Raw genomic sequence first — 213,665 nt, 5'->3', positions numbered from 1 at the left:
CCGTTGCTTGCTCCTTCGTCGCCTACGCAACGGCGCCTGACCGGCGGGACGGCCGCGACGGCCGACTTCGTCGGCCTGCCCTCCCTAGGGGTCGGGCGTGCGGGGCGGTCAGGCGGTGCGCTCGGCCAAGCCTGGATAGTCGAAGATCAAGCCCGACTCGTCGTAGGCCAGGGTGGCGCGGAAGCCGACGGCCGGGGCGCTGTAGTCGTAGCGCTGACCAGCCTCGTCGGTGATCCGGCGATAGTGCTGTGGCAGCCGGGTCACCGCGAGGTCGGCGGCGCGCACGTACACGGCCGGAGCGTCCGCCGCGTCGCCGACCGCCAGGTGCAGCCGGTGCACCGGCAGCGCGTTGGTGAACGCCGACGCCTCCAGGTCGACATCGAGACATCCGTCGAGTTCGGGGGAATGCACCCCGTCGACCTGCCAGCGCCCGAGCCCGTCGGACTGCAGCGTGAGCGAACGCCGGGCGTCGGGATAGCGGCCGGTGATCCGCGCCGACCGCGTATGCCAGCTGCCGTCGACCCGGAGCCGATAGTCGATCGCCCAGGGGAGGCCGTCCTCGACCGCGGTCGCGCACCCTTCGACGAAAACCCCGCGATCATCGTCGCGGAAATAGGTCACTTCGAATCCGATGCGCGCCTCGCGATGGAGCCAGGCGGCCGAGGATGGCAGCGGAGTGAACACGAGAAAACGTTAACCGGCCCGCTGATCGAGCACCATCAATTTCGCTTCGACAAGGGTTTGCCGAGCCCGCCGCCGCACCCGGCACAGATCGACGCTGCATTCGAGATGAATCTGCATGGCCCGGTGCGCTTGATCGGGTGTCAGGTTTCCCGGATCGGCCTGGCAGTCCGCAATCGCCGAAATTATTGACGTGACAAACATTTTCGCTCTCCCGCCGCGCTCAGTGATTTAGAGGTAGGGAGGAAATTACGCCCGGAATGTCGAATTGCCGAGGGGGTTGACTGGCAGTTCACACAAGCTTCCCCGGTCGGCCACGACCGCTCAACTTAGGCTAACCTACCCTTGGCACATTTGCCGTGGACAGGTCGAGAGGGCGAGAAGTTATGACGGTGCAGGTAGCGCCGCCGCCGGGGGCGGAGTCGGGGAACCGGCCACCCAAGGCGGTCGCGAAAGCGCAGAAACAACAGGAAGCGCAGGCGCGCAAGGAGATTCTGGCACCGGTGTCGGGGATGCTGACGTTGGCGAGCCTGCTCGTCGCCGTCGCCTCGGTCTGCACCGTCGTGCCGTTCCTGCTGATCGTGGCCGCCTGCCGGGAACTGCTGGAAACCCCGGTAGACACCGATCGCGTGTGGTGGCTGTTCGGCGCGGCCGTTGTGGTGCTGATCGTGCGCGCGCTGCTGCAGGCGGTGGCGCTGACCTGGTCGCACGCCGTCGACGCCGGCTACCAGCTGACCCTGCGCAGGCTGCTCGCGGACAAATTGACCCGGGTGCCGCTCGGCTGGTTCGGTGAACGCAGCTCCGGCGAGGTCAAGACGTATCTGCGCGACGACGTGGAGGCACTGCACTACCTCGTCGCCCATGCCCGGCTCGAGTTCGTCGGCGCGCTGGTGGTCCCGCTGGTCACCCTCGGCTACCTGTTCACCGTCGACTGGCGGCTCACCCTGGTGCTGCTGATCCCGCTGATCGCCTACTTCGTCCTGTTCGGCAAGATCATGGACCGCGACGGCCGCGACCGGCTCGCCGTCTACACCCGCTGGGAACGGCGCACCTCCGAGGCCACCATCGAATTCGTCGACGGCATCCAGGTCGTCCGGGCGTTCGGTCAGGCGGGCAAGGCGCACACCGAGTTCCAGAGCGCGGTCGACGGTCAGGTGCAGGCGGCGCAGCGGATGAAGATGCCGATCATCCGCGTGCAGTCGGCCTCCGACATCGTCGTCATGCCGGTCTTCGTCATGCTGATCATGGTCGTCGGTGGGCTGGCTTTCGTCGGCCTCGACTGGCTCAACCCGCTGGACCTGCTGCCGTTCCTGCTGGTCGGCCTCGGTATCGGTAGCTCGCTGCTCGGCCTCGGCTACGGTTCGCAGGCGCTGCGGGCCGGTGGCGCCGCGGCGCTGCGGCTGCACGAACTGCAGCAGACCCCGGAGCTGGATACCGCGCCGACGACGAGCACCGGCCCGGCAAGCCAAGCCGGTGTCGTCCGCTTCGACGGCGTCGAATTCGCCTACCGCACCGGCCATGACGTGCTGCGCGGAGTCGATCTCGAACTGCACCCCGGCACCATCACCGCGCTGGTCGGCCCGAGCGGCTCCGGCAAGTCGACCCTGGCCAAACTGCTGCCCCGCTTCTACGACGTCGGCGCGGGCCGGATCACCATCGACGGCCGCGATATTCGCGAGTTCACCAGCGAAGATCTCTACCGCACCGTCGGCTTCGTGTTCCAGGATGTGCGCCTGATCCGCGGCTCGATCCGGGAGAACCTGCTGCTCGCGCGCCCGGATGCCGACGACGCCGCCATCGAACGGGCGAGCAGGGCCGCCCAGATCCACGACCGGATCATGGCGCTGCCGCGCGGCTACGACTCCGAGATCGGTGTCGACGCGTCGCTGTCCGGGGGTGAGGCGCAGCGGTTGTCGATCGCTCGCGCGCTGCTGGCCGACACCCCGGTGCTCGTCCTCGACGAGGCCACCGCCTTCGCCGACCCCGAATCCGAGGCCGCGGTCCAGGACGCGCTGGCCGCGCTCGTCGCGGGCCGCACCGTGCTGGTGATCGCGCACCGGCTGCACACCATCACCGGCGTCGACCGAATCCTGGTGCTGGAGAACGGAACGCTCGTCGAGCAGGGCACGCACGCCGAGTTGCGCGCCGCCGGTGGGCTGTATCAGCGGCTGTGGGAGATCAACGAGGCCGCGCTCGGCACGCTCGCCCTGGTGGAGGAAACACGATGATTCGCAAGGTTTTCCGCCTCGTCCCCGCGGAGTTCGCTCCGCTGATCCCGCGCTTGCTCGCCGCCATCGTGGTGCAGGCGCTGTGCCAGGCCATCGCGTATCTGCTGCTGGTTCCGGTGCTGGAAGCGCTGTTCGGTGACGACCTGAGCGGCGCCTGGCTGTGGGCGCTCGGCATGGCCGTGGCCGTGGCCGGTGTGGTCGTCTTCGGTTACCAGCAGGCCGTGATCGGCCTGCGGATCGGTCTCGGCATGCAGCGTGGTCTGCAGACCCGGCTCGGCGATCAGCTGAACGCGTTGCCGCTGGGCTGGTTCGAGGACCGCGACGCGGGCCCGCTCTCGCGGGTCATGGTCGAGCAGGTCCGCGAGATGCAGGGCCTGATCGCCTACCTGCTCACCAAGGTGCTCACCGGCATCATCGTGCCGCTGGTCGTCGCGCTCGGGATGCTGTTCATCGACTGGCGGATCGGGCTGGCCATGCTGCTCGCCGCGCCGGTGCTCTACCTGGTCAACAATCTCGCGAACCGCGCCTACACCGGCGCCGACGCGCGCCTGCACACCGCGGCGGCCGAAGCCGATTCCCGGGTGGTGGAATTCGCGCAGGCCCAGCCGGTGCTGCGCGCGTTCGGCGCGGTCGGCGCCGGTAACAAGGCGCTCGACGCCGCGCTGGTCGGTCAGCGTTCGGCGGTGCGGAAGATGATGGTCGCGACCGTGCCCGGTCTGATCGTCTTCGCGCTGTTCGTGCAGGCGGTGTTCCTGGTGCTGGCCTACATCGCGGTGGTCCAGGTGACCGACGGCTCGATCTCCGCCGCCGCGGCGATCGCGCTGATCGCGGTGAGCTCGCGCTTCATCGAGCCGGTGAACCAGGCCGCTCAGCTCGGCGCCGCCCTGCGTTCGGCCGCCGCGGCCGCCGACCGGATCACCGATCTGCTGGCTGAAAAACCGCTGCCCACGCCCACCGAACCGGTGACGCCCGGCGCGGCCGCCGTGGTCTTCGACGAGGTCAGCTTCGGCTACCGCCCCGGCGAACCCGTGCTGTCGGACCTGACCTTCACCGTCCCGGCGGGCACCACCACCGCCATCGTCGGGCCGAGCGGTGCGGGCAAGACCACCCTGCTGCGACTGGCCGCCCGTTTCTACGACGTGGACTCCGGCGCGGTCTCGGTCGGCGAACACGATGTGCGCGAACAGCCTTCGGACACCCTGCTCGACCAGCTCTCGCTGGTCTTCCAGAACGTCTACCTGTTCAACCGCTCGGTCGCCGACAACATCCGCATCGGCAAGCCCGACGCCACCGACGCCGAACTCGAGCGCGCTGCCGTCGCCGCCAGGGTCGACGAGATCGTCGACCGGCTGCCCGACGGTTTCGGCACCGCGGTGGGTGAGGGCGGCGCGTCGCTGTCCGGCGGTGAACGCCAGCGCGTGTCGATCGCCCGTGCCCTGCTCAAGGACGCCCCGATCGTCCTGCTCGACGAGGCGACCAGCGCGCTGGACCCGCACAGCGAGGCCGTCGTCGTGCGTGGCATCCACGAACTGACCAAGGACAAGACGGTTCTGGTCGTGGCGCACCGGCTCTCGACCATCGCCCACGCCGATCAGATCCTGTTCCTTGACCAGGGCCGCATCGCCGAACGCGGCACCCATCAGGAGCTGCTTGATCTCGGCGGCCGCTACGCCGCGTTCTGGAACGAACGCGAGCGCGCGACCGGCTGGCGGCTCGAGCCCGTCTCCGCCTGACCCGCGACGAAAAGGGCCGCCCCGCCAGCACGGCGAGACGGCCCTTTTCGTGTATTCAGAAGCCGCGAAGGCGATCCGGAGTGATGTGGATCGGGATCGAGTAGGTCTTGTAGAAGTCGGCCTCCGACATCTTGATCTCGGCGAAGCCCTGGGTGTACTTGCGCGAATAGCCGGCACGCACGGCCTCGCTCACCGCCTCGCCGATCCGGGCGGTTCCGGTGAATACGGCGATCTCGCCACCGGCGGCGGAGCTGTTGAAATTCAAGGCGACCCGCGGGTTGCGTGCCAGATGCCGCAGTCGCTTCGCCGTCGGCTCGGTGTAGATGAGGAAGGTGCCGTCCTCCCACAGGAACCACACGGGGTTCGGCTGCGGTGTATCGCCCGCGCCGATCGTGGTCAGCCAGATGAGGTGCTCGTCGGCCAGCCGCTTGGCGACAGTGGCACCGAAGGGTGTGCTTTCATCGAGAACGGACACGGGCGTACTCCTCGCGAGTGGTGGTTTCCGTACTGCGTTCCGCCGTCCACCTTGACCGAAATCGCCCCCGTGCGCCACCCGCCTCGCTAGCGGCGCACCGGGCCGCCCGTGACCCCGGCATGGCTGGTCGCGGCGTGGTCGACCTCGCAGTGTCTACCCAGCAGGAACGGCGTCAGGATGTCGTTGGTGGCGCGTTGGGTGTTCGCCGCGCCCCTTGACCCGCCGGTCAGCTCGGTCACCACGAAACGCACGGGGGCGGCGAGGAATTGGGGGACATCGGTGAAGCTGTAGTGGTCCGCCTCGCTGAACTCGTAGCGGAAACCGGGCGCCTGCAACCGTTCCAGCAGACTCCGATTCCCGTCGAGGTAGCGCTGAGAGTGGCCGGTCTCGGCATGATCGCTCTCCAGCAACAGGACCGGCCGGTTCAGCGCGCGCTCGGGGAGGTCGCCGTAGAGAGTGCCGTCGAGATTGGCTGCGGCGGTGAATCGTTGGTCGGCCGACAGTGCCGCCAGTGCGGCGGCGCCGCCGAGGGAATGTCCGATCACAGTGAGATGCGCGGGATCGAGCCTGTTCTCTAGCGGGCCGAGGATTTCCGGGCGGGCCAGCTGATCGAGGACGAATCGCAGGTCGGCAGTGCGGGTTTCGACCCGTTCGGTCATGAATCGGATCGCGTCGGGGTCGTCGGCGGCGATGTTCTCGACGGTCGTGGCGATGGTGCCGTCGGCGAGCTCGGTCACGGCCGATTCATAGGGATGGTCGACGGCGAGGACGATGAAACCGCGGCTGGCCAGGTCGGCGATGAGCCCGGAGTAGAAGGCGCGCGGCGCGCCGTAGCCGGGGGAGAACAGAACCACCGGCCAGCGGTCCCTGGCCGGTGACACCGGGACATCGGCCGTCGCGTTGGTGTCGATGCTGAGGTCCGACAGCAAGAAGCCCGGAATCCCGGACACTCGCGACGGTAGCTGGTCTCGCCCGTCGAGATACACCCACTGCCGACCGGACTCGATCTCGGTCGGATACCACGCCTGGACAACGACATTGCGCCGATCATCGGCCGTGGTCGCCGGCTCGGGCCGCTGCTCGTCGACCCACCGGAAGATCTCCGACCCGACCGCGTAGGGCCCGGTGGGTTCAGGCAGTTCCGGGGAGGGCGGAACCGCCCACGGCAGGATCGACACCACGGCGAGCACGCCGATCCCGGCGCGGAACCACACCCGGCGGCGAGCCCCGGCGGCATCGGTCACCACGAACGCGAACATCAGCGCGATCAGCAGATACAGCGGCCACCAGTGCCAATAGCCTTCGAGGACCCAGAGCAGAAGGCTGCCGATGATGAGCACCGGCAGGGCGAACGGTGCCACCCGCCTGCCGATCCGCGGCGCCGCGACCAGCGCGGTCGCGAGCGCCACGGTGGAAACCAGCAATACGGCATGAATGACAGACACGGGCGCTCGATTCGACCTGATCGGCTCGGGAGTTCCCGACTTGCCCGATCAGCTTGCCGCAGTATCGACTACGCCCGCATCAGCCGTGAGGACCGATCGCCGTCAGCCTGGGGGATGACGCCCGGCCTCACTTCCAGTAGGCCTGCGACTTGACCGCGGTCTTGGGCAGCGCGTGCTGGCCCTTGAGAGCCTTTACGATCGAGCGGGTGGTGTGGCCGTCGCAGGCGACCCACGCGAACGCGTCGGCGGGGCAGGTCATCTCCTGCGCGGCCTCGCGCATCAGGCGGCCGTCGTCGATGCGCTGCAGCCAGGTGAGCTGGTGGTGCGGCTTGTTGCGCACCGGGATGGTCTGGTCGGACTCGTACTGCCATTCCAGCCAGACTCGCGCCGGGGTGTCGCCGATGGCGTCGAGCAGCGAATTGATGGCGGGCAGCGAGGCGGTGTCGCCGAAGACGACGTACTCGCTGGGAGTCTGTTCCGGCAGCTGGAAGTCCGAGCCGAGCACGGTGACGTCGAGGATGTCGCCCGGCTTGGCGCGGAGCGCCCAGTCGGCGGCCGGGCCGTTGTGCAGCGCGAAGTCGATGCTGGCGGTGTCGGCCTCCGGGTTCGGGTCGACGAGGGTGTAGCCGCGGTGGTGCAGCTTGTCGCTCTCGGCGTCCGGAATCCACAGGCGGACCCACTGGGTGGGGTGCACCGGGTGGTCGGCGAGCAGTCCGCCCATGGTGAAGCCGATCCGCACGAACTTGTCGGTGATCTGCTCGTTGGATGTCACCGTCAGCTTGTAGTCGGCGCCGCCCCAGGCCTTGGTAATCAGGCCATTCAATCCCTTACCCATGCCGTTAGGTTAGCCTAAGGTCACTTGTTTGTCTGCATAGGCGTTCGCGGGCGCGTTTGGTCAGATAAGGTAAGCCTATGCAAATATGGGAGCCGTGTCCGGGCAATCGCCCTGTGGACGATCCCGGCGCGATATGCGTGAGAGAGTGGAGAACAAACCGGTGGAAACCCTCCTGGTAGTCGGCGCGGGGCCGAAAGCCCTTGCGGTGGCAGCGAAATCGCATGTCCTGCGCACCCTCGGCCTGCCCGCCCCACGCGTTGTCGTCGTCGAGTCGCACGCGGTCGGCGGCAACTGGCTACCCAGCGGCGGCTGGACCGATGGTCAGCACCGGCTCGGCACCAGCCCGGAAAAGGACATCGGCTTCCCCTACCACTCCACCTGGGCGCGCGGGCACAACCGCGACATCGACCAGGCGATGTCGGCGTTCAGCTGGACCTCGTTCCTGATCGAGCACGGCACCTTCGCCGAGTGGATCGACCGCGGCAGGCCGAGCCCGCAGCATCACGTGTGGGCCAAGTACCTGCAGTGGGTCGCCAAGTCCATCGACCTCGAGCTCGTGCTCGGCCGGGTCGAGCAGATCCGCCACGGTGGCAACGCCGTCGGTGACCAGTGGCAGGTCGGCGTCGTCGACGCCGACGGCAACCGCACCGAGCTCACCGCCGACGGTCTGATGATCACCGGCCCCGGCCGCAGCAGCCGCGCGCTCGCCGAACACCCGCGCGTGCTCAGCATCGCGAAGTTCTGGGACCTCGCGGGCAAGCGCAGCCTCCCGGCCGCCTCCCGCGCCGCGGTGATCGGCGGCGGCGAGACCGCGGGCTCGGCCCTGGACGAGCTCGTCCGCCACGAGATGCTCACCATCTCGGTGATCTCGCCGATGGCGACGCTCTACACCCGCGGCGAGAGCTTCTTCGAGAACTCGCTGTTCAGCGACCCGGTGAAGTGGAACGCGCTGAGCATCCAGGAACGCCGCGACGTCATCCGGCGCACCGACCGCGGCGTGTTCTCGGTGCGCGTGCAGGAAAGCCTGCTCGGCGACAACCGGGTGCACCACCTGCAGGGCCGGGTCACCAAGATCGCGCCGCAGGGCGAGTCGCTGTCGCTGACCCTGACCAACGAGCTGCGCGCCGACCAGGTGCACAACTTCGACCTGGTCGTCGACGCCACCGGCGGTCAGCCGCTGTGGTTCCTCGACATGTTCGACCAGCAGACCGCCGACCTGCTCGAGCTCGCGGTGGGCGGCCCGCTGACCCAGCAGCGCATCGAGTCCTCGATCGGCTACGACCTGGCCGTCACCGGACTGGCCGGCAAGCTGTACCTGCCGAACATGGCCGCGATGGCCCAGGGCCCCGGCTTCCCCAATCTCAGCTGCCTCGGCGAACTCTCGGACCGGGTGCTGCGCACCGAGCGGGTTCGGGCGCGGGCGGGGGAGCGGGCCGCCGCCGCACGCTGAGCGGCCGGAAGACTGGCGTAATCGTGCAATCGGCGCCGCGGCAGTCAGAAAACTGACTGAGTGAAGGCGGATTGCACGATTACGCCGGTGATCAGGGACGGGCGACCGGCATGTCATCGGGGGTGCGCGGCGCCGCGTAGAGCGCGATACGGCGGTCGGGACGCACGTCGAATTCGTCGACCAGGTGGAAGCCCGCCTTGGACAGGCTGCGGCAGATGGCTTGGTTGCGGTGGTCGGGATCGCCCATGACGCGGCGGCAGTCGGGGTTCGCGGCGAAGACCGCGGTGACCATCGTGGCGATCCAGCCGGTCATGATGCCTTTGCCGATCACGGCCGGATCGGCGGTGGCGATGTGGAAGCCGATGTCGCCGGGAGCCGAGTCGTAGAGGCGGCCGATCTCGTCCTTGGCGGCGCGGTAGAACTCGACGTAGGCGATGTCGCGGGTGCCGAGTTCCGGCTGACCGAGCACCGCGAAATCGAGGCTGAGAACGCACGGGCGCGAATAGGTTCCGGCCAGCTGCACCTGGAAATCGGTGCGGCGGCGATCGGCGTCCCAGTCCTGTTCCCACGACTCGAGCAGGTGCGGGCGGGCCATCCACTCGGCGAGCAGTTCGGGATCGGTGCCGTCCGGGTCGGCCATACGCAGGGCGAAGGGCGCCGCGAAGATCGGCAGCGCCGGCGCCGGTGCGGCGGCCACCTCGGCGGGCAGATCAGACTGCTCGCGGGGTAGCGCGTAGAGGGTCCCGGCGGGATTCATTTACTCCGTACTCCATTTCAATCGTAATCTTCGTCACGTCGATTGGTAAGGCTAGCCTATACTAATGCCTTGGTGTTACTGTTGCCCGACCGATCGCCCGGTGGTTGCCAGCCATGGCGGAACCGGGTCGGTCTCGGGTGCAACAGGATTCGCCCCGGTCCCGGACGACTGTGTCGGGCCGGTCCGTGCCTCGGCACGGAGTTGGACAGTGTGAAACGGCGGCGCGACCCTGCGCGGCCGGTGAGGGAGAGCGACATGGCAAGAGAACTCGGCTGGATCAGGCAATTCCAGGCCCCCCGGACCGACTCCCTACCGCCGCTGATCGTCTTCCCGCACGCGGGCTCCGGCGCATCGGCCTATCGGGTATTCGCCAAGCGTATGGGTCAGGATTTCGACACCGTCATCATGCAGTACCCCGGCCGTCAGGACCGGGCGCGTGAGGCCGCGGCCGAGACCCTGCCCGAGCTGGCCGCAGGCGCCTTCGAAGCCTTCCGTGACTCTGCCCACAACACCGGCGCCCCGCTGACCATCTTCGGCCACAGCATGGGTTCCATCGCCGCGTTCGAGTTCGTCCGGCTGGCCGAGGCTGCCGGGTTGTCGGTGCGTTTGCTGGTGGTCTCCGCGGCGGCCGCGCCGCACCGGATCGCCGAGCTCCCTGGACATCCCACCGAGGACGAGGAATTGCTCGACCACATGGCGGCCCTCAACGGCACCGGTGCCGACGTGATGGCCAGCCGCGAGGTCATGCGGATGGCCCTGCCGGTCCTCAAGGCCGACTACCGCGCCTTCGACGCCTACTCCTGCGGCACCGACGTCCAGGTCGCCGCGCCCCTGCTGGTCCTCGGCGGCGACGACGATCCGTTCGTCGGCCCGCGTGACCTCTACGCCTGGGAGGCCAGCACCAGCGCCGAGATCGAGGTGAACCTGTTCGCGGGTGGCCACTTCTACATCGACGAGAACATCGACGGCATCGCCGAGGTACTCGCCGGTCAGGCGCTGGCCCGATGAGCACCGTGATCGATCCCATCGTCATCGTCGGCATGGGCATCGAGGCGCCCGGCGGCATCGACACCCTGCCCGGGTTCTGGTCGGCGCTGGCCACCGGCCGCGAGCTGATCGGCCCGTTCCCGCGCGATCGCGAATGGCCGCTCGACGAGCTCTTCGCCCTCGGCAGGCTCGACGGCTGGGCCCCCGTGCGCGACGCGGGCGGCTTCCTCGACGGCGCCACCGAGTTCGACGCCCAGTTCTTCGGCATCACCCCGCGCGAAGCGGTCGCCATGGATCCGCAGCAGCGGGTGGCCATGCGGGTGGCGTGGCGCGCGCTCGAGCACGCCGGCATCAATCCCGGTGCGCTCGACGGTGATTCGGCCGGTGTGTGGATGGGCGTCTCGACGGTCGAGTACGGGCCCCGCGTCGGGGAGGTCAACGAGTACAGCGGCTACCGGGCCACCGGCACCGCGCTCGGCGCGGTCGCAGGACGCATCTCGCACGGGCTCGGCCTGGTCGGCCCGTCGATCAGCGTCGACACCGCGTGCGCCTCGTCGCTGACCGCCGTGCACCAGGCCGCCTCGGCGATCCGGGCCGGCGAATGCGAGTGGGCATTGGCCGGCGGTGTGTGCGTGATGGGCTCGCCCGGCGCGTTCTACGAGTTCTCCAAGAACAACGCACTGGCCACCGACGGCCACTGCCGTTCCTACGCCGCCGACCCCACCGGAACCCTGTGGGGTGAAGGCGCGGGTGTCATCGTGCTGGAACGGGAATCGCGCGCGAAGGCGCTCGGGCACCGGATCTACGGGCAGCTGCTCGGTTCGCGGGTCAACCACAACGGCGCCGGTGCGCCGATCGCGGTCCCCAGCGCGACGGCACAGCAGCGGCTCATCGAGGACACCGTCGCCGCGGCCGGGATCAGCGCGAACGACATCGGCCTGATCGAAGGTCACGGCACCGGCACCGCCGTCGGTGATCCGCTCGAATTGACCGCGCTCGCGGCCACTTACGGCGCTCCGGAGCGCGGCGACGACGGCCCGCTGCTCGGCTCGGTGAAGTCCAACGCGGGCCACGCCCAGGCCGCCTCGGGCATGCTCGGGCTGATCAAGGTGCTGCTGTGCGGCGCCAACGGCGTGATCGCGCCGAGCCTGTGGGCCGACGCCCCGACCACCGATATCGACTGGGACGCGACCAGTCTGCGGCTCGCCGCCGAACTCACCGACTGGGCGCCGCGCGCGGACGGCCTGCGCTATGCGGCGGTGTCCTCGTTCGGTGTCGCGGGAACCAATGCGCACGCCATCGTCGGCCTGCCGGTGCTGGAGGAGACCAACCATGGCTGAGTACCGTCTGCCCGACGGCTCCGTTCCCGTCCTGCTGTCCTCCGACAGCGTCGACGGGTTGCGGGCCGAAGCCGCTGCCCTGCGCGGCTACCTGGAAGCGCACCCCGAGGTCACCGCGGAACGCTTGGCGGACATGCTGTTCCGTACCCGCGTACCTCGCCGCCGTCGCGCGCTGATCCTGGCCGCTCCGACGACCGGAACAGCGCAGGCGAGCGACCTGCTGTCCGCTCTCGACGCCATCGCGACCGGCGCCGCTCACGACCTGGTCGTGCAGGCCGACACCGCGGCGAGCGCCCGCAAGATCGGCTTCGTCTTCCCCGGTCAGGGCAGCCAGCGCCCGGGTATGGGCGCGCTGTTCTACGAGCAGTCGCAGGCTTACCGGGCAGTGGTCGACGAATGCGCCGCCCTCCACGAGGAGCGCTTCGGCCACTCCCAGCCGCTGCACTACCTGCTCGGCAACGAGGGCCAGTTCGAGGATACGGTCTGGGAAGTCCAGCCCGCCTTGATGTTCCACATGACCGGCCTTGCCGCCCTGTGGCGCGCGGCAGGCGTCGACCCGCACGCGACCATCGGCCACAGCCAGGGCGAGCTCGCCGCCGGTGCGGTCTCGGGCGTGATGACCCTGCGCGACGCGGTGCTCGCGGTGACCCACCGCGCCCGCCTGGTCGAGCGGCTGTCGCCGCGCGGCTATTCCATGGCCGTGTTCGGTATGGACCGCGAGGGTGTGGAAGCGCTGATGGCCCGGCATTCGGGCTGGGCCGAACTCGCGGTGGTCAACTCGCCGCACATCCTGGCGATCTCGGGCGACCGCGACACTGTCGTAGACCTGGTGGCCGCGGCCACCGCACGCGGCCAGTTCGCCAGGGAGATCCGGGTCGCCTACCCGGCGCACACCTCGATCGTCGCCGAGGTGCGGTCCGATTTCGAAGGCTTCCTCGGCGACGAGATGAGCGGCACCCACTTCACCGAATCCGAGATCGCCTGCTATGGCGCAACTCTCGGTGAGGCGATCACGCCGGACCTCACCCATGAGGAGTACTGGTTCTGGAACCTGCGCAACCGCGTCCGGTTCGACCGCGCCGTGGTCAGCGCCGGTAGTGACGGCGTCGACCTGCTGATCGAGGTCGCCGAGCATCCGGTGCTGCAACTGGCACTGCAGGAGAACCTCGGCCTGGTCCCGAACCGCCCGGGCCTGCCCCCGTGCGACTTCCGCGTCCTCGGCACCTCGCTGCGCACCGCGGAGGGATTGTCCGAGTTCACCCGCAACCTGGCTCAGGTCGCCGTCCTCGACGCCGACTATCGCTGGGGCGCACTGCGTGCCGACGACTCCGTCACCCTCCCGCTGCGCGATTTCCCGCACACCATCACCGCACCCAAGCGCCTCTGGGCGCCTCTCGGCGCACACGAGACACCGGCCGAACTCGTGGTCACCACGCCGAAACCGCAACGGCTGGTGGAACAGTGGACCCCGCTGCGGCGCCGCTCGCTGACCGCACCGCGCAGTCTGCTTCTCGTCGACCCGACGGGCGACTGCGCCGAGCTGGCCGCCGCACTGGTCACCGCTGCCGACCGCCACGGCGCCGACGCGCGCGTGCTCGCCGGCGCCGCCCGCGCAGACCGGCAGGACGCTGCCGCGGCCGTGCCGGGTGCGAACGGCCGGGCAGAGCTCGACGGTGCCCTCGGTGGCCAGCCGGCCAACGGCGACACGCCCGCTGCTGACTCCGTGATCATCCTGCTCCCGCCGAGCGCCACCGACGACAGCGCCGGTGCGGTAGACGCGCTCACCGCGTTCTTCGCCGAACGTGCCTGGGCCCCCGCGCTATCCGCGTTGCGCCCCGGCGGCGAGTGCTGGCTGCTGACCGTCGGCGGTGAGACCGTGCACGACGGCGATCCGATCCCCGCACTGTTCCAGTCGGGCGTCACCGCCGGATTCCGCAGCGTCGGAATCGAACACCCCGGCATCCTGTTCCGGCATCTCGATCTCGCCGTGGACGAACCCGCGTCCGCGCAGGCAGCCAAGATCGTCGGCGCCGTGCACTCCACCGGTGAGGCCGAGCTGGCGCTGCGGTCGGGCAAGGTGTTCGTGAAGCGCCTGGTTCCCGATACCGTCGTCGAAACGGGTTCGCTTGGAACCGATCTCGATCATGTGGTGATCGTCGGCGGCACCGGTCAGCTGGGTCTGCGCTTCACCGACCACCTGGCGCGCACCGGCGCCGGTCGCGTCACCCTGCTCAGCCGCAGCGGCGAAACCGAGGCGCTGACAGGCGAACTGACTCGCTTGCGTGGTCTCGGTGACACCGAGATCGTGGTGCGAGCGTGCGACGTCAGCGATGCCGATGCGGCGGCCGCCTTCGGCGCCGAGATCGCCGATCGCCCGGTCGACCTGGTGATCCACGCCGCCGTCAACTACGTCGACGCCGAACTCGACCAGATCACCGCCGCCGACGTCAACACCGCAGCCAGCGCCAAACTGCGTGGCCTGGACAACCTCGTCGACGCCGCACCGCTGGCAGGCAACGCGCGCGTCCTGCTGTGCTCGTCCATGGCGGCGACCCTGGGTGGCCGCGGCCAGATCCTGTACGCGGTGACCAACCGCATGCTCGACGTCGCCGCCCGCAGGCTGCGCGCACGTGGCATCGCCGCGGCCAGCCTGCAATGGGGCCTGTGGAGCGTGGCCGGTCCGCTCGACGACGCCGGTTTCGCCCGCGTGGAAGAGGCAGGCGTGTACCCGATGGTGCCCGCCGACGCGATCGAAGCCGGGCTCGCCGAGCCCGTCCGCGACGGCATGATCATCGCCGCCGACTGGGACTTCCTGCGCGAGGTGCTCGGCGCCTTCGGCCAGGACAGCGTGATCACCGGTCTGGAATCCAGTGCGCTTGTGCGGCAGGCGGGTTCGGCCGAGGCCTCCGGTGCCGTGAGCCCGCAGCCCACTGCCGACGCCGCGCCCACCGTGCGCGTGGCACCGGCGAGCGCACCGGCCGACAGCACCCCGCTCGACCTGCGCATGCGCACCGAACTGCTCAAGGTGATCGGCGGCGACAGCGCCGAATCCATCGACGCCACCATGCCGTTGGTCGCCCTCGGCCTCGACTCGTTGCAGGCCTTGGACTTCCGCAAGCGGGTCAAGGCGGAACTTGATCGCGATCTGCCGGTCGCGGCGATTCTCGGCGGCGCGTCGCTCGACGACGTCGTGCTGCTGATGGCACAGAACACCAACCAGGGCTGAGGGGCCGAAGAACATGTCAGACACCGAAGCCACCCTGTCCGTCGCGGAACGCCGCAAGCTGCTGCTGCAGCAGAAACTGCGTGCGAGCGGCATGGCCGCCGCCACCACCGAACCCGTCGCCGTGCCGCGGATCGTGGCGGGGGAGCGGCGTCCGCTCACGCCCGGCCAGCGCCGCATGTGGTTCCTGCAGACCCGCGACGCCGACGACACCGCCCTCACCATCTGCGTCGCCTACCGGCTCACCGGCCCACTCGACGCCGACCGGCTGCGCGCCGCCTTCGACACGGTGGTGGCCCGCCACGACATCCTGCGCAGCACCTACGGCGCCGATGCCGACGGCGAGCCGTTCCAGGTGTTCACCGACGACGCGCGCGCCGAGTGGCAGACCCACGACCTGACCGACCTGGCCGAATCCGGTCGTGACCTGCGGGTGGAGGTGCTGGCCCGGCGCGAGTTCGGCCGCCCCTTCGCCCTCGGCACCGAACTGCCGCTGCGCGCCACCCTGATCCGCACCGGCGCCGACGAGCATGTGGTGCTGTTCGCCATCCACCACATCTGCTGGGACGACGACTCCTGGGCCGTGTTCTTCGCCGAGCTGAACGCCGCCTATCGCGGTGCGGGTGCCGTGCGGGCAGGCGGCGACACCGTCCAGTTCGCCGCGATCGCGCCCACCGCCGAACCCGCCGAGGCCGACGTCGCCTACTGGCGCGATGCCCTGCGCCCGCTGCCCGAACCACTCGAGCTGCCGGGCTCCGCCGCCGCCAACCCCGGCCGCAACGCCCAGCGCCGCACCCACCGCCTCCCCGCCGATCTCGTCAGCCGCACCGAACAATTCGCGCGCGAACAGGCCGCGACCCCGTTCATGGTGCTGCTGGCCGGCTTCGACGCCCTCGTGCACCGCTACACCGCCGCCGAGGACTTCCTCGTCTCCATCCCGGTCACCGACCGTCCCGCCGGCACCGAACAGCTCATCGGCTACTTCGGCAACACCCTGCTGCTGCGCGCCACCCTCGGCGCGCGCGACGACTTCGCCCACCTCGTCGCCGCTGTGCGCGACACCTGCGCGGGCGCCTTCGCGCGACGCGGCGTCGGCATCGATCGTGTTGTGCGCGAGGCCAACCCGGACCGCGTCGCCGGTCGCGACGGCATGGACCAGCTGGTCCGGCTCGGCTTCAGCGTGCGCAAGAGCGCCGACGGCTTCGCCATCGACGGCGTCACCTCCGCCCAGCTCGACCTCGGCGCCGCGAGCGCGCAGGTGCCGCTGGCCCTTGCCGTCGTCCTCGAGGACGACGGCACCGCGGTGGTGGAAGCCGAATACCAGACCGACGTGCTCACCGAAGCCATCGTCGACCAGCTGCTCGCGCACTTCGGCCAGCTCCTCGACGCCGCGCTGCGCGACCCGCGGCGCAGGCTCGGCGACCTCGACATGCTCGGTGCCGCCGACCGCGCCGCGCTGCTGGAGCGCTCGCACGGCGTGCTCGTCGACCAGCCGGCGACCACCCTCGTCGCGCTGCTCGAGGCCGCCGCTGCCGCCGCCCCCGACGCGAGCGCGCTGGCCTCCGACGACATCGAGCTCAGCTACGGCGCGCTGCACGCGCGCGCGAACCGGTTGGGGCACTGGCTGATCGGGCAGGGCATCGGCACCGAGGACATCGTCGGCCTTCGCCTCGGTACCTCGGTGGAGTTCATCGTCGCCGTGCTCGCGGTGCTGAAGGCGGGCGGCGCGTACCTGCCGATCGACCCGGCCTACCCGGAGGACCGGATCGAGTACCTGGTCGAGGACGCGAACCCCCGATTGCTGCTCGGCACAGTCGAATTGGCGGCCGCGGAGTCGATGGCGGCCGAGCTGCCCGAGACCGCGCCGACCGACGCGGACCGGCTGCGCCCGCTGCTGCCCGCGAACCTCGCCTACGTCATCTACACCTCCGGCTCCACCGGCAAGCCCAAGGGTGTTCCGGTGCCGCACTTGGCGATCGCCGAACACATCGTCTGCTTCACCGCCGACTGGAGCATGACCGCCGAGGACCGGCTGATGCAGTCCTCGTCGGTGAGTTTCGACGCCTCGCTGGTCGACATCGCCATCACCCTCACCGTCGGTGCGCAGCTGATCGTGCCCAAGCCCAACGCTTTCCGCGATATCCGCTACGTCGCCGACCTCATCACGCGTCGCCAGGTGACCGTGCTGCACATGGTGCCGTCGATGCTCAGCACCTTCCTGCTGCTGCCCGAGGTGAGCGAATGGCGTTCGCTGCGCCAGGTTCCCGTCGGTGGCGAGGCGCTGCCCGGCGAGGTCGCCGACCGGTTCGCCAACACGCTCGAGGCCGAACTGCGTAACCACTACGGCCCGACCGAGGCCGTGGTCTGCTCGACGCACATGCCGGTCGAGGGTCCGCAGGGCACCGGTGTGGTGCCGATCGGCATCCCCAACCGCAACGTCTACACCTACGTTCTGGACGAGGCGCTGCAACTGGTGCCCGACGGTGTCGTCGGCGAGCTGTACCTGGGTGGTGACCAGCTGGCCCGCGGCTACCTGGACCGCCCCGCACTGAGTGCGCAGCGTTTCGTCGCCGACCCGTTCACCCCGGGCGCCCGCCTGTACCGCTCCGGTGACCTGGTGCGCCGCAACAGCTTCGGTGAGCTCGACTTCGTCGGCCGCGCCGACGAGCAGGTCAAGGTGCGCGGTTTCCGCATCGAACTCGGCGAGGTCGAGGCCGCGATCGCCGCGCATCCCTCCGTCGCGCACTGCGTCGTCGTGGTGACCGAGGACCCCGCCATCGGCGCCATGCTGGCCGCCTACGTGGTGCCCGCCGAGAGCACCGTCGACCTGGAACAGGTGCAGGCCTTCGCCTCCGGCGCATTGCCGGAGTTCATGGTGCCCAGCGCGTTCGCGGTGATCCCCGAGATCCCGCTGACCGTCAACGGCAAGCTCGACAAGCGCGCGCTGCCCGCGGCGACCCCCGCGGTCGTGCGCACCCACCGTGCCCCGGCCACGGCCACCGAGCGCAAGGTGTGTGCCCTGTTCGGCGCGCTGTTCAACCTCGACGAGGTCGGCGCGGAGGACTCGTTCTTCGAACTCGGCGGACACTCGCTGCTCGCCGCGCGTCTGGTCGCCCAGGTGCGCGCGGAATTCGGCGTCGAGCTGGACGTTCGCGTCGTCTTCGACAGCCCGACCCCCGCCGCTCTGGCCGCCAACCTGGTCGCCCGCTTCCTTGCCGAATTCGACATCGACCTCGATGCTGTCGACTCCGATTTCGACGACGACGCTGACCCGAGCGCCGGCTCCGGTTCCGACGGCCCGACGGGCGTTGACGGCGAGTCCGCTCCGGCCGTCTCCGCACCGTCGAGCCGCCCGGTGATCGGCGGACGCGCGCGCGGCGAGCGGATTCCGCTGTCGTACTCGCAGCTGGCCATGTGGTTCCAGTACCGCATGGAAGGCGCCGGTTCGGTCGGCAATCTGCCGCTGACCATGCGTTTCGACGGTGCGCTCGACATCGCCGCACTGCGTTCGGCACTCGATGATGTCGTCGCCAGGCACGAGTCCCTGCGCACCACCTTCCCCGAACACGACGGCGTCCCGTACCAGGTCGTGCACCCCGCCACCGCGGTGCCGCTGCCCATCAGGGAGATCGCTCCCGGCGAGCTCACCGCGGAACTGGCGGCCATCGCCGACTACGCCTTCACCCTCGACGGCGAGCCGCTGATCCGCGCCGAACTGCTGGTGCTCGACGCGGACACCCATGTGCTGTCGCTGCTGGTGCACCACATCGTCGCCGACCACGCCTCCTTCGGCGTGCTGCTCGACGACCTCACCGTCGCCTACCGGGCGCGCAGCGAACAGGGCGACGCGCCGGGCTGGAGCCCGCTGCCGATCCAGTTCGCCGATTACGCCCTGTGGCAGCGTGAGCTGTTCGACCAGGCCGAGCCGAGCGAGTTCGCGCAGACCCAGATCGAGTTCTGGCGAACCCAGCTGGCCGGTGTGCCCGAGGAGATCGCGGTCGCCCACGATCGTCCGCGTCCGCCGGTGCTCGGCAAGCGCGGCGAGGTGGTCACCTTCGCGCTGCCCGCCACCGTGCGGTCCGGTCTCGAAGCGCTCGCGATGCGCAGCGGCGCCACCGAATTCATGGTCTGCCAGGCCGCGGTCGCCACGCTGCTGCACACCCTCGGTGGCGGCACCGACATCACCCTCGGCACCCCGGTGGCGGCTCGCACCGATCCGGCGACCACGAACCTGATCGGCCTGTTCGCCAACATGGTGGTCCTGCGCAACGACCTGTCGGGCGCACCGACCCTGCGCGACACCGTGCTCGGTGCCCGCAACGTCGTGCTCGACGCCAACGCGCACCAGGAACTGCCGGTCGAACGTCTCGTCGAGGCGCTCAACCCGCGCCGCTCCCGCTCACGGAACCCCCTGTTCCAGAGCATGATCCACTTCCGCGGCGCCGACTGGGCACCCACCACACTGCCGTTCGCGACCTCGGGCGCGTCGACGGTCACGGTGCTGCCCGCCGACTTCGACATCTCGTTCCTCGACCTGAACCTGAGCCTGAACGTGACCGCCGACGGCGGCATGGACGTCCGCGTCGTCGTCAACGCCGATCTCTACGATCCGGCCACCGCGGCACTCATCGCCGACGCGCTGGCCGCCACCCTGCGCGCCTTCGCCGAGACCCCGGACCTGCCGGTCGCCGACCTGCGGGTACTGCCTGCGGCGGACCTCGAGCGCCTCCTCGCCGCCCCGGCGCCGGTCACCACGACCGGCGTCGCCACCGGCGCGGTGGCAGGCTCGGACACCGAGCGCACCCTGATCACGCTGATCGAGGAGTTGCTCGAAATCGACGACGTCACCGGTGAGGACAACTTCTTCGGTCTCGGCGGCGACAGCGTCATCTCCATCCAGTGGTCGGCCCGCGCCGTGGAACTCGGCCTGCCGCTGACCCCGCAGCTGGTGTTCGAGTGCGCCACGATCACCGAACTCGCCGCCGCGGTGGACGCCGCCGGAGCCTCGGAGCAGACGCAAGCCGAAAAGCCCGAACAGGTCTCGCACGCGCCGATGAGCGCCTCGGGTCTGGAAGCCGACGCTTTGTCCGCGTTGACGGCCGCCTGGTCCGCCCAGGGATGAGCAGGGACAGCAAGACCACGCAGCTAGGAGAGGACGCAGCATGAGTGCGCCGCAGATCGAAGACGTACTCGCGCTGAGCCCGCTGCAGGAGGGGCTGTTCTCCCTGTCGCGGATAGCGGGCACCGAGATCGACCTGTACACGATGCAATTCGTGGTCGACATCGACGGCCCGCTCGACACCGATCTGCTGCGCCGCAGCGCCCAGGCGATGCTCGACCGGCATCCGAACCTGCGCGCCGCGTTCTGGGACACCGATGTGCCCAAGCCGGTGCAGATCATCCCGTCCCGCGCGGAACTGCCCTGGACCGAGCGTGACGCCCGGACAACGGAATTCGACTCGATCGCCGAATCCGAGCGCCGGGTGCCGTTCGTGCTCAGCCGCGGTCCCGCGCTGCGGGTGCTGCTGCTCGACGTCACCGACGCGCCCGCACCGCGCAAGCGGATGATCCTCACCGCCCACCACATCCTGATGGACGGCTGGGCGGTCGCGGTGTTCTTCACCGAACTCCTCGCCGTCTATCGCGCGGCCGGCAGCCTCGACGGCCTGCCTGCCCCGCGCCCCTACCGCGACTACATCGGCTGGCTCGGCGCCCAGGACCACGACGCCGCCGCCCGCCGCTGGGCCGACTACCTCCAGCAGGTCAGCGCCCCGCTCGTGCTCGCCGACGGCACCGGCGATCGCGGTTCCGCGGTGCCACAGACCACGCGACTTCGCCTGTCCGCCACCGAGACCGAGCAGCTACAGCAGTGGGCGCGCGCCAACGGCATGACGCTCAATACCGCCGTCCAGTTCGCCTGGACGCTGCTGCTCGGCCGGATCACCGACCGGCGCGACGTCGTCTACGGCACCACCATCTCCGGCCGCCCCGAGAAGCTCGCCGGCGTGGAGGGCATGGTCGGCCTGTTCATCAACACCGTGCCGGTCGTGCACCGGCTCGACCCCGCCGAACCGGTCGTCGCGCAATGCGCGCGCCTGCAGCGTGATTCGTCCGCGATGCGCGACATCGGCTACCTCAGCCTGTCCACCCTGCAGCGCGCGGCCGGGCACGGCGCCCTGTTCGACACCCTGTTCGTCTTCGAGAACGCCCCCATCGACGACGCCATCCAGACGGTCACCGCCCCCGACGGCGCGCAGTTCCGGCCGATCGAGATGGAAAGCCTCGCCCACTACCCGCTCACCGTGGTCTCGCACCTGAGCGAGGGCGACCTACTCGTCCTCGTCGAGGCGATCCCGGCCCTGCTCGGCCACCTCGACCCCGCCGATCTCGGCGCCCGCCTGGTCACCGTGCTGCGCACCTTGCCGCAGCTCGACGCCGAGGCCACCCTCGACGCGATCGACCTGCTCACCGCCGACGAACACGCCGAACTGCGCTCGGCGGCAACCGATATCGCGCCCGCGCCGACCGCGACTCCCTGGGAGCTGTTCGAGCAGCAGGCCACCGCGACACCGGACGCGGTCGCGCTCACCACCACCGCGGGCGAGGTGTTCAGCTACCGCGAGCTGCACGACCAGGCCTGCCGGATGGCGGGGGAGTTCGCCGCCCACGGTGTCGGCCCGGAAACCGTCGTCGCCCTGATGCTCCCGCGTGGCACCGCGTCGATCGTCGCCATCCTGGCGACCTTCGCCGCGGGCGCGGCCTATGTGCCGGTCGATATCTCGCTCCCGGCTGGCCGCATCGAATCGATTCTGCGCCAGTCGAACCCGGTTCTCACCGTCCTCCTCACGAAGGATCGAGCCCTGCTGGACGGCCCCGCTGACCAGCAGGTACTGGTGATCGATGACCCCGCTGCCGTCGATCGAATGGGCGCCCGGGCCGCGCAGGCCCCCACGGTCCGCCGCGAACTCGAGCACAGCGCCTACATCATCTTCACCTCCGGCTCGACCGGCGAGCCCAAGGGCGTCGTCGGCACCAACGCCGCACTGGCCGGATACTTCGCCGACCACCTCGAGCGTTTCTACCGCCCCGCGATGGCCAAACTCGGCCGCCCACTACGGGTCGCGCACGCCTGGTCGCTCGGGTTCGACGCGTCCTGGCAGCCGATGGTCGGCTTCCTCGCAGGCCAGGCCCTGCACCTGTTCGACGCCGAGGAGATGCGCGACGCGCACCGAATCGTCTCCGGCATGGCCGAATTCGGCATCGACATGATCGACACCACCCCGTCGATGCTGGCGCAGCTGGCGGCGGCAGGCCTGCTCGACCGTGAGTTGCCGGTGCTCGCCCTCGGCGGTGAGGCCATCGACACCGCACTGTGGGCACGACTGCGCGCCCTGCCCGGTACCGCGGTCTACAACTGCTACGGCCCCACCGAGACCACGGTCGAAGCCGTGGTCGCGCCAGTCGCCACGTCGGAGATCCCGACCATCGGCACCGCCAACGGCGGCATGGCCGGCTACGTCCTCGACTCGCGCCTGCGCCCGGTGCCGCCCGGCATCGTCGGCGAGCTCTACCTGTCCGGCGTGCAGCTGGCCCGCGGCTACCTCGGCAAGCCCGCCATCACCGCCGACCGTTTCTGCGCCGACCCGCACCGTCCCGGCCAGCGCATGTACCGCACCGGCGACCTCGTCCGCAGACTGCCCGGCGGCCGCTTCGGCTACCTGGGCCGCGCCGACGCGCAGGTCAAGGTGCGCGGCTACCGCATCGAGGTCGGCGAGATCGAGACCGCGCTGCGCCGCTCCGCCGATATCGACACCGCCGCGGTCACCGTGGTGCGCCGCGCCGGTGGTGCGTCGCTGGTCGGCTTCGTCGTCGGCAAGGCGGGCCGCGCGGTGGTCGTCGGCCGGGTGCGCGCCGATCTGGCGCAGCGCCTGCCCGCGTACATGATTCCCGCCCGGATCGTGGTTCTCGACCAGCTCCCCGTGAACGTCAACGGCAAGCTCGACGGCCACGCCCTGCACGAGCTCGCCACGGAAACCCTCTCGGCCGCCGACGGCAACGCCGCCGCCGAGACCCCCACCGAGATCGCGCTGAGCGAGGTCTTCGCCGAGCTGTTCGACGGCCGCGCCCCCGGCGTCGACGCCGACTTCTACGAACTCGGCGTCGACAGCATCGTCGCGATCTCCCTGGTCAACAAGGCCCGCCGCCGCGGCATCGCACTCAACCCGCGAATGGTGCTGGCCTGCCCCACCATTCGCGAACTCGCCGCCGCGGTCGACGAATCGCCGGTCACCGCCGCGAAATCCGACGACGACTACGGCGTGGTGCCGCCGCTGCCGGTGGTCTCCTGGATGTACGAGTACGGCAACTACCGCCGCTTCACCCAGAGCGCCCTGCTGCGCCTGCCCGCCGGAATCGACCGTGCCGGACTGGAATCCACGCTCCAGGCGTTGCTCGACGCCCACGACACCTTGCGCGCCGTCCTTACCGACACTCCCGATGGGCCGCGTATGGTCACGCGTGCGCCCGGTGCGGTGCGGGCCACCGATGTCGTGATCGAGGCGCCGCGTGGACTCACCGGCGCGGAACTCGACTCGGCTATCACCCGATTCGCGCGGATCGCCAATGACGACATCGACCCGCGGACCGGGGCCATGGTCCGCGCGGTGTGGTTTGGCGGTGCCGGTGCGGCTGGTTCGCCTGCCGTTGATGTGAGCACCGATGCGGCACTCGAGACCGGCGGGGGCGTCGGCCCGGACTCGGCGGTCGGCGCAGGACCAGGCTCGGACAACGCGGCCGATGGTGATGTCCTGCTGCTGGCGATCCACCACCTCGCCGTCGACGTGGTTTCCTGGCACATCATGATCGACGGTCTGGCCGCCGCCTGGCAGCAGGTCCAGGCCGGCGTCGCCCCGAAGATGCTGCCCGAGTTCACCTCCTACCGGCAGTGGTCGGAAGCCATGTGGCAGCGTGCCAGTGACCCGGAAGTGCTTGCCCAGCGCGAGTATTGGGCCGCCCAGGTCAGCGCCCCCGATGCCGCACTCGGCGCCCGGGTGCCCGCCCCGGCCACCGACACCTGGTCCACCCTGCGCGTCAGCTCGGTCGCCACCCCGGTCGCCGTGACCGAACGTCTCCTCAACCGCGTCGGCAAGGACGAGGGCGTCCGCGAATTCCTGCTCACCGCCCTCACCATGACCATGGCCTCGATCCACGCCGGCAACGGAAACGATCCCGCCGCAGGCGCATTGATCGCGCTAGAGGGCCATGGCCGCGCCGACGCCGAACTCGGCACCGACACCGCCAACACCCTCGGCTGGTTCACCAGCGTGTTCCCCGTCCGCCTCGGCGTCGGCGAGCATGCGGTGGATGTCGCTCGCGCCCAAGCGGATCCGACCGCGGCCCGCTCGTTGCTCGCCAGCGTCTCGACCCACCTGCGCGAGATCCCCAACCAGGGCCTCGACTACGGCCTCCTCCGCTACGTCGACCGCGTCCCCGAACTCCGCACCGCCGCCGAACCCCAGGTCGAGTTCAACTACCTGGGCCGCATCGACCTCGCAGGCACCGCAGGTGACCCCTGGTCCCTCCTGGTCGGCGCCCACGACGAAGCCCTCCCACTCGACCCCGAACCCGACCTCCCCCTCCGCTACGCGATAGACGTCATCGCGGGCATCGGCACCACCCCCGCCGGCCCCGCCCTGACCACCAACTTCCGCTGGAGCACCGCCCTGTTCACCGAAAGCCGAGCAGCACGCTTCGCCGAACTCTGGTCCGAGGCCATCGACACCCTCGCCGACGACCTCGACAACTGAACGAACCCCCGACGACCGCAGGTGGCTCAGGCTGCCTGCGTTCGTCGTTCCCGATGGCTACCCTGGTTTCCGGAACATCAACGATCTCCGCCCGACGCAGTCCCGCTGTCTTTCGGAAGGAACCCCAGATGAGTCCCACCATCGGCGCCGTCGTCATCCCGGTCTCCGACCTGGAATCCGCCAAGAAGATCTACACCGCCCTCTACGGCGAACCCCACACCGACCAGCCCTACTACGTCGGTTTCAACGTCAACGGCTTCGAGATCAGCCTCAACCCCCAGGGCGAAGGCGGCCCGGTCGCGATGACCGACGTAGACGACCTCGATGCCACCCGCGCCGCCCTCCTCGCAGCCGGCGCCACCGAACAATCGGCCCCCCGCACCGTGGCCCCCGACCTCCGCATCTGCGTCCTCACCGACTCCGACGGCAACCCTTTCGGCTTACGCGGGAAGTAGCGCCGGCCTGGCAGGCCTGTCAATGTAATAGTCCGTGTCGTACAATCGTGAGTATGGCACTCGCTCGCTCCGGCGCGACCACCAATGTCTCCGTTTCCCTGCCATCGGACCTGCTGTCCGCGGTCCGTGACCGGGCGGGCAAGCGTGGGCTGTCTGCCTATGTCGCCGAAGCGGTGCGGCATCAGCTCGAGATGGACGGGCTCGCGGAAATCGTCGCCGATTTCGAGTCCAGCCACGAGCCGCTCACGGACGCGGAGGTCGAGGCCGCCGCTGAAGAGATGTTCGGGCACGGCGCCTCGCGCGGCGCGCAGGGCGCTGCGTGACGCAGCCGGGTGGGCGCTCGGTAGTTCTGGATTCCGAGGCGCTCTCGCTGCTGCTGCGCCACGACAGAGCACTCACCGCCCGAATAGACGCTTCCCGACGTCACGGTGTGCCCGTCCGGGTGTCGGCGCTGACGATCGTCGAGGCGGTCAGCGGCAAAACGGATATCAACAGGCTGAACTGGGTGCTGTCGCGACTGCGAGTCGAGGAAGTGACCCAGGCCGATTCGCTCGACGCGGTCCGGCTCCTGCGAGATGCGGGCGGATTGCACGGACACAAATACGCGATCGATTCTCTGGTCGCGGCGATGGCGCTCCGCAGTCCCGGCCGGGCCGTGGTGCTCACGTCCGATCGTGACGACTGGGAGCGACTCTGCGGCGATCACGTGACGATCATCGACGTATAGGCGTACAGGCCAACCGGCCACGCAGCGCCGTCTCCGGCGGGAAACCCGTCGACCGAATTGGCCTGTAGCAGTACGCGTTTGGCCTCGACGGTGCTACGACTGCTGCGAACCGAACCGGATCCATGCCCCGGAGGTCCGGTGGGCATGGATCGCCTTTCCGGCGACCCGCATGGCGAACCCGCCCACCGCGCCGTCCGGCACGCTGACCGCGTAATCAGCGGTCCTGATCATGACCACCTGGTCGAACTGATGATCCACGCCGGCGTACTCGTAGACGGCTTCGTCCTCGGTCTCCGAACGCAGCCGGAAGACCAGGTAGATGGCCATCAAGTCGTCCGGGACAGTCGGTCGGTGAACATCGCGATGTGCTTGGCGAGCCGATGCGTCAGTTCGGCGAGTGGGCCAGGGATGACGGTGAAGTTGTCGGCGTCGTGGTGCTGGATCAGATAGCGGCCGTCGTCCGGGTAGTCCAGCCAGAGGAATGCTTTGCCGTCGGAGGTCGGCCGCGAATCCACCTGGTAGCCGGGGTAGACGGTGATCTCGCCGGTGCTGATGCGGGGACGGCGGAAGAAGCGCTGCGTCTGTTCGACCGGGGACAGCCGGGTGGGATGTCTGGCGTAGGTGGCGGCGTCGAGATCGCTGCGGCGTCCCTGGAAGCGCGGCGTTGTTCCGCCTTGGGCGTGGGGGAGTTTCGCGACGATCTCGGCGGCGAGGTCGGCCAGCGGCACGATGCTCAAGGTGAGGTCGCCGCCTTGTTCACGGGTGGGGCCAGGAGCCTGGACCGCCAATGCCGCATGGTCCTCGATGATCCCGGCGAACACGCGCACGACCTCGATCTGACCGGGGCCGTGCAAGCCCTCGATCTCGACGCGCACCTGAGGTTCGAGCAGCGCACCGAACACCTTGTGCAGACCCTCGTCGTAGACCTGCTGCAACCTGCGTCCGGCGGCCTGGCGCCGCTCGTTGTGGATCTCGATGGTTTCCGCGAACTCGGGCTGGAACGTCAGTGGGTAGGGCAGCCGGTCCCGGCCATGGGCTTCGAGTCCGATGGCGAACGCGTGCGGGTCGAGCACCCAGCGGCCGACAGGCACCTGCCTGGGCTGCATCGTTTCGCCGTCCGATAGTGCTTGGTTCCAGTTCACGCGCCGATCACCCCGCCCGGCGGAAGTGTCGGCGGCAGCTGCCCGATGAGCTCGCTCTCCCGGTCCTGGATGAGGTAATCGGGAGTGGTGTGCTCGTTCTCGTCGTCTTTGCCGTTGCCGCCACGCCCGCCGCCCATCATGCCGGGCATCCCGCTCATGCCACGCGCACCCGCGGCCCCGCCCGCCGCGGCGCGGGCACCAGACCCGGCCGGGTTCGCGCCGACCGGTGAACCCGCCACGCTGCGGCCCGCGCCGGGCGCGGTCGGACCCCCGGCGATCCCGCCGCCGGGCGAGCCGGAACCAGGGGAGCCACCACCGGTTCCGGCGGGCTTGTCACCCGTCGGCTGGCCGGTCCCGGTGGGCGTTGTGGCGGCCGGGTTGGTCGCCGTCGGGTCGGTGCTGCTGGGTTCGGTCGAGTCGTCTTCGGAGCTGTCGTCCTGATCGTCGCCGGAGTCGGTGGTCTGCGGCGTTGTGGTGGTTGGATCCTCTTGGGTGGCAGCAGGATTCGTTGCGGGAGAACCGCCGCCGTTGTTGTTGCCGTTGTTGTCGGCGCCCCCGCCGTTGCTGCCCCCGTTGCCGCCGTTGCCGGGCACGCCGCCGGGATCGGTGGCATCGTTCTTCGGCACCGGAAGCACCGGCGTCTGATTATCGACGGTGGTCGAACCCGGTTGATACGTGCCGATCATGAAGAGCCGGGCGTCTTCTTCAGCCTCGGTGGCGCGATGCTTCGCGGCCTTGACCACGCCGTTGCCGGGAATGTGGCTGATGAACTCGTCGAAATCAGACACGTTCTCCGGTTTCGGGATCGCGATCTTCGCTTGTCCGAGAAGGCCTTCCATATGATCGATACCGTTGGCGACCATCTGAAACGCCGTGGGTAGCTTCGTCGCATCGGCGGTGTAGCTCTTCACCGCGTCGATCGCCGCGGTACCCGATTCCCCCGACCACTTCTCGGACAGCACCCGCTCGAAGCTGGTCCGGTAGTTGTTGACCGCGGTCTCGGTCCCCGTCGTGAGCTGGCGCCAGCCATCCGCACCGGCATTCACGTCCCTAGCGTTCACCCCGGACAGACCGTCCGGTCCGTTGAGCGCTTGCCAGATTTGCTTGTGCGTCCAAGTGCTGAACGGCTCCGGGCTGGTCACCGCCGCTTTGTCCATCGTCAGACCGGAATTGGCGCTCAACCGCGACCACTCATCACTGATGATGGTCCGGTCGCCCTCCCACTTCTCCCTGCCGTCCTGATCGAGCCGGCTGAATTCATCGGCTCGGTCATAGTTGTCCATGACCTTGAAAATGCCGAGAGTGCCCACGTGACCCGCGAACTCACCGAAGGTGCCGACGCCATCCCAGAACCCCATCAGATACCTGCCCCTGTCGCGCCGAGGTCGCCCGCGGTCTGCTGGTCGACGGCTTGCAGTTTGCCGATGGCGGCGAGGAAGGTGTCGCGTTGGTCGCGGGCGATGGCGATGTGCGCTTCAAGTCGCTTGACCGCTGACTCGTCGGCGGTGGCTTTGCCTTCGATTTTCTGTTGGATGGCGATGGCTGATGGCAACTCACCCCATCCGTTCAGGCGGGCAAGACCGCTCGCATTGCTCTTCTGGACTTCCAGCGCTTCGATGTACTGGGTGACGACATCGGCGATTGCTTGCCCGAGGTCATCCTCGATCTTGAACTCGCCGTTTATCGCCTGCGTCTTCATGTTCCGCCAGTAACTGGCGTGGTCCTGAGTCATTTTCGTTCCCCCAAGGTCACTTCGGCAGATGCGGTTCGAGCGCCGCGCCGTACTTCTCCGACATCTCGCATGCGTCGCCGATGCGCGGCCCTTCTGTACTAAGCCATGACGTGCGGATCTCGAACATGCCCTGCTTGGCCTCGAACGACACGTAGCAAGAATCCGGATCGCTGTTTTCCTGCGAAACCAGGCCGGGGCGGCCGTTGACGGCCGTCTCGCGAAGCACGGTCGCGCCTGCTTTCTTGCGCGCGTCGCTCAGGGTGTGGTCGGTCGAGAACACGCCTACCATCCGACGACCGGAACCGTATCGGTTGTCGAGCGGTTTCCAGCTGCATACCCGCCAGGAGGACTCGCCGGAAGGGGGGTCGGTGAGGATACTTTTCGTCGCCGGATCGAGCCCCGCACTCCGCAACGCCTCATCCGACAACGCCCCCCGACACGGATTGAAGATGTCATCGGCAGCCTTGGACGCCGTAGGACTCCCCACCCCCTCGGTCGACCCCCCACACCCGGCCAGTGCCGCCACAGAAACCACCCCGCAGGCCACAGCCCGCATCACCACAACGCTTCGCACAGCACTCCTACCTGGTCGACACGGCAGCCACCCGCCACTACCAAACTTAGACGCACCCAACCCCCGATCGGTTCCCTGTCCGCCAGCAGCGGCTCCCTCACTACGCCGATACTGGTCAGAGCTCGAACGTCGACGATGTCAGCCAGGGCTCGCCCCGGTAGTGAGGGTGCGTGATCCGGCCCACCGCATCGAGCAGCACCCGGGGGAACGGGCCGCTACCGTAGTCGACCTTCTTGGTGACCCTGTTGATGGTGACCTGATAGTCGAGTGGCTGTTGGGGCGGGTCTGTCCTGGAGACGCACTGGATTCGATACGCCAGGCTCGCGCCGATCTCCGCGACCAGATCGATCCGGACATGCCACGGCTTCGGATGGATCTGCCCGGTACCGAAGTAGGTCTTATCCCACTTCGCCCGGTCGAGGAGAAGCGCTGGGTGATCCGGCGGATTCTGGCCCAGATCGAACACATGCGAATTCTTCTTATCGATCCCGTACACGGCGTAGCCACCGCCAGGATCGGGAAGAATGCCCCGGGCAGCCTTCTCAGCTATCTCCTGCTCTCTCCGCAGCTGTTCTGGATGCGGTCGCACCTGGCAGACCCATGTCGTCGGAGTCTCCCGAATGTCGAACTCCGCGGGAGTGTTCAGCACCTCCCGCAGGTAGGCGGTGACCTGTTTCTCGGTGTTCGGGGGCTTGTGTGTCGCGCAGCGCGGCGGGGGTCGACGTTCAGTGAGCTCAAGGTCTCGTCGATATCCGCGTGGTCGAACGTCGATGTAACTAGCCTCGATACGAACAGGCGGGACGGAAGATGGGAATTGGATTATGTCGCCGGTGCCGCGCTCCACGACCAGACTTGCCGCGCCTCGATTCTGTACAATAGGTACAATCCGCCAACCTGCATCGAATTCACTAAGGCTGAAATCATCGGAGCCCAATAGCTTGCGGGCGAGATCTCTGGCTTCGGATTCTTCAATCATGGGAGCTCGCTTGCTCTCGAGTGGCTACCGGACGCGAGAAGCTCACGTCACTCGTCTTCATTCGGCATAGTGGTACTCGACCTGATTGTCGCCGATGCTTATTCCTTGCCGTCGGAGGCTGTCCACCACTTGGTGTGTATATCTTCGCGCCGGCTGGTAGTGGCTACTTTGATCGCTGACGAGGAGAACTTGTCCGGCCGCCGCCTGAATTTCCCCGGCCCCCGCGACCGGTGCTCCTGCCGACAGGCTTGAATGATGAAACTCGCCCAGCACATGGAACGGTGCGGAGTAGAAATTCCCATCGTGATCCATGATGAAAATTGCTCGCCCGCCCTGCGGAGTCCAGAGCGTCTGTGCGGTCGTAGTGTCGAACAACTCGCCCTTGTGGTCGTGCAGAAGGCCGTCGTAGCTGTGCAGGCGGAAATCTTGCCGCGCTGTATCGTTCAGATATTGGACCTGTTTCCCATCGCATACAGAGTTCTCGGGAAGGTGTTCTCCTTGAAATGCGGGAAGTATTGGCGTGGTCTCATAACGGGTTGCGCTCGGCTGAATTCCTGGTTCGTCGAGCTGGAAAATCCGCCCCGGTTCCAATCTTCCGGTGTCGGTCAATTCTCGGATAACTTCGCCCGGGTCATGAGCTGGGTCGGCGGCATAGACGATGACGTCATCGCTTCCGTTCCAATATGGCGAGAAGAATCCGACGATCGTTCCGGAACTCATTCTCAGCAGCAGGAATGGTCCGTCCTCGCTCTCGCGATTGAATCCGCGAGCAAGGCGTCCCTCCACCTGGTTGACCGTGAGCGCGAGTCTGGCTATCGGTCGGGCGTTCCCGAATTCGTTCAGGTAGTCGGCGGGCAAGGGGATGTAGGGAATTGTCGGCCATGGACGCATCGAATCCATGTTCTCGACGACTTGCGCCAGGAAGTGTCGTAGCTCGTCCTCCGGCTGGCGCATCTGAACGGGGGCCGGCAACGGTGCCCGGCGACGCACACCGTCGGCGAGCGATCGATATTCGTCTTCCGCTGTCAGATACTCGATCGGTTCGACCAACAGCGCGGTAGCGATCCGCGCCGCCAGCTTCGAGCTCAACTCTGGTTCGAACTGGATGCGGTAGAAGATCCGTTGTACGATCCCGGCCCAGTAATCCATCCCGTAATCCTTCCTCATCGCGGCGCTTCGAACTCGACCTGGGCCGCGCTGAGCGGGATCCCAAGCCTCCGTAGATGTTCGACTGCCTGCATAGTGTGGCCTCGTTCAGGCCGGTAATGGCCACTGGAGTCGGTGAGCAGCTGCAGCACTCCGGCGGTGACGACAAGCTCTCCGGCGGCGGAGACTGGAGCTCCAGCGAGGAAGCTCGAATGGTGGAAACGGCCGGCTGAATGTTCGAGCGAGGCGTAGAGGTTTCCGTGCTGGTCCATTACGAAGATTGCTTGCCCACCGCCGCTCCACACCGTCTGGCCTGCGCTTGTGTCGAACAGTTCCCCGTTTGCCGTGTACAGGAGACCATTTCGGATTTCGAGGCGCAGCGCTCGCCGCCCGTTCTCATCGAGGTATGCGACGTGAGAAGGCGGCGTCAGCCAGACCTGATTGCCGGGGATGTGTTCGCCATCATACTGATGACTCATGCTCTGCGTTTGGAACGGAGGCCCTGGGCGATAGGCCCTGGCATCGAATTCGTTGTCCACCTGCGGGGCAGCGGGGGGCGCAATCGGTGGCCGAAACTCGGCAGCGTGGTGTGTTGTGGGTGGCGGCGGGGTGCTCGGTGTCGGCGGCGGGGCCGGGGGGTTCGCCACAGGTTCGCGCGGGGGGAGACCGAGGATTCTTCGCCACAGCGGTCGTCGGCCACCGGTGCGCGATGGGTGGTTGGGATTCGGGGCACCCCACCCATGAGGGTCGTGCGGTGTTTGCGTAGCCGAATGGGGTGCGGTGCTGTCAACCGGTCCCGGGGCCTGACTCATCGGCGTCGATGTCGGGATTGTGTGCCGCGGGGGCGGGTTCGATTCGGGGGCACGGAAGTCTGGGCGTGGCGGAGGCGGGAGCCGTCGACCGTTATCGGGTACTGCGTGACCAGTGTCGTGTCGAGTGTTCGGCAACGAAGCCGGGGCGGTGGGCCGAGACGGCACGGGCTCTGTGGTGCCAGGAGCCGGATTGCTGAGCCAAGGTGGCGGCGGCGGGGTGAAGGTGGCGCGATCTACAGCAGCGCTGAGCTGCTGGAGATCAGCGGGGGACACATGATCGCTGGTCGGGTCTATACCGAGCTGGTCGCGTAGCTGGGCGGTCAATGCGGACAGGTCGACGTCCGGATGCGTTGTGCCGGGCAATCCCGAGCTGTCGACCTGCATGCGCATGTCCGCGTCGGCCGGGTTGGTCACCGGGACGAGATCGACCATCATCCAATCGCCGTTGGCGAGTTGGAGACCGCCGTTGAAATGCAGGTCGACGGCGAACTGGGCGCGTTGCAGCAAGGCGGCTACAGCGGCGGGGTCGAGGTTCGCCGCGCCGGTGAGGTGGATCCCGATCCGCATGACGGAGACGGGTGCGCCGAGTGCGGTGGTGTACCGGCCCCAGGTGAAACGTCGGCGACCGCTGGGGTCGGTGACTGGCTGCACGCCTCCGTCTGGCCGGCGGGTGCGGAGGTTGTCGCGGGCGCTACGCGATCGGTTCGCGTTCTGTACCTGCTGGGGTGTCGGTGCGACGGATGCGGGCGGGGGTGGGGTAGCGCTGCTATCAGGCGAGTTCGGCGTGGCTCCGGGGGTATTCGGCAACCCGGTGGTCGGTACGGGTTGGGGCGCTGCCGCCGGTGAGTTTGTGGGAGTTGTTGTGGTGCTTGGAATTTCGTCCGACAGGGCGGCTACTGCTCGAAGCTGCCCTCCGTCGGCCAGGTTCCCGTCGCTCGGAAGCGGGCCTCCGCCCACGACGCTGCCGATGCCGCCAGACTGTCGGTCGGGTGAAAGCTGTACGGGTTCTTGATGATTGACAACTGCTGGGTGGTGGTTGGGTTCTCCGTTTGTTCGAGCGCCGTCACCTGCATCTCGTACTGGACCGTGTTCGGGTCCTCTGAGATCTGCAGGAGGCTGATCCGGTGAAGCGGGGGATACACCTGGCCGCCCGGTATCGGGCGTCCCGTCTCGATCGCTTGGTCGAACTCCTCGCCGATCATCTTCGGTGGCAGGCTGCGGTGCGCCGTGATCACTCCGGTCTGCTTGTTCAGAACGTAGTTCCCCAGGCCCAGCCCCAACCCCTGCTCGAGTTCCCGGTCCGTCAGTATCGCTCGACCGACCCAGCCATGTCTGGTCTCCATCATCATGAACTCCCGGTCCGGGCCGAACCATCGCGCCAGCGACTGTCTGGCCTGATCCTCCGTGAGAATTGGTTCCGCCATGCGGGTTTCCTCCGTTGGGATTGATGGGTGTGAAGTCGAGAGTCACCGATGCATCGACCATCCAGGACGGGGGAACGTCGGAGGTCATGCCCGATTGCGGATCCCACCACACGGGGCCGGTGGCACCCGGTGGGTAGACGATCACTGTCGCATGGGACCCGTCGATTACTGGGGATCCGTCGGCGTTGTAGACGAAGTTGCCGTACTTGTCTTGCGCGTGCCAGCTGTTGACAACCAGCGCGGATGAACCGGGACCGAGTGCCGCGATGTGATCGTGCACCGCCTGGTACTGCTCTGCGATTGATATTCCGCCGAAGTGGAGCAGCCCTGCGCCGAGCCATTGCGCAGCCCTTCCGAGCCCTGAGGCTTCACCGCTTTCGGTGTCAGGGGTCCCATCCGGCTTCTTGTCGTTGTGGCGAGGGGCGGCTACCTGCGGTCGGCCGTAGAACGACGACAGCGCAGACAGCGAACAGTCCAAGCAGTTGTTGCGGCGTCCTCGAACCGTCGGGCCACCGTCATTGATGGACCCACCGTAGGAATTGGTGCGTGGATCAGCGCCGATCGTGAATTCGTTGCCGTTTCGAAGATGGTCTTCGACGTCGGTTTGGAATTGTGCTTGCTCAACCGGCGCCAGGTGGTGCGGCCCGAATGCGCGGAGGTCGGAGGGGTTGGTGAAACGGGCCGGTGTGTTGGCTCGGGCGATGTCGTTGCTGATGGCTCGGAGGTCGTTTTCGCTCAGCGGCTGGTCTGGCTTGCCGGGCGGCAGACCCATGTGATCGCGCAGGTCGTTGGCGAGGTCGAATCGGTGCTGTTGGGTGTTCAGGCGTAGGTCGGCGGGGTTCGTTGTGAACTCGATGTCGACGAGGAGCCGGTCGCCGCCGGGGAGTTCCTGATTGTGGTTGAAGGTGGCGTCGATCGCGGCTTGCGCGTATTCGATCTCCTGGTGCAGCTCGGCCGGGGTCATGAGGTGCGCGTTGGGGATGTAGGCGCGGATGGTGGCGACCGAGACCCATTGGCCGCCAACTTGGAAGCGGCGGATGCGGTAGGCAGGCGGGCGTGACTGGGGCGGGTTCCTGTTGGTGTCGACGGTGGTGGTCCGGCCGTCCTGCGAAGGCAGGTTGCGGAGTGAGTCGCGGAGTGGGCGTGCGTTGGGGCTGTGGCCCGGGTCCGGGTTCTGATCCGTTGTGGGAGTGGGTACCGGAGTTGGCGTGGTCGCTTGCGTTGGGGTTGTAGCAGGGGTGGTCGGCTGCTCTGTCGGAGTTGTTTTCGGCGTCGTGGAGTTGGGTGTTGTTGTGGCGGGTCCGGCCGCTGGTGGGGTGGGGTTCGAGGATTGCGGTGGTGTGGGGCTGGTGTCGAGATCCTGCTGGTTGGTCGGTGTGCCGGGCGGGTTCGGTGTGGTTGCGGGGGTGTTCGGCTGGGAAGCGGGCGTCGTCGGGGTGGACTGGGGAGATGTCGGGGTGCTGGAGGTCGACCTGGGTGACGACGGTGCGGAGGTGGCGGTCGGGCTCTGGGGGATCGGTGGTTTCGGTGTGGAGGTCGGCGTGGTGGGTGGCGGCGTCGTTGGAGTGGTTGCGGGCGTGGGAGTTCCGGTTTGCGATACCGGCGTTGCGGTGGTGGCAGCGGCGGTCGACGTGTCGGGGGAAGTCGGCCGGGTGGTGTCTGCGGGCGCGGTTTGGGCGGTCGCGGGGTTCGACGGAGTTGTGGTGGGGCTGATGCCGGGGGTGGTCGCGGCGGGGTTTGATGTGGCCGGTTGGGTGTCCGGTGTCGTGGTGACGGGTGGCGTGGCCGGTGTCGTGGGAGTGACGGGCGGTGTCGCCGGGGTCGTCGTGGGGGCCGACTCTGGCTGGGTGACGCCGTTCGGTGTGGTCGAGGTCGGATCCTGTTGCGCGGGAGGGGTATTCGCCGGATCAGGGTCGGTCACCGGGCTCTGTGCGGGCAGGTCCAGTGGGGTGTTGGTGGGTGACGGCGTGCTGTCGCCTGGGGTAGGCGTATCGGGTGTCGCGCCGTTCGTCGGGTTGGACGGCGGTGCGTTGTCGCCAGCGGAGGGAGTGGCGTTCGTCGGAGTGGTGTCGCCGGTTGGGGGAGTGGCGTTTGTGGGAGTGGTGTCGCCGGTGGGAGGAATGCCGTTGGTCGGCGCGGCGTCAGCAGGCGGCGCTGTGGCGGGAGTGATCGGGGCTGCCGAGGGGGTATCTGCGGGCGCCGGGGTTTGGGTCGGCCCGCTGTTTTCCGGGCTGGATGGTGTGGCGTCGCCTGTGCTCGGGGTAGCCGGTGACCCGGCGTTGTCCGGGTTCGGCGTCGGTGAGGCGTTCCCGGTATCCGGGGCGCCGTTGCTGTTCGGGCTGGCAGGCGAAGAGTCGGCGGGTGAGGGAGTTCCGTTCGCGCCGTTGTCATTCGGGCTCGCGGTGGCGGGATCGCCGGTCGCGGTGTTCTGGGGAGAGGTTGCTCCGTCGGTGGGCGAACTCGGGTCGCCCGTTGAGGCGGGGGTGGTCGGTTCGCTGTTGCTCGGGGCGGCGGGAGTGTCGGGGGTGCCGTTGTCGGTTCCGGTCGGGGGCTGGTCGCTGGAAGGTGCGTCGGTCGAGGCGGGGGTGGTCGCGCCGGGGGCTTCTGTACCCAACTCGGGAACTGTTGGAGCCGTGGCATTTCCACCGTTGGCACCGGATTCGAGAGTGCTCTGGATGCCGCCCGCGCCCGCGCTGGTGAAGGTGTCCAGGCCGATGTCGAGGTTGAATTCCTGGCCGAGGAAGGCCGCGCCGACGCCTGCTGCCGCGACTTGGGCCGACAGGTCGGCGCCGAGTTCGGTGACCGTGCCGCCGACCACTTTGCCCGCGAGTTTGCCTGTGGTGGAGGACGCGAGGTCGCCCAGCGCACCGGTGCCGCCGCCGAGGACGCCGCCGACCGCGCCACCGACGGCTCCGCCGAAGGTGGCCAGGCCCAGGTCGGTCAGGCCGAACTTCTGCCATGAGCGGTCGCCGTTGTAGACCTGGATGAGGCGGGCGGACAGGTCGGTGCCGCCCTCTTCGAGTGCTTCGAACACGGCGCCGCGCAGGGCCAATCGGGCGGCCGCCTTCGCCGCGCCACGGGTCAGCATGCGGGCGATCAGCTGTCTGATCGCGACCCGCACCGCCACCTGTGCGGCAACCCGGGCGGCGACACCGGCGACGGCGCCGATGCCGGTCCACGCGGTCAAACCCGCGGCGAGAAGTTCCACCGCCGTGACGATCATCGTCCCGATGATCACGAGCTTGGTGTGCTCGATGTCGTTGGCGCCGTCGTTGAGGAGCTCTGCCTGTTTCTCGCACCATGTGCGGACGGCGGTGAGTGTCGCCTCGTCGCCGACCAGCATTTTGTCGCGGAAAGCCGCGATGGCGGTGTGGGTTTCGCCTTCCGACAACGCGGTGAGTGCGGCGTTCAGCGCGACCGCGGCGTTGTCGTCGACGGTGTTCAGGGTTTGCGCCATCGTGGTCCACGCGTCGGCGACCCGGCGCATCGCCGTCTCGTCGCCCTCTGGCCAATCACCGGCGCCGAGAATGTATTTCGCGACCCACTGCAGCTCGTCGGGGATCTCGATGCCCATTTACTGTGCGCTCGCCGCCGCGTTGATGTCCCCGGCGCCGGCGGTGTCCTGGGTCTGTAGCGCGTCGGCGATGGTGACCATGTTCTCGCCGGTCTGGGTCATGACCGTGGCCAAGCCGGTGACGGCCTTCTGGCCCGGTTCAACGCCGGGCGTGTAGTTCTTGGCGAAGGCCTCGCCGATCTCGTCATTGCCCCAGCACTCGCCCTCTGCCGCGATCACTGCGGCCAGCGCCTGGGCACCGGTGGTGATCGTTGCCGCGACGGAGTCGAACGACGGCTTCGTCCCGCGCAGCGCCTCGGGGTCGATGTTCAGTGAGCTCATCGCAGGTAGCCGCGGCTGCGGAAGTAGTCGCCTTCTTCGTCATCGGTGTCCTCGACGAGGCGGCGCGGTTCGGCGACCGGTTCCGGCTCAGGAGGCGGGGGCGGGGTGAGCTGGGCGATCAGATCTTTCATGCTGGGAGCGCCCGGAATCAGGTCGGGCAGGTCGGGCATACCAGAGGTCAGTGGTGCCAGTGCCTGTTCCTGCACGCGCGCGGCCTCGGCAGTCATACTCGCGATGGCCTCGGTGACCGATCGGCCGAGCGATTCCGGTGTGGCGCGTTTGAATGCCTCCGGCGCGATGTGGACCTCCGAGACCCCGGTGACCGTGCCGGAAACACGCACCAGATTGTCCGCCGACCACACGCTTACGGGCTCGGTGGCCCGCGACTGCGCGTCGAGTAGTGCCGACTTCTCGGCCGTGAACGAGTCGAGCATCGAATCGATCTGCGCGCGCAATGCGTCGTTGGCAGCCCGCGTCGGCGCCGACCAGTCGTTCATGAACCCTCGATCCGATAGGAAGCACGTCAGGTTATTGGACGCGCCGACCCCGTCGCAGGTTGCACGGTGTGATGCAGATCATCGCCACCTCGAAACCTCCCATGCTGAAACGGCTCCGGCCACAGCGACCGTCCGGCAACTCCTCCGCAGGGTGGGCGTATCTTGCTCGCCATGGCGGATGGCACCCCGAATACCCCGCACGACAAATACTTTCGTGAGGTCATGTCGGACCGCGCGAATGCTGTCAGCGAGCTGCGCACTGTCGTGCCCGCAGCGCTGGTCGACGAACTCGACTGGGGCACCCTGCGAGCCCAATCGGGCAGTCTGGTCTCGGCGGAGCTGCAGTCCCGCTTCACCGACATCCTGTACCGGGTCGACCTGGCCGGTAGTCCCGCCTACGTGTTCGTGTTGATCGAGCACCAGAGCCGCAGCGATCCGCTGATGGCGTTCCGCCTGCTGGAGTATGTGGTGCTGATCTGGGGACGCCACCTCAAAGACAACCCGAAGCACACGCGGTTGCCCGCGGTGATCCCGTTGGTCGTGCACGCCGGGACCAATCATCGTCGGTGGAGTGCCCCACTGGACCTGGCCGACCTGATCGATGTCGATACCTCCACCCGCGGTCACCTCGGTGCGCTGCTGCCGCGGTTCCGGTATCTGCTCGACGATCTGCATGCGGTCGATGTGGAGGCATTGTTGGCGCGTCCGCTGGTGCCGGAGGTGATGATCATGTTGGTGTTGTTGAAAGCGGCACCGACCCATAAGAAGCTCGACACGGTCATGTCGCAGCTGGAACCTCAGTTGAAAGCGGTGGCGGATCAGCCGGGCGGTGCGGGGGTGTTGTACCTGGTCATGGCGTATGCGTTGGCCGCGGGGGATACTTGCGTTGCGGATCTGCAACCATTGGCTGACCGTTTGGGGCCGCGAGGGAAGGAGGCTTTGATGACTGGTGCTGATCGACTCCGCGCCGAAGGGCGCGTCGAAGGGCGCGCCGAGGGTGAGGTGCGTGGGCAGGCGAAGGTGTTGATTCGTCAGCTCACCAGGAAGTTCGGCATTCCTTCCGCGGAGGTGGCCGATACTGTCCGGTCGGCGAGTATTGCGCAGCTGGAGTTGTGGACCGATCGGATTTTGACAGCCACGACCCTCGACGAGGTTTTCGCGCCCTAACGTTCGGGGTCAGTGGGCGGGGGAGCCCACGATGATGCTGCCGACGTTGCATTCCTCGAGTTCGTCGATGCCGGTGGCGGTGGCGAAGGCGGTGGTGTCGCTGAAGCCCTGGGCGACGACGCCGAGGCGCATGGCGGTGGCGGTCAGGTAGACGGTCTGCATGAAGACGCCGACGTGCTTGAGGATGTTGGCGTAGGCGACCTGTTCGTAGCTCCACATGACGCGGCCCGCGCGGGCCGAGACCAGCAGCAGGACTTGGGGTTCCGCGCCGCCGGCCAGGGTGGCCGAGGTGGATTTCAGCAGCTTCTGGACGGCGGGGGTGTCGGCCGCGGCGACCAGGCGCAGGGCGTGGTCGGTGGAGTCGTAGTGGTACATGCCGTTGTCGAGACCCGCGACATTGCGGATGACCGGGTAGACCTCGAGTTCGTAGGCGCCGCCGCCGGAGGGGTAGGGGCGGGAGCCGTCCTCGCGGGTGCGGGCGCTGCGGAACAGCAGCTCGCCCAGCTGGGCGGCGGTGATCGGTGCCGCGTCGTCGAACGCGCGGGTCGAGACGCGGTCCTCGAGTGCGGCGGTGAGGGTGGGGTCGGCGTCGCGCAGACCGGCGAGGTCGGGGCGGGCCAGGGCGATCGGGGCTGCCGCGAACGGCGTACGGCGGGCGGGCAATTCGGGGAATCGGCCGTCGGCCCAGCGGGTCGGGCCGAAGTCGTCCCAGGTCACCGTGCGGGCGCCGAGGGTGCTGCGGCGGTGGAACCACAGGTCGGGGGCGTTCCAGGAACGGGTGGCGAACTCGTGCTCCTCCTCGTCACCGTCGACGAGGAACCCGCACCACTGCAGATCGGCCATGAACTGCGACTTCACCGCGGCGGGCACCGGCGAATCGGCGGCCATCGGGCCGTCGAGCAGAGCGAGCAGCCGCGGGTCGTGGATGCGCAGATCGCACCACGCCCGCGGATGCTCGAGCACGAAACCCTGGGCATCGCGGTGCAGTACGGCGAATTTCGACAGCGTCGCCGCCCAGGTCGGCAGAGCGACCTCCGGACGCGGCGCGGGCTCGGCGAAGGGGCGAATGCTGTAGAGATCGCGGCCGCCATCGCGCACCGTCACCGCCAGCCAGCCGCCGTCGGTGAGCTTGCGCATCAGCCCGGTGATGTCGTCACCGGCGGCGGCGGTCGACATCTCGGCCGCCGTCGCCGGGCCCTGGTTGAGCGTCTTGAGCGCCTGCAGCGCACCGGCGCCGAGACCCGTCAGCTTCACATTGCGCGGCGGGTTCAGCAGCACCGCTCCCGCGGGGGTGGTGAGGCAGGTGACGCCGGCGCGCAGGGCGAATCGGGTCTGGGCGGGGTACGTGGAGGCGAGCACAGCGAGTTCCTTGCCGGGGTCGAACGTCGGTGAGGTGGGGGCTATTTCGCCGCTGCGGCGAAGGCGGGCCCCAGCTTGTCCAGGATGTAGGGCACCGACAGCGCGGAGGGCTGGTTGATGGCGCTGATCTCCTGGGTGGTCAGGAACACGACCGAACCCTTGCGCACCGACGGCAGCTCGCTGTAGCCGGGCAGCTGGCGGTACTTCTCGTCCAGGCCAGGGGAGTAGCCGGCCAGCAGCAGGTCGGCGGTCAGCTCGTCGACACGCTCCGGCGAGAGCGCGAGGCGGCCCTGGGTGGCCGGCTGCGCGGTGAGGTTGGCCGGAATGCCCATGCCGAGCTGGGTGAAGACCTTGGCCGAACCGTCGTTGGGGTCGGTCAGCACCATCAGCTGCGCCGGGCTGGCCAGCCAGGTGCTGGCGAAGGTCTTGCCCTCGAGGCCCGGGTTGGCGGCGAGGATCGCCGCGAGCTTGTCGTCGACCTTCTTGATCACCGCGGTCGCGTCGGATTCCTTGTGCAGCACCTTGCCCAGCGCGGTGACCTGGTCCTGCCAGGGGGCGACGGCGTCCTTGGTCAGCGCGGGCAGTGTCGGCGCGATCTTGGACAGCTCGTCGTAGGTCTTCTGGTCGCCGATGAACGGGTCGGCCAGGATCAGGTCCGGTTCCAGCGCGGCGACCTGCTCGGCGATATTGCCGGTGGTGTTGAGCGCCTTGCCCGACTGCAGGCTCTCGGGCTGCCACGGCGGGGTGCTCTTGGACACCGCGGACACGTTGTCGATGTAGCCGACGGGGACCACGCCCAGCGCCAGCGAGGTGTCGAGCCACTGGTTACCCAGGGTGACGATCTTCTTCGGCGTGCCGGTCACGGTGGTCTCGCCGCGCGCGTGGGTGATGGTCACCGGCTCGCCCGAGCCCGCGGCATCGTCGGTGGAACCGCAGGCGGCGACGCCGAAGGCGAGCGCGCCGGCGAGCGCGGCCACCGCCACGCGCCGCCAACCGCGCGAAGTCCGAACAGACGTCATCGTTGCATCCTCCTGCACCAGTTCAGCGTAAGTCAGCCTAGGCTAACCTACATCGGTTTCGGAGGGGGAATCATCCCTAAAGAGTGACCCGCTGATCCTGCGGCATGAACAGTTTGTCGGTGTCCTTCACGTCGAAGGTCGAGTAGAACTCGGCGATATTGCGGACGACCTGATTGCAGCGGAACTCGTTGGGGGAGTGCGTGTCCTGCAAACCCTGCAGGGTCGCCTCCTCGGTCTGCTTGTCGCGCCACTGTCGCGCCCAGGAGAAGAACATGCTCCGGAAATCGGGCTGCTCGCCGGAGCGCTGCGCGACCTTCAGATACGCCGCCAGCGCGATCTGCAGGCCGCGCAGGTCGGCCAGGTTCTCGCCGACGGTGAGCGCGCCGTTCACATGCTGACCCTCGGGTGCGCCCTCGGGGACCAGCACGTCGTACTGGTCGATGATCTGCTGGGTCTTGGCGTCGAAGGCGGCGCGGTCCTCGGGGGTCCACCAGTCGCGGCGGTTGCCGTCACCGTCGTACTTGGAGCCCTGGTCGTCGAAGCCGTGCCCGATCTCGTGGCCGATGGTCGAACCGACCGCGCCGTAGTTGACCGCGTCCTGGGCGTCCTTGTCGAAGAACGGCGGCTGCAGGTAGGCGGCGGGGAAGACGATCTGGTTGGCGGTCGCGCTGTAGTAGGCGTTCACCGTTTGCGGCGACATGCCCCACTCCGACTTGTCCACCTCGGTGCCAAGACGGGCGAACGCGCGCTTGGACTCGAAGGTGTTGATGGCCAGCAGGGATTCGATCAACTTGCCGCGGGTGATCTGCACCGAGGAATAGTCGACCCACTTGTCGGGGTAGCCGATCTGGGTGACGATCTTGTCGAGCTTGGCGATCGAGGCCTCGCGGGTCGGCTGCGACATCCAGGTCGAGTTGGTGAAGTTGTCGCGGTAGGCGGCGAACAGGTCGTCGACCATCACGAGCGCGCGTTCCTTGGCCGCGGGCGGGAAGTGCTTGTCCACGTACAGCTTTCCCAGCGGTTCGCCGAGATTGTCGTCGACCACGCCCACCGCGGAGCGCCACATCTCCGGCTTCTCCTCCAGCCCGGCCATCAACTTGCCGAAGAAATCGAAGCGGGCATCGGCGATGGCCTTGGGCAGGAAGCGCGCGTAGGCGTTGGCCACGTGCAGCTTGAGGTAGTCGCGCCACTGGGCGATGTCGACCTCGCTCCACAGTTGCGCGGCCGCGGTGATGAACGACGGCTGACCCACCACCATCTTGTCGAACAGCGACTTGGGCCGGTCGGTCATGCCCGCCAGCCACGGATCCCAGTCGAACTGCGGGCCGAGCGCGGTCAGTTCCTGCCAGCTCATCAGATTGTAGGTGGCGTCGGTGTTGCGCAGGCGCACGCTGTCCCAGTGCGCGGCGGCGATCCGCTTCTCCAGGTCGAGCATCCGCTGCGCAGCCCCGGCGGGGTCGGGCAGGCCGATTCCCTTGGACAGTTGCTCGAGGTAGATCTGGTAGCCGGCGAGCTGCGCCGCGAACTCGGGCTTGCGGTAGTACTGCTCGCCCAGGGTGAGCCCGGCCTGGCTGACGCTGGGGATATAGGCCTTGGAGTTCTTGCGGTCGATGCTGATGCCCATGCCGATCAGCCCGGCGATGGGCGCCTCGGCCATGATCTTCGCCAGTTCCGGCTTGCCCGCGGCCTGGTCGATCGCGGTGAACAGGCCGGTCAGCGGGGTGATGCCGAGGCGTTCGAGCTCGTCGAGGTCCAGCCTGGCGTCGTAGAGATCCTTGATCTGCTGGGCCTCTGACCCCTGCTCCGGGGCCTTGATGCCCTCGATGATCGCGCGCAGCTGCTCGAGCGTGCGGTCGTTGGCGTCGGTGATCGCGCCGACCGAGGCCTTGTCCGGCGGCAGCTGGTAGTCGCGCAGCCAGGCGCCGTTGACGTGGCGGTACAGGTCGTCCTGCGGCCGGATCGCCGGGTCGCCGCCGCCCAGGTCCACGCCGGTGAGCTGCACTTCGGGGATGTCGGACGTGCACGAGGCCAACGCGGCCGCCACGGGCACCAGGCCCATGGCGATCAGGAATGCGCGGCGATCCACGACCGACGGACGACGACCGGACGATGTCACTAGGTTCCTTCCCCGATGCGGCAGCCGCACCCCTGCTCGTTGCGATCCAGCCCGCCCAGGCTACCGGCGGGTGGACGGATCGGTGGGGGTAGCGGTGAGCCCGGCCCGTTTTCCGGGCCGGGTCGAGCGTCGGGTCAGTCCGAGGAGATGCCAGCGCTGCCGTGCGGGACGGCGAGGGTGACCCCTGATTTGGGTCGACCTGGGGATTCACCTACACTAGACCGGTTGCCTGCGGGAGCTCTGCGTCCGCAATCCGGCAGTGAACCCCCAGTGGTAGGTATTTCCGCTGGCAGGCGCGCGTCCGGTGGGTGACTGACCATGTGCGTCGGGTCGGCAATCCGGCGTACGTATACATCCAGGTCCAGGAGGTGCTGAAGTGATTCAGCAGGAGTCGCGACTGCGCGTCGCCGACAACACCGGGGCGAAGGAAATCCTTTGCATCCGCGTGCTCGGTGGCTCGTCGCGTCGCTATGCCGGTATCGGTGACATCATCGTCGCCACCGTGAAGGACGCCATCCCCGGCGCGAACGTCAAGAAGGGCGACGTCGTCAAGGCTGTCGTCGTGCGCACCGTCAAGGAGCGCCGCCGTCCGGACGGTTCCTACATCAAGTTCGACGAGAACGCTGCCGTGCTGATCAAGCCGGACAACGATCCTCGCGGCACCCGCATCTTCGGCCCGGTCGGCCGTGAGCTGCGCGACAAGCGCTTCATGAAGATCGTTTCGCTGGCCCCGGAGGTGCTCTGACCATGAAGGTGCACAAGGGTGACACCGTCCTCGTCATCTCGGGCAAGGACAAGGGCGCCAAGGGCAAGGTCATCCAGGCCTACCCGGCGACCGGCAAGGTTCTCGTCGAAGGCGTGAACCGCATCAAGAAGCACGTCGCGGATTCCGCGAACCAGCGTGGCGCCTCCTCGGGTGGCATCGTGACCCAGGAAGCCCCCATCCAGGTTTCCAACGTGATGGTCGTCGACTCCGACGGTAACCCGACTCGCGTCGGCTACCGCACCGACGAAGAGACCGGCAAGCGGGTTCGGATCTCCCGTAAGAACGGGAAGGACATCTGACATGACCACCTCTGAGCAGACTCAGCCCCGGCTGAAGGCGCGCTACCGCGCCGAGATCAAGGACGCGCTGAACAGCGAGTTCGAGTACGCCAACGTGATGCAGATCCCGGGCGTCGTCAAGGTCGTCGTCAACATGGGTGTCGGTGACGCCGCCCGCGACGCGAAGCTGATCAACGGTGCCATCAAGGACCTCGAGCTGATCACCGGCCAGAAGCCGGAGGTCCGCAAGGCCACCAAGTCGATCGCGCAGTTCAAGCTCCGTGAGGGCATGCCGATCGGCGCGAAGGTCACCCTCCGTGGCGACCGCATGTGGGAGTTCCTGGACCGTCTGGTCTCCATCGCGCTGCCGCGTATCCGCGACTTCCGCGGTCTGTCGCCGAAGCAGTTCGACGGCAACGGCAACTACACGTTCGGCCTGAGCGAGCAGTCGATGTTCCACGAGATCGACGTGGATTCCATCGACCGCCCGCGCGGTATGGACATCACCGTGGTGACCACGGCGACCAACAACGAAGAAGGCCGCGCGCTGCTGAAGCACCTCGGCTTCCCGTTCAAGGAGAACTGAGCATGGCTAAGAAAGCACTGCGCATCAAGGCCGAGGCCAAGCCGAAGTTCGCGGTCCGCGCCTACACCCGCTGCCAGCGTTGCGGCCGCCCCCACGCGGTGTACCGCAAGTTCGGCCTGTGCCGCGTGTGCCTGCGCGAGATGGCCCACCGTGGCGAGCTCCCTGGCGTGCACAAGAGCTCCTGGTGAGCCCGCGCTCCTCGTGAGCGCAGCCGCCTAGGCGAATAACGAACGAAGGCACGGACTTCCGCGAGGGAGTCCGTGCCTTCGCGCGTTTCGGGAAGATGGGTGAAATATTTGGATTTCACTCTTGTCGATGGCGTCTGTCGTGTTCTCTTGGCGCATGAAGAAGATCGCTACTGTCGCCGTTCTGTCGTGTGCGCTGCTGTCGGCGCCCGCCGTCGCCTCCGCCGCTCCTGTCGCGCCCGCACCGGTCGCCGAATCCGGGTCCTCGCAAGGCGGCACCGGTTCGTCGAAGGGTGGGTCGGGGTCGTCGGAGACGGCGTTGATCTGTTCGCCGGTGGCGCAGTTGTTGTTCGCCACGGGCAGTGTCGAGAAGCCGCCGCTGTATGACCTGCTCTGCCTGCTGAGCTGAGCATGAGGGTTGGTGCCACAGCAACTGGGGGCGTGCTCGGCGCGCAGGTGGTCGGGCACAGTGGAGCGATGAAGAAGCTCGCTGTGTCCTCTGCCCTCGCTCTGTTCCTCCTCGCCCCCGCCGTCAGCGCGACCACCGCGCAGGCCAACGAGCCGGTCGCGGGCAGTGGGTCGTCGAGCCTGGACGTTCTGTGCAGCCCGGTCGGTGGCCTGCTCGTCGCCGCGGGCAGTGCCGAGAATCCCTACGGCCCGCTGCTCACCGGGGTGTGCGTCAGCCGCTGACGGTCAGGGGAACGGGGATCGGTCGATGCCACAGCGCAGGTCCTGCGGTGGCAGTTGGCCGGTGAACAGGTAGTCACGCTTGGTGTGCTCGGCACAGGTGCTGGGCACATACATGCTGCTGTGGCCCGCGCCCTCTACGACGACCACCCGCGCGCGTGCCAGCTGAGCGGCGCCCGCGTAGGCGCCGCGCAAGGGTGTCGCCGGGTCGTATCTGCTGTTCAGGACGAGGATCGGGGCGGCCGTCTCGCGATTCCACGGGCCGGTGTAGCGGTCGGCGTCCTGGACGGGCCAGAAGGCGCACGGGGTGGCGTTGAAGACGGCGGTGCGGCCGAAATAGGGGACGCGCAGGTCTTCGACAGCGCCGGCCCGGCTGTAGACGGCGGGGTCGGTCGGGACGGCGCTGTCGGTGCACTGGATCGAATAGAACGCCTCGATCCGGTTGCCTGGGTGTTCTTTCGCGAAGACCGCGTCGTGTGTCACGGCCGGGAGCAGCGAGGTGCCGGCGTCGAAGAGTTGCTGGAGCAGCAGCGCCAGGTCGGCGTAGGTATCCGGGCGCGCGAGGCTGCCCGCGGCGGCCACGATCTGCCCGTAGGTCCACGGGGTGCCGTCGACCACGATGGGGGCGAGCCGCGCGCGTTCGGCGAGCGCGATCCACTTGAGTTTCGGGTCTCCCGCCGAGAACGCGCAGTCCGGACCAGCGGCCGAACAGTCGCCCAGGAAGGCATCGAAGGTCTCGGCGATGGCATCGGCCACGCCCTGCCTGGTATCGAGCGGCAGGTCGGCGCCGTGCCCCTCCACATTGCCCTGGAAGTCCAGTGACCCGTCCAGCGTCATCGCCCGCACCCGGCTGGGGAACATGTTGGCGTAGACCGCGCCGACCTGGGTGCCGTAGGAGATGCCGTGATAGGTCAGCGCCGCATCGCCCACCGCGCGTCGCAGCAAGTCCAGGTCACGGGCGGTATTCGCGGTCGAGGCGTGTGCCAGGATAGGGCCCGCGGACGCGCCGCAGCGCGCGGCGATATCGGCCGAGCGGGCGAAGAACTCCGGTTCGTCGCCGGGACCCGCCGGGGTGCCCGGGAAGGTCGCGAAGTAGGCCTCTTGCTCGTCGGCCGAGGGGAAACAGCTGGTCGGAGCGCTGCGCGAGACCGAACGCGGATCCCACGACACCAGGTCGAACCGGGCCCGCAGTTCCTCGGAGAACAACCACGGCCACCGCGCCCGCTCGCGCAGCCGGTCGACGCCCGACGGTCCGGGCCCGCCGAAGTTCACGAACAGGGTGCCGATCCGGCGACCGGGATCGGTCGCGGGCAGCTTGATCACCGCCAGCTCGATCTGTTCGCCCTGCGGGCTGTGATAGTCCAGCGGTACCCGCGCCCACGTGCAGGAGAAGCCGTCTTCGCAGTCCGACCACTGCAACGTCGGCGTGCTCGCGGCTTCGGCGAGCTGATCGACATACGGATCGGCCGCGCCGGCGGGGGAGGGGACGGTGAGAGCGCCGATGCCGAGCAGAACAGCGAGAACGCGGGTCCAGCCGCGGCGAGTTCCACGGCGCCGAGCGGGCGAATACAACTGCCGAGCCTCCTGCGCAGATCGGGCGAACCTCGCGAAGCTATCACATGCTTAATCTGGGAAACTAGTTGGTGCCGAACGGAATTCGCCCTGTCAGCCCAGTTCGCCCGCCGCCGTGACCCTGTTCCGTGCCATCCGTTCCTGAATTTATTTCGAATTGTTCGGTTAACGCGGAGTTAAGTATTGCGGCGAACTCTGTGTTTCTCCCGATAATTTCCGCGCCGAGGTGGCCGGTACGCCACTCCGTCGCTACTGTCGGGCTTGTTGCGCGGAAATGTGGCGCAACCGGGTGTCGACGATGATCCCTAATTCCAGGACAACGGAGGAAGTGGGATTGTGACGATAACCACAGAGAAAACCGCGCGTGACCTGGCCCACCGTCCCGCCTACCGGGGGATGCCGACCGGCGCCATGCCGATGGTCGCCTTTCTTTCGGTATTGGCCGGATTTATCGGTGCTGCCGCCTACACGCATTCCGCCGGATATTTCGTGACATTCATGACCGGAAATACCGAGCGTGCCGTCCTCGGCTGGTTCGACAATGACGTGGTCCTGGCGACCGGCGCCATCACACTGCTCTTCTCGTTCGGTCTCGGCGTGTTCGTCGCCTCGCTGCTGCGCAGGCGCGTGTGGCGCGACAGCCGCTACGGCGCGGCCGTGGTGACCACCGCCGCCCTGGCCGTCGCCGCCGTCGTCGACTGGATCCTCGACCGCACGGGCGGACAGGAGGTGGGGTTCATTCCCATCGCCTTCGTCGCGTTCGCGGTCGGCGCGCTCAACACCGCCTTCGTCAAGAACGGCGAGACCAGCGTTCCGCTGAGCTACGCCACCGGGACGGTGGTGAAGCTGAGTCAGGGCATCGAAAGCCATGTCAGCGGCGGCAGTGCCCGTGATTGGCTCGGCTACGGGCTGCAGTACGGATCCTTCGCCGTCGGCGCGTTCCTCGGCGGCGTGCTGAGCATGCTGGTCGGCGGCGAGATGATGCTGATCGTGGCCACCGTCGTCTCGGCCGTGGCGATCCTGCTCACAGCCAAGGCCGCGCCCGAGCCCCAGATTTTGTCCTGACCACGGCATTGCCTACACTAGAGCGGTTGCCTGGGCACCACTGTGTCCGCTGGCGCCACGCGTAGGCGGACGGTCCAGGCACCGAGAGCTCGTAACGAGAACTCATCCGGTCGGTAAGTGCCGTCCGGACCAGCCGAATTGTTGTAGGCCCACGGTCACCTCGTGAAAGCGGGGAGATGCTGCATGGGAACCGCAGCGAGAAAGGTGTCGAGGTCTAACCATGACCATGACTGATCCGATCGCAGACTTCTTGACACGTCTGCGCAACGCCAACTCGGCGTACCACGATCAGGTGAAGGCGCCCCACTCCAAGCTCAAGGCGAACATCGCCGAGATCTTGAAGCGTGAGGGCTACATCGCCGATTACCGCACCGAGGACGCGACCGTGGGCAAGTCCCTCGTCGTCGATCTGAAGTACGGCCCCAGCCGTGAGCGCAGCCTGCAGGGCCTGCGTCGCGTCTCGAAGCCGGGTCTGCGTGTGTACGCGAAGTCCACCAACCTGCCCAAGGTCCTCGGCGGCCTCGGCGTGGCGATCATTTCCACGTCGACCGGTCTGCTCACCGACCGTCAGGCGGCCAAGCAGGGCGTGGGCGGCGAAGTCCTCGCCTACGTCTGGTAAGGGAGGTCAGGACTAATGTCGCGTATTGGTAAGAAGCCCATCGAGATTCCGGCCGGCGTCGACGTCACCATCGACGGCCAGGTCGTCACGGTGAAGGGGCCCAAGGGCACCCTGTCGCACACCGTGGCCGAGCCGATCACCGTCACCAAGGGTGAAGGTAACGAGCTCGAGGTCGCCCGTCCCAACGACGAGCGCGCCAACCGCTCGCTGCACGGCCTTTCCCGCACCCTGATCGCCAACATGATCGAGGGTGTCACCAAGGGCTACGAGAAGAAGATGGAAATCTTCGGCGTCGGTTACCGTGTGGCCGCCAAGGGTTCGAACCTCGAGTTCGCCCTGGGTTACAGCCACCCGGTGCCGATCGAGGCCCCGGAAGGCATCACCTTCGCGGTGGAATCGCCCACCAAGTTCTCTGTGTCCGGCATCGACAAGCAGAAGGTCGGCCAGATCTCCGCTGTCATCCACGGACTGCGTAAGCCCGACCCGTACAAGGGCAAGGGCATCCGCTACGCCGGCGAGGTCGTTCGCCGCAAGGTCGGAAAGACGGGTAAGTGATCATGGCGCAAACTGCTAACCAGAAGGCCAAGCGGATTCCGCTGGGCAAGGACGTTTCCACGAAGCGTCGTCTGTCGAAGACCCGCCGTCACTTCCGTCTGCGCAAGAAGGTCGTCGGCACCACCGAGCGTCCGCGCCTGGTGGTCAACCGCTCCTCGCGGCACCTGCACGCCCAGCTCGTCGACGATTCGGTCGGCAAGACCATCGCCGCCGCGTCCTCGATCGAGGCCGATGTGCGTGCGCTGGAGGGCGACAAGTCCGCCAAGGGCGCCAAGGTCGGTCAGCTGATCGCCGAGCGTGCCAAGGCTGCCGGTATCGAGGCGGTCGTGTTCGACCGTGGTGGTCACGACTACCACGGCCGTATCGCGGCGCTGGCCGATGCCGCTCGTGAAGGCGGGTTGAAGTTCTGATGACTGTTATTTCGAACGGAAGGAACGTCTGATGCCGGGACGTCAGCGGCGTGACGGCGGCAGCGGACCCGCCGGACAGAACACCAATGCCCCCGAGGGCGGCCGTGGCGATCGCCGCGGTGGCGGCGACCGTCGCGGCGGTGACCGTCGGGACCAGGCCGCCGAGAAGAACCAGCTCGAGCGCGTAGTCGCGATCAACCGCGTCTCCAAGGTCGTGAAGGGTGGTCGTCGCTTCAGCTTCACCGCCCTCGTGATCGTCGGTGACGGCAACGGTCTGGTCGGCGTCGGCTACGGCAAGGCCAAGGAAGTTCCCGCGGCCATCCAGAAGGGTGTCGAGGAGGCTCGCAAGGGCTTCTTCCGCGTCCCGATGATCGGCTCGACCATCACCCACCCGGTTCAGGGTGAGGCGGCGGCCGGTGTCGTCATGCTGCGTCCGGCTTCGCCCGGTACCGGTGTGATCGCCGGTGGCGCGGCGCGTGCCGTGCTCGAATGCGCTGGCATTCACGACATTCTGGCCAAGTCGCTCGGTAGCGACAATGCGATCAACGTCGTTCACGCGACGGTTGCCGCGCTCAAGATGCTCCAGCGTCCCGAAGAGGTTGCCGCGCGTCGCGGTCTGCCGATCGAGGATGTCGCTCCGGCGGGCATGCTGCGTGCGCGTGCAGGACAGGGAGCCTGACATGGCTGATCTCAAGGTGACCCAGATCAAGAGCACCATCGGCGCCAAGGCGAATCAGAAGGACTCCCTGCGTACGCTGGGCCTTCGTAAGATCCGTCAGAGTGTTGTCCGTGAGGACAACGCTCAGAACCGCGGTCTGATCAACGTCGTGCGCCACCTCGTAACAGTTGAGGAGGTCTGACAATGACCATCAAGTTGCACCACCTGCGTCCTGCGCCGGGTTCCAAGACCGAGAAGACCCGTGTGGGTCGCGGTGAGGGTTCCAAGGGTAAGACCGCCGGTCGTGGTACCAAGGGCACCAAGGCCCGCAAGAACGTCTCTCCGGCGTTCGAGGGTGGCCAGATGCCGCTGCACATGCGCCTGCCGAAGCTCAAGGGCTTCACCAACCGCTTCCGCGTGGAGTACCAGGTTGTGAACGTGGGTCGCATCGCGGAGCTGTTCCCCGAGGGCGGCACGGTCGGTAAGGCCGAGCTCGTCGCGGCCGGCGCCGTTCGCAAGAACGAGCTGGTCAAGGTCCTCGGCGATGGTGAAATCGGTGTGGCGGTCCAGGTGACCGCCGACAAGGTGACCGGCTCCGCCAAGGAGAAGATCGCCGCCGCCGGTGGCACCGTCACCGAACTGGCCTGACGGTACTGTAGTTAGCAGTGGACACCGGACGAGTCGAGAGCTCGTCCGGTGTCACTGTTAGAGTTCAAGTGTTGTCTGCCAAGCTCGTCATCGGCTGACGTATCCACACGATGCGGTGTTGGTTCAGTCGCATGGCATGACCATGTCGTTCGCCAGGAGGATCTGTGCTTTCCGCCTTCGTATCGGCCTTCCGGACTCCGGACTTACGGCGGAAGATTCTCTTCACGCTGGGGTTGATCGCGCTGTACCGGTTGGGTGCCGCGCTGCCGTCCCCCGGCGTCGACTACCAAAACGTGCAGGAGTGCGTGAAGCTGGTCTCCGGTGGTGAATCCGCCGGTATCTACCAGCTCATCAATCTCTTCTCCGGTGGTGCGCTGCTGCAGCTTTCGGTGTTCGCGATCGGCATCATGCCGTACATCACCGCGAGCATCATCATTCAGCTGCTGACCGTCGTCATCCCGCGCTTCGAGGAGCTGCGCAAGGAAGGCCAAGCAGGCCAGACCAAGATGACGCAGTACACCCGGTATCTGTCGATCGCCCTGGCGATCCTGCAGGCAACGGGTCTCGTCGCGCTGGCCGCGCGCGGTCAGCTGCTGCAGGGCTGCAACGAGCCGATCCTCGCCGACACCAGCATCTTCGGCATGATCATCATCGTCCTGGTGATGACCGCCGGTGCGGCGCTGGTCATGTGGTTCGGTGAGCAGATCACCGAGCGCGGTGTCGGTAACGGCATGTCGCTGCTCATCTTCGCCGGTATCGCCGCGCGCATCCCGATCGACGGCAAGAACGTCCTCGACACCCGAGGTGGCCTCGTCTTCGGTCTCGTCTGTGCCGCCGTCCTGGCGATCATCGTGGCCGTGATCTTCGTCGAGCAGGGCCAGCGCCGGATTCCGGTGCAGTACGCCAAGCGCGTCGTCGGCCGCAAGATGTACGGCGGTTCGTCGACCTACCTGCCGTTGAAGGTCAACCAGGCCGGTGTCATCCCGGTGATCTTCGCGTCCTCACTGCTGTACCTGCCCAACCTGGTCGCGCAGCTGACCGGGTCGAGCACGGCGACGGAGCCGAGCTGGTGGCAGGAGATCATCCAGAAGTATCTGGTCGACCCGACCAACCCGGTCTACATCGCCATCTACTTCGGTCTGATCGTGTTCTTCACCTACTTCTACGTCGCGATCACCTTCAACCCGGAGGAACGCGCCGACGAGATGAAGAAGTTCGGTGGCTTCATTCCGGGCTATCGCCCGGGTAAGCCGACTGCCGACTACCTGAATTATGTTCTGAGCCGCATCACCCTGCCTGGCTCGATCTACCTCGGCGCGGTCACCGTCCTCCCCAGCTTGTTCCTCGGCGCGGGCAGCACGGGCCAGTCGGCGAACATGGCCTTCGGCGGTGCCGCGGTGCTCATCATGGTCAGTGTTGGTCTCGACACGGTCAAGCAGATCGAGAGCCAGCTGATGAATCGAAATTACGAAGGGTTCCTCAAGTGAGAGTTGTTCTGCTCGGTCCGCCGGGTGCCGGCAAAGGTACTCAGGCCGTCCTGCTGTCGGAGAAGCTGGGCGTTCCGCACATCTCCACCGGAGACCTCTTCCGCGCGAACATCAGCCAGCAGACCGCCCTCGGTCGCGAAGCGCAGAAGTACATGGACGCGGGCGACCTCGTCCCCAGCGACGTCACGAACCGCATGGTCGAGGCCCGCGTCGCCGAGCCGGACGCCGCGAACGGCTTCGTGCTCGACGGCTACCCGCGCACGGTCGATCAGGGCGACGCGCTGAAGAAGATCCTCGAGAACCACGGCACCGAACTCGACGCCGTGCTGTGCTTCGTGGTGCCCGAGTCGCTGCTCAAGGAGCGGATGCTCGCCCGCGGTCGCGCCGACGACACCGAAGAGGTGATCGACAACCGCCTGCGCGTCTACCGCGAGGAGACCGAGCCGCTGCTCGAGTACTACGACGGTCTGGTCGTGACGGTCGAAGGCGTCGGCGAGGTCGACGACGTCAACGCGCGGGCACTGCGGGCGCTCGGACGCTGATGGTCTTCAGCCGTAAGAAGAAGGTCGTGCCGTTCCGTTCGGCGGGCGAGCTGGATGCCATGGCGGCAGCCGGCGCGATCGTCGGACGGACGCTCGTCGCCGTTCGTGCCGCGGCCAAGCCCGGCGTGTCGACGCTGGAACTGGACGAGGTCGCCGAGCAGACGATCCGCGACGCGGGCGCCGTCCCGTCGTTCAAGGGTTATCACGGCTTCCCCGGCTCGATCTGTTCTTCGGTCAACGACCGTGTGGTCCACGGCATCCCCTCGGCGACGGAAATCCTCGCCGAGGGTGATCTCGTGTCCATCGACTGCGGCGCCATCCTCGACGGCTGGCACGGCGACTCGGCCTGGACCTTCGGCATCGGCACCATCATCGAGGCCGACCGGCTGCTGAGCGAGGCGACCAGGTTGTCGATGGAAATGGGCATCGCCGCGATGCTGCCCGACAACCGCCTCACCGACGTCTCGCACGCCATCGAGCTCGGCACCCGCGCCGCTGAGCGCGAGCACGGCCGCGCCTACGGCATCGTCGACGGTTACGGTGGCCACGCCATCGGCCGTGAGATGCACATGGACCCGTTCCTGCCGAACGAAGGCGCCCCCGGCAAGGGCCCGCGCCTGGTCGTCGGCTCGGTGCTGGCGATCGAGCCGATGCTCACCCTCGGCACCACCGAGACCAAGACGCTGGACGACGACTGGACGGTCGTCACCACCGACGGCTCCCGCGCCGCGCATTGGGAGCACAGCGTCGCCGTCACCGAAGACGGGCCGCGCATCCTCACGCTGCGTCCGGAGTAGTTCCGGGTCAAGAAGCCGTCAAGATCGCCGTTCCGGCGTAAAAGTCCGTTGTTCGCCCCTGGTTCACCCGCGCGTCCCTGGCATCGTTCCAATTCTGGTTCGGTGAAAGGGATTTCGGTTGGCGGGCAAGGTTCAGGTCACCCCGGGGCACCTGCGGGCTGCGGCCGATCTGATGGCTGATCTGCGCGATGATGTGCGTGGCGTCCTGACGCGACTGAAGGCGGCGTCGAGCGCCCACGGTGCGCCGTGGGGCGAAGACGGGTTCTGTATGGATCGGCAGTCGGCCGACTTGTCGATCGTCTGCGCACGGATAGCTGTGTGGTACGCGTCTCTGCCGGTGGCTGAACTCAGCCTTCGAGGAGGACGGTGACAGGGCCGTCGTTGGTCAATTGGACTTCCATGTGGGCACCGAAGTGGCCGGTGGCGACGGTGGCTCCGAGGGTGCGGAGGGTGTCGGCGAAGGTGTCGACGAGGGGTTCGGCGATCGGGCCGGGGGCCGCGGCGTTCCAGGAGGGGCGGCGGCCCTTGGCGGTGTTGGCGTAGAGGGTGAACTGGCTGACGACGAGGACGGGCGCGTTCAGGTCCGCGGCGGAACGTTCGCCGTCGAGGATGCGCAGCCGCCAAGCCTTGTCGGCGAGGGCCCGCGCGGTCGCTTCGGTGTCGGAGTGAGTGGCGCCGACCAGGGCGAGCAGACCGTGCGGAACTCCGGCGCCGACCGGGTCGATCCGGCCGACGACCGCACCGTCGACACTCACCTGGGCACTGGTCACCCGCTGCAGCAGTACTCGCACAGTCATCGATCATGCCGGGTGACTCGAATTGATGGAAATCGGGGCGCAATGAACTGTTGTGAACAATTCGGGAATTGCGTAAAGGACTGTGCGGCTGCGATTTACATTTCGCGCAGACAGCCGATAGTTTTACCGATATGACGGAAGAACAAGTGCAGCAACGTAAGAATCTATTCATGGGGGGGATTGCAGCACTGGCGGGCGTCGGCCTGTTCATTCTGATGTTCTCGGTGTTCGGGGTGGAGCCGAGCGGCTTCACCGGCGCGATCACCACCGGCCTGCTGGTGACGGCGGCAGGCTGCTTCGGCAGCGCGGCCCGGATCAAGCGAGACGCCCGCCGCAATTCCTGAGCACGCGAGAGCCGCTGCCCCGGTCTGGCGGGCAGCGGCTTTCGCGTGTCAGTCCTTACCGAAGAACAGGATGTCGGGTCCGTATTCGGTGAGCGGCCGGCTCTCGGCAGCCTGGCGGATACCGCTGCCGGGCAGTTCGGTGACCTTGGCGAACATCTCCGCATTGCCGAAGGCCGCGCGGACCTGCGTCTCGGAGGCGTAGTCGGCGCCGTAGTCGGCCAGCGTCGCGAAATCCAGTGGGGCCAGCGGTGCGTCGAGTGGCGCCTGACCGCTCGGCCTGCCCAGTGCGGCGTACTGGGTGGCGACGCCGTTGTCGTAGAGGCACAGTTCGTAGGAGATGTTCTCGATGGTGGCGACGGTGAGCACCGGCCATTTCTCCGAGAGACGGACGGCGAGTGGGTGGGTGCCGAGGCCGCCGATCTCCCAGTTCAGGCTTTTCACCGAAATCCAGCTGCCGGAGACTTTTTCAACCAGTACGACGTCGGCGGCGAGTTCGGTCGCGGTGTTGGTGACGGGTTCCTTCACGCCCCAGTGCTTTTCGTGTACGCCGGCGAACCTGCCCGCGTCCACCGTTTCGGCGCCGTCGCGTGCGTAGGCCGCCACGATCGCCGCCCGCACCTGGTCGAGTGCGTCCGGCGCCGAACAGCGCACCGCGAGCGCGCCGTAGGTCGCCGAGATCTCCACCGGCCGCGACGGCGGCTCCGGCATCGCGCCCGCGGCAAGGGGCTTGAGCCCGACGAGTGCCAGCCGCCAGTTGATCTCGTCGATCGTGGCCAGGTCGCCACCCGACTGGTACAGGATCTGCTGCTGGGTGAGCCTGCCCGCGCGCTCCAGTGTCTGCGCGCCCAGCTTCACCAGGGCCTGCGTGGTCTTGACGGTGAGATCGAGCTCCTCGACCCGGGTCTCCCGCAAGCGCGCGGCACTCGCGGCCGAGGTCACCTCCGAATACAGCGCGCGATAGCTGGCGATGGCCTGCTTGCGTGAGCGGCCGACCATCATGGTGCGCAGCAAGGTGCTCAGGCTCGCCAGGTACTTACCTGGCTGCTCGGGATCGCGCGCATACCTGGCCGCCCTGATCCGCACCGCGTCCTCGGTCGCCGCCACCGCCGCGTCGTGATCGAGCCGCATCAGCCAGACGCCGCACTTGGACAGCCCGTCGGCACACATCGGCGACACGTCGGGATAGTCCCGCGCGACCTGCCGGTACGCCTGACACGCACTGCGAATGGTGTTGGTGGCCAGCTGACGATGCCCGACCAGCCGGGTCGCCTGCTCGAACAGGCGCAGCGAATCCTGCAGCGCACCGGCGTACTCGTAGCTGACATAGCCGCCGACCAGCCAGTGCAGCCGGATCGCCACCGCTTCCTGCGCCGGCTCCAGCGCCTCGGCGGTGCGGTCGCGACCCGACGGGTCGTCGCGGGTGGCGAGCAGGCCCTGGGCGAGCTCGGTGAGCGAGCCTGCCAGTCGCAGGTAGTCCTCTGGGTGCTGGTTCCTGGTAGCAGTGCGGTCGGCAGCGACGCGCCGTTCGAGGCCGCTCAGATCGGTCATGAGCAGTTCCATCGCGACGTCAATTCTGCCCCATCAATCGTTGGTACCTGGCCGTCGAGCGGCCGTTGCTGCTTCGGTCGAGTTTGTCACAGATCGGCGACGGCTGCCGGATCGTCGTCGGATTGCCGGGTTCAGTCCGGTGCACGAGATGTTTGCCCGGCCGTGATCTCTTGGGGCTGGGCATCTTTCGCTAAGGTCATTAAGCTGCGACCGGATCGAGCCGATCGGCGAGAGCCGTCGGATGGTGTGCATCGAGGAGCGGGTGGCGTGGGAAACGAGACTCCCTGGTCAGGGCTTGCGGGCCGGGCCAAGGTCCGGGTCGAGACGGGAGCCGCGCTCGAAGCGGCGAGGGCGTGCAGCGATGCGATCGCGGTGTTCGAAGGTTGTCTGAAGCTGATCGACAGCACCACGCTGAATCAGTTCGACGAAGGACGATTGGGCGGCGCGGAAATCATCGCCCCGCCGAAGCTGCGGGCACGGTTCAGCGAGGAGGCGGCACAGGCGAAGGACACCATCGGCAAACATATCGACTCGTTGCGCGATCTTGTCGAGCTGTTCAAAGCCGCTGGTAACACCTACACCGGCGCCGACAACCTGTCGGCGGATGACCTTGCCGCTCTCAAAGGCAAGAAGTCCGAGCTGGACAAGGTGAAGCCGAAGCCGGATGCGCGCGACCTGGGCAAGGCGCGAGATGCCGCCGCGGAGTACAAGCCGCGCAACCATTCCTCCTCGCGCGTTCGCGACTCCGATATCGACGTGCCGAAGGTCTCCGACTCGACGAAGAATCTGGGGGTCGACCGGGAGAGCCCCGGCGCGGTGCCGATCCCGGTGCGCGGGCACGAAACCATGCAGTGGTCGGACCTGTACTGGCTCGGCCTGCGGCTTGGCTGGGAAGAAGTCGCCGACGACGCGCGGACCTGGGAGGCGTTGGCGATCCAGGTGCACACCGCCGCCTACGAGCTCGAACAGAAGCTGCAGAAGATCACGAGCACGAACTGGGAGAGCCAGGGTGGTGAGGCCGCGCTGGCGGCGATCGGGACCTACGCGGCATCGGTGTACAAGCTGCACAACGCGTTCAGGTTGCATGAGGCGAACCTCGAATACACCGCCGACTGGCTCTATTCGACCAAGCGAGCGATGCCGACCCACCGGACCGAAGGATGCGGTGACGATCTCGGTGAAGCCCAGCGGTTGTACCGCGATCACTACATCAATGGGGTGCACACCACCGCCGGTCTGTTCCCCGTGATGACCCTGCCCAAGGCGCCGGACGCACCGGGATCGGTGCCGCAGGATCCGGGCAAGCGGCCGACTGTCGAGGAAGAACAGCAGGGTCGACGGCAGCCGACGACCGGCGATCAGGGCGGGGCGGGTCAGCAAGGCGGGGGCTCCGGCCAGCAAGGTGGTGGCTCCGGCCAGCAAGGTGGTGGCTCGGGCCAGCAAGGCGGAGGATCCGGCCAGCAAGGCGGGGGTGCCGGGCAGGGTGGTGGCGCGGGTCAGCAGCAGGCCGCGGCGCAGGTCCCGAGCGAAGTGCTCGCCGCGCAGAAGGCGGCCAACGCGCAGATCCCGACCGCGACCGGTGGTCCCGGTTCTGGTTCCGGTTCGACCGGTACCCGTACCGCCTCCGGGGCCGGTGTCCCCGGAGCGACGATATCCAGCGCGGGCACACCCACCGGCACAACCGCGACGGGTACGGGGTCGAGTCAGGGATCGGGTTCCGGCTCGGACATGCTGTCGACCTTGATGTCGGCGGTCTCGACCGCGACCTCGACACTCTCGCAGGCAATTCCGACGATCGCGACAGCCCTGCAGCAGCTCTCTGCGAGTCTCACCGCCACGCCCGATCTCACCGAACTCGGCACCCTGTTCGGCCAGTATCCCGATCTGGCGCAGGCACTCGCGCAGTCACCCGAGATCAGCGCCCTCATCGCAGGCAACAGCGAGCTGCAGCCGCTGGCAGCGGCGCTGGGTATCGAACCATCGACGGCTCATGAGGTTGTGGTCACCGAGCCCGAGCCGGCACAAGCCGCTGCCTTCCCCCGTGCCGCACTGCCGGACTTCTTCGCCCTGCCCGGGCTGGAGTCGATCGCCACACCGCTCACCGGCTTGGTCGCCGCCACGCAACAGGAAGTGGTGGCCCCGGCACACATCGACGAGCAAGTCGACGGCCATGTCGCGACCACCGTGCCCGCCGAACGGTATGTCGAGGCATGAGCAGGACGTGGGAATTCGGCGATGTCGAGTTCAGGGTGCTGTGGGAGCGCTATATCGGCGGTAGCCTGCCGCGCCCGCTCAGCTTCCTGGCGCGCACACCGTTGTACGACGACTTCGAGCAGGAGAAGTACGACACCTGGCAGCGGCTGCAGCACACCGTCGACCCCGCGGTTCGGGGCATCTTCGAGGTGCTCAAGCGGCCCGAAGTGTATGTGCGGCTGCGTGGTTGGTACGACCAGGATCAGGAGGATCCACAGCGCTGGATCAAGGCCAGGGCCGCGCGTTCCGGTGCGCAGGGCTACCTCCTCCGGCAGCTGCCGGGCGAAACGCCCACGCACAGTGGTGGTTACACGATCACCGAATGTGGTCCGCACGGACTGGGGGAGGCGATCGTCGGGTTGATGCCCACCGTCCCCGCGGGCCGCGGCGGCATCATCCCACTGGTCACCGATCAGGCGAGGACGGCCGACGACCACCGTCCGCGCGGCTCGATGGTGCTGGAGGAGGCCGACACCTCGGTGGCGCGGCGCAGCACGGAATTCTTCGAGACGCCAGCCGACCGGACCGGCACGATCAATATCCTGCAGAACCTGTCGCGGTTCGGCCCGCGTGGCATGCGCCGCGACATCCTGGTGTGGCGTGATCTGCCCGACGACGGCCGGTATGTGATCGCATTGCCTTCGGCGGAACCCGATGCCACACCGATGTCCGAACCGGTGCTGATCGATGCGATCAACGCCTCCATCGAGCGCATGATGGCGCGGGTGGATTCTCACTGGGAGGCGAGTGCTTGACCCCGAACGAGGAATCGATTCCGGACCGGCCGTTCGCTCTTGGCGCGCAGGTGGCCGAAACCACCGCGGCGGCTGACCCCGCGGATGCGATTACCGAACTGGCGTACCGGATCGCCAGGGAGACAGCGGCACTCGGCCCGGCGGGCTGGCGGAACCTGACCGCGGTGTTCGCGCTGACCGTCGAGGCCGAGGTAGCCCATCTGTTGTTCGAGGACACGCACGGTGCGACGGTGCGGGCGCTGCCGAACGCCGACATCGTCGACGCGGTGCGCGAGCACCGGAAGCTGTCGGCGGGCTACGGCGACGGACCGTGGTGGCGGCTCGTGGTGACGATGAGCAGCACCGGCGAACTCGACGTCGACCACGACTACGGCGACGAGCCGTTCCCGGATGATCAGCTCTTCGAGCCACGGGCATACCTGGCCGACCTCGCGGTCTATCCGCGACGTCGGCTGCCGGTGTGGCTGGCGGCCTATCTGCACCACGGCGGCAGGCAGCTGCGTCCGCCCGGCGTTGCGGCGCGGCGGGCGCGCATCGATGTCGCGGAGGGCGTGCGAGCCACGCTGTCGGAGTACGACTTTCCGGCGTACCCGCTCATGCGTGCGCGCTGGGCGGTGATCGCGGCCGCGTTCGTTGCCGCCGGTTCGTCGCGGGGACCGCGGATGCTACCCGCGCTCGGTTGGTTCGAGGGTGGTTCGCACAGTGGCTCGACGCTGTACGAGGTGCCGGGTGGACGCGCGGTGCTCTCCGGTGGCGTGTGGAATGCGATGGGGCTCGATGCCGCCTACAACGAGGACGCCGAACTGCCCGCGCTGTACGCGGGTGCGCCCGAGTGGGTGGCGGATCCGGTGGTCAACACCAGGGCGGGGCACGGTCTGCTGTCGTTCTGCTACTGGTGGGAAGACGGCGCGTGGTATCGCGGGGAGTCTCCTGCCGCCGATCATCTCGCCGAAGCCGTGCCGGGAATCTGGACGGCCGACACCGCGGCGCGGGTGGTCGCAGGCCTGCTCGGTGACGAGGCGACGGACAGCCGGCGGGCCGCCGCCCGCGCGCTGGTCGACGACGCGGAGCGCGGCATCGCGACCCGCGCGGCGATCGTCGAGATCTTCGGTGACGACGGCACGTTCGATGTCGACGCCGCGATGTATCAGCTGACCCTGGCCGGCGTCACCGAGGCCGGGGCGCGGCGATCAGCCCTCTGAGCGCCGGGTCGAACACGATGACCATCCGATGGTCCGGCCGCGGCGCGGAGAAGCCCTCCATCTTGTCCTTGTTCAGGACATTGCTGGCGCCGGCATCGATGGTGTAGTCGTAATCGTTGTTGCCGGCGCCGGGGAACTCCGTGTACTCCTCGATGCGGAACGGCGGCCGGTTCTCGTAGTGATCGAGCAGGGCGGTCCACAGCTGATCGCCGTCGATGTGGCCACGGTCGCCGGGGGTGCCCTTGCTCGGATCGGCGGCCTCGGACTTCATGTCCCACTGCAATTCGATCCGGCCGCCGGGGGCGAGGGTGTTCTCCAGATTCGCCGCGATGGACAGGTAGGCCTCGGGCGGAAGCTTGGCGCTGACGTTGTTGACGAAGATCCGGCCGACCCCTCCGGTGGCGCCGTCACCCAGAACGTGTCCACCACCGAGCATGTCGCCGAAGACCAGCACGGTCCCGGCTTCGGTCAGCGGGCCGGGGTCGAGAATCCCGAGACTGCGCCTGCGCTGGCTCGGAATCGCGAAGGACTCGGCCAGTTCGGTTTTCACGACCAGCCCACCACCGGCGCGGTCGGCGGGCGGGGTCATCTCGACACCGAACGCGCTGCGCCCGACACCCACGTCGACGGTGTGCCCGTTCGGCACCCCGGTCGGAGGACGATGGACGAGCGACACGCTCTCGTTGTTCGTGCCGAAGACGTTCTGCTCCAAAGGAAGCCGATGCAGCGGCCGCGGCCGGGGGATGATCTCCACGGCCGAGACGCCGCCCACCGGGTCGTGGATCATCACGGTGTACTCGATATTGATCCCGTTCTCGGCGGCGGTGCGGTTCGCCCGGTCGACGCTGTGCAGGAGCTCGCTCATCGAGCCCGCGCCGCCGTCGACCTCGAGGCGGCCGGTGCCGTGCTCGAGGACGGCCGCGAACCGGTTCGGCGAGGTGGCCAGTGTTTCCGCCGCGTCGTACATGCGCTGGAACGCGTCGGGCCCCATGGCGGCACGGAACGGTTCCGGCATCGCTGTATGGAACCGGTCGATGGCCTCGTGCAGATCGCGCACGCGCTGTGCCGCAGTCGGATTCGGATCGTTGATGGCGACATTGAGCGGATCCATGGCCGCCATCAGATGTTTGGTCGGCACGTGCTGACGGGCTTCGCGGAAGTTCGGATTCTCGAAGATCGGGTCGAAGATGCGCCGGACCAGCTCTTCTCGCATCCGCGCGTCGAGTCCACGACGTTCGTTGGCGACCAGGTCGCGCACGTGTTCGCCCGCAGCCAGCTCGCTCAGCGTCGCCAGGTGAGCGGCGCTGCCACGATCGTATTCGGCCGCGGTGAGCGATTCGCCGAAGATCGGGCGCTGCTCGGTCAGGCCCGCTCGTTCGAGCGAATAGCGATGTGCGAGTACCGGATCGTGGGTGCCGAGCAGGTGTTCGGCGGTACTGCCAGGGCGCAGGTCGATGCGTCCGGCGAGATCGGCGAGATCGCGGCGCAGCCCGGGGAGTTGTTCTGCTCGTGCGGGATCGATGGTGGCGGCGTCGATCTTGTTGAGCAGCACGCGAACTTCGGCGAAGCGGCCGCCGAGGTGATCCGTCAGCCGATCGGGGCGTTCCCGCACGGGATCGATCACGATCTCGGGCTCCTGCGCGAGCCGGATCTCGGCGATCTCGTGCGCGATGCCACGCACGACATCCTGGTCCCGTGCGCGCGGGGAGACATGCACGTCGTAGCCCGTCCCGTCGGGGCGGCTGCGGAATTCGGCGACGGCGCCGCCGGTCGTCGGTTCGACCTCGATGCGGATGGTGCGGCCGTCGGGTAGGAGCAGGCGCTTGGTGTCGCGATTCCAGGCCACGTCCTCCGGCGTGACGAGCGCGAGGTTGTCCTCCACCACATGGACGACTTCGCGGGTGGTCAGATTCGCCTGGTTCGGTGGGCGCGCATCGCCGTGGAACTCCCCGACGCTCGCTGCGGCGCCGCGGTGCGGATCCAGCGTGGTGCCGGGTCGCGTTCCCGGCTCGACGACCGGCAGGGCGGGCCGGGTATCGAAGAGGCCGTCGCGCACCAGGATCGAGATCGATTCGATGTTCTGACCCGGGTAGTGCTCCTGCACTGACTTGCTGACCGACTTCAACGGCATGCTGATGTCGGACTTGGAACTGATGATGCCGTTGAGGGTGGCGTTGGCGAAGGTCTTCGCCTCGCTGTTGTACAGGGGGCGGTTCGCCATGATGTGCTCGGCGAGTTCGACCAGTTGCGGATGGGACAGCTCGCGCAACGGCACCAGGACGCGCGGCGTTTCACCGACCGGCTTGAGCGCGACCTTGCCGTCGAACCGGTCGACCAGCAGCCGGTCGAAGGTGCCCTGGTCGGTGAAGACAGCCAGGTCGACATCGTTGGCGCGCGGCGTGCGCAGTGACGACCCCTGGACCACCACGTCACCGACCGGAAGGCCGGCCTCCCTGAGGCCGCCGACCAGGTCACTGCTGAACTTCCGGAACTCCGCGGCGTCGGTGAACTTGTACGGGTAGCCGCGTTCGGAGACCACCTCGACCCAGTTGTGCATCTGCTGGGCGAGTTCGGGCGCGGTGATCGGCTTGGCGGTCCGGGAGCCGACCTGCACCATGTCCTGGATGGTCCGCTGGTCGAGCCCGAGTTTGCGTCCCTCGCCGATGATCGTGGCCAGCTCCGCCTCGGAGTAGGTGAGCTCGAATTTGCCGGGGCGTTCGGCGATCCAGGCGCGCACGTTCGCGGCGATGGGGTCGGCCGGAACGGGTTCGCCGCGACCCTGCTCGGGGACGGCGAGCTCGGCCCGGGACGGCTCGCTGGTTGTCGGCTCGGCACGGGATGGCTCGCCGGTTGTGGGCTCGGCGCGCGACGGTTCTCTGGTTGTCGGCTCGGCGCGGGACGGTTCGGCGGTCGTCGGCTCGCTGCGGCCGGGTTCGGGCTCCCCGGTCCGCGTTCGTTCCGATACCGCCGGTTCCTTCGGCGTCCCGTGCTCACCCGTGCTCGGCGCCTCGGCGGTGGCACGGACCTGTTCGGCACCGGACTCGGCCCGGCGCTGCTCGCCTGCGACCTCGGCGGCGCGGTCCTTCGACGTTGCCGTGAGGTTCGATTTGGCGCCGCTCTGTTCGGCGAGCCCGGCCCTGGTGTTGCTCTTCGCGTCGCCCTGTCCCGCACCGTCCTTGGTGGCTGGACGTTCACCGGCACGCGATTCCGGCGCCGCGGTACCCGGGCGTTCGGCCGGAGCGGGCCGGGCACCCGAATCGGTTGTCCGCACACCGGTTTCGGCAGGCCGCGCGGTGGAACCCTCGGCCCTGGCACCGGAGTCGGTGCGGCCTTGGGCTTCGGCCCGCATCGCCGCTTCGGACGGTCGCACCGCGGTGCCGTCCCTTGGCGTGACACCGGAGTTGTTCCACTCCGTCCGCAACTGCTCGAGCCGCGCGACGTGCTGGTCGCTGTATTCGCCCTTCGAATCGATCTTGACGTCGTTCGCGCGCTGGAAGACATCGCGGGCCCGGTTCTGCTCGGGCCCGGCCTCGAAACGGTCGGGGTGAGTCTGTTTGGCCAGATCGTGGTAGAGCGACTTACCTTCGCGCACAGAGGCTTCGGTGACGATCGGCGCCTTCGCGGCGGACGCTCCGGCCGGTGACATCCTGGGCGAATCCATGGTCGGCGCGTGCCCGAGGCCGGCGCCGTGCCGCACACCGTGCGCACCGCCGAGTGCCGCACCGACGATGACCAGCTTCGGGTCGAAGGTGGTGTCGATCTTGTCGGCGTCGAAGTAGCCGTGGGCCAGCTGGTCACCGACCTGCCAGGCGAGACCGCCGCCGTACATGCCGAGTCCGCCCGCGGCGCCGCCGGTCACGCCGCTGATCAGCCCACGCATGGCCGGGCTCATGGCTGTCCGGCCGAGCAGCTTGTGCATGCCCATACCGACGGGCGCACCGAGCAAGCCGCCCGCGCCCCATTCGAATCCGGTGCGCAGGTTCTGGCCGATATCGAACGAATCGCGGTGACCCATGCCGAGCTGATAGGCCTGGATTCCGCCGTCGAGGCCCAAACCCATGCCGCCCGCCTTCAGGCCCGCGATCGCGATCTGCTTCAGATAGGGCTTGAGCAGATTGCGCAGGCCGACCCGTCCCGCCTCCAGCGCCAGCTGCTGGAGGCCGCGATTGGCGGCCGTCCCGATGGCGGTTCGGCCCGCGGCCAACGCCAGCGGCACCCCCGCCGAACCCCACGGCCATGCGGCGAACAACGCGTAGATCGCATAGGCGGTGATGAGAGCGAAGCTGCCCTCCATGATCTTGGTGTACTCGAGCTGGGTGCCGCCGTTGCGGGTGTAGGCGCCCAGTTCCTCGAGCGCCTTGGCCAGCTCGTCGACGGAATTCGGCCCGGAGAACAGCTTGTCGAACTCCTGCTTGACCGCGACCGCGCCCTCGCCGCTGTAGAACTTCGCCGTGGCGTCGGTGACCGCGCGCAGGTCCGGCTCGAGCAGGCGCAGTTCCTCCGCGGCCTGCTTCCACGCGTCCCCGAGGGCGAACAGGTCGTCCTCGTCGCCCTTCGGATACGCCGTACCGAAATTGAGCGCTTGCAGGATCCAGCCGGGGACGAGATCGAAAACCGAGGCTAGACCCGACACGGGTCACCTCCGCTGATGGCGATCACCAGGCGGACTCGGCCGTCTCCGACAGCGCGGTGAATCGCACGGTGCCGTCGGAAGGCTCGTCGTTGCGTTTGCGTGCGCTCGGTGGGGTGACCGGGGCTCGCGGCGGCTCGGGAATCATGTCCTGGACGTCGGGCATCCCGGGCAGGTATTCCGAGAGACGGGGGATGCGTGCGGTGTCGGCGCGCAGTGTGTCGAGCAGTTCTTTGGTCTTGCGATGCATGGCGGCCGCGGCGTCCTGGGAGGCCGTGGTGACGGCGCGGGCGATCTCCGGGAAGCTCAGATCATCGATATTGTCCGAGAAGCGAACCTGGATAACGACATTCTCCGCATTGACCACCACGCTGACGCGGCCCGCCGCGGCGGTCGCGGTCGCGGTCAGCTGCGACTGCTCCTGCTGGGTTCGGGCGATGGCGGCCATTCCCGCGCGCACGGTGTCGGCCAGATCTTCCAGCTGGCTGTGTGCCACTTCGTTCGCCATCGGTTCCTCCTACCTACCCCGTCCGCTGTCGTGCCGTGTTCGGTGGCGGTAGGTCAGCTGAGTCCGTCCTCGTTGGCGCGTTCGGCGGTCTGGAATCGGTCGGCGGCGTCGACAAGAGCGCCCGAATAGGACTGCAGCAGTGCGACTTTCGACGACACGACCGCCTGGAGGTTCGTATCCGATGCGCTGTATCCCTGCTCGCCCTCGGCGAAGTTCTTGCCGAACTCGTCGGCTCCCCAGCGCCCCCAGTGCGCCTGCGAGGCCGCGGTCACCCGGGTGAGGATCTGGTCGATCCTGGTCGCGAGGCCATCGAGATCGCCACCCGTGCCGCGCAGATTGCTGATGTAGACCTCGACCGGATCAGTCATGCCGCACCTCTGCTCTTCTGGGGTGTATCGCACTCGATCATTACATGAATTCTCAACCATGCCAACGCTAACGGGATCTTAACGACAGGCGGCTACCGGGCCGCTGCGACGGAGTGCGCGGGCATGGCATGCTCGGTGCATGGCCCGCACAACCTTCCACGGCGACATCGAGACGGCCAGTCACGAGGTGATGATCGCGCTCGTGCGTGACTGGCTCGCCCAACCACAGCTGTCGATGACCGTGCGGCGGACCGGCTACGAGACGAGCTACCGCGACGACACCATCGAGGTGTATTGCCACGAGGCGACCGTCCCCGGCACCGGTGACTCCTTCTATCTGCTCGAGGGCGTCGTCGAGGCGGAGCCGACCAGGGCGGCGCAGCGGCTCGCCGTGCTGGCGGACGCCTGCCGCGCCGCCGGACTCGACTGCTCCATCGACTACGCCGAGGCCGACGCCGAAGGCTCCGCGATCGGCGCGGAGTCGACCATCGAGTGAGGTGGGGACCGCTGTCTGCGGTGCTAGGGTGCGTGGTCGGAGGATGAATGGCTGAGGTTCCCGGAGCCGAACAGGAGCTGCGTCGGCTCGGTCGGTACCTGCTCGAGCAGGTGCGGGTCATTGCCGCGCGCGTCACGCCGGATGTGGTGATTCCGGACTCCGCGCTGCCCGATATCCCCGAGGTCGCCGAATGGACCGAGCCGCTGCGCTATCGGTACAGCCTGCGCGTCCAAACCCTGGCTGCCGGTGAATCCGCGGCGGATGCTGTTCGCCGAAGTTCCGAGGCTTTCGCGGCCGGTGGTTTCGACGTGGTCGAGGATCGGCGCGCGGGCACCGTCGCGTCGCGCATCGTCGTGACCGGAAGCCGGGACGGGTTCCGGATCGAGGTGCGGGTGTGGCCGGAGACCGGTGACGTCGTCTATGCCGGTGTCACCCCGATGCTCGCGCTGCGGACACCGCGCGCGCCAGAGCTGCCCGATCCGGTCCACACCACCGACACCGTCGAGCCGGGTCACGTGCTCTGTTACGAGTGCGACGGACTCGGCTGGTGCCCGGCGTGTGGTGGCAACGGCTGGGTGCTCGATGACGCGGGACTGCGGCAACTGTGCCCGGAATGCCACGAGCAGCGGGTCTGCCCGATCTGCCGCGGCGCGGGACAGCTGCAGGTAGCGCGGTTGCGCCCGGCCGAACGGGCCATGTACCCACAGCTCGTCGACGGATCAGCGGGAGAGGACCAATCATGACGACGGCGTTGCCGCTGGCACGAACCAATGCCGAGGCACGCCTGTTCCTCCGGCTGCGTCCGTGCGAAGCGTGCGGTGCGCGGCGATGCGAGTTCCGGAGCTCGGTCATCTCCGCCGACGGGCCGGCCAGTAGGTATGTGGGGCAGTGCGAGTCGTGCGGCGCGCAGCGAGAATACGTGTTCCGGCTGCCCGAGCAGATCCTGCCGCCGCCGGCGGGCCGGGTGCGATTCGGCGGTGCGGACGCCTCGCAGCTGCTCGATCCCGGTGAGTGGCTGCACTATTCGCGCATCTGCGCCGACCAGGCCGGTCCTGGCGACAGCGCGCGATCCGGCACGGCGCGGCACGCCATCGCGACGGGGCTGGCGGCCGTCGAGGAAGTGCTGAAGTTCATCCCGGGCTCCGCGTCGGCGGTGCCCGCGTCGGCCTTCTTCGCTGCCGCTGGACAGGCGATGTTCGGTGCCGAACCAGGCAGTTTCGACCGTGACCGGCTCGAAGCGGTGCGCGCGTACTACGCCGAGCAGCTCGGGCCTTCGTGAGACGGTGTCGCGACGGCGCCGTTGAATACTCACCATTCATGTTGTCGTAACGAGCGATTCGCCCACCACTGCCATTCTGTTGCACAGGCAAACGAGTTGTGTGGTGGTCGATGCACCGACCCTGGAGGAATGGAGAACGCGATGGCGGAGAAGTTCCAGTACGAGCCACTGCTGTTCCGCAGGGCGGCCGCCAAGACCGGTGCCGTCCGCGACCAGATCAACGGGGTGCTCAACCGGCTCGAATCCGCGGCGAACGCGCGGGGTACCTGCTGGGGCAACGACACTTTCGGCAACAACTTCTACAACGGTGACGCCGACAACGGTTACAAGACCTCCAAGTCGAACACCACAGCCAGCGCCCGCGCGATGGCGGACAATATGAACTCGTTCTCCACCGGGCAGATCGAGAGCGCCCAGCTCCTGGAGAAAATGGAAAAGGGCAACTATGACGGCATGCACTGATCAGGAGCCCGCTCTAGCATGACGAACGAACACGCCAAGGCACAGCTGGCCGACATCCTCGATGGTGTGCAGGAGCAGATGCGTGCCATCGCGCAGGTGCAGCAGGAACGCGCGAAAATCGTTGCCACCGCGACGGTTCGCAAGCGCGTCACCGTGTCGGTGAACGCGGACTACAAGGTCATCGAGACCAAGTTCAGCACCGACATCGACGACCTCACCTATCCCGAGATCGCCAGGGCGGTGACCGAAGCCGCGCAGCAGGCCTGCGCGGAGGTCGCGCGGCAGACCGCGGCGATGATGTCGCCGATCCAGCAGAACCACGCCCGGCTCCCCAAGCTCGACGATCTGGTCGGTGACATGCCCGACCTGCGGATTCCGGAAGCGGTCGAGGCCTCGCTGGCTGCACCGAACGCGCCGGAGCGGCTGGAAGAATCGGCAGCCGAACCGCAGTACCAGCATCGACCGGGTACGGCGACCGACTCGAGCTGGTGACTCGAGTAATCACGCATGGCAGAACTTCCCGCAGAGCTCGCCTGGCTGAAATACCCCGCGGGCATGGAGTGGCCCGCGGGTGAAGAAGACCAGCTCTGGGGGCTGGCCGGCGACTGGAAGCAGGCGGCCGCCGAGCTGCGCGAGATCCTCGACGACATCGATGCGGCCAAAGCCGCATCGCTGACCGCGTATCCGGTCGGCAAGGGCGTCGAGGAGATGATCAAGGGCTTCGACTCGATGCGCAGCGGCGACGGGTCGGAGAAGGATCAGTCGCTGGAGAAGCTGGCCGAATACTTCGAGGCGGTCGGCAAGTCGGCCTACGACGCAGGCACCGAGATCGAGTACACGAAGATCATGTTCGTCTCGTCGCTGGCGCTGCTGGCGGCCGAGATCGCGCTGTGCTGGATACCGCCGACGCCCGCGTCACCGGGGTTGCAGGCCGCCGCGATCGTGCTGACCCGCATCGCGGTCCGGCTCATCGGGCAGGCGGCGACGCGGGCCCTCGTGCGTATCGCCCGGCAGGCGGTCATCAAGACGATCCTGAAGTTCCTGGCCAGGCACGTGGCCATCGACCTCACCCTCGGTACCTTGCAGGAACTCGGAACGCAGGCCTGGCAGGTCGGTCAGGGCCACCGCGACGAGATCAATCACCGGCAGCTGCTGGTCACCATGGTCAGTTCGGCCGCCGGTGGCGCGGCGGCGGGGCCGTTCGCCGGCTGGTTGGGCGACAAGGTCATCAAGGATCAGATGAACCGGTGGCTCAAGGCCGCGATCACCGGGCCCGCCGCCGGTTTGCTGGGCGCCGAGGTGGGCAACCTGGCCGCGATCGGCACGCAGTTCGGAATCGACTGGCACGACAAGGGTCTCGACAAAGCGTGGGACAACGCGACGAACAGCCTCATGAATCACGACCCGCTGATGTTCACCGCGGGCGCGTCCAACGGCCTGCTGTCCAGCTTGAGCGGCACCGGCGCGCACGCGTTCAAGAACCGGGGGATCACCACGCCGGGCGTCGACACGATGAGCGCGCCGAGTCTGGGCGAGCAGATCGACGCCATCGTCGGCATCAACCGGCCCGACGGCGGTGAGGGTGGAGGCGACGGCGCCGGGGAGGGCGAGGGTACCCGGACCGACGATGGCGCCGGGGAGGGCCGTGGCACCCGGACCGACGACGGCGCGGGGGAAGGCACCGGGGATGGCGGGGCGACTCGCACCGACGATGGTGCGGGGGAAGGCCGGGGCACCCGTTCCGACGACGAGACGGGGCAGGGCGAGAGCACCCGCGCCGGTGACGGGACGCGGGGTGGCGAGAGCGGTTCCACCGACTCCCGCAACGAGGGGTCGACGCGAGCCAGTGGCGCTGGGCTCGGTTCCGGCGGTAACGACGGGTCGACGATGCGGCCCGCCGCCGCCAGTGGGGCGGGCGGTGATTCCGGCGCCGGAGCACGCGGCGAGGCCGGTGACGGCGGGAACAAGCAGGCCACTGCCGAGGGTGACGACGCGGCCGCTGGCGGGCGGGCTGACGATGCCGCGGGCGCCCAGCGCACCGGCGAGGATTCGCGCGCCGACGATTCGCGCGCCGACGGGGTGCAGGCGGATAACGGCGGCCGATCCGCGGAGGAACCGGCGGCAGCGAATCGCGTTGATGGAGAGTCGGAGTCAGCGTCGGCGCGGGGCACCGAGGCGAATGGCGGCCAGCGGGCGGGGATTCCGCTCGGTGCCGATGGGCTGCAGGGCGCCGACCTCGGTATCCGGGGGAGCGCGGAAACCGGCGCTTCGGTGTCGGCCGTCGCGGACAGCGACGCGAGCAACGCGGCGGTCGCCGGTGCGGCGCCGGTTGTCGCGCACGCGGCTCCGGCGGCCGCCAATCCCGCGCCCGCGACGAACGCCCCGGTCGGTGGCGAAACACGCGGCACCCCAGCGTCTTCCGGCCCCACTCGCGGCGTCACTCCTGACTTGCGACAGGCGGGGGCGGACACATCCTCGGCGCTGCGGTCCGGCGACGGTGTCACCGACTCTGCCGCCGATTCGACGGCGCACTCGGCGCGGGATTCGACCGCGGACTCGGCGCGGGACTCGACATCCGATGCCCCCGATGAGTCTTCGGCCGAATCGTCACGTGCTGGTACGGCCGACAATGCCGCCGCCGCTCCGGCTGGTGGCAGCCGAGCGGGTCTGGCGGATGCGGGCAGGGCCGGTGCGGACAGTCAGCCGACGGTGCGCGCCGAGCACGCCGACAGCGAGGCGGCGAGCGCTCGCGACGTCGCCCAGGCCGGGGAATCTCGTGGCGCCGAGCCGGCCGCGGGCAATCTCGACGATGCTGTGGCGCCGGTTCTTCCGGTCGCCACGGGTGAGGGCGCGCCGCCGCACCGGCCGCGGCGGCGGGCGGGTATCCCGCTCAACGATCCGGGCCCGGTCGGCACCGTCGACACCGGACGCGCTGATCAGAGTTCTGACTCCGATGCCGGAACAGACCGTAGTACACCGGATTACCGCTACTTCCTGCCGAACGGCCAGGGCGTCGTCTACACGCCGACCGCCACGTCCATCGGTAACGACACCAGTACCCACAATGTCCGCAACAACCTTCGCAACGAGGGCGCTCACGACGTCATCGTGCACGGCAGCAGGTCGGGACATCCGATCCCTGGCCGCAGCGACCGCGTCGATCCGGCGGTGATCGTCCAGGCGATCCGGGATAATCCCGACTACGTGCCCGGTACCCCCATCCGGCTGATCTCCTGCCACGCCGGTGCCGACGGCAGCTGGGCAAAGCAACTGTCCGATCTGCTCGGCGCGCCGGTGCAGGCACCGACCCTGGAAGTCGGCACGACGAACCTCCCCGACCAGCCCGCGCAACTGGTCGGCGGTAAATGGGAGACGTTCGGACTGGTCGAGGGCGCCGCCGGGATCGCCGCAAGTGACGGTGTGCCGAATTCGGCTGATTCCGCCCGGCCGCCGAGAGATTTCGGCGATCTCGTCGACAACGACCAGATGGGTGAGCAGGGCAGGTCACGAGCCGAGCTGGAGGCAGCACTCGGTGGCCCGCTGCACGACTTCCCCGATCCCGGCGGCGGCCTGCCCCGGCACCAGGGGATCGTCGACGAGCTGATGCACATGGCCAGGGACGCGGACCCACGCGACATCGCCCGTGGTGCGGGCCCGCGCGCCTTCGTCGTCGACCAGTTCGTGAGCCCCGGCCAGGGACTCGTCGTCGGCGGCAAGCCCTACGCCATGGTTGTCGGTCTCGATCCCGCGACCGGGCAGCATCGCGTCGAGATCCTCGACCCGAACACCGGTACGCGTCATCCGTATCCGATGCCGACACCGCGTGATCTGCATACCGTCTCGGCGGTTCTGATGGATTCCCAGGGCAATGCGGTGCCACCGCGTGCCGCGGACCCGCGACAGTCGTGGGGTGACCGTGATTCGGCGCCGCAGGCCCCGGTCACGCCAGACCAGCCGGCTACGCCCAGCGACCCGCGGACCCCGGCCGCCGACCCGCGATTGCTGCTTGCCGCGGATCGTCACAGTCCGATATCGGCCGCCGACCAGGCGAATAGGGCGGGCGACGTCGTCGACCATATCCGCCGGACGCTGGCCGAGCCGGGCGCGATCGATCCGAGCGGTGACCTGACGAGCCTGCGTAACCAGGTGGACGGGCTTATCTCCCGGCTCGACGGCGAACTCGGTGACCGGCTCGCCCCGGCCGACGCCGCGACCCGGCGGGCGATCATCGCCGACGCGGTCGACCAGCTCATCGCGAGAACCTCGCCGGACGCCGTGCGTGACGCGATCCAGGGCGCCGTGCGTGACCACAGCGCATGGGAACCGCTGGCGCGCGACGACTCCACGGATATCGCGGAGCCGCCGCTGCGGTTCTACGATCCAGATCAGGCGTACGAGGCAGGCCGCAATCCCGACCTGGAGCGGGACGCGCCGTTCGGGCCCGCGGCCGACGAGAACGGGCCGCTTCCTGAGCAAGACGGTGCGGGCCCGCCGCGCACACTCGCGGAATTGCGGCGCGAGCGGCCGGGGATGTCGTTCGACGATCTGCTCGCGCTGCGGGACGCGTCGTATCGGGAGGCGGGGATCGAGCCGCCGCCGCTGTCGCGGGAGAGCCTCGACAATCTCCTGCGCGACGTCTGGGCCAACCGCGACTCGGTGCGCGACCCCATGGATGTCTACGACCTCTACTCGGGGGCAGCGGAACCCAATGTCGCGAGCGATCCAGACGGGTACATTCGCGCGGTCGGCGACATCGTGGACACGCCGTCGCAGGCCCGCAAGGCGATGCTGCAGGGTGGCAGCAACCTCCCGATGGAGCCTGGCCAAAGCGATGCGCTCGGGATGATTCCGTGGCACTTCGTGCACTTCCAGCGCACGGGCGACCCGGGCAGCATCGAGGTCGGGTACCGGGTGTACGTGAACCCCAGGATCGATGCCGCGCCCGCGTTGATGCGCGATCTGGTGCACGAGATCATCGACCGCCCCGATGCCTTCCCCGGTGTTCGCACGGCGAAGATCACGTCGCCGACGGCGGAACGGTCCGACGCGATCGTGGTCTACGTGCGCGATCTCGACGACGTGCAGCAAGTGACCCGATGGCTCAGCGACTACCGCGATCGGGCCGGTGACGTCTTCCTCTTCGACGCGCCGCCGATGACGCAGCAGGTGATGGAGGGCGTCGGCGTCGGCGCCCACCACAAGGGCAAGAGCTTCGGCTACGTGCGGGCGACCGCGATCCAGCTGGCGCTGGACGCGGTACAAGCCAACGGCGGGAACTACGCGGACTTCCTGGCCGAAGTGCAGCGTCAACTGCCTGCCGCGGGCGTCGACCCGGACACCCCGCATCTGCGCGCCACGGAACCCCCGCGACAGGCATGGCCGGATCGACGCGATGGTTTCGATCGGATGGGCGAGGACGAACCCGTCGGACCGGACGCCGACGATGACGGCGACTCGGGCCGCACACCGCCCGAGGACCGCACCGGCCGCGACGACGACAAGACCCCCGCCCAGCGAGCCGCCCGGATCCGCGCCGAACTGGCCGACCTGCGCGCCGACATCGAAGCGAACCGGGCCGAATTCCTGCACGGACTAGCCGATTCGATAGCCCAGTCCGACCCGACCGCCCACGAAGGCGAGTCGGCCGACTCCGCACGCGGCCGCGCCTGGCAGGCCGACTGGAACACCCGCCAGCACAGAGCCGACGCCGACCTGCTGTGGACCTCCGCCGGCGGACGCCCGGAAGCCCCGGTGCCGACACCGGACCCACCTGTCGGTCCGGCGACCGAAGGACCCACCGTCACGCCGGATCCGTCGACGCCGGATCCACGGGTCGGGTGGATGACCGATGGCCCGACTGCCGCGCCGGAGCCTTCTGGCCCCGATCCGCGTGTGGGTTGGATGATGGATCCGCCTGTCTCGCAGCCTGACCCGGCGACGCCGGACCCTCGGGTCGGGTGGATGACCGATGGCCCGACTGCCGCGCCGGAGCCTTCTGGCCCCGATCCGCGTGTGGGTTGGATGATGGATCCGCCTGCCTCGCAGCCCGATCCGGCGAACCCGGACCCGCGCGTCGGCTGGATGATGGATCCGGATGGCGATGCCGGGCAACCGGATCCGGATGCACAGGGTCCGCGGCCCGATCTCGCGGCCGCCGACGACTGGGCCAAGGCCGAGTACGACCGGATGATGGAAGAGCGCAACCGGTTGGCGCGGGAGATGGAGTTCTGGCGCGCCAAGCGTGACGACCGGATCAACCGGTTGATGGGGATCGTCGACGCGGAAGCGGCGCTCGGTACTCGCGCGGACCTCGCGAATACGATGCGGCGCTTGGCTTCCGAGGAAGCCTCGCAGCCGACCAGTGTCGCGCCGATCGGCGAGGAGGCCGGCGGGCAGGTCAACCAGCGGCGGTCGCAGGCCGACGCGGCACACCGGCGGGAAATCGCGGCCAAGCTGGAAGAGGCCGCGCGCCGTGTCATCGATATGCGCGACGACCTCGCTGCTCTCGATCGGCAGATCGCGGAACTGGAGGTCAGCGGCGCTCTCGACGGCAGGCCGCCCAGCGCCGACGCCGCCGCCGAATTGGACAGGCTGGCGCGTCAGCGGGCCAACGAGCTGTTGCGGATCAAGCCGCGCCGTGGCATGCGTGACGATCTGGCCGAGCGTTTCGGGCTCATCGACGAGGACGGCGTGATCGACGAGGCCGCGCTCGCACCGGAGAACCTCGCCGCGACGATCGATCGACTGCGCACCGACCATCCCGGCGGCCGCACCGCCGAGATCGACGCCATCGCCCTCGCGGCCCGGGATGTGAACGAGGCGCACAACCGGATCGGCCGCCTCCAGGACGAAATGGCCAGGGCGGCAGGCGCCGCCAGGACCGATGTCGAAGCAGGCGGCGGCCGGATGGAGACCAGGCACGTCGGCATCATCGACGGGCAGCCGCCGCGGATCGTCGTCTACGGTCCGCGCGATCAGCCCGGCTACATCCCGCGTGAGGAGGGGCTCTCCGATCACGAGCACGCCCTGCGGCACGCGCTGAGCACCAACGATGCCGTGGTCAGGGCATTCACCCGGGACCACGCGACGGTGGAGTTCCGCCGGATCACCGCCGACCGCGAAGGCAACTCCCAGGTCGACCCGGTGCCGGACAACGGACTGCAATTCCAGCGCAGGACAGTCGATTACACGATCTCCGACAACTTCGGCGGTGACGTGCGCCTCGACATCGCGCGCTGGCGTTCCGGCGACGGGACGTGGCACGACGTCAATCCGGATCGCACGCAGTGGGAGAACCATCGTGGCTCCGACCGCACCCCCAAGCATTTCGAAGGCAGGCCACTGCCGGAGGGCGTGAGCAGTGTCGGTGTCTCACCGACGCAGGCGGCCGTCGTCGACGCGATCAGCGGTTCGTCCGGGCAGCCGGGCATCAACGAGGCGTTCCTGCCGAAACTCCCCGGCGGTCTTTCGCCGTTGAATCCCGGCATGGACAGTCACGCCGACCCGGTTCCCGAGGCCGCGTCGATGCTGCTGCGGATCACGCTGGAAGTGCTGAAGTTCTCCGGCTGGTCGTTGTTCCAGGACCCGAACAATCCCGAACGGGTCAAGCCGGGATTCAAACCGAAGCGACTCATCCACCGGTTCACCGCCGAACAGCAGCCGTTCGTCAACCCGCCCGCCGCCGATGACATCGTCGGCCGCGATCCTGCCGATGCCGTGCGGACATGGAGCGCGCAGGCCGAGCGCCGTGCCGAGTGGGAGCGGGTACAGCGCTGGGCCGACGAACAGTACGAGACGTTCCTGCGCGACGACAGCGACGTCGCGGCGATCGCCGACACCCTGCGTCAGCAGCGCGCCGACGACCAGCGCACCCGGGCGCGGGAGATGGTCGACGCGGTCAAGCGCGCACTGGACGAGGCCGCCGCGCAACTGCCCGGCGACGGCGATGCCGCCACCCGAAGGCAAGGACTGATCGACCAGGTCAAGGCGCTCACCGCCGACCCCGACGTCCGTTTCAGCCGCGACGACACGGAGGGCGATGCCCGCCGCGAGCGCGTGCGGCAGGTGTTCGACTGGCTGGACTCGGGTGTCCACCCGCACATCATCGCCGATTCGATCGCCGACCAGATGCCCTCGCGGCTGCCCGAGCTCACACCCGAGAACGTCCAGCAGATCAAGCGGCTGCTCATGCAGGACTCGTTGCTGATGACCGACCCGGACTCCGGTCAGCACCGCTGGCGTCCCCTGGATCGGCTCGCGCACGTCGCCGAGGCCTGGGACCGATTGATCCGCGGCGAGCCGAAGCCCGGCGACCTGTTGCTGATCAGCGATGCCTGGGAGTGGTCGCAGCGGCTGCGCGCCGGCTACGAGGCCAACGACTTCACCCGCACCTGGGACGAATTCCAGGATTTGGTCGCACGCTCGCCGGGCGACGATGTCACTGCCAACCAGCGGCGGTTCGACATCCTCACCTGGGAGGAGATCCAGAACCAGGTGTCGCGGCTGCCGGGCGACCACTGGGACGGCAACCGGGAGCCGCTCACCGAATGGCGCGCGGACATCCGGTACGAACCGCCGCAGCACCACAACCGCCAGGAGAACGGACCGGAGGAAGACGGACCGGAAGCCACCGGCGGTGTGCCCGCAGAGACTCCGCCGTCGCGTCCACCGGCCGCGCCAGGCCAGGCATTGCGGGAGCCTGCTCCCACACCGTCGTTCGATCGGATGGGCGACGACGATTCGACGGATACGGGCGCCGACCCGACCCCGCCCCGCGTCACGAACCAGGATCCGGTGCCCGCCGGAATGTTCCGCGGGCAGGACGGTCTGCTGCATCGTCCCGGCGATCAACCGGACAGCTACCGTGACCCCGACGGCACCTGGCATCACGTCGACGACGCCCCGAACACATACCGCGACAAGAGCTTCGGCTACCACGACGCCGACACCCACTGGTTCCTGCGCGATCATCTCAGTGCCTCGGAGTACGAGTTCCACGTGCAGAAGGGTGACTCGGCCGAGTACACGGTCATCGATCCCGACCTCGCGCGGCAACTGCGCGACGCCTCCACCCTCCGGCTGGCGCTGCAAGCCGAACGGGATCCGATCGGTGACACTGTCAAACGCCTCATGGGCGATTTCGATATCGAGCGCATCGCCGATCTGGCGGCCGAGCGCCTCGGTCCCGAGATCCAGCGGCAGCAGGCCAGGGTCGAAGCCGATCCCACGCTCAGCGAGGCGGACCTGGTCGACAAGCTCATCAAGCTCGCCGACCTCGAGGCGGCGGCGACCAAGTACAACGACCTCGGTCCGAAGCTGGTCGAGGCGTCCAAACAACTCGGCGAGCTGGCGGGCCGGGCGTTCGCGCTCGATCCGCAGCTCCGGCCGAGTGCCGTCCTGCTGTCACCGTATGTCGGCGCGTTCGACGGTGCCGGGACGGTCGACATCGCCTCGATGGTGCGCGCTGTCGACGGTCAGCCGCCGACGCTGGTCGTCGTCGAGGCCAAGGGTGTCGGGTCGACGCTGGGTGGATCGAAGAAGGCGCGGGCGGAACAGGGTTCGCCGGAGTACCTGCGGCGCACCCTGGCGATGGACCGCAATCTGCGGGTGATCCTCAACGAGACGCCCGCCGAGATGGCGGCGCGGGGTCTTGACCCGGACAGCGAGGCGGGCCGGGCACTGATCGAGGCGGTGCGCGAGCTGCGCGAGGCGCAGCGCGACGGCACGTTGAAGGTCGAGTACCATCTGGTGCACGCGTCTGCGCGCGGCGAGGTCACGGTGACCGAGTTGCTGCTCGAGCGTGACGGCGTCAACCTGCTCGCCGATGTCCCGCTGCCCATCGCCGGATTCGACACGATGGGCGGGGACGACGATCTCATCCATCTCGGGGATCGGAGCGACGAGGTTCCGTTGCCGCGTGACGGGCAGCCCTACGGCTGGCTGCTCACGCCGATCGACCCGGCGACGGCGGAGGTGCGAGATCTGCTCTCGCGCACCGAGGTCGGCGGCGAATCGCTGGCTGTCCTGGATTCCGTCGACGCGGGTCTGCGTTTCGACGACACCGGGCCCACCTCGTTCGACGGGCGCACGATGGAGGTGTTCGTCGGCGCCGACGGCCACGACCGCGTCGCCCAGGCCGACGCTGTCGTGCGCGCCGCCGCACTCGCCGACGCGGTGCGCGGCGGCCGGGTCGAGACGATGCCGTCGCAGATCCGGGCGCTGGACCGCGACGATCACATCGCCGCCCGGGTGCGCGCCGAGGCCGAAGCGCTCGGCAGGCAGGCCGAATTCCACCGTGAGGTCGGCGCGGCCGGTTACGATCCGCTCAGCGGCACCCGTGATCCGGTGGACACCGCGGTGCGCAGGACCCTGGACGCGGCCTACCTCGCGGCCTACGACGCCGCCGTCGGCCAGGACCCGACGCGCAGCCCGGAGCAGTCGCGTGACATCGGCAGGGCAGCAGGCGTCGCCCGGCTGCTCGAGCACGAATTGTTCGACACCCCTGATGGTTTCAGCCGTCGCGACGAGGCCGCCGCCGAATGGGACGCGGCCAGGAACCCCGTACCGCGCGACGGCCTCGACGAATACGTACCGTCCGACCGCGACACGGCCCGCGAACTGGACCGGCTGATCCGTGATCAGGCCGCCGTGTCGCGCACCCTGATGCGGGTCGAAGCCGAGTGGGATCGGGTCCGCGATCGCCTGGTTCGCGCCTTCAACCTGCCCGCCGACGAGTTGCCGGCCACCCGTCGCGAGATCAGCGACACCCTGCTGCGCCGCGCGATGGACATCGACATCTGGCACGGCATGGACAACGCGCTCCTGCTCAACGACCTCACCGCGCAGCACACCAGGGCGACGGTGGATCGGGCCCGCGTCGTCGACGAGATCACCGACACCGTCCGGCGTGACCTCGCACAGCACGACGACGTGCAGGCCGATATCCGTGTGCACGGCGACGAATCCGGTGTGCTGCACGTGTTCCGGGCTACCGGTGAGCTCCATGACGCTCGCACCGACGTCGTGCCGGCGGCATGGTCGGCCGATCCGGTGCTCACCAGGGAGGCGCTGGCCAGAGCCGGCGTCGATCACGCGGCGCTGGTCGACCACGTGAACCGGCTCTACGTGGAACCGGTCAAGCTGCTCGACGGCTGGCGGCGCGGGACACCGCTGGACCGCATGGGCCGGTGGACGGTCGAGCAACTCGCCGGGCGTGGCGTGTCGGTCCGCTTGACCGTCGAGCCCGAATTCCGGTGGATACCCGCGACTTCCGACGACCCGGGGACGGCTCCGAGCTATGACCCGGTCACCAACACCGTGGTACTCCATCGCGACGCGCCGCGGCGGCGGCAGGCCGAAGACCTGGTGTTCGCCGCGCGGATGGCCGACCTCATGGCCGACGTCGACGGGTTGCCCGAGCGATTCACCCTCAGCCGGGACGAATACGCCGACCGGATGGCCGATCGTGTGGCCGACGCGTTCGCGCTGTCGTTCCGCTACGACGCCGAGCGCAGCGAGATCATCGGCGTCGGTGACCGAACACCGCTGCGGCGCGCCTATGACGAGGCGTACGACAGCGCGTTGGCGACGGCGAAGAAGGCCTACGAGAAGCTCGGCACCGTCACCTCCGACGAACTGTTCCAGGCGGCCGCGCACCGGGCGGGCGTTCGTGCGGTGCGCGCCGCCCTCAGCGATATCGGACCGCGTGTGGACGGGCGCGGCTATCGCGATCACTTCGGCGCCGACTGGGATCGTGCCCGCGGTATTACGCCACCGGTCGCCGGATCCGATCGTGCGCCGCAGGCGACCGGCCGCAAGGACGCGCGCGCACCGTATCTCGCACTCGAGATCGAGACCCTGCGCGCGATGCGGGACATGGGCGACTACGTACCGGTCAGCCCGGCCGAACGCGCGTACGCCGACGCCTACGACAAGGCCGACACCAAAGCCGAACGCGCCCGGCAGCGCAACGCCGACGCGCCGCCGCCCGAGCGGGTCGCGGCCGAGGCGGGTCGAGACGCGGTGCGGCGCTACCTGAATCGCGTCGGGCCCGAGCACGCCGAGATCGTCCTCGATGTGGCACGGGCAGGCGGGGACAGCGCGACCGCGTACTGGGGCAGGCCCGAGGTCGCGGATCGGGTGGAGGTGCCGGTCGCCCCCGACGAGAGGATCACCAGAGACTTCGCCGATCGGGCGCTGACCAGGGACATGGAACTGGATCCCGACGGTGTCCGGCTCACCCCCACTATCGCCGAATTCCGGCAGCAAGGCTTGTTCAGCTGGCGCAGCCTGCACGTCGTCGCCGAGCCAGGGGGACATCTCGACGCACTGCACGAGCTGGCGGCGACGCGGCCCGAGTACTCGACCGCGGTGTGGAACATCCTCGAACACAGCGTGCAGTTCGCGGTTCCGGAGCCGGGACCCGGTGGGGATCCGGTGCTGCGCTACATCAGCGAAGCCGATGCCCTCGGCGCACTCCGTCGTCCCGAGGGCGACGAAGGTCTCGCCCAGATGCTCGACCACTACCTGCGCTACCGCCAGGAAGGTTCGACGAACCTGGGCTTCGGCGACTGGCTCGAGCAACTGGGACCGCACTACATCGACAGCCCCGAGCAGACCGAGCGCAGGCGGCGGTCGGAGCTGCCGGAGAATCGCGACGCGGTCGTGCGCTTCCGTGGCGACCTGTACTACCCCGGCCTTCGTGCCGCGGCCTCGCCCGACGGCCCGCTGCCCGCGGCGCCGCACCCGGCGGAAGTCGCGCATCGCCTTGCCACCCGCCGGATTCCGCTGCTGCCCGCGGCGGGGGAGTACCCGCCGCACTTCCGGCGGCAATCGTTCACGCTCGGCCCGATCCGGGTCGACGCCTACCTCGAGCCCGACGGTCACGGCCGGTGGCGAGTACCCGCGCCGCGCGGCGACGCCTCGCTCTCCGACGTCCTGGCGACCCGGTTCCAGGGGCTCACCGACGGTGATCCGGTGCAGCTGGTCAACCGGATCACGCGGATGCTCGAGAACCCGGCGGCGGACCTGAACGACCGGAGTCAGCCGCGTGGACGCTTCGGGCGGTTCATCGATCGGCTGCCGTTCGGCTCGTCTCCGGACCCCGCCGGACCCGTCGTCGACCGGATGGCGTCGAGCGAAACGGAGCCGGGTTTCGACCGGATGGGCGACGGATTCCAGCTGCGGCCGCCGGACGAGATCGACAGCCTCGACGCGCAGGAGGCGCGGCTGCTCGGCGTACCCGGTGACGACGAATGGTCGGGGCTGAGCCCGGACCAGGTCGGCGCCCGCTTGCGCGACGAACTCGCCCGGATCCTCGACTACCCCGACATGGAGATGCTCGGGTTCGACCTGCCCGGCCTCAATTGGGTGGTCGTGCAGGAATTCGCCAGGGGCCTGGTGGATATGGCCACCCTGCACCCCGATGTCGACCTGCGCACGGTCTCGATCAAGTCGCTGCCGTGGACCGTGCTCGGACGCACCGAGAGCCGCCCGCTCGACACCGGCGGCTGGCGCAGCGAAGTCACCCTCAACTACGACCACGCGACCAGTGCCGACGCGTTGCGCGGGCACATTCGGGATGCGGCCGACGGCGGACACTTCTATCCGGTCGCGCTGACGCGGCCGGTGTACTACGTCGCGGTGCACGAATTCGGTCATGTGCTCGACGCCACCGGCAAGTTCAAAGCCCGCGTGGTCGCCGAGGCGCAGTTGCTCAGGGCCAGCAGGCTCGATCCCGACCGGAGTTACGGCGACTGGCTGGATCAGCTCAGCGAGTACAGCCTCGACGAGGGCATGCTCGATCCCGGCGAAGCACTGGCGGAGGCGTTCGCCCAGACGGTCATGCTGGGCACCGACGGTGTGAGCACACCCGTGCGCACCCTGCACGACCTGCTGATGAAGTACCGCGAGAATCCGGAACTCGACACGGCCGCCGATCTCGGGCCGACGACGTCCGACGCCGACCGGAACCGCGACGGCAACTTCGACGATCGCCGGGATGCCCCCGATGCGCGCCGCGATCTCGCCGAAGCGTCGTTCGACCGGCTCGGTGGCGAGTCCGACCCGGAGGACGGTGCGAAGAAGCCCGCGCGGTCGCCGGACGAGACCGACCCGGACGCCCCGATCGAGCCGACCGCCGTCGGTCACCCACCGCGGGTGACCATCGATGTCGACGGCGAACAGGTGCCGTTGAACGTGCGCCCGGACGGCGAGGACCGCTGGGAAGTCGTCGGCGAGAACGCGTCGCTGACCGACGCCGCGCCGACCTCACGGCTGCGCCGGGAATGGCAGTTCGTCCGCGAGTCGTGGCCCCAGCACGTGGAGCAGATCAAGTACCCGTCCGGCTCGCCCGTCGGTGACAGCAAGGGCCAGGCCGCGATCGCCGACGGCATCAGTGGCATCGCCGATCTCGTCGCGTCGTCCGGCGTTCCGCCCGCCGCTCCGGTCAACCCAACGCCGCCGTCATCGCCGGATACGCCGGTCATCCAGGCTCCGCCGGAAGCGGGCGGGCCGGATCCCACGTTCCTGCGGATCGCCCAGCAGCTGCCGATCTGGATCGCCAACCGCGAGAAGATCCCGATCCTGGGCAGGCTCTCCGCCCGGATGCGCGACTCGGCGGGCGAACACCTGCCGATGCGTCTGCCGGACGGCGCGGAGTATCAGCCCTGGTACTCCGATGTGAACGCCGACGATGTCCGGACCCAGGTCACCGGAGATCTCGAGGTCGCCCGCACCACACCCGGCGAGGCACGCGAGGCACTGTTGCTCGCCTTCGTCAATGCCGATGGCGGACAGCGGGACCGGATCATCGACGCGCTGCTCGAGCACGACCTGATCTCGCGCGACGACGCGGATCGGCTCGCCGACGAACCGCCTGCCACGGCACAGCTGCCCGAACCCGCCGGGCCGCGGCCCGAAGGGGAGACGCTCACCGAAGCCGCTCGACGGCTGCTCGGCATCGAGCTCCCGGACGAGTCGCTCACGACCGTGCAGCGGGTCATCGACGAACAGCAGTACCGTGCGATGCGGATGGTCGGCTCGATCGAGGGCCTGGCCGCCGCGGTCCAGCGGTTCATCGACGAGCAGACGATGCCGTACAGCCGGACCGATCTGCCCGGGGCACACCCGGATTCGGCCGGACTGCCGGGGCGGGCGGAGCCGGCGGCGATCGACGAGCCGGGCGGTCGTCGTGACGACGAGTTCGAGGACTTCGAGGACTTCGAGGGAACCAGGGAACGGCGGCCGGGCAGGTACGACGATCCCGATCCGACCGGCCGCCCGGTGCCGATCGGCGGCTCGGTCAGCTTCAACGACCAGAACCCGCTCGGCCGGCTCCGTGACGAGTTCCTGCGAGCCTTCGGCCACGATCCGGGGCTGCTCAACACCGTCCCGATCGGCAACGGCGCCGAGCCGCTGCCGGAGTGGGGCGACGCGGACGAGCTGGGCCGCGACGACGGCCTGCGCAAGTTCTTCGAGCACGCGTTGCGGCGTGATCAGCTTCGCGACGAGCTGGCGACGTGGGCGGCCAGCCGCGATGTCGGCATCGACGAGGTGGCCACCAGGGCCGCCGCCGACGCGCTGCTGGAGCGGCTGCGCGCCGAGAGCATCGCCCGCACGGCGCGGGTCGCCGAATTCGCCGCGGCGGCCGAGCGGTTGTTCTTCCCGGACAGCGACGAGAGTGCGCCGGTGGGTGCCCGGCTCGGTGATCAGGCGGTGCGGGTGCCGTTCGCGAACGGGCCGGAGCGGTTGATCATCGTCGACGGGTTGTCCTCCCGCGATCACGTGCTCGCGGGTCTGCTCGCGTCCGACCCTGACCTGGCCGGGCAGCTGGCCCGGGGCGAGCTGGTCGTCAACTATGGTGTGGCACAGACGGATTGGTCGGGTCAGGTGCGGGTCGAACCGGTCGAGACACCCGAGGTGCGGTACCGGCGCGAGGTGGTGGACGGCCGCGAACTGGCCGTCACATTGTTGCGCGACGGCGACGGTCCGTGGCGCGCGGTGCTCAACGCCGACGAGGTCGCTCCCACCCCGCCTGTCGATTCCGGCACCCCACCGCGCTCGCCGGCCGCCGTGCTGACCGATCTGGTGCGGACCGTGCGCGACCTCGGCCTGAACCCGCCTGCCCTGAACCCGTCTCAGCTCGCCGAGCTGATCCCGGATCTGCGCCTCGACAACGCGGTGCGCGCCACCCAGATCGAGGCACTGAGTGATTTCACCCGCTCCGCCAACGACATCCAGTCCTTCCACGACATCGGTGACGCGCGCAGTCACCTCGCCACCCGGCTCGGCCTCGGCCAGGCCGAGCTCACCCCGGACACGCTGGCCGCCGCCCTCTCCGACACATCGACGGCGCGGGCGCTGCGCACGCAGCAGATCGCCGACCTCGTCGCCTACGCCAAGCAGTTGCGTGAGATCGACCCCGCCGCGGTCGACGCCGCCCGCGACCAGCTGGCCATGCGGCTGGTCTCCGAGGACACCGCGCGCAGGCTGGTGCCGAAACGGTTCGTCGCCCGCGTGAACCTGGATCCACGGATCATGGCGCTGCTGCCACCTGGTTATGTCGACGCGCCCGACGGCAAGCGCGTCTACGCGGTGAGCAAGAGCGGGCTCTCGGCCAAGAAGCTGCGCAAGCTGTTCCGGATGCTGGAGCGCGACGGGCAGCACGCGCTGCTGCGCGAGGCCCTCACCGAGTACGCGACCGCGCTGCACCGGGTCGACGTGTATTCGGAGACCCCGCGCGGCGACGAATCCGCCGACCCCCGCGTCGTCGACGGCAGGCTGCCCATGCACGACCCCGAAGCGGTCTACAGCCTGCGTGACGTGGTCGCCGCCGCCATGCGCGGCCGGGACGACACCGATTTCGCCCGGGTGGTGGCCGAGGCCGCGGCCCGGCCTGACAGCGGCCCACTGCCGAGCGATCCGTCGCACCGCCCGACCGCGAGCCGGGACTGGGCCAGAATCGTCGGCGTCGACATCACCGACGCCGACGACGCCACCTTCCGCAAGGTCTACGAGGCCTACCGCGACGGCCGGATCGAACGACACGAGGGTCTGACCCCCGAGCAGCTGGTCGCCGAACTCGCCGCCCTGCGCGGCGAGATCCGCCTGCGCGCCGACCAGATCGACACCCTCGAACGCCTCCTCGCCGAACTCGACTCCGCCATGCGCGCCGAACCGGTGCCCACGGCCGGCCCCGGCCGGCTGCCGGGCGCTCCCGACCCGACTCCGCGAGATCCTGATTCGGGTCCCGACGGTGATCCCAACGGCTCGACCGGCCCGTCTGCCACCGGTGGAAACCAGCGTCCTCCCGGCGAGGTGCCCGACGAAACGCAGCCGAGCCGCAAGCCGGACAACCAGGTGCCGGATCCGCTGGCCCAGATCGACGCCGCGCTGGACCGCGAGTCGGCGGCGCTCGACAAGGCGTTCACCGACGCCGAGGAGAAGTCTGCGGCCGAGCACGATCGGATTGCCGATGATCTGGACCAGATCGATGGGGATATCGAGGCGCACGCCGAATACGTGGCGGCGGTGCGGAACCTCGAGCAGGCCCGGGAGGAAGCGCTCGCAGCTTTCGACGACGGCACCGCTGTCCCACCGCGCTCCGCAACCTCTACCCCTGAAGGCCCGGAATCAGCTGCCCCGTCGACCGGTGACGGCGCGACTGTCCCGCGGACCGCCGCAACTTCCGACCCCGACGATTCGGAACTTCCTGACCCGTCCGGCGACGACGGCACGTCCGTGCCACCGACGACCTCCGACCCCGACGAACCGGAATCTCCTGCGCCGTCCGCTGACAACGGCAACCCGGCTCCGCCGCACTCCGCGACCCCCGACGAAGACAACGCCACCCCGCGTCCCTCGACCCCCACCTTCCGCTCACACATCCCGCACCCCCCAAGGGAATTCGACCCCGAATTCCCAGACCTGTTCCACTACAAGCCAACCCCCTGGCCGAACTTGGACCTGAACCCCGTCGACCCGCAACCTCCCGTCCAGCCGCAACCCCCGGTCCCGCCGCAGCCCCCGACCCCACCCACACCACCAAAACCGCCGACTCCAACTCCGCCGGTGCCACCTACACCCACACCGGTGCCACCTACACCCACGCCTCCCGTGCCGCCGACTCCGACTCCGACGCCGCCGGTGCCGCCTACCCCGACGCCGCCGGTGCCGCCGACTCCGACTCCGCCGGTGCCGCCTACCCCGACGCCGCCGGTGCCGCCTACCCCGACGCCGCCGGTGCCGCCGACTCCGACTCCGACTCCGCCGGTGCCGCCTACCCCGACGCTGCCGGTGCCGACGCTGCCGGTGCCGACGCTGCCGATACCGACGCCGCCGATACCGACGCCTCCGGTGCCACCGACTCCTCCACAGCCGTGGCCGGTGCCGACACCGCCGTGGCCTACGCCTGGTCCCACGGACCCGTCGCCGATTCCTCCTGGCCCGTCGAAGCCGACGCCGCCGAACCCCACGGATCCGCCGACTCCAACTCCGCCGTGGCCGTGGCCGGTGCCCACACCACCGTGGCCTACGCCTGGTCCGACAGATCCGTCGCAGACACCTCCTACTCCGCCGTGGCCGTTGCCGGAATCGGAGAATCCGCGAACGCCGCAGTGGCCTACGCCCGGTCCGGCGGATCCGTCGACACCCACTCCGCCGTCGGCGTCGCCGGAACCTGGGAATCCGCCGACACCGTCGTGGCCTACGCCCGTGCCCACGGACCCGACGCCCTCGGTTCCTGCGCCGATGCCTAGCGACCCGGCATCGCCGGTGCCCAACCCGCCGTGGGCTACACCGTCGCAGTCAGGGCAGTGGCCGGTTCCTGTCGAGCCGATGCCGGAGCCTTGGCGAACACCGAATCCAGCGGAGCCGTCGCGGCCGTGGCCGTCGGAGCATGGGGCGACGCCTCATGGCCCTGCGTCGCCGGTGGCCACTCCACCGTGGCAGGCGTCGGCGTCACCGGAATCCAGGGTGACGCTGCCCGCCGAGTCGTCGTCTGCCGGTTCGGCGCCGAATGCTGCCGACACTTCGCCGTGGTCGACGCCTTCGCCGTCCTCGCCCGCGCAGAATCCGGCGGAGCAGTCGCCGGGTCCTCGGTGGTCGTCGCCTACGCCGCCGACCTCGACCTGGCCGGTGCCATCGGAGCAACCGCGTACCCCCGCTGCGGCGGGGCCTGGGGAATGGGCGTCGGCATCTCCGGGTTCGCCGGCGGAACCGTCGGAACCAACCACGCTCGCGCCGCGCCCACTGCCTACGCCACCGGTAGCGATTCCGGATGCGCCGACGCCGCCGACAGGTGTGCCTGTTTCGGTGAACGGGTTGGGTTCCGGTGCGCCGGATTCCGGTGCGGCGATGCCGTACGCGCCGATGGCACCGATGGCGCCGCCGGGGGCCGGTGGGCAGGAAGCCCGGCGTTCGGGGTGGGGTGATCGTGCCACGGGGAACGGGTATTCCTCGGCGGCGCAATCGGGGCAGAACGGGGCTATCTCCGTGCGGCCGTTCGTCGGTTACGGTGTGCGCGCCGAATTCGACCCGGTGACCGGAGCGCTGCGGGCTGCCGCACCGGGTGCCGATGGGCTGGGTGGTGTCTACGGTGATGTCGGCGGTGTTCCGGTGGTCTTCTACCGGGAACGCGCGGGGCTCGCGCTGCGGGTCGGCGATCGTATGATCGACCTCGATGGTCCGGTCGATATCGAGCACGGGCCGGTCGATCCGCGGCACACGCGGTTCGCGGTGACTGTCGGCGGTGGCCTGGTCTGCGAGCTGTTCTATCGATCGCTACCGCGGGAGATGGATCTCGGCGCACATGTCAAGCAGGTGCTGGCCGATCCGGCTGAGCGCGCCGGGATCTTTGCCCGATAACCACGCCCGAGACGACAACGAGGAGGCAGCATGCGCACGGACCATCCGGCCGAGGACGAGATTCGCGCCAATTTCGAGGAGATGGTCGCCTCCGTGTGCGGGGGCGGCGGGCTTCGCACCGACACCGGTCTGGACAACGAGACCGAGCTGGCCCTGTGGGCGATCGCGCGTGCCTACCCCGAGGTGCCCGCGGAACTGGTGACCGCGGCGCGCGCCGAATTCGCCGCCCAACTCGATGGTTCGCACAGGCGGGCGCGCAGGGAAGCGCTGGCCCGCCTGAGCGAAGAGCTCGACCGGAAGGCGAAGCAGTGACCGAATGGCGCATACCGTCGGCCACCGAGCTGACAGACCTGGCGACCGGGCTGCGCGACCTCGACTGGTCGTGGAATCTGGCCGATGCCGCCGAGCTCGCGGCGCGGTTCGGGTGGCGTGTGGTGGTGAGCAGACCGAACTGGGTCATGCTCGACACCGGCCTCGGCGTCGGCAGCGGCAAGGTGCACGGTGAGGACGGCAAGGCCGTGCGCGTCGAGACGCGGCTGACCGATTTCGTCGAGGAGAACACGGCGGGCACGGAGCGAATTCGCACGGCGTTCGCCGAGCTGGCCGGGGTACTGACCGACGTGCTCGGCGCACCGACCGCGCGAATCCCCGGCGAGTGGCCGCAGATTCGCTGGGCAGGCCCGGCGGCTACCGTGGTCCTCGCGCAGTCGCCGGTCTCGGTGGTGCTCTACCTGGTGACCAATGCCCGGCTGGCCATGGACGACCGCAGTATCGAGGTCGAGAAGCAGGCACAGCAGTGACCGGGTGGTCGGCCTTCACCGATGGTCTGGCCGGGCAACTCGCGGTGCTGAGCGCGGGTTCGGTCGTCATCGTCCACGAAACCCGCACGCGGTCCCCGCGATACGCGCAGTTCCGGCAGCTCGACGATCTCTTGCACGCGGAACTGGTGTGTGAAGCGGCGCTCGACGAGCCGTCGCGCGCCGGTGCCGCGGGTATCCAGGCGATCACCGAGGCGGGCTGGTCACCGCCCGCGGACGGTGCGGTCGGCAACTGGTGGATCGATACCCCGTGGCCGGCCACTCCCGCGCAGTACCGGAGTGTGGCCGAGATGGTCGTCGAGGGGTTGCGTACCGGCTTCGGCATCGCCGAGCCCGCGGCGTTGTCCTATGACGCGTGGGACGAGTCGTCCGGCAATCGCCCGTTGGATCTGCCCCTGCTCGGCCTACCGCGAGACTGAATACTCGCCAGGAGATTGCGCGAAGTGACCAGCCCCACCGACGAGACCGACCAGCCGCCCACCGTCGATACGCCTGCCGACCAGCCCACCTCGGACGCGCCGAGGGTCGGACAGCCGGGTGAGACCGACGACGCGGCAGACCCGGTACCGCCGTCCGAATCCCCAGAGGACGAGGTAGACGTCAGCTTCAGCCTGACCCCCGAACCGCCAGTCCGGGACATCGCCGAGGAAACCCGAGACCTGCTGCACCGCGCCGCCCGCGCCCTGGCGAGCCAGGGACCCGCGGGCTGGCACAGACTGGACGCGGTCTTCACCATGACGGTCGCCGCCGAGATCGTCCTCGCGGTGTACTCCGACGAAGCGCAGCGGGTGACGCGACTGCGCCCGTCCGCCGAGGTACTCGAGTTGGTCCGCGCCCACCGGCTGCTCTCGGCTGAACTCGGCGACGGACCATGGTGGCGGCTGCTGCTCGGCCTGACACCGGAGGGCCGCATCCAGGTCGACTACGACTACGGCGACGAGCCCTTCCCCGCCGATCACCTGTTCCCGCCGATGGCCTACCAGGCTGACCTCGACGCGTTCCCCCGCGCCGACCTGCCCTTCTGGCTGGCGGCCTACCTCAACCACGCCGACCGTCAACTGCGCGATCCGGCGACGGCAGCCACCGCCGCCCGCGCCGATCGCGCGGCGGGCCCGCCCTCGATCCCGGTAACCGGACTCCCACCGTTGCCACTGCTCGTGGCGAGATGGGCCGTGCTTGCCGCCACCGCCGTAGCGGTCGAATCGGACTGGGGCCCACGATTTCTCCCCTCGATCGCCCGCTTCGACACCGGCGAGCGACACGGCAGCTCCCTCGCACTGCTCGCCGGCGATCGAGCGGTCCTGTCCGGCGGCGTCTGGAACGCGCTCCCGCTCACCGCGGCCTACCACGGAAAAGCCCCACTGCCAGGGCTGTACACGGGCGCCCCTGCCTGGGTGGCCACACCGACACTCGATCGTCGTGCGGCGGGTGGCCTGCTGTCCTTCTGCTACTGGTGGATCGACGGCACCTGGTACCAGGGTGAGTCGCCGACGCCGGACGCGATCACCCCCGCACTGCCGGAGATCTGGTCCGCGCAAGCCACCGCCGACGCGGTCGCCCAGCTCATCGATGACGAGCCGGACGAACTGCTGCGCACGACAGCCGCGACCCTCGTCGACTCGGCCGAAGCCGGTGTCGCCACCCGCGGCACGCTGGTCGAGCTCTTCGGCGACGAAGGCTTTTTCGACATCGATGGCGCCCTGTTCCAGCTCTTCGTCGCCGGTGTGGCGACATCCGAATCGTCGGCGCCGATCCCGCGCCGGGAAGCCATCGCCAGGGTCCGCAAGCACCTGACCGACGCGGCCGTCGACCCGGCCACCTACCCGGTCGCGCGGCTGCACGCCGACCGGTTGCCGGTGGGCTGGATGGTCTACGTTCCGGTCGAACCGGGGGAGATCGCGATCGGCAGGGCGATCTACTACGTTGCCGATGACGGTGTGCTGGAACGGTCCTCGTCAGCGGTGGCGCCATCGATATTCATCGACGACTTCGAGCGTCGGTTCCGGGAGAGGCATGGCTGAGAACACGGACGTCGATCCGGACGTCGGATTCGCACTCGATCCGGCCGAGGACGTGGCGGCGCGGATGTCGGCGCTGAGCTACCGGATCGGCCTGGAACTGGTCGAACTCGGCCCGCCCGGCTGGTGGCGGCTGACGGCGTCCTTCGCGATGACGGTCACCGCCGAGTCGGCGGTGGTGGTCTTCGCCGACGAGCAGGGCCGCACCCTGCGGGTCTTCCCGGCCGAGGCCGTACTCGCGCTGATCCGGGATCATCGCAGCCTGTCGGCGCGCCGCGACGGCGAGCCGTGGTGGCGATACCTGCTCGAGCTCACCGATGACGGCCAGATGGAGGTCGACTACGACTACGGCGCCGACCCGTTCCCCGAAGGCCAGCTCTTCGCGCCCGCGGCCTACCGCAGCGACCTGGAGATCTACCCGCGAGCGTCGCTGCCGGTCTGGCTGGCCGCCTACATCGGGCACGGCGACCGCCAGGTACGCACGCCCCGGCAGGCCGCCGAACAGGACCTGCGTGACCGCATTCTCGGCCGGGACCCGGTCCGCTCCGAGCCGGGTCAGGATTTTCCCGCCTTCCCGCTGATCGCCCGCCGCTGGGCGGTGCTCGCGGCGGCGTTCGTCGCGGTGGGCTCGCCGATGGGCCCGCGAATCGCGCCGGGGGTCTGCCTGTTCGAGGGCGCACAGCATAGCGGCGCGAGCTTGTTCCTGTTGCCAGGCGGGCGCGCGGTGCTCTCGGGCGGTGTCTGGAACGCGCAACGATTGCGCGAGTCCTACCAGGACGGCGCCCCGATGCCCGACCTCTACGCGGGCGCGCCCGTCTGGGTCGCCGACCCGGTGCTCAACGGTCGTGCGGCCGACGGGTTGCTGTCGTTCTGCTACTGGTGGGACGACGGCGCGTGGCATCGCGGCGACTCACCCGCCTCGGACGAGCTGGCCCCGGCCGTACCCGGCATCTGGACCACGGCGACGGTGACCGAGGTGGTCGCCGACGTGATCGGCGCGACCGATGACCGGCTCGCCGCCGTGACCGCGCTGGTGGCGGCGGCCGAGGCGGGCGAGGTCACCCGCGCCACGCTGACCGAAGTGTTCGGTGACGACGGGCGTTTCGACATCGACGGCGCCTTCTTCGAGCTCACCATGGCAGGCGCGACCGGAAAGGACACCGACGCATGACCGAGAACCCGGCGATCGACATCGACGATCCGGAGTTCGAACTGAGCGCCGGCGAAGGCCTCACCCGCTACCGCGGCGTCCCGTACACCGGCCGAGCGGTCGAGACCCATCCCAACGGCACGATCGTCGGCAGCTGGGCATTCGTCGACGGCTATGACGACGGCCCGAGCCAGGCCTGGTACGACAACGGAGCGCAGGCCTCGGACGGCATCATGCAGCGTGGGCTCGCCGTCGGCGAGTGGCGGGAGTGGCGCCGCGACGGCACCCTGGCCACCCTCGACGTGTATGCCCGCCCCGGTTATCTGCGCGTGCGCAAGCGCTGGGACGACAACGGCGTGCTGATCGAACATCGGCTGGTGGCAGGTGCTCCCGGCGACGTCTTCGACCTGAAACCACTCGGCATGTACCGCGAGATGTACGGCGGCGAACGCGAGGACCTACCGTCCATCCACGACGCGCTGCTGCCTGCACCGCCCGCCGATCACGAACGGGTGCTCGCCTACCTGCGTGCCGCGCCCGGCGTGTTCGATGTGATGTCGGCCGTACCCGACCTCTTCGCCGACGACGCCTGGATCCCCGGCGGCGCCTCCCTGCATTCGGACGGCGAGTGGCTCTGGCGCACCGACTTCATCGAGTACTACGCCGCGCAAGCGCTGGCCCTACCAGCGGATTTCCTCGACCATATACGCGAGAACGGTTACCGTTCACCGCGTTTCGACATGGGTGACCACAACTTCCAGACGGCGATCGATCGCCTCCGCTGACCGCGTGGCAACCGATTGTCGATGCGCGGCCACCAGCGAGATCCGCTCTGTACATGCGGGATTCATTACTGCGACATTAGAATCGTTGCTACGACGAAAGAATCGATCGCGCAGGCAGGGTCTCTCGTCGCAGGGGCGCCCGTGTGGTGATGAGGAGGACGGTCGCGTATGGGTGAGACACCCAATCCGTGGAGTGGGCTGCGAAGCGAGTCGCTCAGCGGTGCACTGGAACTGCAGCCAGGTGTCATCGAGGGCCTGGTCAACGCGGCGATCGACGTCCGGGTCAGGGTGAACGCGGTGCAGAAGGAGCTGGGCAAGGTCGACCAGCTCAAGCCGTTCGCCGCCGTGCTGCCCTCCGCCGAGGCGCTGGCGAACCGGTTCTCCGCGAAGGGCCAGGATCTCAAGAACATCCTCGGTGACCACCTGAAGATCCTCGACGACATGAACGACACGTTCCTCGCCTCCGGCAAGGCATACAAGGACACCGACACCGGTGGCAAGGCCGATTTCGCGAAGCTGCGGGAGAAGTACGACTTCCACAAGAAGCTGTTCGACGATCTCGGCAAGCGTCCCGATCCGGCCGGTCTCAGCGTCAACAACGACCGCTTCAATCCCCAGGACAAGCGACAGGCGTCGCCGGACTGGAAGGAAGTCGGCACGCTGAAGGAGTCGAACTGGGGTCTGCCCCAGAGCCTGGCCAGCCCGCAGGGTCTGAAGTTCGACCCGATGAAGGCGAAGCCCGAAAACCCGGACGCCTACAGCTACGAGGAATATCAGCAGATCATCGAGTCACTCAAGTCGGGTATGCCGATCACCGTGGCGCAGGCCGCCGCCGACTGGCATTGGCTGGCGGGCAGACTGAAAGAGCCGTTCGACGCCCTGTCGAACAAGATGATCGCGAGCGAGAACGGCTGGCGCAGCCCGGGCAAGGGTGGCGGCGCCGATCGGGCTCGGGCGGCGATCGCCGCCTACGGGTCCGGCAACGACAACCTCGTCGCCAGCATGAAGGCTGTGGGTGACGGCCTCGAATACGTCTCGGAATGGCTCTATACGACCTCGGTCGAGTTGCAGAACGACAGCCTGGTCGAAATCAAGCGGATGGAAAATGAACCCGACGCCGCCTACAAGGCGCGGGCGAAGGAGAGCTACCGCAAGGCCTATGTCGCCGACATGGAGCGGATCTATGTTCCCGGCATCGAACACACCGCGGGCGTGGTCGCCCTGCTGCCCGACCCGATCCCGCCGACCACGGGCACTCAGCCCACCGGGCCGGGGACAACCGGAACCGGCTCGGGCGCAGGCTCGGGCTCTGGTTCGGGTTCCGGCGCGCAGGGACTCTCCTCGGCGTTCCAGAGCGGAATGTCCGCGCTGACCTCCGCAGCCCAGACCGCATCCCAGCTCGCGGCGAGCGATGCGGCGAAGGCCGCGGCGAAGACCGCGGCGCAACAGGCCGCCGCGGCTGCCGAGCAGGCTAGTTCGGCGGCGTCGTCCGGCCTCGAGCAGGCGGCGTCGGCGCTGACTTCCGGTCTGGAGCAGGCGAGTTCGGCCGCGCAGTCGGCCTTGGATCAGGCGAGTTCGGCGGCCGAGCAGAGCGCGCTGTCGTCCGTCCCCGGTTTGGCCGGTCTCAGCTCCGCCCTGGAGGACCAGGCGAAGAAGATGACCTCGGCCGCCAAGAGCGGCGGCGGCTCCGGTGGTGGCGCTGGTGGTGGCGCGGGCGCGGGCCTGCCGGGTTCGAACCTGCAGAACGCGTCGAGCCTGTTCCCCCGTGCCGCCGTCACCGCGACCGGTATGGAAGCGATGGCGAGCCGAGCGGGCATCGCCGGCGCCGGTTCGCCGATGGGCGGCATGCCGATGGCACCGATGGGCGGCGCGGGCGCCGGCGCGGGCGGACAGCAGAAAGAGCACAAGCGCGCCGACTTCCTCGACTCGGTCGAGCACCTGGAAGAGGCGATCGGTGCCGCGCCGATCGTGGCGAGACCGGTCATCGAACAGTGACAGCCGTGCTGGAGTTCACGCCCGTCGAGTTCGCCGCGATGTGGAGCGAGCTGAAGGAGGCGGGCCTGCCCGACCCGCTCACCTATCGTGGCGTCGTGCAGGACTATGACGAGAGCCTGCGCATCAAACGTGAGGCGTGGCAGGAGCTGCGGCGCCGCAGCGGCACCGAACTCGACCTGCTCATCGAAGCCTTGACCAAGCCCGATATCCGCCTGATCGCGCGGGGGATCGATGGTCGCGACCCCGCGAATCCGAAGCGATCCCTGCGGGTGCTCGCCGTCCGCAAGGGTGAGGACGCCTTCGTCGTGGTGCAGCGGCCCGGCGAAACCATGAGCGACTCGGCGGGCTTCACCGTGACCCGGCACGAGGCGCTGTCGCTGGGCGATGCGGTGGCTACGGTGTTTCCCACCGCGGAAGCGGGCCGACGGCGTGACTTCGAGCTGATCGACGCGGCGGACGCCGACATCGACTTCTCCTACGGCCGCTCGCTCGTCCATGAGGACAGCGACGATTCGGCCACGCGGGGTGCGGATTTCCTGCGGGAACCCGATGATCTGGCCGGCACCATCGAGATCGAACAGGGATGGTCGAGATTCGGCCCCCGTGGCGTTCTGCGCCTGTATCTAGTGTGGCGTGATGTGGTCGACGACGGCCGGTACGTGATCGTTCCCGGTTCGCCCGCCCGGGCCGTTCCCGCCGATCGCAGGCGCCTGGTGTCGCTGATCAATTCCCAGATCGCCGAAGTTGTCAGAGCCATCAAGGATGATCGGGCGTAGGGAGGGCAGATGGACGAGTTTCCTACCGAGTTCACCGCCTCGTCGCTGACGGGCGGGATCGAGGTGCGCACCACCGAACAGGGGCTGCCGGTTGGCATCACCATCGATGCCGATCAGTTGCGTGGTGATCCGGGCGCGCTGGCGGCCGAGGTCCTGCGGCTGTGCCAGAAGTCGGCGAAGCGGGCGGGATTGGCGCGGCGAAACCAGTTGGCCGAGGCCGGGTTCGATTCGGGTCTGCTCGCGGCGACCGGCTTGCCGACCGAGGCCGAGGTCGCGGCGGCGGAGATCGTCGAGGAGCAGGAATACGACACCGAGCCGGAGAGCTGGCTGCGTTCGGTATGAATCGCAGCCGATCTCGTAGGTAACCCGCAAAGATTGTCGACCAGGAGGAGGTCAGCTGAGATGGTCGAGACGATGGACGAACTCATCGCGCGCGTGCAGGGGCAGCTGTACCGGCTGCAGGATCTGAGCGAGGCGACCAACGGCATCCGCGCGCAGGAGACCTCGCCCGACGGCGCGGTGACAGTGACGGTCGACGGCAACGGTGCGCTGGTCGGGCTGGAGTTCTCGGGGGCGATCAGCAAGCTGACCCCCGCGAGTTTCGAGCGGGTACTGGTCGATACCGCGCGCGCGGCCGTCTACCGAGCCTATGCCGACCGGGCGGGCCTGATCACGGCGTTCAACGAAGCGGGCACGTGAGATTCAGCTGAGCTTCACCGGCACGATGCGTAGCGCCGGCCTGGAACGGGTAGATAAAGTAACGAAACACCATGGGCTGTTTCGAGATTGGACGATGGTCATGAATCACGTTGCGGTAGTTCCCGATGCAGTTCGTGCCTACGCGGGTGCTTCGGCCACGATGGCCGCCGGTGTCGCGCAGGCCGGTGCCGTCGATCAGGCGGCGACCGTCGCCGCGGTCGTGCCGGTATTCGGCCTGATCGGCCAGGAATTCCTGCTGTCGTTCGCCTACGCGCAGGCCAACCACCTCACCTCGGTGGCGGAGCTGGCGGCCGTGCACGCGGGCACCGCGCTGACCGCGGCCCAGGCGGCGTCGACTTATGAGGGCGCCGACGCGGCGGGCAAGCTCGGCATCGCCGCGGTGAAAAGGTAGTCATGACGTTTCCCGGGGGAGTTCCATCGAACGGCGCATCGCTGGATCCGACGGTGCTGGAGCTGATGCGCGGTAGCTCGCTGGCTCCGCTGCTGGATCAGCCGGTCGGTCAGGCGCTGACGTCGATGGGCTTGCCGCAACTTCCGCAGCTACCGCAGGTCGTACAGCTGCCGGAGATGCCGCCGCTGCCGACGATCGATCTGACCGCGCTGATGCAGCCGCTCACCCAGCTCGCGTCCGCGTTCGGCACCGGTCAGCTCGGCAGCACCAGTTCCGGCACCGACACCTCGGTCGATCCGACCGAAGTGCTGTCGAACGTCAATTCGGTGCTGAGCACGGTGATGTCGCTCGGCTCGACGGCGCTGCAGACGGTGATGTCGCTGTGGCAGAGCGCCGCGGCGTCGGAGGCGACGACGAAAGCGACAGCAGCGCAGACCGACGGCGCGAAGCTGGCCACCCAGAGCACCCAGGAGAAGGCCGTGCTCACCGGCGCGGCGGGCAGTGTGGCGACCGGCGCGGCGAAGCTGGGTGTGGTGATCGCGCGCTATTCGGCCACGGTGGCGCTGGCACCCCTCTACGCGCTGACCCCGGTCGGGCAGGGCGTGCTGGTCGCGGCGACGGTCGAGGCGATGACCGAGGCGCTGGCGATCACCGCCCAGACCAAGGGCGAACTGATCGGGCACAGTGCGCAGATGACGCAGGCGGGCGAAAAGGTCGAGGTCACCAACGCCCCGACCGGTGTCGACTCCTCGGAGTCGCTGTCGCAGCTGATGAGCATGATCACGCCGCTGATCAGCACCGCGAGCACGGCTGTCTCCTCGTTCGGTTCGCTGGCCGAACAGGTCAGCTCGCTGTCGACGACAACCAACAGCGACTCCACCACCGACACCACCGCCACGGGCGACCCGATCTCCGCCGACGACGCCACGGCCGCCGAGGGCATGGTGGGCTCGGGCGGTGGCGGCGGCATGGGTGCCATCGGCGGTATCGGTGGCGCTGCCGCCGCCGCGGCGACACCGTTGAGCCCGTGGCAGGGCGGTCGCGGCAGCGGCATGTCCACCGTCGGACTCAGCGGCGCAGCGGCCACCGGATCCGCCGGGACCTCGGGCGGCGCGACGACCACGGCCACCTCGTCCGCTCCCGGCTATATGCCGATGGGCGCGGGCGCCGCGGGCGGGCCGATGGCACGAGCGGTCGACGGTGGCGGCAACGAGGCCGTGCACACGCAGATGGTCACCGGCCATCACGGCGACGAGGTCGTCGGCCAGATCGCCGGGGTGTCGATGCCGGTGGTCGGCGCCGCCGAGCCGGCAACCACCGAAGCACCGCCGGACAAAGAACTCACACTGTGACGCGGGTACGACCACGACAGGAGTGGCAATGAGCAACACCTTCGAATTCGATTCGGCCGCAGCGGCCAAGGCCGCCTCGGCACTGGACGCCATCGTCGATCGGCTCTCCACCGAGCTGACCGCCGTCGCGCCCGCACTGCACGTCGCGCCCGCCGGCGTCGACGAGGTCTCCGCGCGAGCGGCGACCACGTCCAACGGCGTCGCCGACGACTATCTGACCAACGCCGAATCGGGTGCGCGCGAGATGAGCAAGCTCGCCGCCACCCTGCGGGCGCAGGTCGCCGAGTTCGATCAGATGGAGACCGGCAACACGAGCGGCTTCACTGCCTGATGATCGAACCACCGCAGCCCGGTTTCACCGGTGTGGTGTGGGAGGCGCGCGAGCCGCAACGGCTGGCCACCGAGCTCACCACCGGTCCCGGACCGATGCCGATGGCCGACGCGGCCGCCGCCTGGACGCGCCTCGCCGCGGCGTTCGGCGCGGCCGTGCTCGACTACGAGCAGGTGCTGCACACGCTGCGCGGATCCTGGCAGTCCGGGCGCAGTGACGAAGTGTGGGAACGGGTTTCCACCTTGCGCGACTGGCTGCTGGAGACGGCGGCCGCCGCGACGGCCAACGCGGCAAGGATGCAGGCGCAAGTCCTCGCCTACGAGGTGGCCGCCCGCGCCATGCCCAACTCGGGCGATATCGCCGCGATCGCCGCCATGCAGAAGGCGGTGGAACAGATCGGCACCGCGCTCGGCGCCCCGATCAAGGCCATCGCGGCCCAGACCGACGCCGACGCCGATGTCGCCAAAGCTGTTGCCTCGCGGGTGATGCGCAGCTACGAGGCCGCCACCGAGCCGCTGGCGAGCCCGTGGTTGCACGTGCCGCCACCGCCGATCGTGCCCGAGGCGGCGCTGATCGCCGAGCAGGGCGGCGCACCGGGCACCACGGCCGCTATTCCGCCGGCGATGCCTGGCATCGGCATGATGGGTGGGCTCGGCGGAATCCCGGTCATGCCCGCACCCGTGCAGACCGCGTATCGCGCCCCGGTTTTCGTGCAGTCCGGTACGGCCGCCGTCGCTCCGGCCGCGCAGCCGACACCGGTCGCCGCCGCGACCGGGCACGCTGCGCCCGTCGTGCCCGGCGCGATGGCGCCTGTCTCGGCAGCCCAGGACGCGGCCCGTTTCCCGCGCGCCGGTCTGGCTTACGAGGAATCCGATCAGCTGGTGGCCGAAGGCGAAATCCAGGCCGCACCAGCGGTCCTCGGTGTCGTCGAGCGTGCCGCACCGCAGGCCGGGACCGCGCGATCGGGTGGTGCGGAATGACCACCTTGACCAACGACTCGCTGCTCGCGGTCGCCGAACGCCTCGGCGTGCAGACCTTGCCGCTCGTCCTGGCCGTCGGACCGCAGCAGGACACGTTCGAGGCGTGGCAGACCGCCCGCGACGGCGCGGTCGCCGAACTCACGGCCAGGGGCGTGTTCGACGGGTACGGCGACGTCGATCCCGGACTGGCCGACGCCTTGTTCACCCTCGCCCAACCCGAGGCCGAACTGGCCGCGCGCAGCTACCGCGACGACGGCAGGCACCGGATCTGCCTGGCGCGCCGCGGTTCCCGGCATGCCGTCGCGACCAGGACCGGATCCTTGTTCGAGATCTCCGCGCCGGGCATCGACGGGTCCGACCGCGAACTCACCCGGCTGCTGCTCACCGCGCTGACCGCCTGCCCGCAGGCCGAGATCAGCACGGTCAGCGTCGCGGCCGACGACCTCGCGCGGCGCCTAGACGCCGCCACCACGACTTCCGACTACGTGGACGCGATGTACGCGCTCGGTATCGACGCGCACGAAGCGACAGTGCTCGGTGCGGCCTTCGGCTCCTGCCACGGCTACACCGAGATCACTGCCTCCGTCCACCACGACGGGCTGACCACCCGAGCCCCCGGCGCGGTCGCGGTGTACGACACCGCGCGCGGCCGGATCGTCGTCGCGCCGATGACGGCGCCCGACGGGCAAGTGTGGTCGACCATCACGCCGGGCACCGACCACCGCCTCAGCCAGGCGGTCGGTGCGCTCCTCGAGGGGCTTCCCGGTGGGGGGTGGCAGCCCGTATAGCCATCTCCCGTGTCATCCATCAAGAAGGAAAGGTTCGACAATGCCCCCTCAGGGATCAGTTGGTGTAGAAGCCGGTGGCGTAAACAATGTCGTCACCGCGCTGGAAGAGACGATCAACAACCTTCGTCGCTCGGTGAACGAGATCGACGACGCCGCCCAGGCCGTCGTTCGCGGCTGGAAGGGTGACGCGCACGACAAGTTCGTCGAGGTCGCCAACCTGTGGCACGACGAGGCCAACGCGCTGAACCAGAAGTTCGACCGGTTCAACGAAGCCATCAATACGGGCAAGACCACCATCGTGAACATGGACCAGGCCGGTCTCGGCGGTGGCGGCGGCTCCACCGGTGCGGCCCCGACGACCAACCTCGGCGTCTGATCGTTCGCCTCGACCACAACCGGTTTCGATACGACAAGGAACTAGAGCATGACCATTCTTTACGACCCCAAGGCGATGAACGAGCTGTTCAGCGACCTGCAGACCTACGGAAGCAAGATGCAGGGCGAGATCTCCGAGCTGGAGACCGCGGCCACCAACTTCAAGGCCGCCCTGCAGGGTGACAACGCGCACACCAACTTCGATATCGCGCACACGGCCGTCACCGGCGAGCTCAAGGACACCCTCAAGCAGCTCGACGACCTGGCAGCCCAGGTCGAGCTGGCGCTCAATCGCGCCCTCGAGGCCGACGGCAAGGTCGGCGACGGTTTCGCGGATTTCTGAAATCCCGAATTCGACGAAGGCCGACCGGAATTCGCGTTCCGGCCGGCCTTCGCCGTCTCACTCAGCGTGCGGCGAGTGATTCACCGATGTAATGCATTTCGTCCGGCGTGGTCACCATTGTGACGGTCGCGCTGCCGGTGCTGGTGCGCACGGTGATCCGGTTGGGCGCGAAGGGATCCTGCACCAGGGTGACATCCGGTTCGACGGCATCGGGTTCGCGTTCGCTGGTGCGCACCTCGACGATCGTGGCGCCACCGAGATGCGCGGTCGGCGCGATGCCGTCGTAGACCAGCACGGTGGTGGTCGGATACGGCGCCGCGGGCACCGGCGGCGGGCCCGGCTGCGGCTGTGGCGTCGCACCCGCGGCCCGCGGAGCGATCGAGAGCAGCTGCGGTGTAGCCAGATTCGCCACCATCGACTGCCATGCCTGCGGGCGCGTGGTGTGCACGACCGCGTGCGCGCCGAGGGCGGTTGCCCGCAGCACCACCTGCTGGGCGAGGTCGAGATTGCCGATCACGTCGACGTGGCGGGTGCCCTCGCCGATCAGCGGGACCGCGATGCCCTGGCCCTGTTCGTCGGCGCCGATGAGCTGGCCGCAGCCGGTGGTCGGGACGGCGATGTCGGTGAGCGCGGCGAGGGTGCCGCGATAACCGTCGCGGCCGCCGAGGTCGTCGGCGGCGCCGATCGGCAAGGTGTCGAGCAGGATTCGGCGCTGGCTGCCAGGCAGTTCACGCAGGCCGGGCAGCGGCCGCTCGTCGAGCGGCACCGGGGTGTCGAAGCGGACAACGGCGTTGAGCACGACGGTGCCCGCCTTGTCGTCGCGGCGGCCGGTGCGCCGTGAGCCGGGGTGCAGGCGCAGCGTCACCGTCGTCGACAGGCTCGGTGTCGCCCAGATCTCGGCCAGGCCGTTGGTGCCGATCATCGGCGCCGTCAGCTGATAGTGCGTGAGATGCCGGTGCTCGCCTGCCAGTCCGTAGGCGGACTCGGTGAGCTGCGCCGGGTCGAAACCGTGGGTGAGCTGGCGCACCGCGCTGTTCATCTCGGTGGCGGTGAGCACGGCGGCGTCGATGCCGTGGGTGGCGAGCCGATTGGCGACCCGGCGGGTGGCGATGATCATGGTGCGCAGCGCGCCCTCGGCGCCGCCGCCGCGCTTGTCGACCGCGGAGGCGTTGGCGACCGGGTCGAGGCGCAGCACCAGCCAGCAGGTGCGATGCGCGATGGCGGGCAGCGGCCCGAGGATGCGGTCGTAGAGGTGCGCCGCCGCGCCGGTGCCCGCGGTGCGCGCGCCGGTGGCGATCACGTCGATGCCGACGAGCTGTACGTCGAATTGATCGAGGCAGCGGGCGATCTCGGTGAGCGGAAGCAGCTGATCCGCGCTGAGCGTCCCGCGGCGCAGCAGGGTCAGGGTGTCCGGCGGCGGGTCGATGCGCAACATGGTCAGCAGCAGATCGCCGTCCCAGCGCACGCCACAGCCACCGCCCTCGGCCAGCGGCACGTCGAAGGCGGGCGCACGGTCGAGGGTGTCGGTGTGGCCGCGCAGCCTGCGGCCGAGCCAGCCGCCGAGCCGGACAGCGGCCGTACGGCGCCGGATCGGGACCAGCCCGATCAGCAGCACCGCCACCGCGGCGCCGATGGCGCCCGGAATCGACTGCGTGGTGGCGAGCACCACCCAGGCCACGACGGCCGCGAGTACCGCGACGGGCACGCAGGCCCACAGCGGAAAGAGGCGAAACAGCCAGAATTCCGGATCACGCAAGGTGTCGTAAACGTTGTCGCTACCGGTTTCCCGGCTGTTCATCCCATTGTTCAAAATCGTTGTCCCTGGCTGGCATACGTCGAATCATGGTCAAGGGCAATTCCGGAATTACGGTACCGTGTCGAGCGAGAACGTGATCATCGCAGCAATGGAGAGCGTGTGCCGGCACAGCTGACAACCAAGGCCCAGGTCAACGGTTATCGGTTTCTTCTGCGCAGGCTCGACCATGCGCTGATCCGACGTGATGTGCGGATGCTGCACGATCCGATGCGTTCACAGAGCCGGTCGCTGATGGTGGGCGCGGTGCTGGGCCTGATCGTCGTCGCCGGTGCCGCCATCCTGGGATTCCTGAAGCCGCAGGGCTCGATCGGCGACTCGCTGATCGTCACCGGCAAGCAGAGCGGCGCCATGTATGTCGTCGTGGAGACCAAGGACGGCGCGAAAACGCTGCACCCGGTGCTGAATCTGGCCTCGGCCCGGTTGATCGCGGGTGCGGCGGAGACCCCGAACGCCGTCAAGGACGACAAGCTTGGCGCACTGCCGCGCGGTCCGCTGCTCGGCATCCCGGGAGCGCCCGCCGCCCTGCCCGGCTCCAAACAGGGCGACAGCTCGGACTGGACCCTGTGCGAGACCACCCAGCTCTCGGCGACCGGCAGCGCCGCGGGCGCGACGGGCGGCCTCACCACCGCCATCGTCGGCAAGCCCGCGCTGGGCGACCGGATCGGGGCCGCGGGCCCCGACGACGCGCTGCTGGTGCGCCGCGGCGACAAGACCTACCTGGTGCACCAGGGCACCCGCGCCGAGATCAACCCCGCCGATTCGGTGATCGCCCGCACGCTCGGGCTGGCCGGGCAGAAGCCGCGCCCGATCGGCACCGGCTTCCTCGGCGCCACCACCGAGGGCCCGCCGCTCGCGGTGCCGACCATCCCGCAGGCGGGGCAGCCGGGACCGGGCAAACTGGCGAATGTGCCGGTGGGCGGCATCATCTCGGTGCCAGGTCTCGACCGCGACGGCCGCGAGACGCTGTATGTGGTGCTGGCCGACGGTGTCCAGCCGGTCTCGGAGTTCACCGCGCAGCTGCTGCGCAATGCCGACTCGCACGGCATGCGCGAGATCGCCGTCGTCGCACCGGACGCGCTCGACCGCACGCCCATCGTGCACACGCTGCCGACCGACGACTTCCCGGAGCGCGCACCGCGGGTCCTGGCCGCGGAGGACGCGCCGGTGACCTGCATCAGCTGGTCGAAGAACCCGGGAGCCGCTGCCGCACCGGGCAAGTCGGTGGACGGACCGGGGGAGCGGGCCGTCGTCACCCTGCTGACGGGCACCAAGCTGCCACTGGCCGACGCGGCGAAGCCGGTCGCGCTGTCGAGCGCCGACAGCACCGGCGACCGCATGGACGCGGTATACCTGACGCCGAGTTCCGGGGAGTACGTGCAGGTCACCGGCACCGAGCCGGGCAGCCCGCGCCGCGAATCGCTGTTCTATGTCGCCGACAACGGGGTGCGCTACGGCATCCCGGACGCCGCGACCGGTGTCATCCTCGGCCTCGGCGACAAGCCGCGGCTGGCGCCGTGGTCGATCATCGGCCAGCTCGTGCCGGGCCCGACGCTGTCCGCGAAGGACGCGCTCACCAGCTTCGACTCGCTGCCCCCCACGAAATAGCCGCTGCGCGGGTCAGTTCGACCGGCCCACGTTCAGCGTGGCGATGATGCTGTCCAGCGCGGTGCGCATATCGGATTCCTCGATGCGCATCAGCACGTCGTCGTCGACCTCCGACAGGTCGACGTCGACATCGTTGGCCAGCCGGAACTCACGTTCCTCCTCGGCCGCCTCGATGACATTGCGGATGAACCGGCCGTTGCCCGCCAGGTCGACGCCGCGACGTGGCTGCCCGCTCTGGTCGGTGCTCTCCAATTCGTAGAGGAACGTGCAGGATTCGACCAGGGCCGCCAGCGCGGCCTCCGAGAGCTGCGAATCCCGGCTGCCCGCGATGATCTCGCCGATCCGGCCGAGCTCCTCGGGCGTGTAGGACGGGAACTGCAGGCGCTTGGAGAAGCGGGACGCCAGACCGTCGTTGGCGGTCAGCAGCCGATCGATCTCGCCGTCGTAACCGGCGATGATGACGACGAGACGGTCGCGGTCGTTCTCCATCCTGGCCAGCAGGGTGTCGACCGCTTCGCGACCGAACGCGTCACCACCGGACAGGCCGGTCTGGATCAGCGTGTAGGCCTCGTCGATGAACAGCACACCGTCCATGGCGCTGTCGATCAGCTTCTCGGTCTTGATCGCGGTGCCACCGAGGTTCTGGCTGACGAAGTCGACACGCTTGGCCTCGACCACCTTGTCGGTCTTCAACAGGCCGACACCGCAATAGATCTTGGCGACCACCCGCGCGATGGTGGTCTTGCCGGTTCCGGGCGGACCGGTGAAAGCCAGGTGCTGGCCACGGGATTGGCTCGACAGGCCCTTCTCCGCGCGGATCTTGGCCAGCTGCGCCGAGGACTGCAACTTGGCCACCTGGGTCTTCACCGAGGCAAGGCCGACCTGCTTGTCGAGTTCGGCGCGAGCCGCGGCGAGCACGGTCTTGGCGCGGTCCTCGGCGTCGGCCTGGTCCATCTGCGCCAGCGTCGGCGCCGATGCCGGATCCCACTTGTTCGTTCTGGCGTCGATGGATTCGCGGCTGGTGACCACGATCCGGAAGGTGCGGTCGCGCATGGCGGTCGTATTGGCGGCGAAGTCGGGCAGCTGCGAATAGACCTGCTCGAACAGCGCCTGGGCCTCGGACTCGTTGCCAGCCTCGCGCAGGCACAGCCCGCGGTTGTACATGGCGGTGAACCGCGCGGACGGGATCGGGCCCGCCTCGGCGGCTTCCATCCGGCGGATCGCCTCGCCGAACAGGCCGAGCTGGGCGCAGGCGGTGCCGACCATCACGTGCGCGCCGGTCGCCAGATAGGGGTCTTTCCAGTCCGCGGATCCGGCGAGCACGGTCATCACGTCCGACCAGCGTTGCGTGTTGTAGTGCAGGACACCGCGAATGTAGGTGGAGATCCGGTCGTCGATCTGCTTGTCCGGGTCGTCGGCGCGGCCGCGGCGCAGTGCGGCCAGCTCGTCGAGGACCTTCTCGGCCTGGTCGTAGTCCTGATCGGTGATCAGCTGGGCGGCCCAGGCCAGCCAGATCTCGGTGAGCCCGGCCAGCGGGTAGTCGATGTAGAGGCCGGGCAGGAACCGGCCTGCCATCGCGCGCGGGGCGAGCCCGAGCCTGCGCTGTTCGCGGCCGAGCGAGTCGAGGCTGGTGCGGTGCAGGTTGAACAGCACCTCCTTGGTTACCTCGCCGGCGGCGGCCAGGCCGAGCCACGCGTCGCACATCGACGGATCCCACTCGGTGGCACGCTGGAAGGCCAGTTTGGCGTATTCGTTGTCGCGCGCGGACTCCTGACCATCGATGGACAGGCCGAGCGACAGAACGCCTGCGTCGAAGGCACGCTGGGCTTGGCGAATGTCTGGCATGTGGTGTCGGACCCCGAAATCTTCGTCTGGTGTATGCATTACGTTCAACCCGGCCACCGAAGCTGCGATCGCGCCGGCTTGCCCTGTCCGTTAGATTAGGTAACGCTGCCGGGTGGTCGCAACGGAAGTAGTCAGCTACGACTGAGAGTTCATCACTGGTGTCGACGTTGTTAGGCAATGAGCCCGAACTATGCCGGGTTTCGGTGATCGGGGGTGACACGCAGCTCGACATCGGACTGCCGGCCACGGTGCCGATCGCGGGATTCATCGGCGATCTGGTGGCGTTGATCCGTTCGCGTGATCCCCGCCTGCCGGAGGGCGACGAGGACACGGCGCCGGTCCGCGCCCAGCACTGGACCCTCGCCCGGCTCGGGCAGGACCCGCTGGCGCCCAGCCGCACCCTCACCGAGGCCGAGGTCTACGACGGTGAGCTGCTGGTCCTGAGCCCCGTGACGCGCAAGGAATCGCCCGCGCTGTTCGACGATGTGATCGATGCCGTATCCCGGCTCACCGCAGGCGAATTCCGCAGCTGGTCGGGGTCCGCGGCGCGCTGGACGGGCTTGGTGCTCGCCACCGTCGCGATCCTCGCCGCACTCGCCCTGCTCGTCGACTCGCGCGCCGACGGCGATCCGCTCGCGCCCGCGTTCGCGTTGCTCGGTACCGGGATCGTGGCTTCGGCGGCGGCCGGTATCGCGGCACGTAAATACCGCGATCCGGTGACCGGGAACTGGTTGTCGCTCGACGCACTGCTGTTGCTGCTCGGCGGCGGTGCGCTGCTGGTGCCCGGCCAGCTCGGCGCCGCACATGTGCTGCTCGGCAGTGTCGTGGTGCTGGTCGCCGCGGTCGCCGGATACCGGGTGACCGGCACCGGGGCAGGCCTGTTCGCGGCGGCGGTCACGATGAGCGTGTTCGGAGCTGTCTCGGCGACGGTGTCGCTGATCTGGGAACCAGGACAGCCGAAGCTGTTCGCCGGCGTGCTGATCGGCGCGATCGTGCTGCTGTCCTCGGTGCCGCGGCTGGCCGCGGTGACCGCCCGGCTGCCCATACCGCCGGTGCCGACCGCGGGTGGCGCGATCGACCCCGCCGATCATGAGCAGCGCCCGACCATCGAGGGGATCGGCGCGATCGGCGCGATCGCGCTGCCCTCGGCCGCCGGCCTCGGCGAGCGGGCGCGGGTGGCCAATCAGATCCAGACCGGTTTGGTCGCCGCCTGCGCTGCCGCCGCCGGTCTCGGTGCCTTCGGTGCGGCCGATCCGTTCGGGCCGTTCCATTCGGGGGGCGTCGCGCTGGCCGTGATCACCGGGATCATCCTGTGCCTGCGCGGCCGCTCCTACGCCGATCTCGCGCAGGCTGCGACGCTGATCGCCGCCGGCGCGCTGATCATGCTGGCCGTGGTGACCGGTCTCGGCCTCGGGCACGATTCGCTCGAATTCGTCGCGGTGGCACTGCTTTTGGTCACGGCGCTCGGTGTGGTCGGCTTCGGCGTGATCGGGCCGCACATCGAGGTGACGCCGGTGACGAGGCGGATGATCGAGATCTTCGAATACCTGCTCATCATCGCGCTGATCCCGCTGGCGCTGTGGGTCATGGACGTGTACTCGACCGCTCGCAACATATGACCCGCTTCCGTGTCCTGGTCCGGCTGAGCTGTGCCGCGGCGATCCTGTCGGCCGCGGCGGGCGTGCCCGCACCCGCGGTCGCGATCGCCCCGCCAACGGTCGATCCCGGCGCGCTCGAGGCCGCGGTGATCCTCAGCGGCAGGCCGGCCCCGCTGGAACCGACCGAACAGCGCGAACTGTGCGCCGAGCCGGTGCTGCGCGGGAACGCGCCGACCGAGCCGCCGATCGCGCAGCAGGTCCTCGATCTGCCCGCCGCCTGGCAGTTCAGCCGGGGCGCCGGACAGAAAGTCGCCGTCATCGACACCGGGGTCAACCGGCATCCGCGATTGGCCGCGCTGCAGGCCGGGGGCGACTACGTCAGCGATACCGACGGCACGGTCGACTGCGACGGCCACGGCACCCTGGTCGCCGGCATCATCGCCGCGCAGCCATCGCCCGACGACGCCTTCACCGGTGTCGCGCCGGACGCCGAGATCCTCTCGATCCGCCAGCTCAGCCTCGCCTACGAACCGAAGGACCGGAAAGGCGCGGCCAAGCCGCCCGGTGAGCTGCGCAGCGACGGGTACGGCAGCGTGCTCACCCTCGCCGCGGCGGTGGTCCGCGCGGTCGACATGGGCGCCACTGTCATCAACATCTCCGAAGTCGCTTGCACCTCAGCCGGTTCCGACACCGCCGACAGCTCGCTCGGCGCCGCGGTGAAATACGCCTACGACCGCAATGTCGTCGTGGTCGCCGCGGCGGGCAATGTGGAAACCGGCGGCGCGTGCCAGACCCAGAACGAGGGTTCCGGCTGGAGCTCGGTCTCGACCATCCCGACCCCAGCGTGGTTCACGCCGTACGTGCTGTCGGTGGCCTCGGTGGACGCCAACGGCGCGCCCTCGGCGCTGTCGCTGCGCGGGCCGTGGGTCGGGGCCGCCGCGATCGGGCGCAATATCGTCTCCCTCGACAGCAAGCCGGGTGGCACCGGCCTGGTCGACGGTGTGCAGACCGCCCAGGGCGTGCAACCGGTCGACGGAACCAGTTTCGCCGCACCGTATGTCGCCGGCCTGGCCGCGCTCGTGCGGGCCAAGTTTCCCGAACTCGGCGCCCAGCAGGTGATCGACCGGATCACTCGCACCGCGCACGCACCGGGACGCGGCCGCGACGACTCGATCGGGGCCGGACTGATCGATCCGCTGGCCGCGCTCACCGCGCCGCTGCCCGCCGAGCCGGTGAGCGCGGGCGCCGACCGCGGCCACGCGATCGCGGCGCCCGTGCCGCCCGCCGAGCCGGACCCGCGTCCGCGCCAGGTGGCGATCATCGGCTCCCTGACCCTGCTCACGGTTCTCGGAGTCGGTGCCGCACTCGGCTTTCCGTTCCGCAAGCGGCGGGCCGATCTGAATTCGGAATTCGAGTAGAGGCAACGATGGCTACCGAAGGTTTTGTCCGACGCCCCCGGATCGCGCCACCGCGCGCCCCCGGTGGTGAAGTCGCGCTCACCCCGCCGCCGGAGATTCAGCGCGCGATCCCGTCGCCGCTGATGATGAAGCTGATGCCCGTCATCATGGTCGTCGCCGTCATCGGCATGATCGCCATGATGGCGACGATGGGCCGCAGCCTGCTGTCGAACCCCATGTCGATGATGTTCCCGATGATGATGCTGATGTCGATGGTCGGCATGATGGCCGGCATGCGCGGCGGCGGCCCCAAACGTGCCGTCGAGCTCAACGAGGAACGCAAGGACTACTTCCGCTACCTGGACCAGGTACGAAAAGATGTGCGCAACACCGGAACCAAGCAGCTCGAGACCCTCGGCTGGAGCCATCCGGAACCGGCCGACCTCGCCTCGCTGATCGGCAGCAGGCGGATGTGGGAGCGCCGTCCCAACGATCCCGACTTCGGGCACGTGCGCGTCGGCGTCGGCAGTCACCGGCTCGCCACCAAGCTGGCCAGGCCGGAAACCGGTCCGCTCGAAGACCTCGAGCCGGTGTCGACCGTCGCGCTGCGCCGCTTCGTGCGCACCCACTCCGTCGTGCACGACCTGCCGACCGCGGTGTCGTTGCGTGCGTTCCCGGCGATCAACATCGGCGGAGACGACGACGAGGCCCGCGAACTCGTCCGTGCCATGCTGATGGAACTGACCACCTTCCACGGCCCCGATCACCTCGCGATCGCGATCGTCTGCGCCGACCCCGACACCAACTGGGCGTGGGCGAAATGGCTGCCGCACGTGCAGCATCCGAGCCAGCGCGACGGACTCGGCTCGTCGCGGATGATGTACACCTCGCTCGGCGAGCTCGAATCGGCATTGCAGTCCGAACTGCTCGAACGCGGCCGTTTCATGCGCAACCCGCAGCCGACCCAGGGCCGCCTGCACCTGGTCGTCGTGATCGACGACGGCTACATCAGCGGCAACGAACGCATCATCAGCGAATCGGGCCTCGACTCGGTGACCGTGCTCGACCTCACCGCACCGGAGAACGGCCTTGCCGCCCGGCGCGGCCTGCAGCTGGTCGTCGGCGACGGCGCGGTGTCGGCGCGCAGCGCGGCAGGGGTGGAGAAGTTCGCCACCGCGGACGAGGTCAGCGTGGCCGAAGCCGAATCCTTCGCCCGCAACCTGGCCCGGTACCGGCTCGCCACGGCCGCGCAGATCGTCAGCCTGGGGGAGGGTACGACCAGTGACCCCGGCCTGATGGCACTGCTGCGCATTCCCGATGCGGCCCAGATCGATCCGGCGCGCGTATGGCGGCCGCGGACCGCGCGCGAACGGTTGCGGGTGCCGATCGGCATCACCCCCGACGGCACGCCCGTCGAGATCGACATCAAGGAGTCCGCCGAGAACGGCATGGGCCCGCACGGCCTGTGCATCGGCGCCACCGGTTCCGGCAAGTCGGAATTCCTGCGCACACTGGTGCTGTCGATGGTCACCACGCATTCACCCGACGCGCTGAACCTGGTGCTCGTCGACTTCAAGGGTGGCGCGACCTTCCTCGGCCTCGACTCGCTGCCGCACGTCGCGGCCGTGATCACCAACCTGGAGGAGGAGCTCTCCCTCGTCGACCGCATGAAGGACGCGCTCGCCGGTGAGATGAACCGCCGCCAGGAACTGCTGCGCTCGGCGGGCAACTACGCCAACGTCACCGACTACGAGAAGGCAAGGGCCGCGGGCGTTCCGCTGGACCCGCTGCCCGCGCTGTTCGTCGTCGTCGACGAGTTCTCCGAACTGCTCTCGCAGAAGCCGGACTTCGCCGAACTGTTCGTGATGATCGGCCGCCTCGGCCGCTCGCTACACGTGCACCTGCTGCTCGCCTCGCAGCGCCTCGAAGAGAACAAGCTGCGCGGACTCGAGTCGCACCTGTCCTACCGGATCGGTCTGCGTACCTTCTCCGCCAACGAGTCACGGGCGGTGCTCGGCATCACCGACGCCTATCACCTGCCCAGCGTTCCCGGTGCCGGCTACCTGAAAAGCGATGCGTCCGAACCGCTCCGGTTCAACGCCAGCTACGTGTCCGGGCCGTACGTGGCGCCGGCGGGCACCGTCACCGGTGACGACGGCGCACCCGTCGCTGGACAGCGGCCCGTCGTGTTCACCGCCGCCCCGGTCGAGATCACCGAACCCGAGACCGTCGAGGCCGAGGACAGCCCGCTGCGCGGCAGGCCCGAACTGCCACCGCCGCCGCCCACCGGACCCGTTGCCGAGGAAGGCATTCCGGACTCGCTGCTGGATGTCGTTGTCAAACGGCTCAACGGCCACGGCAGGCCGGCGCACGAAGTGTGGCTGCCGCCGCTGGAGGAATCGCCGACCGCCGACATGCTGCTGCCCGACCCGGACTGGCGTTCGCCGGTCAACCGGCACGGCCAGCTGTGGATGCCGATCGGTGTCATCGACAAGCCCTACGAGCAGCGTCGCGACGTGCTCACCATCAATCTCGCCGGCGCCCAGGGCAATGTCGCGGTCGTCGGTGGCCCGCAGTCGGGCAAGTCGACGACGCTGCGCACCATCATCATGGCCGCCGCGGCCACCCACACCCCGGAGCAGGTGCAGTTCTACTGCCTGGACTTCGGTGGCGGCAGCATGGCCGGCCTGGTCGGCATCCCGCACGTCGGTTCGGTCGCCGGCAGGCTCGACGGTGACCGGGTGCGGCGCACCATCGCCGAGCTGACCACCCTGATGCGCCAGCGCGAGGAACGCTTCGCCGAACTCGGCATCGAATCGATGACCGAGTTCCGTCGGCGCAAGTTCTCCGCGCTGGAGGCGCGCCAGATCAACGGCACCACCGCCGCGCCCGGCGATCCGCTGGCCGCCGACCTGTTCGGTGACGTCTTCCTGGTCATCGACGGCTGGGCCGCCATCCGCGAGGAATTCGACCTGCTCGGCGACCAGATCAACGCTATTGCCGCGCAGGGTCTTTCCTTCGGCATCCACCTGATGATCGGCGCGGCACGCTGGGCCGAGATCAGGCCGGTGGTCAAGGACCAGATCGGGACCAGGATCGAACTGCGGCTCGGTGATCCCAGCGACTCCGAGATGGGCCGCCGGGTCGCGCACCAGGTTCCGGTCGGCAGGCCAGGTCGCGGTCTGACCGCCGAGCATCTGCACATGCTGATCGCCCTGCCGCGCCTGGATTCCGACTCCAACCCCACCACCGTCGCCGACGGAGTCTCGATGGCCCGCGAGGAGCTCACCGCGCTCTACCCCGGCCGCCGCGCGCCGGAAGTGCGCATGCTGCCGCTGAGCTTCCCGCGCGAGCAGGTGATGGCCACCGCGCGCGAACAGGGCATCGAGCTCAACCGCACCCGCGTCGTCGTCGGGCTCGGCGAGTCCGAATTGCAGCCGCTGGTGCTGGATTTCGGGGTCGAGCCGCACTTCATGGCCTTCGCCGATGTGGAATGCGGCAAGACGACCCTGCTGCGCAATATCGTGATGGGCATCGCCGAGCAGTCCAACGCCGACGAAGCGCGGGTGATCCTCATCGACTACCGGCGCACCATGCTCGGCGTCCTCGAGGGTGACCAGCTGGCAGGCTACTCCACGTCGTCGCAGACCTGCGGGACGATGATCGGGGAGGTCGCCACCTACCTGTCCAAGCGGATCCCCGGCGCCGACATCACCCAGCAGCAGCTGCGCGAACGCAGCTGGTGGTCGGGGCCCGAGATCTACGTCGTCGTCGACGATTACGACATGGTCGTCACCGGTGCCATCAACCCGTTCGCGCCGCTGCTGGAATACCTGCCCCAGGCCCGCGACATCGGCCTGCACCTGATCTGCGTCCGCCGCATCGGTGGCGCCTCGCGCGCCCTCTACGACCCGATCCTCGGCGCGATGAAGAACCTCTCGGTGCAGACGCTGATCATGAGCGGCTCGCGCGATGAGGGCAAGCTCATCGGCGAGGTCCGCCCGAGCAAGATGCCACCCGGCCGCGGCACCCTGGTGTCCCGTAGCCAGGGCATCGAGATGGTCCACATCGCCGATCTGCCGCAGTTGTGAGCGTCAATCCAGCATCGAGGCCGCCGAGAACGGGCGCGCGACGCTGGTGATCCGGCTCGGGTGCGGTGGGCACGGGCTCGAGCGGCGCTCGAACAGCGCGCGGGAAGGGCCGGTGGCAGCAGGGCCCGCGATGCGGGTCATGGTGAAACCGGCCCTGCGGTAGTAGTCGTGCAGCTCGGTGTTGGTGGTCCAGGCGTCCAGACGGACCCAGGAACGCTGCTGGTGCAGAGCCAGTTCGGTGGCGTGGGCGAGCATGTGGTGGCCGACCTGCCTGCCCGCGAAACACAGGTCGACGATCATGAAGTGCACGACGACGGCCTCGGCCAGCTCCCACGGCGACCACAGGCCCGGATCGGCACGGTGGTTGACGGTGATCGTGCCCGCCGGTTCACCGTCGACCTCGGCGATCCAGGTCTCGCCCGCGTCAAGGGCCCTGCCGACCGCGCCGGCGAAGATCTCGATGGGACGGCCGCGCCCCGCCACGGTCCACTGGTCGGAGCCGCGCGCGGTCAGCCAGGCGGTGCGTTGCACACGCAGGCGGCAGATCAGCGGTAGGTCGCCCAGGGCGGCTCGGCGCATCCGCACGGTCATGGCAATGCGACGGCAGGTTCGGATGTGATGCCGAGAGTGCGGGCGATGACGGCGGTGCCCGCCGCGTCGCCGAGTTGGTAGGCGAGGCGGTTTCGGCCTGCCAGACAACGATGCCGGGTCGCCCGGGTGACCCGTTCATGGTTGGCGCCGATGCGCAGGTGATCGAGCAGGACGGTGCCGGTGGCGACGCCGAGCACGGCCGCCTCCTCGGCGCTGGCCGGTCGTGCTGTCAAGGTGTCTCGATGGGCGGTCTCGCCGTAGCCGCTGTCGGCCAGGCGGCGGGTCGTGCCTTCGGGAATGTCGTGGGGTGAGTCGATACTCGCCGCTTCGGCGAGATCGCGTGGGTAGAAACTCACCTCCCACGACCACGGTTCGTTGTCCAGGTGCTGCACCACGGTGCGGGCCAGCACCCAGGAGTCGACGGGCACACCGAGCCAGTGCGCGACCTGACCGTCGGCGGGCTCCATCCTGGTGCTGAACTCCTTGGCCGGTTCGCGATTGGCCGCGCGCGCGATCTCCTCGAAGATGTCGTGCGCCGACCGCGGGCGATCAGGGCGAATATGGTCGGTGACCACGGATTCCAGCACTTCCTGGTTTCGCACGATGGTGCCGCGGGAAGTAGCTGTGTAGACGAGGTTTTCGGCGACGAGCACCTGGATCGCGTTGCGCGAGGTGGTGATCGAGACCTGCATCTGCTCGGCCAGTTCGGAATGGCTGGGCAGCCGGTCGCCCGGTTTCCACGTGCCCGCGCGGATCTCCTCACGGAGGAGGTCTGCGATCCGGAGGTAGGTCGGACCGTCCGCCATCATGCTCCTCGGTAGGTCGTGCAGGTAACGAAGTGTACTCGTCAGGGTTACCTACGGCCGAGTAATGCTTGACAGGAAGCTTGCGAGGTTTATTGTAATGAACGTCCTGATCCGGTGCTGTGCGGCGACGACGGCGAGGCAACGTGGCTGGTGCGGAGAGTTCTACGGTTGTAATGGCTTTCCCCGACACATTGCGGTGTGTCGATACCGCCGGGCCGCCGGCGACTACCGGTCTGCTGCCCTTCTCCGACATTCTCGTCCGGGCGTGTCGCGGACATCGGGTGGTGGGGGGACCGCTGCTGTGGTTCGCGCGCGATCTCGCGGTGCTGCACGAGAAGCGGATCGTCGGGCGCGGCGGATTCGTCGACACCGATCCGGTGGTGATGCGTGAGATCGATTGCCGCCGAGCCGAACTGGTGCTCGCCATCGACGACTGGGTGCACCGCGGTGTCCCGCAGCACCGCCTCGGCGCCACCCTGCACACCGAGACGATCGGCGCGGTCATCGACCGGCTGGCCGAGTCCTCGGTGCGCGCACACCACGCCCTGATGACCATGCCGGCCAACGACGAGATGCTGCACTGCGCATGGCACCACCTCGCCGAACTGGCCGACGCCTACGACGACCTGGTCCGCGATGTGATCGCAGGTCGCCGCAGGCTGCCGGAGTGGTGACCGGCGGTGTAGCTCAGCCGAAGCGGTGGTGATCGACGCCGAACTCGTCGGCCACCGTCGCCGCCAGCTCCACATACGCCCGCTTGGTCGTCTTGTGCAGGCGGTGCAGGTCGATCTCGGCGCCCTCGGACAGGTGCTCGTCGAACGGGATGATGTGTACCGCGCGGCAGCGGGACAGGAAGTACTCACGCAGTTGCTGCACACCGACATTCGGGGAACCCTCACGGGGCAGGTTGATCACCACGACCGCATTGCGGACCAGGTGGTCGTGCCCGTGCAGGGAGAGCCAGTCCAGCGTCGCCGCCGCGCTGCGCGCGCCGTCGATCGCGGCCGAGGAGATCAGCACCAGTGAGTGCGCCAGGTCGAGCACGCCGCTCATCGCCGAGTGCATCAGGCCGGTGCCGCAGTCGGTGAGGATGATGTTGTAGAACCGCTGCAGGATCCGGGCCACCGCCCGGTACTCCTCGTCGTTGAACGACTCCGAGGCGGCCGGATCACGTTCGCTGGCAAGCACTTCCAGCCTGCTCGAACTCTGCGAGGTGTGCCTGCGGACATCGGAGTAGCGCTCGATCGACGGGTCGAGCAGCAGGTCGCGCACGGTCGAACGGGTCTGCAGCGCCACCCGCTGCGACAGGGTGCCGAAGTCGGGGTTGGCGTCGACCGCGATCACCCGGTCGCCGCGGATCGAGGCGAAGATCGACCCGAGGCCGGTGGTGGTCGTCGTCTTGCCGACACCGCCCTTGAGCGAGAGCACCGCGATCCGGTAGTCGCCGCGCACCGGCTGGCGGATACGCGCCACCAGCTCTTGCAGCCGCCGCTCCTCGGCGGACATGCCCGGGTTGATCGCACCACCCGAAACATGGTGCACCGCTTTACGCCAGCCACTGCCCGGGGCCTTCTTGACGCGCTTGACTGGCACGTTGTCGAGGGAAGGCGGCTGGTAGCCCTGCTGCGGGTTGGCGCCCCAGCCTGGCTGCTGGTACTGGCCGGGCTGCTGGTACTGGCCCGGGGCTTGCTGCTGGTACGGCTGCGCGGCGGGCCCGCCCTGGAACTGCTGGGGCGCAACGTCACCCGGTTGCTGGTACGGCTGGGCACCGTCGCGCTGGTAGTGCGGCGCCGGTGTGCCGTCAGGCAGGAACTGCGGCGCGGGGTGCGGCGCAGGGGAGCCGTCCGGCTGGTGTTGCGGGGAACCGCCGGACTGGAACTGTTGCGGTGCAGCGCCGTCCGGTCGCTGGTGCGACTGAGCGGGGGCGGCGTCGGTCTGCTGGTAGTGCCGCGTGGCCGAGCTGTCGGGGCTCTGGTGCGTCGGCGCAGGCGAGCCGTCGGGCTGCGAATAGTGCTGCGGGGGTGTGCCGTCCGGACGGGGGTGCCCTGCCTGCTGGTTCGGCGGCGGCGTCGAGCCGTCCGGCTGCTGGAGGAACTGCTGCGCGGGGTCGCCCGGCTGGAACTGCGTAGTTGCCTGCTGGTATGGCGGAACCGGAGTGCCCGGCTGTGCGAATTCGCCCGAGCGATAGCCGGATTGCTGCTGGTACGGCTGCTGATCGGGTGTGCTCTGCCAGGTCGGCTGCGCGGAATCGCCACCGGGGGCCTGGTTCCGGGCGGCCTGTACGCGCGGGTCGTCCGGCCGGAACATCTCGGTCTGCGCGTCCGGGGCGAACTGGGGGCCGGGGGAGAGATCGCCGGGGACCGAGTTGTATTGCGCCGCATCGTAGGTCGGTGTCTGCGGGACGTACGGAGAGTGGTCGGGACCCGGTGCGTGCTGCGGAGGTACGACCGGCTCACCGGGCCGGTAGGGCGAGCCCCCGCCGGTGGATCCCCCTGCGGTGTAAGCGGGTCCGGAATCGGTGGCCGGCTGCGAAGAAGCGTCGGACGTGTTCGCAGTGTCCGGAAGGGTCCCGGCAGTGAGATCCGTCGGCAGGGCCATGCGGGTGGTCGCGTCGGCCGGGGCCTGGGCGGTAGGCACCGCATCGCTGGCTGACGGGTCGTAGGCGCTCGTGGGGGCGGAGCCGTCAGGTGACGGAGCGCCGGTGGACGGTCCACTCGTGGGCACGCCGCTGTCGGCAGGCGGCGGGAGGTGCGTCGCCGTGCTAGGCGGGGCCGAGGTACCGGAGGTGGACGGGTTGCTCAGGCGCGCAGGCGGTTCCGGCAGACGCGGGGGAGTCTGTGTGGCGTCCGGTGTGGCCGGGCGTGGATCCGGGTCGCCGATGGTCGCGGGGCCGGTCGGCGCCGGTGCTGCGGATTCGGGCTGATCGAGGCTGCGGCGGCCGCCGGCGCCCGCTTGTGCCTCGGTAGCCGGTGCGGCGGTGTCGGCCGGGTCCGGCAACCGCCGGGTGGCGCGGCCTTCGGACGGGCGAGCTTCGGCGTCGGGCTGGATCGCCGATGGTGCGTCGGTGGCGGGAGAGCGCAGCTCGGCGGCTGCCTCGTCCGGCATCGACCACGCATCGACCGACGAGCCGGCGCCGGTCGCCGGGGCATTCGCGCCGGTCGGCAGATCCGCGCCCGCGGAAGCGGGACCGACGGTCGGCGGCGTGAGCGGCTCGACAGGAGAGGCCGGTAGCGGACCGAAGAGCGGGTCCGGGGCGCCGATCGGCGAACTCGCGCCGATCGACGGTGCGGGCGAGTCGATGGCCGCGGTCGGGCCGAGGAGTGGGTCCGCGGAGCCGACCGGCGGCTCGGCCGGTGCCGTCAGGCGCGGCGGAGCTTCGGTCGGGCGGGTCCGGGTGGGCGGATCCGGCAGCGGTGGGGGAGGCGGGAGGTCGGGGAGCTGGCGCTGGCCGGGGCCGAGCGGGGTGAACCCGGTCGACGGTGGCGCGGGCGTGCGGGTCGGCAGGGCCGGGCCAGAGCGGTCGCCGCCCTGGGCTTCGGTCGGGTCGGCGTAGGCGGCGGGGCCTTCGGCCGAGCCGGCCGGACCGAGGTGCGGCGAAGTGGTCGGGACGCCGTGTGGTGCAGGTGCGTTGCTCGGACCGCCGTGCGAAGACGGAATAGCGGTCGGGTCGGCGTAGGCGCCTTCGGGCGAGCCGGTGTGGCCGATGTGCGGCGACGCGCTGCTCGGGCCGCCGTGCTGAGGTGGCGCGGTGTGCGGGAAAGGAGCGCCGGTCGGGCCCGCGTGGGTCGGCGGTCCGGGAACGGGTGGCTGCGGGACCGCCGGACCGCCCTCGCTGTACGGCGGCCGCTGCTCCTGTGGCCAGGGCGGTGGCATGCCGGGGCCGGCGGACGGTGCGTCGGGAGCCACCGTGTTCGGGCCACCCTGCCACCCGGTGTTCGGCTGCTCGCGGGGGTTCAGCGGATCGGCGCCCCAGCCGGACTGCTGCTGCTCGGCGGGTGGGCGTTGGTTCGCGCGCTCGGCGGCGGGTTCGGGCTGCCGCTGCGGCGCGGGCTGCTCGGGCTGCTGGTCATCGCCCCTGCGGCGGCGCCCGCGCTTGTCCTTCTTGGCGTCGTCGTTGCCGCCGCGGCTCATGAAGCGGCGGCGTTTGGGCGCCTCGTCGATCAGATCGTCCTGGGGCAGGTTCTCGACAGGTGCCTCGTACCCGGCCTGTGTGACGTCGCTCTCCGACAGCCACGGCGGCAACATGGGGAGACTGTCGTTGTTGCGGCTCACCGGCGCGCCTCGCTCACCAGGGTCCCCCGATCTGCTCGACCCACATCTGGACGCCGGTGAGTTTACGCGACAACCCGGGAGTCATGGCGGGCGGTCTGGGCGGGCGGTACGACGGTTGGCGGGTGTACGGTTCGGGGCATTTTTGCCTCTGGACACCCGGCCCGGTAAGCTTGAGCGGCGGTGCACCTATGCGCCGACTGTTCGCATGCCAGCGAGCAGCTACGAGGCAATCCAACTCAGGTTAGAAGCATAACCGGGATCGCGGAGGATATGGCGAAGAAAGACGGGGCCATCGAGGTCGAGGGTCGAGTTGTCGAGCCGCTGCCCAATGCGATGTTCCGGATCGAGCTCGAGAACGGTCACAAGGTTCTCGCGCACATCAGCGGAAAGATGCGGCAGCACTACATTCGCATCCTTCCGGAGGACCGCGTGGTCGTCGAGCTGTCGCCGTACGACCTCTCACGTGGCCGGATTGTCTACCGCTACAAGTGATGCCTGCCTGACGCCGCGAGCCTGACGGCACGCGGCGTCGCATGGTGTTCCGGCCGAGGCCGGAGCGCGCTACAAGACTTCCCCAGTCGTCGGCTGGGGAAAAACTGTGTTCACAGACCCTTGTGAGCCAAGGAAAGATTGGACGGACGTGAAGGTTCAGCCGAGCGTCAAGAAGATCTGCGAGAAGTGCAAGGTGATCCGCCGTCACGGCCGGGTCATGGTGATCTGCGACAACCTGCGCCACAAGCAGCGCCAGGGCTGATCCAGCAGCACCGCCGGGCACCGATCGTCTGATCGGACTGACCGAAAAGAAGAACTCCCAGCTCCAGCACGCACGCACGTGTGCGCGCCAACCACCGGTACGGAGGCCGGTGCCCCCACTGCGAAGACGGGGGGACGGACAGGGAGCAGACCTCCGCAACCATTAAGGAACCTGCCACATGGCACGTCTGATGGGCGTTGATCTCCCGCGCGAAAAGCGCATGGAGATCGCGCTGACCTACATTTTCGGAATCGGGCGCACCCGCGCCACCGAGATCCTGGCTCAGACCGGCGTCAGCCCGGACCTGCGCTCGAAGGATCTCAGCGACGACGACCTGACCAAGCTCCGCGACTACATCGAAGCCTCGGAGTTCAAGGTCGAAGGTGACCTGCGCCGCGAGGTTCAGGCCGATATTCGCCGCAAGATCGAGATCGGCTGCTACCAGGGCATCCGCCACCGTCGTGGCCTGCCCGTTCGTGGTCAGCGCACCAAGACCAACGCGCGTACGCGCAAGGGTCCGAAGAAGACCGTCGCCGGCAAGAAGAAGTAGGGATAGCGTATGCCTCCGAAGAGCCGGGCCGCTGGCCCGAAGAAGACTCAGAAGTCGCGTCGCCGGGATAAGAAGAACATCCCGCACGGCCACGCGCACATCAAGAGCACGTTCAACAACACGATCGTCTCGATCACCGACCCCGAGGGCAATGTCATCTCGTGGGCGTCGTCGGGCCACGTCGGCTTCAAGGGTTCGCGTAAGAGCACCCCGTTCGCCGCGCAGCTCGCCGCCGAGAACGCTGCCCGCAAGGCGCAGGAGAACGGCGTCAAGAAGGTCGACGTGTTCGTGAAGGGCCCGGGTTCGGGCCGCGAGACCGCGATCCGTTCGCTTCAGGCCGCTGGCCTCGAGGTCGGCTCGATCTCCGATGTCACCCCTCAGCCGCACAACGGCTGCCGGCCGCCCAAGCGCCGTCGCGTCTAGCGGGAAAGGAAACAGCTAAAAAATGGCTCGTTATACAGGCCCCATCACCCGCAAGTCGCGTCGTCTGCGCGTCGACCTCGTCGGAGGCGACCAGGCGTTCGAGCGTCGTCCTTACCCGCCCGGCCAGCACGGCCGCGCGCGGATCAAGGAATCCGAGTACCTGATGCAGCTGCAGGAGAAGCAGAAGGCTCGCTTCTCCTACGGCGTCATGGAGAAGCAGTTCCGTCGCTACTACGAAGAGGCCAACCGCCTCAAGGGTAAGACCGGCGACAACCTGCTCCGTCTGCTCGAGTCGCGTCTGGACAACGTCGTGTACCGCGCCGGTCTGGCGCGTACCCGTCGCCAGGCTCGCCAGCTGGTCAGCCACGGTCACTTCACCGTCAACGGTGTCAAGGTGAACGTGCCCAGCTACCAGGTCTCCCAGTACGACATCATCGATGTCAAGGAGAAGTCGCTGCCGACCCTGCCGTTCCAGGTGGCGCGTGAGACCGTCGGCGACCGTCCGGTCCCGGGTTGGCTGCAGGTCGTCCCCGGCCGTCTGCGCATCCTGGTGCACCAGCTGCCCGAGCGCGCGCAGATCGATGTGCCGCTGCAGGAACAGCTCATCGTCGAGTACTACTCGAAGTAAGCGCTTTAGGTGGGTGGCCGCAACAAGCGGCCACCCGCAATCACTGATTAGGCGTCAAATAGCGGACGCCCTGAACAGGAAGTAGATCCTCATGCTGATTTCCCAGCGTCCGACACTGACCGAAGAGGTTGTGGCGGAGAACCGCTCGAAGTTCACCATCGAACCCCTCGAGCCGGGCTTCGGTTACACCCTCGGCAACTCGCTGCGTCGTACCCTGCTGTCCTCCATCCCGGGGGCCGCGGTCACGAGCATCCGCATCGACGGTGTCCTGCACGAGTTCACCACCGTTCCCGGCGTGAAGGAAGATGTCACCGACATCATCCTGAACCTCAAGGGTCTGGTCGTGTCCTCCGAAGAGGACGAGCCGGTCACCATGTACGTGCGTAAGCAGGGCCCCGGCACCGTCACCGCTGGTGACATCGTGCCGCCCGCCGGCGTCGTCGTGCACAACCCGGACATGCACATCGCCACCCTGAACGACAAGGGCAAGCTCGAGATCGAGCTCGTCGTCGAGCGGGGCCGCGGTTACGTGCCCGCCGTGCAGAACAAGGCGACCGGCGCGGAAATCGGCCGGATCCCGGTGGATTCGATCTACTCCCCGGTGCTCAAGGTGACCTACAAGGTCGAGGCCACCCGTGTCGAGCAGCGCACCGACTTCGACCGTCTCATCCTCGACGTGGAGACCAAGAACTCCATCACGGCCCGGGACGCGCTCGCTTCGGCGGGTAAGACCCTGGTCGAGCTCTTCGGCCTGGCCCGTGAGCTCAACGTCGAAGCCGAGGGCATCGAGATCGGCCCCAGCCCGGCCGAGGCGGATCACATCGCCTCCTTCGGTCTGCCGATCGAGGACCTGGACCTCACCGTCCGGTCCTACAACTGCCTCAAGCGCGAGGGTGTGCACACGGTGGGCGAGCTTGTCGCCCGTACCGAGTCGGATCTGCTCGACATCCGCAACTTCGGCCAGAAGTCCATCGACGAGGTCAAGGTCAAGCTGCACGCGCTCGGCCTCTCGCTGAAGGACTCGCCCGCTTCGTTCGACCCGTCCTCCGTGGTGGGTTACGACGCGAGCACCGGCACCTGGAGCGATTCCGGCACCTTCAGTGACACCGACGGCGGCGAGCAGGACTACGCCGAGACCGAACAGCTCTAGATCTTCGGGGGGCACCCCGGACGATCTTTCCCAAGGAGAATCCAATGCCTAAGCCCAAGAAGGGTGCCCGCTTCGGCGGGTCGGCGTCGCACCAGAAGGCGATCTTCGCCAACCTGGCCACGGCGCTTTTCGAGCACGGTCGTATCACGACCACCGAGTCGAAGGCCAAGGCGGTTCGCCCCTACGCCGAGAAGCTCATCACCAAGGCGAAGGGCGGCACGCTGGCCGACCGTCGCGAGGTCATGAAGGTCATCCGCAACAAGGACATCGTGCACGCGCTGTTCGCGGAGATCGGCCCCTCGTTCGAGGGTCGCGAGGGTGGCTACACCCGCATCACCAAGGCGCTGCCGCGCAAGGGTGACAACGCGCCGATGGCCGTCATCGAGCTGGTCCGCGAGAAGACCGTGACCAACGAGGCCGATCGGGCCCGTCGCGTCGCCGCTTCGCAGAAGGCCGAGGCGCCCGCCGCCGAGGAGACCACCGAAGAGGTTGTCGCCGAGGCTCCGGCCGCCGACGAGGCCGCCGAGGACAAGAAGGACGCCTGATTCTTCAGGAGTCCGGCCGAGCCCGTCACCCTTCGTGGGTGACGGGCTCGTTCTTTTGCCAGTGACATCAGGTGCGGAGGAAGCGATGGACGACACCGAGCGGGAATCGATCCGGGTGCGGCTCGGGATCAGCTACGACGGCACCGATTTCACCGGCTGGGCGCGTCAGCCCGGCTTGCGCACGGTGCAGGGCACGCTGGAGGAGTCGCTGTCGAAGGTGTTCCGTGAGCCGATCCAGCTCACCGTCGCCGGGCGCACCGATGCCGGGGTGCACGCCGAAGGGCAGGTCGCGCACTTCGACACCACCGGCGAACTCGACGCCGACAAGCTGCTGTACCGGATGGCGCGTTTCCTGCCCAAGGACGTGCGCATCACCGAGGTCGCCCCCGCGCCCGCGGATTTCGATGCCCGCTTCTCCGCGATCCGCCGCCACTACGTCTACCGGCTGACCACCGCGCGCTACGGCGCCGAGCCGCTGCATGCCCGCAGCGTGGTCGCCGCCAAGCCGGGGCTCGATCTCGACGCGATGCGGGCCGCCTCGGCGACACTGCTCGGCCTGCACGATTTCGCCGCCTTCTGCCGTCGCCGCGAAGGCGCGACGACAGTGCGTGAGCTGCAACGATTCGACTGGGAACGCGACGGCGAGTTGCTCGACGCCTATGTCAGCGCCGATGCCTTCTGCTGGTCGATGGTGCGCAGTCTGGTCGGTGCGATTCTCGCTGTCGGTGAGGGCCGCCGGACACCCGAGTGGGTCGCGAGCCTGCTGACCGAGTCCGAGCGTTCGAGCTCGGTGACGGTCGCGCCCGCCCACGGTCTGAGCCTGATCGCCGTCGACTACCCGGCCGACGCCGACCTCGCCGCGCGCAATGCCCAGACCAGGGAGACCAGGACCCTGCCCGCCGCGGGAGGCTGCTGCGGCGATTAGTCGCTGCGTGGTTGCGGCTGTCGCCGCCTTGGCGGGGATACGATGGCCCGACTCGACGTCAGCGAGAAAGCCGGGCAGATGACAGGTGATTCTGGTGGCCGGGTTAGTCTTGTCCGGCGGATAGCCGTTGCCTTGCTGGTGGTTGCCACGGGGCTGTTCACCCTGACCGCCGTCGTCGCCGGTTATCTGCGCGCCGAAGTCCTCGACACCGATCACTATGTCGAGACGATGGCGCCGCTGGCCGACGATCCGGTGATCCAGAATGCCGTCGCTGACGCGTTGACCAGGACCGTCATGGCCCGGATCGACGTCGAGAGCGCGGCGTCCGGCCTGCTCGAGTCGATCGGTGATCCTGAGAGCCGCGGCCCGCTCGTCGCGGCACTGGTGCGTAGCCTGCCCTCGATGGTGGCTGCCCGATCCGAGGAGCTGGTCAGGGACGCGGCGACCGCCCTCGTGCGCAGCGACGCCTTTCCGCGGCTGTGGAACGCGGCGAACCGGCAGGCGCATCGGGCGCTGGTCGCGGTGCTGACCGGAGTGGATTCCGGTCTCGTTCAAGTGGATACCGGCGGCGTCGTGACGATCTCGCTGGATCAGATGCTGGACGAGGTCGGCGACGAGCTGGACAGTCGCGGATTCGCCCTGGCGGACCGGGTCGTCGACCTGCGGTCCGAATTCGTGATCTTCGAATCCGACGAGCTGGCCAAGGCCCAGCGTGCCGTGCGCCTGCTCGACCGACTGGCGATCGCGCTCGAGATCGCCGCGCTCGCCTGCGCGATCGGTGCGGTCCTGGTGGCCGGCAAGGGTTTTCGGCGGCGCGCGATCCTTGCCGTCGCCGCGAGCGTGCTGGTGGCCATGGTCGTGCTCGCGGTGGCGCTGATGATCGCGCGCGGTGTGTATCTGGATCATGTTTCGGCGCGGGACCTCTCGGAGGACGTCGCGCGCACCGTCTTCGACACGCTGTTGCTGCCGTTGCGGGTGAGCATGCGGGTGCTCGCGGTGCTCGGCGCTCTCGTCGCACTCGGCGCCTTCCTGGCCGGTCCGTCGGCATCTGCCAGCTGGGTGCGCACGTCCGCCGACCGGGTGCTGGATCGGCTCCGCCGGGGCGAACGCGGGCCGGTGGCGGGCTTCGTCGCGGCGAATATCGGCTGGTTGCGGTCCGCGGTGCTGATCGTCGCCGCGACGGTGCTGGTGTTCTGGGACTACCCGACCGCGCGGGTGGCGGTGCTGATCGCGGTGGTCGCGGGAGTGGCATTGGTGGCGCTGGAGATCATCGCCGGGCCACGGCGGATACCGTCCCCGCAGCGCTGACAAGTCGACACGAGGCCGGGCCTGCTGCGACGATCGGGCGATGACGGCGTTCGAGGGCTTCCCCGAGGTCTGCTCGACGGAGCAGACCTCGTCGCCGGAAGCGTTCGAATACTGGGAGGAACTGGTCGGCGGGGCGATCACGGAGGTATCGATCGCGCCGACGGTCGACGGCCCGTTCCAGGGGCAGATCAGGTCGGCCGACTTCGGTGAGGTCGCCGTCGGCACCGTGCGGGTGCAGGGGCATGAACTGCGCCGCACCCGGCGCCACATCGCCAGGGCCGACGAACTGCACGTCCTCGGCAGCGTCGTGCTCGGTGGCGGCGCCGAGGTGGAACACGCGGGCAACCGGGTCGTCCTGACGCCAGGATCGATGATCTTCTACGACACCGCCCGCCCGATTCTGTGGCGGTCGGACGTCATGATCGAGGACCTGACGATCCGGGTGCCGCGTCAGCGTGTGGTCGACTACCTCGGCATTCGCGCCGACGCGCTGCCCGCGGGGATGGTTGTCGGCGAGGTCGGCGTCGGATTCACCCTGGCCAGGTTCTTCCAGCGGGTCGCCGAATTGCGCCGCACCGATCCGCAGGCGGCCGCCGTGCTCGCGGGCAGTGGTATCGATCTGGTCGGCGCCGCCGCCGTGATCGCCGCCGGTGCGCGGCCGGGGGAGTCGCAGGCGCTCGCGCTGAGTGGCCAGCAGGTCCTGGACTATCTGCGCGCCAACTTCACCGACCCCGGGCTCACCGTCGACCGGATCGCGCAGGCCTGCCGGGTGTCGCGCCGCACGCTGTATCGGCTCGTCGAGGAGTTCGACGGCGGACTCGGGGCGATGCTGCGCGGGCTGCGGGTGGAGCGGGCGCGAAAGTTGCTGGAGTCCGCCGATATCGGCTCGATCGCGATGGTCGCCACCGCGTCCGGATTCGCGTCCGAACGTCAGTTCTATCGCGTGTTCCGGGCCGCGACCGGCATGACGCCGGGGGAATACCGGATGGTTGCCCGGCGGCAGCCCGTCGCCCGCTGAGCGCGACACGACGCGTATCGGGGATGCGTGATAAGCATCACAAACCGGCCGTACACGACTGAATGGTCCGGCCCGTATCTCCTGCAAAGGTCGGGGTCGGTTGAATATTTGATGAACGGCGAATATTCCATTCTGAATCGTACGGTGGCGACACATCCCCGAATCTGGCAGGCTCTGACATCAGGCGACGGGTGATTCATTGTGACGCCCGCGGTTTGCTGGTCGGTGGGCGAGAGAGCGGGGGTGGGTGGCGTGGAGTCGTCGGAGCCTCTTGTCGAGCTGCGGCTGAACGACGGTCCGGAATTGCGGGCGGGCGAGGCCTTCGCGCGGTGGGAGGCATCGCTGTCGGAAAGCTATGTGCCACTGGCGGTCGAACCCGAACGCGATCAGGCATTCCACGGGTGGATCGTGCGCGGCAGTATGCCCGGCTTCGAATTGTCCACGGTCGGTGCCAGTGGCCAGCGCATCCGGCGCACCAAGAGCGGCATCGCCAACACCGAGGGCGAGTTCCTGTTCGTCAGCATTCTCACCGCGGGTTTCGGCAGGATGCACCAGGACGGGCGCATCGCGGTGGTGCGACCGGGGGACATGGTCTTCTACGACACCACCCGGCCCTACCACTGGGACCTGGACGGCTCGTGGGCGCAGGTCGTGGCCAGGGTTCCGTTGGCTTTGCTCGGCGAACACGTCCCCACCGATCGCAGCGCGCTGCCCACCGCCGTGACCGTGCAGGCCGACAGTCCCGCCGGTGTCGTGGCCGGTTTCTTCCGCGATCTGGCCCGGATCCAGCAGAGCGCACCCGAGCAGGCCGCGGTGCTGGCCGCGAACGGGGTGAAGCTGCTGGCTTCGGCGATCACGCTCGCCGGTGGCTCGGTCCCGTCCGGGGTGTCGGCGCAGGCGCTGTCGCGGGAGCAGGTGCTGTCGTTCATGCGCGCGCGGTGTACCGACGCCGGCCTGACCGTCGACGAGATCGCCCGCGCGTGCCTGGTGTCGCGGCGCAGCCTGTACCGGCTGTTCGACGAGACCGGCGACGGGTTGAGCACGGTGCTGCGACGCATGCGCGTCGAGTACGCGCAGGTCCTGCTGATCCGCGACACCAGCCGGTCGACGGCGTCGATCGCGCAGGCCTCCGGCTTCGCCTCCGAACGCCATTTCTTCCGCGCTTTCCGGGTGGAGACCGGGATGACTCCCGGCGAGTACCGGCTGGTCACGGCACCCGTTTCCGGCCGCGGCGAAGACGGCCGCCACACCGCGTGAGCCGTTTCCGCATGGGCGATATGTCCGAATTCGCGTGGCATACTGTGCGCACGCGGACTGGCTGGCGATCGAGGGAGGGCGCGGGGTGGTGCTAAATCGACGGACGACGGTCAGTATTCGGACCGGACCCGATCAGCCTGCCCACCGCGTGGTCGAGCGCTGGGAATCGCTGATGAGCGAGACCTACATCCCGCTCGCGGTGACGCCTCACGCCACCGAGCGCTTCGGCGGCCGGATCGCCGCGACGGAGTTCGACGGGCTGCTGGTCACCTCGGTCCAGGCAGGCGCGCAGACCGTCCTGCGGACGCCTCGGCTGATCGGCGCGGCCGAGGATCGCTACATCCTGGCCAGCATCTACCTGGGCGGACGCGGTGTCATGCGGCAGGACGGCAGGACCGCGCACGTCGAGCCGGGCGGCATGGTGTTCTACGACAGCGCCCGGCCCTACCGCTGGGAGATCGACGAGGAGTTCGACAAGGTCGTCGTGCAGGTGCCGGTCTCCGCGCTCGACACCGTCGGCGCCCCGCTCGGCGCGGTGCCCTCGGCGATCGCGCTCGGTCCCGACCATCCGGCATCGGCGGTCGGCGCGTATTTGCGCGGCCTGGCGCGGGTGCAGCACAACGACCCCGAGGTGGCCGTCGAATTGGCCAGGCACGGCGTCGCGATGATGGCGTCGGCGCTGGCTCTCGCCGCCGGTTCGATCCCGCGCGGGCCGTCGGCCGCCGAGCTCACCCGGGCCAGGGTCATCGCGTTCATGCGGCGCCGCTTCGCCGATGCCGATCTCACCGTCGACGCGGTCGCGCTTCGTTTCGCCATTTCCCGCCGCACCCTCTACCGCCTGTTCGAAGGCGAGGACGGTCCGGCCCGCCGCTTGCTGCGGATGCGGCTCGACCATGCCTGCGAACTGCTGCGCGACGGGCGGATGCGCTCGATCGAGGAGATCGCCGCGGCCGCTGGATTCGCCGCGGAACGGCACTTCTACCGCGTATTCCAAGCGGAATTCGGCATGGCTCCCGGTGAATACCGCGCCGGATACCGGCTTTGTTCCAGCCTGTGAGCGGCTAATCGAAGATATCCCTTTTCAGACCGGTGATAGCGGTTCGCAGTTCTGCGTGCGTGTGGAATGCTTAGTACGGGACACGAGGTTTCCGGGGAAAATCGGTTGTACCCAGCCTTTGGGCGCCGGACTTTCGGGGAAATTCGCCGGTTTGGCACGGACGGTCAGTCGAGTGGCACGCTATGACAGTTTATGTCGCGGCCATCTGCGGGAGAGTGAATCGAACACCTTTCACGGAGTGAGCGACAAGGGGTCACGATGTTTGGTCGGGTACGCGTGGCTGCGGTGCAAGCCGAGCCGAAGTGGTTGAACTTGTCCGCCGGAGTCGAACAGGCCATCGAGCTGATCGACGAGGCCGCCGATGGTGGTGCGCAGCTGGTCGCGTTCCCCGAGACATTCCTGCCCGGGTTCCCCTGGTGGATGTGGCTCAATTCGGTCGACTGGGGCGAAGAATTCATCGCGCGCTACCTGGCCAACGCACTGACCGCCGAAGGGCCGGAGCTGCGGGCGATCGCCTACGCCGCGCGGCGCAAGGGCATTCACGTCTCGATCGGTTTCGCCGAGCGCGCCGGCCGCGAGGTATTCATGTCCCAGGCGCTCATCGACGTGAAAGGCGAGATCGCGATCGCCCGCAAGGCGGAGCCGACCGGGCTGGAGCGCACCGTCTTCAGCGCCGCCGACAGCGAGCTGCTTGTCCGCGACACCGAACTCGGCCGGATCGGTGTCCTCGGCGGGGCCGACCACATGCGTCCCGCGGTGCGCTCCCGGATGCACGACGAGCGCGAGCAGATCCACATCGCCGCGTGGTCGGGCTTCACCGTGTACTACGGCGAGGGCAAGGAGTGGGGTCCGGAACTCAACACCGCGGCCAGCGTGCGCTACGCGATGGACGGCTCGGCCTATGTGCTCGCGCCCGTCGCCGTGGTTCCGGTCGCGGGCTGGGAAGTCGTCGACGCGCGCCTGCCGGGTCGCCGGCTGTTGCGTGGCGGCGGTGGTGTCTCCCGGATCTTCGGTCCCGGCGGCCTCGAGCTGGCCCCGCCGTTGCTCGAGGGGGAGGAAGGCCTGCTGTTCGCCGATCTGGACATCACCCGTGCGGTGCGGTCGGTCGCGCACAGTGAGTGCACCGAGAACTTCCGGGTGCCGAGCGGCCGGGTCGCGCGGCGGGAGCCCGTGCGGGCCGAACTCGCGGGGGCCTGAGGATCGGGCCGACAGGTCAGGAGCGGACCAGCCGCGCGATCGCGTCGGTCGCCTCTTTGATCTTGGCTTCGGCCTCGGGCCCACCGGCCACCGCCGCGTCGACGACGCAGTGCGAGATGTGGTCCTCGAGCAGGCCCATCGCGACCGCCTGGAGTGCCTTGGTCATCGCGGATACCTGCGTCAGGATGTCGATGCAGTACTTCTCCTCCTCGACCATCCGCTGCAGGCCGCGGGCCTGGCCCTCGATGCGGCGCAGGCGCTTGAGGTAGTCGTCCTTGGCGGTGATGTAGCCGTGGCCGTGGCCCGCGTGCTCGCCGCCGGTAGCGGTGTCGGGGGTGGGTGCAGTCACCGAAGGTCTCCTCGCCGGCCGGGATGCTCGCCTGTGCGAGCTAATACCCCCCTAGGGTACAGTTTCCGGCCGGAATTGTCAGATAGGACCGTCCGCGCGATCCCGGTGATGCGCGCGACCTGCCCGGACGGGAGAATCACCGGTATGAGTTCGCTTCCCCGGCCCGCCCTCGCCGTTATCGGCGGCAGCGGTTTCTATGACTTCTTCGACAACGACGCCACCCACGTCGAGGTCGACACACCGTACGGCGCGCCGAGCGCGCCCGTCGCGGTCGGCGAGGTCGACGGTCGTGCCGTCGCGTTCCTGCCGCGCCACGGCAAGCAGCACGAGTTCGCGCCGCACACCCTGCCGTACCAGGCCAACATGTGGGCGCTGCGCTCGCTCGGCGTGCGCCGGATCTTCGCGCCGTGTGCCGTCGGCAGCCTGCGCGCCGACTGGGGTCCTGGCACCGTGGCCGTGCCCGACCAGCTCGTCGACCGGACCTCGGGCCGCCCGCAGACCTACTTCGACGGCGGCGGCGTCCACGTCTCCTTCGCCGACCCCTACTGCGACGAACTGCGCACGGCCGCGGTGAAGTCCGCCGGTCACGACCTGCGGATGGAGGACTCCGGCACCATGGTCGTCGTGCAGGGTCCGCGCTTCTCCACCAGGGCCGAGAGCCGCTGGTTCGCCGGGCAGGGCTGGGACCTGGTCAACATGACCGGCCACCCCGAAGCGGTGCTCGCCCGCGAACTCGAGATGTGCTACGCCGCGGTCGCTCTCGTCACCGACCTGGACGCGGGTCTCGAGGAGGGCGACGGCGTGCACGCGGTGAACGTGTTCGCCGAGTTCAAGAAGAACCTCGGCCCGTTCAAGGAGCTCATGCGCCGCGCGGTCGCCGCGGTCGACGGCGAGGACACCTGCGAGCGCTGCCGCGTGCACGCCGGGGTATCGCTGCCCTTCGAACTGCCCTGATCACGCGGGCGGCGCGGTGACCTGCAGCTGAGCGAGCACGAAGACAGGCCCCGCGCCGTCGCCCGCGGGCAACGGCGAGACCTGGATATCCGCGACGAGCCACCCACCCGGCTCGGCGGCCAGCCGCACCGCGGTCAGCGCGGCGCTGGCGGCACCGGCCAGGATCTGCGCGCGAGCGGCGGCGATCCTGACCCGGTCCTCGGGATGCGGGATCAGCCGTTCGTCGATCCCGCGCCAGCGCAGCCCTGGCACCGGTTCGGTGACCCACCGAACCTGGCGGACCTGCGCGGTATCGAGAATGCACAGGTACAGGCCGGGCTGGGTGTTCCTGAGCAACTCGAGGGTCGCCGCCTCGAACGACTTGTGTTGCGGGGCAATGCTGTCGGTGACGTCCACCGAGAGGCCACGCCAGGAGAACCGCTGCCCCTGCGCTCCGTTGCGCGCGGCCACCAGCAGCGACCGCGGACCCGCCGCCGAGTGCACGGTCGCCACCTCGGACCACCGGCTGCCCGGCTCGGAGCGCGTCAGGGCGGCGACGATATCGAGTGCGCGATCGAAGCGCTCGATCCGCTGGAACGGCTCCGCGCCGCGGTATTCGACCGGCGCGGAACCGAAATGCGGGCCGAGACCGGCGGGACGGGACCACACGATCCTGGCTCGCGCGTCGATCTGGAACGGCGCAACCCGAAGCTCCCCGGCGGGCGCCTGGTCACCCACCCACACCTTCACCGCGTGCGCGCGCGACCCCGGCCACACCACGGGCTCGGCCCGCAATCGCATCTCCGACCACGGATTCCGGGATTTCGGCAGCACCCGCTCGACCGGTGCGCCGGAGTCGTGGGCGGCGACGACCAGCGGCTGCAGCGCGGCCGGAATCGCCCGCTGATACGACGCCCAGTCCCGCGGGGTTGTGCCCGCGGTCAACATCGACCACGTGTCCGGCGCGCCGAGCGTCTCCACCAGCTGCCACCGCCCGATGATCACGTCCTGCCCCCTTCCGTGCGACTGTGCCATCGTGCCCGATCCGCAATGCGCCGCTGGTAGGGGGTCTGGTCGGCATCGATAAGCTCGGGGGATGGACACACCGCTGCGGTTGGAGGTCGTCGTCGCCAGTACCCGCCCCGAGCGGTTCGCGCCGGTGGTGGCCGACTGGTTCCTCGGGATGGTCGCCGGGCGACCGGAATTCGAGGTCGGCGTGCTCGACCTGCGCGACATCGCGTTGCCCGTCGACCTCACCGAAACACCCGAGGTCGACACGTTCCGGGCCAGGCTGGCCGCCGCCGACGCGTTCGCGGTCGTCACCTCCGAGTACAACCACGGCTACCCGGCGTCCCTGAAAACGGCACTCGACAGCGCCAAACGCGAATGGCGGGCCAAGCCGATCGGTTTCGTCTCCTACGGCGGGCTCTCGGGCGGCTTGCGCGCGGTCGAGCAGTTGCGGCAGGTGGTCGCCGAACTGCACATGGTCTCGGTGCGCGAGTCGGTGAGCTTCGCCCAGGCCAAACGACGATTCGACGCACAGGGTGCGACCGACGACCATGCCGCCATCGACGCGAGTGCCAGGATGCTCGGCCAATTGGCTTGGTGGGGGCGGACTCTGCGCGCCGCCAGAGCCGTGGACCCTTATCCCGGCTGAGCGCTCAGCTGTCTGCCAGGGCGGCACGGCATCTTCGTGCAATCCGGCCGCCGACGGTCAGGCGTTGGCCATCGAGCGTTGACCGCGCGGCTGGCCGATGTAGGTCGCCTCACGCGGGATCGACACCAGGGTGAGGTTGACCCTGGTCGTTCCGGTGCGCAGCACCACCCGGTTACCGATCGCGCCCGGCTGGTAGATCTCCAGATCGGGGCGGGAAGCGGGCCAGCCGTTGGGATCGCCGGTCAGATAGATCGTGGTGACACCGGCGTGCGGAGCGGGCGCCAGCACACCGTCGACGACGGTCGCGGTGAAACCCGCGTCGGACTGGTGTGTTTCGACCGCGATGGTCAGCCGCTCCGGGTTGCCGACGGTGCTCACCAGCTGCTCCCAGGCCTGCGCCCGGTCGGTCCGCACGAGCACCCGCTCGCCGACCGCGAGCGCGCGGAACACCAGCTGCTGGGCCAGATACAGCTCGCCCGCCACATAGACCGAGGAGATACCGGCACCGATGATCCTGGCGGCGACGCCGTTGCCCTCGTCGTCGGAACCGAGCAGCTGACCGCAGCCGGCCGACGGCAGGTGCAGCGCCCCGATGACATCGATCGGATACTCGGTGGTCGGCACGGTGTCGTCCACGCCGGGCACCGCGATCGGCAGATGCGCGAGCAGCGCGTCCCGGTGCCTGCCGTTCATCGACACCATGCCCTTGGTCGTCGACTTCTCCGGCAGCTCGCGGGCGGTCAATCGCCAAGCGGCGCCGACACTCACCGATTCGGCGTCGCTACCCGGACGCAGCCGCACGGCGACCGTGGTGCCGCGCGAGGGCGCGACCCACAGCTGCGCGAGCAGATCCGAACCGAGCTGCTTGGGATCGACCGCGCTGCCGATATTGACCGTGTTGCCGATCTCGGCGTACTTCCACCGCTGGGTGAGCGTGCGCGGGTCGAGGCCGGCGGTGATCTGCTGCACGGCCTTACGGATCTCGGGCGCGGTGAGAATGCGGGCGCTGCAGTCGGCGTCCTCGAGCGTGCGCATGATCCGCTGGGTCGCGATGGTGACCGCGCGCGAAGCGCCGTCGGTGCCGCCGCCGCGCCGGGCCGTCGCGTCGGGGCAGGCGACCGAGTCGTAGCTGATCGCGAGCCAGACCGTGCGATGCGCGGTGGCGGGCAGCGGGCCGAGCAGCGATTCGTAGATCGCGCCCGCGGGCGTGCCGGAGCGGCTGCGGTGGCCGTGGCTGATGATGTCGATGCCGCTGAGCAGGATGTCGTGCTGGTTGAGGCAGGCGGCGAGCTCGGGCAGGGGGAGCAGGTGCGAGGCGTGCACGGCGTTGCGGGCGATCCTGGTCAGCCCGCCCTTGGGCGGCAGCACCTCGACGACGGTGACCACGCGGCTGCCGTCCCAGTACAGGCCGAGTGAACGGCCGTCTGTGTCACGGAAGTCGACGGTATCGCCGAGGGTGTAGTCGCGCTTGCCCGTGTAGCTGCGGATGGTGCTCAGCCAGTCGAGGATGGTCCGCTTGCCGATCGGGATCAGCGGCACCAGCGCGACGACGACGGCGATGCCGAGCGCGGGGAAGGGACCGAGGCCGCACACCAAGGTGACGAGTCCCGCGGTCAAGCCGAGCACCTGAGCGATGAGCAGGTGCGGCAACGTGATGCGACCGAACAGCGGACGCGGACCCGCACCAGTGAACTCGGCCATTGGTTCCTCCCCCGAATGTGAACAAGTGCTGCCGGGAACTGTACTGTGTTGCCCGGACGAGAGCACTGTTCGGGGGAGGAACCATGCCTTCAAAACCCACTACACGCTGGCAGGTCAGCGGTTACCGCTTCCTGGTGCGGCGGATGGAGCACGCCCTGGTGCGCCGGGACGTGCGCATGCTGCACGATCCGATGCGCGCCCAGACCCGTGCGTACGCGGTCGGTTTGGTGCTCGGCCTGGTCGTTCTGGCCGGTTGCGGCATCCTCGCGCTGCTGCGTCCGCAGGACAAGATCGGCGACAACAAGATCCTGATCGGCAAGGAATCCGGCGGCGTCTATGTCGTCATCGAGAATGTCGTGCACCCCGCGCTCAACCTGGCCTCGGCCCGGCTGGCCGCCGGTGAGGCGTCGAAAGCGGTGATCGTCAAGGAATCCGAGCTCGGCAAGAAGCCGCGCGGTCAGCTGATCGGTATTCCGGGTGCGCCGTCGTCGATCATGTACGACAAGGACGGCAAGGGCAGGCAGTGGTCGGTGTGCGACCAGCTCAAGGCCGACGGCAGTTCGGAGCTCACCACCTCGGTGCTGGCCGGTTCCCCCGATCTCGGCTCCAAGGCGTCGAAGATGGCCGAGGACAAGGCCTTGCTGGTACAGGGTAAGGACTCCGCATACCTCGTCTACGGCGACAAGCGCGCCAGGGTCAACATGAACGAGCGCGCCGTCACCGACGCCCTTGCCATCACCGGCGCCACGCCGCGACCGGTCGGTGAGGGTCTGCTCAACGCGATCCCCGAGGTTCTGCCGATCATCGCGCCCGTCATCGACAACCCCGGCGGTACACCGTCCTACAGTGTGAGCGGCCACCGCATCGGTGACGTCGTGCAGGTCTTCAACGAGCCCAACCAGAACTACGTGGTGCTCTACGACGGACTGCAGCCGGTCTCGGCGCTGACCGCCCATATCGTCCGTAACTCCAACAACACCCAGATGGCGGGCACCACGATCCAGGCCACCGAGCGCACCAACGCGCCGGTCTCCAAGGCTCTGAAGGTCCAGAACTACCCGAGCATGAAGCCCACGCTGGTCACTGCCAAGGACCAGCCCGTCAGCTGCCTGACCTGGAAGCCGATCGCCGGCGCCACCGACAATGCCGACGGCACCGCTCGCGCCGAGCTCTCGGTGCTCACCGGTATCGCGCTGCCCATCCCGGACAAGGCCAAGCTGGTCAGCCTGGCCCAGGCCGACGGCTCCAAGGCCAACGCCGACTCCGTCTACATCCCGCCCGCCACCGGCGCCTATGTCCAGACCACCGGCATCGAACCCGACAGCCGTCGCAAGGACAGCTTGTTCTACATCGCCGATACCGGAGTCCGCTTCGGTATCAAGAACTCCGACGCGGTCAAGGCCCTCGGCCTGGAGAACGTGAAGGCCGAACCCGCGCCGTGGCCGATTGTCGGTCTGCTCGCCGGTGGACCGAGCCTCGGCCGCGAGGACGCGATGGTCGCCCACGACGGTGTCGCACCTGACCCGTCACCGGCCAAGCAGCCGGTCGCCACGGTGAATCCCGCAGCCAACTAACCCGGCGGAGCCTGCGACCGCTCGCGGAGTTCGGCCACCTCGGTGCGCAGCGAGCGGACCTCGTCGACCAGTTCGGCGAGGGTCCGCTCGGCGCGGTCGGCCGCGTCGTCGACCGTCTTGAGCTGCTCGACGACCCAGCTGGTCATGGTGCCGATGGCGAACGAGATCAGGCCGATGCCAAGGGTCATCAGCACCAGCGACACCAGCCTGCCCTCGGTGGTCACCGGGTAGACGTCGCCGTAGCCGACAGTCGTCACCGAGACCGCCGACCACCACAGGGCATCACCGAAGGTCTTGATCTTGCTCTCGGGTGCGCCGTACTCGGCGTCGAAGAAGGCCAGGCTCGACAGCAGCAGGATCAGCAGCGAACTGGTGGCGACGAAAGTGACCAGCCGCGTACGTGGTTTCGTCGCCCGGTTGAGTGTGTCGAGCAGCAGCAGCGCGGCGCGCACCAGGCGCAGCGGACGAAACGGCGGCACCAGCACGACGAGCAGGTCCAGCGGATGCCTGCGGACGAACCGCACGCGATCCGTGGACAAGCGCAGCCGGACCGCGAAGTCGGCCGCGAAGACCGCCCAGATGCCGATATCGGCCCACAGCAGACCGGAATCCAGCGTCGGCGAGGCATCGGTGTCGAGCACCCGCCAGGCGTACAGCAGCAGGAACAGCACGGCCAGCACCATCAGCGGCAGGTTGGTCGCGCGTTCCCACCGCTGCCTGCGGGTCGGCGGGCGGTCAGTGGTCAACGGATCCATGCGGCTACCTGGTTCGACGGGTCGGTACGCGAGGACGGTACCGCCCCGCGAACTCAGGTGTCTTCGCGTACTCCGAACCGGCGACGGATCGGGTACGAGGCGAGCATGCCCAGCACGAACAGCAAACCGACGGTGCCCGCGCCGATCAACCCCACATTCCGGGCCGTGTTGTCCGGAACCGGCGCAGGCGCGGGCACCGCTAGCTGCACCTGCTTGGCCGGTGACGGCCGTTTGGGCGGCAGCGAGCCGGTGACCTCGGCGGTGAGCGCGGCGATCGGATCGACGCTGCCGTAGCCGATGTACTGATTCCAGCCCTCGGCAGGCGCGTGCGCTGTCGCCTGGACCCGCTTCATCACCTCTTTGGCGCTGAGTTCGGGGAACCGCGCACGGACCAGCGCGACCACCCCGGACACCAGCGGCGTCGCGAAACTGGTTCCGCTGATCGGTGCGGTCGCGCCCTGCTGATTGACCGTCCCGGTCGCGGTCCCGGCGCCACGCGGGCTCAGCGAGGTCATGTTCTCGCCCGGCGCCGCGACACTGAGCCACGGTCCGGCGACCGTGAACTTCGACGGTGCGCCGTTCCCGTCGATGGAGCCGACGGCGAGCACATAGTCGTCCCAGCGGGCCGGGCTGACCATCATCGCGGTCTTGGTCCACGGGTCGGCGTTCGGCTCGAGCGGGTCGATCACGGTGTTCGCGGTCTTGCAGGTATCCGAATTACCCGCGGCGACAACGGGAACCGCGTTCTTCACCTCGACCGCGTACTGCAATGCCGCACCGACGGCACTGTCATTGACGCCCTTGTTGGTGCCGCACCACACCTCGGAGACATTGATCACGCTCGCGCCCATATCGGCGGCGCGCCGGATGGCCGAAGCCATGGTGTTCAGGTTGCCGTAGCCGTCGGGCATCTCCTCGGGGGCCTTGTTCCGGTTGGCCCCCTCCTTCTGATACATCTTGCTGGTCTGCCGGATGGTGAGGATGCGTGCCTCGGGCGCGACCCCGGCGAAACCCTGTCCGGGGATCTGCGTCGCCGCGATCAACCCGGCCACAAAGGTGCCGTGCGCATCGCAATCCTCGGCGCCGTCACCGGAATTGGCGACGTAGTCACCGCCGGCGATCATGTCGGGCAGCCGGTCGTGTCTGCTCACCCCGGTGTCGATCACCGCGATCAATTGGCCTGCGCCGCGGGAGAACTCCCAGGCACGGGTCAGATCGAGCGAGCGTTGCGCATCCGGCACTGCGGCGCCGTCGCCACCGGTCGCCACGGTGGTGCACACCGCGTTCGACCCGACTTCGGTCTTCTCGGGCGGCGCGGCCGGATCACCCGCGGGCAGGTTCGCCGGATCGGCCGCGGGCGGACGTTCGGCCGAAGCCGGTGCGGCCCCGAGCCCGAACGACGCGCCGACACCGAGCGCCACGGCCGCCGCCGCGACGCGCAGGCTCGCGTTCACAGCCCGCGGACGAGGGAGTAGAGCTCGGCGACCCAGAACACCAGCGGCAGCACCGCGGCGACGAACGCGTACTCGAGCAGTTCGACAGCCCGGCGCATCGGCGGCGTCGCCGACTGGTTCGGCACGATCAGGCCGATCACCAGCGCGGCGATCAGAATCGCCAGCGCGGCACCGAAAACCACCAGCGGCTGGCGCATTTCGAGCGAGACACCGATCAGCATGATCAGCACGATCGCCGCACCGCCCGCGATGAGCACAATGGCCTGCTCCGCGCCCGCGTAGGTGCGGCTGCGGAACATCAGCACGACAGCGCAGACCAGCGCGAGCGCGATACCGGGCCAGTAGGCATCGTCGGCGCCCGCGTCGACCGCGAGCAGCGCGCCGACGACGGTGACCAGCGTGGTCGCGGTGACCAGGCCGGCGAGGTACATGCGGGCACGCTCCGACCTGGCACGCAGCGCGTCGAGGGTCGGCAGGGCGCGGTGGTCGTCCGGGTCGTCCTCGGTCGGGTCGATCGGGGTTCCGGGGGACGGCACCGGCGGCAGCGGCAGTTTCGCCAGCAGCATGGACACGCGCGGCGACAGCGACAGCCCGGCCAGCGCGACCGCGGCGACGACCGCGCCGATGGCCTTGATCGACTGATCGGTGAGCAACCCGACGATCGCCGCGGGAATGACGAACACCGATACCGTTGCGGCGCCGATGAACAGGGCGAGACCGACACCGGTGACGCGCCAGGCCAGCACCGCTGTCGCGCCGAACAGCGTCGAACCGAGCAGCAGATGCGCCCAGCCGTAATGGTCGGGGACGAGCAGCATGCCGCCGGTGAACGCGGTCGGCAGCGCGCAGCCGCCGAGGACCAACGCGGCGGAGGTGTCGCCGTACATGCGGCTGAGCACCGTGCCCGCGACGACGCACAGGATGGCGACGAACAGCGCGAGCGAACCGGTCACCCAGAACGGCAACGCGTCCGGCGCGGCGAGCAGGCCGAAGCAGCCGACCAGCATGGTGAGCGCGGCGAGCACCGAACCGGTGATCCGCGCCGTCTTCGGCGTCCAGCTCCGGTAGTGCTCGGCGTCGGCGATCGCGACGTTGTACATGATGTCGTCGAACAGCGGCGTCGGCGCGGTGTGCGAGGCGCTCTCCAGCATGAGGAGTTCGCCGTCACGGACGCCGTGCTCACCGAGGCTGAGGGAGTTCGAGAACGGGGGATGACCGATCCGGGCGAGCACCCATTCGGCGGGCTCGTAGCGCTCGCCGTCGTTGTCGAAATCATTGGACCGGCTGTGCTGAGCGACCATGTCGACCACGCTCGGAATGACGAGCGCGACCGGCACATCGACCGGAATCGCCATGTCGACCTGCGTGTGCTTGGCCAAGATCGTCACCCTGGCCAGGTCCGGTGCGCGAACGATGCCGCGCGCGGAATCCTCTTCAAGATGATCGAGTCGCGCGTGCGTCAAAACTCCCCCAACTCCGTCTCTACCTCGTGTTTCCGCTCGACCGCTCAGACGATCGACAGTTTGCGGAACTCACCGTTCGGACAGCAGAATGCCTGACGAACCATACGACATGTCGGCCGCGACCTCTACACTGAGCCCGTCGCGAGGACAGGCAGCGAGTAGTCAAGCAGGGGGAGTCTTCGACCATGAGCACCGTCAGGTTCCAGCGCCGTGCCCGGCGCGAGATGCCGCGCACGCCAGGCGGCGAGGTCACGCTGCAGCCGCCGCCCGAGATCCCCCGGATCACCCCGGGCAACCTGCTGATGAAGCTGATGCCCGTCGTCATGGTGGTCGGCATGGTCGGCATGATGGCGCTGATGTTCACCCAGGGCAGCGGCATGCTGTCCAACCCGATGTCGATGATGTTCCCGCTGATGATGATCATGTCGATGGTCACCATGTTCGGCCAGGGAAGTGGCAAGGGCGCCAAGGCCGCCGAGGCCAACGAGGACCGCAAGGACTACCTGCGCTACCTCGACCAGGTCCGCAAAGACGTCGACGAAACCGCCAAGCAGCAACGCGCCGCCGTCGAGTGGAGTCACCCCGAGCCCGGCCTGATCTGGATGCTCGCCGGCACCAGCCGCATGTGGGAGCGCCGCTCCGGCGACAAGGACTTCTGCCACGCCCGCATCGGCCTCGGCGGTCAGCGCCTGGCCACCCGCCTTGTCGCCCCCGAGACCGGCCCGGTCGAGGAACTGGAACCGATCGCCGCCGTCTCGCTGCGCCGCTTCGTCCGCGCGCATTCGACGGTCCCCGACCTGCCCACCGCCATCGCGGTCAAGGGTTTCGGCACCATCGCCCTCGACGGCGACCGCGCCCAGGCACGCGACATGACCCGCGCGATGCTGTTGCAGCTGTGCATGTTCCAGGCGCCCGACCAGGTGCTCGTCGCCGTGGTCTGCGGCCCCGACACCGCGCGCGAGTGGGAGTGGACCAAGTGGCTCCCGCACACCCAGCACCCCGATGTCTCCGACGGCATCGGCACCCAGCGCATGTTCTACGGCTCCATCCGCGAAGCGCTGAGCAGCCTGCACCCGCTGCTCGGCAACCGCGTGCGCTACTCGCGTAATCAGCCGAACAACCCGAACCTGGTGCACGTGGTGATCGTCGTCGACGGCGGCCTGCTCGAAGCCGAGGACGACCAGCTGCGCGAGTCCGGCTTCGAGGGCGTCACCATCATCGACCTGTGCAATTACGCACCCCGCCTTGCTGTTTCGCGCGGCATCAAGATGGTCGTCGAGGACGGCGAATGCCTCGGCCGCGGCGCCACCGGCAACCAGGAACGCTTCGCCACCATCGACCGCGTCAGCGCCGAGCAGGCCCAGCAGGCCGCCCGCCGCCTCGCCCCCTACCGCGCCGCCACCCAGCGCAGCAGCGACGTCGAGACCGACGACAACGAGACCATCTCCACCTGGTCGCAGCTGATGAGCCTCGGCGACATCGGCAACTTCAACCCCGCCAGCGCCTGGCGCCCGCGCTACGGCCGCGAACGGCTGCGCGTCGCGTTCGGTGTCGGCGCCGACGGCAACCCGGTCGAACTCGACATCAAGGAAGCCGCCGAGAACGGTATGGGCCCGCACGGCCTGTGCATCGGCGCAACCGGTTCCGGTAAGTCCGAGTTCCTGCGCACCCTCGTGCTCAGCCTGCTCGCCACCCACTCGCCCGACCAGCTCAACCTGGTCCTGGTCGACTTCAAGGGTGGCGCGACCTTCCTCGGCCTCGATGGTGTCCCGCACGTCGCGGCGGTCATCACCAACCTCGAAGACGAGGCCGACCTCGTCGACCGTATGAAAGACGCGCTGGCAGGCGAGATGAACCGCCGCCAGGAGGTCCTGCGCCAGGCGGGCAACTTCGCCAACGTCTCCGAATACGAGAAGGCCCGCGCCGCCGGCGCCGACCTCGACCCGCTTCCCGCGCTGTTCGTCGTGCTCGACGAGTTCTCCGAACTCCTCACCCAGCACCCCGATTTCGCCGAGCTGTTCGTCATGATCGGCCGCCTCGGCCGCTCGCTGCACGTCCACCTCCTGCTCGCCTCGCAGCGCCTGGAAGAGGGCAAGCTCAAGGGCCTGGAATCCCACCTGTCCTACCGCATCGGCCTGAAGACCTTCTCCGCCAACGAGTCCCGCCAGGTCCTCGGCGTCCCCGACGCCTACAACCTCCCGAACTCCCCCGGCGGCGGATACCTCAAGGCCGACTCCGGCGAGATCCAGCGCTTCCAGGCCTCCTACGTCTCCGGCGCCTACGTCGGCGGCGGCCCGCAGCGCGAGGTCACCAGCGCAGGCATCGTCGGCGGTGAAATCGACGTCAACGCCCGCCCGTTCAGCGCCAACCACGTCGGCTTCCGCACCTCCGACCGAGTCCCGGTCCCGGTCGAATCGACCTACGAGCCCGAGTCCCCCAGCGACGACGGCGAACAGATGTCCAACCTGAACATGCTGGTCTCCCGCATCACCGGCCACGGCCGCCCGGCCCACGAGATCTGGCTGCCGCCGCTCGATGACGCCCCGACCCTGGACCAGCTGATCCCGCGCTCGATCATCACCGGCGAGTACTCCGCCGCCGCCACCCTGCGTGCCCCGATCGGCATCGTCGACCGGCCGTACGACCAGCGCCGCGACCCGATGATGCTGGACCTCTCGGGTTCGCGCGGCCACGTGGCGATCGTCGGTGGCCCGCAGTCGGGCAAGTCGACGGCACTGCGTTCACTGGTCATGGCCATGTCGATGACCCACACCGCCGAGCAGGTGCAGTTCTATTGCCTCGACTTCGGTGGCGGCACCCTGTCCAGCCTGGAAGGGCTGCCGCACGTCGGCTCGGTCGCCAACCGATTGGACCCGGACAAGGTCCGCCGCACGGTCGCCGAGATGAGCACCCTGGTCCGGCAGCGCGAACAGCGCTTCCACCAGCTGGGCATCGAGTCCATGGTCGAATACCGCCGCCTGCGCGCGATGGACCCCAACAGCAGCCCCGCCGCGGCCGGCGCCCACGCCGACCCGTACGGCGACGCCTTCCTGGTCATCGACGGCTTCGGCACGATCCGCCAGGACTACGAGGCGCTCGAGCAGCAGATCACCAACCTTGCCCTGCAAGGACTTTCCTATGGCGTCCACGTCGTCATCGCACTGTCCCGCTGGATGGAAGCGCGCCCGGCCCTGAAGGACCAGATCGCCACCCGCATCGAACTCCGGCTCGGTGATCCCATGGACTCCGACATCGGCCGCAAGTTCGCCTCGCTTGTGCCACAGGGCCGTCCGGGTCGCGGCATCACGCCCGACGCGCTGCACATGCTGATGGCACTGCCCCGTGTCGACGGCAGCTCCGATCCGCTCGACCTGAGTGTCGGTGTCGCCAACGCGGTCGAACTGATCGCGCAGCGCACCCCGGGCCGCCCCGCCCCCGGCACCCGCACCCTGCCGGACCTGCTGGACCGTGCAGATCTGCTGCGCGCGATGCGCAACTGGCCTGCCGAGGTGGACCAGTCGCGGCCGAACATGCAGCTGCCGATCGGCGTCAACGAGTCGGAGCTGGCACCCGTCATGCTCAACCTGGCCGATACACCGCACTTCTTGGTCTTCGGCGACAGCGAGTGCGGCAAGACCGCGCTGCTCAGGGGTATCGCGCAGGGCATCGTCGAGTCGAATACCCCGGCGCAGGCCAAGGTGATCCTCGGCGACTACCGGCGAACTCTGCTGGGCGCCATCGAAACCAATCACCTCGCCGGCTACGCGCCCTCGTCGGAGGTGCTCACACCGTTCGTCCAGCAGGTCGTCGGGATCCTGAAGTCCCGGATGCCAGGTGCCAACATCACCCAGCAGGAGCTGCGTGCTCGTTCCTGGTGGACGGGCCCGGAGCTGTATCTGATCATCGACGACTACGACTTGGTGGTCACCACGTCGGGCAACCCGCTCTCGCCGCTGGTCGAGTTCATCCCGCACGCCAAGGACATCGGATTCCATCTGATCATCGCCCGCCGATCCGGTGGCGCGTCGCGGGCGCTGTACGAGCCCGTGGTGTCCCGCATGCGCGACGTCGGCTGCATCGGCCTGGTCATGAGCGGTAGCCGAGACGAGGGTCAGCTCTTCGGCACCGTGCGCGCCAGCGCGATGCCGCCGGGGCGCGGAACCCTGGTCACCAGGAACGCGATCGATCTGGTGCAGTTGGCATGGTCGCCGGCTTTGTGACCGACATCGACGTCGTGGTCAGCGATGCGCGCATCTTGGCGCGCACCGCTGCCCGGCACGTGGATGTCGTTCCCACAGTGATGCCCGTTCCGGACGGGATCGTGGTCGGCGCGCCAGTCGGACCGACGCAGCCGTCGGTATCCGCACTGGCGCTGGCCGACTCGGCCTGGATCGGGTTCGAACCGAATCCGATGCCGACAGCCGCGGCCATGAACGCAGTAGTTGACGAAGTGATCGCTGGCTTGGCTCCGTCCGCACCGGGCGCGACAATCGGTGTCGCACACCCCAGTTCGTGGTCGACAGCGCGAAGGTCGGCCCTCGGGCATTCCTTCGGCAGATACTCCGGTTCGGTTCTGCTCGAGTCGATCGCCGTCCGCGTCGCCAGACTGCGGCAGTCCCTCGCGACCTCGGAACTCGTGGTGGTCGTGGAGATCGAGCCATTGGATGTCACCGTCAGTGCGGTCGATCGATCCCGAGACCAGATCGTGGTCGCGGCCTGCGAGCACGAACCGACCCTGGGCGCAGGCGAATGGAACGACGCCGCCGTCGAACGCCTGACCGAGATGATCGAACAGGTTGTCGACGGCTCACGGCCGACATCGGTGCTCATCGTCGGACCACACGACGAGCCATTGCTGGAGCGCCTGCGTGACTTCGCCGCACAGACGTGGACCACACAGCCCACGCCGCTGGTCGACCCGCTGGCACTGACGGCACTGCTGCTGCCGCAATCCAGTCTCACCGACCAGCGGACGCGCCCGATCCCGTCCGAGAACGCCGAGTGGGTCGGCACCCTGCGCGAGCGCGCCGCCGCCACAGCACCGTCACCCCGCGTCGCAACAGCCAAAATCGTTGCGGCAGTGGCCGTAGCGCTCACGTTGATCACGGCCGGAGTTGTCGCAGTGGCGACCACGAGGAGCAACGGCGCAGACGCGGCCACAGCGGCAGGTTCCACCGCGCCCGCAGACCCGAGCGCACCCGCGACCTGGACGCCCGCGGCATCGACTCCGGCGCAACCATCGACAACTCAGCCCGCCGATCCGCCACGCCGCCACACAATGGGCCGCGTCGCTTTCGACATTCCGGCGGGCTGGCTGCCCACCGCCGGAGAGAACCCGGAGCGAGCCGCCCTCGTTCCGCAGACAGCCACCCCCGGCCGAATTACTGTGACATACAACACTGTTGCAGAACAGGCCGGATATGATGAAGTGCTAAGGGACATCACAGCGCGGATCGCTCGCGCCGAGCCAGGACGGTTCGGTACACCCGAACGCGACGTGGTGTTCGCTGGGCGCCGGGGGATCGGCTACCAAGAGCTTCCTGGCGACGGTTCCGTCGTCAGGTGGTACGTCCTACTCGACCATGGCGTCCAGACCAACGTCGGCTGCCAGCACGGCTCGGGAGGATGGGGGACTGTCAGTACTGCGTGCGAGGAAGTGATGCGATCAGTGTCGATCTCGCAGTAGGTTTCGGAATTTTCTCCGAGATTGATGGAACCGAACGCACCGATGGTGCGTCCAACCAAGATGAAGGGCTCAGATCGCCAGCAGGGGGGTCTGGTCCACCGTTGACCACGAAGGAGCCAGAAGATGGGATTTTCCGCTTCGCCCGCCGAGATCCAGGCGTTCTCGACGCGCATGAAGGACAAGCATGACGCGATCGACGGCATGATCCGCAATTCGGAGAGCCGTGCGAACGACGTCAACAACCCGTCCTTCCAGGGCGCGGCTGGCAAGGCTTTCCAGACCTCGATGACTGAATACCTCATCGCGGCCCGGGCGCTGAACGAAGCCTTGTACACCGCATCGGACAACGTCGCGTCTGTCGCCAGCTCGATCTCGGATTCCGAGATCGACAACGCTCAGCAGTTCATGGCCACTGATCCCGCGGCCGATATTCCGACCCCCCAGCTCAACATGGGCACGAACTAAATCGAACAAATTCACAACGGAAGGGAACTAGGGTATGGACATCGGGGCGATTCGGTACGATTTTGGCGCCATTAATGATGCCGGTTCAGGTATTCAGGCGGAAGCTCAGAACATTACGACTGCGCTGCAGGACTATGAGAATGAGTTTCAGCGCTTCATCGAGGAGCACTGGTCTGACGGTGAAGGCTCTGCCGCGTTCGTTGCGTTGCAGCTCAAGTGGCAGAACCAGTCCACGGAGCTCAACACTAAACTGCAAAAGATCGGTGCAACCACGCTGTCTGGTGCAGATAACATGAGGGCCACCGACGTCGCAATGGCGAATCGGCTCCTCGGCTGAGAGGCCGATTGACGAGAAAGGCGGGCCTGGTGAGCACCAGGCCCGCTTTCGTGTTCCGGGCTGAGTGAACCGTCGACTCATCTGTATGCAGCGGTTCGCATCCGGGGTCAGCTGCCTCGTAACGTGCCGTAGGAGACCGGGCGGGCTGACTCGTGAACCGTCCCTCGCGGTTGACTTGCCCGTGATGTGTCTACCCGACCGGTCTCCGTTCACGGTCTGACTCGACAGAGGTGTGACGACAAGCTGCTGTGAGAGGTTCCTGAAGTCGACATGTCGGCCGTGGATTCCCCATCCGACGAAGACGAGGAACCGAATCTGATGATGCTGATCGGCATCGATCCACACAAGTCCACCCACACCGCGACCGCTGTCGATCCAGCAACGAATTCCGATCTCGGTTCAGTCCGGATCGAGGCGAGTTTCGTCGGCTATCGACAATTGCTCGCGTGGTCGCGGCAGTGGAGCGAACGCCGGTGGGCCGTGGAGAACGCGGAGGGACTCGGTCATCACCTGGCGCTATGGCTGGTCGCTATGGGCGAGAGCGTGGTTGACGTGGCGCCGGCCGCAACGGCACGAGTCCGACAGCTCTCCCGTGGCGGACGCCGCAAGAACGACCGAATCGACGCCGCCGCGGCGGCGAGTGGCGCGGCGCTGCACGGAGATACCCGCGCCGTGCGTGCCGAAACGCACGCTGATTCTCTTGCGCTACTCGATGAACGCCGCAAGAACCTGTCCGGCAATAGAACTCGATCGGTCAACCAGCTGCATGCACTACTGAGGGAGTTGCTACCCGGTGGCGCGCCCACCGACTTGACCGCCCCGAAGGCCGCGACGGTCCTGCGTGGTCTGCGCCCGGTCACGGCCACTGATCAGTTCCGCAAATCCCTTGCGAAGGACCTGGTCTCAGATATCAAACGGTATGACGCCCAACTCGCCGAGAACGCCTCAGCGATGGATGAACTGCTGAACCTACAGGGAACCGCCACGCGCCAGATCCCCGGGATCGGACCTGTGATGGCTGCCCGCATCATCGGTCGAACCGGCCACGCACACCGATTTCCGACGGCGGCTGCCTACGCAAATTACACCGGCACGGCGCCAGTCGAAATCGCCAGCGCGGACTCGACTCGACATCGGCTGTCTCGCCACGGCGATCGAGAACTGAACTCCGCCTTACACACCATCGCGATGATTCAGATACGCATGCGTAGAAGCGCCGGACGCAGCTACTACGACAAGAAGATCGCCCAGGGCAAGTCATCGAGAGAAGCAAAGCGTTGCCTCAAACGACGACTCGCCGATCTGGTCTGGCGGACCATGATCCGCGACGAACGCCGCACTACCCCAGCAGGATTCACCGAGTCATCCGGAGCGGCTTGACAAATACAGAGGTATCACGGATTTGGGACCGATTCCGTTTTTGAGGAAGATGGTTCCCATCATGTCGAAGCGTTAGAGCCCCTATCGGGTCCGATTGCTGAGTCGTCGCCAACAGATCAGCTGCACTGAGATTCAGGAACCGCAATGGATGTCGATGCGGCGTTCCCACCGGACGGCCAGGCGTCGGTACTGGTGGAGCAGGGCGAAGGTGTGCTCCACGATCCAGCGGCCGGCAGTGACCTTGTCCCGGGTTCCGCGGCGTGGATGTAGCCGGTGATCCCGCGTTGCCGCAGTTCGGCGTACACGCTGGGGTAGTCGTAGCCTTGTCGCCGATGAGGGTCTTGATCCGACATCGCGGTGGCCGGCTTCGCGCAAGGGACGAACCCGATCGAGCACGGGCGCGAGCAGCAGGTGGTCGTTGACGTTGGCCGCGGAGAGTTCGACGACGAGCGAGAACCCGTTGCCGCAGTTCGGTAGGTGGTGTATGGAGCCGTCTTTGCTCGGTCTACCGGGTGTTCGGCGCGGTCGCGACGGGCCAGTTCGCGTGACGGGAGCGCCCGTTAAATCCGGAACATCTGGCCAAGCACGGGCATTGGAAGTGGCTCCACTGACGGTGTTGAATCGACTTGAAGCAGCCTGACCTGCACAAAAACCGGATCTTCCGATCCAGGAAGGAGCAATTTGCCAGGCCAGTGGACCCGGCCGCGCCGACGGACGGTCGGCGCGGCGCGACGTCCGCACACGAAATTGACGATAGCCGCGCCGGCTACGCCGACACGGCAGCGTCAAGAAAGATCGAGGCTAGCCTGTCGTCGCGAGTAGCTTGTACTGTGCAGCAGCCCGTTGACGCACTTCTTGTAGATTTGTCCCCGCAACTGAAATGACGTATCGGCCGACTGGCGCAATGCATCGGGGGTTGTTGACTCCAGTCATGGTGAGGTTTGGGTCGAGGTCATAGCAATGCGCCACCGGGAGGTGCGCTGGTGCTTCGGCGTCAACTAGCCCAACTGAGTCGAATGCACCGTTCCTCAGCGCTGCTACAAGGCGTGTCGCGGCTGCGTCATCGCGAGCGCGATAGACGGTTGCCCCGTTTATCGCGACGTAGTCGACGCCTGTATCGGCGAATGCGGACGACAATGCGGCAGGCCGCTCTGTGAGTGCTAGCGCTACGTGCGCCGGGTAAACAGCGGCTCCAGAGTGTGGCTTGTCTCTGGGGAGAGTTTTGCTGAGCAATCCTTCGGTGTCGAGTGGGAGCTTATCCAGGTCCGCGATCGGTGTTGCCGTATATTGCTTTAGTAGGGCTATTTGTTGGTCGAGGTATTTCCTTACAATGTTCGTGTTGTCGACCTGGTCGAACGGTCGGCTGACTGGGTCATATATTTGAATTGAGATCAGCATCTCGCCCACCGCATGGTAGGCGCGAAGCGTAGTTACGCCCAGTGAATCAGTCTGCGTGATTTTTGATTGCACACCCGGATGGTCGGCGAATCCATCGTAGGATTCGCCTTCGCTGCGTTCCATTAGAATGTCTGCAGCGTTGCGTGCGTGGCTCGAATCTTTGAATCGAAGGGTAAACGTCTCGATCGACCGGCCTTTGCCGAGTTCGTCACGCCGGTTTGCCGACATGCGCCAACCTGCGATCAAGCCCGGTACTTCGGTCGCGAACTGTTTGCTCTCAATTCTAGTGCCATTAAAATATGGCGGTTCTTCAGATGTTACCCGGTTGCTGCGAGCAGGATGAGAAGGCGCAAAACCGAAGCGCTCATCGTATTCCATAGCTAGCGGAGTTGCAGTACCGATCCTAATTGCTTCACGAACGATGCCAGATAGCGGAGTCCTTAAGGATTCGACGTCGAGCGGACTCGTTGCGAAATTTCCGGTATCGAGTTTGTCGATCTCTATCGTAGGTTGCGAATCCTGGGCAGTGCATGCGCTGGCCAGGATCATACATATTGCAAGGGTCGGTGTGAGCCCTGTCTTCCGCATTACTTATCGCACTTCTTCAGGATGGCGAATTGCGCAGCTGCCCGCTCCATTAGCCCACTCTCAACCTCGCCGCCGCTTATTGCTTTCGCGGTAACTACGGCGACGTATCTATCGTATACAACTGCGCACAAGGCGTCGTACTCCCGACTTTGGTCTGCGGTGTCAAGCTTTATGCATTGCGAGTCCGCCAAGCCTGGCGGTGATTTCAGAATGAAGTCATTCTTGCCTGGGGTTGCAAGGAATGTCTGCAGTCGGAAGGCGGAGGCTAGGTCACGAGTTCTGTAGACTGTGCTTGCTCGGCGGCCAATCAGATCGACACCCGTCTCTTCAAATGTTTTGCGAGCTTGTTCTGGATGTCGCTCAAAGTGAAGAATACCCGAGGGCTGGAATGGCCCAAAGTCCTCTTCGTAGTTGCTGATTCCTATGCTATCGCGATCAGATCGTACTGCTGCTCGGCGCATGATATTCTCCGGGTCGAGCGGAGTGTCAAGGACATCGTCTAGCGGAGTTGGCTTGAAGCGATCGAGCGATATTATCTGCATCTCGACTGTTTTCTTTGCTGTCGCAATTGCCGTAGCGAGATCCGGATTCGGAAGTTTGACTCTCGTCCAAATCACGTATTTGCCGCGAGGCTCCCAAGAATCCAAGATTTTTTCAGACTCGGCCGACGCCCGGGCGTTCGGGCGACCGGATACCTCAACGGTCTGACGGGAGCTTGAGTCGAGAGTAATTCGATGGAACTCGTCGGCAATCCTGATTGCTTCGGCATCTGTTGCAAATTGCAGGACCGCGATTGTCAGATCCTTGGGTGTGCGAACGCTTCCATTGGATTGGGATGTCGATACCCCGCCGATGAATTTGACGTTGAGTCGGATCGGGTCCAAGTATGCTTCACTAAGCCCATTCCTTGATGTCATGGCATCGGTATCGGCGAAGATTCGTGTGCCACCTGGGTTGTGGAGATCTGGGTCGACGTCATAAGGATGCACCAAATAATTGAGCATCCTGCGAGATTCTATGAGTCGAATTTTCTTTGGCATTTCCATGCCCCACTCAATTCCGAACGGCGTTGGTTCGTTCTTGAATGGCCCCGGGCGCAGATAGTCGAGGTCGACAGGTGTTGCTCCGGGCAGCGGGGACCCTGAGATGGTCGCACCGCAGCCAGGCACGAGCGCTATGGCCGCAAGTAGGGCCGCGGTCCGAAGCTTGCGAGTAATTGATGTCACTGCACGGCCTTTGCGATTTGCGGCAGCATCTTGTCGATGAGGATCTGTTGCGATTGATCGCTCCAGACCTGGAACGCCTGGACGGTCGATGGATCGTCGATGACGACGACCTTGCCTTTTCCGCTTGTCAATGCGTACGGCAGCCCGCGGAACCCGCCGTTGCCCGCCTGGCTGTCTGTGCGGAGAACGATGACGATGTCGGTGTTGTTCTTGATGCTGTAGTCGCCGACAGACAATGCGCGAGGCGACTTCTCGTCGCCCACGGCCTTGAATTCGGAGTTGTAGTCGAAGTCCAAGTCGCGCAGGAACTTCCACTGGTCACTGGGATTGAGAACCACGGAGAGTGTTGAATTGCCGAAGTTGTATGCGGTGATTGACTTTCCGCTGAATTCGGGATGCTGGGAACGGGCCTGTGCCATTAGGTCACCACCACCGGTCGATCCTCCGTCGGGCCTTGTCAAGACGAAGACACCGGTTCCGACCAAGGCCGCCACAACGAGGGCGATCATGCTTGCAAGCAGAACTTTTCGGCCGCGCTTGGGTCGGTAGGGCTTGGGGTTGCGGGCGGTGAGGATGTCCTGCTCGGAAACCCCGCCGCTGTGCGGTGGGTAGCCGACTACGGCGCGGCTGGGGTCGGTTCCCCATTGGGGGGAGACGACATCCGTGGCCGCGGTGATCGGGCTTGCGATCGGGGTACTGGGGGAGGTGTGGAACCCCTGTGCTGCCGGTGCTTGCATCGGTGCGCCGAGCAGGGCGTTGTGGGCGTCCTGGATGAACTCGCGGCAGGTGTTGTAGCGGTGGCTCGGGTCCTTGGCCATCACCTTGGCGATCACGTGATCGATCGCCGGCGGGAGGTCGGGACGCACCGCGGTGACCCGGGGTGGGGGTTCGTGGAGGTGGCCCATCATGACCATCGCCGGCACCGTGGCGGGGTAGGGGTTCTGGCCCGTGAGCAGCTTGTACAGGGAGCAGCCGAGGCTGTAGATGTCGGCGCGGTGATCGAGCTTGCTGCCCATCAGCTGCTCGGGCGGAGCGTAGGCGACGGTGGCCATGAAATTGCCGGTGGCGGTGAGGTCTTGGCCGTCGTCGGCGGACTTGGCGACACCGAAGTCGGTCAGCAGGACGCGTTCCTCGTCGCCGTCTTCGGCCGCGGCGATCATGAAGTTGGCCGGCTTGATGTCGCGGTGGAGGAGTCCGCGGCGGTGCGCGTAGTCGAGACCCTTGCCGACCTCACCGATGATGCGCAGGGCTCGCTGCGGCGGCATGGCCGCCGGGCCCTTGGCCACCTCGGCTGAGGCGTCCGTGCCGTCGACGTACTGCATCGCGATCCACAGTTGACCGTCCTCGTCGCCGCGGTTGTACACCGCGACGATATTGGGATGGTCCAGGCCGGCGGCGAGATTGGCTTCGCGTTCGAACCGCCCGCGGAACTCGGGATCGGTGGACAAGTCGCCGCTGAGCACCTTGAGTGCGTCCCGGCGTGGCAGGCTGGGGTTCTGTGCGAGGTAGACGGTGCCCATACCACCGGCGCCGAGAACCTTGATCACTCGGTAGCCACCAACAATTGCGCCGGGCCGCAAGGCCATTCGCGTCTCCTCATCCTTCGCGCGCCCCGCAGTGCACGTCCCAACAGGGCAATCTAGCAGGTGCTGTCGCACCCCACAGTGCTCGCGATCGTCAGTTGAACCCGACGAGCAGCTTGTACTGTGCGGCCGCTCGTTGGTACACGTCCTGCAAGTTCGTGCCGGACACGCCGAACACAAATCGACCGATCACGCCGTGACACGTGGGTGGCGCGTCAGAGGCGTATTTCACTTCGGGTTTCGCATTGAAGCAGTAAACGACCGGCAGGTTCGGCGGGCCGTCGACCTTCATGTAGTCCACGTCGTCGAGCGTTTCGTTGTCGAGCGCTGCGCGGAACCTGGTGGCGGCCGCCTCGTCGCGGGTGCGATACACCGATCCGCTGTCGAACGACACAAAGTCGATCCCGGCATCGGCGTAGGCGGCATTGATCACTGCGGGAAACTCTTCGAGATGCAGGACAGCCTGGGCCGGGTAGACCGCGGAGCTGCTGGTGCCCTTGCTCGGGCGCTTCGACGCCTCGGTCGGCAGTGTGCGGCTCAGCAAATTCTCGGTGTCGAGCGGCAGTTTCTCGATATCGCGCAGGGGCGTCGGCGTATACGACCGGAGCATCTCGATCTGCTTGTCGAAGAAGTGTTGTGCGACAACCGCGTCGGCGGTGGGATCGTAGGGCAGGCCGATCCAGTCGGCGACCTGGACGAACAGCAACATGTCTCCGCGGACCAACCAGGCCCGCAGGTTCTGGACCGGCAGCGGTTCCTTCTTGGCTTCCAGTTTCACCAGCGCATCGGAATAGCCGGGAATCTGGTTGGCCGTTCCGGGGGTTCGGTTCGAGAGTTCGGTGGCAGCGAACTTCGCCTGGTCGGCGGATTCGAACCGGAGCGTGATGGTCGAGACGTCCCGCCCCGCGTTGAGTTCCTGTCGGCGCTGCGCCGAGCTGTCCCATCCCGCGACGACGCCCGGAATCGTGCCATTGAAGTCTTTGGTTTCGATGCCCGCGCCGCCGAAGTACGGTGAATCGGCTTGGGTGATGTGCCGGCCGCCGGAGTATCCGTTCGCGAAGACGAATCGCGAATCGACCTGGAAGGCAACCGGAGTCGCTGCGCCGATGCGGATCGCCTCGCGCAAGGCGCCCGAGGTCGGCACTCGCGAGGACGTCAGATCGACCGGTGTTGTCGGGTAGTTGCCGGAGTCCAGCTTCGCGACATCGACAGCCGGTGCGGGCGCCGCGGCCTCGGAACCGCCACCGCAGGCGCTCAAAGCGATTCCCAGCGTTACCACTGCGCTGCTGACGCGGAGTTTTCGCATGATCGTTTACTCGCTCTTCTTCAGGATCGCGTACTGCGCGGCGGTTCGTTCCTGCAATGTCGGGTCGACCTGCAGCGACGCACGCGACACGGTTGCCAGCGACATGACGACGGCAACGTAGCGGTCGTACACGAGGACACAGATCCCGTTGTAGCCACGGTTCGGGTCCGATTCCTCCAGCCGCAGGCATTGGGCGTCCGCGATACCAGGCGGCGGGGCGAGCTCGGAGTCGCTCTTGCCGCGCTTGGCGAGGACGTTCTGCAGCTTGAACGCGGACTCGACATCGCGAGTCCGGTACACCGTGCTGAAGCGCCGGCCGATCAGGTCGACACCGGCCTCCTCGAAGGCTGTGCGGGCTTCGGCGGGATTTCGTTCGAAGTGCAGGATTCCCGACGGCTCGAAGGTGCCGAAATCTTCTTCGTGGTAGCTCATGCCGTACGGGTCGCCCGCCGGGGACTTGCCCGTCGCTCGGCGCATGATCCCGTCGGGGTCGAGCGGCAGATCGAGCAGATCGTCGGGGGCGATGATCCGGTACTTGTCGAGCGGTGGAATCTGCAGATCGAGCGTCTTCCTGATCTTGGTGGCCAAGCCGGCGGAGTCGGGTGTCTCCTGCGACATGCTGACCGCGATCACAAAGGGGCCGTGCGCCTGGAAGGCGCTGACCGAAGCGCCATCCTTGCTCGACCCGTTGGCCTCGGAGTATCCCGGAATTGTCACCGGCTGCCGGGGGTGTTCGCCTGTTGTGCCCACCTGATACATCGCGGCGGCCGCGTTCTTGCTGTCCTGCGCGGTCGCGAAGTGCAGCACGCTCAGGTGCAGGCCCTTGGTGTCTCGCACGCTGCCGTTCGTCCGCGATGCGGTGACACCGGCGATGAAGTTGTTGTCGGTCACCGCGGCCTTGAAAATGTCAGGGAGGCCGTCGTCTTTCGACATGTCCGTACCGTCGGCGAACACCCTGGTGGTGACCCGCATCGTCAGTTCGGGGTCGACGTCGATCGACGGGATGAGGACATTGAGCAGGCGGCGCCCCTCGATCAATCTGACCGTTTTCGCCGTGTCGGAGTACTTCAACTCGAACGTGGTCGGCTCGGTGACGGTCGCGCCGGTATTGAGCGCCGCCAGGTCGACCGGCGTCATCCCGGGCTTCGCCTCGCCGGAAATGGGTGCAGCACAACCGGACCCGACGATCAGGATCGTGAGCAGCCCAGCCAGCCGCAGGGTGTTCTTCATGTCGGGCATCCTCATCGGCGGGTGAGCAGAACGTATTGCGCGGCGACCTGCTGGTGGAGATCCTGCAAGTTCTTGTCGCGAATCTGCACGGCGTACCGGTCGACCTGCAGGTAGCAGATGTAATCGGCGGTCTTCACCTCGCCCTGTGACTCGTAGGTGTTGGCTCGGCAGGCGACCGCATCGCCCAGCTCCTCGGGAGCGGGCGCCTCGATGGCGTCTTCGTCCGGCGCTTTCCACTCGGTGAACAGGTTCTTCGCACCCGCCGCGGTGGTGGACCGGAAGACGACCGTGTCGCCGAAAGAGATCAAGTCGATGCCGTGCTTGGTGAAGGTACTCAGCAACTCGGCATCGGGATCGAGGAACAAGCTCAGCGCGCCGCGCCCGGTGAAGTATCCGTCGGGCTGGGCCCGGGATGGTGCCGACGCATCCGACGGCAGAGTCCGGCCGAGCAGCCCGGTCGGGTCGAGGGGTACTCGTTCGAGCTGGTCCGACGGGGTCGGCACGAATTTGTCCAGCAGCGGAATCTGCACCTCGAGTGCTCGCTCGACCTGTGCCTGCAGCGAGGGCAGGTCCGGTGCGCGGGTCTCGTCGTCGAGCTTCATGAAGATCACGTAGCGGTCGTGAACCGTCCAGGAACCGATGGAGGAGATCGACGGCCGCCAATGCGCGTAGGTCTTCGGGTATTTGGTGATCGACACCTTTTGGTTGTCGGTGTTGTAGGTGAAGTCGTCGTGTTCGAGGATCGGAGCGACCGTCTCGGCGGTCTTGGCATCGGGGAAGATCAGGACCGAGAGGTTGAGGCTGCGCCGGGGGTTGCCCCCGGTCGGCTCGGTCGCCCAGGAGTTCAGCCAGCCGGCGACCAGATCCTCGGCGACCTCGTCGAAGGTGTCGTTGATGATGAGCTTGCCCAGACCCTTGCGATTCAGCACGATCTGAGTGGGGTGGACCAGCGTTTCCTTGCGATTGTCGTAGACGTAGGCAGGGTCGATCTCGAACGGCATGGCCACATAGTCCGCGAGACGCTGGGCCTCCCAGGCCCGCCCCTGGTTCAGGCTCTTGGCGTTGCCGACCGTGCGCGGCTGGGTCTGGTAGTTGCCGAAATCGAGACCCGCAGTGTCGGGTTCGCTGCGAGAGGCACTGCCCGAGACCTGCGATCCACACCCTGCGACGAATACGGCGACTGCCGTCATAACCGCTAAGCGCGCGATCGATGCATGACGGTTGAGCAGCACGCTCTCCCCCTCCAACTGACTAGCTGATCCGATCGTGGGGCGACTTGACCTACAGTCGCAGCCCACCCCGTCCCCGGTGATCTGGTTCGCGGGCATCGTAGCGCACCCTTCGGCAGCGCAACCATGTCAGACGACCGGGGGAATCCCACCCGTGTGCCGCGGCACACGCACCGATTCCTACTTGATCCGGCTCTGAAGGACCGGGACCAGCCTGGACAGCAGTGTTTGTTCGGAGCTCGATGTCCAGTTCCGGATGGCGGAGACGGTGATCGGGTCGTCGACGGGGATCACGGTCGCGCGGGATCCGGTGATCTGGAAGGGGAGGCCGAGAAGGCCGCCGCCGCCGGCTTTCGCGTCGCTGCGAACGGCGAGGATGTAGCTGTCTTCGGCGGTGTTGAAGCGGTCGGAGGAGTTGGCGACCGGGCGTGGGGATGGTTCTTCGCCGGTCTTGGTGTAGTTGAAGTTGTAGATGAGACCGAGGTCTTCGAGGAACTTGGTGGGGAGCGTGCCGCCGAGGTAGGTCGCGATCTTGTTTTCGGCGTCGACATCGACCATCAAGACGGTCTTGCCTGCGAAGGTGGGGTTGGCCGCTCGGGCCTGCTCGATCGGGCTGCCGGTCGCTTGGGCGGCCGTGGTCGGGGCCGGAGCCGAGGTGGGAGAGCCGCCGCTGGATGCCCAGATTCCGATCCCGGCGGCGACGGCGACGACGGCGGCCGGCGCGCCGAGCGATAGCGCGAGCTTGCGCTTCGAACTCTTCGGCGCGCCAATGGGGTTCGCCGGGCCATGGGCCGTGAACGCTTCTGTGCGGGCCGAACTCGACCACTGCGTCGGTGTCTGGACCGGATAGGTCGGTGACGTGTGGTTGCCGGTGGGATTGGATCCGGGGACGAGCGCGGCGGCGACGGCGTCGGTGAATTCCCGGCAGGTGGCGAAACGCTCGTTCGGATTCTTCGCCATCGCGCGGGCGATGACGTAGTCGATGGCGGGCGGCAACCCGGGACGCACGCTGGTCGGGCGCGGTGGCGGCTCGTGCAGGTGACCCATCATCACCATGGCCGGTTGTGTTGCGGGGTAGGGGTTCTGGTTGGTCAGGAGCTTGTAGAACGCGCAAGCCAGGCTGTAGATGTCGGCGCGGTGATCGAGGTGGCCGCCGGAGAGCTGCTCCGGGGGCGCGTAGGCGATGGTCGCGAGGAAGCTGCCGGTCTGGGTGAGCTCGGAGGCGTCGTCGGTCGACTTCGCGACGCCGAAATCCGTGAGCAGCACGCGCTCGTCGTCGCCGTAGGTTTCCGACAGCAGGAAGTTCGCCGGTTTGACGTCGCGGTGCAGCAGGCCGCGGTGATGGGCGAAGTCGAGGCCCTTGCCGACCTCGGTGGTGATGCGCAGCGCGCGCAGCGGGGTCATGGCGTGCGGGTCGCGCGCGAGTTCGGCCGCGGCGTCGGTGCCTTCGACGAACTGCATCGCGATCCAGAGCTGGCCGTGCTCTTCGCCGCGGTTGTAGACCGAGACGATATTCGGATGGTCGAGTCCGGCCGCGAGATTGGCTTCGCGCTCGAACCTGGCACGGAACTCGGGGTCACGACTGAGCTCGGCGCTGAGGATCTTGAGCGCGTCGGTGCGCGGCAGGCTCGGGTGATCGGCCAGATAGACCGAGCCCATGCCGCCTGCGCCGATCTTGCGGACGATTCGGTAGCCACCGACGATGGTGCCCGGGCTCATCGTCATCTCTCACAATCTCCTGATTCGTTGCTGCGCGTCACGTCAACGGCTGTTGGCGAAGACGGCATACTGTGCCGCGGCCTGTTGCTGGGCGTCGAGAAGCTGTCCACTGGTGACTATTCCGACGTACTGGTGGTAGGCGACTATGCAGCTGAAGCGCTTTTTCGCGCTGAGCGGCTTGTTCTCCACGCAGGCGGAATCGGGAAGGTTGGGTGGGGGTGCGACGTCGGCGATGGTCGGCCAAGGGAAGAGCTTCTCGGTGACCGCTCGGCGCGCCGACTCGGCGTCGCCGGTGCGGATGCCGATCGCGCTCCAGGACAGCGCCACCTGCTGGGCGTTCATCTTCGTGAGCTGCTGATCGAGGTACTGGCGGTCGTCGGGCAGTGGGCCGCCGGAAGAGTGCAGAGCCCCCTGCTTGCCGGTCAGCTGAAAGGTGTCGGCCTCGGGGCGTGTGGTCTGGTCCGGGTTGAGGGTGCGCATCAGGATGTGCTCAGGGTCCCAGGGCAGCTTCATGATCTGTTCGTCGGTCAGCGGCATGGTCTTGGCCAGCGCCTCGATCTGCTTGGTATGGGCGGTCTCGGCGAGAGTGGTGAGTGCGGGCAGATCGGGGGTCGCCACCGAGAGCAGAAAGGCGATCACATAGGGCCCGTGCGGGAGCAGGGTGCGCAGGAAAGGTGAATCCGGGCGCCAATGTGACAGGGCCGCAGGATATTTCGACAGCGTCACCGGCTGGTTGCGACCCTCCTGGGCGGCCATGTCGGCGTCGTAGAACTCCTTGGCCGCCGCGGTCGCCCGATCGGCATCGGGGAACTGGAAGATCATCGTGGTGGCGGTGAGCGGGTTGCTGTCGTTCTTGGTCGGCCAGCCGAGGCTGGCGGTGACAGTGGTGTCCTTCATCGCTCCGCTCGACTGGAAGCCGTAGAGGAGGTTGTGCTGCTTCGCGATGGCCGACGTCGCGAGGGAGTCGCCGAGTTCATCGGGCATCAAACCGGGTTTGTGGAAGCCGGCCCGGTTGCCGTAGATCATCCGCGGGTCGATGTCGTTGGCGGTGATCGTGTAGTCGGCGATCCGCATCGCCGCGATCTTGTACATGTAGTAGAAGGCGGGCACGGGATCGTCGTCGTGGGCATTGGGCGGTTCGGTGGGATACGAGCCGACATCGAGAGTGCGGACGTCGATCTCTCCGGGTACTCCGGTGCCGGGCACGGTGGAGCCGCAGGCCGTCACGACGGTTGTCAGCAGGCCGGCGAACAGGATGGTCGCGATGCGCTTGGTCATGCGGCGTTCACCAGCAATGCGTACTGGGCGGCGATGCGCTGCTGGACGTCGAGGAGCTGGTGGGACCAGACATAGGCCGCGTAGCGGTCGTAGGAGACCGCGCAGTAGAAGCGGATCGCCAATCTTTCCCTGCCGATGTACTCCTTGCAGCGGGCGCTCGGCAGGTTCTTCGGCGATTCGACGGTGGTGAACTTGCGGGTCAGGCCGCCGATCGTGTCGCGGACCGCCTGGGCAGCCGCGATGTCGCGGGCGCGGTACACGTCGGCGCCATCGTTGGTGTACAGGTCGACGCCGTTGGCCTCGATCATCGCCTTCCGTTCCACCGGTCCCGAGGAGAAGTGGACGGAGGTCTGGCCCGCGTACACACCAGGCGGTTCGATCCACGAATCCTCGCGTGGGCGAGACGCCGTGCGGCCGAGCATTCCCTCGCGGTCGCGCTGCAGTGTCATCAGCTGGCCGGTGGGGGTCGGGGTGAACTTCGCGACCGAGGGCACGATGGTGTCGAGGCTCTTGCGGACCAGGTCGAGCAGCGCCTGTTTGTCGACCTTGTTCAGCCAGATCTTCAGGTAGTCGAAGAACCAGGTGTAGATGACGAGATGGCCGGTGGCATACCAGGAACCGATGGACTGCTGGTCGGGCTGCCAGTGTGCTTTCGCCGCGGGGTAACCGGGGATCTCGATCGGCTGATTGTTCGGCGCGTAACCGAAGTCGAGCTGTTCCAGCGCGGTCGCGGCGGCGGTGGCCTGCTGGGCGTTGGGGAAGATCATGATGGCATTGACCATGTCCATGCCCATGTTGTCGGGTTCTGTCTGCGCGGAGCTCACGAATCCACCGATGAAGTCGGGTGCGATCTCGGCGAACCGGTCGACCGCCATGATCTTGCCCAGTGACGCCTCGGGATCGATGAACACCGAGGCCATGAACGGGCTGGGATTGACGAAGCGCGAATCGATGTCGAAGGGGGCAGGGATGAAATCGCCGAGCCGCTGGGCTTCGACGAACCGCGCCTGATCCATGTTCGCGACCACCCCGACCTCGCGCGGTTGGGTCGCGTAGCCGCCGACGTCCAGGGTCGCGAGGTCGACCGGAGGGTCGGTAGCCGTCGGGTTTTCACTGCCTGTTCCGCAGGCTGCGACGACAGTCGTCAGCAGCGCGGCCGCCAATGCGGCACAGACTCCTCTGGTGGCTCGCAACGCGATCATCCCTCCCCGGAAACGACATTCGGCGCGATACTACGTCACCGAATCAGTTCCGGGGCGGGCGAGTAGGGTCACAAACTGTTCGCGAGCAGGGCGTATTGGGCGGAGATCTTCTGGCGGACATCGGGTTCCTGGTCGGAGCTCACGATGCCCAGATAGCGCTTATACGGCACATAGCAGCGGTATTTGTATTCCTCTTCGGCGTCGCCTTGATTGTTGAGTTGCAGGCATTTGGCGCCGGGGATATCGGCGGGGGCGGGGAGGGTGTCGTAGTGGCCCGCGGTGTCGATGAGGCCGTTCATCAGGGCCTGGGCGGCGGCGAAGTCGCGGACGCGGGTGACGGAGCCGCCGTCGACGAGGGCGATGTTCTCGGCGCCGGTGGAGTCGACGAGGCGCTGGCGTGCGGCCTGGTCGTCGGCGTTGTTCACCAGGTGGGCCGGGCTGTAGACGGCGAACGAATGCTGGTCGGGATCAAGGCCGGCGCGGTCCTTGACGACGGCTCTGGCGAGCAGGCGCTCCTGGTCGATCGGGAGATCGCCGAGTTTGCCGAAGGGGGTGGGGGTGAACGTGCCGAGCTGGGTCAGCGCGGCGGCGAGGGTCTTGTCGACCCAGGCGGTGAGGTCGGCGGAGTCGGCGCGTGGTCGCTGGATGAACAGCGAGATCACGAAGTCCTTGTGCGCAAGGAACGCGCCGATCGTCGGGACGTTCGGACGCCAATGCACGTAGGCCTCCGGGTATTTGGTGGAGGCGAGCTTGCGGTTGTCGGGGGAGACGGCCAGGTCGACGTCCTCGAGTTCCCTGGCGGCGAGCGTGGCCGAGGCGGCGTCGGGGAACCGGAAGACCGCGGTGGTGACGGCGGTCGCGTCGGACGCGGGACGCTTCTGGCCGTCCGGATCGGGTTTGTCGGAGCCGAGCGCGGCATAGCCGGTGACGAATTTGCGGTTCTCCAGAACGGGTTTGGAGACGTTGGCGACGAAGTCGAGCGCCCGCTCCACATCGGGGACGACCGTGCCGCCGCGGCCGTACGACAGCGACGAGTCGATCCGCACGGCGGGAACCACCGCCGCCGACATCCGGGTTCCCTCGACGAGCGCGCCCTCGCTGCCCGCGGTGTCGTCGTAGCTGTGCCGGTCGATGGCGTAGGTGCCCGTTTCCAGGCCGCGCACATCGGGTTCGGCGGCGACCGGTGTGCCGCTGACCGCACAACCGGTGAGCGCGGCGGCCATCGTGGCGCAACAGAGTGCGGACGCGATCCGGATCTTGGTCGAATAGATCATCACAGGCCCTCGAGTTCCTCCCCGCTGTTCCATTGAATTTACCGGACAAACGATGGCCAGGGGGTTCTGAACTGTCCGACATCTTCCGTGACCAGGTGTGATCGGACGTGTGCAAGCCTGGCGCGGATGGTCTCGATTGCTGGCGCGGACCGAAACATGTCCTACCTGTCTGGCATGGTGATCGGTGTTGGTGACCGGCAACGAAACCCGGGGAAGGTGATCACTGGTGGCCCGGTTCGACCTCCCCGACGGATCGACCGTGCAGGCCTACCGCTTCGCGCTCGACCCGACCCCACAACAACTCCGAATGATCCGATCACAGTGCGGTGCATCCCGATTCGCGTTCAACCACATGCTCGCCCTGGTCAAAGCTGTGGTGGATCAACGAGCCGCCGAACGCACCTACGGCATCGCTGACGCCGATCTGACTCCGTCGATCGGCTGGTCGCTACCGAAACTTCGGAAGATCTGGAACCAGCGGAAGCATCAGCACGCGCCGTGGTGGGCCGAGAATTCAAAAGAGGCTTACAACACCGGACTCGACGCCCTCGCGAGGCCTGGACAGCTGGGCCAGCTCCCGCACCGGCCATCGGGCAGGTAAGCCGGTCGGGTTCCCGAGGTTCAAATCCGTCCGGACCCGGCGGTCGGTTCGGTTCACCACCGGAGCGATCCGGGTCGAACCCGACCGTCACCACGTCGTTCTGCCACGGATCGGACGGCTCAAAACCCACGAATCCACCCGCAAACTCGCCCGCCGAGTCGAGGCGGGAACCGTACGCATCCTGTCAGCGACTCTGGCGCAGGATTCACGTCACCGCTGGTATGTGTCGTTCCAGACGCTTGTCGCTGCCAAGTCCCGCCCCGAGCATGCACACAGGTCACCGCACCCGGTGGTCGGGGTGGACGTCGGCGTCACCGCTGATGCTCTGCTGGTGATCGCTACCTCTGACGGCAGGGAGGTGGGACGGGTTCCGGCGCCGAAACCACTGACTGCTGCGCGTGTCCGGTTGCGGGGGTTGCAACGCCGGGCGGCTCGTCAGCACGGTCCGTATGACCCGGTGACGAAAACCCGGCGGCAACCGTCGAAACGATGGCAGGCCACCACAGGACGGATCGCCCGAACACACGGGCGGGCCGCGGCGATCCGTCGGGATGCTTTGCATAAGGCCACCACCGTGCTGGCGCAGCAGCATCGGGTGATCACGGTGGAAACGTTGAACGCGGCCGGGATGCGGTCGGCCGGTGGTGCCCGGAAGAAGGGGTTGAACCGCGCGCTCGCTGACGCGGCCCTGGCCCAGGTCCGTCAGCTGTTGGCGGACAAGACCCGCTGGTATGGGTCGGTTCTGGTAGAAGCCGATCGGTGGTTTCCGAGTTCGAAGACGTGTTCGGGGTGCGGTGGGCGAAAGCCAAACCTGACCCTCGCCGACCGCGTCTACGAATGTGAATCTTGTGGTTTGTCGATTGATCGTGATCGTAATGCCGCGATCAACCTCGCCCGACTCGGCGACACCCAGGCCGACCGCCTGGGTGCACAGGGTCCCGCCGGCAGTGGGTCGGTGGCTGGACGTGGAGCCATCCAGGAGACCGAGCTCGCGCGAGCGGGCAACGCAGGAGGCTGTGAAACGTCAACCCGGCACAACACCATTCGTGGTGTTGGTGAGGCCGGGACCGTCGTCTCGGAAGGGACGGCTGCCTGATGGTGTGTGGATTCACGTCCGCTCACCCAAGGCAACAGACCTAAGTGGGCGGGTTTGCCATAGTCTGGAGTACATGGCGACGACCCTGCTGCGCGGTTCCGGTGGAGGCCGATACCTGTGAGGGATCGGCAGGTCGAAGTTGTGCTCGGAAGTCATGCGGTCGCGCGCGTCGCGGGCGCGGTGATCGTGGTCGCCCATCGCGGGCACGGCAGGCTCACCCCCGATGACACCGCGGCGGTCGCGCTGGAATCGCTGGCCGAGCTGGTGCGCGCCGCCGCCGAGGACGAACCGGCCGGTCCCGGTGCGGTGGTCGCGCGGGAGGCGACCCGCTGGCTCATGAAGTACGCCGAACAGATCTCGCCGGGCACGCCTATCGATTTCGGGGTGCTCTCGGCCGCGGCCAACGGCGGGGTGGCGATCTTCCTGCACGGCGCGGTCACCGCGGTGCTCGCCGGCGACGGCACCACCGAGTACTACCGGGGCAGCGACGCCGCGTTCACCGTCGACCGGGTGGCGTCCGAGCCGGCCAAGGCGGTCGCGCTGTTCGTCGACGACGCCAAGGGCCGCATCCCCGACCTGCCGCCGGAACGCGGCGTGGGGTGGCTGGTCGAAGGGATCGCGCAGGCCGGTGGCGCGGTCGTGTGGTCCAACGGAGTGCGGTCGCGGGTCCGCACGGCCGAGCCAGCGGGCGAGACGCGCAGGCCGCCGCCACCGACCGCCCGGATCGATCGGGAACCGCGTCCCACGCAGGCGGATTCGCGTCCGGCCGAACCGCCCGCTACCGGCATGCAGCCCGCGACGTCGATGATGGACGCGGCGACCAGCGCGACCGGCCCGGCACATTCGGCGGTCGGCCCGTATTCGGTTGCGCCACCCGCCGATCCGCACAATGCCGAGACCCGGCTCGCGGGCACCAACCCAGCGCCCGAACCCGACCCGGACCTGCAGCGACGCCTGGAGGCGACCGCGCGGTCGACGGTGCTCACGGTCAAGGTGATGGGATTCAAGTGCGCGCGTGCGCATCCCAGCGATCCGCGCTCGGCGTTCTGCACCGTGTGCGGCATGCCGGTCGACCAGACCCAGGCGCTCGCCGAAGTGGTACGCCCGCCGCTGGGCATGCTCGTCCTCGACGACGGCATGACCTACCTGCTGGCCGCCGACGCGGTGATCGGCCGCGACCCGGAGAACTCCGAGGCGGCCCAGCGCGGCCTCATCCCGCTGCGTGTGGACGACACCTCCGGCGGTATGTCGCGGGCGCATGCCGAAGTGCACCTGGTGAATTGGGACGTCCAGCTCATCGACCGCGGGTCGACCAACGGCACCCGCTCCCGCCTGCCCGGCTACCGCGACTGGGTCCGGCTCACGCCCAACCAGCCGATGGTGCTGATCCCGGGCACCGAGGTGATGATCGGCAACCGGGTGCTGCGGTATGAGCCCGCCGCGCCGCCGCCGTTCGGTTGATCGGCAGGACTGGCGTATTCGTGCAATCCGCCGTGTGCCGGTCAGATATCTGACTGGACGACGTCGAATTGCACGATTTCGCCGGGACTAGCTATACCGCGACAAACACGTCGTCTCACCGTTGAGAACCCCCGCCCGGAACGCGTCCACACGCGAGAACCCGCTCGGAACGGTATTCCCCTCGGCATCGCTGGCAGCCAGACCATCCGTGAGCAGCCCGGACACCGCTTCGTCGAGGTCGCCCGCGGAGAGCTGGATGTCGCCCTGGGCGGCCGGACGGCCGGGCTGGGCGAGCTTGCCGGTGACCACGCCGGACAGGCAGGCCGCCCGCAGGCCGGTCTTCGCGCCGGTCAGCTGCTGACCTTGGCTGCGCTGGACGGCGAGGGTGTAGCGCGAGATGAACACGATATAGCCGTTGTAGTCGCCGCTGACCTTCACCGGGAGCGGGCCGTCGTCCTCGGTGTCGACCGAGCCGCGTTCGGCGAGGCCGGGCACATCGGTGGCGATGACGTTCTTGGCGGGGCAGTAGGTGACCGGTTCGGTGACCGCGCCGTCCTTGCAGTCGATCCGGGCGCCGGAGTAGTCGTAGGACGGAGCGTCGCGGACCGGCAGGATGGCTTGCAGCGCCTTGCTCAGTTCGACCAGGTTGGCCTGGGAGACCGGGAACTCGCCGCGGCCCTGATCGCCGGAGAAGCTCTGCGGCAGATTGCCCCGGCGCTGGTCGATCTCCTCGTCGTCGATGCCCTTGCAGCCGCGCGGGCCGTCGGTGAAGCCGATCTGCACGGCGGTGACCCGCTCGAACGCCGAACCGTGCACGCTCTCGGGATCGTCGGGGTCGGAGTCGCGGATCGAAACGGTCGCGGCCAGAACGGAATTCAGGCCGTCGGAGGTGTTGATGGTGAAGTGCTTCGATTTGCCCTCGGCGACGTGCCGCATGAACGCGCCGGCGAAGCAGTCGGCCTGCTGTTCCTTGACCAGCACCGGCGTCTTCTTGGTGACGAGCTTGGCCATGGTCTGGATGGCGTGCCCGTACTCGTGGGCAAGCACCATGACCACCGACATCTTCCCGAAGGTCTCGGTCATGGTCGGCAGCAGCATCGCGCGGTCCCAGCCGATGGAGTTGTCGCTGCGGCAGTAGGCGGCGTTGACCAGGTGGTAGGTGGTTTCCTTGCAGAACTCGATCGCCTGGTTGCGGGAGGCGCGGGCGTTCCAGGAGATCAGTTTCTCCACCGGCTCGAAGGTCTCGCCGCGAAACTCGGCGCCGAACACGGACTGCCAGTAGGCCTGGATGTCGTCGATCGCGTTGAGCGCCAGCGCGTCGACCTCACCGCCGTCGCCATTGGACGCGGTCAGCGTCGAATCGGGGACTCCCGGTCGCGGCCCGTTCGGCCCGCCGGTCGTCGGCAACCCCGCCACCTGGAACGGGTCGTCGTAGATCGAGACACCGTGGCCATCGATCGCTCGCGTGCAACCCGCGCTCAGCAGTGCGCATAGCACGGCAGTGATCGCAACGAGCACTTGGCCTTTCATCTATTCCCCCTGGTCGGCCGGATACGGGTCGCCGGATCGGGACAGCAAGCCGTCTCGGGGGCACCGCCGATGTCCGGGCGATGGCATAGTATCCGCTCCATGTCTTCACCGGGGGCGCAGACCATCACCGTGCGCCATGATGGAACCGAACGAGTCTTCGAAGCGAGCCAGCAGATCACCATGGGCCGTGCGCCCGAGGTCACTCTGTTCGTGGACAGTCCGCTGGTATCGCGCGTGCACGCCACTCTGCGCTTTCAGAACGGAGCCTGGGTACTCGCCGACAACGGCAGTACCAACGGCGTTTTCGTCGACGCGCGCAAGCTGAGCCAGCCCGTGTCGATCGACCGGCCCACACAGGTGCGTCTGGGGGACGCAATCAGTGGACCGCTGCTGCATCTGGTGCCTGCCGCGCCCGCCTCGCGCCACGCCGCCACCATGGTGGCGGCGCCGTCGCAGCCGCAGCAGCATCGCCCGCCGCAGCGTCCGCAGCAGCCCTTCCCGCCGCAGTCCAGACCGACCCCGCACCAGCAGCCGCAGTTCACGCCCACCTCGCAGTTGCCGTCGCAGCCGATGGCGCCGCAGGACAACATCAACATGACCCGCCGTGCCGACTCGTCGATGCTGCCGCCGGTGCGCAAGGCGGCCTCGACCGAGCCGGTCGCGCGCGGTGACCGCATCCCGCCCGGCGGCCTGAGCATCGGCCGTACCTCCGACAACCAGATCGTGGTGAACGATCCGCTGGCCTCGCGCCAGCACGCGCGCCTGGTGTCCTCGGCCGAGGGGCTGGTCATCGAGGACCTCGGGTCGGCCAACGGCACGTTCGTCAACGGTCATCGTCAGCAGCGCACCGTGCTGCGCGAGCGCGACATCGTCACGATCGGCAATATCGACTTCGTCGTCACCCAGGGGGCGCTGGCGCATCGGCAGAAGCCGGTCGCGGAGCTCGGCCTGACGGTGCACGGGGTCGGCTTCACGGTCGAGGGCAACAAGCAGCTGCTCGTCGATGTCAACATGCAGGCCGGGCGTGGCACGCTCACCGCGCTGATCGGCCCGTCGGGTGCGGGCAAGTCGACGCTGTCGAAGCTGATCGCGGGCAGCACCCAGCCCTCCGGCGGTGTGGTCACCTTCGAGGGCCGCAACCTGCACGCCGAGTACGAGGCGCTGCGCTCCCGCATCGGCATGGTCCCGCAGGACGACGTGCTGCACCGCCAGCTCACCGTCCGCCAGGCGCTCGGCTTCGCCGCCGAACTGCGGCTGCCGCCCGACACCACCAAGGCCGACCGGCAGCAGGTGATCGACGGTGTGCTGAAGGAGCTTTCGCTCACCCAGCACGCCGACACCCGCGTCGACCGGCTCTCCGGTGGTCAGCGCAAGCGCGCGTCGGTGGCGATGGAGCTGCTCACCGGCCCGTCGCTGCTGATCCTGGACGAGCCGACCTCGGGTCTCGACCCTGCGCTGGACCGGCAGGTCATGCAGATGCTGCGCGAACTGGCCGACGCCGGTCGCGTGGTCATCGTGGTGACCCACTCGGTGGCCTGCCTGGACATGTGCGACCAGGTGGTGCTGCTCGCGCCGGGTGGCAAGACCGCCTTCGCCGGTCATCCCGGCGGCGTCGGCGCCGCGCTCGGCACGTCGGACTGGGCGGAGATCTTCGCCAAGGTCGCGGCCAACCCGGACCAGGCCTTCGCGGCCTACCGGTCCAGGCAGGCGTACGTGCCGCCACCGCCGCCACCCCAGCCGTTGCAGCGGGGCAACGCGGGCGCGCCGCCGCAATCGAGCGGGATGCGCCAGTTCAGCACCCTCGCGCGCAGGCAGTTGCGGCTGATCTTCGCCGACCGCGGTTACCTGGCGTTCCTCGTGGTGCTGCCGTTCATCCTCGGCGCGTTGTCGCTGGTGGTGCCGGGTACTGACGGTTTCACCGAGGGCCCGCTGATCGCCCAGCCGGACGGTTCGTTCGCGCGGTCCAGCGGTGGTGAGGCACAGCAGCTGCTCGTGGTGCTCATCCTCGGCGCGTGCTTCATGGGCGCCACGCTCACCGTGCGTGACCTGGTCGGTGAGCGGTCGATCTTCCACCGGGAGCGCGCGGTCGGCCTGCTGCCCTCGGCGTATCTGATGGCCAAGATCGTGGTGTTCAGCGTGACCGCGTTCCTGCAGTCGGCGGTGCTGGTCGGCATCACGCTGATCGGCAAGAAGGCGCCGCCGGAGGGCGCGCTGATCCCGAACGGCAGCGTCGAGCTGTACCTGGTCATCGCGATGACCGCGGTCTGCTGTGTGGTGTTCGGTCTGCTGATGTCGAGCCTGGCCAAGTCCAACGAGCAGGTCATGCCGATGCTCGTGGTGATGATCATGGTGCAGCTGGTGATGGCGGGCGGTCTGATCCCGGTGACCGACCGGGCGGGCCTCGAGCAGGTGTCGTATCTGTTCCCGTCGCGCTGGGGTTATGCCGCCGGCGCGTCGACGGTGGATCTGCGCGAGCTGGTCATCGGTGCACAGGAGGACGCGCTGTGGGAACACAAGCCGGGCATCTGGATTCTCGACATCGTGCTGCTCATCGTGATCACCTCGATCCTGGCGGCCATCACCTGGAGCCGCCTGCGCCTGAAGAAGTCACAGGCATGAGGGATCGCAAGGTCAGGGCCATATCGGCGGGCATGATGCGCGTGTCGCTCGCCGACCGGGCACACTTGAGCCTGTGACCGTTCGAGTTGGGGCCCTGCATCTGGGGTGGGATGTGGTGTCCGTTGCCGCGGGCGGCGGTGAGACTCCGATCCGCCCGGTTCAGGTGGAGGGCACCTACACCCCACCCGCCTACCTCCTCGCCGACGCGGCGGGCAGGCTGCACACCGCAGGCGTCGACCGGCAGCGGCCGGACCTCGGCATGGCCATCGCCGACGTGCGCGACATCCTCGGGCACCCGCAGATCGTGATCGCCGGCGCAACCTGGCCCGCGGAGCTGGTGTTCCGGGCCAGGCTGTACAACCCGCTCGCCGCGGTCGGCAAGTACCTGCGCGGCAAGCCGCAGCTGGTCGCGCTGCCGTACCCGGACACCTGGCCGGAGGAGAAGGTCGAGACCTACGCCGCGCTCGTCGAGCAGCTCGACGTGGTCGTGGAGCCGCTGCCGGAGAGCGTCGCGCTGTCGGGTTATGTGCGCGCGCTCGGCCTGGTCTCGCCGCCGAGCGAGCGGCACCGCAACGGCATCGGCGCCACCGGCGTGTACTCCGACGGGCGCACCCTGCTGGTCGTCGCGGTGCACGGCGACGACGAACAGCCCACCGAATCGGTGGAGGTCGCCGTCGGCGCCGAGGCGCTGCGTGACGCCCGCTCGGCCGACAACGTGGTGATCGAGGCGATGGCCGCGGCCCGCTCGATCGGCGCCGACACCTCGACGGTGCTGCTGGCGGGCAATGTCTGCTTCAACGACGCCCTGCGGCTGGCCTTCCAGAACCATCTCGGTCAGCGCCTGCACGTGGCCGATCATCCGATGCACGCGCTGGTGCTCGGCGCGGCGCACCTGCTGGTCACCGAGCCGGAACTCGACGAGGACGACTACCCCGAGTCCCAGCACCCTGGCCAGGGCTATGCCGCGCAGGTCGGCTGGGGTGCCCCGCCCGCGGCGCCGACCACCGGTCAGCCGCCGAGTCCGGCCGGTTTCGTCGCCGGTCCGCCCGCGCAGTCCGGCGGGCGGCACGCGCTCGACGAACCCGACGACGACGAGCGCAGGGGCAAGCTGCTCGGCAAGATGAAGAAGGGCTTCTTCGGCGCACCGGCCGTTGTCGGCGCGGTCGCGCTCGCCGCGACGGCCTGGCACGCGGGCGCCACCGCTCCCGCGGCCGCGGCCGACGGTGAGTTCGTGAGCTGCGCGTTCACCCCGTACGCGAACACGGTCCCGCCCGAGGGCATCGCGAGCGCGCGCGGTGGCGGCCTGATCGAGGACCAAGCCTGCGTCACCCCCGGCATCGACACACTGCGCTACCTCATCCCTGGTCCCGCAGGCGCGACCGATCCAGGCCCACCGGTGGTGATCTAGCTCAGCGCCCGATTGTGGTGGCGTCATGCGTAGCTGGTATCGTTGCTCGCTGGCGTGTGGAACGTCGAACCGTTCGCGGATCGGCGTCTCCTCGATGTCCCGGGTCTCCACCGGCCGCCGGGACGCTCTCGACCACACCCGTGGCCGGCAACACCGACGACAGACAGGGAACGACTGTGCCTACGTACAGCCCCAAGGCAGGTGACGTCACCCGCAAGTGGTACGTCATCGATGCCACTGACGTAGTCCTCGGCCGTCTCGCCGTGCAGGCCGCTGGCCTGCTGCGCGGCAAGGGCAAGCCGACCTACGCACCGCACGTCGATGGTGGCGACTTCGTCATCATCATCAACGCGGACAAGGTTGCCATCTCCGGCAACAAGAAGCAGGACAAGCTGATCCACCACCACAGCGGACACCCGGGCGGCCTCAAGTCGCGCACTGTCGGCGAGGTGTTGGCGACCCGTCCCGATCGTCTCGTGGAGAAGGCCGTCAAGGGCATGATCCCGAAGAACAAGCTGGGTAACGCGATCGCGGGCAAGCTGAAGGTCTACGCAGGCCCGAACCACCCCCACGCCGCGCAGCAGCCGGTTCCGTTCGAGATCAAGCAGGTGGCCCAGTGACCGCTCCTGAAGAGTTCAACGAAGAGTTCGACGCGGTCGACGAGACCGTGGTCGAGGTTGTCGAAGACGGCGAAGGCTACGAAGCCGAGTACGTCGAAGAAGCCACCTACGCCCCGATCGTGATCGATCGCCCGGTGCAGACCGTCGGCCGCCGTAAGGAAGCCGTCGTTCGCGTGCGCCTGGTTCCCGGCTCGGGCAACTTCGAGCTCAACGGCCGCACCATCGAGGATTACTTCCCGAACAAGGTGCACCAGCAGCTCGTGAAGTCCCCGCTGGTCACCGTCGAGCGTGTCGAGAGCTTCGACATCTACGCTCGCCTGGTCGGTGGCGGCCCCTCGGGTCAGGCAGGCGCCCTGCGTCTGGCCATCGCCCGTGCGCTGATCGAGGTCACCCCGGAGGATCGTCCCGCGCTCAAGCGTGCCGGCTTCCTGACCCGTGACCCGCGTGCCACCGAGCGTAAGAAGTACGGTCTGAAGAAGGCCCGTAAGGCGCCTCAGTACTCGAAGCGCTGATTTACGCACTGTCGACCGCCGTCTTTCGCATCCGCTAGGTATGCTCCCCGCGAGAGCGGGGATGGGCCCGGTCGGCGGAGCACGTGTGCGAGAGCAGGCTTCCAGCACGGCTGGTCGCCTGCTCTCGTGCTGTATTCGGGGACCTACTACAAGTAGAGGGTTTTATGGGACGGCTGTTCGGCACCGACGGTGTTCGAGGACTCGCCAACGACTCGCTGAGTCCGGAACTGGCGATGCGCGTCGCCGGCGCGGCGGCGCAGGTGCTCTCGCGCGGCAAGAAGCGCGCGGTCGCGGTCCTCGGCCGTGATCCGCGGGCCAGCGGCGAGATGCTCGAGGCCGCGGTGACCGCGGGCCTGACTTCGGCGGGTGTCGACGTCCTCTCGGTGGGCGTGCTGCCGACCCCGGCCGTGGCGTACCTGACCGGCCTCTACGACGCGTGCTTCGGCGTGATGATCTCCGCCTCGCACAATCCCATGCCCGACAACGGGATCAAGATCTTCGCGGCGGGCGGGCACAAGCTCGACGACGCCGTGGAACAGCGGATCGAAGCCCTGATCGCCGAAGGCGTCACCGTGCGCCCGACCGGCGCCGGCATCGGCCGCGTGCGCGGCGACTACACCGTCGAGGGCACCCACGAACGCTATGTCGAGCATCTGCTCGAATCCACCGGCCAGGACCTGTCCGGGCTGACCGTCGTCGTCGACTGCGCGCACGGCGCGGCCGCCGAGGTGGCCCCGCAGGTGTACCGGGAGGCGGGCGCGACGGTGATCGCGATCAACGCCGAACCCAACGGCCTCAATATCAACGACGGCTGCGGGTCGACCCACCTCGAGGCCGTGCGCGCCGCCGTCCTCGCGCACGGCGCCGACCTCGGCATCGCCCTCGACGGCGACGCGGACCGCTGCCTCGCGGTGGACGCCGCGGGCGAGATCGTCGACGGTGACGCGATCATGGCCGTGCTGGCGCTGGCGATGCGCGACGCGGGCGAGCTCGTCGACAACACCCTGGTCGCGACCGTGATGAGCAACCTCGGTCTGCACATCGCCATGCGCGCCGCCGGGATCACCGTGCTCACCGCCGCCGTCGGTGACCGCTACGTGCTCGAGGAACTGCGCCGCGGCGGCTACAGCCTGGGTGGTGAGCAGTCGGGTCACGTGGTGTTCCCGCGCTACGGCACCACCGGTGACGGTGTGCTCACCGGGCTGCGGCTGATGGCGCGGATGGCCCAGACCGGGCGCCCGCTCGGCGAGCTGGCCGCGGTGATGAGCACCGTGCCGCAGGTGCTGGTGAACGTGCCGGTCAGCGACAAGGCCGCCGTCGCCGCCGATCCCGAGGTGCGCGAAGCGGTCGCCGAGGCCGAGCGCGTGCTCGGTGAGTCCGGCCGGGTGCTGTTGCGGCCCAGCGGAACCGAGCAGCTGGTGCGGGTGATGGTCGAGGCCACCGATCCGGCGCAGGCGCGCCAGCTCGCCGACGATCTGGCCAAGCAGGTCGCGGCGGTCTAGATCTGCCTGGCGGGTTACGCCAGGTCCATCTAATATCGGCTTACGCCGTATTGACCTGTGTGCTGGTGGCGAGTGTGCTGCTTGGCGCACCGGACAGTTTGGCGCGCAACACGATTCGAAGGGGGCGATTCATGGTGCCGCCGCTGCCTGCCCGGAACTACCGCGACGAGGACCGCTACCCGCTCGAATACGATCCGTATCACCGCTGTGGTGGGGCGTGTGGCAGGCCGGGGTGCCGTGAGGTGCCGCAAGGGTATTCGCACACCGTCCCGATCCGGGACGAGGGTTACGGCCAGCCGGTCGAGCACTACGAGCCGGTCCCTGAACCGTCGCGCGGGTATTCGTTCCCCGTACCACGGGTGCCGCGCTCGCGGTCGCTGATCGTTGTCGTGGCGATACTTGTCGTCACCGGTGCCGCCGGGCTGATCGGCGCCGCGCTCGGTTCCGGCATCGACCTGTTCGGTGCCGCGGAAATGGCTGTGGTGCAGTCGTTCTGAGCTAGAACTGGCCGACGAGGAAACCGCTGAACAGCACCAGGAACCCGAGGATCTCGCCCGCGATCAGCCCGTACATCGACATCCGCAGCGCGGCGGGGATGGTGGTGCCGGCGAATTGATTGGTGGTATCGCGCCGCCAGCCGTGCAGCACGTAGCTGGCGATCGCGCCGACGAAGAACGCGAGGATCACCAGGTCCGCCGTCAGGTTGACCGCCGTCGGCCACGCGCTGAGCTCGGTGAACACCGCGAGCAGGATCCCGGCGAAGGAATACAGCAGGGCGGCGCGGTGCGCGATGTCGACGTAGATGTGCGCCGCGCCCTCGGCCGAGGTGCGGATGCCATGGTATTTCCACACCCCGAGCAGCAAGGCGATCAGGAAGATCAGGCCGGTGACGAGCAGTGTGACGCGGGTATCGATGCCAAGTGTGAGGTCCATGGTGCGTCCTAATCCTCGGTGAGCGATCCACCGGCCATGTGCCAACGGCGGGTCGCGCGAACAGAATCCAGCATCCGGCGATCATGCGTCACCAGAATCAGCGTGCCGGTGAAGGATTCGACGGCCTGCTCGAGCTGTTCGATGGCGGGCAGGTCGAGGTGGTTGGTCGGCTCGTCCAGGACCAGCAGATTCACCCCGCGCGCCTGCAGCAAGGCCAGCGCGGCGCGGGTTCGTTCGCCGGGGGAGAGGGTGTCGCAGGCGCGGGTCACATGCGGGCCGCGCAGGCCGAATTTGGCCAGCAGTGTGCGGACGTCGGCGTCGGGCCAGTCGGGCATCGCCGCGCTGAAGGTGTCGGTCAGCCGTTCCGATCCGCGAAACAGCCCGCGTGCCTGGTCGACCTCGCCGATCTCGACGCCGGAACCCAGTGCGGCGGAGCCGGAATCGGGGACGATCTTGCCGAGCAGCAGGCTGAGCAGGGTGGATTTGCCGGAACCGTTGGCACCGGTGAGCACGATCCGGTCGGCCCAGTCGATCTGCGTGGTGATCGGGCCGAGGGTGAACTCGCCTCGGCGCACGACCGCATTGGCCGCGGTCGCCACCACCGCACCGCTGCGGGGCGCGGCCGCGATCTCCATCCGCAGCTCCCACTCCTTGCGCGGCTCTTCGACCACGTCTAGGCGTTCGATCCGGCGCTGTGTCTGGCGGGCCTTGGCCGCCTGCTTCTCGGTCGACTCCGCACGGGTCTTGCGGCCCATCTTGTCCGAGTCGTTCTTGCCCTTACGTCGCGCGTTGCGCACGCCGTGCTCGAGCCAGTTGCGCTGCATCTGCGCCCGCGCCTCCAAACCCGCCTTGGTGTCGGCGAATTCGTCGTAGGCCTCGCGGGCGTGCTTGCGGGCGATCTCGCGTTCGGCCAGATACGCCTCATACCCGCCGTCGTAGAGCCCGACCTGCTGCTGCGCCAGATCCAGCTCCAGCACCCGATTCACGGTGCGCGCCAGGAACTCCCGATCGTGACTGATCACCATCAGCGGCACCCGGATGCCTTTGACGAAGCGCTCCAGCCGGTCAAGACCGTCCAGATCGAGATCGTTGGTCGGCTCATCGAGTAACAGAATGTCGAAGCGCGACAACAACACCGAGGCCAGACCCGCCCGCGCCGCCTGTCCGCCGGACAGACCCGTCATCGGGGTGTCCAGGCCGTTCGCGAGTCCGTCGGTGAGGCCGAGATCGGCGGCCACCTCCTCGGCGCGCTGATCCAGATCGGCGCCACCGAGGGCGAGCCAGTGCTCGAGTGCGGGCGAGTAGTCATCTTCCCCGCCTTCGCCGAGACGCTCCGCCGCCGCGTCCATCACCTGCTGGGCAACGGCGACGCCGGTCCGGCGAGAGAGGAATTCGAGCACGGTCTCGCCGTCGATCCGCTCCGGCTCCTGCGCCAGGTAGCCGACCGTCGCGTCCGGCGGGCTCAAGGTGATGGCGCCGCCGCCGGCCGTGCGCTCGGACAGCATCCGCAGTAACGTCGACTTGCCGGCACCGTTCACTCCCACCAGCCCGATCACGTCGCCAGGGGCGAGAGTGAAGTCGAGGTCGGCGAAGAGGGTCCGCTCGGCGTGGCCTGCGGACAGACCGGTGGCTTGCAATGTCGTGCTCACCTGTCTAAGTCTGCCCGCCTAGGGGTAGCACCCTGAGATCGGGCCCGGCAGAAATCAGGGTGCGGATGGGTCTGCCGACCGATGCGGGCGGAGGCCTCGGATCGGCACAGTGGAGTCATCGCTTGCACGGCAGTCCCGGACTGACCGAAACCCGATTCGGTCTCGTGCCGGGTTGACGCTTCATTGCCCGCTGCCCTATCCGCTCGCGCGGGTGGGGTCTTCTGCCTGGCTCCACGTCCATCTCCAACCCGATGGTTGGCGGTCGGGCTACTCCCGATACCGGTCCCGCCGAGGCGGGCGAGGTTGATTGCGGCGTTGTGATCACGATCGATCGAGACACCACAATGCTGGCAGTTGTAGGTGCGATCGGCGAGTGTCAGGTTTGGCTTTCGCCCACCACACGCCGAACACGTCTTCGAAGAAGGGAAGTATCGATCGGCTTCGATCAAAGTAGAGCCATACCAGCGGGTCTTATAGGCCAGCATGCGCCTGATCATGGCCAGCGCAGCATCGGCCAAGGCGCGGTTCAGGCCACGTTTGTACGCACCACCGCCCGAGCGCATGCCGGAGGCGTTGAGCGTCTCCACCACGATGACGTCGTGTTGCTGGGCAAGCGCGGTGGTGGCTTTGTGTAGGACATCCCGGCGCACATTGGCAGCGCGGGCATGAATCCTCCCGATCCGCCCCTTGGTTGTGCGCCATCGCCTTGATGGCTGCTGTTTTGTCTGGGTGACAGGGTTGTAGCAGCCGTGCTGGCGGGCACTCGTGCGCTGCAACGACCGCAACCGTTTTTGGGCGCGAGCTAGCGGTTTCGGGGCCCGGACACGAATGATTTCTGTGCCGTCAGGGGTGGCGACCAACAGGAGGTTCTTTACTCCGACGTCGACCCCGACAACCGGGTGCCGTGACCTGGCAGCGTGCTCGGGCAGGGTCTTTGCCGCCACGATCGTCTGGAAAGAGCAGTACCAGCGCCCGGCGGCATCCTGGGCCGCGGTCGCCGACAACACCCGAGCACGACCGCTGTCGATCCGGCGGGCGAGTTTCCTCGTTGACTCGTGTGTGCGGATTGTGCCAAGACGCGGCAGGGTGATGTGGTGGCGGTCGGTGTCGACTTGAATGGTGCCGGTGGTAAATCGCACCGATCGTCTTGACCGCGCCGATTTGAACCGCGGGAACCCTACCGCCATGCCCGCACGCAGGCCGGTTCGGGACTTCGACCAGTTGTCCAGTGCCCGCGCCAACCCATCCAAACCGGTGTTGTACGCCTCTTTGGAGTTCTCGCTCCACCACGGCGCGTGCTCACCTTTGCGGGTATTCCAGGTCTTCCGTAGTGCGGCCAGTGACCATCCCAACGACGGAGTGAGCTCATCGGCGGTGAGGTCGTAGCTGCGTTCGGCGGCCCGCTGATCCAGCACTGCCTTCACCAACGCCAGCATGTGATTGTGCGCGAACCGCGCCGTACCTGTGTGTGACGCCAGCGCCCGCGCTTGGGCAGGAGTGGGATCCAGTGCGTACCGGTAGGCCTGGACCACCCAACCATCGGGGATCACGAATGTGGCCATCAGACAGCCGCCGTCGCCAGGTTGACCCGCGCCCCCACCGCCGCCATCACGCCACCATGTATACACCTTCGGTCATGCCGAGCCATGCAAACCGAAGTTCCAACTGCCCCATCGGACCTCGGATCGGCCTCGTCCGTGGAAGATCGTCGCCTGAAGATCGTATGTACGCGGGCATGCCCCGAAGGATCGGCCTTCTCGGGGTGTGACCCTGAGTTCGAGTCTGGCAGAAATCAGGGTGCGTATCGGTCCTGCTACCGATGCCGGCGCCCACCCGTAATCGGCACAGTGGAGTCATCACTTGCACGACAGGAAGGCAACACCAATGACTGCGCCTGCCCGCCGCTTCACCCGTTCGACCAGCGACAAATGGATCGCCGGCGTCTGCGGTGGCATCGCCGAGTACTTCGGCTGGAACGCCAACATCGTCCGCCTGGTCTTCGTCGTCTCCTGCCTCCTGCCCGGTCCTCAGTTCCTCCTCTACCTGGTCCTGTGGCTGATCATGCCCAAGAAGTAGCGCCCGACCGCTCCGGCACCCGCTCGCGGATGACAAGATGGTGACAGTCTCACCGCGCCGTCATCCGCGAGTTTTCCGTTGAGGAGGAGTCCCATGGTCACCTCGGGCGACATCCCCGGCCTCGGCCTACCCGACATCGACGCCCATTCATCCCTCGGCGGCCTCGGCCCGGTCGAGCTCCACTCCCCATCCCAGGATCTCGACGGTGACGGAGTGGTCGACTCCCTCACCGACGCCACGCCCCACGACACCAGCGTCTGGTCGGACTTCGACCATGACGGGATCGCCGATCATGTGACGGTGGTCGAGGCGGATGGGGATTATGCGGCGTGGGAGTACCACCGGTTTCCCGATGGGACGTCGGAGTGGCGGCGGACGGACCAGGGGAATCTGGGGGAGTAATTCTGCTCCGCAGGGGGAACCTGCGGGCGGGTTCCCGCGTCCAAGTAGGTAGGGGCGCCGTCGGGGCGCGCCGCAAGCAGCGGAGGTGGGGGATGGGCACGCAAGTTTCCGGCGGAGTTGTCGTCAACCAGAGCCAGATGACCACATCGGTCAACAGCTTGAAAACCACTGTGTCCGAGCTACGTACGGCGGCGAAGAACGTCGAGGACAACAGCTGGGGCGCGGGCCGCAACGGCGCCGAATCCGAAGCGGGCCGCGCCTACGTGGACTACGGGGTGCGGATCGCGCAGGGCATCGAGCGAACGGTCACCTGGCTGAAGGTGTGGACAACCTCGACCGAGGCCACCGCAGAGGCGATCGGCAACGCGACCGTCGAGTTCACCGAAGTCGACAAGAACACTGCACGAGCCCTCGACCGGACCGGTGCGAAGTGAGCACTGAAATCCGAAGGGGGGCCAAGCGATGACGCAGTCCGTAGACGACATTCTGAACGACGGTTCGAAAGGTCTGCTCTATTTCGAGCAACTGCTGCCGCTGTACGAGGAGGCCTTCGGCAATGATGCGGGCTGGCCGACGCTGAAGATCCAGGCAGCGTACGACCAGGAGCGAGGGATGAACCTCGCAAAGCTGGTGACTTCCGCTGACGCGCTGCAGAAGATGATCACCGTGGCCGACACCCAGCGCGGCAATCAGCAGTCGGCGGCGAACGCGTTGGGATCCACCTGGCAGGGCGCGGCGGCCGACGCCGGAATCGGACGGCTCCGCGAGATCGTCGGTCTCGCGGAAGGCGACCGCGGCAAGGTTCAGGCGTTGGCGACCGCGATGTCCGGTGCGGCGACCGCATTGCAGAAGATCGTCGAAGACAAAGCGGCCACCGTCAAGAAGCTTGCCGACGGGAATCGTGTCGAGGTCGGCAGTCAGCGGACGCTCATCACCATCGGTGAGATGACGGTGGTCGACATTCAGCAGATCATTCGCAGCAGCAAGTCGGGCGACATCCTGAGCTCGCTGCTGCAGCGGCTGACCGAAGTGCCCGACATCGAAGATCGCGCGAAAGAGCTCGAGCGGAATTCGGATGCGTGGAAGCAGGCCGTCAAGGAGATCTGCGTCGACTGGTTGGATACGGTCTTCAAGAAGGACTACAACGACAAGCTCGGTGTATTCAACGCTCAGTGCACGACCACGCTGATCGCTGTGCAGGGGCAGTACATCGCCATCCAAACCGCTGCTGATGCGATCGAGGAACGTGCGTATCCCTCGGTGGCCGGGGTTACCGCTACCGCGCCTGGCGACAATACGGCCAACGGCGATCCGTCGAAGACGAACGGCGGTCAGCCCGGAACCAATCAGGCGGCTACGAACGACGGGCAGACCGCGACCGCTGGAACACAGAACGGTGACACCTCCACCGGATCGCCGGTGAAGACGCAGACCACCGACGACTCCACCGCCGATGATGACAACGATGACGATGAAGATGACGATTCCGACACCAGCAGCGCACTGAGCGCGATCGCATCCTCGCTCAGTGAACTCGGCAGCACCGTCTCCAGCGCGCTCACCGGTGACCTCGGGGATTCGCTCACGTCGGCGATCGAATCGGCGGGAACGGCGATCAGCGACGGCATCGAGCAGATGACGGAACAGGCGAGCAGCCTGCTCTCCGGTGAGCACGAGGCATCGTTCCAGCTCGGTGACACCAAGGTGAGCATCGAGGCAGGCGAGAACGGGCTGTCGTTGACGACGACCGATGCTGACGGCACGACAACGCAGTACCGATTGGCGTTGGACGAGAACGGAATTCCGGTCATCGAACAGGATTCGAGTACCACCGAGGATGGGGACGCCTCGCCCAGCGCAGAGGACGAGGGTGCATCGGGCTCGGGCGCACCGGAATCCGGGGGTGGCAACGGTGAAGCCGGTCTGGCGGATGCGGGTGCGGGCGGCGTGGCGACACCGACCACGCCGGAAACTCCTGACCTGACCAATGCTCCGGTGACAAGTGAAATCGGCAGCGGTGAGCCCTCTTCCGGTTCTGTAGGAGCTGGTGTGCCTGTCGCTCCGCGTCCGGCCCAGCCGGGAACAGACGGCGAACACACCCCGACTGTCGAGGATCACCCGGCGAGCAACCCGGCCGATTCCGGCGCCATCCTCGCCGAGGCGGGCCCGCTGTGATGACGCCCATCCTTGGCGGATCGCACTCGACAACGGGAGAATGATCGTCCGTGGACTACGCGGCAGAAATCGAGCAGATCGCGGCGGAGGCGCATCGTCGCTCGGCCACGCTGATGGACGAGATCGATGAGATCAACAGACAGACCATGCTCCGTGCGGAACAGTTCGCCGTCGAGGCTGCCCAGCTACTGCGCGACCTGGCCGAGCAGGAGACCGTGGACGAAGCGGAAGCTGTTGAGCCGCAACCAGTTCAGGGTAGGGACGATCCTGCACACGAGGTCGCGCCCGTGACGGCGGCGCAGACACCGCCGTCCGGGCCCGTCGTCTTCGTGCCGGATCCGAACATGACTCCGGAGCAACAGCGACAGGCGGAGATCAGGGCGGCCGTCGCACGGGCGCGGGCGGCGCGAGAGGCCAGGTCGACGGTGGTGCCATCGGACGGTGACTATGACTCCGAGTCCGAGTACTACCGCCGGTCGACTTGGCTGGACTGAGGTGGCCTGATCACGTTCTTGTGCCGCTAGGGTTTCGTGTTGCCAGACGAATCATCAAGGTGACGAGGATGATCGCGAGCGATCCGAAAACCCACAGGACAAAGGGGCTCTCATTGAACGTGTGCATAACCGGAACGGAGAGCGTGACGGCCGCTGATCCTCCGCCGATAAGCCACGCCAAAGGGGTGGCCTCATTCAATTGGATCGGATTCGCTGGGACTCGCATGATGATCAAAATCAAGGCGAGTAGCGACAGCGATGCTATCGGAAGTTGTAGGAGGTGGAAGTCCGACCACCAATCCCACCAGCCCTGGTCTCGCAATATGTAGAGCAGCTCAACTGCTGCTACCAGCACGATAGGTACACTGCCGAGTGTAGTCGCCACCCACCAAGCGCTACCCCGTGTTTGCGCCGGCGCAGCGTTGGTGATGATTGCCAAGGCCTGGCCCATCACCATCGTGGCTGACATGATGATCACCGTACTAGCTGCAGATTTCAAGAACGTTGAAGAACCCATCGCTGATGTCAGCAGACCGCCCGCTGCGGATATCGCCAGGCCGGTGATGCACACGACGCGAGATCCGACGAGGCGGCCCAGCCGTGATCCCAGGAACATGGAAAGGGGTACCGCCAACAGAAGTGATCCTCCCAGAATGGGACCATACCAATCTGTCAGATAGGTCAATCCTCGCGTGCTGAGCACGAGCGTGAAGAATGCGCACCACAGTGCCAGCAGGAGCGGGCCGCGACCACTCGGCGTCACCGGAGGCTTCGGCGGTATGCGACGCTCCCATCCTCGGTCGGCGGCAAAGCTGCCGGGCGGGGCCACAGCGGTTTGTGCATTCGCCAGCGTTTCCGGTGTCCATGTCGCCGCCGCCGGTGGATTCGCGACCGGTGCAACACTCCGATTGGTCATCGCTTGGGCCGCTGCCTGCGCGAACTCGGTGCAGGAGTTGAACCGATGAGCCGGATTCTTGGCCAATGCTCGCTGGATGACCAAGTTCAGTCCGGGCGGCAGCCCCGGGCGTCGTTCCGAAACCAGCGGCGGGGGCGCGGACATGTGCGCTCCGATCACTGCCACCGGGTTGGTTGCCGCGAAGGGCGCGGTGCCGGTGAGGAGCGTGAAAAGCGTGCAGGCCAGGGAATACTGGTCGCTGCGGTGGTCCAGGGTGACGGCCGCGAGTTGTTCGGGAGAGGCGTAGGCCAGGGTGGCGGTGAACGTACCGGTTTGGGTGAGGCCGTTGACGTCATCGCGGAGCCGGGCGATACCGAAGTCTGCCAGTAGTACGCGTTCGGGTTGATGGGGCTCTGGGCTGGACAGCAGGATATTCGCCGGCTTCACATCACGATGCAGGATGCCGCGGCTGTGCGCGAAATCCAGGGCCGCGGCGACGTCGGTGATGATTCGGATCGCCCTGGCCGGATCGACCATGCCGGGTGCTCCGGCGTCGGAGCCGGGGACATACTGCATGGCGATCCACAGGTTCTTTCCCTCCAACCCGCGATCCTGCACAGCGACGATATTCGGGTGCTCGAGTTGCGCCACGAGGTCGGCTTCACGCTCGAATCGCTGCCGAATTTCGTTGTCGCCAAGTAGATCCGAGTTGAGGATCTTGAGAGCTACGTGGCGCGGCAGCCTCGGATGCCTGGCGAGGTAGACGGTGCCCATCCCGCCTCGGCCGAGGACCCGCTCGATCCCGTAGCCCGCGAAGACCTCCGAAATCCCCCAGTTATCCACCGCAAGTCCTTGTCTGTCGTCCATCGCGTTCGTACTCGCACCGGCATTGTTCACCGGGCGTGTTCGTTCTCCCGCTCACGGAGCCTGCTGTGGGTTCGGTCGATCCAGTTGGCGAAGAGCGAGCGCAGGTCGTCGGCGGCGGCCGGGCGGACCTGCACCTGGTCGCGGTCACGTTGCAGCAGGTAGCGGCCGTCTTCGGTGAGGTCGAACCACTGTGCGCTGTACCAGGAGTCGGACCGGGAGTCGAGTGGGCCGGGCAATAGTTCGGCGATTCCACCGCCGTCGCGCGGCTGGCCGAGAAGGCGTTCGAACTGCTTGCTGGGCGAGTCTCGATAGCCGTCGTTGCCGCCTCGTCGTGCTGAGGTGATGTCGTCGATGTGGAATGTTCGACTCGATGAGCGCCCCGCCGCGAACTCGGGCAGCAGCTTGGCGATCCGGCCCGGGAGGTTGTCCGGCCGGAACAGCCTGCACCGGATGCGCTCCTCGACGTCATGGGTGACGGTCTGAGACAGCAGGACCGCGTGATGGGCGGTCTGCGCGCCGAGCAGTCGATACATTCGTCGTCGGCCACCGCCGAGGCGGGTGGACTCACCGACGATTCTGATCTGCAAGTCGCAGTTGCTCAAGGTATGGAAGGCGAGCTGGATCAGCTCGGTCTCCTCGCGGTCATACCTTGCATGGACCGCTGCTCGGTGCGCTCGTTCCTCGCTGACGGTGGGGATGCGACTGGTGTAGCCGAGTGGTCCCGGGAACCGATCGTGCGCGTCGTTCAACCAGAGAGCCGCGAAATCGTCAGGCTCCCAAGTCCATTCACTCATCTACGTTCCCGCCGATTACGCCACCCTGAATTGTGCGTGGCATCTCACCGAGTAGTTCCTCGGTGTTCTCCATGTTCTTCAGCCAGTCCGGGATCTGATGGGTCTCGTCGTCTTCGGACTTGCCGCCGCCTCGGCCGCCGCCCATACCGCCCATTCCTGGTGCACCCGCTCGGCCGGTGCCACCTCCGCTCGCTGCGGCGGTTGCGCCGGTCGGAACTCGCGGAGCGGTCGGTGATCCAGCCGTGACACCGCCCGGCGCGGGGGCGCTTGGGCTACCGCTGCCTGGGCTACCGCCACCCGGGCTGCCGCCGCCGGGTGAACCGGCGCTGGGCGAGCCCGCAATCGGCGTCCCTGCCGGATTGACCCCCGCCGGAGTCGTCTCCGGGGTGGACGCGGGTGATGTCGAGTCCGGCGATTCCTCTTCCTCGGTCGTCGACGGATTGGTGTCGTCGGTGGTGTCGTCGTCGCTGGAATTGTCTGTGTCGGTGGGTGTCTCGGTTGCTGGGTCCTCGGTGGTCGGCGAAGTCTCGTCGCCCGGGTTTCCGCCGTTCGCGCCGCCCGGGTTCGAGCCGTCGCCGTTGCCTCCGCCGTTGGCGCCTGTATCGCCGCCGGTCGGCTTCCACGAGGTGAGCGGTGAGGTCGGGCTCTCGGGTTGCGGTAGTACGGGAATCTGCCCGTCGGCAGCTACAAATTCTTTGACGTAGTGGTTCTGCATCGCCTCGCGTGCTTTATCGCGGGCATTGTTGATCGCGGTCATCGAGCGGGTTCCCGGCTCGGCGAACCAGAAATCATGGCCATCCAGATTCCACACGCTGTCGGGCATGTTCTGCGGCTCGTCGACGTCTTTGCGGGTGTTGTTCACTCCGTTGACTGTGGTGGTTACCCGTTGCGACAATGCATTCAACGCTGGAGTCAGCTCGAGTGCCCGTGTCGCATAGTCTGCGATGGCATTCTGGGAGGCTGTCGCTGCCGCGCCTTCCCAGGCCGATGTGCTCGAGCGACGGATCCGGGCGGCGAATATCTCGACGGCGGCGGACCAATCAGAAGCGAGCTTCTGATATTCGGATCTCGCGTTGTCGGCTTCGGTTGTGTCGAGTGGGTTGAATGCTCGGTAGATCGCCCAGTGTTCCCAGGAGTTGGGTGTTTCCGGGTCGCCGATTCGGGGATTCTCGTTACCGGCCATCAGGCACGCCCTTCCGTAGACGCGATCGCAGATGGCGGAACGTTCGCGGAGAGCTCGTTGTAGCGGGCGGCGAATTCATCGTCTGTTGCCATGTATCGTTTTGCGATCTCGCGATGCATTTCTCGGATATCGACGACAATATCGTAGTGCTGCTGGAGGATGTCTTCGACGTTGTTGTCAGAATCGCTGGCGCCGCCAACCTTCCCTGCCTTGCCGCGAAACCAGCCCACCACTGTGGATGCGGACGTCAGGCCTGGGGTTGTTTCACCCAACCCCCACTTTTCGCGATTGGCGATGGCTCGGGCCTGGGTCTGCATATTGATGATTTCGTCAAGAAATGCTGTGCAGTCGCGCTCCATGTACACGAACTCGTCGGCGTTGACCCGGATGTCGGTACTGAATGAAACGCTCAACCCGCCATTCTTTGCTTCTTGAACCAGGCTTTCCAGCGGCGTTGCCAAGGGTCCCCTCCCTATGTCATCGATGGAACTAGCTACCAGATTTTATTGTCGGCACAAGCATGTGTGCAAGACTTTTCGCGATATCGCACGGCTGGCGGTGGCCGGATTTCTCCCGATTTGGCTGATTCCCGATCGAGATTTCCATGCTTCCGTTCTTCATTTCGACATTGATGTCGCACCACTTGTCTGCCTGGGCCGACTTATAGTGAGTGATTGCGCGGCGGCCATCGATCGTCAATTCCTCGCCGATTGTGACATCTGTATTTTCAAGAACTTGTTGAATGGTGATAGTCGACACCGTAATTGCGGCACCATAGCCGCCGGATTGTATCCAGCGACAACCCAGCCACTTATTACGTCCAGTCGTCCACCCGTCGTCCTTCCTTGGGTTTTTCAACTCCTCCGCGTCGATCACCGACTGCGGCAGACTGCATCCGTCGAACCCGGTGGGCAACACCGACTCCTGGGTCGTGGTCGCTGCCGGGGAACTCAGCTGCGCATCCCCTTCGCTGCCCGAGCTGCACCCGCCGAGGAGTGCAGAGATCGCCCCGCCGACGACCAGTATCCGTACGACTGCCCCGCGATCCATCGATCAACTCCTCGTTCCGGTCACAGGCCGGTCCGCTCCCGCCCCAACCTGGAATTTACACCCCGTGGGGCGGCCGGCGACGTCGCCTCCGAGCCGCAAGCACGTTCTGCCCAAGGCCTATCCGAACCAACTCTTGCCGCGGAAGTACTCGCTCTCCTGGTCATAGCCGTCGTAGTCGACCGGCTCGACGCGCTCGGCCGCTCGGCGCGCAGCGGCTGAGCGGGCTATCGCCTCGCGTGCCTCGCGCAGTTGGTCTTCGTCGAGCGAGGGCGCGCCGCCCGCGGGTGCCGAACTCTCGGGAGTGTGTTGCTCGGCGACGACACTCCGGTGCCTCCCGGTCCTCAGCTCGTTGTCCGGGGTTGTGACACGGGCTTGCTCGGCCGCAGCGCGTGCCATCGCGTCGCGTAGTTGTTCTTCGCGGCGGACGGCGTCGAAATCGATGACAGGCTGCGGCTCGGTGATCGGTTCCTGCTGTTCGGCGGCCTGCTCAGCAGCTCGTTCCTCGGCGGCTCGCGCTTCGGCCAACAGGTTGTCGCCTATGGCCTGCAAGCGGGCTCGTTCGTCTTCGAACTCGGCTCGAAGTATGCGGGCTCTGCGGAGATGCTCGGCAACCAGGTCCTGGATCGGGGAGTAGCTCACAGGGGACCCGCCTCCGCCAGTTGTGCGCCGGTGTCAGGCGGCGTTTCCGGTTCGGGAATGGTTGACCAGTGTTCGGTGTCGGCGACCTGGTTGTTGTTGGCGGTGGATATTCCCGGCTGAACGGCCATGCTCCCGGCGACGGCGCCGTCGGTGGTCCCGCCCTCGGTGGTGGACTCGTTGGGCACAGCGGTCGTGCTCGGTGTCGCCTCTGTCGATGCGGCCGAGTCGGTGATCACCGGGATGCCGTTCTCGTTCAGGGTGAGTCCGTATGCGTGGGTCGTGCCCGCGGTGTCGGTAGTGGTGAGTTTGAGTTGCCCGTCGTCTCCGGTCGCCAAGCTGAGAGTGGTTCCGGCGATGTTGACTTCGGTGGAGCCGGTCCCGCTGAACAACGTGCTCAACTGCTCGATGCCGCTGGTGATCGATGTTCCGAGCGAACTGAGGCCGGTGCCGATGGATTCGGCGATGGACTCGGCCGAACCGGACGCTCCGGAGGTGAGGCTCGACAGTTCGCTGACCACTGAGCTCAATGTCGACAGTCCGCTCGAGACCGTGGACAACAAACTGCTCAGATCCGTGGACGAATCGTCGTCGTCATCATCGGTGTCATCGGTTGTTGTCGGATTCTTGGTGCCCGCCGTGTCGGTTTTCGTGTCGTCGGTGGTCGTAGCGGGCGTGGTATCCCCGGTCGAGCTACCCCCGCCGCCATTCGAGGTTCCGTCACCAGATGGGTTGTTCGTGGTGGGGTTCCCATTCTGGGAGGTGTCTGGTGCTGGGGTGTCCGATGGCATCGGATAGGGGGCGGCTTCTACTGCGGCGAGTGCCGTCGTTGCCTGCTTGAACACCTCGCGAACGATCCTGGAGGTCTCTTTGCAAACCTCGTCGAAATGTAAAACGGTTGCCTCGAACTGAGGGATAAACGTGTCTCTGATTGCTCTCGTCGCATGGTCGTTGTTGTACTCGTTGATATAGTTCTCGATGGACTGTAATCCGAGGTGTTCGTCCGGGGCGGCTTGAAAGTCGGCAGTCCCCCTGGGTCGCCAGTATCCTTTCACGTCCGTGGCCTTTTCTGAAACTATGTTGCGAAGCGCAATTGCCAATTCTCCCAGCTCCCGAGCGGCAGTACTGGCATGGGTGTAGTCCTCGTCCGCGCGCCGCACCTGTTCATTCAGCATCGTGAAGGCTGCATCGCCTGCGTCGCCCTGCCATACGTTCTGTATGGCGTTTCGCTGAGTCTGTTGTTTCACAAGTTCTGTGTACAACTTCGGGAGTGCAGCTCCAAGGGTTGTCGACATCCTGCCGATCGCGTCGATATCCATACCTTGTTCCATGTCGTACATGGCACACAGCTGGTAATAGTCGCGGTTCGCGATGTCAGCTCTGCCGAGCTGAAGTTCTGTGAAGCATCTTTTGTAGAGCGGAAGGTAGTACTTGAAGTACTCCAACCCTTCGGCGCCGTCGGAGAGGATTTTATCGGCATTTCCGACGGAGCCTGAGACGTTGTGTTCCCAGTCGGAGTTGAGCTCGCCATCTTTGACGACTCCGGATTCGTCCGCTTTCCAACTCATCCGAGATTCACCGCAGCCGTGATCTTGGTTACGTTGGCGTCATCGACGGAGGAATATGTATTCGCGCTGGTGGTGTACGCAGTGCCTGTTTTGGTCACCGCGGTTTCCCAGTGCGCCAACCACGCTCCGATACTCACAATCTCGGCACCGAACTTTGTGCCCTCGTCCCCATAGGCCTTACCCGCCTGGGCGGCAGTGAACGACCACCCGCTGATGTCCTTGTTGAGTGTCTTGATCGTGCCCCCCGAACTGGTCAGATTGCCCCCGAGCTTGCGTAGCTGCTCCGGATCGACCCTCACGTGACCACCCATCGGACCCCTCCCTTCGTGTTCCCTTGCCGCACAGCGTCGGCTACATACATTAGGCCGGGGCAGCGGTCGATCGCACCCGTGGTTCGTGAGGAGGCCGGGGCCGTAGCCTTTCGCGATGACCGTCGACGCGGACGAGCGCCTGGAGGCGCGCAGTCGACACGGACGTTCCATGAACGAGGCAGTTCGGCCGCTCATCCCAGCACCGTCGCCGGACCCGGAGTTCGGTGACGACTTGGATGCCGTGCGAGTGCCGTGCAGCGCGAATTAACGCAGAGTCGGGACTAGCCCCGGATCAGCTTGGCGACCGTGCCGATGGACAGCTTCGGGGTTTCCTCTTCGACCGGGGCGTTGGGGTCGACCACGGTGGTGTGGGGGATGACCGCTTCGGGGTCGGCGAAAGGGGCGTACTTCTTGTCGGCGAGGAGGGTGGTGAGGAGGTAGCCGGTGAGGAGGGCTCGGGTGGTTTTCTCGGTTTTGTGTTCGTAGCGGCCTGCGCCGAGGGCGGCGAAGAGGCGGCGGCCTTCGACGATGCCGTTGTGGGAGGCGCCGTCGATGGTGCGCAGGATCGAGGGGCCGGACCAGGCGGTGGCGAGGGCGCGGGCGTTGGAGCTGACGGAGTCGAGGTCGAGGGCGCCTGCCAGGATCAGGCCGGGCATGTCGAGGTCGGGGGCGATGTTCTCCGCGGTGGGGGAGGTGGGGGCGGGGAACAGGGCGGCGACGGCGGCGACGCGGCGCTGAGCTGCGGCGATGACGGCGGCGCCGGCGCCCATGCCGTGACCTGCCAGGGCCAGGCGGTCGGGGTGCACGCTGATGGTGCCGTCGCCGAGGCGGACCTTGCTGACGATGTCGAGCGTGGTGAGCAGGTCGGTGCCGAGGTCAAGATGTGACGGGATCGGGCCGCGTTCGGTGTCGGGCGCGGCGACGACGAAGCCCCACGACGCGACATGCTCGAGCAGGCTCTTGTAGTTCTCCGCGCTGGTCAGCCAGCCGTGCGCGAACGCGACGGCGGGCAGGTTCAGCCCGGACTCGGGCGTGTACACCACACCGGGCTGGCCCGCGATGCCCAGATTTCCGCGCAACACCCGGTGGGGGCCGCGCGCGGACAGGGTGCTCAGGAGCGATTTCACGGAGACCGACACGGCGAGAAGGTTAGCCGATCAGTAGGGTGGGGGACCATGTGCGGAATCGTGGGCTACGTCGGTTACCGGGACGCGCTCGGCGTTGTCGTCGACGCGTTGCGACGCATGGAGTATCGCGGGTACGACTCGGCGGGGGTCGCGATCCTCGACGGAAACGGGTCGATCGCGGTCGAACGCAAGGCGGGCAAGCTGGCCAATCTGGAGGCCGAGCTGGACGCCGCTGGTGCGGCGCAGTTCGCGGGCACCAGTGGCATGGGGCACACCCGGTGGGCGACCCATGGCGCCCCGACCGACCGCAACGCGCACCCGCATCGCGATGTGTCCGGGAAGCTGGCCGTCGTCCACAACGGGATCATCGAGAACTTCGCGCCGCTGCGCCGCGAGCTCGAGAACGCCGGGGTCGAGCTGCTCAGCGACACCGACACCGAGGTCGCGGTGCATCTGGTCGCGCGCGCGTATGCGGAAGGCCCCACCGCGGGTGACTTCACCGCGAGCGCGCTGGCCGTGCTGCAGCGCCTCGAGGGCGCGTTCACGCTGGTCTTCACCCACGCCGATCATCCCGGCACGATCGTCGCGGCCCGGCAGTCGACGCCGCTGGTCGTCGGCGTCGGGCAGGGCGAGATGTTCATCGCCTCCGATGTCACCGCGTTCATCGAGCACACCCGCGAGGCGGTCGAGCTCGGGCAGAACCAGGCCGTGGTGATCACCGCCGACGGCTACACCGTCACCGACTTCGCCGGGAACACCGAGGGCGTGGTCACCCGGCCGTTCACCATCGACTGGGATCTCGCCGCCGCCGAGAAGGGCGGCCACGACTACTTCATGCTCAAGGAGATCGAGGAGCAGCCGACCGCGGTCGCCGATACCCTGATGGGGCATTTCGTCGTCGACGAGAACGGCGGCCGGATCGTCCTGGACGAGCAGCGTCTCGCCGATCAGGAACTGCGCGAGTTCGACAAGGTGTTCGTCGTCGCGTGTGGCAGCTCCTACCACGCTGGTCTGCTCGCCAAGTACGCGATCGAGCACTGGACCCGGGTGCCGGTGGAGGTCGAGCTCGCCAGCGAGTTCCGCTACCGCGACCCGGTGCTGGACCGGTCGACGCTGGTGGTGGCGATCTCGCAGTCCGGTGAGACCGCCGACACGCTCGAAGCGGTGCGCCACGCCAAGGAGCAGAAGGCGCGCGTGCTCGCGATCTGCAACACCAACGGCGCGCAGATTCCGCGCGAGTCGGACGCGGTCATCTACACCAGGACCGGGCCCGAGATCGGTGTCGCGTCGACCAAGGCGTTCCTCGCGCAGGTGGCGGCCAACTATCTGGTCGGCCTGGCGCTGGCGCAGGCACGCGGGGTCAAGTACCCCGACGAGGTGGCCCGCGAGTTCGCCGAGCTCGAGGCCATGCCGAAGCAGATCGCGCGGGTGCTGGAGACCGGTTCGCAGGTGCGGGCCATCGCGCGCGAGCTGGCGCACGTGCCGACGGTGCTGTTCCTCGGTCGCCACGTCGGCTACCCGGTGGCGCTGGAAGGCGCGCTCAAGCTCAAGGAGCTCGCGTACATGCACGCCGAGGGCTTCGCGGCGGGTGAGCTCAAGCACGGGCCGATCGCGCTGATCGAAGACGGACTGCCGGTGATCGTGGTGATGCCGTCGCCGAAGGGCCGTCCGGTGCTGCACTCGAAGCTGCTGAGCAATATCCGCGAGATCCAGGCGCGTGGCGCGCGGACCATCGTGATCGCCGAAGAGGGCGACGACACGGTGCGCCCGTTCGCCGACGACCTGATCGAGATCCCGGCCGCGCCGACGCTGTACCAGCCGCTGCTGTCGACCATTCCGCTACAGATCTTCGCCGCCGAGGTGGCGCAGGCTCGCGGGTACGACGTGGACAAGCCGCGCAACCTGGCCAAGTCGGTCACCGTCGAGTAGATCCCGTATCACCTGCGCGCCCTTCGATTCCCGGCCCGTTTAGACTGCATGCCGAACAGCGTTACGTGATCGGGAGGGACGGTCGGGGTGGGGGTTGGAAACGTCGCGTCCTTCGCGGGGTACACCATCGAAAGTGTGCTCGGCCAAGGCGGAATGGGCACGGTGTATTTGGCGCGACACCCGCGGTTGCCACGTCGAGTGGCGCTGAAACTTCTCAACCGTGAGGTGTCGGCCGACGCCGAGATCCGGCGGCGTTTCGAGCAGGAGGGCGATGTGGTCGCCCGCCTGGATCATCCGGGAATCGTCGGTGTCTACGACCGCGGAACCACTGATGGTCATCTATGGATCGCGATGCAATACATCCAGGGCAGCGATCTGGCCAAGCTGGATCCGCGCGCGCTCTCCGCCGATCGGGCGGTGCAGATCATCGGCCAGACCGCGGACGCGCTAGACCACGCGCATGCGCACGGTGTGCTGCACCGCGATGTGAAACCCGCCAATATCCTGCTGGCACAGCCGGAGGCAGGGCGACCGGAACGCGCGGTACTGACCGATTTCGGGATTGCCCGGCTGCTCGACTCCACCACCCAGCTCACCGCGACCGGAACCTTCACCGCGACCTTGGCTTACGCCTCGCCGGAGCAGCTGGCGGCCGAAGTGGTGGACCACCGCGCTGATCAGTACTCGCTCGCCTGCACGCTGTTCACCCTGCTTGCGGGCGAAACGCCCTACGCGAACAGCAATCCCGGACAGGTCGTCGCCGGTCATCTGAGTCTGCCAGTGCCGCGGCTGAGCGGATTGCGACCCGATTTGTCACCGGCCCTCGACGACGTCTTCGCGCGGGCGATGGCCAAGAACCGCGACGACCGATTCGGTAGCTGTGGTGAGTTCGCCGCTGTCGCGGCCGAGGCGTTGCTTGGCGTCGCGGTCGCCTATCCACGGTCGGCGCCCACTGTCTTCAACCAGGCGCCCGAACCGAGTTATTCGCAACCGCAGGCACTTTCGCAGCCGTATCCGCAACCACAGCCTCCGCCGCACAACGGTTTCGTCCCGGCACCTGTCGCGCCCGGACCGCGCCGAGTCGCCTGGACCCGGAGGATTTTCGCGGGCGTGGGCGTGGCTCTGGTGGCCGCGATCGTGCTCGGGTATGTGCAGCGCGACACGCTCATTCAGGCAATGAGCGGCTGGGGTGACGAGTATCAGAGCATCGCCGAGGCGTTCCCGGAGCTGCTCCCTTCGTCGCGGGCGGGCTCGGGCTGGCTCGGTACCGACTGCTATTCCTCGTCGTATTCGGAGGGGCGGGTGCACGGTATCCGCTGCTCCGACAAGGACGCTGGGATCGAATTCCAGGTCCGGCGATACAGCAGCGAAGCCGAAGCGACAGCGGCCGTGTTCAGTTTCGTCCGGGAACGGTCGGGTGATCAGGTCACCACGCACCCCGGTGCGTCGACGCCGATGACGGTCAGTATGCGGCCGTGGACGGGCATGGCCGCCGACCGCACGGTCTACACCCGCTTTCCCGGCGACCAGCAGCGGGCGAACCTCGTGTTCGAGCTGGGATGGGCCAATCACAGCGCCCAGGAGACCTATCAACAATGGTGGCCGCAGGCCCCGCTCGGAAAGGGATGAGTTCCGAGATGGTCCAACTCGCCGCCGGTTCGTCCTTCGCGGGATATACCGTCGACGGTGTGCTCGGCCAGGGCGGCATGGGCACGGTCTACCTGGTCCGGCATCCACGGCTGCCGATGCAGGTTGCGCTCAAGCTGCTCGTCCCGACCGCGTCTGCCGATCAGGAATCGCGGCTGCGGTTCGAGCAGGAGGCGCGGGTCATTGCGCAGCTCGAACACCCGAACATCGTCGATGTCTACGACACCGGCACGAGCGACGGGCACCTGTGGATCTCCATGCAGTACGTGCGGGGTGGTCACGCCGATCAGCTCGCCGCGCCGTCCGCGGACCCGGCGCGGGTGCTGAACGTACTCGGACAGGTGGCCGACGCACTGGACTACGCCCACTCCCGCGGGATCCTGCATCGCGACGTGAAACCCGCGAACATCTTGCTGGCCGTGTCGGACACCGGCAGGGAGGAGCGGGCCGTGCTCACCGACTTCGGCATCGCGCGGCTGGCGGCCCCGGATGCCGGGCTCACCGTGGCGGGCTCGTTCGCCGCGACGGTCGCCTTCGCCTCGCCGGAGCAGTTGTCCGGCAACAGCGTTGATCATCGGGCGGATCAGTACTCGCTCGCCTGCACCCTGTTCACGCTGCTGACCGGTGCTGCCCCATTCGACTACATGAACGCAGGGCAGGTGATCGCGGCACACCTCACCAAGGCGCCGCCGCGGGTTAGTGTCGTGCGCGCCGACCTGCCCCCGGCGCTCGCCGACGTCATTGCTCGCGGCATGGCCAAGACACCGGAGCAGCGGTATGGCAGCTGCGGTGAGTTCGTCGCGGCGGCGCGGGCGGCACTGGCCACGCAACCGGACCCGCGGCGATTCGCCGCCACGATCGCCGCCCAGCACGCCATGGCGCCTCCGGCGCAGGGCGCGTGGGCGCCGATGATCGGCCCCGCACCCGGTCTTCCGGCGTATCCTGCACCCGGCAGACCGCCGAGGCGCCGGGGCAGACGGGCTTTGATCACGATCGCGGCGGTGATCGCTGTGGTCGGCGCATTCGCCGGTGCGGGGATCAAATATGGGCCCGACCTGATCGCGAACATGGGTACCGACCCCTGGGGAAGCCGGAATCAGGCGGTGGCGGACTTGTTCCCGCAGTTGGTGTCAAAGGGCGAACATGGCACGGGATGGCGCGGTGTCCGCTGCCTTGCCAGAACTCCTGGCACACCGTCAGAGGTTTCGCTACGGGCAGACATTTTTTTCGCCAACGGCATCGATTGTGAAGATGACGCCAATGAAAATCATTTCATCGTGATGGACTTCGATACTCCGGAGCGCGCGCAGGTCTTCCTGCGTGCTCTCGCGGAGAAACCGAGTTTCAGTACGAGTTGGTCTGAGCCCCACCCGAGCTCGGCAACACCGCTGACCATCGTCTATTCGACTTTTCAGCAGGGCGGTGGACTACATACCGGCTTTCCAGGAGATCCGGAGCGGGCAAGGTTCGTCATTACCTTCTACCAGTTCATTCCCGGAAAGACCGGGGCGACGGTACGCGACGAACTGTGGAGAAACGCGCCTCTCGGCGATTCGTGAGCCGCGCATCCCGGGAATCCACCGTGACTACGTCTCCCCGAACCGTTCAACCCGAGTCTGCTCCACAGCGTCAGCTACTCCACCGTGATGGAGCCGCGCATGTCCGGGTGCAGGCTGCACAGGTAGCGGTAGGTGCCGGGCTGGGTGAAGGTGTAGGACCATTCGCCCTTGTCGATGATGGGGCTGTTGATGCCCATCGCCTTGTCGCCGATGCCCTGGACATTGTGCGGGGCCTTGTCGGAGAACTTCCAGGTGACGGTCTCGCCGACCTTGATGGTGACGTCGGCGGGGGAGTACTTCATGCCGCTGACGTCGATCGCCAGGTCGGTCGGCTTCTGGTCGGTCTGCGTGGTCGTGGTGGTGACCGGGCGCGGCTTGCGGGTGGTGGTGGAGGCGGCGTTCCCGCCGTCGCCGGAACAACCGGCGGACAGCAGGGTGGCGGCCACGGCGAATCCGGCGACAACCCGGGCGGATGCGGCGCGGTGACGAACCATCGACATGGGTGTGGAGCGTAGTCTGCGAACGATCGCGGACCGGCCGTGGCCCGCACCGGGACCGGGAGGCGACGATGTCGGATCGGCGTGGCTACTTCACCGCCGACGAGGTGCGGGCGGCCGAGGCGGAGCTGTTCACGCGTGTGCCTGCGGGGATGCCGATGCGGCGGGCCGCGTATGGGCTGGCGACGGTGGTTGCCGACGAATTGCGTTCGGAGACCGGCGGTGTGGTCGGCCGCGCGGTGGGGTTGCTGGTCGGGTCGGGGGACAACGGTGGGGACGCGTTGTGGGCTGGATCGATGCTGGCGCGGCGTGGGGTGGCGGTGACCGCGGTGCTGCTGAATCCGGAACGGGCGCATCGGGAAGGGCTCGCGGCGCTGCGGGCAGCGGGTGGGCGCGTGGTGGATCGGCTCGGTGCGGTGGATCTGGTGATCGATGGGATCGTGGGGATCTCCGGCCGGGGACCGTTGCGGCCTGCTGCCGCGGAGATGGTTGCGGCAGTGGATGTTCCGATCGTCGCCGCCGATCTGCCCAGTGGAGTGGATCCGGATACGGGAGCGATCGGCGGGCCCGCGGTGCGTGCGGCGGTGACGGTGGCGTTCGGGGCGTACAAGCCGGTGCACGCGCTCGCGACGCCGTATTGCGGGCGAATCATGCTGGTGCCGATCGGTTTACGGCTGCCGGAGCCGGGGCTCGCTCAGCTCGATCCGGCGGCGATCGGGGCAGGCTGGCCGGTTCCGCTGGCGACCGATGACAAGTACAGCCAGGGCGTGGTCGGGGTGTGTGCTGGTAGTGCGACGTATCCGGGTGCCGGGGTGCTGAGTACCGGTGCGGCGGTCGCGGCGACGTCGGGGCTGGTGCGCTATGTCGGGGACGACACCGAAGTGCTGGCGAGATTCCCCGAGGTGATCGCCAGCCACACGATCTCGGGGGCCGGTCGGGTGCAGGCGTGGGCGTTCGGTCCCGGCGCGGGCACGGACATCGCCGCCATGGACCGGCTCGCACAGGTACTGGCCACCGATCTGCCGGTGCTCGTCGACGCCGACGGGCTCACGCTGCTCGCCACCGAACCCGCGCTGGTTCGCGGTCGTACCGCGCCGACCGTGCTGACACCGCATGCCGGTGAGTTCGCCCGGCTGACCGGTGTGGAGCTCGGGCCGGATCGGGTGGCCGCGGTGCGTGCGCTCGCCGACGAGTGGCAGGTGACCGTGCTGCTCAAGGGGCGGGCGACGATCATCGGCGCACCCGGTGCGGCGACCTTGGTCAACGATGCGGGCGGTTCGTGGGCCGCGACCGCGGGCTCGGGTGACGTGCTGTCGGGGATCATCGGGGCGTTGCTCGCGGCAGGTCGTGCGCCGGGCTGGTCGGCCGCCGCGGCCGCGCGGGTGCACGCGCTGGCGGCCAACCTCGCCGCTCATGACGATCAACCGGCCGCCGCGCCGATCTCGGCCTCGCCGCTGCTGCGTCACATACGGCCGGCTGTGCGGGTATTGCGAGAACTCGCCGGAGTCTGAGCAGGAGATGTCGCAGGTGCGGATTCCCAGGGCGGGCGCGGCCCCCGGTTCCGTGAATCCCGCGGGTCCTGGCAGGATCGGGGCTGTGAATGCGCAAGTGGAAACTGTCATCGACCTGGATGCCATTGCCCACAACGTGCGTGTGCTGCGTGAGTTCGCGCAGGGCGCCGCGGTGATGGTGGTGGTCAAGGCTGACGGTTACAACCACGGCGCAGTCGAGGTGGCGCGGACGGCGCTGGGGGCGGGGGCCGCCGAGCTGGGGGTCACCACCGTCGCCGAGGCGCTGGAGTTGCGTGCGGCGGGGATCACCGCGCCGATCCTGTGCTGGCTGAACACCATCGATGCCGATTACGCTGCCGCGATCGCGGGCGATATCGAGATCGGGGTGTCCTCGCTCGCGCAGTTGCGGGCCGTCGAGCAGGCTGCCAGGGCGACCGGTCGCGCCGCGACGGTCTCGCTCAAGGTCGACACCGGGCTCAATCGCAACGGGGTGTCGGTCGCCGAATATCCGCAGGTGTTGAACTCGCTGCGCGCCCTCGTCGACGAGCAGGTCGCCCGGTTCCGCGCGATCTTCTCCCATCTCGCGCACGCCGACGAGCCGGAGCATCCCATGCTGGACCGCCAGCGGGAGCGCTTCCTGGAGGCGATCGCCCAGGCCAAGGAACAGGGGCTCGAACCCGAGCAGGTCCATCTGGCGAACTCCGCGGCGACGCTGACCAGGCCCGACCTGCACTTCGACCTCGTGCGCCCCGGCATCGCCGTCTACGGACTGTCCCCGATCCCGGAGCTCGGCGACTTCGGCCTGCGCCCGGCGATGACACTGCAAGCCGAGGTCACGCTGGTGAAGCGGGTGGCCGCGGGGGAGGGCGTGTCGTACGGGCATCGCTGGACCGCGCCGCGCGACACGACGGTGGCGCTGGTGCCAGCGGGATACGCCGACGGCGTATTCCGCTCGCTGAGTGGACGTTTCGAGGTGTGGCTCGGCGGTTCCCGGCACCGTAATGTCGGGCGCGTGTGCATGGACCAGTTCATGGTCGACCTCGGCGACAACGCTGGCGGCGTGCGGGCGGGCGATCGGGCGGTGCTGTTCGGCGGCGGCGCGGGCCACCCGCACGCGCTCGACTGGGCCAGGCTGCTCGACACGATCGACTACGAGATCGTGTGCTCACCGCGCGGCAGAGCCGTCCGCCGGTATGTGGGGACCGGCCGATGAGCCGCGGATCCGTGATCCTGCGCGGCGGGCTGGCGACCGCGGGCCTGCTCGGCGCGCTCGCCGTGGCGCACACCCTGCGCCGGATCGGCGCGCGCGTGCTGTGGCCCGCCGAACGTGACGAGTATCGCGACGAGAACTTCGCCCTGATCGATGAGGACGAACCGGGTGTCGTGATCGCCGACGACGGTGTGTCGCTGGCCACCCGCACCTACGGCGACGACTCCGCCGAGCTGACGATCGTGTTCGTGCACGGCTTCTGCAACAGCATGGAATCGTTCCACTTCCAGCGCCGTGATCTGGCCAGGCAGTGGGGCGATCGGGTCCGGATGGTCTTCTTCGACCAGCGCGGTCACGGCCGCTCCGGCACCCCGAGCACCCAGAGCTGCACCGTGGCACAACTCGGCCACGATGTCGCCGCCGTGGTGCGCGAGTGCGCGCCCGCCGGGCCGGTGGTGCTGGTCGGGCATTCGCTCGGCGGGATGGCTGTGCTCGCCGCGGCGGCGCAGTTCCCGGAACTGGTCGCGTCGCGGGTGATCGCGGTCGGGCTGTTCAGTACCGCGGCCGCCGAGGTGACCGCGACCGGGTTGCCGCAGCTGCTGCGCCATCCCGCGATCGACGGATTCCGGATGGCGGTGCGGACCGCGCCCGCCCTGGTCCAGGTGAGCCGGACCGCGAGCAAGCAGCTGGTCGCGCCGATCCTGCACGTCAGCTCGTTCCACGGTCAGGTGAGCCCGACGCTGTCGCGGTTCACCACCATGATGATCGACCGCACCCCGGTCGGCACCATCGAGAAATTCCTGAAAGCGATTGAGCTGCACGACGAGTCGGCCGCGCTGCCGGTGCTGGCCGACATCCCGGTGCTGGTCCTGTCCGGCGCGCACGACATGGTGATCCCGTTCCGCAACTCGCACGTGCTGGCCGAAGCGCTGCCCAACAGCGAGCTGGTGCGGCTCAACGAGGCCGCGCACATGCCACACCTGCAATTCCCCGATGTGACGCTGGACGCACTCGACCGGCTGCTGGCGAGCGCGGGCTTCGGCGACGCGCGTGGCGGGGAGGCCGTCGGTGGCTGACCCACAGCAGCGTGTCCTGACCACGGTCGAGGACACCGAGGCGTTCGGCCGGGAACTGGCCGCGACACTGCGCGCGGGCGACCTGGTGGTGCTCGACGGTCCGCTGGGCGCCGGGAAAACGGCCCTGACCAGGGGAATCGCTGCCGGGCTTGGAGTGCTGGGCCGGGTCAGCTCGCCGACGTTCATCATCGCGCGGGCGCACAAGGCCGGGCAGCGCCCGGACGGCACACCAGGGGTGGCGCTGGTGCATGTCGACGCGTATCGGCTCGCGGGCGACCTGGATGAGCTCGACGCGCTCGACCTCGACACCGACCTGCATCACGCGGTGGTGGTGGTCGAGTGGGGCAAAGGTGTCGTCGAACACCTCTCGGAGCGGCATCTGCGGGTGCAACTCGCCCGGGAACCGGAATCCGATGTGCGCACGGCGATCTGGGAGTGGATCGGATAACCCGCCCACCGGCGAGCACAGCTGCGCGCCGGGCGCCGATACCACCCGGTATTGTTGAGACAATCATGCTCGTACTAGCAGTCGACACCGCGACACCCGCCGTTACAGCGGGATTGGTGCATCTGTCACCTGCCGCCGACGCGGACTCCCGGCCCGCCGTGGCGACGTGCGCTGCCCGAGTGAAGGTCGACGCGCGCGCCCACGCCGAAGTGCTCACCCCGCAGATCCTGGAATGCCTCACCGAAGCCGGGGTGCGTCGTGACGAACTCGACGCGCTCGTCGTCGGTGTCGGGCCTGGCCCGTTCACCGGCCTGCGGGTCGGGATGGCCACCGCCGCCGCCTTCGGCGACGCGCTCGGATTACCGGTGCACGGCGTGTGCAGTCTCGACGCCATCGCCGCCGATGCCGCGGGCGAGCAGCGCGAGACGGGGGAGCTGCTCGTTGTGACCGACGCGCGCAGGCGCGAGGTGTACTGGGCCCGCTACCTGAACGGGGCGCGGGTCGCCGGTCCCGAGGTGTGCAAGCCCACCGAGGTGCCGCTCGGCGACGCCGTCGCGGTCGCGGGTTCGGCCGCGCACGTCGACTACTTCGATCTGCCGGTGCTGCCCAGCGAGTCGCCCTCGCCCGCGGGGCTGGTGGCGGTCGCCGCGCGCGAGCTGCTGGCCGGAACCGTGCCAGAGGCGCTGGTCCCGCTGTATCTGCGCAGGCCCGACGCCGTCGAGAACAGCTTCCGCACCCTCGACCGGACCGGGGCGTGAGCGCCGTGTACCGGATCGAACCGATGACCCCTGCCGATATCGACCGCTGCGTCGAGCTCGAGCATCTGCTGTTCCCCGAGGACGACCCGTGGCAGGCGGTGTCGTTCCGCTCCGAGCTGGCAGGCGCGCACAACCGCTACATCACCGCTCGCGACGCGAACGGCGTCATGGTCGGTTACGCGGGCATCGCGCTGCTCGGTGACGCCGCCCATCCGGAGGCCGAGGTGCACACCATCGGCGTCGACCCGGACTGCCATCGCGGCGGCATCGGCACGCTGCTGCTGGAGGCGCTGCTGGCCACGGCCGCCGAACGCGGCGGCCCCGTGTTCCTCGAGGTGCGCACCGACAACGCGCCCGCCATCGCGCTCTACGCCAAGCACGGCTTCCACATCATCGGGCTGCGCAAGAACTACTACCACCCCAGCGGCGCCGACGCGTACACCATGCGGCGGCCCGAACTCACCGTCGCGGCCGACGAATGGGCCGCGCGCGGCAGGCAGGACGAGGTGCTGTCGTGATCGTCATGGGCATCGAGAGCTCTTGCGACGAAACGGGAGTCGGCATCGTCCGGCGCAACCCGGACGGATCGCTCGACCTGCTCGCCGACGAGGTGGCCTCGAGCGTCGATCAGCACGCCCGCTTCGGCGGCGTTGTCCCCGAGATCGCCTCGCGCGCGCATCTCGAGGCGATCGTGCCCGCCATGCGCCGGGCACTGGCCGCGGCCGGGATCAGCAAGCCCGACGCGCTCGCCGTCACCATCGGGCCCGGCCTCGCCGGTGCGCTGCTGGTCGGTGTCGCCGCGGCCAAGGCGTACGCCGCGGCCTGGGATGTGCCGTTCTACGCGCTCAACCACCTCGGCGGGCACGTCGCGGTCGACACGCTCGAGCACGGCCCGCTGCCACCGGCGGTGGCACTGCTGGTCTCGGGCGGGCACACGCACCTGCTGCAGGTCACCGAGCTCGGCGAGCCGATCACCGAACTCGGCAGCACCGTCGACGACGCCGCGGGCGAGGCGTTCGACAAGGTCGCCCGGCTGCTCGGCCTCGGCTACCCCGGCGGACCGTACCTTGACGCGGCGGCCGCCGGTGGCGATCCGCGAGCCATCGCGTTCCCGCGCGGCATGACCGGGCCGCGTGATGCTCGCTACGACTTCTCCTTCTCCGGCCTCAAGACCGCGGTCGCCCGCTACGTCGAAGCGGCGCAGCGCCAGGGCATCACGCCCGAGCAGCTGCCGATCCCGGATATCGCCGCGTCCTTCCAGGAGGCGGTCGCCGACGTGCTCACCATGAAGGCCGTGCGCGCCGCGCAGGACGTCGGGGTGGACACCATCGTGCTCGGCGGCGGCGCCACCGCCAACTCCCGCATCCGCTCGCTCGCCGAAGAGCGTTGCATCGCGGCGGGATTGACACTGCGGGTGCCCAAGCCGCGGCTGTGCACCGACAACGGCGTGATGATCGCGGCGCTGGGCGCCCACGTGATCGCGGCGGGTGCGCAACCCGCCGAGCTGACCGTCGCCACGGATCCGGGTCTGCCGGTGTCGGTGAGTGCCCTGCGCGGCTGATCGTCCCGGCCCCTATGCCCGCTGCCTGATGCGCACGATTGTCCGCATGCTCGATAACCGGCGCGGCGGTGGCGACAATGGCCGTGCGGCAGCTAGTCGATCAGCTGGAGCGGAGGTTCGCTCGGTGTGCTCGCGGCAGGCGGCACGGGCAGGACACCATGGGCTGGTGCCTGGGTGGGGGAGGTGTTCGGTGTCGACGGACGCTGTTGCTGGCCGCCGGAGGATCCGCTGTTCATCGGGCCGAGTGGCGATTCCGGATACGGGATCTGCGGCAGGTTCGGGTCGGGACGCAGCGTCGGGGCCGTCGAGCTGGGCTCGGAGGGGCTGGGCGCCGGGGCCGAGCTGGCCGGCGCGGGCGTGGTGGGCGCGATCGGGCTCGGCGTCTGGGTCTCGGTGGTTGGCGGCGCCGTGGTGACACCGGTGCGGTCGCCGCTCTCGCGGTTCTGCGGTGCCGGCGATAATTGCGGCGCAACGGGTAATGGCTGCCGCACGGAGCTGCTTGTGCCCGCCGGGGTGACATCGGGGGCGTCGGGCGTGATGGCCTGCACGCCATAGCCGATCACCAGGCCGACGACGACGACCGCGCCGGCCAGCGTCCCGGCCACCTTGGTGAACGTGCCGCTCGGCGCGTCACCGAGCGCGGCGGGTAACAGGGCCGACGGGGCGGCGGCATCGGCGACCAGCGCAGCGCCCTTGGCGATCACGGCCTCCGGATCGGGCACCGTGAGCACCGGGACGTCTAATCGCTCGTGCAGCGTATCGACGACAGCGGGGATGTTGGCGCAGCCGCCGATCACCGCGACCGCCTCGGGATACTTCGGCGCCCGGCTGAACACCGACGCGGAGAACAGCGCGATATTGCGCAGCAGCCCGCCGATCAGTTCCTCGAAATCGGATCGGGTGAGCTTGAGCGGCTGACCGGCCACATGATCGATGGTGACCGCGGGCGCGATCGACAGGTGCTCCTTGGCCGCCCTGCCCCGATTGGTCAGGGTGCCACGATTGGGCCTGGTGCCGCGGCGGGCGTAGTGCAGGTCGACGAGATGGTGGTAGATCAGCTCGTCGATGGCGTTACCGCTCAGCGACGGTGTGCGCTCGGTGTGCAGGATCGTGCCGTCGGCGTAGTCGACGACGGTGACGGTGAGTCCGGTCGCGCCGAGGTCGACCACGGCGACGGTGGCGTAGCGATCGAGCAGCCCGGTATCGCGTAAGTAGGTCATCGCCGCGGTGCCCTCTGGCACTAATCGAAGATCACGATGCCGGGTGGTGGCCGCGCGAATTGCCTGGGCCTGCTCCTTGTTCCGATACGCGACGGCGACGCTGGTCGGTGGCCGCGTACGGGCCGACTCGGCCCTGCGATGCGCGCCCGTGTAGCGCCCGAGCGGTTCGCCGGCCATGGCCGCGCTCTGGGAGACGGGCAGCTGGGTGGTCATCAGCTCGATCGAGGACGACACGAGATCACCGAGGTCGGAATGCGCCGCGTCGGCGGAGACGACCCGGTAGTCGAAGCTTTGCTCACCGGAGGGTCCGGTGGCGACCAGTGCTGAGCACACCACCTCGTTACCGGCAGAGATGCCGAGGGATGTTCGCATGTTCACCTCCCTTCGAGCGGATGGTTCTGTGACGCCGACCATCTCGATGGAACGCTATACATATCCTTTCACACCCTGTTATGCGAACGTTACAGATCTTGACAGGCGATGTGAAGATCACTGGCGAGTGTGGGCGTGTCGAAAACGCGACATTGGCAGAACCCGGCCTTGAGCGCTGGCACTCTCACGTATAGAGTGCTAGTCGGCACTGTGTAGCTGTGCTTGTGCCAGTCGACTACTGGGCTTCGGGTCCCGGCACCCGCGACGACGGGGCTGACGCGCAGGGTCGCATGTAGACCGAAACCCGGTCCGGAACAACAGTTCCGGACGACCGAATTTCCCCTGAAAGTGGAGGGCTCAACGTGGCGAGCGTGAACATCAAGCCGCTCGAGGACAAGATCCTCGTCCAGGCCAACGAGGCCGAGACGACGACGGCCTCCGGCCTGGTCATCCCGGACACGGCCAAGGAGAAGCCGCAGGAGGGCACCGTCATCGCCGTCGGCGAGGGCCGGATCACCGACAAGGGTGACCGCATCCCCGTCGACGTCAAGGAAGGCGACGTCGTCATCTACAGCAAGTACGGCGGCACCGAGATCAAGTACCAGGGTGGGGAGTACCTCATCCTGTCGGCGCGCGACATCCTGGCCGTCGTCACCAAGTAGGCCAACGCCGCATTCGCTTTCCGCCCCGGCGTCGTCCAGCGACCCGGGGCGGATTGCGTTCTCACACAGGAGCTGAATCCCCTATGGCAAAGCAGATCGAGTTCGACGAGAAGGCTCGCCGGGCTCTGGAACGCGGTGTCGACAAGCTCGCCGACGCCGTCAAGGTGACCCTCGGTCCCCGTGGCCGCCACGTCGTGCTGGCGAAGGCCTTCGGTGGCCCGACCGTGACCAACGACGGTGTCACCATCGCGCGTGACATCGACCTCGAAGATCCCTTCGAGAACCTCGGCGCCCAGCTCGTCAAGAGCGTCGCCACCAAGACCAACGACGTCGCGGGCGACGGCACCACCACCGCGACCGTGCTGGCCCAGGCCTTCGTGCGCGCCGGCCTGAAGAACGTCGCAGCGGGCGCCAACCCGATCTCCCTCGGCCAGGGCATCGCGCTGGCCGCCGACAAGGTGTCGGAGGTGCTGCTCGCCGCGTCGACCCCGGTCTCCGGCGAGAAGGCCATCGCCCAGGTCGCCACCGTCTCCTCGCGCGACGAGGAGATCGGCGAGATGGTCGGCAAGGCGCTGACCACCGTCGGCAAGGACGGCGTCGTCACCGTCGAGGAGTCCTCGACCACGCAGACCGAACTCGTCATCACCGAGGGCGTGCAGTTCGACAAGGGCTACCTCTCGCCCTACTTCGTGACCGACCCCGAGACCCAGCAGGCCGTGCTGGAGGACACCTACGTCCTGCTGCACCGCGACAAGATCAGCTCGCTGCCCGACCTGCTGCCGCTGCTCGAGAAGATCGCCGAGTCCGGCAAGGCCGTGCTGATCATCGCCGAGGACATCGAGGGCGAGGCGCTGTCGACCCTGGTGGTCAACTCGATCCGCAAGACGATCAAGGCCGTCGCGGTCAAGGCGCCGTTCTTCGGTGACCGCCGCAAGGCGTTCCTCGACGACCTGGCCGTCGTCACCGGCGGCACCGTGATCAACCCCGATCTCGGTGTCACCCTGCGCGAGGCGACCATCGATCAGCTCGGTCAGGCGCGTCGCGTCGTCGTCACCAAGGACGAGACCGTGCTCATCGACGGTGCGGGCACCGCGGACGACATCGCCGCGCGCAGCGCGCAGCTGCGTCGCGAGATCGAGGCGACCGACTCCGACTGGGACCGCGAGAAGCTCGAGGAGCGTCTCGCCAAGCTGGCCGGTGGCGTCGCGGTGATCCGCGTCGGCGCGGCCACCGAGACCGCGCTCAAGGAGCGCAAGTACCGCGTCGACGACGCGGTGGCCGCAGCCAAGGCCGCGGTCGAGGAGGGCATCGTCCCCGGTGGTGGCACCGCGCTGGTGCAGGCCGCGACCGCGCTGGTCGAGCTGCGCGACTCGCTGACCGGTGACCAGGCCGTCGGCGTAGAGGTGGTTCGCAAGGGCCTCGAGGCGCCGCTGTTCTGGATCGCCACCAACGCCGGTATCGACGGCGCTGTGGTCGTCAGCAAGGTCGCCGATGGCAAGGAGGGCTTCAACGCCGCCACCCTCACCTACGGTGATCTGCTCACCGACGGTGTCGTCGACCCGGTCAAGGTGACCCGCTCCGCCGTGGTGAACGCCGCCTCGGTCGCGCGGATGATCCTGACCACCGAGAGCGCCATCGTGGAGAAGCCGGCCGAAGAGGCCGACAACCACGGGCATCACGGTCACGCGCACTGACGCACAACTGACGAAGGCCCCTGGACCGCAAGCGGTTCGGGGGCCTTTTGTTGTCTGCTAGCTCGCTACCGGAGGTTCTTCGGCGAGAATCGCCGCCAGCAGGCGTGTGCGCAGGGAAGGCGGCGGTGGGGCAGGTGTGGTCGACGCGAGAACGGCGAGAGCTTCGCGGGTGCCGCGGAGCTCTCGCAGGAACTCGGTACGGAGCGTGGGATTTTCGGTATCGATGATGGTGTGGATCGTGTGATGGTCTTCGTCGTCGATCAATCCGAGCGCGACGGTGTGCGCGAGATCGATCTGGGCTTCGTTCATCTCACGTCACCCCCAAACTTTTCTTCAGTCGTGTCAATCCGTCCCGAATCCGGGACTTAACGGTCGGTAATCCTATGCCGAGATGCTGTGCTACCTCAGCGTAGGTCCGCCCGCCGTAGTAGGCGAGCGAGATCGCCTCGCGTTGGGTCTCGGTCAATGTCGAGAGCCCGCGCTGGACGGCCTGTTGTTCGAGTCTGCGTTCCACCTCCTCGGTGACCTCGTCGAATTCGTTGCCGAGAACCCTTATCCCGTACGCGACTTCGCGCTGGGAATGGGCTTGCTCGGCGCGAACCCGGTCGACCGCCCGCCGGTGCGCCAACGTCATCAGCCAGGTCACCGCAGACCCCTTGGTGGGGTCGAAACTCGTTGCGGTGCGCCAGATCTGGAGATAGACCTCTTGCGTGGTCTCCTCCGCGTATCCCGGGTCGTGGAGGACCCGCAGGATCAGGCCGAAGACGCGCGCAGACGTCCGGTCGTACAGTTCGGCAAAAGCATGCTGGTCGGACAGGCCGCATCGTTCTAATAGTGCAGCTAGCTCGACTCCTTCGGCCGCGCGTGCGGTAACTGCAGAATCCACGCTCGGTGGGAAGGCTTCGCTTCGGAACCCATTCTGTGTCATCGGTCACGAATCTAGCCCGCGGCTATGACCTCCCTTCGCCCGGGGGTGCTTTGATCGCGTGCCAGCTATTTGCTAGAGATTCGGCACGCCACGCCGGGCGGATGGGATCGGATTTGCCGAGGTGCCTAGACGGCCATGCGGCGCCGGTTGCGGCGCGCGTGCATCTCACGTTCGGTCTCCGACATCCCGCCCCAAATGCCATAGGGCTCACTGACCTTCAGCGCGTGGGTGCGGCACTGCATCAGCACCGGGCAGGCCCGGCAGATCTCCTTGGCGCGCATCTCGCGCGCGGTGCGGGCGCGGCCGCGCTCGCCGTCGGGATGGAAGAAGACCGCGGAGTCCTGACCGCGGCACGAGCCACGCATCTGCCAATCCCAGACGTCGGCGTTCGGACCGGGGAGGTGGGTGGGCATGGGCATGGTGAACTCCTTGTGGTGCGAGCTCGTCAGCGTTGTCGAGCGAAGTTGGTGCGGCAGGTCTTCGCGCCACCCCGGTAGAGGTGGCCGGCTCGACGGTGCCTGACGGTGCCGTTGGATGGTCGCTGCAATTTCGCGCGGCGCCGACCCCGGCGATGAGCTACGTTAGGTGCAGGCGGGAAATTCCGTCAATAGTTCCGCGCATTGGTTCCGTAAATCTGCAACGCTGAAATTTAACCTGCGCACTGTTTACATTTCACACTCGTTCCGTCCATACTGTTCGGTTGGCTATGGATCGGTCGCCGCGCGACGTCCGCGCCGGTCGGCATTTTCCCAGGTCGCGCCGTTCAGAGGCGGGTTCTGCCAGGTGCTCCTCGCCCCGGCCGGGTGGTACGGATCACAACGACCCTCGTGCACGGGCTCGGTGGAGATGGCTGAAACGGGGCGCCGAGGTTAATTGCGCGAAACGCATGTGAATTCGAAACATTGCGGTAAGGGCGGCGGCGGGCGGAGATTTACCTGATGGCAACATCGCCTGCCGGGGCAAAAGCTGAGTGGTAGCTGTCCGGGCGTGGTTGTGGCATATCACGAGAACCACGGGTGCGCGGTGGCGGCTACAGTCTCGGCGTGCAGAGAACGGCTTCACCCGCGGGTATCGGTTCCGAAATACTCGTTTCGACAGCTTTCGGGCCCACTCCCGGGCGGGCCGCTGCGGAGTTGCCGGAACCGGCCGACCCCGCGCAGCGGTGGTATCGCGCCGTCGCGCTCGGTGGACAGGGCCGATACGCCGCCGCCCGAGCCGACCTGCGTGTACTCGCCGGAACCCGGATCGATCCGGCGCTGCGATCGCGCGTCGAAAGCACCCGCGGATCGCTGCTGCGTCAGCTCGGCGGCCACGCCGCCGCGGCGGCCTTCGACGGCCGCGCGGCGAATCTCGCGCTCGGCGCCACCGGACCGGATCGCGCCGAGGCGCTGGCCGACGCGTTCACCGGCCTGGCCGCCGACGCGCTCGGCACCGGCAGACTCGCCCTGGCTCGCAGGCTGCTCGGCCGGGTGGAACCGCTGCTGGCCGAAGCCCCGGCCCGCTGCGCGGTGCGGTGGCACTGGGTGCGCGCGGAGACCGCGCTCGCGGGCGGCGAGGCCGCGCCCGCGTTGCGCGACGCCGAGCTCGCGGTCGAGCTCGCCGCCGCGCTGCCATCGGTGCGGCACCGGGTGAAATCGGCTCTGCTCGTCGCCGCGGCCACCGCCGCGGGCGGCGACGCGGACCGCTCCGCGGAACTGGCTCGCGCGGTCGATACCGACTGCCGCGAGCACGCTTTGCTGCCCCTGCGATGGGCCACCGCGATGCTGCGCGCCGGGGTCTGTGAGCAGGCAGAAGCCAGGGCCGCCGCGGACGAAGCCGCAGATCACGCGGCCCGAATCCGCACGTGGGGCGGGGATTTCAGGCTGCCTGCTTCGTAATCCGGTTCCGGTGATCTTCCTGAGAGGTCTCATAGAAGGGGCCAGGCCCGCTCGCGGGTGATCAACGGGTCGCTATTGTTAGTCCCGTTCCGCCACTTCGGTGGAAGCTCGGTCACATCAGACCGCGCCACTCGTAACGCCAGGAAAATCTCTGACGATGACGCATATGGGCGAAGAGTTGGACCTCGCCGTCGCTGCGGCTGCGCAGGGCGACAGGACTGCTTTAGCTCAGGTACTGGAACTGATCCGGCCGTTGGTAGTCCGCTACTGCCGAGCTCGGATCGGAGCCGCGGAGCGCGGGCAGCTCTCCGCGGACGACGTTGCGCAAGAGGTCTGTTTGGCTGTGATGACCGCCCTGCCCCGCTATCAGGATCAGGGTCGGCCCTTCATGGCCTTCGTATACGGCATCGCTTCGCACAAGGTCGCCGACGCCCATCGCAACGCCGCCCGTAACAAGGCGGAGGCGATGGCCGAAGTACCAGATGTCATATCCACCGACCAGGGACCGGAGCAGCGAGCTCTCGACTCGGAGACGAGCAGGCAGATGAACACTCTGCTGGCCACGCTCCCCGAGAAACATCGGGAAATCCTGATCCTGCGCTTGGTCATGGGTCTGTCAGCAGAAGAGACCGCAGTCGCCGTGGGCAGCACGGCGGGGGCGATACGGGTGGCCCAGCACAGGGCACTCGCGAAACTGAAGTCACAAGTGGCGAGGGCAGGTGAAATGTATGGCTAGGGATGGCGAGCGCGGTCGAGGCGACCGGAAGGTCTGGCGTGGGTCGCACGACAGCGGTCCCTACGCCGCCGAGGATGCCGGTGATTCCGGTCCGGTCGACATTGCGGCGGTGCGCAGCGACGATGCGCTGATCGACGCGATCGCGAGCGACGGCCCGGTGCGTACCGACAGCCCCGAGGAATTCCAGCTGGCGTCGTTACTCGCGGATTGGCGGGCCGATCTCCTGGCCGAGCCGATGCCCGCGGGCCCTGATCTGGACACCGTGTTCGCGGCGGTCAATCAGGAGATCGGCGCGCGGCAGGTTCGGGTCGGAGCTTCCTCGCGCGGACGTCTACGGCTGGTACGCCCCATTCTCGGAGCTGCTGCGGCGCTGGCCGTGGTCTTCGGCGGTATCACGGCGTTCTCCTACAGCGCCGCCCCCGGTGATCCGCTGTGGCGGGTCAAGGAGGTCGTGTTCAGCGAGCAGGCCCAGTCGACCGTCGTCGCACGGGTCGACGACGATCTGGTCGCCGCGCAGAACATGCTCGACGCGGGCAACCCGGAGCAGGCGCGGGTCATGCTGGAACAGGCTTCGGCCACCGCGACCCAGGTCAACGACCAGGGCAAGCGGGAAGATCTGGTCGCCCGCTGGAACCTGCTGCGGGACGAGCTGGCCAAGCGGGCCCCCGAGATCGCCGCGCAGCTGGCGCCGTCGACACCGGCGTCGCCCGGCTCGACCAAGCCGAGTTCGCCCTCGCAGGCTCCGGCCACGAGTAACCCGGCCACCACGGCTCCGCTGGCGCCGACCGGTCCAGGTACGGGTACCACCGGTTCGCCGTCCGAACCGCCGGTGATCATGCAGTCGCCGGGTCCGGAGACCAAGCCGGTCGTCCCGCCGGAGACCATCGAACCGACGGTGCCGCCGGTGACCACCGTGCCGAGCACGCCGCCCCCGGCGACGGCCGAGCCGACAACGCCACAGACCACCATCGTCGAACAACCGCCGGTCACCGTGCCAACGGTGGTCCCGACATCGCAGCCGACGGTTCCGTCGACGCTGCAGACCCCGCCGACCATGACGATCCTGCCCGCACCGCCCGCGGTGCCGTCTTCCTGATCGTTCCCAGCCACGACGAAGGCCCCGAACCTCAGGTTCGGGGCCTTCGTCGTTGTGTTCGGAGCCGGGCGCCATCGTCTCCCGCGCATGCGTGACCGGCGCGGGAGAGCGGGCCTGGCGAGCAGCTCAGTTGTCGAAGCCGTCGAATCCGTCGCCGTGGAACGCCTCGTTCATCGATGCGTCCGCGTAGCCGCGGCAGTAGTCCCAGGTGACGTACGCCTCGGGCGTCGGGTCGTAGGCGGGCTCGTGCGGACGGACGGTGCCGTCGACGAGTAGCTGGAGCAGGTTCGCCCGCAGCATGTCCCAGTCGTGGTAGTGATCTTGCCGACAGTCCTCGCAGCTGACGACGAGCCCGCGGATGCCACGATGGGCGAGCAGGGCTTCGTACACCGCGAGGTCGGCGAGATCTTCCTCGACCGCGAGGCGCTCATGAGGATCCAGCGGCTCACCGGGCTCGATGGCATCGAGCGCGGCAGACGGGTCGGAGGGGTCTCCGGCGAAGGGATCCGGCGGTAGGCCAGGTGGTAGATGGTCACGCACATCCCCACGGTACGCAGTACTTGGTGGTCTGCGCCAGCGATGCACCGGGCAAGTTTGCCGCGGGGCTCACTTCACAGGCGTGTTCGCCCGCCGGATACCATGGAATGCGGGCGTCGGCGAGCTTGTTCTCACCGACCATCAATCTTTTCCGCTCAGCACCGTCGCATCGCAGCTTTCGGCGTACGTTGCTACCGACGACCAGGAGGGGTCGATCCGAATGAGTAATCCCGTGTCGGGCGAACGAATCGCGGTGCGCCCTCCTACGGGTGGCGACGATCCGACCAAGATCGCCATGCTCGGCCTCACGTTCGACGACGTGCTGTTGCTGCCTGCCGCCTCGGATCTCATCCCCAGTTCCGTCGAGACCTCGAGCAGGCTCACCAGGGAGATCACCCTGCGCACCCCGCTGGTGAGTTCGGCCATGGACACCGTCACCGAGGCGCGCATGGCCATCGCCATGGCGCGTGCGGGCGGCATGGGCGTGCTGCACCGCAACCTGTCGGCCGCCGATCAGGCCGCGCAGGTGGAGACGGTGAAGCGCTCGGAGGCCGGCATGGTGACCGATCCGGTCACCTGTCGTCCCACCGACACCCTCGCCGAGGTCGACGCGATGTGTGCCCGGTTCCGCATCTCGGGCCTGCCCGTGGTGGACGAGACCGGCGCGCTGGTCGGCATCATCACCAACCGTGACATGCGCTTCGAGGTCGATCAGGAGCGCCGCGTCGACGAGGTGATGACCAAGGCGCCGCTGATCACCGCCCAGGAGGGCGTCACCGCCGAGGCCGCGCTGGGTCTGCTGCGCCGCCACAAGATCGAGAAGCTGCCGATCGTCGACGGCAACGGCCGCCTGCGCGGCCTGATCACGGTCAAGGACTTCGTCAAGACCGATCAGTACCCCAACGCCACCAAGGACCGCGACGGCCGCCTGCTGGTCGGCGCCGCGATCGGTGTCGGCCAGGACTCCTGGTCGCGTGCGATGACGCTGGCCGACGCCCAGGTCGACGTGCTGATCGTCGACACCGCGCACGGCCACCAGTCGCAGGTGCTGCAGATGGTCGCCAAGGTCAAGGCCGAGGTGGGCGATCGGATCCAGATCGTCGGCGGCAACGTCGCCACCCGCGCCGGCGCCGCCGCGCTCGTCGAGGCGGGCGTCGACGCTGTCAAGGTGGGTGTCGGTCCCGGCTCCATCTGCACCACCCGCGTGGTCGCCGGTGTCGGCGCGCCGCAGATCACCGCGATCCTCGAGGCCGTCGCCGCGTGCAAGGCCGCCGGTGTGCCGGTGATCGCCGACGGTGGCGTGCAGTACTCCGGTGACGTCGCCAAGGCCATCGCGGCCGGTGCGTCCACCGTGATGCTCGGCTCGCTGCTCGCGGGTACCGCCGAGGCCCCCGGTGACCTGATCCTGGTCAACGGCAAGCAGTTCAAGAGCTACCGCGGCATGGGCTCCCTCGGCGCGATGCAGGGCCGCGGCCAGGCCAAGTCGTACTCCAAGGACCGCTACTTCCAGGACGACGTGCTCGCCGAGGACAAGCTGGTCCCCGAGGGCATCGAGGGTCGCGTCCCGTTCCGCGGTCCGGTCAACCAGGTGATCCACCAGCTCGTCGGCGGCCTGCGCGCGGCCATGGGTTACACCGGTTCGCAGAACATCGAGCACCTGCAGGGCGCTCAGTTCGTGCAGATCACCGCGGCGGGTCTCAAGGAGAGCCACCCGCACGACATCACCATGACCGTCGAGGCCCCGAACTACACCGGCCGCGGCTGAGTACAATAGATGCGTTTGTGCGCCGGAGGCCGACCTCCGGCGCACAGCCACGTGGACGACTTGCACCGTGCAAGGTCTTGCGGTCCACTGCCCGACAGCGAAGGCTGACATCGAGATGGTCACCTTCGAATGCCAACGTGCTCGGCGCACCCGCGACCTCGAGGAGCGGCGGCCACGCAGTGGCCGTTCGCGGCCGGGTCGCCGGTCAGGCGCCGGTGCGTAGGCGACGTAGGAGCAAGCACCGGTGCCTGACCGGTGGCCCTTCAGGGC

Annotated in this window: 176 protein-coding genes; 111 read left to right on the top strand and 65 right to left on the bottom strand. The window is 67.9% G+C overall.

The window, feature by feature from the left end; genetic code table 11:
- Window positions 1-108: 108 nt before the first annotated feature.
- A complete protein-coding gene (locus tag ACWF82_RS14810) occupies window positions 109-684 on the bottom strand; it encodes a putative glycolipid-binding domain-containing protein (RefSeq protein ID WP_452501424.1) in 576 nt (191 codons plus the stop codon).
- Between the two features lie 383 nt (window positions 685-1,067).
- Here ACWF82_RS14810 and ACWF82_RS14805 point away from each other — a divergent pair, with 383 nt between their 5' ends.
- Together ACWF82_RS14805 and ACWF82_RS14800 are read left to right on the top strand one after the other, a co-directional pair.
- Window positions 1,068-2,909, top strand: coding sequence for an ABC transporter ATP-binding protein (locus ACWF82_RS14805; protein WP_452501422.1), 1,842 nt, complete (start codon window positions 1,068-1,070; stop codon window positions 2,907-2,909).
- Window positions 2,906-4,642, top strand: a complete 1,737-nt coding sequence (locus ACWF82_RS14800; RefSeq protein WP_452501420.1) for an ABC transporter ATP-binding protein — start codon at window positions 2,906-2,908, stop codon at window positions 4,640-4,642. Before ACWF82_RS14805 ends, ACWF82_RS14800 begins: the two co-directional genes overlap by 4 nt.
- Before the next feature lie 55 nt (window positions 4,643-4,697).
- Here ACWF82_RS14800 and ACWF82_RS14795 read toward each other — a convergent pair whose 3' ends face one another.
- The 3 genes from ACWF82_RS14795 to ACWF82_RS14785 form a co-directional block, all read right to left on the bottom strand.
- Window positions 4,698-5,117 carry a TIGR03667 family PPOX class F420-dependent oxidoreductase gene (locus ACWF82_RS14795; protein ID WP_452501418.1) on the bottom strand — a complete coding sequence of 140 codons (420 nt, stop codon included), beginning with the start codon at window positions 5,115-5,117 and terminating at the stop codon, window positions 4,698-4,700.
- Between the two features lie 86 nt (window positions 5,118-5,203).
- Window positions 5,204-6,562 (bottom strand): alpha/beta hydrolase family protein, encoded by a 1,359-nt coding sequence (locus ACWF82_RS14790; protein ID WP_452501416.1) that lies wholly within the window; start codon window positions 6,560-6,562, stop codon window positions 5,204-5,206.
- A gap of 127 nt (window positions 6,563-6,689) precedes the next feature.
- Window positions 6,690-7,397 carry a siderophore-interacting protein gene (locus tag ACWF82_RS14785; RefSeq protein ID WP_452501414.1) on the bottom strand — a complete coding sequence of 236 codons (708 nt, stop codon included), beginning with the start codon at window positions 7,395-7,397 and terminating at the stop codon, window positions 6,690-6,692.
- Window positions 7,398-7,530: 133 nt separating this feature from the next.
- On the opposite strand from ACWF82_RS14785, the gene ACWF82_RS14780 reads away from it, so the two are divergent.
- Window positions 7,531-8,847, top strand: coding sequence for a SidA/IucD/PvdA family monooxygenase (locus ACWF82_RS14780; protein ID WP_452501412.1), 1,317 nt, complete (start codon window positions 7,531-7,533; stop codon window positions 8,845-8,847).
- 91 nt (window positions 8,848-8,938) lie between these two features.
- On the opposite strand, the gene ACWF82_RS14775 is transcribed toward ACWF82_RS14780, so the two are convergent.
- Window positions 8,939-9,604: a GNAT family N-acetyltransferase gene (locus ACWF82_RS14775; RefSeq protein ID WP_452501410.1), complete on the bottom strand. Its 666-nt coding sequence runs from the start codon at window positions 9,602-9,604 to the stop codon at window positions 8,939-8,941.
- 255 nt (window positions 9,605-9,859) lie between these two features.
- On the opposite strand from ACWF82_RS14775, the gene ACWF82_RS14770 reads away from it, so the two are divergent.
- The 8 genes from ACWF82_RS14770 (at window position 9,860) to ACWF82_RS14735 (ending at window position 26,142) form a co-directional block, all read left to right on the top strand.
- The gene (locus tag ACWF82_RS14770) at window positions 9,860-10,612 is read left to right on the top strand and encodes a thioesterase II family protein (protein WP_452501408.1); all 753 of its coding nucleotides are present in this window, start codon (window positions 9,860-9,862) and stop codon (window positions 10,610-10,612) included.
- Window positions 10,609-11,931 (top strand): beta-ketoacyl [acyl carrier protein] synthase domain-containing protein, encoded by a 1,323-nt coding sequence (locus ACWF82_RS14765; protein WP_452501406.1) that lies wholly within the window; start codon window positions 10,609-10,611, stop codon window positions 11,929-11,931. Before ACWF82_RS14770 ends, ACWF82_RS14765 begins: the two co-directional genes overlap by 4 nt.
- Complete coding sequence (gene nbtC / locus ACWF82_RS14760) at window positions 11,924-15,157, top strand: nocobactin polyketide synthase NbtC (protein WP_452501404.1); 3,234 nt, start codon at window positions 11,924-11,926, stop codon at window positions 15,155-15,157. Before ACWF82_RS14765 ends, nbtC begins: the two co-directional genes overlap by 8 nt.
- A 13-nt stretch (window positions 15,158-15,170) precedes the next feature.
- Window positions 15,171-20,276 carry an amino acid adenylation domain-containing protein gene (locus ACWF82_RS14755; RefSeq protein WP_452501402.1) on the top strand — a complete coding sequence of 1,702 codons (5,106 nt, stop codon included), beginning with the start codon at window positions 15,171-15,173 and terminating at the stop codon, window positions 20,274-20,276.
- 40 nt (window positions 20,277-20,316) lie between these two features.
- A complete protein-coding gene (locus ACWF82_RS14750; protein WP_452501401.1) occupies window positions 20,317-24,960 on the top strand; it encodes an amino acid adenylation domain-containing protein in 4,644 nt (1,547 codons plus the stop codon).
- A gap of 128 nt (window positions 24,961-25,088) precedes the next feature.
- The gene (locus tag ACWF82_RS14745; RefSeq protein ID WP_452501399.1) at window positions 25,089-25,415 is read left to right on the top strand and encodes a VOC family protein; all 327 of its coding nucleotides are present in this window, start codon (window positions 25,089-25,091) and stop codon (window positions 25,413-25,415) included.
- A 53-nt stretch (window positions 25,416-25,468) separates the two neighbouring features.
- Window positions 25,469-25,738, top strand: a complete 270-nt coding sequence (locus ACWF82_RS14740) for a hypothetical protein (RefSeq protein WP_452501397.1) — start codon at window positions 25,469-25,471, stop codon at window positions 25,736-25,738.
- Between the two features lie 119 nt (window positions 25,739-25,857).
- Window positions 25,858-26,142, top strand: coding sequence for a DNA-binding protein (locus ACWF82_RS14735; protein WP_452501396.1), 285 nt, complete (start codon window positions 25,858-25,860; stop codon window positions 26,140-26,142).
- 93 nt (window positions 26,143-26,235) lie between these two features.
- Here the strand turns inward: ACWF82_RS14735 and ACWF82_RS14730 are convergent, their stop codons facing one another.
- From ACWF82_RS14730 to ACWF82_RS14685, 10 genes are all read right to left on the bottom strand, one after another.
- A complete protein-coding gene (locus ACWF82_RS14730) occupies window positions 26,236-26,469 on the bottom strand; it encodes a hypothetical protein (protein ID WP_452501394.1) in 234 nt (77 codons plus the stop codon).
- Window positions 26,469-27,248, bottom strand: a complete 780-nt coding sequence (locus ACWF82_RS14725) for an ESX secretion-associated protein EspG (protein WP_452501392.1) — start codon at window positions 27,246-27,248, stop codon at window positions 26,469-26,471. Before ACWF82_RS14725 ends, ACWF82_RS14730 begins: the two co-directional genes overlap by 1 nt.
- Before the next feature lie 32 nt (window positions 27,249-27,280).
- Window positions 27,281-28,594, bottom strand: coding sequence for a PPE domain-containing protein (locus ACWF82_RS14720; RefSeq protein ID WP_452501390.1), 1,314 nt, complete (start codon window positions 28,592-28,594; stop codon window positions 27,281-27,283).
- A gap of 47 nt (window positions 28,595-28,641) precedes the next feature.
- Entirely contained in the window at window positions 28,642-29,016 is a 375-nt protein-coding gene (locus ACWF82_RS14715) for a hypothetical protein (protein WP_452501388.1), read from the bottom strand.
- 16 nt (window positions 29,017-29,032) lie between these two features.
- Window positions 29,033-29,572: a DUF3558 domain-containing protein gene (locus ACWF82_RS14710; protein ID WP_452501434.1), complete on the bottom strand. Its 540-nt coding sequence runs from the start codon at window positions 29,570-29,572 to the stop codon at window positions 29,033-29,035.
- Between the two features lie 133 nt (window positions 29,573-29,705).
- A complete protein-coding gene (locus ACWF82_RS14705) occupies window positions 29,706-30,566 on the bottom strand; it encodes a hypothetical protein (RefSeq protein ID WP_452501386.1) in 861 nt (286 codons plus the stop codon).
- 57 nt (window positions 30,567-30,623) lie between these two features.
- Complete coding sequence (locus tag ACWF82_RS14700) at window positions 30,624-31,715, bottom strand: hypothetical protein (RefSeq protein ID WP_452501385.1); 1,092 nt, start codon at window positions 31,713-31,715, stop codon at window positions 30,624-30,626.
- Window positions 31,716-31,729: 14 nt separating this feature from the next.
- Complete coding sequence (locus ACWF82_RS14695; RefSeq protein ID WP_452501383.1) at window positions 31,730-37,522, bottom strand: toxin glutamine deamidase domain-containing protein; 5,793 nt, start codon at window positions 37,520-37,522, stop codon at window positions 31,730-31,732.
- Window positions 37,523-37,843 (bottom strand): hypothetical protein, encoded by a 321-nt coding sequence (locus tag ACWF82_RS14690; protein ID WP_452501381.1) that lies wholly within the window; start codon window positions 37,841-37,843, stop codon window positions 37,523-37,525. It lies immediately after the preceding gene.
- A complete protein-coding gene (locus ACWF82_RS14685) occupies window positions 37,840-38,340 on the bottom strand; it encodes a YbaB/EbfC family nucleoid-associated protein (protein WP_452501379.1) in 501 nt (166 codons plus the stop codon). The genes ACWF82_RS14690 and ACWF82_RS14685 overlap by 4 nt, the downstream gene beginning before the upstream one ends.
- Before the next feature lie 171 nt (window positions 38,341-38,511).
- Here ACWF82_RS14685 and ACWF82_RS14680 point away from each other — a divergent pair, with 171 nt between their 5' ends.
- On the top strand, window positions 38,512-39,507 hold the full coding sequence (locus ACWF82_RS14680; RefSeq protein WP_452501377.1) for an Rpn family recombination-promoting nuclease/putative transposase: 996 nt from the start codon (window positions 38,512-38,514) through the stop codon (window positions 39,505-39,507).
- A gap of 9 nt (window positions 39,508-39,516) precedes the next feature.
- Here ACWF82_RS14680 and ACWF82_RS14675 read toward each other — a convergent pair whose 3' ends face one another.
- The 3 genes from ACWF82_RS14675 to ACWF82_RS14665 form a co-directional block, all read right to left on the bottom strand.
- Window positions 39,517-40,866: a SagB family peptide dehydrogenase gene (locus ACWF82_RS14675; RefSeq protein ID WP_452501375.1), complete on the bottom strand. Its 1,350-nt coding sequence runs from the start codon at window positions 40,864-40,866 to the stop codon at window positions 39,517-39,519.
- A gap of 41 nt (window positions 40,867-40,907) precedes the next feature.
- Window positions 40,908-41,885 carry an ABC transporter substrate-binding protein gene (locus ACWF82_RS14670; RefSeq protein WP_452501373.1) on the bottom strand — a complete coding sequence of 326 codons (978 nt, stop codon included), beginning with the start codon at window positions 41,883-41,885 and terminating at the stop codon, window positions 40,908-40,910.
- Between the two features lie 76 nt (window positions 41,886-41,961).
- Window positions 41,962-44,001, bottom strand: coding sequence for a M13 family metallopeptidase (locus ACWF82_RS14665; protein WP_452501371.1), 2,040 nt, complete (start codon window positions 43,999-44,001; stop codon window positions 41,962-41,964).
- 376 nt (window positions 44,002-44,377) lie between these two features.
- Here ACWF82_RS14665 and rplN point away from each other — a divergent pair, with 376 nt between their 5' ends.
- From rplN to ACWF82_RS14635, 6 genes are all read left to right on the top strand, one after another.
- Window positions 44,378-44,746: a 50S ribosomal protein L14 gene (gene rplN, locus ACWF82_RS14660; RefSeq protein ID WP_043647623.1), complete on the top strand. Its 369-nt coding sequence runs from the start codon at window positions 44,378-44,380 to the stop codon at window positions 44,744-44,746.
- Between the two features lie 2 nt (window positions 44,747-44,748).
- Window positions 44,749-45,066 carry a 50S ribosomal protein L24 gene (gene rplX / locus ACWF82_RS14655; RefSeq protein ID WP_019045061.1) on the top strand — a complete coding sequence of 106 codons (318 nt, stop codon included), beginning with the start codon at window positions 44,749-44,751 and terminating at the stop codon, window positions 45,064-45,066.
- A 1-nt stretch (window position 45,067) separates the two neighbouring features.
- On the top strand, window positions 45,068-45,631 hold the full coding sequence (gene rplE / locus ACWF82_RS14650; protein WP_019045062.1) for a 50S ribosomal protein L5: 564 nt from the start codon (window positions 45,068-45,070) through the stop codon (window positions 45,629-45,631).
- A gap of 2 nt (window positions 45,632-45,633) precedes the next feature.
- Complete coding sequence (locus tag ACWF82_RS14645) at window positions 45,634-45,819, top strand: type Z 30S ribosomal protein S14 (RefSeq protein WP_040731429.1); 186 nt, start codon at window positions 45,634-45,636, stop codon at window positions 45,817-45,819.
- 154 nt (window positions 45,820-45,973) lie between these two features.
- Window positions 45,974-46,225, top strand: a complete 252-nt coding sequence (locus ACWF82_RS14640; protein WP_452501370.1) for a hypothetical protein — start codon at window positions 45,974-45,976, stop codon at window positions 46,223-46,225.
- A gap of 68 nt (window positions 46,226-46,293) precedes the next feature.
- The gene (locus ACWF82_RS14635) at window positions 46,294-46,506 is read left to right on the top strand and encodes a hypothetical protein (RefSeq protein ID WP_452501369.1); all 213 of its coding nucleotides are present in this window, start codon (window positions 46,294-46,296) and stop codon (window positions 46,504-46,506) included.
- A 3-nt stretch (window positions 46,507-46,509) separates the two neighbouring features.
- Here ACWF82_RS14635 and ACWF82_RS14630 read toward each other — a convergent pair whose 3' ends face one another.
- Window positions 46,510-48,075: an alpha/beta hydrolase gene (locus ACWF82_RS14630; RefSeq protein ID WP_452501367.1), complete on the bottom strand. Its 1,566-nt coding sequence runs from the start codon at window positions 48,073-48,075 to the stop codon at window positions 46,510-46,512.
- Window positions 48,076-48,471: 396 nt separating this feature from the next.
- Here ACWF82_RS14630 and ACWF82_RS14625 point away from each other — a divergent pair, with 396 nt between their 5' ends.
- From ACWF82_RS14625 to map, 10 genes are all read left to right on the top strand, one after another.
- On the top strand, window positions 48,472-49,140 hold the full coding sequence (locus ACWF82_RS14625; protein WP_452501432.1) for a YoaK family protein: 669 nt from the start codon (window positions 48,472-48,474) through the stop codon (window positions 49,138-49,140).
- Window positions 49,141-49,360: 220 nt separating this feature from the next.
- On the top strand, window positions 49,361-49,759 hold the full coding sequence (rpsH, locus tag ACWF82_RS14620; RefSeq protein ID WP_014981717.1) for a 30S ribosomal protein S8: 399 nt from the start codon (window positions 49,361-49,363) through the stop codon (window positions 49,757-49,759).
- Between the two features lie 15 nt (window positions 49,760-49,774).
- Window positions 49,775-50,314 carry a 50S ribosomal protein L6 gene (gene rplF / locus ACWF82_RS14615; protein WP_019045067.1) on the top strand — a complete coding sequence of 180 codons (540 nt, stop codon included), beginning with the start codon at window positions 49,775-49,777 and terminating at the stop codon, window positions 50,312-50,314.
- Between the two features lie 2 nt (window positions 50,315-50,316).
- The gene (gene rplR, locus ACWF82_RS14610; RefSeq protein WP_278264884.1) at window positions 50,317-50,724 is read left to right on the top strand and encodes a 50S ribosomal protein L18; all 408 of its coding nucleotides are present in this window, start codon (window positions 50,317-50,319) and stop codon (window positions 50,722-50,724) included.
- A gap of 31 nt (window positions 50,725-50,755) precedes the next feature.
- Window positions 50,756-51,403 (top strand): 30S ribosomal protein S5, encoded by a 648-nt coding sequence (gene rpsE, locus ACWF82_RS14605; protein ID WP_452501364.1) that lies wholly within the window; start codon window positions 50,756-50,758, stop codon window positions 51,401-51,403.
- A 1-nt stretch (window position 51,404) separates the two neighbouring features.
- Window positions 51,405-51,584 carry a 50S ribosomal protein L30 gene (rpmD, locus tag ACWF82_RS14600; RefSeq protein ID WP_019045070.1) on the top strand — a complete coding sequence of 60 codons (180 nt, stop codon included), beginning with the start codon at window positions 51,405-51,407 and terminating at the stop codon, window positions 51,582-51,584.
- Between the two features lie 2 nt (window positions 51,585-51,586).
- Window positions 51,587-52,030: a 50S ribosomal protein L15 gene (gene rplO / locus ACWF82_RS14595; RefSeq protein ID WP_019045071.1), complete on the top strand. Its 444-nt coding sequence runs from the start codon at window positions 51,587-51,589 to the stop codon at window positions 52,028-52,030.
- A gap of 164 nt (window positions 52,031-52,194) precedes the next feature.
- Window positions 52,195-53,517 (top strand): preprotein translocase subunit SecY, encoded by a 1,323-nt coding sequence (gene secY, locus ACWF82_RS14590; RefSeq protein ID WP_452501362.1) that lies wholly within the window; start codon window positions 52,195-52,197, stop codon window positions 53,515-53,517.
- Window positions 53,514-54,059: an adenylate kinase gene (locus ACWF82_RS14585; RefSeq protein WP_452501361.1), complete on the top strand. Its 546-nt coding sequence runs from the start codon at window positions 53,514-53,516 to the stop codon at window positions 54,057-54,059. The genes secY and ACWF82_RS14585 overlap by 4 nt, the downstream gene beginning before the upstream one ends.
- Complete coding sequence (map, locus tag ACWF82_RS14580; protein WP_452501359.1) at window positions 54,059-54,856, top strand: type I methionyl aminopeptidase; 798 nt, start codon at window positions 54,059-54,061, stop codon at window positions 54,854-54,856. Before ACWF82_RS14585 ends, map begins: the two co-directional genes overlap by 1 nt.
- Before the next feature lie 347 nt (window positions 54,857-55,203).
- Here the strand turns inward: map and dtd are convergent, their stop codons facing one another.
- On the bottom strand, window positions 55,204-55,647 hold the full coding sequence (dtd, locus tag ACWF82_RS14575; RefSeq protein WP_452501431.1) for a D-aminoacyl-tRNA deacylase: 444 nt from the start codon (window positions 55,645-55,647) through the stop codon (window positions 55,204-55,206).
- A 74-nt stretch (window positions 55,648-55,721) separates the two neighbouring features.
- Here dtd and ACWF82_RS14570 point away from each other — a divergent pair, with 74 nt between their 5' ends.
- Complete coding sequence (locus ACWF82_RS14570; protein ID WP_452501357.1) at window positions 55,722-55,997, top strand: hypothetical protein; 276 nt, start codon at window positions 55,722-55,724, stop codon at window positions 55,995-55,997.
- Window positions 55,998-56,045: 48 nt separating this feature from the next.
- Here ACWF82_RS14570 and ACWF82_RS14565 read toward each other — a convergent pair whose 3' ends face one another.
- A complete protein-coding gene (locus ACWF82_RS14565; protein ID WP_452501355.1) occupies window positions 56,046-57,545 on the bottom strand; it encodes a hypothetical protein in 1,500 nt (499 codons plus the stop codon).
- Window positions 57,546-57,812: 267 nt separating this feature from the next.
- Between ACWF82_RS14565 and ACWF82_RS14560 the strand changes: the two genes are divergently transcribed.
- From ACWF82_RS14560 to ACWF82_RS14550, 3 genes are read left to right on the top strand one after another with little or no spacing between them, the layout of a single operon-like run.
- Window positions 57,813-59,759, top strand: coding sequence for a hypothetical protein (locus ACWF82_RS14560; RefSeq protein WP_452501353.1), 1,947 nt, complete (start codon window positions 57,813-57,815; stop codon window positions 59,757-59,759).
- A complete protein-coding gene (locus tag ACWF82_RS14555) occupies window positions 59,756-60,553 on the top strand; it encodes an ESX secretion-associated protein EspG (RefSeq protein ID WP_452501351.1) in 798 nt (265 codons plus the stop codon). Before ACWF82_RS14560 ends, ACWF82_RS14555 begins: the two co-directional genes overlap by 4 nt.
- Window positions 60,550-61,755, top strand: a complete 1,206-nt coding sequence (locus tag ACWF82_RS14550; RefSeq protein WP_452501349.1) for a hypothetical protein — start codon at window positions 60,550-60,552, stop codon at window positions 61,753-61,755. Before ACWF82_RS14555 ends, ACWF82_RS14550 begins: the two co-directional genes overlap by 4 nt.
- Here ACWF82_RS14550 and ACWF82_RS14545 read toward each other — a convergent pair.
- The 3 genes from ACWF82_RS14545 to ACWF82_RS14535 are packed head-to-tail and all read right to left on the bottom strand — an operon-like array spanning window position 61,721 to window position 67,261.
- Window positions 61,721-66,388 carry a WXG100-like domain-containing protein gene (locus tag ACWF82_RS14545; protein ID WP_452501347.1) on the bottom strand — a complete coding sequence of 1,556 codons (4,668 nt, stop codon included), beginning with the start codon at window positions 66,386-66,388 and terminating at the stop codon, window positions 61,721-61,723. The two genes, ACWF82_RS14550 and ACWF82_RS14545, sit on opposite strands and share 35 nt — an antisense overlap.
- Window positions 66,389-66,410: 22 nt before the next feature.
- Window positions 66,411-66,893, bottom strand: coding sequence for a YbaB/EbfC family nucleoid-associated protein (locus ACWF82_RS14540; protein ID WP_452501345.1), 483 nt, complete (start codon window positions 66,891-66,893; stop codon window positions 66,411-66,413).
- A gap of 53 nt (window positions 66,894-66,946) precedes the next feature.
- Window positions 66,947-67,261, bottom strand: coding sequence for a hypothetical protein (locus ACWF82_RS14535; protein ID WP_452501343.1), 315 nt, complete (start codon window positions 67,259-67,261; stop codon window positions 66,947-66,949).
- A 139-nt stretch (window positions 67,262-67,400) separates the two neighbouring features.
- Here ACWF82_RS14535 and ACWF82_RS14530 point away from each other — a divergent pair, with 139 nt between their 5' ends.
- From ACWF82_RS14530 to ACWF82_RS14420, 23 genes are all read left to right on the top strand, one after another.
- Window positions 67,401-67,757: a hypothetical protein gene (locus tag ACWF82_RS14530; protein ID WP_452501341.1), complete on the top strand. Its 357-nt coding sequence runs from the start codon at window positions 67,401-67,403 to the stop codon at window positions 67,755-67,757.
- A 47-nt stretch (window positions 67,758-67,804) separates the two neighbouring features.
- On the top strand, window positions 67,805-68,500 hold the full coding sequence (locus ACWF82_RS14525) for a hypothetical protein (protein ID WP_452501339.1): 696 nt from the start codon (window positions 67,805-67,807) through the stop codon (window positions 68,498-68,500).
- A complete protein-coding gene (locus tag ACWF82_RS14520) occupies window positions 68,497-69,036 on the top strand; it encodes a hypothetical protein (RefSeq protein WP_452501337.1) in 540 nt (179 codons plus the stop codon). The genes ACWF82_RS14525 and ACWF82_RS14520 overlap by 4 nt, the downstream gene beginning before the upstream one ends.
- Before the next feature lie 129 nt (window positions 69,037-69,165).
- Window positions 69,166-69,498 carry a hypothetical protein gene (locus ACWF82_RS14515; RefSeq protein WP_452501335.1) on the top strand — a complete coding sequence of 111 codons (333 nt, stop codon included), beginning with the start codon at window positions 69,166-69,168 and terminating at the stop codon, window positions 69,496-69,498.
- An 18-nt stretch (window positions 69,499-69,516) separates the two neighbouring features.
- Complete coding sequence (locus ACWF82_RS14510) at window positions 69,517-69,990, top strand: YbaB/EbfC family nucleoid-associated protein (RefSeq protein ID WP_452501333.1); 474 nt, start codon at window positions 69,517-69,519, stop codon at window positions 69,988-69,990.
- Window positions 69,991-70,005: 15 nt separating this feature from the next.
- A complete protein-coding gene (locus ACWF82_RS14505) occupies window positions 70,006-89,361 on the top strand; it encodes a WXG100-like domain-containing protein (RefSeq protein WP_452501331.1) in 19,356 nt (6,451 codons plus the stop codon).
- A gap of 30 nt (window positions 89,362-89,391) precedes the next feature.
- Window positions 89,392-89,673, top strand: a complete 282-nt coding sequence (locus ACWF82_RS14500; RefSeq protein WP_452501329.1) for a hypothetical protein — start codon at window positions 89,392-89,394, stop codon at window positions 89,671-89,673.
- Window positions 89,670-90,161, top strand: a complete 492-nt coding sequence (locus ACWF82_RS14495; RefSeq protein WP_452501327.1) for a DUF6301 family protein — start codon at window positions 89,670-89,672, stop codon at window positions 90,159-90,161. The genes ACWF82_RS14500 and ACWF82_RS14495 overlap by 4 nt, the downstream gene beginning before the upstream one ends.
- Entirely contained in the window at window positions 90,158-90,598 is a 441-nt protein-coding gene (locus ACWF82_RS14490) for a TY-Chap domain-containing protein (RefSeq protein ID WP_452501325.1), read from the top strand. Before ACWF82_RS14495 ends, ACWF82_RS14490 begins: the two co-directional genes overlap by 4 nt.
- 24 nt (window positions 90,599-90,622) lie before the next feature.
- Window positions 90,623-92,200, top strand: coding sequence for a hypothetical protein (locus ACWF82_RS14485; RefSeq protein ID WP_452501323.1), 1,578 nt, complete (start codon window positions 90,623-90,625; stop codon window positions 92,198-92,200).
- Window positions 92,193-93,368 (top strand): hypothetical protein, encoded by a 1,176-nt coding sequence (locus ACWF82_RS14480; protein WP_452501322.1) that lies wholly within the window; start codon window positions 92,193-92,195, stop codon window positions 93,366-93,368. The genes ACWF82_RS14485 and ACWF82_RS14480 overlap by 8 nt, the downstream gene beginning before the upstream one ends.
- Window positions 93,365-94,132, top strand: a complete 768-nt coding sequence (locus ACWF82_RS14475) for a toxin-antitoxin system YwqK family antitoxin (RefSeq protein WP_452501319.1) — start codon at window positions 93,365-93,367, stop codon at window positions 94,130-94,132. Before ACWF82_RS14480 ends, ACWF82_RS14475 begins: the two co-directional genes overlap by 4 nt.
- A 168-nt stretch (window positions 94,133-94,300) precedes the next feature.
- Window positions 94,301-96,127, top strand: coding sequence for a hypothetical protein (locus ACWF82_RS14470; protein WP_452501318.1), 1,827 nt, complete (start codon window positions 94,301-94,303; stop codon window positions 96,125-96,127).
- Window positions 96,128-96,132: 5 nt separating this feature from the next.
- Complete coding sequence (locus tag ACWF82_RS14465) at window positions 96,133-96,903, top strand: ESX secretion-associated protein EspG (RefSeq protein ID WP_452501316.1); 771 nt, start codon at window positions 96,133-96,135, stop codon at window positions 96,901-96,903.
- Window positions 96,904-96,912: 9 nt separating this feature from the next.
- Complete coding sequence (locus ACWF82_RS14460) at window positions 96,913-97,245, top strand: hypothetical protein (protein ID WP_452501313.1); 333 nt, start codon at window positions 96,913-96,915, stop codon at window positions 97,243-97,245.
- A 60-nt stretch (window positions 97,246-97,305) separates the two neighbouring features.
- Window positions 97,306-97,602: a YbaB/EbfC family nucleoid-associated protein gene (locus ACWF82_RS14455; protein ID WP_452501311.1), complete on the top strand. Its 297-nt coding sequence runs from the start codon at window positions 97,306-97,308 to the stop codon at window positions 97,600-97,602.
- Window positions 97,603-97,702: 100 nt separating this feature from the next.
- Window positions 97,703-98,014, top strand: a complete 312-nt coding sequence (locus ACWF82_RS14450) for a type VII secretion target (RefSeq protein WP_452501310.1) — start codon at window positions 97,703-97,705, stop codon at window positions 98,012-98,014.
- A gap of 2 nt (window positions 98,015-98,016) precedes the next feature.
- Complete coding sequence (locus ACWF82_RS14445) at window positions 98,017-99,366, top strand: hypothetical protein (protein WP_452501308.1); 1,350 nt, start codon at window positions 98,017-98,019, stop codon at window positions 99,364-99,366.
- Window positions 99,367-99,394: 28 nt separating this feature from the next.
- The gene (locus ACWF82_RS14440) at window positions 99,395-99,697 is read left to right on the top strand and encodes a PE family protein (protein WP_379075599.1); all 303 of its coding nucleotides are present in this window, start codon (window positions 99,395-99,397) and stop codon (window positions 99,695-99,697) included.
- Window positions 99,697-100,677: a PPE domain-containing protein gene (locus ACWF82_RS14435; protein WP_452501307.1), complete on the top strand. Its 981-nt coding sequence runs from the start codon at window positions 99,697-99,699 to the stop codon at window positions 100,675-100,677. The genes ACWF82_RS14440 and ACWF82_RS14435 overlap by 1 nt, the downstream gene beginning before the upstream one ends.
- The gene (locus ACWF82_RS14430) at window positions 100,674-101,465 is read left to right on the top strand and encodes an ESX secretion-associated protein EspG (RefSeq protein ID WP_452501305.1); all 792 of its coding nucleotides are present in this window, start codon (window positions 100,674-100,676) and stop codon (window positions 101,463-101,465) included. The genes ACWF82_RS14435 and ACWF82_RS14430 overlap by 4 nt, the downstream gene beginning before the upstream one ends.
- Before the next feature lie 40 nt (window positions 101,466-101,505).
- Window positions 101,506-101,841: a WXG100 family type VII secretion target gene (locus ACWF82_RS14425; protein WP_452501303.1), complete on the top strand. Its 336-nt coding sequence runs from the start codon at window positions 101,506-101,508 to the stop codon at window positions 101,839-101,841.
- 48 nt (window positions 101,842-101,889) lie between these two features.
- On the top strand, window positions 101,890-102,183 hold the full coding sequence (locus tag ACWF82_RS14420) for a type VII secretion protein EsxR (protein ID WP_452501302.1): 294 nt from the start codon (window positions 101,890-101,892) through the stop codon (window positions 102,181-102,183).
- 61 nt (window positions 102,184-102,244) lie between these two features.
- Here ACWF82_RS14420 and eccE (ACWF82_RS14415) read toward each other — a convergent pair whose 3' ends face one another.
- Window positions 102,245-103,981: a type VII secretion protein EccE gene (eccE, locus tag ACWF82_RS14415; RefSeq protein ID WP_452501300.1), complete on the bottom strand. Its 1,737-nt coding sequence runs from the start codon at window positions 103,979-103,981 to the stop codon at window positions 102,245-102,247.
- A 117-nt stretch (window positions 103,982-104,098) separates the two neighbouring features.
- Between eccE (ACWF82_RS14415) and eccB (ACWF82_RS14410) the strand changes: the two genes are divergently transcribed.
- Window positions 104,099-105,604 (top strand): type VII secretion protein EccB, encoded by a 1,506-nt coding sequence (gene eccB / locus ACWF82_RS14410; protein WP_452501299.1) that lies wholly within the window; start codon window positions 104,099-104,101, stop codon window positions 105,602-105,604.
- Between the two features lie 12 nt (window positions 105,605-105,616).
- Here eccB (ACWF82_RS14410) and eccA read toward each other — a convergent pair whose 3' ends face one another.
- Window positions 105,617-107,449 (bottom strand): type VII secretion AAA-ATPase EccA, encoded by a 1,833-nt coding sequence (gene eccA, locus ACWF82_RS14405; protein WP_452501297.1) that lies wholly within the window; start codon window positions 107,447-107,449, stop codon window positions 105,617-105,619.
- 158 nt (window positions 107,450-107,607) lie between these two features.
- Between eccA and eccD (ACWF82_RS14400) the strand changes: the two genes are divergently transcribed.
- The 3 genes from eccD (ACWF82_RS14400) to eccCa (ACWF82_RS14390) are packed head-to-tail and all read left to right on the top strand — an operon-like array spanning window position 107,608 to window position 114,535.
- Window positions 107,608-109,068, top strand: a complete 1,461-nt coding sequence (eccD, locus tag ACWF82_RS14400) for a type VII secretion integral membrane protein EccD (protein ID WP_452501295.1) — start codon at window positions 107,608-107,610, stop codon at window positions 109,066-109,068.
- Window positions 109,065-110,465, top strand: coding sequence for a type VII secretion-associated serine protease mycosin (mycP, locus tag ACWF82_RS14395; protein ID WP_452501294.1), 1,401 nt, complete (start codon window positions 109,065-109,067; stop codon window positions 110,463-110,465). Before eccD (ACWF82_RS14400) ends, mycP (ACWF82_RS14395) begins: the two co-directional genes overlap by 4 nt.
- 8 nt (window positions 110,466-110,473) lie before the next feature.
- Complete coding sequence (gene eccCa, locus ACWF82_RS14390; RefSeq protein ID WP_452501292.1) at window positions 110,474-114,535, top strand: type VII secretion protein EccCa; 4,062 nt, start codon at window positions 110,474-110,476, stop codon at window positions 114,533-114,535.
- A 3-nt stretch (window positions 114,536-114,538) separates the two neighbouring features.
- Here the strand turns inward: eccCa (ACWF82_RS14390) and ACWF82_RS14385 are convergent, their stop codons facing one another.
- Together ACWF82_RS14385 and ACWF82_RS14380 are read right to left on the bottom strand one after the other, a co-directional pair.
- Window positions 114,539-115,126 carry a GNAT family N-acetyltransferase gene (locus ACWF82_RS14385; protein ID WP_452501290.1) on the bottom strand — a complete coding sequence of 196 codons (588 nt, stop codon included), beginning with the start codon at window positions 115,124-115,126 and terminating at the stop codon, window positions 114,539-114,541.
- On the bottom strand, window positions 115,123-115,932 hold the full coding sequence (locus ACWF82_RS14380; protein WP_452501288.1) for a GntR family transcriptional regulator: 810 nt from the start codon (window positions 115,930-115,932) through the stop codon (window positions 115,123-115,125). Before ACWF82_RS14380 ends, ACWF82_RS14385 begins: the two co-directional genes overlap by 4 nt.
- A gap of 284 nt (window positions 115,933-116,216) precedes the next feature.
- Between ACWF82_RS14380 and ACWF82_RS14375 the strand changes: the two genes are divergently transcribed.
- Entirely contained in the window at window positions 116,217-116,606 is a 390-nt protein-coding gene (locus tag ACWF82_RS14375; protein ID WP_379081114.1) for a DUF4254 domain-containing protein, read from the top strand.
- Between the two features lie 13 nt (window positions 116,607-116,619).
- Here the strand turns inward: ACWF82_RS14375 and ACWF82_RS14370 are convergent, their stop codons facing one another.
- A complete protein-coding gene (locus tag ACWF82_RS14370; RefSeq protein ID WP_452501286.1) occupies window positions 116,620-120,204 on the bottom strand; it encodes a nucleotide-binding protein in 3,585 nt (1,194 codons plus the stop codon).
- A gap of 270 nt (window positions 120,205-120,474) precedes the next feature.
- Between ACWF82_RS14370 and infA the strand changes: the two genes are divergently transcribed.
- The 13 genes from infA to ACWF82_RS14305 all read left to right on the top strand — a co-directional run bounded on the left by infA (window position 120,475) and on the right by ACWF82_RS14305 (window position 131,016).
- Window positions 120,475-120,696: a translation initiation factor IF-1 gene (gene infA / locus ACWF82_RS14365; RefSeq protein WP_003418601.1), complete on the top strand. Its 222-nt coding sequence runs from the start codon at window positions 120,475-120,477 to the stop codon at window positions 120,694-120,696.
- Between the two features lie 148 nt (window positions 120,697-120,844).
- Window positions 120,845-120,958 carry a 50S ribosomal protein L36 gene (gene rpmJ, locus ACWF82_RS14360; RefSeq protein WP_011207363.1) on the top strand — a complete coding sequence of 38 codons (114 nt, stop codon included), beginning with the start codon at window positions 120,845-120,847 and terminating at the stop codon, window positions 120,956-120,958.
- Between the two features lie 178 nt (window positions 120,959-121,136).
- Window positions 121,137-121,508, top strand: a complete 372-nt coding sequence (gene rpsM / locus ACWF82_RS14355) for a 30S ribosomal protein S13 (RefSeq protein ID WP_019045109.1) — start codon at window positions 121,137-121,139, stop codon at window positions 121,506-121,508.
- A 9-nt stretch (window positions 121,509-121,517) separates the two neighbouring features.
- The gene (gene rpsK / locus ACWF82_RS14350) at window positions 121,518-121,931 is read left to right on the top strand and encodes a 30S ribosomal protein S11 (protein WP_019045110.1); all 414 of its coding nucleotides are present in this window, start codon (window positions 121,518-121,520) and stop codon (window positions 121,929-121,931) included.
- 22 nt (window positions 121,932-121,953) lie between these two features.
- On the top strand, window positions 121,954-122,559 hold the full coding sequence (rpsD, locus tag ACWF82_RS14345) for a 30S ribosomal protein S4 (protein ID WP_378845530.1): 606 nt from the start codon (window positions 121,954-121,956) through the stop codon (window positions 122,557-122,559).
- A 91-nt stretch (window positions 122,560-122,650) separates the two neighbouring features.
- Window positions 122,651-123,709, top strand: coding sequence for a DNA-directed RNA polymerase subunit alpha (locus ACWF82_RS14340; RefSeq protein ID WP_022567324.1), 1,059 nt, complete (start codon window positions 122,651-122,653; stop codon window positions 123,707-123,709).
- 44 nt (window positions 123,710-123,753) lie between these two features.
- Window positions 123,754-124,254: a 50S ribosomal protein L17 gene (gene rplQ, locus ACWF82_RS14335; protein WP_378845528.1), complete on the top strand. Its 501-nt coding sequence runs from the start codon at window positions 123,754-123,756 to the stop codon at window positions 124,252-124,254.
- An 85-nt stretch (window positions 124,255-124,339) separates the two neighbouring features.
- Window positions 124,340-125,179 (top strand): tRNA pseudouridine(38-40) synthase TruA, encoded by an 840-nt coding sequence (gene truA, locus ACWF82_RS14330; protein ID WP_452501283.1) that lies wholly within the window; start codon window positions 124,340-124,342, stop codon window positions 125,177-125,179.
- A 132-nt stretch (window positions 125,180-125,311) separates the two neighbouring features.
- Complete coding sequence (locus tag ACWF82_RS14325; RefSeq protein WP_452501281.1) at window positions 125,312-126,487, top strand: hypothetical protein; 1,176 nt, start codon at window positions 125,312-125,314, stop codon at window positions 126,485-126,487.
- Between the two features lie 40 nt (window positions 126,488-126,527).
- Window positions 126,528-127,505: a helix-turn-helix domain-containing protein gene (locus ACWF82_RS14320; RefSeq protein ID WP_452501280.1), complete on the top strand. Its 978-nt coding sequence runs from the start codon at window positions 126,528-126,530 to the stop codon at window positions 127,503-127,505.
- Between the two features lie 252 nt (window positions 127,506-127,757).
- Window positions 127,758-128,762, top strand: a complete 1,005-nt coding sequence (locus ACWF82_RS14315) for a helix-turn-helix domain-containing protein (RefSeq protein ID WP_452501278.1) — start codon at window positions 127,758-127,760, stop codon at window positions 128,760-128,762.
- A 172-nt stretch (window positions 128,763-128,934) separates the two neighbouring features.
- Window positions 128,935-129,819: an AraC-like ligand-binding domain-containing protein gene (locus ACWF82_RS14310; protein WP_452501276.1), complete on the top strand. Its 885-nt coding sequence runs from the start codon at window positions 128,935-128,937 to the stop codon at window positions 129,817-129,819.
- Window positions 129,820-130,077: 258 nt separating this feature from the next.
- Window positions 130,078-131,016, top strand: a complete 939-nt coding sequence (locus ACWF82_RS14305; protein WP_452501274.1) for a nitrilase-related carbon-nitrogen hydrolase — start codon at window positions 130,078-130,080, stop codon at window positions 131,014-131,016.
- Between the two features lie 16 nt (window positions 131,017-131,032).
- Here the strand turns inward: ACWF82_RS14305 and ACWF82_RS14300 are convergent, their stop codons facing one another.
- Window positions 131,033-131,365 carry a metal-sensitive transcriptional regulator gene (locus ACWF82_RS14300; protein WP_379081090.1) on the bottom strand — a complete coding sequence of 111 codons (333 nt, stop codon included), beginning with the start codon at window positions 131,363-131,365 and terminating at the stop codon, window positions 131,033-131,035.
- Between the two features lie 144 nt (window positions 131,366-131,509).
- On the opposite strand from ACWF82_RS14300, the gene ACWF82_RS14295 reads away from it, so the two are divergent.
- Window positions 131,510-132,319 carry an S-methyl-5'-thioadenosine phosphorylase gene (locus tag ACWF82_RS14295; RefSeq protein WP_452501272.1) on the top strand — a complete coding sequence of 270 codons (810 nt, stop codon included), beginning with the start codon at window positions 131,510-131,512 and terminating at the stop codon, window positions 132,317-132,319.
- On the opposite strand, the gene ACWF82_RS14290 is transcribed toward ACWF82_RS14295, so the two are convergent.
- Window positions 132,320-133,333: a GAF domain-containing protein gene (locus ACWF82_RS14290; RefSeq protein ID WP_452501270.1), complete on the bottom strand. Its 1,014-nt coding sequence runs from the start codon at window positions 133,331-133,333 to the stop codon at window positions 132,320-132,322.
- Window positions 133,334-133,394: 61 nt separating this feature from the next.
- Between ACWF82_RS14290 and ACWF82_RS14285 the strand changes: the two genes are divergently transcribed.
- Window positions 133,395-133,955 carry an NADPH-dependent FMN reductase gene (locus ACWF82_RS14285; RefSeq protein WP_452501268.1) on the top strand — a complete coding sequence of 187 codons (561 nt, stop codon included), beginning with the start codon at window positions 133,395-133,397 and terminating at the stop codon, window positions 133,953-133,955.
- A 57-nt stretch (window positions 133,956-134,012) separates the two neighbouring features.
- Here the strand turns inward: ACWF82_RS14285 and eccE (ACWF82_RS14280) are convergent, their stop codons facing one another.
- A complete protein-coding gene (gene eccE / locus ACWF82_RS14280) occupies window positions 134,013-135,656 on the bottom strand; it encodes a type VII secretion protein EccE (protein ID WP_452501266.1) in 1,644 nt (547 codons plus the stop codon).
- An 83-nt stretch (window positions 135,657-135,739) separates the two neighbouring features.
- Between eccE (ACWF82_RS14280) and eccB (ACWF82_RS14275) the strand changes: the two genes are divergently transcribed.
- Window positions 135,740-137,230: a type VII secretion protein EccB gene (gene eccB, locus ACWF82_RS14275; protein WP_452501264.1), complete on the top strand. Its 1,491-nt coding sequence runs from the start codon at window positions 135,740-135,742 to the stop codon at window positions 137,228-137,230.
- Here the strand turns inward: eccB (ACWF82_RS14275) and ACWF82_RS14270 are convergent.
- Genes ACWF82_RS14270 through eccD (ACWF82_RS14260) form a run of 3 tightly spaced genes read right to left on the bottom strand, consistent with a single transcriptional unit; the run spans window position 137,227 to window position 140,902 of the window.
- Complete coding sequence (locus ACWF82_RS14270) at window positions 137,227-137,985, bottom strand: potassium channel family protein (protein ID WP_452501262.1); 759 nt, start codon at window positions 137,983-137,985, stop codon at window positions 137,227-137,229. The two genes, eccB (ACWF82_RS14275) and ACWF82_RS14270, sit on opposite strands and share 4 nt — an antisense overlap.
- 53 nt (window positions 137,986-138,038) lie before the next feature.
- The gene (gene mycP / locus ACWF82_RS14265; protein WP_452501260.1) at window positions 138,039-139,439 is read right to left on the bottom strand and encodes a type VII secretion-associated serine protease mycosin; all 1,401 of its coding nucleotides are present in this window, start codon (window positions 139,437-139,439) and stop codon (window positions 138,039-138,041) included.
- On the bottom strand, window positions 139,436-140,902 hold the full coding sequence (eccD, locus tag ACWF82_RS14260) for a type VII secretion integral membrane protein EccD (RefSeq protein ID WP_452501258.1): 1,467 nt from the start codon (window positions 140,900-140,902) through the stop codon (window positions 139,436-139,438). The genes mycP (ACWF82_RS14265) and eccD (ACWF82_RS14260) overlap by 4 nt, the downstream gene beginning before the upstream one ends.
- A gap of 185 nt (window positions 140,903-141,087) precedes the next feature.
- On the opposite strand from eccD (ACWF82_RS14260), the gene eccCa (ACWF82_RS14255) reads away from it, so the two are divergent.
- From eccCa (ACWF82_RS14255) to ACWF82_RS14235, 5 genes are all read left to right on the top strand, one after another.
- On the top strand, window positions 141,088-145,122 hold the full coding sequence (gene eccCa, locus ACWF82_RS14255) for a type VII secretion protein EccCa (RefSeq protein WP_452501256.1): 4,035 nt from the start codon (window positions 141,088-141,090) through the stop codon (window positions 145,120-145,122).
- Window positions 145,119-146,588 (top strand): type VII secretion-associated protein, encoded by a 1,470-nt coding sequence (locus tag ACWF82_RS14250; RefSeq protein ID WP_452501254.1) that lies wholly within the window; start codon window positions 145,119-145,121, stop codon window positions 146,586-146,588. Before eccCa (ACWF82_RS14255) ends, ACWF82_RS14250 begins: the two co-directional genes overlap by 4 nt.
- Window positions 146,589-146,711: 123 nt before the next feature.
- Window positions 146,712-147,053: a WXG100 family type VII secretion target gene (locus ACWF82_RS14245; RefSeq protein WP_452501252.1), complete on the top strand. Its 342-nt coding sequence runs from the start codon at window positions 146,712-146,714 to the stop codon at window positions 147,051-147,053.
- 34 nt (window positions 147,054-147,087) lie between these two features.
- Complete coding sequence (locus tag ACWF82_RS14240; protein ID WP_452501250.1) at window positions 147,088-147,390, top strand: WXG100 family type VII secretion target; 303 nt, start codon at window positions 147,088-147,090, stop codon at window positions 147,388-147,390.
- A 318-nt stretch (window positions 147,391-147,708) separates the two neighbouring features.
- Window positions 147,709-148,770: an IS110 family transposase gene (locus ACWF82_RS14235; RefSeq protein ID WP_452501430.1), complete on the top strand. Its 1,062-nt coding sequence runs from the start codon at window positions 147,709-147,711 to the stop codon at window positions 148,768-148,770.
- 132 nt (window positions 148,771-148,902) lie between these two features.
- Here ACWF82_RS14235 and ACWF82_RS14230 read toward each other — a convergent pair whose 3' ends face one another.
- The 11 genes from ACWF82_RS14230 to ACWF82_RS14180 all read right to left on the bottom strand — a co-directional run bounded on the left by ACWF82_RS14230 (window position 148,903) and on the right by ACWF82_RS14180 (window position 162,803).
- Window positions 148,903-149,511, bottom strand: a complete 609-nt coding sequence (locus ACWF82_RS14230; protein WP_452501248.1) for a transposase — start codon at window positions 149,509-149,511, stop codon at window positions 148,903-148,905.
- A gap of 60 nt (window positions 149,512-149,571) precedes the next feature.
- Window positions 149,572-150,717, bottom strand: coding sequence for a DUF7373 family lipoprotein (locus ACWF82_RS14225; protein ID WP_452501246.1), 1,146 nt, complete (start codon window positions 150,715-150,717; stop codon window positions 149,572-149,574).
- Between the two features lie 38 nt (window positions 150,718-150,755).
- Window positions 150,756-151,982 (bottom strand): DUF7373 family lipoprotein, encoded by a 1,227-nt coding sequence (locus ACWF82_RS14220; RefSeq protein ID WP_452501244.1) that lies wholly within the window; start codon window positions 151,980-151,982, stop codon window positions 150,756-150,758.
- The gene (locus ACWF82_RS14215; protein WP_452501242.1) at window positions 151,979-153,640 is read right to left on the bottom strand and encodes a serine/threonine protein kinase; all 1,662 of its coding nucleotides are present in this window, start codon (window positions 153,638-153,640) and stop codon (window positions 151,979-151,981) included. Before ACWF82_RS14215 ends, ACWF82_RS14220 begins: the two co-directional genes overlap by 4 nt.
- Before the next feature lie 19 nt (window positions 153,641-153,659).
- Window positions 153,660-154,709 (bottom strand): DUF7373 family lipoprotein, encoded by a 1,050-nt coding sequence (locus ACWF82_RS14210; RefSeq protein WP_452501240.1) that lies wholly within the window; start codon window positions 154,707-154,709, stop codon window positions 153,660-153,662.
- A gap of 168 nt (window positions 154,710-154,877) precedes the next feature.
- Window positions 154,878-156,101: a DUF7373 family lipoprotein gene (locus ACWF82_RS14205; RefSeq protein ID WP_452501238.1), complete on the bottom strand. Its 1,224-nt coding sequence runs from the start codon at window positions 156,099-156,101 to the stop codon at window positions 154,878-154,880.
- 11 nt (window positions 156,102-156,112) lie between these two features.
- The gene (locus ACWF82_RS14200) at window positions 156,113-157,291 is read right to left on the bottom strand and encodes a DUF7373 family lipoprotein (protein WP_452501235.1); all 1,179 of its coding nucleotides are present in this window, start codon (window positions 157,289-157,291) and stop codon (window positions 156,113-156,115) included.
- 219 nt (window positions 157,292-157,510) lie between these two features.
- Window positions 157,511-159,055 (bottom strand): serine/threonine-protein kinase, encoded by a 1,545-nt coding sequence (locus ACWF82_RS14195; protein WP_452501233.1) that lies wholly within the window; start codon window positions 159,053-159,055, stop codon window positions 157,511-157,513.
- A gap of 36 nt (window positions 159,056-159,091) precedes the next feature.
- Window positions 159,092-160,327 (bottom strand): DUF7373 family lipoprotein, encoded by a 1,236-nt coding sequence (locus ACWF82_RS14190; RefSeq protein WP_452501231.1) that lies wholly within the window; start codon window positions 160,325-160,327, stop codon window positions 159,092-159,094.
- Window positions 160,324-161,529, bottom strand: coding sequence for a DUF7373 family lipoprotein (locus tag ACWF82_RS14185; protein WP_452501229.1), 1,206 nt, complete (start codon window positions 161,527-161,529; stop codon window positions 160,324-160,326). The genes ACWF82_RS14190 and ACWF82_RS14185 overlap by 4 nt, the downstream gene beginning before the upstream one ends.
- Before the next feature lie 68 nt (window positions 161,530-161,597).
- Window positions 161,598-162,803: a DUF7373 family lipoprotein gene (locus ACWF82_RS14180; protein ID WP_452501227.1), complete on the bottom strand. Its 1,206-nt coding sequence runs from the start codon at window positions 162,801-162,803 to the stop codon at window positions 161,598-161,600.
- A 226-nt stretch (window positions 162,804-163,029) separates the two neighbouring features.
- Here ACWF82_RS14180 and ACWF82_RS14175 point away from each other — a divergent pair, with 226 nt between their 5' ends.
- The 3 genes from ACWF82_RS14175 to ACWF82_RS14165 all read left to right on the top strand — a co-directional run bounded on the left by ACWF82_RS14175 (window position 163,030) and on the right by ACWF82_RS14165 (window position 165,961).
- A complete protein-coding gene (locus tag ACWF82_RS14175) occupies window positions 163,030-163,404 on the top strand; it encodes a helix-turn-helix domain-containing protein (RefSeq protein ID WP_452501225.1) in 375 nt (124 codons plus the stop codon).
- Entirely contained in the window at window positions 163,289-164,500 is a 1,212-nt protein-coding gene (locus ACWF82_RS14170) for an RNA-guided endonuclease TnpB family protein (protein ID WP_452501428.1), read from the top strand. Before ACWF82_RS14175 ends, ACWF82_RS14170 begins: the two co-directional genes overlap by 116 nt.
- 117 nt (window positions 164,501-164,617) lie before the next feature.
- Window positions 164,618-165,961 carry an FHA domain-containing protein gene (locus tag ACWF82_RS14165; protein ID WP_452501222.1) on the top strand — a complete coding sequence of 448 codons (1,344 nt, stop codon included), beginning with the start codon at window positions 164,618-164,620 and terminating at the stop codon, window positions 165,959-165,961.
- An 87-nt stretch (window positions 165,962-166,048) separates the two neighbouring features.
- Here the strand turns inward: ACWF82_RS14165 and ACWF82_RS14160 are convergent, their stop codons facing one another.
- Window positions 166,049-167,491, bottom strand: a complete 1,443-nt coding sequence (locus ACWF82_RS14160; RefSeq protein WP_452501220.1) for a metallopeptidase — start codon at window positions 167,489-167,491, stop codon at window positions 166,049-166,051.
- Window positions 167,492-167,590: 99 nt separating this feature from the next.
- Here ACWF82_RS14160 and ACWF82_RS14155 point away from each other — a divergent pair, with 99 nt between their 5' ends.
- The 6 genes from ACWF82_RS14155 to ACWF82_RS14130 all read left to right on the top strand — a co-directional run bounded on the left by ACWF82_RS14155 (window position 167,591) and on the right by ACWF82_RS14130 (window position 174,649).
- Window positions 167,591-170,110: an FHA domain-containing protein gene (locus ACWF82_RS14155; RefSeq protein WP_452501218.1), complete on the top strand. Its 2,520-nt coding sequence runs from the start codon at window positions 167,591-167,593 to the stop codon at window positions 170,108-170,110.
- Window positions 170,111-170,183: 73 nt separating this feature from the next.
- Window positions 170,184-171,518 (top strand): hypothetical protein, encoded by a 1,335-nt coding sequence (locus tag ACWF82_RS14150; protein WP_452501216.1) that lies wholly within the window; start codon window positions 170,184-170,186, stop codon window positions 171,516-171,518.
- Between the two features lie 176 nt (window positions 171,519-171,694).
- Window positions 171,695-172,138, top strand: a complete 444-nt coding sequence (rplM, locus tag ACWF82_RS14145; protein WP_022567307.1) for a 50S ribosomal protein L13 — start codon at window positions 171,695-171,697, stop codon at window positions 172,136-172,138.
- Window positions 172,135-172,650, top strand: coding sequence for a 30S ribosomal protein S9 (rpsI, locus tag ACWF82_RS14140; RefSeq protein ID WP_378853193.1), 516 nt, complete (start codon window positions 172,135-172,137; stop codon window positions 172,648-172,650). The genes rplM and rpsI overlap by 4 nt, the downstream gene beginning before the upstream one ends.
- Window positions 172,651-172,814: 164 nt before the next feature.
- Window positions 172,815-174,152, top strand: a complete 1,338-nt coding sequence (glmM, locus tag ACWF82_RS14135; RefSeq protein WP_452501214.1) for a phosphoglucosamine mutase — start codon at window positions 172,815-172,817, stop codon at window positions 174,150-174,152.
- A 131-nt stretch (window positions 174,153-174,283) separates the two neighbouring features.
- Window positions 174,284-174,649 carry a hypothetical protein gene (locus tag ACWF82_RS14130; RefSeq protein ID WP_452501212.1) on the top strand — a complete coding sequence of 122 codons (366 nt, stop codon included), beginning with the start codon at window positions 174,284-174,286 and terminating at the stop codon, window positions 174,647-174,649.
- 1 nt (window position 174,650) lies between these two features.
- Here the strand turns inward: ACWF82_RS14130 and ACWF82_RS14125 are convergent, their stop codons facing one another.
- From ACWF82_RS14125 to tnpB, 3 genes are read right to left on the bottom strand one after another with little or no spacing between them, the layout of a single operon-like run.
- Entirely contained in the window at window positions 174,651-175,085 is a 435-nt protein-coding gene (locus tag ACWF82_RS14125; RefSeq protein WP_452501210.1) for a hypothetical protein, read from the bottom strand.
- An 8-nt stretch (window positions 175,086-175,093) separates the two neighbouring features.
- Window positions 175,094-176,734: an ABC-F family ATP-binding cassette domain-containing protein gene (locus ACWF82_RS14120; protein ID WP_452501208.1), complete on the bottom strand. Its 1,641-nt coding sequence runs from the start codon at window positions 176,732-176,734 to the stop codon at window positions 175,094-175,096.
- Window positions 176,731-178,296 carry an IS607 family element RNA-guided endonuclease TnpB gene (gene tnpB, locus ACWF82_RS14115; protein WP_452501206.1) on the bottom strand — a complete coding sequence of 522 codons (1,566 nt, stop codon included), beginning with the start codon at window positions 178,294-178,296 and terminating at the stop codon, window positions 176,731-176,733. The genes ACWF82_RS14120 and tnpB overlap by 4 nt, the downstream gene beginning before the upstream one ends.
- 322 nt (window positions 178,297-178,618) lie before the next feature.
- Between tnpB and ACWF82_RS14110 the strand changes: the two genes are divergently transcribed.
- The 5 genes from ACWF82_RS14110 to ACWF82_RS14090 all read left to right on the top strand — a co-directional run bounded on the left by ACWF82_RS14110 (window position 178,619) and on the right by ACWF82_RS14090 (window position 181,881).
- The gene (locus ACWF82_RS14110; protein ID WP_019045152.1) at window positions 178,619-178,810 is read left to right on the top strand and encodes a PspC domain-containing protein; all 192 of its coding nucleotides are present in this window, start codon (window positions 178,619-178,621) and stop codon (window positions 178,808-178,810) included.
- A gap of 93 nt (window positions 178,811-178,903) precedes the next feature.
- Window positions 178,904-179,212, top strand: coding sequence for a DUF6802 family protein (locus ACWF82_RS14105; RefSeq protein WP_452501204.1), 309 nt, complete (start codon window positions 178,904-178,906; stop codon window positions 179,210-179,212).
- Between the two features lie 92 nt (window positions 179,213-179,304).
- Window positions 179,305-179,646, top strand: coding sequence for a hypothetical protein (locus tag ACWF82_RS14100; protein WP_452501202.1), 342 nt, complete (start codon window positions 179,305-179,307; stop codon window positions 179,644-179,646).
- A gap of 28 nt (window positions 179,647-179,674) precedes the next feature.
- Complete coding sequence (locus tag ACWF82_RS14095; RefSeq protein ID WP_452501200.1) at window positions 179,675-181,387, top strand: hypothetical protein; 1,713 nt, start codon at window positions 179,675-179,677, stop codon at window positions 181,385-181,387.
- A gap of 50 nt (window positions 181,388-181,437) precedes the next feature.
- Window positions 181,438-181,881 carry a hypothetical protein gene (locus ACWF82_RS14090; protein WP_452501198.1) on the top strand — a complete coding sequence of 148 codons (444 nt, stop codon included), beginning with the start codon at window positions 181,438-181,440 and terminating at the stop codon, window positions 181,879-181,881.
- Between the two features lie 10 nt (window positions 181,882-181,891).
- Here ACWF82_RS14090 and ACWF82_RS14085 read toward each other — a convergent pair whose 3' ends face one another.
- The 9 genes from ACWF82_RS14085 to ACWF82_RS14045 all read right to left on the bottom strand — a co-directional run bounded on the left by ACWF82_RS14085 (window position 181,892) and on the right by ACWF82_RS14045 (window position 190,324).
- Window positions 181,892-183,673 carry a protein kinase domain-containing protein gene (locus ACWF82_RS14085; RefSeq protein ID WP_452501196.1) on the bottom strand — a complete coding sequence of 594 codons (1,782 nt, stop codon included), beginning with the start codon at window positions 183,671-183,673 and terminating at the stop codon, window positions 181,892-181,894.
- Entirely contained in the window at window positions 183,670-184,437 is a 768-nt protein-coding gene (locus ACWF82_RS14080; protein ID WP_452501194.1) for an ESX secretion-associated protein EspG, read from the bottom strand. The genes ACWF82_RS14085 and ACWF82_RS14080 overlap by 4 nt, the downstream gene beginning before the upstream one ends.
- Complete coding sequence (locus tag ACWF82_RS14075; protein WP_452501192.1) at window positions 184,430-185,299, bottom strand: hypothetical protein; 870 nt, start codon at window positions 185,297-185,299, stop codon at window positions 184,430-184,432. The genes ACWF82_RS14080 and ACWF82_RS14075 overlap by 8 nt, the downstream gene beginning before the upstream one ends.
- A gap of 320 nt (window positions 185,300-185,619) precedes the next feature.
- Entirely contained in the window at window positions 185,620-186,081 is a 462-nt protein-coding gene (locus tag ACWF82_RS14070) for a hypothetical protein (protein ID WP_452501190.1), read from the bottom strand.
- 28 nt (window positions 186,082-186,109) lie between these two features.
- Window positions 186,110-186,670: a DUF3558 domain-containing protein gene (locus ACWF82_RS14065; protein WP_452501188.1), complete on the bottom strand. Its 561-nt coding sequence runs from the start codon at window positions 186,668-186,670 to the stop codon at window positions 186,110-186,112.
- Between the two features lie 117 nt (window positions 186,671-186,787).
- Window positions 186,788-187,309, bottom strand: a complete 522-nt coding sequence (locus tag ACWF82_RS14060) for a hypothetical protein (RefSeq protein ID WP_452501186.1) — start codon at window positions 187,307-187,309, stop codon at window positions 186,788-186,790.
- Window positions 187,306-188,874, bottom strand: coding sequence for a hypothetical protein (locus ACWF82_RS14055; RefSeq protein ID WP_452501184.1), 1,569 nt, complete (start codon window positions 188,872-188,874; stop codon window positions 187,306-187,308). Before ACWF82_RS14055 ends, ACWF82_RS14060 begins: the two co-directional genes overlap by 4 nt.
- On the bottom strand, window positions 188,871-189,185 hold the full coding sequence (locus ACWF82_RS14050; RefSeq protein ID WP_452501182.1) for a hypothetical protein: 315 nt from the start codon (window positions 189,183-189,185) through the stop codon (window positions 188,871-188,873). The genes ACWF82_RS14055 and ACWF82_RS14050 overlap by 4 nt, the downstream gene beginning before the upstream one ends.
- A 281-nt stretch (window positions 189,186-189,466) precedes the next feature.
- Window positions 189,467-190,324: a poly(ethylene terephthalate) hydrolase family protein gene (locus ACWF82_RS14045; protein WP_452501181.1), complete on the bottom strand. Its 858-nt coding sequence runs from the start codon at window positions 190,322-190,324 to the stop codon at window positions 189,467-189,469.
- A 36-nt stretch (window positions 190,325-190,360) separates the two neighbouring features.
- Here ACWF82_RS14045 and glmS point away from each other — a divergent pair, with 36 nt between their 5' ends.
- The 3 genes from glmS to ACWF82_RS14030 all read left to right on the top strand — a co-directional run bounded on the left by glmS (window position 190,361) and on the right by ACWF82_RS14030 (window position 195,447).
- Complete coding sequence (gene glmS / locus ACWF82_RS14040; protein ID WP_452501179.1) at window positions 190,361-192,241, top strand: glutamine--fructose-6-phosphate transaminase (isomerizing); 1,881 nt, start codon at window positions 190,361-190,363, stop codon at window positions 192,239-192,241.
- An 87-nt stretch (window positions 192,242-192,328) separates the two neighbouring features.
- Window positions 192,329-193,870, top strand: a complete 1,542-nt coding sequence (locus ACWF82_RS14035; protein WP_452501177.1) for a serine/threonine-protein kinase — start codon at window positions 192,329-192,331, stop codon at window positions 193,868-193,870.
- A gap of 8 nt (window positions 193,871-193,878) precedes the next feature.
- Entirely contained in the window at window positions 193,879-195,447 is a 1,569-nt protein-coding gene (locus tag ACWF82_RS14030; protein WP_452501175.1) for a serine/threonine-protein kinase, read from the top strand.
- A 74-nt stretch (window positions 195,448-195,521) separates the two neighbouring features.
- Here ACWF82_RS14030 and ACWF82_RS14025 read toward each other — a convergent pair whose 3' ends face one another.
- The gene (locus ACWF82_RS14025) at window positions 195,522-195,947 is read right to left on the bottom strand and encodes a cupredoxin domain-containing protein (protein WP_452501174.1); all 426 of its coding nucleotides are present in this window, start codon (window positions 195,945-195,947) and stop codon (window positions 195,522-195,524) included.
- 68 nt (window positions 195,948-196,015) lie between these two features.
- Between ACWF82_RS14025 and ACWF82_RS14020 the strand changes: the two genes are divergently transcribed.
- From ACWF82_RS14020 to tsaD, 7 genes are all read left to right on the top strand, one after another.
- Complete coding sequence (locus ACWF82_RS14020; protein WP_452501172.1) at window positions 196,016-197,455, top strand: NAD(P)H-hydrate dehydratase; 1,440 nt, start codon at window positions 196,016-196,018, stop codon at window positions 197,453-197,455.
- Between the two features lie 7 nt (window positions 197,456-197,462).
- A complete protein-coding gene (alr, locus tag ACWF82_RS14015; protein WP_452501170.1) occupies window positions 197,463-198,668 on the top strand; it encodes an alanine racemase in 1,206 nt (401 codons plus the stop codon).
- Window positions 198,665-199,741 (top strand): alpha/beta fold hydrolase, encoded by a 1,077-nt coding sequence (locus ACWF82_RS14010; protein WP_452501168.1) that lies wholly within the window; start codon window positions 198,665-198,667, stop codon window positions 199,739-199,741. Before alr ends, ACWF82_RS14010 begins: the two co-directional genes overlap by 4 nt.
- Entirely contained in the window at window positions 199,734-200,189 is a 456-nt protein-coding gene (tsaE, locus tag ACWF82_RS14005; protein ID WP_452501166.1) for a tRNA (adenosine(37)-N6)-threonylcarbamoyltransferase complex ATPase subunit type 1 TsaE, read from the top strand. The genes ACWF82_RS14010 and tsaE overlap by 8 nt, the downstream gene beginning before the upstream one ends.
- Window positions 200,190-200,254: 65 nt before the next feature.
- On the top strand, window positions 200,255-200,947 hold the full coding sequence (tsaB, locus tag ACWF82_RS14000) for a tRNA (adenosine(37)-N6)-threonylcarbamoyltransferase complex dimerization subunit type 1 TsaB (protein WP_452501164.1): 693 nt from the start codon (window positions 200,255-200,257) through the stop codon (window positions 200,945-200,947).
- 23 nt (window positions 200,948-200,970) lie between these two features.
- Complete coding sequence (gene rimI / locus ACWF82_RS13995) at window positions 200,971-201,465, top strand: ribosomal protein S18-alanine N-acetyltransferase (RefSeq protein WP_452501426.1); 495 nt, start codon at window positions 200,971-200,973, stop codon at window positions 201,463-201,465.
- Entirely contained in the window at window positions 201,462-202,508 is a 1,047-nt protein-coding gene (gene tsaD, locus ACWF82_RS13990) for a tRNA (adenosine(37)-N6)-threonylcarbamoyltransferase complex transferase subunit TsaD (protein ID WP_452501163.1), read from the top strand. The genes rimI and tsaD overlap by 4 nt, the downstream gene beginning before the upstream one ends.
- A gap of 92 nt (window positions 202,509-202,600) precedes the next feature.
- Here tsaD and ACWF82_RS13985 read toward each other — a convergent pair whose 3' ends face one another.
- Window positions 202,601-204,100: an Hsp70 family protein gene (locus ACWF82_RS13985; protein ID WP_452501161.1), complete on the bottom strand. Its 1,500-nt coding sequence runs from the start codon at window positions 204,098-204,100 to the stop codon at window positions 202,601-202,603.
- 362 nt (window positions 204,101-204,462) lie between these two features.
- Between ACWF82_RS13985 and groES the strand changes: the two genes are divergently transcribed.
- Window positions 204,463-204,762: a co-chaperone GroES gene (groES, locus tag ACWF82_RS13980; protein WP_110037083.1), complete on the top strand. Its 300-nt coding sequence runs from the start codon at window positions 204,463-204,465 to the stop codon at window positions 204,760-204,762.
- Window positions 204,763-204,845: 83 nt separating this feature from the next.
- Window positions 204,846-206,456 (top strand): chaperonin GroEL, encoded by a 1,611-nt coding sequence (gene groL, locus ACWF82_RS13975; protein ID WP_452501159.1) that lies wholly within the window; start codon window positions 204,846-204,848, stop codon window positions 206,454-206,456.
- A 57-nt stretch (window positions 206,457-206,513) separates the two neighbouring features.
- On the opposite strand, the gene ACWF82_RS13970 is transcribed toward groL, so the two are convergent.
- The 3 genes from ACWF82_RS13970 to ACWF82_RS13960 all read right to left on the bottom strand — a co-directional run bounded on the left by ACWF82_RS13970 (window position 206,514) and on the right by ACWF82_RS13960 (window position 207,803).
- A complete protein-coding gene (locus tag ACWF82_RS13970; RefSeq protein WP_452501157.1) occupies window positions 206,514-206,765 on the bottom strand; it encodes an RskA family anti-sigma factor in 252 nt (83 codons plus the stop codon).
- Window position 206,766: 1 nt separating this feature from the next.
- On the bottom strand, window positions 206,767-207,384 hold the full coding sequence (locus tag ACWF82_RS13965; RefSeq protein WP_379038682.1) for a sigma-70 family RNA polymerase sigma factor: 618 nt from the start codon (window positions 207,382-207,384) through the stop codon (window positions 206,767-206,769).
- Between the two features lie 125 nt (window positions 207,385-207,509).
- Entirely contained in the window at window positions 207,510-207,803 is a 294-nt protein-coding gene (locus ACWF82_RS13960) for a WhiB family transcriptional regulator (protein ID WP_022567299.1), read from the bottom strand.
- Window positions 207,804-208,427: 624 nt separating this feature from the next.
- On the opposite strand from ACWF82_RS13960, the gene ACWF82_RS13955 reads away from it, so the two are divergent.
- The 3 genes from ACWF82_RS13955 (at window position 208,428) to ACWF82_RS13945 (ending at window position 211,093) form a co-directional block, all read left to right on the top strand.
- A complete protein-coding gene (locus ACWF82_RS13955) occupies window positions 208,428-209,261 on the top strand; it encodes a hypothetical protein (protein ID WP_452501155.1) in 834 nt (277 codons plus the stop codon).
- A 157-nt stretch (window positions 209,262-209,418) separates the two neighbouring features.
- Complete coding sequence (locus tag ACWF82_RS13950; RefSeq protein WP_110037079.1) at window positions 209,419-209,997, top strand: sigma-70 family RNA polymerase sigma factor; 579 nt, start codon at window positions 209,419-209,421, stop codon at window positions 209,995-209,997.
- A complete protein-coding gene (locus tag ACWF82_RS13945) occupies window positions 209,990-211,093 on the top strand; it encodes an anti-sigma-D factor RsdA (protein WP_452501153.1) in 1,104 nt (367 codons plus the stop codon). Before ACWF82_RS13950 ends, ACWF82_RS13945 begins: the two co-directional genes overlap by 8 nt.
- A gap of 126 nt (window positions 211,094-211,219) precedes the next feature.
- Here ACWF82_RS13945 and ACWF82_RS13940 read toward each other — a convergent pair whose 3' ends face one another.
- Entirely contained in the window at window positions 211,220-211,633 is a 414-nt protein-coding gene (locus ACWF82_RS13940) for a DUF5319 domain-containing protein (RefSeq protein WP_022567296.1), read from the bottom strand.
- A 217-nt stretch (window positions 211,634-211,850) separates the two neighbouring features.
- Between ACWF82_RS13940 and guaB the strand changes: the two genes are divergently transcribed.
- Window positions 211,851-213,395, top strand: coding sequence for an IMP dehydrogenase (gene guaB / locus ACWF82_RS13935; protein WP_379303540.1), 1,545 nt, complete (start codon window positions 211,851-211,853; stop codon window positions 213,393-213,395).
- The last annotated feature ends 270 nt before the right edge of the window (window positions 213,396-213,665 follow it).

The sequence above is a fragment of the Nocardia sp. NPDC055053 genome (assembly GCF_053608285.1).
Note: the sequence above shows the minus strand (reverse complement) of the source record. Positions and strands in the feature narration are given on the sequence as shown.

Coding starts and splice junctions, on each gene's coding strand:
- ACWF82_RS14455 (WP_452501311.1), top strand. CDS start 97,306: ATGGTCGAGACGATGGACGAACTCATCGCGCGCGTGCAGGGGCAGCTG.
- ACWF82_RS14690 (WP_452501381.1), bottom strand. CDS start 37,843: ATGAGCTCACTGAACATCGACCCCGAGGCGCTGCGCGGGACGAAGCCG.
- ACWF82_RS14065 (WP_452501188.1), bottom strand. CDS start 186,670: ATGGATCGCGGGGCAGTCGTACGGATACTGGTCGTCGGCGGGGCGATC.
- ACWF82_RS14745 (WP_452501399.1), top strand. CDS start 25,089: ATGAGTCCCACCATCGGCGCCGTCGTCATCCCGGTCTCCGACCTGGAA.
- ACWF82_RS14765 (WP_452501406.1), top strand. CDS start 10,609: ATGAGCACCGTGATCGATCCCATCGTCATCGTCGGCATGGGCATCGAG.
- ACWF82_RS14555 (WP_452501351.1), top strand. CDS start 59,756: ATGAGCAGGACGTGGGAATTCGGCGATGTCGAGTTCAGGGTGCTGTGG.
- ACWF82_RS14635 (WP_452501369.1), top strand. CDS start 46,294: ATGAAGAAGCTCGCTGTGTCCTCTGCCCTCGCTCTGTTCCTCCTCGCC.
- infA (WP_003418601.1), top strand. CDS start 120,475: ATGGCGAAGAAAGACGGGGCCATCGAGGTCGAGGGTCGAGTTGTCGAG.
- alr (WP_452501170.1), top strand. CDS start 197,463: ATGTCGCAGGTGCGGATTCCCAGGGCGGGCGCGGCCCCCGGTTCCGTG.
- ACWF82_RS14530 (WP_452501341.1), top strand. CDS start 67,401: ATGGCCCGCACAACCTTCCACGGCGACATCGAGACGGCCAGTCACGAG.
- ACWF82_RS14430 (WP_452501305.1), top strand. CDS start 100,674: ATGACCACCTTGACCAACGACTCGCTGCTCGCGGTCGCCGAACGCCTC.
- ACWF82_RS14305 (WP_452501274.1), top strand. CDS start 130,078: ATGTTTGGTCGGGTACGCGTGGCTGCGGTGCAAGCCGAGCCGAAGTGG.
- rpsK (WP_019045110.1), top strand. CDS start 121,518: ATGCCTCCGAAGAGCCGGGCCGCTGGCCCGAAGAAGACTCAGAAGTCG.
- ACWF82_RS14020 (WP_452501172.1), top strand. CDS start 196,016: ATGTCGGATCGGCGTGGCTACTTCACCGCCGACGAGGTGCGGGCGGCC.
- ACWF82_RS14730 (WP_452501394.1), bottom strand. CDS start 26,469: ATGGCCATCTACCTGGTCTTCCGGCTGCGTTCGGAGACCGAGGACGAA.
- ACWF82_RS14805 (WP_452501422.1), top strand. CDS start 1,068: ATGACGGTGCAGGTAGCGCCGCCGCCGGGGGCGGAGTCGGGGAACCGG.
- ACWF82_RS13945 (WP_452501153.1), top strand. CDS start 209,990: ATGGCTAGGGATGGCGAGCGCGGTCGAGGCGACCGGAAGGTCTGGCGT.
- ACWF82_RS14755 (WP_452501402.1), top strand. CDS start 15,171: ATGTCAGACACCGAAGCCACCCTGTCCGTCGCGGAACGCCGCAAGCTG.
- ACWF82_RS14625 (WP_452501432.1), top strand. CDS start 48,472: ATGCCGACCGGCGCCATGCCGATGGTCGCCTTTCTTTCGGTATTGGCC.
- ACWF82_RS14775 (WP_452501410.1), bottom strand. CDS start 9,604: ATGAATCCCGCCGGGACCCTCTACGCGCTACCCCGCGAGCAGTCTGAT.
- rplF (WP_019045067.1), top strand. CDS start 49,775: ATGTCGCGTATTGGTAAGAAGCCCATCGAGATTCCGGCCGGCGTCGAC.
- ACWF82_RS14290 (WP_452501270.1), bottom strand. CDS start 133,333: ATGGCACAGTCGCACGGAAGGGGGCAGGACGTGATCATCGGGCGGTGG.
- ACWF82_RS14750 (WP_452501401.1), top strand. CDS start 20,317: ATGAGTGCGCCGCAGATCGAAGACGTACTCGCGCTGAGCCCGCTGCAG.
- map (WP_452501359.1), top strand. CDS start 54,059: ATGGTCTTCAGCCGTAAGAAGAAGGTCGTGCCGTTCCGTTCGGCGGGC.
- ACWF82_RS14105 (WP_452501204.1), top strand. CDS start 178,904: ATGGTCACCTCGGGCGACATCCCCGGCCTCGGCCTACCCGACATCGAC.
- eccE (WP_452501300.1), bottom strand. CDS start 103,981: ATGAACAGCCGGGAAACCGGTAGCGACAACGTTTACGACACCTTGCGT.
- ACWF82_RS14155 (WP_452501218.1), top strand. CDS start 167,591: ATGTCTTCACCGGGGGCGCAGACCATCACCGTGCGCCATGATGGAACC.
- tnpB (WP_452501206.1), bottom strand. CDS start 178,296: ATGGCCACATTCGTGATCCCCGATGGTTGGGTGGTCCAGGCCTACCGG.
- rplR (WP_278264884.1), top strand. CDS start 50,317: ATGGCGCAAACTGCTAACCAGAAGGCCAAGCGGATTCCGCTGGGCAAG.
- ACWF82_RS14110 (WP_019045152.1), top strand. CDS start 178,619: ATGACTGCGCCTGCCCGCCGCTTCACCCGTTCGACCAGCGACAAATGG.
- glmS (WP_452501179.1), top strand. CDS start 190,361: ATGTGCGGAATCGTGGGCTACGTCGGTTACCGGGACGCGCTCGGCGTT.
- ACWF82_RS14185 (WP_452501229.1), bottom strand. CDS start 161,529: ATGATCGCGTTGCGAGCCACCAGAGGAGTCTGTGCCGCATTGGCGGCC.
- ACWF82_RS14525 (WP_452501339.1), top strand. CDS start 67,805: ATGGCTGAGGTTCCCGGAGCCGAACAGGAGCTGCGTCGGCTCGGTCGG.
- mycP (WP_452501294.1), top strand. CDS start 109,065: ATGACCCGCTTCCGTGTCCTGGTCCGGCTGAGCTGTGCCGCGGCGATC.
- ACWF82_RS13965 (WP_379038682.1), bottom strand. CDS start 207,384: ATGACACAGAATGGGTTCCGAAGCGAAGCCTTCCCACCGAGCGTGGAT.
- ACWF82_RS14725 (WP_452501392.1), bottom strand. CDS start 27,248: ATGCAGCCCAGGCAGGTGCCTGTCGGCCGCTGGGTGCTCGACCCGCAC.
- ACWF82_RS14225 (WP_452501246.1), bottom strand. CDS start 150,717: ATGATCCTGGCCAGCGCATGCACTGCCCAGGATTCGCAACCTACGATA.
- ACWF82_RS14285 (WP_452501268.1), top strand. CDS start 133,395: ATGGACACACCGCTGCGGTTGGAGGTCGTCGTCGCCAGTACCCGCCCC.
- ACWF82_RS14125 (WP_452501210.1), bottom strand. CDS start 175,085: ATGGACCTCACACTTGGCATCGATACCCGCGTCACACTGCTCGTCACC.
- glmM (WP_452501214.1), top strand. CDS start 172,815: ATGGGACGGCTGTTCGGCACCGACGGTGTTCGAGGACTCGCCAACGAC.
- ACWF82_RS14480 (WP_452501322.1), top strand. CDS start 92,193: ATGGCTGAGAACACGGACGTCGATCCGGACGTCGGATTCGCACTCGAT.
- ACWF82_RS14425 (WP_452501303.1), top strand. CDS start 101,506: ATGCCCCCTCAGGGATCAGTTGGTGTAGAAGCCGGTGGCGTAAACAAT.
- eccB (WP_452501264.1), top strand. CDS start 135,740: ATGCCTTCAAAACCCACTACACGCTGGCAGGTCAGCGGTTACCGCTTC.
- ACWF82_RS13960 (WP_022567299.1), bottom strand. CDS start 207,803: ATGCCCATGCCCACCCACCTCCCCGGTCCGAACGCCGACGTCTGGGAT.
- eccE (WP_452501266.1), bottom strand. CDS start 135,656: ATGGCCGAGTTCACTGGTGCGGGTCCGCGTCCGCTGTTCGGTCGCATC.
- ACWF82_RS14695 (WP_452501383.1), bottom strand. CDS start 37,522: ATGGGCATCGAGATCCCCGACGAGCTGCAGTGGGTCGCGAAATACATT.
- rpsE (WP_452501364.1), top strand. CDS start 50,756: ATGCCGGGACGTCAGCGGCGTGACGGCGGCAGCGGACCCGCCGGACAG.
- ACWF82_RS13950 (WP_110037079.1), top strand. CDS start 209,419: ATGACGCATATGGGCGAAGAGTTGGACCTCGCCGTCGCTGCGGCTGCG.
- rpsH (WP_014981717.1), top strand. CDS start 49,361: ATGACCATGACTGATCCGATCGCAGACTTCTTGACACGTCTGCGCAAC.
- rplX (WP_019045061.1), top strand. CDS start 44,749: ATGAAGGTGCACAAGGGTGACACCGTCCTCGTCATCTCGGGCAAGGAC.
- ACWF82_RS14235 (WP_452501430.1), top strand. CDS start 147,709: ATGATGCTGATCGGCATCGATCCACACAAGTCCACCCACACCGCGACC.
- groL (WP_452501159.1), top strand. CDS start 204,846: ATGGCAAAGCAGATCGAGTTCGACGAGAAGGCTCGCCGGGCTCTGGAA.
- ACWF82_RS14010 (WP_452501168.1), top strand. CDS start 198,665: ATGAGCCGCGGATCCGTGATCCTGCGCGGCGGGCTGGCGACCGCGGGC.
- ACWF82_RS14500 (WP_452501329.1), top strand. CDS start 89,392: ATGCGCACGGACCATCCGGCCGAGGACGAGATTCGCGCCAATTTCGAG.
- rplO (WP_019045071.1), top strand. CDS start 51,587: ATGACCATCAAGTTGCACCACCTGCGTCCTGCGCCGGGTTCCAAGACC.
- truA (WP_452501283.1), top strand. CDS start 124,340: ATGGACGACACCGAGCGGGAATCGATCCGGGTGCGGCTCGGGATCAGC.
- rplE (WP_019045062.1), top strand. CDS start 45,068: ATGACCACCTCTGAGCAGACTCAGCCCCGGCTGAAGGCGCGCTACCGC.
- ACWF82_RS14100 (WP_452501202.1), top strand. CDS start 179,305: ATGGGCACGCAAGTTTCCGGCGGAGTTGTCGTCAACCAGAGCCAGATG.
- ACWF82_RS14770 (WP_452501408.1), top strand. CDS start 9,860: ATGGCAAGAGAACTCGGCTGGATCAGGCAATTCCAGGCCCCCCGGACC.
- ACWF82_RS14240 (WP_452501250.1), top strand. CDS start 147,088: ATGGACATCGGGGCGATTCGGTACGATTTTGGCGCCATTAATGATGCC.
- ACWF82_RS14095 (WP_452501200.1), top strand. CDS start 179,675: ATGACGCAGTCCGTAGACGACATTCTGAACGACGGTTCGAAAGGTCTG.
- ACWF82_RS14295 (WP_452501272.1), top strand. CDS start 131,510: ATGAGTTCGCTTCCCCGGCCCGCCCTCGCCGTTATCGGCGGCAGCGGT.
- ACWF82_RS14800 (WP_452501420.1), top strand. CDS start 2,906: ATGATTCGCAAGGTTTTCCGCCTCGTCCCCGCGGAGTTCGCTCCGCTG.
- ACWF82_RS14460 (WP_452501313.1), top strand. CDS start 96,913: ATGGACGAGTTTCCTACCGAGTTCACCGCCTCGTCGCTGACGGGCGGG.
- ACWF82_RS14670 (WP_452501373.1), bottom strand. CDS start 41,885: ATGACGTCTGTTCGGACTTCGCGCGGTTGGCGGCGCGTGGCGGTGGCC.
- ACWF82_RS14320 (WP_452501280.1), top strand. CDS start 126,528: ATGACGGCGTTCGAGGGCTTCCCCGAGGTCTGCTCGACGGAGCAGACC.
- nbtC (WP_452501404.1), top strand. CDS start 11,924: ATGGCTGAGTACCGTCTGCCCGACGGCTCCGTTCCCGTCCTGCTGTCC.
- ACWF82_RS14565 (WP_452501355.1), bottom strand. CDS start 57,545: ATGACCGATCTGAGCGGCCTCGAACGGCGCGTCGCTGCCGACCGCACT.
- ACWF82_RS13970 (WP_452501157.1), bottom strand. CDS start 206,765: ATGAACGAAGCCCAGATCGATCTCGCGCACACCGTCGCGCTCGGATTG.
- rpsM (WP_019045109.1), top strand. CDS start 121,137: ATGGCACGTCTGATGGGCGTTGATCTCCCGCGCGAAAAGCGCATGGAG.
- ACWF82_RS14205 (WP_452501238.1), bottom strand. CDS start 156,101: ATGAAGAACACCCTGCGGCTGGCTGGGCTGCTCACGATCCTGATCGTC.
- rpsD (WP_378845530.1), top strand. CDS start 121,954: ATGGCTCGTTATACAGGCCCCATCACCCGCAAGTCGCGTCGTCTGCGC.
- ACWF82_RS14785 (WP_452501414.1), bottom strand. CDS start 7,397: ATGGGTAAGGGATTGAATGGCCTGATTACCAAGGCCTGGGGCGGCGCC.
- rplQ (WP_378845528.1), top strand. CDS start 123,754: ATGCCTAAGCCCAAGAAGGGTGCCCGCTTCGGCGGGTCGGCGTCGCAC.
- ACWF82_RS14130 (WP_452501212.1), top strand. CDS start 174,284: ATGGTGCCGCCGCTGCCTGCCCGGAACTACCGCGACGAGGACCGCTAC.
- ACWF82_RS14080 (WP_452501194.1), bottom strand. CDS start 184,437: ATGAGTGAATGGACTTGGGAGCCTGACGATTTCGCGGCTCTCTGGTTG.
- rpmD (WP_019045070.1), top strand. CDS start 51,405: ATGGCTGATCTCAAGGTGACCCAGATCAAGAGCACCATCGGCGCCAAG.
- ACWF82_RS14190 (WP_452501231.1), bottom strand. CDS start 160,327: ATGACCAAGCGCATCGCGACCATCCTGTTCGCCGGCCTGCTGACAACC.
- ACWF82_RS14470 (WP_452501318.1), top strand. CDS start 94,301: ATGGGTGAGACACCCAATCCGTGGAGTGGGCTGCGAAGCGAGTCGCTC.
- ACWF82_RS14740 (WP_452501397.1), top strand. CDS start 25,469: ATGGCACTCGCTCGCTCCGGCGCGACCACCAATGTCTCCGTTTCCCTG.
- ACWF82_RS14640 (WP_452501370.1), top strand. CDS start 45,974: ATGAAGAAGATCGCTACTGTCGCCGTTCTGTCGTGTGCGCTGCTGTCG.
- ACWF82_RS14535 (WP_452501343.1), bottom strand. CDS start 67,261: ATGACTGATCCGGTCGAGGTCTACATCAGCAATCTGCGCGGCACGGGT.
- ACWF82_RS14705 (WP_452501386.1), bottom strand. CDS start 30,566: ATGATTGAAGAATCCGAAGCCAGAGATCTCGCCCGCAAGCTATTGGGC.
- ACWF82_RS14780 (WP_452501412.1), top strand. CDS start 7,531: ATGCGTGAGAGAGTGGAGAACAAACCGGTGGAAACCCTCCTGGTAGTC.
- ACWF82_RS14475 (WP_452501319.1), top strand. CDS start 93,365: ATGACCGAGAACCCGGCGATCGACATCGACGATCCGGAGTTCGAACTG.
- ACWF82_RS14245 (WP_452501252.1), top strand. CDS start 146,712: ATGGGATTTTCCGCTTCGCCCGCCGAGATCCAGGCGTTCTCGACGCGC.
- ACWF82_RS14520 (WP_452501337.1), top strand. CDS start 68,497: ATGACGACGGCGTTGCCGCTGGCACGAACCAATGCCGAGGCACGCCTG.
- guaB (WP_379303540.1), top strand. CDS start 211,851: ATGAGTAATCCCGTGTCGGGCGAACGAATCGCGGTGCGCCCTCCTACG.
- ACWF82_RS14025 (WP_452501174.1), bottom strand. CDS start 195,947: ATGTCGATGGTTCGTCACCGCGCCGCATCCGCCCGGGTTGTCGCCGGA.
- ACWF82_RS14450 (WP_452501310.1), top strand. CDS start 97,703: ATGAATCACGTTGCGGTAGTTCCCGATGCAGTTCGTGCCTACGCGGGT.
- ACWF82_RS14180 (WP_452501227.1), bottom strand. CDS start 162,803: ATGATCTATTCGACCAAGATCCGGATCGCGTCCGCACTCTGTTGCGCC.
- ACWF82_RS14380 (WP_452501288.1), bottom strand. CDS start 115,932: ATGGCGGACGGTCCGACCTACCTCCGGATCGCAGACCTCCTCCGTGAG.
- ACWF82_RS14055 (WP_452501184.1), bottom strand. CDS start 188,874: ATGAGTTGGAAAGCGGACGAATCCGGAGTCGTCAAAGATGGCGAGCTC.
- rimI (WP_452501426.1), top strand. CDS start 200,971: ATGACCCCTGCCGATATCGACCGCTGCGTCGAGCTCGAGCATCTGCTG.
- ACWF82_RS14050 (WP_452501182.1), bottom strand. CDS start 189,185: ATGGGTGGTCACGTGAGGGTCGATCCGGAGCAGCTACGCAAGCTCGGG.
- ACWF82_RS14420 (WP_452501302.1), top strand. CDS start 101,890: ATGACCATTCTTTACGACCCCAAGGCGATGAACGAGCTGTTCAGCGAC.
- ACWF82_RS14515 (WP_452501335.1), top strand. CDS start 69,166: ATGGAGAACGCGATGGCGGAGAAGTTCCAGTACGAGCCACTGCTGTTC.
- ACWF82_RS14195 (WP_452501233.1), bottom strand. CDS start 159,055: ATGACGATGAGCCCGGGCACCATCGTCGGTGGCTACCGAATCGTCCGC.
- ACWF82_RS14310 (WP_452501276.1), top strand. CDS start 128,935: ATGAGCGAGACCTACATCCCGCTCGCGGTGACGCCTCACGCCACCGAG.
- ACWF82_RS14710 (WP_452501434.1), bottom strand. CDS start 29,572: ATGCGGGCTGTGGCCTGCGGGGTGGTTTCTGTGGCGGCACTGGCCGGG.
- tsaB (WP_452501164.1), top strand. CDS start 200,255: ATGCTCGTACTAGCAGTCGACACCGCGACACCCGCCGTTACAGCGGGA.
- eccCa (WP_452501256.1), top strand. CDS start 141,088: ATGAGCACCGTCAGGTTCCAGCGCCGTGCCCGGCGCGAGATGCCGCGC.
- ACWF82_RS14510 (WP_452501333.1), top strand. CDS start 69,517: ATGACGAACGAACACGCCAAGGCACAGCTGGCCGACATCCTCGATGGT.
- ACWF82_RS14200 (WP_452501235.1), bottom strand. CDS start 157,291: ATGACGGCAGTCGCCGTATTCGTCGCAGGGTGTGGATCGCAGGTCTCG.
- ACWF82_RS14160 (WP_452501220.1), bottom strand. CDS start 167,491: ATGAAAGGCCAAGTGCTCGTTGCGATCACTGCCGTGCTATGCGCACTG.
- ACWF82_RS14505 (WP_452501331.1), top strand. CDS start 70,006: ATGGCAGAACTTCCCGCAGAGCTCGCCTGGCTGAAATACCCCGCGGGC.
- ACWF82_RS14440 (WP_379075599.1), top strand. CDS start 99,395: ATGAGCAACACCTTCGAATTCGATTCGGCCGCAGCGGCCAAGGCCGCC.
- ACWF82_RS14700 (WP_452501385.1), bottom strand. CDS start 31,715: ATGGATTACTGGGCCGGGATCGTACAACGGATCTTCTACCGCATCCAG.
- ACWF82_RS14540 (WP_452501345.1), bottom strand. CDS start 66,893: ATGGCGAACGAAGTGGCACACAGCCAGCTGGAAGATCTGGCCGACACC.
- eccCa (WP_452501292.1), top strand. CDS start 110,474: ATGGCTACCGAAGGTTTTGTCCGACGCCCCCGGATCGCGCCACCGCGC.
- ACWF82_RS14715 (WP_452501388.1), bottom strand. CDS start 29,016: ATGACTCAGGACCACGCCAGTTACTGGCGGAACATGAAGACGCAGGCG.
- eccA (WP_452501297.1), bottom strand. CDS start 107,449: ATGCCAGACATTCGCCAAGCCCAGCGTGCCTTCGACGCAGGCGTTCTG.
- ACWF82_RS14445 (WP_452501308.1), top strand. CDS start 98,017: ATGACGTTTCCCGGGGGAGTTCCATCGAACGGCGCATCGCTGGATCCG.
- ACWF82_RS14340 (WP_022567324.1), top strand. CDS start 122,651: ATGCTGATTTCCCAGCGTCCGACACTGACCGAAGAGGTTGTGGCGGAG.
- ACWF82_RS14680 (WP_452501377.1), top strand. CDS start 38,512: ATGGCGGATGGCACCCCGAATACCCCGCACGACAAATACTTTCGTGAG.
- ACWF82_RS14645 (WP_040731429.1), top strand. CDS start 45,634: ATGGCTAAGAAAGCACTGCGCATCAAGGCCGAGGCCAAGCCGAAGTTC.
- ACWF82_RS14685 (WP_452501379.1), bottom strand. CDS start 38,340: ATGAACGACTGGTCGGCGCCGACGCGGGCTGCCAACGACGCATTGCGC.
- ACWF82_RS14385 (WP_452501290.1), bottom strand. CDS start 115,126: ATGACCGTGCGGATGCGCCGAGCCGCCCTGGGCGACCTACCGCTGATC.
- ACWF82_RS14030 (WP_452501175.1), top strand. CDS start 193,879: ATGGTCCAACTCGCCGCCGGTTCGTCCTTCGCGGGATATACCGTCGAC.
- ACWF82_RS14435 (WP_452501307.1), top strand. CDS start 99,697: ATGATCGAACCACCGCAGCCCGGTTTCACCGGTGTGGTGTGGGAGGCG.
- ACWF82_RS14270 (WP_452501262.1), bottom strand. CDS start 137,985: ATGGATCCGTTGACCACTGACCGCCCGCCGACCCGCAGGCAGCGGTGG.
- ACWF82_RS13985 (WP_452501161.1), bottom strand. CDS start 204,100: ATGCGAACATCCCTCGGCATCTCTGCCGGTAACGAGGTGGTGTGCTCA.